Raw genomic sequence first — 180,750 nt, forward strand, 5'->3', positions numbered from 1 at the left:
CCCAGGCCGCGCTGGGGGCGGCGGCCTCCGGGCAGGGGCTGGCGCAGGCGACGACCGCCTCGGTGGGCCAGGCCAGTGCATCGGTGGGTGCCGATGCGTCGGCCAATGGCGCCCTGCATGCGAACGACCAGGCCGTCGGTGCGGTTTCGGGCAATGCCACGGCCGCGGCCAGCAGCGCGGTCACCGGTCAGGCCGGTCGTGCCACCGACACCGCAACGGCTGGCAAGGAGGAGGCGCCCGCCTCGTCCAGCACCACAGCGCGCGACCGCCGCGCAGAGCGCAAGGCCGCGCGACAGGACGAAGCCAAGCGCAATCCGGATCATCACGAACGCTGATCGCGGCTTCGATGCGCAACCACTGCGGCCCGGTCATCCGGGCCGCATCTTTTGAGGCTGGAGCCATGGGTGTTTAGACCTTCGTCCAATCCTGCGCGGTGGCGAGCGCGCATTTGAGACGAATCAATATGCGGCCCCGTGCGCGCCATCACACTCGCGCCCCCACCCACCGCGAGGAACCCCACGTTGTCCGACCAGTACTTCGATCTGCAGCAGAGTTATGGACGATGCCTGCAGAACAAGCAGTTCATTGAACGCTTCTACGAGATTTTCATGGCGAGCAGCCCGCGCGTGGCCGAGATGTTCGCCCAGACCGATTTCCAGAAGCAGCGTCTGGCACTGCGTCGCGGCATCAGCGTCGCCATCTTCCACGCCGCCGGCAGCAACGTGGTCAAGCGCACCATCGACCAGATGGCAGACGTGCACGCCTGTCCGGGCCGTGCGCCGGTGCCGCCGGAGCTCTATCCGTTCTGGATCGAAAGCCTGATCAAGGCTGTGGAGGAGTTCGACCCCGAGGCGGGCCCGTTGCTGATCAACCGCTGGCGCGAGGGCATGACCTCGGTGGTGGACACGTTCAGCCACCGCTACCCCGGGCACTGACCCAACCCGCCGGGGCCGCCGTCACGGCGGTTCCGGCCGGTCAGCGGAGGGGCGGCGGCGGGCCGCCAAAGTCAACCGGTCGCGGCCCGGGCCGCCGTCCGGTAAACTACGGCTTTCCAGCGCCCCCAATTCCATGACTCCCCTGATTTTTGTCACCGGCGGCGTGGTGTCCTCGCTTGGCAAGGGCATTGCGGCAGCCTCGCTGGCAGCCATCCTCGAAGCGCGCGGCCTGCGCGTGACGATGATGAAGCTTGACCCCTACATCAACGTGGACCCGGGCACCATGAGCCCGTTCCAGCACGGTGAGGTGTACGTCACCGACGACGGCGCCGAGACCGACCTGGACCTCGGCCACTACGAGCGCTACCTGCGCAACCGTCTCAGCCGCAAGAACTCGGTCACCACCGGCCGGATCTACGAGAACGTGATCCGCAAGGAGCGCCGTGGCGAGTACCTGGGCGGCACCGTGCAGGTCATCCCGCACATCACCGACGAGATCAAGCGCTGCATTGTTGAAGCCACCGAAGGCTACGACGTCGCGCTGGTCGAGATCGGCGGCACCGTCGGCGACATCGAGTCGCTGCCGTTCCTCGAGGCCATCCGCCAGATCCGCACCGAGCGTGGCCCGGACAAGGCCATCTTCATGCACCTGACCCTGGTGCCGTGGATCGCCGCCGCCGGCGAGCTGAAGACCAAGCCGACCCAGCACTCGGTCAAGGAGCTGCGCTCCATCGGCATCCAGCCGGACATCCTGCTGTGCCGCTCCGAGCAGCCGCTGCCGGACAGCGAGCGCCGCAAGATCGCGTTGTTCACCAACGTGCCGGAGCGCGCGGTCATCTCGGCCGTCGACCTGCCCAACATCTACCGCATGCCCGAGCGCTTCCACGACCAGGGCCTGGACGACATCGTCATCGACCGCCTGCGCCTGCAGGCGGGCCCGTGCGACCTGTCCGAATGGGACGCCGTGGTGGATGCCAGCGAGCACCCGGTCGACGAGGTCACCATCGGCGTGGTCGGCAAGTACGTCGACCACCAGGATGCGTACAAGTCGGTGGGCGAGGCGCTCAAGCACGGCGGCCTGCGCCAGCGCACCAAGGTCAACCTCAAGTGGCTGGAATCGACCGACGTTGAAGAGCAGGGCGCCTCGGTGCTGGATGGCATCGACGGCATCCTGGTGCCCGGCGGCTTCGGTGACCGCGGCTTCGAAGGCAAGGTGCTGACCGCGCAGTTCGCCCGCGAGCAAGGCGTTCCGTATTTCGGCATCTGCTACGGCATGCAGGCCGCGGTGGTGGACTACGCCCGCCACGTGGCGGGGCTGGAAGGCGCCAACAGCACCGAGAACGACAAGGCCAGCCCGCACCCGGTGATCGGCCTGATCACCGAATGGCGCACCGCCACCGGTGAGGTCGAGCGCCGCAGCGAGGAAAGCGACCTGGGCGGCACCATGCGCTTGGGCCTGCAGGAGCAGCGCATCAAGCCGGGCACGCTGGCCCACGCGATGTACGGCAAGGACATCGTCGGCGAGCGCCATCGCCACCGTTACGAGTTCAACAACCGTTACCTCAACCAGCTGGAGAACGCCGGCCTGGTGTTCAGCGCCAAGTCGATGGACGAGACGCTGGTGGAGATGGTCGAGCTGTCGCAAGACAAGCACCCGTGGTTCCTGGCCTGCCAGGCGCACCCGGAGTTCCTGTCCACCCCGCGCGACGGCCACCCGCTGTTCGTCGGCTTCATCCGTGCCGCGCGTGAGCGCAAGGCCGGTGGCAAGCTGCTCAAGGAAGCGATTGCATGAACCTGTGTGGCTTTGAAATCGGCCTCGACAAGCCGTTCTTCCTGATCGCCGGCCCGTGCGTGATCGAGTCGATGCAGCTGCAGATCGACACCGCCGGCACGCTCAAGGAGATCACCTCCGAGCTCGGCATCCCCTTCATCTTCAAGTCCAGCTTCGACAAGGCCAACCGCACCTCGGCGACGAGTTTCCGCGGCCCGGGGATGGAGGAGGGACTGAAGGTGCTGGCCGAGGTGAAGCGTCAGCTGGGCGTGCCCGTGCTGACCGACGTGCATGAGTACACCCCGATGGACGAGGTGGCCGCCGTCGTCGACGTGCTGCAGACCCCTGCCTTCCTGTGCCGCCAGACCGATTTCATCCAGAAGGTGGCGCGCGCCGGCAAGCCGGTGAACATCAAGAAGGGCCAGTTCCTGTCGCCGTGGGAGATGAAGCACGTCTCCGAGAAGGCGCTGGCCACCGGCAACGCCGACATCATGGTCTGCGAGCGCGGCGCCAGCTTCGGCTACAACAACCTGGTCAGCGACATGCGTTCGCTGGCGGTGATGCGCGACACCGGCTGTCCGGTGGTGTTCGACGCCACCCATAGCGTGCAGTTGCCCGGCGGCGCCGGCGGCAGCAGCGGCGGCCAGCGCGAATTCGTGCCGGTGCTGTCGCGCGCGGCGATGGCGGTGGGCATTTCCGGCATCTTCATGGAAACACACCCCAAGCCCGAGGAAGCACTCAGCGACGGCCCCAATGCGTGGCCGCTGCCGAAGATGCGCGCGCTGCTGGAGACCCTCAAGCAGATCGACGAGGTCACCAAGCGCAACGGTTTCCTCGAGGCCAGCCTGTAACGGCTCGCGCTGCCCTTCCTTTCGAATTCCACTTCAAGACAAACCGGAACCGTCCGTCGACATGACCACGATCGCCAAAGTCCACGCCCGCGAGATCCTCGACAGCCGCGGCAACCCCACGCTGGAAGCCGAAGTCACCCTGGCCGACGGCAGCTTCGGCCGCGCGATGGTGCCCTCGGGTGCCTCCACCGGTACCAAGGAGGCCGTGGAGCTGCGTGACGGCGACAAGACCCGCTACCTGGGCAAGGGCGTGCGCAACGCCGTGGCCAACGTCAACACCACCATTGCCGCCGCGCTGGCCGGCTTCGACGCCGCCGACCAGGCTGGCCTGGACAAGCGCCTGATCGACCTCGACGGCACCGAGAACAAGGGCCGCCTGGGCGCGAACGCGCTGTTGGGTGTGTCGATGGCCAACGCGCACGCCGTCGCCGCCTCGCGCAAGCAGCCGCTGTGGCAGTACCTGGCGGGCGGTCGCGAGGCCGTGCTGCCGGTGCCGATGATGAACATCATCAACGGCGGCGCGCATGCCGACAACAACGTCGACATGCAGGAATTCATGATCCTGCCGGTCGGCCTGCCCACCTTCGCCGAGTCGCTGCGCGCCGGCACCGAGGTGTTCCACGCGCTGAAGTCGGTGCTCAAGGGCCGTGGCCTGGGCACGGCGGTGGGCGACGAGGGCGGTTTCGCCCCCGACCTGCGCAGCAACGAAGAGGCGCTGGAAACCATCCTCGAAGCCATCGGCAAGGCCGGCTACAAGGCGGGCGAGGATATCCTGCTGGGCCTGGACGTCGCCTCCAGCGAGTTCTTCGAGAACGGCAAGTACAACCTCACCGGTGAAGGCAAGCGCCTGACCAGCGAGCAGTTCGTCGACTTCATGGCGGGCTGGTGCGCGCAGTACCCGATCATCACCATCGAAGACGGCATGTCCGAGCACGACTGGGCCGGCTGGAAGCTGCTGACCGAGCGCATCGGCAACAAGGTGCAGCTGGTCGGCGACGACCTGTTCGTGACCAACCCGCGCATCTTCAAGGAAGGCATCGACCAGGGCGTGGCCAACGCCATCCTGATCAAGGTCAACCAGATCGGCACGCTGACCGAGACGCTGGAAGCCATCGCGATGGCCGACGCCAACAAGTACGCCGCCATCGTCTCGCACCGTTCGGGCGAGACCGAGGACACCACCATCGCCGACATCGCGGTGGCCACCACGGCTACCCAGATCAAGACCGGCTCGCTGTGCCGCAGCGATCGCGTGGCCAAGTACAACCAGCTGCTGCGCATCGAGGAGGCCCTCGGCGCCGCGGCGAAGTACGCCGGTCGCGATGCGTTCGTCTCGCTGAAGCGCTAAGGGCAAAGTCGCCGCATGCACTGGGTCCGGGTCCTGCTGGTGGCGCTGCTTGCGTTGCTCGCGTTCCTGCAACTGCGCCTGTGGTTCGGAGAGGGCGGCCGCCGCTCGGTGGCCGACCTCCAGCAGAAGGTCGACGCGCAAACCCGCGAGAACGGCGGTCTGGAGCAGCGCAACAGCGCGCTCGCGGCCGAAGTGGAGGACCTCAAGTCTGGCGAGGCCGCGGTCGAGGATCGCGCGCGCAGCGAGTTGGGCATGATCAAGCCCGGGGAGACCTTCTACCGCGTGGTGGAGCCGCAGACGGGCGATCTCTCGTCCGACACCGCCAGCAACGTTGGCAATGACCAGGCCGCTGACTCGGTCGAAGGCAACCCCGCGCCGTGAGCGGCCCCCTGGTCTGGGCGGTGGTTCCGGCGGCGGGGCAAGGCACGCGCTTTGGCGGCGAGGTCCCCAAGCAATACCTGCACTCGGCAGGCAAGCCCCTGATCGAACACGCCCTCTCCGCGCTGTTGGCGCATCCGCGGGTGGCCGGCGCGATGGTGGCGTTGGCTGCCAATGACGCACGTTGGCCCGGCTGGACGTCGTTGCACGGCAAGCCGGTGCTGTGCTGCGTGGGCGGCGGCGAGCGCGCCGACTCGGTGCTTGCCGCGCTGGAGGCATTGCCGGCCGACGTGCCGGCCGATGCCCTGGTGCTCGTGCACGACGCCGCGCGCCCCAATCTGGCCACCGCAGACCTGGATCGGCTGATCGACGCGGCCACCGCCCATCCCGACGGCGCCATCCTCGGTGCCCCGGTGCGCGACACGCTCAAGCGCGCCGCGGTGGAGGGAACCATCGTCACCACCGAGCCGCGCGACGGCCTGTGGCGCGCCTTCACCCCGCAGGCATTCCGGCGCGATGCGCTGGGCAATGCCCTGCGCGCCGCACGTGCCGCGGGCGTGCTGGTCACCGATGAGGCCATGGCCATGGAGCGCGGTGGCGCGCGCCCGCGCCTGGTCGAAGGGCGGGAGGACAACCTCAAGGTCACCACGCCAGCCGACCTCGCGCTGGCGGACTATCTTCTTTCGCACAGGACGTGAGCCGCCCCCGGCTTCGCGGCGGCAACGCCGAACTGGGGATGTCGCACTCGCCTCCGGCACCAGACAAGGGCACACCATGAACATCCGCATTGGCCAGGGCTTCGACGTGCACACCTTCGGCGAGGGTGACCACGTCATGCTCGGCGGCGTAAGGGTGCCCCACGAGCGCGGCATCGTCGCCCACTCCGATGGCGACGTGGTGATCCATGCCCTGTGCGATGCCATGCTGGGTGCACTCGCGCTGGGCGATATCGGCCGCCATTTCCCGCCCAGCGACCCGCAGTGGAAGGACGCGGACAGTCTGCTGTTCCTGCGCCACTGCACCCGTCTGCTCGATGGGCAGGGAGGCTGGCGCGTTATCAACGCCGATATCACCGTGGTCTGTGAACGGCCCAAGGTGGGCCCCCACGCCGATGCGATGCGCGAGCGATTGGCCCGTGAGCTGGGCATCGACGTGAACGCAGTGAGCGTCAAGGCCACCACCAGCGAGCGCATGGGATTCACCGGCCGCGGTGAGGGTATTGCGGCCATGGCAGTCTGCCTGCTGGGCAAGGCGTGATCGCTGCATGATGGCCATCTACCCCGGCGCCCCCGAGTCGCCCACGCCGGAAGCCGATTCCGATGCGCCGACTCCCGAGACGATGTCGTTGGACTCTGCGGCGCCCCTAAGTGGCGACGCCGCCCCCATCCCGACCGTGGACGAATTGCCCGCGGCCCATGGCGCCCCCGTGTTGAGTGCGCACATCCGCACCACTGCCGAGGACTTCTTCGTCGAGGAATTGCCGGGTTTCGAACCCTCCGGCGCGGGCGAGCACCTGCTACTGACCATCGAGAAGCGTGGCATGAACACCGCGTTTGCCGCCAAGCGCATCGCGGCCTGGGCGGGTGTCGGGGACATGGCGATCGGCTATGCCGGATTGAAGGATCGGCACGCGGTGACCCGTCAGCGCATCAGCGTGCACCTGCCGAAAAAGATCGCACCGGACCTGGCATCGCTCCAGTCGGATGACCTGCAAGTGCTCGATCACCAGTGGCACTCGCGCAAGTTGCCGCGTGGGGCGCTGGCGGGAAACCGCTTCGTGCTGGTATTGCGGGCAGTGGAGGGTGACCGCGACGCCATCGAAGCCCGATTGCAGGCGATCGCCGCACTGGGCGTCCCCAATTATTTTGGCGAACAGCGCTTCGGACGCGATGGCGATAACGTCGCGCAGGCGCTGGCGATGTTCCGTGGGCGCCGCGTCGCCCGGGAAAAGCGCGGTCTCCTGCTGTCGGCTGCGCGTTCGGAGTTGTTCAATCGCGTGCTGGCTGCACGGGTGCTGGACCGCACCTGGAACCGTCCCTTGCCAGGCGAGGTCTGGATGCTGGACGGCCGCCGCAGCGTGTTCGGACCGGAGCCGTTGACCGACGATCTGCTGCGTCGACTGGACGCCTTTGATATTCATCCCACCGGTCCGCTTTGGGGGCGGGGTGAGCTGCGAACCCAGGATGCCGCTGCAGTCCGTGAGCAGTCTGCCTTGGCTGAGGGCGATGCGCCTGCCCTGAAGCGGGGCCTGGAAAAGGCCGGCCTGGAGCAGGAGCGCCGGGCCTTGCGCCTGCGTCCGGCGGGGCTGGCGTGGCGCTGGCGCGAGGAGGGCGTGCTCGAGCTCACTTTCGCGTTGCCTGCCGGCGCCTATGCCACTTCGGTGTTGGCCGAATTGGGCGACGTCACCGACGCCCCGCGAGCCTCGGCGCCGCAATGAAATCCGGCGCCGACGACCGCTCGTCGGCTGGCAGCCGACGACACTGGTGGCGTCTGGGCAGCGGCGTATAAGCGTAGAGGTAACCCGGAATCATGCCGGGCTGGAGGTGTGACGCCTCCCAACCTAGGAGTCGCGGTCATGCATGCGAATATGCGCCTTGTGGTGCTGTCCCTCGCGGCCGTTGTGGTCGCCGGTTGTGCCAGTTCGATGGAAAAAGATTCCGCCGCCTTGACGCCTGCCGCGAAGCCTGGCTCGGTCGTAGTGGACGCCGAGTACATGGCTGCGGTCGAGCAGGTTGCGCGTCGGCGCAACATCGGCGTCGTCTGGGTGAACCCGCCCAGCAAGCGCGTTGCGGGCGACCCACGCCAGGCCATGCGCTGACGCTCAGCGTCGCTTCGAGGGCGCCAGCAACACCACCACCGCGCCGGTGCCGCCCTGCGTGGGCGGCGCCGAGTGGAATGCCAGCACGTCCGCACGGTGTCGTAGCATTCGGTCGACCAGGTTCTTGAGCACGGGCATTCCGTCGCTCTGCAGCCCCTTGCCATGGATCACCCGCACGCAGCCGACGCCGTGCCGGCGTGCGTCGTTGAGGAAGGCACGCAGCAACGCTTCGGCGGTGCGGGCGTCGGTGCCATGCAGGTCGAGCTCCTCCTGGGCGGACAACTCGCCCCGCTTCAGCCGCTGCCAGGACCGTGACGGCAGTTCGTCGCGACGGTAGGCAAGGGTGTCGCCGGCTTCGAGCAGGCTGGCATCCAACGCATGGCGGAACGTCTCCCGGGCGGCCGCCTCGTCCTGCTCGGCCATGCGCGCGCGCGGGCGTGGCTTGGGCGTCGAAGGCGGCTCGGGTGCGTCTTCGAGCCGCCGCACGTCGCCAATCGCGCTGAGAAACAGCGCGTGGTCGTCTTCGGCGGGCTCATGCTTGCGTGCCATCCGTAAAGCCTAGCGCGGCGAGCCGGCAACGCAAGGCGAAGGGCGCGCGCTGGCAGGACGATCATCCCTCATCGGCTATCATGGGCCCAACGGTCCGCCGCGGCGTGTGTATCTGAGCGCGGTCGCCTCCATTCCCCGCCCACGTGAGGTTTTTCGCGAGTCCATGCGAGTACTGGTCAGCAACGACGACGGCGTAGACGCACCCGGCATCCGTGCGTTGGCGCAGGGGCTGCGCGCAGCCGGCCATGAAGTGCTCGTGGTCGCGCCGGATCGTGACCGCTCGGGGGCCAGCAATTCCCTGACCCTGGACGGGCCGATCCGCGTGGTCCAGCTGGACGCGCAGACCTGGCGCGTGCATGGCACCCCCACCGACAGCGTGCACGTGGCGCTGACCGGCATGCTGGAGGCCGAGCCCGACATCGTCGTGTCCGGCATCAACAGCGCGTCCAACATGGGCGACGACGTGATCTATTCCGGCACCGTCGCCGCCGCGATGGAAGGCCGCTTCCTGGGCCTGCCGTCGGTGGCCATGTCTCTCGCGACCCGCGACCACGATGGTCGCAATTACGAAACCGCCGCCCGCGCCGCGGTCGAGATCATCGCGCGGTTGGCCAGTGATCCGCTGCCGGCCGACACCATCCTCAACGTCAACGTGCCCGATATCCCATGGGATGACGTACGCGGCTTCGAAGTGACCCGCCTTGGCAACCGCCACCGGTCCGAAGCCTGCGTGCCGCAGCAGGATCCCCGCGGCCGCCAGTGGTGGTGGGTCGGCGCCGCCGGCCCCGAGCAGGACGCAGGCCCGGGCACCGATTTCCACTCCGTTCGCACCGGCCACATCTCCATCACCCCGATCCAGATCGACCTGACCCGCTATCAGGCGCTGGAGCAGGTCGCGAGCTGGGTCGATGGCCTGTCCGGTGCGTTGCGCGGCGGCGCGGAGGCGGCCTCGTGAGCGTGCGCATGCGGCTGCAACCCGAAGCCATCGGTTCCGGCCTGACCTCGCAGCGGGTGCGCGACCGGCTGGTCGAGCGCCTGCGCGAGAACGGCATCCGCGACGAGCGGGTGCTCAATGCCATCCGCACCGTGCCGCGCCACCTCTTCATCGACGAAGTACTCGCCAGCCGCGCTTACGAGGACACCGCGCTGCCCATCGGGCAGGGCCAGACCATCTCGCAACCGTGGGTGGTGGCGCGGATGACCGAGGCGCTGCTGGCCTGCGAGCCGAAGAAGGTGCTGGAAATCGGCACCGGGTCCGGGTACCAGGCCGCGGTCCTGGCCGCGCTGGGCCTGGAGGTGCATACCGTCGAGCGCATCGGCGAACTGCTGCGCACCGCGCGCAAGCGGTTCCGCCAGCTGGGCCTGAACATCCGCAGCAAGCACGACGACGGCCGCATCGGCTGGCCGGAAAACGGCCCGTTCGATGCCATCATCGTCACCGCTGCGGCGCCTGCACTGGTCGATGCACTGACTGAACAACTGGCCGTCGGCGGCATCCTGGTCGCTCCGGTTGGCGCGGCCAATTCCCAATCCCTGTTATGCCTCCAGCGCGACGCGGACGGCCGGATCACCCAGCAGACCCTGGGCCCGGTGGTGTTCGTGCCGTTGCTGTCGGGCATGGTCGACTGAACATGAGCCAACACCACACTTCCGCGGGCGCGGCCGACGCTCCCGCATCGGTCTCGCTGGGCGAACAGCTGGCCGCCATCATCCGCAACCTGCCCGAGGACAAGCTGACCCTGGGTGAGTTGCTGGAGGTCTTTGGCGACGAAGGCCTGCTGCTGCTGACCATGTTGCTGACGCTGGTGTTCCTGATTCCGGTGTCGATCCCGGGGGTGAGCACCGTCTTTGGCGCGGCGATCCTGCTGGTGGGAGTCAGCCGCCTCAGCGGCCGCCCGCTGTGGGTGCCGGCCCGTGTGCGTGATCGCGGATTGCCGGCGGACAAGCTGCGCCCCGGTTTGACCGGCGGCCTGGAGTGGGTGCGTCGGCTGGAGAAGATCAGTCGCCCGCATCGTCTGCGTGCCCTCGTGGAGGGGCGCGCACAGAACGTGTTCAACAACCTGGCCTTCATCCTCGCGGCCCTGTTGCTGATGGCGCCATTCGGTTTCGTGCCGTTCAGCAATACGCTCCCCGCGCTGGCGCTGCTGTTCTACGCTGTGGGCCTGGTGCAGCGCGATGGCGGGGCGATGCTGCTGGGGCACCTGTCCAACGTCGGCACCATGATCTATTTCAGCGTCCTGATTGGTGGGGGTGGCGTTGCACTCCACCAACTGTGGCAGCGTGTGTCGGGCTGAGTGCACACCGTTGCCCAGCCGTCGGGTCGCCTCGTCGGTTCGGCATGAAGACATGGAGTAAATCACGAGGCGCATGACCATCACGCTCATTTCCCGTCATACCGTGGCCCGGACTGCCATCCTGTGCCTCGCCGTGGCCACGCTGCTCTCGGCGTGCGCCAAGACCACCGTGGTGCGCGAAACCCCTGCGCCTTCCATCGCCAAACCGGGAGTGACTGCCGTCGTGAAGCGGGGCGATACGCTCTATCGCATCGCCAGCGCCAACGGTGTGCAGGCCAAGGACCTGGCGGCATGGAATGGCATCGCCGAGCCGTACACCATCTACCCCGGGCAGCGTCTGAAGCTTTACCCGGGGAGCAGTGGCGCGGTGGCAAGCGCGCCCGTGGCTTCGAGCAAAGCGCGAAGCGAACGCCCCTCGGTGCCAGTGGCCGGCACAGCGAAACCGGTCACGTCGACTGCCGCCGCCAAGCCCGCCGACACCAAGCCGGCGGCCCCAAAGCCGGCCGTCCCCAAGCCCGCACCGGTGCCCGCCGAAAGTTCCGTCAAATGGCGTTGGCCGGCCGACGGGGAGCTCATCAGCCGCTATGTCGCAGGCGAGCCCACGAAGCAGGGGATCGGCATTGCCGGCAGCAGCGGGGCCGCCGTGCGTGCCGCAGCCGATGGAGTGGTGGTCTACTCCGGTTCCGGCCTGGTCGGCTATGGCGAGCTGGTGATCATCAAGCACAACGACGAATGGCTGTCGGCGTATGGCCACAACCGCACCCGCCTGGTCAACGAAGGCCAACTGGTGAAGGCGGGGCAGCAGGTCGCGGAAATGGGGCGCAGTGGCGCGCCGCGCGACATGTTGCATTTCGAAGTCCGTTACAACGGCAAGCCGGTCGACCCGCTGCTGTACCTGCCCAAGCGCTGAGCAGGCGTCCGCCGGACCTCAGCCCGGCAGGATGAAGCCCGCCACTACTTTGCGGTTCTCGCCGGCAAGCACGTTGAAGGTGCGGGCCGCGGCGGCATTGGACATGACTTCCAGGCCGACACCGCGCCCCAGGCACGCCGCCATCACTGCCGGGGACGGAAACACCTGGTTCGCGCCAGTACCCAGCAGCACCACTTCCGGCGCCAGCGCCAGCAGCGGTTCCAGCTGGTCCACTGTCAGGGCCTTGGCATCCCGCACCGCCCACGCTTCGATCAGCGTGTTGGGCGCAAGGACGAAGCTGCCGGTCAGTCGGATGTCGTTGACGAGCGCGGAGATGCCATCGGCACCGCGCAGGAAGAACTCGTGGTCAGGGCGTTCGAGCGTGAGCTGCACGGCGCGCTCCGTAGGCGTGTCCCGGGCTCAGGCCCGCGGCAACACGATCTGGCGCTTGTCCTTGCTGGGGCGGTACAGCACGGCGGTGTGGCCGATGCGCTGCACCAGCGCCGAGCCGGTCCGGTCGGTGAGATCGTCGATCATCGCATCGCGTGCTTCACGGTCCGCGGCGCCCACCTTCACCTTGATCAGCTCGTGGTGCTCCAGCGCCAGGTCCACCTCGGCCACCAGCGCGTCGGTGATGCCCTTGCCGCCGACCTGCAACATCGCTTTCAGGTCATGGGCCTGGCCCCGCAGGAAACGGGTCTGGGCAGAGGTCAGCACGGTCGACATCGGGGCACGCAACAGGGGTGTGGCAGGGCGCTCAGGGTATCATGACGGCCTTCCCCCACCCGCATCCCCATGGCCACCCGCAGCAAAAGCAGTCAGCGCTGGTTGCAGGAGCACGTCTCCGACCCCTTCGTGAAGAAGGCGAAGAAGGAGGGTGCCCGTTCGCGCGCCATCTACAAGCTGGAGGAGCTGATCGACCGCGATCGCCTGCTCAGGCCGGGCATGACCGTGGTCGACCTGGGCTCGGCACCGGGCAGCTGGTCACAGCTGGTGCGGGCGCGCCTGGGCGACAGCGGCCGCGTCATCGCCATCGACATCCTGCCCATGGCGCCGATGGCCGGGGTGGAGTTCCTGCAGGGTGACTTCCGGGACGATGAAGTCCTCGTCCAGCTTGAGACCATGGTCGGTGACAAGCCGGTGGACCTTGTCCTTTCCGACATGGCCCCCAATAAGAGCGGAATGGACGCGGTGGACATGCCGCGGGCGCTGTACCTGTCGGAGCTGGCCATGGACTTCGCCGACAAGCACCTGCGCACCGGCGGCACGTTCCTGATCAAGCTGTTCCAGGGTGTGGGGTTCGACGACTACGTGCGTGAGCTGCGCAAGCGCTACGACAAGGTCGCGATCCGCAAGCCGGAGGCGTCGCGCAAGCGATCGCCCGAGGTGTACGCGCTGGCGCAGGGCAAGCGGGCGGTGCCGAAGTAGGGCATCCCTGCGCGTGGGTACGGTGGCGCCGTTCAGCGAATGGCGGGTTTTGACAATGTTTCGGCGAACGGTTGCGCGTAAGGTAGGCACATGAACGATTTGGCCAAGAATCTGCTGCTCTGGGTGGTCGTCGCCGTCGTGTTGATGGTGGTGTTCCAGGCATTCGGTCCGCGCACTGCCGTCAGCGAGACGCTGGCGTACGACCAGTTCGTGCAACAGGTGCAGAACGACCGCGTCGCCAAGGTGTCCATCGCCGAGGACCGGACCACCATCGATGGCCAGTTCAAGGACGGCAAGTCCTTCACCACCTACAACCCGGGCGACAAGGACCTGGTCAACGACCTGATCCAGCACAAGGTCGCCATCGAGCAGACCCCGCCGGCCAGCGGTCCGTCGCTGATGTACATCCTGATCAACATCCTGCCGTGGCTGCTGTTCATCGGCATCTGGGTGTATTTCATGCGCCAGATGCAGCAGGGCGGCGGCAAGGGCGCGATGAGCTTCGGCAAGTCGCGGGCCAAGATGCAGGGCGAGAACGAGGTCAAGGTGACCTTCGCCGACGTGGCCGGCTGCGACGAGGCCAAGGAAGAGGTCGGCGAACTGGTCGAGTTCCTGCGCGACCCGAGCAAGTTCCAGAAGCTGGGCGGCAAGATTCCGCGCGGCGTGCTGATGGTCGGCCCGCCGGGCACCGGCAAGACCCTGCTGGCGCGTGCCATCGCCGGCGAGGCCAAGGTGCCGTTCTTCAGCATCTCCGGTTCGGATTTCGTCGAGATGTTCGTGGGCGTCGGCGCCAGTCGCGTGCGCGACATGTTCGAGACGGCGAAGAAGCATGCGCCGTGCATCATCTTCATCGACGAGATCGACGCCGTCGGCCGCCATCGCGGTGCCGGCCTGGGCGGCGGCCACGACGAGCGCGAGCAGACCCTCAACCAGTTGCTGGTCGAGATGGACGGCTTCGAGGGCGGCGAGGGCGTGATCGTGATCGCCGCGACCAACCGCCCGGACGTGCTGGATCCGGCGCTGCTGCGCCCCGGTCGCTTCGACCGCCAGGTGGTGGTGGGCCTGCCGGACGTGAAGGGCCGCGAGCAGATCCTGCGCGTGCACATGCGCAAGCTGCCGCTGGACGCCGACGTGGAGCCGATGACGATTGCCCGCGGCACCCCGGGGTTCTCCGGCGCCGATCTGGCCAACCTGTGCAACGAGGCCGCGCTGTTCGCCGCGCGCGAGAACGCGAAGGAGGTCCGCATGGACCACTTCGACCGTGCCCGCGACAAGATCCTGATGGGCGCCGAGCGTCGTTCGATGGCGATGAGCGAAGAGGAAAAGCGCAACACCGCGTACCACGAGGCAGGCCACGCCATCGTCGGCCGCCTGGTGCCCGAGCACGACCCGGTCTACAAGGTCACCATCATTCCGCGTGGCCGCGCCCTAGGCGTGACCATGTACCTGCCGGAAGGCGACAAGTACTCGCTCAATCGCGTGGCGATCGAGTCGCAGTTGTGCTCGCTGTACGGCGGTCGCGTGGCCGAGGAACTGATCTTCGGCGCCGACAAGGTCACCACGGGCGCATCCAACGACATCGAACGCGCTACCAAGATGGCCCGCAACATGGTCACCAAGTGGGGGCTGAGCGACGCCATGGGCCCGATCGCTTACGGCGAGGAAGAGGACGAGGTGTTCCTCGGACGTTCGGTGACGCAGCACAAGAACGTGTCCAACGAAACGGCTGCACGCATCGATGAAGTGGTGCGCGACATCCTGGACCGGGCGTATGCGCGTACCACGCAGATCCTCAAGGACAACCTCGACAAGCTGCACGTGATGGCCGACGCGCTGCTGCAGTACGAGACCATCGACGCCCGGCAGATCGACGACATCATGGCCGGTCGCGTGCCGGGCCCGCCGGCGGAGTGGACCAAGTCCGGCCGCGCGTCCAAGGACGATGCGGAGACCCCGGGCGGCGCGATTGGCGGGGCTGCGGCGCAGACCTGAGGCACGACGCCAACGAGAGCATGAGGGAGGCCGGACTTGTCCCGGCCTTTCGCGTTTCACGCCCAGCGCGCCAGCCGCCGCACGCGGCGCCGCTCCCCGCACCTCGCCCGGTACCGCATGGCGGGTGGCGCTTGGTAGTCTGCGTGCCTACGTTTCCGAGGTGTCTGCCATGTTCGACATTGCCCCCACGTTTGACTGCAACGGCTGCGCGTTGGTGCTCGACCGGCCGCGGGTGATGGGCATCGTCAACGTCACCCCGGATTCGTTCTCCGATGGCGGCGAGTACGACACATTGGAGGCGGCTGTCGCGCACGGCATCTGCTTGGCCGGGGAGGGTGCGGACATCCTCGACGTTGGCGGTGAATCCACGCGGCCCGGGGCTGAAGAGGTTTCGCTGGAGGAGGAACTGCGCCGCGTGGTGCCACTGGTGCGACGACTGCGCGAGGCGACTTCGCTGCCGATCAGCGTGGACACCTACAAACCGGAGGTCATGCGCGCTGCGGTGGAGGCCGGCGCAGGCATGATCAACGACATCTATGGGTTGCGTCAGGAAGGGGCCCTGGACGCGGCCGCGTCGCTCGGCGTGCCCGTGGTGCTGATGCACATGCAGGGCGAGCCCCGCTCGATGCAGGCGGCGCCACAGTACGACGACGTCGTGGGCGAGGTCCACCGCTTCCTGGCCGAACGCATCTTTGCTGCCGAAATGGCCGGCATTCCGAAGAAGCGGCTGATTGCCGACCCCGGGTTCGGATTCGGCAAGGACACGACGCACAACCTGACGCTGCTGGCCCAACTGGAGCGCTTCGTGGAACTGGGCGTGCCCGTGTTGGCCGGCCTGTCGCGCAAGCGCAGCATTGGTGAGATCACGGGCCGCGACATTCCGCGCGAGCGCGTGGCCGGCTCGGTGGCCGCGCACCTGATTGCCGCGCAACGGGGCGCCAAACTGCTGCGCGTGCACGACGTGGCCGCGACGGTGGATGCGTTGAAGGTGTGGAATGCAGTTGCCGCCCAGCCCGTGCCGCGTACGCGCAGTGCGGTGCCTTCCATTCGCTGGCCGGATGAGGAATGAAGATCGCGTGCAGGTTCGACGCGTCTGTCAAGAAAAATCGTTGCTTTCCTGCGTGGTGAAAAAATAGCCAAACCTGTTGACACGCCCATCCCGCAAGGGCTGCATGCCGTTGCCCACATCGTCATCCAAATGGTTGTCCACAGGCTGTGTGCACAACTGAAGGTGGGCCGGAAATCGATGTCATCGGGTGTGGTGAATTTTTCACCAAACCTCTTGCGTCCCCCGCCGTTGCTGGCCCGTGGCGTTTGCTCCCCAAGCTTATCCCGCCGCTTGTCCACAGGCGCTGTGTACAACTGCGCGGCGCGCTGCCGGGCGGGGCGTTGTGCGTTGCCGCATCACCCAGGGGCCGCGAGGCGCGCCTGCCACGGGCGCCCTGGGGTAAGCTCCGGGCCTGACTCAGGGGAAAGACGCACATGACTGCCAGCACGCCGCTGCTCGTGACCTTCGGGCTGTACCTCATCGCCATGGTCATGATCGGTTTCATCGCTTGGCGGTCCACGCGCAACTTCGACGACTACATCCTCGGCGGGCGTTCGCTGGGCAGCTTCGTCACCGCGTTGTCGGCGGGCGCGTCTGACATGAGCGGTTGGTTGCTGATGGGCCTGCCCGGCGCGCTGTACCTGACCGGCCTGTCCGAGGCTTGGATCGCCATTGGCCTGACCGTGGGTGCGTATCTCAACTGGCGCTTCGTGGCCGGGCCGCTGCGGGTGTACACCGAGCGCACCCACAACGCGCTGACCCTGCCGGATTACTTCACCCACCGCTTCGCCGACAACCGCCGGGTGCTGCGCATCTTTTCCGCGCTGGTGATCCTGGTGTTCTTCGCCGTCTACTGCGCCTCTGGCATCGTGGCGGGCGCGCGCCTGTTCGAGAGTGTGTTCGGCGTGCCGTATGCACAGGCGCTGTGGTACGGCGCGGCGGCCACCATTGCCTACACCCTGATCGGCGGCTTCCTGGCGGTGAGCTGGACCGACACCGTACAGGCCTCGCTGATGATCTTCGCCCTGGTGCTGACGCCGGTCATCGTGGTTGTCAGCAACGGTGGCATCCAACCGAGCCTGGCGCTGATCGAACAGGTCGACCCCACCCGCCTGGACTGGATGGGCGCGGGCGGCCTGATGGCGGTGGTCTCGGCGGCCGCATGGGGCCTGGGGTATTTCGGCCAGCCGCATATCCTGGCGCGCTTCATGGCCGCCGACCATGTCAGCTCCATCCCCAAGGCCCGGCGCATCGGCATGACGTGGATGGTGCTGTGCCTCGCGGGCGCGATTGCGGTGGGCTTCTTCGGCATCGCGCACTACGCCGCACATCCCGAGGCGGCCGGTCCCGTGAGCCAGAATCCGGAGCGCGTGTTCATCACCTTGGCCGAGCAACTGTTCAACCCGTGGATCGCTGGCGTGCTGCTGTCGGCGATTCTGGCGGCGGTAATGAGCACCCTGTCGTGCCAGCTTCTGGTGTGTTCCAGCGCCGTCACCGAGGATTTCTATCGCGGTTTCCTGCGGCCCAACGCCGGCCAGCGCGAATTGGTCTGGGTAGGGCGTGCCGCAGTGCTGGCCGTGGCGTTGCTGGCCATCGCCATCGCGCGTGATCCGGACAGCCGCGTGCTGGGCCTGGTGAGCTACGCCTGGGCCGGCTTTGGCGCTGCCTTTGGCCCGGTCGTGATCCTGTCGCTGGTCTGGCAGCGCATGACGCGCAACGGTGCGCTGGCCGGCATGCTGACCGGTGCACTCACGGTGATCCTGTGGAAGCAGACCGGCAGTGCGATGTACGAAATCGTGCCGGGCTTCATCGTGGCGACGATCGCCATTGTCGTCACCAGCCTGCTGGACAGGGCGCCCCCGCACGAAGTGCAGGTGACGCACCAGCAGGTGCGGGCGTCGCTGCGCGAGAATCCGCACTGAACCGGCCTGGTGAGGGGGGAACCCCCTCGCCGCTGCAGCCCGCCACCATGACCATCGAGCATCTGGACCATCGCCCCGTTGCCATCGCGTTGATGGGCCCCACCGCGTCCGGCAAGACCGCACTGGCGCTGGACTGGGCCGAACAGTTGGGGGGCGAGATCGTCAGCGTCGATTCCGCGCTGGTGTATCGCGGGCTGGACATCGGCTCGGCCAAGCCCACGGCGGCCGAGCAGCGGCGAGTGCCGCACCACTTGATCGACGTGCGCGATCCCTGGCAGCCGTACTCGGCCGCCGAGTTCGCACAGGACGCGCGACGGGCACTGGACGACATTGCCGCCCGTGGTCGCGTGCCGGTGCTGGCGGGTGGCACCGGACTGTATTTCCATGCCTTGCTGCACGGACTGTCGCCGATGCCGGAGGCTGACCCCGGGATGCGTGCACGCCTGGAGGCGGAGGCAGCCGAGCGCGGTTGGGCGGCGCTGCACGCAGAGTTGGCGGCAGTGGACCCGGAAGCGGCCAAGCGCATCCATGCGACCGATGCCCAGCGCATCCAGCGCGGGCTCGAGGTCTACCGCGTCTCCGGACGCACGATCACCGACTGGCGGCGCGAGGGGCTGTCGACGCCGCGCCTCCCGTTCCGCGTGCTCAAACTGGTCCTGGCCCCGGTCGACCGGGCCGAGCTGCACGCGCGTATCGAGCAGCGTTTCGATACCATGCTGGCGTCCGGGTTCCTCGACGAGGTGCGCGCCCTGCGTGCCCTGCCGCAGTTGAAGGCGCACCCGGCGCCGTTGGAACTGCCGGCCCTGCGGGCGGTCGGTTATCGGCAGGCATGGGAGCATCTGGACGGGCGTGCCAATGCCGCCGAGTTCCGCGACCGGGGTGTCTTCGCCACCCGCCAACTGGCCAAGCGCCAGCTCACGTGGCTGCGCGGCGAACTCGATAGTCGCTGGTTCGACCCGGCCACCCAGCGCGAAGCGCTGGACCAGGCATTGGCGATGTTCCTGCCGCCAGCCCGGCGTCCCTGAACCGGCGACTGCAACCCACGTGGCGTAATCGCCGTCACGGGCAACTTCCCAAAACGCGGGTTTGCGTTACCATCGGCCCGTCGCCGCTGTGGGGACAGCTACCGGCGACGCGGACGGCCAGGGAGGCCCCGCCCATAACTAGAACTCATAATTGTTGGGGAACACTCTGATGTCCAAGGGACAGTCCTTGCAGGATCCTTTCCTGAACGCCCTGCGCCGCGAGCGCGTGCCCGTCTCGGTTTACCTGGTCAACGGCATCAAGCTGCAGGGCACCATCGAGTCGTTCGACCAGTTCGTGGTGCTGCTGCGCAACACGGTCAGCCAGATGGTCTACAAGCACGCCATTTCCACCGTGGTGCCGGCGCGCAATGTGCGCGTGGGGCCCACTGGCGGCCAGGTTTCGCCGGGTGAAGGCGGCGAGGGCGCCGACGAGGCAGAATAACGGCCTGTTGGCAGGCCGTCCCGGGAAGTGAGCACGCGTGTTTTTTGAAAGATCCCGCAAGGGCGAGCACGCGCTGCTGATCCAGCCGCATGCCGGCGGTCCGCCCGACGAGGGGCTGCTGGAGGAGTTCACCGACCTGGCCCGTTCCGCCGGCGCGACCATTGCGGCGGTGGTCACAGCGCGCATTGACCGCCCGAACGCCGCGACGCTGATTGGCAGCGGCAAGCTGGAAGAGATCAAGGCGGCGGTCGAGGCCACCGGTGCCGACCTCATCCTGGTCAACTTCACGCTCACGCCCACGCAGGAGCGCAATCTGGAGCGCGCGCTGCAGCGCCGCGTGGTGGACCGCACCGGGCTGATCCTGGACATTTTCGCCCAGCGCGCGCACAGCCACGAGGGCAAGCTGCAGGTGGAGCTGGCGCAGCTGCGCCACATGTCCACCCGGCTGGTGCGCGGCTGGACCCACCTGGAGCGTCAGCGCGGCGGTGCGATTGGCTTGCGTGGCCCGGGTGAGACGCAGCTGGAACTGGACCGGCGCATGCTGCAGGCCCGGCTGGAGTCGCTGCAGCGGCGGCTGGCCAAGGTGGAGGTCCAGCGCACGCAGATGCGCCGCGCGCGCCTGCGAAGCGAGATGCCGCGGGTGGCGCTGGTGGGCTACACCAACGCTGGCAAATCAACCCTGTTCAATGCGTTGACCGGCGCCGAGGCCTACGCCGCGGACCAGTTGTTCGCCACGCTGGACCCGACGGTGCGCCGCATCGACCTGTCCGGCGGCAGTGTGACCCTGGCCGACACCGTGGGCTTCGTGCGTGACCTGCCGCATGCGCTGGTGGCTGCGTTCCGGTCCACCCTGTCGGAGTCGCGCGAGGCCGACCTGCTGCTGCACGTCATCGATGCCGCCGACCCGCTGCGCGATGAGCGCATCGCCCAGGTCAACTCGGTGTTGGCGGAAATCGGCGCCGGCGACATCCCGCAGGTGCTGGTGTTCAACAAGATCGACCGGATCGAGGGTGCCACGCCCCGGCTGGACCAGCCGGGCGAGGGGCCGGTGCGGGTCTGGCTGTCGGCGCGCGATGGCGTGGGGCTGGACCTCCTGCAAACGGCGATGGCCGAGGCGCTGGAGCTGCGCCACGTGCAGGGCGAGGTGCGCATTCCGCCACAAGCGGCAAGGTTGCGCGCGCGCCTGCACGAGCTGGGCGCGGTGCGCAGCGAGCAGGGCGACGAGCATGGCTGGCGCCTGCAGGTCGACATCGCGCTGGCCGACGCGCAGCGGCTGTTTGCCCAATCGCACGGGGAGCCGTTGCGGCCCTTGCTTGAGGCGGCGGGAGCCCCCACCTAGAATCGACCCGCGCCTGCAGATCGGCTCCGCCGCCCCTGCCGGTTCGTTTCACTACATGGAGCAGGCATGGCCTGGAACACCCCTGGCAGTAGCAATTCGGGCGGCTCGAGCGGCCGTTCGCCGCGTCGCGGTCCCGGCGGACGCGGTCTGGACGCCCTTCTGGACCCGTTGCGCGGTCTGTTCGACGGTGGCGGCGGCAACGGTGGCATCCTGCGCTGGGTTGCCATCGTCATTGGCCTGTGGCTGGTCTTCAACTGCTTCGTGCTGATCACCGAGCAGCAGCGTGGCGTGGTGCTGCGCTTTGGCCAGTTCGCGCGCGTGATGCAGCCGGGCCCGCACTTCAAGCTGCCGTGGCCGATCGAGCGCGTCACCAAGATCAACGCCACCCAGATCAAGACCTTCAGCGAGAACGTGCCGGTCCTGACCGCTGACGAGAACATCGTGCTGGTCGAGATCAACGTGCAGTACCGCGTCAGCGATCCGCAGATGTACCTGTTTGGCACCCGGGACGGTGACGCCATGCTGGCGCAGGCGGCGCTGAGCACGGTGCGTGAGCAGGTGGGCCGCTCCACGCTGGACACGGTGCTGGGCGCGCGCAACGCGCTGGCGGTGTCGGCGCGTGACCAGCTGCAGAAGTCGCTCGCCGCCTACCGCACCGGTCTGGCGGTGACCGAACTCAACCTGCCCAACGCGCGCCCGCCGGAAGAGGTCAAGCCGGCCTTCGACGACGTCAACAGTGCCCAGCAGGACAAGGACCGCCTGATCAGCGAGGCCCGCGCCTACGCTGCGCAGGTGGTGCCGGAAGCCCGCGGCCAGGCCGCACGCGTGCGCACCGTGGCCGAGGGCTACAAGACCGCGACGATTGCGCGGGCGCAGGGTGATGCCGACCGCTTCTCGTTGCTGGTGGACCAGTACCAGGCGGCCCCCGAGGTCACCCGCAAGCGCCTGTGGCTGGAGACGGTGCAGGAAGTGCTGGCCGACAACCGCAAGGTGGTCGGTGGCGACTCGCGTCAGTTGATCTATGTGCCGATGGAGCCGGCGAAGGGCTCCACTGCGGCGGGTGGCGCGCTATCGCCGGAGACCTTGGCGCCCACCGTGACGGCCATTGAGCAGGCCGCCGAACAGTCCACCCGCAGTGGCCGCACGCCACGCCCCACCGGCCGTGAGGAGGTCACCCGATGAAGGTCTCGTTCTGGGTAGCCACCGCCGTGGCCATGCTGCTGGCGCTGATGGGCTCCGTGTACGTGGTCAATGAAGGGCAGACCGGCATGGTGCTGCAGTTCGGCCGTGTTGTGCGCAGCGACATCGGCCCCGGTCTGCATTTCAAGTTCCCGCTGGTGGAGACCGCGCGCGTGTTCGACCGCCGCCTGCAGGTGCTGGACGCCGAGCCGGAGCGCTACCTGACTTCCGAGCGCAAGGACGTCAGCGTGGACTTCTTCGCCGTCGGCATGATCGAGGACCCGCGTGCGTTCTACCGCGCCACCGGCGGCGACGAGTCGGTGGCCGTGGCGCGCCTGGCGCCGATCATCAAGGATTCGCTGCGCAACGAGATCAACGCGCGCACGCTGTCCCAGGTCGTTTCCGGTGATCGTCAGGAAGTGATTGGCAAGCAGCTGAAGGGCATCAATGACGGTGCGGCGACGATGGGCATCCGCATCGTCGACATGCGCATCAAGCAGATCGATCTGCCGACCGACAGCCAGGTGATCCAGGATGTCTACCGCCGCATGCGCGCCCAACGCCAGCAGGTGGCCAGCCGACTGCGCGCGGAGGGTGCCGAGCAGGCCAACACGGTGCGCGCCGAAGCGGACCGCGAACAGGCGGTGATTGCTGCCGAGGCCGAGCGCGATGCGCAACGCCTGCGTGGTGAGGGCGATGCACAGGCGGCCAAGGCCTATGCCGCCGCCGCCAACAAGGACCCCAGCTTCTACGCCTTCCAGCGCAGCCTGGAGGCCTACCGCAAGTCGTTCGCGGACGGGCAGGGCGTGATCGTGCTGGACCGCAATGATCCGTTCCTGCAGTACCTGAACAAAGACCGCTGACCGTGTCCGAAGAGTTGATGTCGGCACTGTGCCTGGTGGCGGTGCTGGAGGGGCTGGTGCTGTTCGCGACGCCCCAGGGCTGGAAGCGGGCGGCGGAGCAGCTCTACGCAATGCCCAACCAGCGCCTGCGGGCGATGGGCGGGATCGTGGTCATCCTGGGCCTGCTGTCGCTGATGTGGGTGCGGCACAGGTTCTGACCGTGGGCGGGGGCGCGTGGAGGTGATTCGCCTCCGAAAGGGCTGGCCCCCGCCCCCCAAAACCCGGATAATGCACAAAAGCCGGCCGGGGGAATCCCCGCCGGCTTTTTCCGTGTCTGGGGGGCCCTCTGGCCCTTCACCTTTTCTGCCTGGCCTTCCCCCTACGCTATCGGCCCGGCGGTACCTGATTGGAGCGAGTCATGGGTCAGTCTGTGGTGGTGTTGGGTGCCCAGTGGGGCGATGAAGGCAAGGGCAAGATCGTCGATCTGCTCACCGAGGAAATCGGTGCCGTGGTGCGCTTCCAGGGCGGCCATAACGCCGGCCACACGCTGGTCATCGGCGGCAAGAAAACCGTGCTGCACCTGATCCCGTCGGGCATCCTGCGCGAAGGCGCGCTGTGCTTGATCGGCAATGGCGTGGTGCTGAGCCCGGCCGCGCTGCGCAAGGAAATCGACGAACTGGAAGCCACCGGCGTGGACGTGCGTTCGCGCCTGAAGATCAGCCCGGCCACGCCGCTGATCATGCCGTACCACATTGCGCTGGATCAGGCCCGCGAGAAGGCCGCCGGCAAGGGCGCCATCGGCACCACCGGTCGCGGCATCGGCCCGGCGTACGAGGACAAGGTGGCGCGCCGCGGCATTCGCGTGGCCGACCTGCATTACCCCAAGGAGCTGGCCGAGAAGCTGCGCAGCACCATGGATTACCACAACTTCGTGCTGACCAAGTACCTGGGCGTCGATGCGGTCGACTACCAGAAGACGCTGGACGAGGCGCTGGCCTTCGGTGAGTACGTCGAGCCGATGAAGTCCGACGTCGCCGGCATCCTCCATGACCTGCGCAAGCAGGGCAAGCGCGTGCTGTTCGAAGGCGCGCAGGGTTCGCTGCTGGACATCGATCACGGCACCTACCCGTACGTGACCTCGTCCAACACCACGGTCGGCGGCGCATACGCCGGCACCGGCGTGGGCGCGGACGCGATCGATTACGTGCTGGGCATCTGCAAGGCCTACGCCACGCGCGTGGGCGGCGGTCCGTTCCCGACCGAGCTCAATGATGAAGTGGGCCAGGGCATCCGCGACCGCGGCGCCGAGTACGGCGCCACCACCGGCCGACCGCGCCGTTGTGGTTGGATGGACATCGTGGCGCTCAAGCGCGCGGTCGCCATCAACGGCATCACCGGCCTGTGCATCACCAAGCTGGACGTGCTGGATGGCATGGACAAGCTGAAGGTCTGCATCGGCTACAAGTACGGCGGCAAGACCACCGAGTACGCGCCGCTGGATGCCGCGGGCTGGGACGAGTGCGAGCCCGTGTACCTGGAGTTCCCGGGTTGGACCGAGAACACCCACGGCGTCACCGAATGGGACAAGCTGCCGCCGGCCGCGCGCGCCTACCTGCGTGCACTGGAAGAGCTATCGGGTTGCACGCTGGCCATCGTCTCGACCGGCCCGGACCGCGAGCACACCATGGTGTTGCAGGATCCGTGGGCCTGATCGATCCGCAGCCGCTTCATTGGCAGGCCCCGCATCGCGGGGCCTTGCCTTTTTGGGGCGGCGTCGTGGACCTGAAATGGCCTGTGGTTGTTGACAGGTCATCCCTTGGTCGAACTTCAGCATAATGTCCTGCTGATGCCCCCTGCCGCCCCATCTTCGTCGGGAAACGCCGCCCAGCTGCCCATCACCATCCGCACCTTGGCGATCCTGCTGGGTGGGCTGGCGATGTTCGGCCCGTTTTCCATCGACACCATCTTCCCGGCCTTTCCGGCCATGGGAGCCGCGCTGGGCGCGGACAAGGTGGCGATGCAACAGACCATCAGTGTTTATCTCGCGGCCTACGCGTTGATGAGCGTGGTGCACGGGCCGTTGTCGGATGCGATCGGGCGGCGCAAGGTGATCCTGGGCGGGCTGGCGGTGTTCACGCTGGCCTCGGTGGGCTGCGCGCTGGCGCGCGACATGGGCACGCTGCTGGCGTTCCGCGCGCTGCAGGGGCTGTCCGCCGGCGTGGGCCTGATTGTCGGCCGTGCGGTCATCCGCGACGTGCTGCATGGCGAGGACGCGCAGCGGCTGATGAGCCAGGTTTCGATGATCTTCAGCGTTGCCCCAGCTATCGCACCGGTGATCGGAGGCTGGATCCTGGGCTGGAGCCGTTGGCCGGCGATCTTCTGGTTCCTGGTGTTGTTTTCCGCGGTATTGCTGCTGGCTACCTGGCGCGTGCTACCGGAGACGCATCCGGTGGAGGCGCGACTGCCACTGGTGCCGCGGCAACTGCTGCGCGACTACATCGGCATCTTCCTCAACCCGCGGTTCCAGCGCCTGGCCGCGGCATCGGCGTTCAACTTCGGTGCGCTGTTCCTGTACATCGCTTCGGCGCCTGCGTTCGTCCTGGATCTGCTGAAACTCAGTGAGCAGCAGTTCGCCTGGTTCTTCGTGCCGACCATCGGTGGCATGGCGGTGGGGGCCTGGCTGTCGGGGCGCAGCGCGGGCCGGGTGGGTGGCGCGAGGTTGATCGCGATCGGGTTTGCCGCGAGCGCGCTGGCCATGGTCTACAACCTTGGCTACAACCTGCTGGTCGACGTGCCGCGCGTGCCGTGGGCGGTGTTGCCGATGAGCCTCAATGCATTCGGCATCGCGCTGGTGTTCCCGGTGATCACGCTGGCCATCTTGGACATGTTTCCTCGCCAGCGCGGCTCGGCATCGTCGTTGCAGGCGTTCACCAGCCTGGTGTTGAATGCGTTGATCGCAGGCGTGCTGTCGCCATTGATCAGTGACAGCGGCATGACGCTGGTACTGACGGCCACGGCGTTCCTGGCGGTGGGCTGGGGCTTCTGGCGATGGGAGGTCGCCGCGATGGCGCGGGTACCCTCGCTACCGCGCTCGCCCGACGGGATGTAGCGGCTCCAGCTCGCTTTTGGTGAACCCGCCGGGATCTGCATCCGACCCAAGGTGTCCAGCTTCTGCTGGCCCCGCTCAAAGCGGCTCGAACTCCACCGTGTACTGCCCGGCACCGTTGGGTGCGCGCACGATCTTGCATTCGTATTGGCCCAGCTCGCGCAGCGCTTCCTTCACCGCGGCGTAGCGGGCGAGTTCTTCTTCGCGAAGCGACAGTCGCGCATTGGACGACCAGCGGCTGGCCATGTCATCAAGCTCGGCCAGCAGGCTGGCGCAATCGGGAGCGTTCAGGGAGTACGGCACAGCGTGGCTCCATGAGGACGAATTTCAGCGTGCTCTCTGTCACGTTTTCATTGCAAACATGAATAGGGACTCTGGCACCACTCGGCCGACAGGCGGCTATTTTCATGCGATGACCTGCTCCATTTGGGCCGTCAGCGGGGTGGTCCTCGTTTCACGGGAGGATAGGAGGCCCTCATGGACGACTCCCAGCGTTCACGGTGATGCGACCCCACGGACGGAGCACCGCACCGGCGGCCGGCGCGCCTCCGACCATGCGACGGGCTTCTCGCGTATCGCTTGTCTGGCGTCTGCGCTCGAGCACCTTTCCCACCGCACTTTGCTGTTGATCCCCGGCGTTCCAATGCGCGTGTGGTACGCGAACGCGGCGGCGCGAGTGCCATTGGAGGTGCCGGCGATGCGGCTCCGCGACGGCGTGCTGGAGCTGAGCGACGGTGGGGCGCGGCAGGCTTTGTATACCGCCGTCCGGCACGTGACGGTGGAAGGCCCCGGACACCCGGTGCCACTGGCACTTTGTGGCGGCGATGCGATGCAGCATGTGCTGGACGTACATCTGGAGGCGCTCGATGTCGGCGCGGACGCGGATGCGCCGACATTGCGTCTGGTGCTGATGCGCTGGGTGAGCGGCGCAAGCTTTGACCTGCACGCCGGATGCCTTACGTTGGCACCATGACCGACCCTTGGAGCCCCGGATGATGCGTGAAGCACTGCTTGCCTTGAGCCTCGCGGTGACCGCGACCCTTCCCGCGCAGGCCACCGAGCCGCTGCCGATCATCGACGTGCACCTGCACGTGGGCGAAGCCGCGCCTGGCGCCATCAACCCCGCCACCGGCAAGCCGACCACTGCCAACACCGCTGCGGAGCGCGAACGACTGACCCTGGAGCAGATGCGCAAACACAACATCGTGCTTGGCCTGGTCAGCGGGCCGGACGCGGCAATGGCCAGCATGCGCCGCGCGGGGGGCGACAAGATCTGGGCGGGTGCATTCCTCGACGACGGCGGCAATGCGTTGCCGCCCACGGACACATTGCGCAAGGCGTTCACCAGCGGCGATCTCAAGGTCATGGCCGAGATCGGCGCGCAATACCACGGCCTCAACCCGAGCGATCCGTGGTTCGAGCCGTACCTGGCGTTGGCGGAAGAGCTCGACATTCCCGTGGGCATCCACACCGGGCTGGGGCCGCCGGCGTCGCCCTACACCTGCTGCCCGAAGTTCAGCGTCAACCTCGGAAACCCCGCGCTGCTGGAGCCCATGCTCAAGCGGCATCCGAAGCTGCGTGTGTGGATCATGCACGCCGGCTGGCCGTACCTGCAGGAGACCAAGGCCATCCTCTACATGTACCCGCAGGTGTATGCCGACGTGGCGGTAATCAACTGGATCATTCCGCGCGCGGAGTTCCATCAGTACCTGCGCGAGCTGGTTACGGCTGGTTTTGGCGATCGGCTCATGTTTGGTTCCGACCAGATGATCTGGCCGGAGTCGATCGGGCTGGCGGTGGAGGGCGTGACCTCGGCCAATTTCCTGAGTGAGGCACAGAAGCGAGACATCTTCTACAACAATGCAGCGCGGTTCTTTCGGCTGGACAGGACTGCGAGTGCGTCAGTGGACGTGGTGAGGTGACGACGCGAGCGTGACGAGCGGAGGGCATCGCGGCTGCATCGCGCCCCTCCTGATGTGTGCGCTTACGCTGGCCGCGCCACCGATGCGGCTAGCGTAAGTTGCGCCGCGTAATACAACGGCAATCCCCACGCCTTGTTCGCGAGGGCATGGCCGATGAAACGGTCGCGCGCCACCGAAATGTCGGACGCAGCGAAGGCCAGCGCCGCCACCGCCAGCCACCACGCACCGCTGCCGACGCCCGCGCCGATGGCCAGCGTGCACATCGCACCAATGGCCACCACGTACGCGGGCACCGCAATGCGGTACGGCGTCTTGAGCCGTGGCCAGAACGCGCGCAATACGAGGACCCCGACGACGAACATCAACGCCGCGCCCGCCAGCAACGCGCCGCCATGCAGCGGCCCGCCGGCAAACGCCCCCGCATACACCACATGCGCCAGCAGGAATGCGCCCAGCCCCGCGAGGAACACCGCACTGCGATGCGCGAGCAGCAGCACGTCGCCCAGCCAGCTCAACACCAGTGCGATCAGTATCAGCCGGCCGTATGGCGTGGCCGCCGCGTCGGCGGCCAATGCGACGGCGATGAATGCACTGCTGGCGACCGTCTTGAATGCTGCCCGCGGCGCGCGCGCCTGTCGCGCTTCGGCCCACAGAAGCCCCAGAGTGGCGAATGCGCAGATCGCCATAGCGAGCAGGGCGGAAAGTGGCAGTGTGGGCATCAATGGCATACGACCTCCTTGTGACAATGGGTCTCATTCTGCCTGTCCACCACCTGCCGCCTATACTGCCGGCCCCACACCCCACCGGAGCGGCGCCATGCCCACCCTTCCCCCGTGCCCGCAATGCGCCCTGGAGAACACCTATCCGGACGGCGACAACTATGTCTGCGCCGACTGCGGCCACGAGTGGCCGATGGCGGGTAACGCGGCCGCCATTGACGAGGATGACGCGGTAGTCAAGGACGCCAACGGCACCGTGCTCGCCGATGGCGACGCGGTGGTGCTGATCAAGGACCTGAAGGTGAAAGGCTCTTCGATCACCCTCAAGCAGGGCACCAAGGTCAAGAGCATCCGCCTGGTCGGCAGCGGCGACCACGAAGTGGACTGCCGCATGGACGCCGGCAATTTCATGCTGAAGGCGTGCTACCTGAAGAAGGTGTAAGCGCGTCGCCGATGCGGAAGCGGCACACGTGGCCCCCGCGTACGATGCACTCCATGTGGTGGATGCGGTGACCGGTGGCAGCCTCCATGAACGCCAGGTCGAAGCGGCACACCTGGGGGTGTCGCCTCGCCAGCGCATGGAACACGCAGTTGAAAGCCTCCACCTGCCACTCCTCGCCGTGGCGCGCAGGCACCGCCTCGTAACCCAGTGCATCCAGTTGCCGTGCCAGGGCGCGGGCCAGGCCATCGGCGCCCGCTTCGGGCTGCAGCGGCGGTTGCGTGGCGGCCACGCTGCGGCCCAGCTCATCGAGGAAGGCGGCGGTTGCCGCGTCGCCCAGGCGGTCATGCAATTGCGCCAGCAGGGCGCCTGCGATGGCGCCATAGTTGCGCGGGAACAACTCGCGTCCCGATGCAGTGAGTGCATAGCGCATCTGCGGCCGCCCGCCACTGGCCAATGACTGCACCCGCTGCACCCAGCCCTGGCCGATGAGCGCGGTGAGGTGCTGGCGCACCGCGTTGTGGCTTACGTGCAGCCGGTCGCACAGCATCTCCACCGTGCAGCCGCCCACGTTGAGCAGCAGCTGCCGGAGCAGCCGCTGCTGGGTGTCGCCCAATTGATGCAGAGGGTGGGTCATGGACTCAGTGCACCTTGTTCATGGGCCTGGCGCCATGGGGCGCCTCAGCTGGCCTTGTGCGGGAACTGCCGGGCGATGGCGCCCGCCAGTGCGTCGGCGAGGGTGTCCATGTGCGCCTGCATTGCCTTCCACGTAACAGCTTCGGCTTGCATGTCGTCGGCCATCACCTGCTGGATCTGCGCGGCGTGGTGCGCGCCATGCGCCACCAGCAGGCCATTGACCGCGCTCTCGGACAGGTACGGGTTGGCGCCGGACAGGAACTTCGCGATCTCGGCGGCGTTGGCGGTGAGCGCGGCCATCGCGGCCTGCTGCGCTGTGTTGTCGCCACGGGCCTGCGCATCGGTCATGGCTTTCACCGCGCCCCAGTGCCCGGCCAGCAGGGTCAGCATCTGCTGGCCCGCGGCGGGGCCGTAGTAGCTGCCCACCGCATCGGCCAGTTGCCTGGCGTTGGCGACCACGCCTTCGGCGGCCTGTTCGGCGTGGGTGGTGTTGTGGTCCTGCACGGCCAGCGCATAGGCGCGGGTCTGCACCACGTGGCCGTGCCACAGGCTGCGCAGCGCGGCCTGCAGCTTGGGCGCGGGGACGGCGGCTTGGGGCGTGGCGGCAGCGGCGTGGCGGGTGTGTGATGCCGAGGGAGCGGTCGCGCCCAGCGCGAGGGCCGGTGGCAGGGTGAGTGCGAGCAGGGTGAAGGCGGTCACCAGGTTGCGAGGGGCAAGTGGGCGGTTCATGGGCGTCTCCTGAAAGGTCGCGGGAGGGCGACGCCTGTAGGGTCCGCAGTATGGCCTTGGAAACAATAAGCTCATGTGTAAAGCATCAGTTGCGACAGCGAGATGAGGGGCGGGGAGCGCCAGCGCCGTTATTCGCGCCTGCCAGCCGCGCAAGGCCACTGGCAGCGCCCTGCGGGTCGCCCCCTGCCTGAGACACATGAGGGGCTCATCACCGGCGTATTACGTCATTACGGTTAGCGTCCGCCAGTCCCCCCGACGCTAGGTCAGCCATGGGCCCGTCCCGTCCTTCCGAACCCGCCGCCACCGCCCGTCGCGACGCCGTGCGCTGGGAGCACAAGCGCACGCAGTCACGCGCCCTGTGGGAGCGCGACAAACACGCCGTCGACCATGTCTGGCCGGAGACACCGCGCCTCACGTGGCCGATGGCGGCGACGACGCCTGTGTCTCGTGATACCACGCCGCCGGACACGCGGTCGCCGCTTCCGCCCAGGCGAGGCGCGATCCGCCCTTGAGGCAATCCCAGTCGCGGATCGCGTTTTCCGCGTCGAGCTGCGAGCACACTCCATTGTTGGACAAGGGCGCGGCGGCCAGCGGGGCGACCTCAGCGTTTGGGCGCAACGGATGGAGCGCGGGCGTACGGACGGGTCACCCGATTGGGGGGTGGTGCTTTGCGTGCGGGGAAGCGGCCATTCAGGGGGCGAGTGGCGATTCTTCGTCAATTGCGGCGATCTGAGTGCCGTGCGTCGTGCTCGCCCCCGGCGAGAAGGTCGACCAGAGCGTACTGGCCTCGCACGTGGTGCGTTGCGCGCGAAACCTGCGCGGCAGGCAACAAAACGGCGGGGCCGATGGCCCCGCCGCGGATGTCTCACTTCAGGCAACCCTGCCTGAGGCAAGTGTTACTGCCTGGTCGGAATATTGACCTTGTCGATGCCGTGGATGAGGCCGTTGGTTGAACCGATGTCGGGCGACGTGACCTGCGCTCCATCGATGCTGACGCGGCGGTCAACCAGCTTGATTGGCGCGCTCTGGCCGTTGACCGTCTTGGCCTGCTCCCACTTGCCCAGGTCGGCAGTGGTCTTGCGACCGCGGATGACGTGGTAGTTGAGCAGCGAAACCAGTTCTTCCTTGTTTTCCGGCTTGAAAAGCATGTCGAGCTTGCCGGAGGGCAGCTTTGAAAACGCCGCGTCGGTTGGCGCGAACACGGTAAAGGGACCCTCGCCACGCAGGACGTCGGTCATCCCCGCTTGCTGGACGGCGCGGCCGAAGGTCTTGAACGAGCCGTTGGCGGCTGCGGTGTCGACCAGGTCGAGGGTGCTGGGAGCGCTGGGGGAGTTGGAAGCGCTGGGGGAGTTGGAAGCGCTGGGGGTGGTGTTCATGGTGTTCATGGAATTTGTGCCTTGTGTGCGATCCGCAGGACGCGAATCGAAGACGGTCGAAACCGTGACCCCTGCAGGGTGCAGGGGTGCGAGGCTCAGTGCGGTTTGGGAGGGGGACGTGCTGCGCGGCTGAGTGGCCGTTACGACCTTGCGTCGTAGTGCAAGGACACCATGCGCCTTGTGTTGTTATTTGGATGTAACGCAGGCGTGACGACGGCTCACATCGATGCGCGGTGCTTCCCGCGTGGGTACGCATGCAGAGCGATGAAGGCGCGCCCGCCGTTTTGGCACGAACGCGCGCTCACGCTTACGGGCACTTCACTCCGGGGTTGAAATCGGCGAACAGCCCCGATGCGTTGTGCTTCCAGACCCAGGCATGCAGGACCCATGCGTTGATGCCGGGGTTCAAGTGGAACGTCTGCCCGAACAACTCCGGCGGGACGGGGTTCAACTGGGTGAACACGATGTACTCCACGGCCACGAGTTGCAGGCCACCGCCCGGCTTGGGCGCATAGACCAGCACCTCGGGCCGCAGCGGGTCCACGGTGCCGTCGGCCAGTTCGGTTTCGTTGGCGTAGTGGTAGCCCATGCCGCCCACCGCGGGGTCCGGGTGGGCGATGCAGCCGGTCAACGGCGTGGCCCATCCTGCGGCGCCGGCGGCGTCGATCGAATGGAACGGTGCGGTGGCGTGGCGCAATTCATTGACCAGGGAATTCAACCGGTCATCCTCGCCTGCGACCGCCACGGGGGCGCAGAACGCGCCCGCAACCAAAGTGGCGGCCAGCAGCAGCGATTGCCTTTTCATCGTGTAGTCCTCGTCGCGAAGGTGGGGGCCGAGCATCGCTCGTCGACCAAGCCAACGCCGGCCCTCCACTCTTGCGGTCAACGGGCGCCCCGTTCATCGTCGGGCGCGCGACAAACGGGTGTCAGGCCCGCACGCGCTCCACCGGCATTCCGTGTGCGTGCCACGCTTCGAAGCCACCGGCCAGCGGCCGCACGCGTTTGAACCCGCGCTGCTTCAGCTCACGCGCCAGCTTGGCCGCGGACGCTTCGTTGGGGCAATCGCAGTACACGATCACTTCATGCTGCGGCGCGACGTCCAGCTCGGCCACGTGCGCGGCCAGCACCGCGCCGGGAATCCAGCCCGACGCCTCGCGCTGCGCGCTGGGGCGCACGTCCAGCACCAGCGGCACGGCGCCATCGTCGAACAACTGCTGCAGTTCCGGCACCGAGATGCGCGCCATGCGGATCAGGCGGATGAAGCGTTGGCGCTTCCACAGTTTGTAGGCGATGAACAACACGACGGCGCCCAGCAACACAAGCAAGCCGATGTGGCCGAGTGATTCCAGCTGCGCCAGCACATCGTTCACCGCGTCATGGAACAGCGCGCCGGTACCCACTGCCACCAGTGCCCACAGTGCGGCACCGAGGCCGTCGTAAAGCGCGAATCGCGCCAACCCGGTGCGCGTCTGCCCGGCCAGCGTGGTGGCCAGCGCGGCGAAGCCGGGGATGAACTTGGCCACCACCAGCGACGGTGCGCCCCAGCGCGCATAGGTGTCGCGCGTGGTGGCCACGCATGAGTCTGGCGATAGCGACATCCGGCACATCAGCCGCACCAGGTGCGCGCCGAAGCGGCGCCCGCCGGCATACCACAGGCCATCGGCCAGCAACGCGGCCAGCGCCGCCACCAGCACGATGGGCCACAGCGGCTGCTGCGACTCCACCGCCATCGCGCTGGCCACGATGATCGGTGGGAACGCGGGCACCGGCAGACCGCCCTGGTCCAGCAGGACGGCGATGAAGACGACCCATAGGCCGTAGTGCTGGATCAGGTGGAGCAGTGCGTCCATATGGGCGGCACGCCGTGGTCGGGGCGACCAGTGTCACCCAGCGCGCGCGACGATGGTGTGCCGCGCGCGGATCGGTGCGGTGCGTGGGCGGAACGCTCAGCGCAGGCGCTGCATCACCGCCTCGGTCATGCGGTCGCAGCGCGCGCCGAGGAACGGGAACGCGCCGGCCACGGTCGCCGCCAGGGTGTCGTGCAGCGCGGCGCGCAGCAGCCGGCGGGCGCGGTGCAGGCGTGTCTTCACCGTCTCCGAGCGCAGGCCGAGGCTGGTCGCGGTTTCCTCCACCGTGCATTCCTCGATCTCGCGCATGACGTACACCACTCGGAACGGTTCGGGCAGGGCGTCGATGGCGCGCTCCAGCAGCCGGCGCACTTCCGCGCGGGCGGCGGCGGAGACCGGGTCGTCACCGCCGCTGCGCCCGGGGAAGGGGATGACGCGGCTGTCGTCGTGGAGGGTCTTGTCCATCGCCTCGATGTCCATCGTGGGGCGCCGCTGGCGCAGGCGGCCATGTGCTTCGTTGAGCACCACGCGCGTCAGCCACGTGGCCAGCGAGGCATCGCCACGGAAGCTGGCGATCTTTTCGTACGCGTTGACGTAGGCGGCCTGGACGACGTCCTCGGCTTCGGCATCGTCATGCACCACGCTGCGCGCCACGCGGAACAGGCGTTGGTTGCAGCGGCGCATGATCTGGCGGAAGGCGTCGCGGTCGCCGGCCTGCACGCGGTGGGCCAGCGCGGTGTCGTCCAGCGCGGCGTAGTCGAGGGCGAGCGGGGTGTCGGACGGGTGCATGGTGGGGCCTCTTGTGTGCATTGGACGCGGGGATGGGCCTGGGGTTCCCGGCCGGGGTTCCCGCTCACACCGCCAGCGCGGCGAGGACGTCGGTGCGGTAGGGCTCCTGCTCGAAGCGGCCGAGCAGGCGCCGGGTCACCATCGCCACCCCGTGCATGCCCACCCCGCGCGAGGCGATGCAGTCGTGGCTGGCCTGCACCACCACGGCCACCCCGCGCGGCTGCAGCACGTGCTGCAAGGTGTCGGCGATCTCCGCGGTCAGCCGCTCCTGGATCTGCAGGCGGCGGGCGTAGGCGTCCACCAGCCGGGCCAGCTTGGAGATGCCGACCACGCGCTCGCCCGGCAGGTAGGCGACGTGGGCGACGCCGCGGATCGCGGCCATGTGGTGCTCGCACACCGAGCGTACCGGGATGTCGCGCAGCAGCACGACGTCGTCGTAGCCGGCGCGGTCGAAGTGGCGACCCAGGATCACTTCCGGGTCGAGCGCGTAGCCGCCGAACCACTCCTCGTAGGCGCGGACCACGCGGGCGGGGGTGTCGAGCAGGCCTTCGCGGCCGGGATGGTCGCCGGCCCAGCGGATCAGGGTGCGGACCGCGGCCTCGGCTTCCTGGCGACTGGGACGCGGCTCGCCCGCCGCCGGGCCCCGCGCGGGGACGGTGGAATCGACGGAATGCAGGCGGGCATCGAGCATGGCGGCGTGACCTCAATGGCAAGGATATTCCGGTAGATGCAGCAGGGCAGGTGAGGTTCCCGCGGGCGCTGGCGTGCTGGCGGGAACCCTGACGCCACTGGTGCATCCAATCCATGCAGCCCGGAGATGCGGCCGCGTCGTGGAATCCGCGCCTGACCCACCGTAACCCGATGTCCCCGAGAAAGGAGTCATGCCATGGCACACACCGATACCCCACCGCCGGGCCCCGACCTGACCCTGGGGGTGCTCCTGTCGGACATTCCCGCCGCGGGTGCGCTGGCCGGACACGTCGATGGCGAGCCTGTGCTGCTGGCGCGGCTGGAGGACGGCCTGCACGCCGTCGGCGGCCGCTGCACCCATTACGGTGCGCCGCTGGCCGAGGGGCGTGTCTCCGACGGCGAGGTGCGCTGCCCGTGGCACCACGCCTGCTTCAGCCTGCGGACGGGGGCGGCGCTGCATGCACCGGCCTTCGCCGGGTTGCCGGTGTTCCGGGTGGAGGTGGTGGGCGACACGGCCTTCGTGCGCGGACAGCAGGCGGTGGCAGCCGCAGCTACGGTGCGCGCCGCAACGAAGGACGCGGCGCCGCGTCCTTTACCGCGGCGCATCGCGATTGTCGGCGGCGGCGCGGCCGGGTACGCGGCCGCGCTACGATTGCGCGAACGCGGCTTCGATGGCGACCTGACCATGTTCAGCGACGACCACGCGGCGCCGTACGACCGGCCCAACCTGTCCAAGGATTACCTGGCCGGCACCGCGCCGGAGGACTGGATTCCGCTGCAGGACGCGCAGTTCTACGCCGACCACGGCATCGACCTGCGCCTGGCGTGCACGGTGGGCGCCATCGACGCGGACGCGCGCGAGGTGTTGACCACCGACGGCGCGCGCACCGGCTACGACGCGCTGCTGCTCGCCACCGGCGCGGAGCCGCGTCGCTTGGCATTGCCAGGCTTCGACCGAACCAACGTGTTCGTGTTGCGTTCGCTGGCCGACGCGCGCGCCATCATCGCCGCCAGCGAGGGCGCGCGTTCGGTGGCGTTGCTCGGCGCGGGCTTCATCGGCATGGAGGCCGCCGCCGCACTGCGCGCGCGTGGGCTGGCGGTGCACGTGGTGGCGCCCGAGGCGGTGCCGATGGCGCGTGCGCTGGGCGGCGAAGTGGGCGGTTTCGTGACGGACCTGCACCGCGAGCAGGGCGTGGTGTTCCACCTGCAGGCCAGCGCGGTCGGCTATGACGGCCGCACGTTGACGCTGGGCAGCGGCGAGCAGGTGCCTGCCGATGTGCTGATCGTCGGTGCAGGTGTGGTGCCGCGCACGCAGCTGGCCGAAGCAGCGGGCGTTGCGGTGCAGGATGGCGTGCTGGTCGACCAGCGGCTGGAAACCTCCATCGCGCACCATTACGCCGCCGGCGACGTGGCGCGCTATCCCCATCGCGGCGACCTGATCCGCGTGGAGCATTGGGTGCACGCGCAGCGACAGGGACAGGCCGCAGCCGCCAATCTGATGGGCGCCGACGAGCCGTTCATCGAAGTGCCGTTCTTCTGGACCCACCACTACGGTGTGGAACTGCGTTACGTCGGCCATGCCACCGACTGGGACGATGTGCGGATGGACGGCACGCTGGCTGGCCGCGACTTCACCGCGCGCTACCTGCGCGGGGGCGAACTGGTGGCCGCCGCGTCAGTGGGCCGCGATGTGGAGAACCTCGCGCTGGAGGCGGAGCTGCGCGAGGCCACGCGGCGCGGCGCGGGCCAGCGGGCCTGACAGCGCGGCTTGGACGGATGACATGCACGCCACCGCGCCCGCGAAGACCGCCTTTGTCCTGACCGGCGGCGGCAGCCTCGGCGCGGTACAGGTGGGCATGCTAAAGGCGCTGCACGACGCCGGCATCGCGCCCGACCTGGTGGTGGGGGCATCGGTGGGTGCGATCAACGCGGCGTACTTTGCCGGTGCGCCGGATGCCGAGGGCATCGCGCGATTGGAGCGGCTGTGGTCTGGCGTGCGCCGCGAGGACGTGTTCCCGTTCACCTATCTGCGCGCATTGGCGTGCCTGCTGGGGCATCGCGATCATCTTGCCGTGCCGTCCGCGCTGCGGGCGCTGCTCGAAGCGGAGCTGCCGTATCGGAAACTGGAGCAGGCCGCGCTGCCGTGTCATGTGGTCGCGACCGACGCACTGGACGGCACCGAGGTGACGCTATCGCAGGGTGACGCGGTGGAGGCGCTGCTGGCGAGTGCGGCGGTGCCCGCCGTGTTCCCGTCCGTGACCATTGGTGAGCGCCCGCTGATGGACGGCGGCATCGCAATCGGCACGCCGATCGCGGTGGCCGTCGGACTGGGCGCCACGCGCGTGGTGGTGCTGCCAACCGGCACATCGTGTGCGCTGGAGTCGCCGCCGCGCGGTGCGCTGGCGATTGCCCTGCACGCGCTGAATTTGTTGACGATGCGACAGTTGCTGGCCGACATCGACCGGTACGCGGCGCGTTGCACGCTGGTTGTAGTGCCGCCGCTGTGCCCGCTGGACATCCACGCGTACGACTTCACTCAGTGCCGCCACCTGATCGAGCGCGCCGACACGGCCACGCGGCACTGGCTGCGCCATGGCCTGCCGGAGCAGGATCCACATTGGGCGTTGACGCCCCACCGACATGCCAGGAGGTGATGCATGGCCCCGATCTTCGCCCTCCAGCGGTTCGTCGATGCCCAGCGGGACACGTATGACGACGCGCTGGAGGAGCTCCGCGGCGGTCGCAAGCAGTCGCACTGGATGTGGTTCGTGTTGCCGCAGTTGCGTGGCCTTGGGCGCAGCCCGATGGCCGAGCGCTACGGCCTGGCCGACGCGGAAGAAGCACGGGCGTACCTGGCTCATCCGGTGTTGGGGCGTCGGTTGTTGGAATGCGTGCAGGCCATGATGGGCCATCGCGGAGCCACTGTGGAGGAGATCCTTGGTGCTGTGGACGCGATGAAGTTCCGCTCGTGCCTCACGCTGTTCATGAGCGTGGCTCCGCATGTGCCGGAGTTCGCGCAGGCCATGCGCCAGTTCTACGACGGCGTTCCCGATGCGCGCACCTTGGAGCTGTTGTCCGATCACAAGCATTGAGTTCATGCGCGCTCCTGACACGTTCCGCGCTGAAGCGACGAGACGCTCCCTCCGCGAAGGCCACTTCACGCAACTGAACCGGCAGCAATCGTTAACGCGAGGTCGCGAGCTTCGCCGCATTCATATCACCGGGCCTTTCCGCGTTGATCCGTACCTTGGATCGCGTCGCCATGTGCGGCTTCGCTGCAATCGCAGCGGCCCTGTCCAGCCATGGACCCAGCAGCAAAGGAGTCTGACCTGATGAAGCACAATACCTACACCGAGCACTTCCAGAAGACGTACAACAACACGCCGTACTACCGTAAGGACATGGCGTGGGATGATTACGAGCCGGCCTACCGCTACGCCGAGAAAAGCTACAACACACGCGCTGGTCGTACCTTCGACCAGATCGAGAACGATCTGGAGCGGGGTTGGGACAAGGCCCGGGCCACCTCGCGCCTGGCCTGGAATGAAGCCAAGGAGGCCGTGCGCGATGGCTGGCACGTGCTGGAGCGCGCGATGCCAGGTGACGCCGACCGCGACGGTCGTTGATCCTGCACGACCGCCAAGAAGAAAGGCGCCCTTGAGGCGCCTTTCTTCTTGTGCCTCCCGCCGTTCAGATCATCGTGCTGCGGGCCTGTTCAGTGCGTGATGCACTGGTTTCCGCCTGCGTGGATGCGAAGGTGAGTGTGTTCGTGCACGTGTGCTTGCCTGTGCGGCGGACGAGTGACTCGCCCGCCGCACCCGCTATTTATGTCACCAGCAGGCGATTCACCCGCTGGATGAACGCGGCAGGGTCGTCCAGCGCGTTGCCCTCGGCCAGTTGCGCCTGTTCCAGCAGCAGCAACGCGAGGTCCTCGCGGCCCATGCCGTCCTGCTGGCCCTCCAGCCGCTTCAACAGCGGATGGCCGGGGTTGATCTCCAGCACCGGCTTGCTGACGGGCACCGGCTGTCCAGCCGCGCGCAGCAGTTGCTGCAGGTGCAGCGAGACGTCGTACTCCTCCAGCACCAGGCAGGCGGGGGAGTCGGTCAGGCGGGTGGACACGCGCACGTCCTTCACCCGGTCGCCCAGCAGGCCCTTCACGGCCTCGACCAGGGGCGCGGCGGCCTTGGCGTCGGCTTCGCGCTTTTCCTTGTCCTGCGGGCTGTCCAGGTCGCCCAGGTCGAGGTCGCCCTTGCCGACGTGGCGCAGCGGCTTGCTGGCGTACTCGTGCAGGTGGCCGATGGCCCAGTCGTCGATGCGCTCGTGCAGCAACAGTACCTCGATGCCGCGGGCGCGCAGCGCTTCCAGCTGCGGGCTGTTGCGCGCGGCGTTCCAGCCATCGGCGGTCAGGAAGTAAATCGCCTTCTGGCCCGCCTGCATGCGCTCCACGTAGGCATCCAGCGAGGTCAGGTCGTCCGCCTTCTCACTGCGCGTGGAGGCGAAGCGCAGCAGCTTGGCGATGCGTTCGCGGTTGCCGTGGTCTTCGGCGAGGCCTTCCTTCAGCACGTTGCCGAACTCGCGCCAGAAGCCCTCGTACTTGTCGGCCTCGTCGCGCGCCACCCTGTCCAGCAGGTCCAGCGTGCGCTTCACCAGTGCGGACTTCAGCTTGTCCAGCTGGCGGTTGCCCTGCAGCAACTCGCGCGAGACGTTGAGCGGCAGGTCGTCGGAGTCCAGCACGCCGTGCACGAAGCGCAGGTAGGCCGGCAGCATTTGTTCGGCCGCGTCCATGATGAAGACACGCTTGACGTACAGCTTCAGGCCGCGGCGCTCGTCGCGGTTGTACTGGAAGTCGAACGGTGCCTTGCTGGGCAGGTACACCAGCGAGGTGAAGTTCTGGTTGCCTTCCACCCGGTTGTGGGTCCACGCCAGCGCCTCGTTGAAGTCGTGGCTGATGTGCTTGTAGAAGGCCTGGTAGTCGGCGTCGCTTAGTTCGGCCTTGGGGCGGGTCCACAGCGCGGAGGCCTGGTTCACCGCTTCCAGTTCGCTGACGTCCTCGGCCTTTGCTTCATCACTGGCATGCTCGTCGTTGCCCCACTTTTCCTTGGGCATGCGGATCGGGAAACCGATGTGGTCGGAGTAGCGGCGCACCAGCTCGCGCAGGCGCCAGCCGTCCAGATACTCGTCCTCGCCATCCTTGAGGTGCAGGGTGACGGTGGTGCCGCGGGCGACGGTGTCCGCCGGTTCCAGCGCGAATTCGCCTTCGCCGCTGGAGGTCCAGCGCCAGGCCTCGTCCGTACCGGCGCGGCGGCTTTCCACCACCACCTTGTCGGCTACCACGAACGCAGAGTAGAAGCCCACGCCGAATTGGCCGATCAGCTGCGCGTCGGCCTTCTGCTGTGCGGAAAGCGCCTCGATGAACTTGCGCGTGCCCGAGCGGGCGATGGTGCCGAGGTTGCCGATCAGCTCGTCGCGGCTCATGCCGATGCCGCTGTCGCGCAGGGTGAGCGTGCGCGCGTCCTTGTCCCAGGTGATGTCGATGGCCAGCTCGGGCTGGTCACCGTACAGGGTGGCGTCCTGCAGGGCTTCGAAGCGCAGCTTGTCGCAGGCGTCGGCGGCGTTGGAGACCAGTTCGCGCAGGAACACGTCCTTGTTGGAGTACAGCGAATGCGTGACCAGGTGCAGGACTTGCTGGACCTCGGCCTGGAAACGGTGGGTTTCGGTCTGGGTGGTCATGGCCTTTGGGGGCATGGAGGGATCTGCCGTGAACGTGGGTGCCGGCAGGCGGATTTCAAGCGCCAGAAAGCAGAAGCCCCGCACGGGGCGGGGCTTCTGTCGTGTTGCGGGCGGGTGGCTTACGCCTCCACTTCGTCCTTGTACGCATCCACCGGGATGCATGCGCACATGACGTTCTTGTCGCCGTACACGTTGTCCACGCGCGAAACCGGCGGCCAGTACTTCTGCTGCTTGAGGGTGGCCAGCGGGAACACGGCGGCCTCACGGCTGTAGCCGTGGGTCCACTCGGCGCCCATCACCATGGTCGCGGTGTGCGGGGCGTTCTTCAGCGGGTTGTCCTCGGCGTCGAGCTTGCCTTCCTCCACCGCGCGGATCTCCTCGCGGATCTGGATCATCGCGTCGATGAAACGGTCCAGCTCGTACTGCGATTCGCTTTCGGTCGGCTCCACCATCAGCGTGCCCGACACCGGGAAGCTCAGGGTGGGGGCGTGGAAGCCGAAGTCGATCAGGCGCTTGGCCACGTCCTCGGCACCGATGCCGGTGGCGTCCTTCAGCGGGCGCAGGTCGAGGATGCACTCGTGCGCCACCAGCCCGTTGCGGCCGGTGTACAGCGTCTTGTAGTGCGGGGCCAGGCGCTTGGCGATGTAGTTGGCGTTGAGCAGCGCCACCTGGGTGGCCTTGCGCAGGCCTTGGCTGCCCATCATGGTCACGTACATCCAGCTGATCGGCAGGATGCTGGCGCTGCCGAAGGTGGCCGCCGACACCATCGCGCCGTTGCCCACGCCTTCGGTGCGTGCGCCGTCAGCGCCAAACGCCTTGGGCAGGTACGGGGCCAGGTGCGACTTCACCGCGCACGGGCCGACGCCCGGGCCGCCGCCACCGTGCGGGATGCAGAAGGTCTTGTGCAGGTTGAGGTGCGACACGTCGCTGCCCCACTTGCCGGGCTTGGCCACGCCGACCAGCGCGTTCATGTTGGCGCCGTCGGTGTACACCTGGCCGCCGTGGTCATGCACGATCTTGCAGATCTCGACCACGTCCTCCTCGAACACGCCGTGCGTGGACGGGTAGGTCATCATGATCGCGGCCAGGCGGTCGCTGTACTTCTCGGCCTTGGCGCGGATGTCTTCCACGTCCACGTTGCCGTTGCTGTCGCACTTGGTCACGACCACGGTCATGCCGCACATCTGGGCCGACGCCGGGTTGGTGCCGTGCGCCGATTCCGGGATCAGGCAGATGTCGCGCTGGGTCTGGCCGTTGGCCTGGTGGTAGGCGCGGATGGCCAGCAGGCCGGCGTACTCGCCCTGCGCGCCGGAGTTGGGTTGCAGGCTGACATTGTCATAGCCGGTGCACTCCACCAGCATCTTTTCCAGGCCGTCGATCAGCTCGAAGTAGCCCTGGGTCTGCTCGGCCGGGGCCAGCGGGTGGATGTTGCCGAACTCCGGCCACGTCACCGGGATCATCTCGGCGGTGGCGTTGAGCTTCATGGTGCACGAGCCCAGCGGGATCATCGTGCGGTCCATCGCCAGGTCCTTGTCGGCCAGCGAGCGCAGGTAGCGCAGCAGCTCGTGCTCGCTGTGGTGCGTATTGAAGACCGGGTGGGTCAGGAACGCGCTGGTGCGCAGCAGGCCGGCCGGCAGTTCGTCGGCGGTGCTGGCGTCCATCACGTCGATGTCGGCGATGGTGGCGCCGAACAGCCCGGCGATGGCGACGACGTCATCGCGGGTGGTGGTCTCGTCCAGGCTGATGCCCACGCTGTTGCCGTCGATGCGACGCAGGTTGATGCGCGCGGCCTTGGCCTTGGCGTGGACGGCCTCGGCATCGACGCCCAGCACGTGCAGGGTGTCGAAGAAGTCCGGGCCCACGGTGACGCCGGCAAAGCGCAGCGCGCCGGCCAGGATGCTGGCCAGGCGATGGGTGCGGCGGGCGATGCGGACCAGGCCTTCCGGGCCGTGGTACACGGCGTACATCGAGGCCATGACGGCCAGCAGCACCTGCGCGGTGCAGATGTTGGACGTGGCCTTCTCGCGGCGGATGTGCTGCTCGCGGGTCTGCAGGGTCAGGCGGTAGGCCGGCTTGCCTTCGGTGTCCACCGACACGCCGATCAGGCGGCCCGGCATGGAGCGCTTGTAGGCGTCGCGGCAGGCCATGAACGCGGCGTGCGGACCGCCGAAACCGAACGGCACGCCGAAGCGCTGGGTATTGCCGACCACGATGTCGGCGCCCCATTCGCCCGGCGCGGCGATCAGGGTCAGCGCGAGGATGTCGGTGGCCACGGCGACGAGGCCGCCGCGCGCGTGCACGGCATCGGCCAGCGCCTTGTAGTCGTTGACCTGGCCGAAGGTGTTGGGGTACTGCAGCAGCACGCCGAACGCGTCGGTGGTGATGGCGTCGGCGTCGTCACCGATGACCAGCTCGATCTCCAGCGGCTCGGCGCGGGTCTTCAGCACTTCCAGCGTCTGCGGGTGCACGCCGTTGGAGACGAAGAAGACATTGGACTTGCTCTTGCACGAGCGCTTGGCCAGCGTCATCGCCTCGGCGGCGGCGGTGGCTTCGTCCAGCAGCGACGCGTTGGCGATCTCCATGCCCGTCAGGTCGGCGCACATGGTCTGGAAGTTGATCAGCGCCTCCATGCGGCCCTGCGAGATCTCGGCCTGGTACGGCGTGTACGCCGTGTACCACGCCGGGTTCTCCAGCACGTTGCGCAGGATGACGTTGGGGGTGTGGGTGCCGTAATAGCCCTGGCCGATGAAGCTGCGGAAGACCTGGTTCTTGTCGGCGACGGCGCGGATCTTGGCCAGCGCTTCGACTTCGGTCACGGCCTGCGGCAGGGCCAGCGGCGTGGCGGACTTGATGGACGCCGGGACGATGGCGTCGGTCAGCGCTTCCAGCGAGTCGTGGCCGACCACCGACAGCATTGTGGCGATTTCGGCGTCGTTGGGGCCGATGTGGCGCTCGATGAAGGCATCGTGGTGCTCAAGCGCGCGCAAAGAGGGGTTCTGGCTCATGGAAGGGCGTCCGAAGGCATACGTGCGGTGCCGCACGCGAGGCGCCCCTCTGTCCTTTTGCCTGAGAGTTTGCAGCACCCGGGGGAGGGTGGAGACGCTGCTTGCACCTTCGGCGCCGGGTTGGACCGGTCTCTCCAGAGTTGCTCGCACGGAGTGGTACGGGGGCCTGAGCGATTACGGGCGTTACGCCTTCGGCAGCGGCCGGCCCGGTCAAACCGGGTTGCCGCTTCTCCCACCGCGTGCATGGAGCTTAGTGATTATACCCCGGCCGGAACGGTGGGGAGTTCGACCGCTAATTCGATGGCGTCCCCGCCTTCCGTACGGCAGGTCAGGGTACCGCCATGGGCCTCGGCGATGGCTCGGGCGATCGGCAGGGACAGGCCCAGGCCGCCATCGCCGGGCTCGGGCCACGGGTGCAGCAGCAGTTGCTCGCAGTCCAGGTCGCCCGCGTTGCTGAACGGGATCAGCCGAGACAGTCGCACCCGGTTGGGAGACGGTACCGTGACATACACATCACCGGGCTGCCGATTGGGGTCGAGGTGCTGGGTCAGCAGGATGCGCAGCAGTTGGCCCAGGCGCAGCGAGTCGCTCCGCACCACCGCGGACTCGGCTTCCGGCGTGACATGCACGACCGGCGGCGGGCGCAGCCCGAAGGTGACGTTGGCCAGCAGCATCTGCAGTTCGTGCGGTTCCTGGCGGACGATGAGGCGGCCCTTCTCGGCGCGCATCCAGTCGCTGACCTCGTCGATCATGCTGCCAAGACGCGCGCATTGGCGGTCCACCACGTCCAGCAGCTCGCGACGGTCGGCCTCGGCCAGGCCGGGATCGCGCAGCAGCCTCGCCGCCGTGGTCAGCGGCGAGAGTGGTCCGCGCAGGTCGTGGGCCAGCCGATCCATCCAGGCGGAGCGTTCGGAGGTGGTCAAGGGGGCGCTCATTCGGGCAGGGGATGGCCCGCAAGGATCCGCCGGATGGCGTCAACGTCAGGTGGTTTCACCACATGGGCCTCGAAGCCGGCCTCGCGGGTGCGGGCCCGGTCCTCCGGCTGGCCCCAACCGGTGATGGCCACCAGCCGCAGCGTATCGCCATGGCGGTCCCGCAATGCACGGGCCACCTCATAGCCGCTGCGGCCGGGCATGCCGATGTCGAGGAAGGCAAGGGTAGGTGCGTAGTTGTCCACCGCCGTCTCCACCGCCAGGGGGTCGTACAGGGCGATGGCGTCCTGTCCCAGGACGCGCAGCATCATCGCCAGCGTGTCGGCGGAGTCGCGGTTGTCGTCCACCACCAGGATGCGGTGTCGAGGCAGCTTCGCGGGAGAGGGGGGCACCGGGGCATCGGTTGGTTTGGTGCTGTTGCACAGGGGCAGCAGCACCTCGAAGGTGGTGCCCTTGCCGGGGCCCGGGCTGGTCACGCTCACCTTGCCGCCGTGCATCTCGGTGAGCTGGCGCACAAGGGTGAGGCCGATTCCCAGACCGCCACGGGTGCGTTCCACGCCGGTGTCGACCTGACGGAACAGCTCGAACACGGTGTCGAGCTGGTCGGCGCTCAGGCCGATGCCCTGGTCGCTGATGCGGACCACGGCGGTGTCGTCCTCGCGATGGGCCTCCAGCTGGATCTGACCGCCGGGATCGGAATACTTGGCCGCATTGTTGAGTACGTTGGCGAAGACCTGCGCCAGCCGCTCGGGGTCGGCATGCAGCGGCAGTGCGTCAGTGGGCAGGATGGAGGTGAAGCGGTGGCGGCCGGTCTGGATGGCGGGGGTGGCGATCTCGATGGCGGTGGCCAGCACGTCGGCAAGGGTCGTGTCGCGCAGGCGCAGCACCAGCTTGCCGCGGGTGACGCGGGCCACGTCCAGCAGGTCGTCGATCAGGCGCACCAGGTGGTACATCTGCCGTTCCATGGTGTCCTGCAGCGGATCGGCGTGGCCGTCCAGTCCGATGCGTCGGATGGACAGGGCGTTCTGCAGTGGCGCCAGCGGGTTGCGCAGCTCGTGCGCCAGGGTGGCGAGGAACTCATCCTTGCGCTGGTCCGCATCGCGCAGTTGCTGCTCCATGCGTTGACGCTCGGCCACCTCGACCTGCAGCTCGGCGTTGCGCAGCGCCAGCGCCTCGTTGGCCTCGCGCAGCGATTGGTTGAGTGTCTCCAGTTGCGCGGCCTTTTCGCGCTGCAGGGCCTGGTTGTCCGCCGCCAGGCTCTCGTTGAGTGCCTGCAGTTCGCGCCGCTTGCGGTGCAACTCGGCCAGCACCTCCACCTTGCTGCGCAGGATCTCAGGGATCACCGGCACCATCACGTAGTCCACCGCGCCGAGCTTGTAGCCGCGCAGGCGGTCCATGTCGGTCACGTTGACCGCGGTGACGAAGATGATGGGCGTCTTCTCGAAGCGCGGGTGCTGGTGGATCAGGCTGGCGGTCTCGAAGCCGTCCATCTCGGGCATGTTGACGTCAAGCAGGATCACCGCGAAATCGTCAGCCATGAGGCGCTTCAGCGCCTCCATGCCGGAGTTGACCGACACCAGGGTCTCGTTCAACGGCTCTAGGATCGTGCGGTACGTCAACAGGCGTCCCGGCTGGTCATCGACCAGCAGGATCTTCACCGGCGCCTGTGGCGCATCGGTGCCCATCGCGCTGGTCGGGGTCAGCGATGCAGCCATTGGCGCAGTACTCCCAACAACTGGTCGGTGACCACTGGCTTGGCCAGGTAGTCGGATGCACCGGCCTCCAGGCATTTCTCGCGGTCGCCGGACATCGCCTTGGCCGTCAGTGCCACGATCGGCAGGGCGCGCAGGTCGGGGTTTCGACGGATCTCGCGCATCGTGTCGTAGCCGTCCATGCCCGGCATCATGATGTCCATCAGCACCAGGTCGATGTCGCCATCGCTGGTCACCTTCTCGATGGCCTCCTGTCCGTTGCCGGCGCTGACCACGTGCATGCCGTGACGCTCAAGCACGCTGGACAGGGCGAAGATGTTGCGCACGTCGTCGTCGACCACCAGCACGCGCTTGTCGGTCAGTGCTTCGTCGGACTCGTGCAGGCGCTGCACCATCTTCTGCTTGCCCGGCGGCAGGTCGGCGATGACGCGGTGCAGGAACAGCGCGGTTTCATCCAGCAGGCGCTCGGGCGATTCCACGCCCTTGATGACCACGCTGCGCGCGGCCTTGCGCAGGCGGCGGTCCTCGTCGGCGGTCAGGTCCTTGCCGGTGAACACCACGATGGGCAGGTCGTGCAGTTCCGGTCGCGCCTGGATGCGGTCGATGAGTTCGAAGCCGTCCATGTCGGGCAGGCGCAGGTCGAGCACGGCGCAGTCGTAATTGTCGTGTAGCAGACGCTCGAGTGCCTCCGTGCCCGTGCCGACCGTGTCGACGGAAATGTCGTCGTGGCGGACCAGTTCTTCGATGCTCATGCGCTCGCCAGCATCGTCTTCCACCACCAGCAGCTTCTTGACCCGGGGCAGGGTGAACTGGCGGATGCGCTCCAGCGCTGCGCTTATGGTCTCCGACGTGGCCGGTTTGGCCAGGTAGGAGAACGCACCGCGCTCGATGCCCTGGTGGCGCTCCTCTTCGACGGTGACGATCTGCACGGGGATGTGGCGCGTGCCGGAGTCCTGCTTGAGCTTGGCCAGGACGGTCCATCCGAGCATGTCGGGCAGGAAGATGTCGAGTGAGACCGCCGTGGGATGGTAGTCATGCACCAGCTGCAGCGCTTCGGCACCGGTGTGTGCCACCAGCACGCGGAAGCCGCTGTGGCGGGCGAGGTCGCGCAGCACGGTCGCATAGCGCGCATCGTCTTCCACGATAAGCAGCGTGGGCTCGCCTTGCGTGACGAACTCGCGGTCGTCCGGCACCGCTTCGCGCGGCGGCGCCGGGGGGAGTTCCGGCAGTGGCGATAGCGCCTGCGCATTGGCTGCGCGCACGCTGTGGGTGTGGTCGGCGCCCACGTAGTTGAGCGGCAGGTACAGGATGAACGTGCTGCCTTCGCCCACCTTGCTGGACAAGGTCAACTCGCCTCCCAGAAGGCCGGCGATTTCGCGGCTGATGGCCAGGCCAAGGCCGGTGCCGCCGTACTTGCGCGACGTGCCGGCGTCGGCCTGCTGGAAGGCCTCGAACACGATCTTCTGCTTTTCGGGAGAGATGCCGATGCCGGTGTCGGTGACCTCGAACGCCACCACCATGGGTACCTGCGACAGGATGTCGTGCTCGGGGTGCCAACCGCGTTTGGCGGGGTAGGCGCGCAATCGCACGCTGCCTTGTTCGGTGAACTTGAAGGCATTGGACAGCAGGTTCTTCAGGATCTGTTGCAGGCGCTTGGGGTCGGTGCTGAGCGAGGAGCCCAGCGCCGGATCGATCTCCACGCTGAAGTCCAGCTGGCGACGTTCGGCCTCGTGGCGGAAGCCGCGGAGCAGGTTCTCGCGCAGGTGGGTGAAACGCAGGTCCTCGCTTTCGACGGTGACGGTGCCGGATTCGATCTTGGACAGATCCAGGATGTCGCTGATCAGGTGCAGCAGGTCGGTGCCCGCAGCGTGGATGGTCTTGGCGAACTCGATCTGGCGGCTGCTGAGGTTGCTTTCCGGATTCTCCGCCAGCTGCTGACCGAGGATCAGGATCGAGTTGAGCGGCGTGCGCAACTCGTGCGACATGTTGGCGAGGAACTCCGACTTGTAACGCGAGGTGAGCGCCAGCTCCGCGGCCTTTTCCTCCAGCGCGCGCCGAGCCTGTTCGATCTGCAGGTTCTTCTGTTCCACCTCCGCCTTCTGGTCGGCCAGCAGGGTGGCCTTGAGCGCGATTTCCTCGTTGGTCTGCTGCAGTTCGGTCTGCTGCGACTGCAGTTCCTTGGCCAGCTGCTGGGACTGGGCCAGCAGGTGCTCGGTCCGCATCGTCGCTTCGATGGTGTTCAACACGATGCCGATACTGCCGGACAGCTGTTCGAGGAAGGCGCGCTGCGAGCGGGTGAACTCGCCCAGCGAGGCCAGTTCCAGCACGGCCTTGACCTGGTCTTCGAACAGCACGGGCAGCACGACTACGCTGCGCGGCACCGCGCTGAGCAGGCCGGATTCGATCTGCACGGTGCCCGGAGGAACGTCCTCCACCAGGATCAGACGCCCCTCCGCGGCGCACTGGCCGATCAGGCCTTCGCCAATGCGCAGCGTACGCTGCGCGGGGGAAGTGGTGGCGTCCGCGTAGCCCGCGAGCTGGCGCAGATAGGGTGTGTGCGACCCGCTGTCGCCTTCCACCACGTACATCACGCCCTGCTGGGCGTTGACCAGCGGCGCCAGTTCCGACAGCAGCATGCGGCCCAGTGTGATCATGTCGCGCTGGCCCTGCATCATGTCGCTGAAGCGGGCGAGGTTGGACTTCAGCCAGTCCTGCTCGCGGCCGCTTTCGGTGGTCGCGCGCAGGGTGCCGATCATCAGGTTCATGTTGTCCTTCAGGTCGGACAGCTCGCCGCGCACGTCCACGGTAATGGAGCGGGTGAGGTCGCCTTGGGTCACCGCGGTGGCGACCTCGGCAATCGCGCGTACCTGCGTGGTCAGGTTGGCTGCCAGCTGGTTCACGTTGGCGGTGAGGTCCTTCCAGATGCCGGCGGTGCCGGGCACATTGGCCTGGCCTCCCAGGCGGCCTTCCACGCCCACCTCGCGGGCTACCGAGGTCACTTGGTCGGCGAAGATGGCCAGCGTGTCGGTCATCGAGTTGATGGTGTCGGCCAGCGCGGCGATTTCGCCCTTGGCCTCCACGGTCAGCTTCTGGTGCAGGTCGCCGTTGGCGACCGCGGTCACCACCTTGGCGATGCCGCGCACCTGGGTGGTGAGGTTGGTGGCCATCGAATTGACGTTGTCGGTCAAGTCCTTCCACGTGCCCGCGACGCCGGGTACGCGTGCCTGGCCGCCGAGCTTGCCTTCCGTGCCCACCTCGCGCGCCACGCGGGTCACTTCCGCGGCGAAGCCGTTGAGCTGGTCCACCATGGTGTTGAGGGTGTTCTTCAGCTCAAGGATTTCGCCCTTCGCATCCACCGCGATCTTGCGCGAGAGGTCGCCCTTGGCCACCGCAGTGGCCACTTCGGCGATGTTGCGCACCTGCGTGGTCAGGTTGGACGCCATCGAGTTGACGTTGTCGGTGAGGTCGCGCCACGTGCCTGCGGCGCCCGGCACCTCGGCCTGGCCGCCCAGCTTGCCCTCGGTGCCCACCTCGCGCGCCACGCGCGTGACTTCCGAGGCGAAGCCGTTGAGCTGGTCCACCATGGTGTTGATGGTGTCCTTGAGCTCGAGGATCTCGCCCTTTACGTCCACGCCGATCTTGCGCGACAGATCGCCCTTGGCCACCGCGGTGGTCACCTCGGCGATGTTGCGCACCTGCGCGGTCAGGTTGGAGGCCATCTGGTTGACCGAGTCGGTCAGATCCTTCCAGGTGCCGGCCACGCCCGGAACCTCTGCCTGGCCGCCCAGGCGTCCCTCGGTGCCCACCTCGCGTGCCACGCGCGTGACCTCCGATGCGAAGCCGTTGAGCTGGTCCACCAGCATGTTGATGGTGCTCTTGAGCTCCTGGATCTCGCCGCGCACGTCCACGGTGATCTTGCGTGAGAGGTCGCCCTTGGCCACCGCGGTGGTGACCTCGGCAATGGCGCGGACCTGCGTGGTGAGGTTGGAGGCCATCGCGTTGACCGAGTCGGTCAGGTCCTTCCACGTGCCGTCCACGCCGGGCACGACGGCCTGGCCGCCCAGGCGGCCTTCGGTGCCTACTTCGCGCGCCACGCGCGTCACTTCCGCGGCAAAACCGTTGAGCTGGTCCACCATGGTGTTGATGGTGTTCTTCAGCTCCAGGATCTCGCCGCGCACGTCCACGGTGATCTTGCGCGACAGGTCGCCGCGCGCCACGGCAGTGGTCACGTCGGCGATGTTGCGAACCTGCAGGGTCAGGTTCGAGGCCATCGAGTTGACGTGGTCGGTGAGGTCCTTCCACGTCCCGGCGACGTCGGGCACCTGCGCCTGGCCGCCGAGGCGGCCCTCGGTGCCCACTTCACGGGCCACGCGCGTCACTTCCGAGGCGAAGCCGTTGAGCTGGTCCACCATGGTGTTGATGGTGTCCTTCAGCTCCAGGATTTCGCCGCGCACGTCCACGGTGATCTTGCGCGACAGGTCGCCCTTGGCCACCGCGGTGGTCACCTCGGCGATGTTGCGCACCTGGCTGGTGAGGTTGGAGGCGAGCGAGTTGACCGAGTCGGTCAGGTCCTTCCACGTGCCGGCCACGCCGGGCACGATGGCCTGGCCGCCCAGCTTGCCCTCGGTGCCTACTTCGCGCGCCACGCGCGTGACTTCCGAGGCGAAGCCGCGCAACTGGTCCACCATCGTGTTGATGGCCTCCTTCAGCTGCAGGATCTCACCGCGCACGTCCACCGTGATCTTGCGCGACAGGTCACCGTTGGCCACGGCGATGGTGACCTCGGCGATGTTGCGCACCTGGGCGGTCAGGTTGGACGCCATCTGGTTGACCGAGTCGGTGAGTTCGCGCCAAACGCCCGACACGCCCTTGACCTTCGCCTGGCCTCCCAGCAGTCCAGCGGTGCCCACCTCCAGCGCCACGCGCGTGACCTCGGAGCTGAATTCGCCCATCTGGTCGATCATGCGGTTGACGATCGTGGCCGACCGCAGGAACTCGCCCTGCAGCGGGCGGCCGTTGGATTCCAGCGGTACGGTGCGGGTCAGGTCGCCCTTGGCCACGCCGGCGATGGCCTCGGTGATGGTTTCCACCGGACGCAGCAGGTCGTCGACCAGTTCGTTGACCGAGTGTTCCATGCCGCCCCATGCACCTTCACGGTGGTGTAGCGCGATGCGCTGCCGAGTCTGGCCTTCGCGACCGACCTTCTGGCCGACACGATCCAATTCGGTGGCGAGGCGACGGTTGGCCAGGACGATGTCGTTGAAGGCTTCGGCCAGCTTGCCTTCGATGCCGTCCCAGTGGGCGGGCAACTGCACCGAGAAGTCGCCGTGACGCACCGCCTGCATGGCGGCGAGAATCATCGGCAGCGGATCCTGGTGCGGTTTGGAGGGAGCGCGAGGCCGCGTCGCGCGGCGGGGTGTGGCGGTTTGAGTCACAAACGTCCCCTGGAAACAACGCTGTTGTTCAGGTAGGTGAAATTACCCCTATGGTCGTGAGGGTGGTGTTCACGGCGGGTGATGTCCGGGCCGGCCCGGAATACGTCGAAGCGGACTGTTGGTCGCCGGCTATTGCAGCGCTCTCGCTGGCACGCGATGCACTCGATGGGGTGGATCTTGCGCCCCTTCTCGGAGGCACGGGGCAGCGCCTCTGGTCGGGGAGGGGTTCGGGGTCGAACAGTCGCGACAGCGAAAGTCCCAAGGGGTTCCCCCGGCACGGAATGCCGACGGTATCCGCTCCAACGCGGCCGGGCCCGTATTCGGCCAGCCGGTCGAAGCGGCTCAGGTCGCCCGTTGCAGGACCAGGGCGTGGATGCGCGAGCCGGGCCGTAGCTCGCCGACGTGCAGGCATCCGCCCAGAGCGAGCACCCGGTCCCGCATGGTGGTCAGCCCCCGGCCCTGCAGGAAGCAATCGGCGCCGCCGATACCGTCGTCGCGCACGTCGATGAAAAGCCACAGCATGCCGTGGCGCTGCTCAGCGCGAAGGCGCACGCTGCAGCGCGACGCCCGCGCATGGCGGACCACATTGGTCACCGCTTCCTGCACCAGCCGGTAGGCGGCAATCAGCTGCGTGTCACTGAAGTCGCCGAGCAGCCGCGCATCGCCGGCCAGGTGGGTCTCGAAATGGAGACCGGCATCCTCGGCGAGCCTACGCACCGCACCTCGTTCGATGGCGGCATACAGCCCCATCTGGTCCAGCGCCGCAGGGCGCAGCGATTCCAGCACGCCGGAGATGTTCTGGCGCATGGCCTTGGTGAGGTCGAACAGCGGTGCAAGCGCGGCGGGCCTGCCGGCAGCATCGAAGTCGCGCTCGGCCAGCTTGAGGTGGGTCTGCAACGCAGTCAGGTTCTGGCCGAACTCGTCATGCAGCTCGCTGGCCAAGCGTCGCCTCTCGCGTTCCTCGGTGTGCAGGTTGCGCGCTGCCGCCAGGTACAGGTCGCGTGCCAACAGGTCGCTGCGCTCCCGCGCCTCGCGCAGTGTGCTCGCCTGCTGCCGGAGGTTGTCCATGCTTGCGCCCAGCAACAGCCCCATCGTGCCGGTGATGCCCAGGTAGGCCTGCATGCGGATCGGGTTGTACGCCGGTCGACCGAAATGGTCCTCCAGTGCGATGACCACGCTGGTGGCCAGGGTAGTCAGCAATGCCCCCCGCCAGCCATGCCGCATCGCGAATACCACCGTACCCACCAGCAGCAGCACGCGCAGCAGCTCGGACAGGTTGCTGCCGGGCTGTCGCAGCGCGACAAACAGGTACAGCGCGACCGCCGGCACGATCCACTGCAGCGCGCTCTGAAGGATGCGGGTTGATCCACCTCGGTTCTCCGCCGAAGTCAGCCAAGGCACGAAGGGCGCAACCAGCAGGATTGCGATGGCAGTGCCGAGCGCGTGGCTGATGACGAACGTGCCCAGGATCGCCACGTCGTCAGGGCCACCCAATGCGACGTAGTTGCCGCGCAGGTTGGCGCGAACGTCGCCCACGCGGCCTTCGGAAAGCACGTAGGCCAGATCCTTGCACGCCACCATCAGGCCGGAGACCAGGCCCCCAAGCAGCAATTGGACGATCCGCTCCGGTGGCATGGGGCCGGAGGGTGGCACTGCCAGCCTCCGCAGCACCAGCACCCCGGCCATCACCAGGAATGGCTCGAGCACGTTGCCGAGCACGTATTGCACCGGTCCTGGCCAATAGCCCAGGAAGCCATCCAGGATGTCTCCTGTGTGCAACGCGACGATGATGCCGTTCACATGGCGGGCCGCGACGGTGGCGGCGCACAGCCAGGGCCACCAGCGTCGCGGCAGCCACCACAAGGCGGCGAAGAGGGCGCCATTGGCCATCAGCCAGTGGAAGAAACCCACCTGCAAGAGCACCAGGTACAGCGTGCCCATCACGAAGAACAGGCCGCTGCCATACACCCAGTAGCGGGAATGCGGCACCGGCGTGTGATGCCAGGCGGAGTCCACTGGAGGGAGCGGCGGGTTCATCCCGCTAGCCTAGCGTGACCGGCCATGAAGGTGGATCTCGGGCCCGGAAAAGCGGAAGGCCGGCGTGTGGCCGGCCTTCCGAGAAACGCTGGGCCGATCAGCCCTGATTGGCGGGCGCCGCCGGAGCCGGCGTGGGCGCCTTGGCCGGCGCGGCGCTGGTAGCCGAGGCCTGCCAGCCGCAGGTGCGGCCTTCGTTCTGCTGCTTCAGCCAATCCTGCAGCGGGGCGAAGTACTCGAGCACGGCGGACGCATCCATCTTCTCGCCGCCAGTCAGTTCCTTCAGCGTCTTCTGCCAAGGCTGGCTGGCGCCCTTCGCCAGCATCGCCTGGAAGCGCTTGCCCGCCTCCGGATTGCCATAGAAGGAGCACTCGTGCAGCGGACCCTTGTAGCCGGCCGCATCGCACAGCGACTTGTAGAACTGGAACTGCAGCACGTGCGCCAGGAAATAGCGGGTGTAAGGCGTGTTGCCCGGCACGTGGTACTTGGCGCCCGGATCGAAGAAGTCCTCGCCGCGCGCGGTGGCCGGAGCCACGCCCTGGTACTTGGCCTTCAGCTCCCACCACGCCTTGTTGTAGTTGCCCGGCTTGATCGAGCCGTCGAACACGCCCCAGCGCCAGCGGTCGATCATCAGGCCGAACGGCAGGAACGACACCTTCGCCAGCGCCATGCGCATCTGCGCATTCACCAGTGCCTCGTTGCTCTGCTGCTGCTCGCCGACCAGGTCGATCGACTGCAGGTACTTGGGCGTCATCGACAACACGATGGTGTCGCCGATGGCCTCGTGGAAGCCATCATGCGCGCCCTGCTGGAACAGCGGCGGCAGCTTGTTGTAAGCCGTGTAGTAATACACGTGGCCCAGCTCGTGGTAGATCGTGGTGAAGTCTTCCTCGTTGGGCTTGATGCACATCTTGGTGCGCACGTCGCCGGCCATGTTCATGTCCCACGCGCTGGCGTGGCAGACCACGTCGCGATCACGCGGCTTGATGAACTGGGTCTTGGACCAGTAGCTCTCAGGCAGCTTGGGCATGCCCAGCGAGGTGTAGAAGTCCTGCGCGCGCTCGGTCATCGAACGCGCCACCGCGGTCTGCGCGGCGTGCTCGATCTCCGCCAGGTCCGTCGGCGAACGCTCGCCGGGGCGCTTGGCCAGTTCGGCATCGTAGGCCGTGCGGTACTGCGCCTGCAGCGCGCTGGTGATGTCCAGGCTGCCGGCGTTGGGGTACGGCGCCAGCACGTCCCAGAGGTTGCCCCAGTCCTGCTGCCACATGTTGCCCATCAGGTGTGCGGGCAGCATGCCGCCAGCCACGTGACCCTTGTCCGCGCCGTATTTGGCATCCAGGCGGGTGCCGGCGTAGCAGTGCAGCTGCTCGTACAGTGGCTTGACCTGGCCCCACAGGCGGTCGGTTTCCGCCGCGATCTCGGTGGGGGTCATGTCATAGCCCGAACGCCACATCTCGCCGGCGTCGGCAAAGCCCATTTCCTTGGCGCCCTCGTTCACCAGCTCGACGAAGCGGGTGTAGTCCTTGCGCATCGGCTGGGCAATGGTGTGCCAGCCCTGCCAGGCATCGAGCTGTGCGGTGTAGTCGCGGCTGTTGCGCAGTACGTCCTCAAGCTCACCCAGTTGGCGGCACTGCTTGGCTTCACCTTCACCCGTGCAGTACGTGCCCGAGCCGTACATACCCTCCATCTTGGTGGCGATCTTGGTCAGCTCGGCCAGCTTGGCCGGGTCCTTCGGCGCAGGCATCGCGGTGGCCAGCTTCAGCAGGTGGATGGCGCGCGCGGTCTCAGGCGACATCTCCTTGCCTTCGAACTTGCGTGCCTGCTCGATCCAGCTGTTGAGCTGCGTCAGGTAGCGCTCGTTGGCCTTGGCTGCCAGCAACTGGCTGTCGTCATTGATGTAGGTGGACGACAGCCATTGCGCGGCGGTCAGCTCCGGGTACATGGCCAGGTACTCGGCATTGACCCGGGCGATGAACTGGTCGGCGGTCTCGCCGGCTGGCGCGGTGGACGCGGCACCGCTCGGCGAGGGTTCCTTCTTGCAACCGGCCATGCCCAGCACGGCGGCGGTCACGCCGAGTGCTAGCAGCGTACGAATCGGGGTCATGCGCATGTTCCTCAAGGTGCGGACGCGCCGGGGCGCTGGTCCGCGAAGGCTAGAGGGCACTGGAGGATGGCGCAAGTCGCGCGGCGGCGGGGGCGGGGTAGCGTGACGCGGGGCACGTCGTGACCGTGCCTTGCATGATGCCCGCTGCGATGGGCATCACGTTGGCGCTACGTGTTGGCCGTTGGGTCGGGGCGGATCACGCCGGCAGGCTGGCGCGGCGGGCTTCGCGGTCGGCGAGGCCGCGTTCATGCAGCCAGTCCCAGGCCAACGCGGCGTCATCGTGGAAGTAGGCCGATGCCGAGCCCAGTCGGAACGTGTAGCCCCAGGCGTCCATGTCCGCGAGCACCCGTTCACGCCCCACGCCGGGCAGTTCATCGCCCAGCAACGCCTGCAGCACGCACACCGCATCCTCCTCCTCGATGGAATCGGTGGCGTCGGTATGTACCTGTGCCCGGCGCTCGGGGGGTAGCACGATCAGGTGGCAGGCTTCGTGCAACAGCGAGTGCACCGGCGTGTCCGCGCGTGCGTAGACCTGTGTGCCGATCAGCCCTGCTTCACATTCGCCCCAGTAACTGCCAGGAATGGGCTCGCCGTCCCCGACGCGATGCAGCGTCAGGCCATAGCGGGCAAGCAGGGCGACGGGCGCCTCGAAGCCGATGTCGGCCAGGGTGAGCATGGGACGGGGCGGTGGTCTCGAACCACCGCCTTGATCAGTCAGGCCTGCGCGGGGGTTTCCGGCAGTGCCACGGAGATGTCGAGCACCTTGTTGTCGCCTTCGCCGATCAGGTCCACCTTGACTGCCTCGGCGTCAACCTTCACGTACTTGCGGATCACTTCCAGCAGCTCGCGCTGCAGCATAGGCAGGTAATCGGGGCTGTTGCCACGACCGGAGCGCTCGTGGGCGACAATGATGCGCAGGCGGTCCTTGGCGACCGATGCGGTCTGCTTCTTGGTCAGCAGGAAATCGAACAGACCCATCATCAACCTCCGAAGATCTTGGCCAGGATGCCCTTCTTCTCAACGGTGACGAAGCGCATCGGGCGGCTGTCACCCAGCAGGCGGGCGACTGCGTCGTCGTAGGCCTGCGCGGCGTCCGACGTGGTTTCCAGGATCACCGGTTCGCCCTTGTTGGAGGCATTGAGCACGTCGCCCGACTCGGGGATCACGCCGACGGTCTTGAGGCCCAGGATCTCCTCGACGTCGCCCACGCTGAGCATCTCGCCGGTTTCCACGCGCTTGGGGCTGTAGCGGGTCAGCAGCAGGTGTTCCTTCACGCGGTCGCCGTTCTCGGCCCTCTTCGTCTTGGACGAGAGCAGGCCCAGGATGCGGTCGGAGTCGCGCACCGAGGACACTTCCGGGTTGACCACCACCACTGCCTGGTCGGCGAAGTACATGGCCAGGAACGCGCCCTTCTCGATGCCGGCGGGCGAGTCGCACAGGATGTAGTCGAAGCCTTCGTCGGCCAGGTCCTTCAGAACCTTCTCGACGCCTTCCTTGGTCAGTGCGTCCTTGTCGCGGGTCTGCGACGCGGCCAGCACGAACAGGTTCTCGAAGCGCTTGTCCTTGATCAGCGCCTGCTTCAGCGAAGCCTCGCCGTTGACGACGTTGACGAAGTCGTACACCACGCGGCGTTCGCAGCCCATGATCAGGTCGAGGTTGCGCAGGCCCACGTCGAAATCGATGACAGCGACCTTGTGACCGCGGCGCGCGAGGCCGCAGGCGATGCTGGCGCTGCTGGTGGTCTTGCCGACGCCGCCTTTGCCCGACGTGACTACGATGATTTCGGCCAAGTGATGTTCCTCCGGTGAAGCGGCGTCAATCCAACGCCGCGAGTTTGAGTTGCCCGTCTTCGAGCCAGACCTGCACGGCCTTGCCGTAGAGGTCCTTGGGGATGTCTTCCAGCACCTTGTAATGCCCGGCCACCGCGACGAGTTCCGCATGGAACTCGCGGCAGAAGATCCGGGCCTTCTCATTGCCTTGCGCGCCGGCCAGTGCGCGACCGCGCAGCGGGCCGTAGATGTGCACCGAGCCGTCGGCAATGACTTCCGCACCGGCCCCCACCGAAGACAGCACGGTCAGGTCGCGGTTGTCGGCGTAGACCTGCTGGCCCGAGCGCACCGGTGCAGCATGCATCATCCCGGGCTGGCCTGCATGCGGCGCTGCGGTGGCCTTGGCGGGGGCAGGTTCGGGTTCCGGGTCGCGCCGGGCCGGAACCGGGGCGGGAGGCGCCTCGTCGCCGCGCTCGTACTGGGCGCGGAACTTGGCCAGCAGCGGCAGGCCCAGGGCCTCGGCCAGGCGTTCGGTTTCGCTGGTGCCGTAGGCGATGGCCACCGGCAGGACGCCTGCCTCGCGCAGGCCATCCATCAGCGCCTGCGCGGTCGCCGCGTTGGGCACCTGCGGCAGGCCACCGAAGTCCAGCACCACGGCGGCGCGCTGGAACAGCTTGGGCGCGCGCTGCACCCGGCTGCGCATTTCCTCGACCAATCGCGGCACATCCAGCGTGCGCACGCGCAGGTTGGCGATGCCCACCTGGCCGATCTTCAGTTCGCCTGCCTGTTCGTAATCGAACGCGTTTGCACTCATGGGCACGTCCCCGTGAGCCGCCGCGCGGTGATCGCACTGCGTGGCTGGGTGATCCAGGGCTCATGGGGAAGGGCATCGCCGTAGGTCTCGTGGACCCACGCATAGCTGCACAGGGGCTTCATCAGCATCGCGGCGCGCACGCCGGTTTCCTCCATGAGGTGCTGGCCGACTTCGCGGAAACCGAAGCTGCCGTGGAACAGCAGCACCGGGTCGTTGGTGCCTTCGAGGAACACTTCGCACGCCATCTGCGGGTAGCGCAGTTCAGCGTAGCTCTGGGCGTCGGCATAGAACGCGCGACCCACGCCGCCGCCGCGGCGACGGCTGGCCACCACGATGCGGTCGATGTAGAAGAACTCCGGGTACCGCTCGCGGAACCAGCGGAAGTTGCTGCTGTCGTGGTTGGCGTGGCTGCCGAACCCGATCAGGAAGCCGGCGAGCGTGCCATCGCGCTCGGCGACGCGGAAGTACTCGGCGTTCTCGTAGAGGTGGCGGAGTCTTGCGGCATCCAGCGGTAGGATCGCAGGTCCGGCGGCATTGTTCAGTGCTAGGACGGAATCCAGCTCGTGCTCACGCACGTCGCGGACGACGATCGACATTCCGGGCTCCAGTGTTTCGTGGGGCGGGGCATGGTGCTGCCCGGCGGTCGCGATTATCGCATGGTCCCAGAACCGGAGCGACCGGGGCGTGGGCGCCCGTCCCGGGAAGATTTCCCTGTTCAGCCATGACTTTCGGGCGGCACGGCGGCGCCGGGATGCCGCTACGATGCGGATATGCTCGCCCGCCTGAACCATTCCCGACTGCTCCGCTACGCCGGTCTTTTCACCTGGGCGATGGTGGGCTGGTGGCTGTTGTCGGTGTGGCTGGATCCGGCCTTCTTCTCGCCCGAACTGGCCGAGCCCGGCGAGCCGGTGTTCGACCCCCGCGGCCGGGTCCTGCGCTGGGTCGCCGCCTATCTGGCCTTTGGCGGCGTGTACTGGTGGATGACCCGGTCATTGGGCCAGCGCGTGGCCGGCTACGTCGACCACCTGCTGCTGCTGGTGTTGACCGTCTGCGCCATTGCCGTGGGCTTCTTCTCCGGCTCCGGGCTGGGCAGCGCCCTGCTCATGGTCATGGCCGGCCTGCTGCCGTGGCTGCTCAACCTGCGGGTGGCCATTGTGTGGCTGGTGGCCAGCAACCTGGCCATCATCCCTGTGTTTGTCGAGGCGCTGGACTTCCCGTTGCTGATCGCAGTGATCCAGTCGCTGCTGTACATGGGTTTCTCCAGTTTCGTGTTCGTGACCGCGCTGGTGGCCAAGCAGCAGGCGCAGGCCCGCGAGGAGCAACGCCGCCTCAACGCCGAACTGCGTGCCACCCGCCTGCTGCTGGCCGAAAGCGCCCGCATCAACGAGCGCACGCGCATCTCGCGCGAGCTGCACGACCTGCTGGGCCACCACCTGACCGCCCTGAGCCTCAACCTGGAGGTGGCCGGGCACCTGTCGGAGGGGCGGGTCAAGGAGCACGTGCAGCAGGCCCACACCCTGGCGCGCCTGCTGCTGACCGACGTCCGCGAGGCGGTCAGCACCCTGCGCGAGAGCGGCTCCATCGACCTCTCCGCCGCCCTGCGGCCACTGGCCGAGAACGTGCCGGCGCTGGACATCCGCATGGACATCGAGTCGCCGTTGACCCTGGATGACCCGGAGCGCGCCCACGTGCTGCTGCGCTGCACCCAGGAGATCATCACCAACACCGTCCGCCATTCCGGTGCCCGCCACCTGTGGATCGAGGCGCGGCGCGACGACGGCTGCGTGCACATCAAGGCCCGCGACGACGGGCATGGCGCCGACGCGCTGGTGGCGGGCAATGGCCTGCGGGGCATGCGCGAGCGCATCGCCCAATACGGTGGCACGATCGAAATTGAAACCCGGCCCGGGGCAGGCTTCCGCCTGGATCTCCGGTTGCCGGCCTCGGCGACGCAGGTCGCTGCTTGTGAAGGAGTCAGTGGATGATTCGCGTGTATTTGGTGGACGACCAGACCCTGGTGCGTCAGGGCGTGCGCTCGTTGCTGGCGCTGGCCGAGGGCATCGAGGTGATTGGCGAGGCCAGCGATGGCAAGCAGGCCGTCGAGGTGATTCCGCAGGCCAAGCCCGACGTGGTGCTGATGGACATGCGCATGCCGGTGATGTCCGGTCTGGAGGCGCTGCAGGCGCTGGCGCGCATCGGCCAGCTGCCGCCGACCATCATCCTCACCACCTTCGACGACGACCAGCTGGTGCTGGCTGGCTTGAAGGCGGGCGCCAAGGGCTACCTGCTGAAGGACGTGTCGCTGGAGCAGTTGGTCGGCGCGATCCAGACCGTGGCCGACGGCGGCTCGCTGGTGCAGCCGGCCATGACCCAGCGCCTGCTGTCGGGGCTGGAGCACATGCGCAACGATTTCGTCAGCCTGGACCGCCCGGACCCGCTGACCGAGCGCGAGACCGAGATCCTGCGGCTGATGGCCGGCGGCTTCTCCAACAAGGAGATTGCCAATTCGCTGGGCGTGGCCGAGGGTACGATCAAGAACCACGTGTCCAACATCCTGAGCAAGCTGGGCGTACGGGACCGTACGCGGGCCGTGCTGAAGGCGTTTGAACTGCAACTGGTGTGACCCGGGCGTGAAGTCCCGCGTGGCCATGGCCGGAACGTGAACCATGACCGCATCCGGGTATCTCGCCTCACCGCCCTGCGCTTGATACGATGGCAGGTCTGTGCCCAGACCCGCCCCGGGCAACGGCCCTGGAGAACCTGAATGACCCGTCTGCTTGAGATTCTGATTTCGCTGGCGATTGTCGCCGCGCTGTTCCTCGTTGTCGGCATCGTGCTGCCGTCGAGCCGCCACCTTGAGCATTCGGTGGAAACCAACCGCAAGATGTCGATCGTGTATGACACGCTCAACAGCCTGCGCCGCTTCAAGGACTGGAACCCGCTGGTGCTGCGCGACCCGGCCGTGAAGCTGTCGCTGTCGGGCCCGGAAGCAGGCGTCGGTGCGCGCCTGGACTACGACTCGCAGGAGCGAGGCATTGGCCAGGGCAGCTGGACCCTGGTCGAGAGCGAGAAGAACAAGCGCATCGCCTATGACCTCGAGACCGTCGAGCCGGGCCGCAACAAGCGGATGGAGTTCCTGCTGCAGCCGACCGGCCGCAACAACCGCAACGTGCAGATCACCCAGACCTTCGATATCGACTACGGCTGGAACCTGCTGGGCCGTTACGCCGGCATGTACGTCGGCAGCAACGTCGGCGAAGACATCAAGATGGGCCTGACCCGCCTCAGCAACATGCTGGCGACCGTGCCCAACTATGACTACAACGAGCTGGCCAAGGTTGATGCCGCCGCCGCGCCGAAGCTGGCCGAACGTGGTGCCGAGAACGTCCTTGTCGTGACTGCTGCCGTCGAGCGCAACAACGAGAAGGTGCAGTCCACGATGAACAACAACATGCAGTGGATCACCAAGGTGATGGCCGCCAACGGCCTCGAGGCCGCCGGCCCGGTGCGCGTCGTGACCAACGAGTTCGGCTCGCAGACCTACTCGTTTGACGTGGTGCAGCCGGTCCGCAAGGCCGGTGCCACCGGCAAGCTGGACATCAAGCTCGAGGGCCCGGTGACCGCCAACTACACCGAGCCGACCAAGATCGCCGTGACTCGCTTCAAGGGCCACATGGCCAACCTGAACCGCATCCGCGACGCGCTGCGTGGCTGGGTCATGACCCGCGGTTACGAGACCACCGAGCGTCCGTACGAGAACTGGATCGGCGGCCTGGACAAGGGCTTCACCGAGGATGGCGAGTTCGAAGTGGTCTGGGCGGTCAAGTAAGTCCTCCACTCCGGCTCCCGGAACCAGAACGCGCCGCGCACTCCGCGGCGCGTTTTGTTTTGGGCGATGGAAAGTGCGCGGGGCTTGTTATCGTGGTCGGTGGAAACAACTGGAGTGGAAGCGATGCAGGCAAACCAGGGCGGGTTGAAGGCGCCGATGCGCGTGGTGACGGGACGTTGGTTGGCCGCTGCCGGTGCGGTGATGGCCGCACTTGCGGTGGGCCTGGCGGCCTATGCCTCCCACGGCGCGGAAGGCGAGGCGCAGGCACGATTGCAATCGGCGGCCCTGTTCCTGTTCGGGCACGGCGTTGCGCTCGCAGCACTGGCTCCGCTCGCGGCGGGTCGCCCGTGGCGGGTGCTGGCATTGGCGGGCCTGCTGCTGGGCACGGTGCTGTTCTCCGGGAGCCTGGTCATGAACGTGCTGCACCAGTGGCCCACGGCGCTGGCGCCGATGGGTGGAACGCTGATGATGGCGGGTTGGCTCGCTTGGGCCGTGGCCGCCGTACGGCAGTGAGGTTGGCATGGCACGCATCGCACGCGGATTCGACACCGAGGCGGCCTTCGACCACCTGGCCCGGCGCGACCGCAAGCTGGGTGCCTGGATGCGGCGAATGGGACCGATCCCGGCCGACCCCCGCTGGCGCAAACCCTTTGACCCGGTGGATGCGCTGGCACGCGCGATTCTCTACCAGCAGCTGAGTGGCAAGGCGGCCGCGACCATCGTGTCGCGCGTGGAGGCCGCCATCCAGAACGACCGATTCCACTGCGACACCTTGGCGCGCTGCGACGACGCGACCCTTCGCGCGTGCGGGGTGTCGGGAAACAAACTGCTGGCGCTGCGCGATCTCGCGTTGCGCGAGTCGCGGGGCGAAATTCCCGATCTGCGGCAAATGGCCGGCATGGACAACGACGCCATCGTCGCCGCGCTGGTGCCGGTGCGCGGCATCGGTCGATGGACGGTGGAGATGATGCTGATGTTCCGGCTGGGCCGGCCTGACGTGCTGCCTGCGGATGACCTGGGCATCCGCAAGGGCGCGCAGGTCGTGGACAGGCTGGACGAGATGCTCAAGCCCAGGGAGCTGGTGGAGCGTGGCGAGAAATGGGGGCCTTATCGCACCTATGCCAGCTTGTATCTGTGGCGCATCGCCGATGCGGACACCAAGGCTGCAGCGCCGACGAAGCGGTCCCAGGATTGAGTGCGAGGGTTGTCCGAGTCGCGGCGTTCAGCGCGGGGGCCACTCCGGCGCGTGTCGCGGTACCAAGGCATTGAGTGCGGCCAACAGGGCCTGTGGCTCTTGCAGTGAAAGCAGGAGGTGCGGGCCGTCGCGTTCGGGCAGCCACAGCACGCGGTGGCGCTCGGTAAGTAGATAGAAGCCTTTGCCCCATTGGCGGGTGCGAAACCAGCCGGTCTGGTATCCCGGCAGGGACGCCCCGAGGGTCATGCGGCCGGGGAGCAGCTCGCGTCGTGCGTCCAGGTCGATGATGCGCGCCCGCTCCAGTTCGATTGCCATGGCCGGCACGCGGCGGGTATTGAGCCCGGCCTTGATCACCAGCACACCGGCCTCAAGCGCGACCGAGCGGCGGAAAATCACCGCCCACAGGCCGATGAGCGCCAGCGCGACGCAACCGGCTGTCGTCCACTGCAAGTACCTTGGCATGTGGTCGGTGAGAGGTTGTGCGTTCGCGATCGACAGGGTCAGCGTGAGCGCGAGACTTCCCGTGAGCGCCGTCGCGGTGGCTGCGCGCCGCGGTTGGACCACGGCATGGCATTTGCGGCTGGCGCTGGGCGTGGTCATCGTGCGGGTCCCGTGCATGTCCTGAGCAGATTGTGGCGGGGGTGCGTCAGGAGCGTTGGCGCGGAGTTCAGTTCTGCGAAGCGCAAGCGCAGTGCCGCATGATCGCCATCACAATGTCGGCGGGTCGGTTGATCGCCAGCGCCAAGGCCACCGCCACCCCTCGCATGGAAGCCCTGTGCGGGCTGCGATAGCTGGACATGGTTTCCACGGACCCACGTTGACGCGCAACGCGCCAGCGCGGCTACGGGATTGGCGACGCCGGTGCCTCCATGCGCGCGGACTGCCGGCGTCCCTTCAGTGCCAGTGCCGGCTTCTCAATGAGCCACCACGAGGCGGCGGCGAGCGCCAACGCCGCGCCGCTGGCCAATGCGGTGTTCGCCGCCACGCCGGTAGCGCCAACCAGGAACGCCAGTTGCTGGGCCGGCCAACCATACAGGTACAAGCCGTAGGACAGGTCGGTGTGTCGAATGATCGGGCGCTGCCCGCGAAACGCCAGCCAGAACGTGCCGTAGGCCACCAGCGCGAAATAGGCCGGAATGAAGGCAGTGCCGCCGCGCGTGAGCGCCGCGACCGCCAGCAGCGCCAGTACCCACTTGCCATTGAGCGCGATCCGGTCGCGCAGCACCCAAGCCAGCGTGCCGGTGATGAAGAACGAGGTGACCCAGATCAGGTACACGATGTGCTCTGGCAGCGGGGCCGCGCGCCATGCATATGCGGCTGCACCGCCGAGCGCCAGCGCCCATGCGGGTAGGTAGCGGCGCGGGGCCAGCATGCCCAGCGCGCCGGCGACCAGCAGGGCCAGGTACAGGCGTCCTTCAATGGGCAGTGTCCAGAGCGAGCCGTTAACCGCCGTGCGCGGTAGTGCCTCGAACACGCCGGGCAGCCAGAATTCCGCACGCCACAGGGTCAGGTTCGAGAACAGGTATCGCCAGGTTTCGGGGTCGTGCCAATACCCGGCCGAGGTGGTGAGCCGCGGGCCGAGTACGAGCACGGTCAACGCCACGCAGACCGCCAGCGCGGGATAGATGCGCAGTGCGCGCGCAACCAGGAAGTCGCGTACCGAGTGGCGCGACAGGCTGGCCGCCACGAGGAAGCCGCTGATCAGGAAGAACACGTCCACCGCGAGGGCGCCCGCAGTACGCACGTGGGTCAATTGGCCGACCACGTCGCTGCCCGGGGTGCCCGTGATTGGCCAGGCATGGCTGTAGATCACCAGCCAGGCCGCAGCCAGGCGGATCAGGTGGAACTGGTTGATGCCCGTCTGCCAGGCGTCGCCAATTCGGCGGCTCATGCGACAGTCGCGCCGTGGCCGCGCCACGCCCAATGCCAGGGCTCGTAGACGATCCCGTACGGATTTTCCCGGGGGTAACTCATGTGGAACCCATATTCATTGGCATGCGCGCGCAGCCACGCGAACGCACCGGTGTGTTCAAAGGATTCTTCGGCCGGCGGTTCACCGGGCGTGCCGATGTCCAGGGCCAACCCGGAGTGGTGTTCGCTGAAGCCGGGCGCGGCGTTGACGTTGAGTATCTCATCCACCGAAAGGCCGCGCGCGCGTTTGCGTTCAAAGATGCCGAGCTGGTAGTCGTGGCTGCGGTATCCGGAAATGGCCTCCAGGAGCACGCCGTCGCGCATTGCGCCGTCGCGCATGTGCGCCCACGCGCGGGCTGCATCGTTGTGCAACCACAGCGGGCGGCGATAGCGGTCGAAGCCGGCGAAGGCCAGCCAGTCCGGTTCGGCGACAAGTGACAGGCCGGTACGCGTGGCATACGCGTCTTCCATCAGGCCCAGGAGGTCGAGACGCTCATGCAGGCGCTCCAGCGGCAGCGTGCGGACATGCTCCAGGCCCGCACGGCGATGCATGACGTCCGATGCCATCGCCTCGAGCGCGGCGTTCAGCCCCGGCTCCTGGCGCAATTGCCAGACCAGGGGCAACAGGCCCTCGGGCAGGTCAGCCGCGAGGTAGCGGCCGTCGCGCTTTCGACGCAGTACGTGGCGCGCCCGTGCGATGGCGCGCGCATCGTGGTTGCCATGGGCCTTGAGCAGGCCTGCGGGCCAGATCTCGATGTCCGGCGTGTTGATCAGGCGTTGGGGCAGGCCGCGCATGGGGGCAGGGTAGTCCTGGGTGCGCGCCAAGTCACGCCCGCCGGCCCGCTGACGGCTGGGTCACCTGGCGCAGCGCGTCCAGCAGCGCATCAGGGCGCTCCAACGACAGCATCAAAGACTTGCCCGTGCGTGTCGGCAACCACAGCACGCGGCGACGCGTGGTAAGCAGGCAGAAGGCGCGGCTGCGGTCGCGCAGCAGGAACCAGCCGGCCTGGAAGCCGGGCAGAGCCATGCCAAACGCCTTCAGGATCGGCTTAAGTTCGGTGCGCTCGTCCAGGTCGACGATGCGCGCGCGCGCCATGTCCAGCTCGCTGGCATCCACGCGGTGGTTGAACATGGCGGCCTTCACCCGCAACTGGCGTGCATCCAGTTCAACCGCGCGACGCCCAAGTCCCCAGAAGGTGAACGTGGCCACCGATGCGACTGTCAGCAGGCCGAAGCCAAGTCCCGGCATGTCCGCTGCGTGCTCCGGACCCGACCAAGTTGAGCCGAAGGCAATCGCGATGACCACAACCGGGATCGCCAGCAAGCCGCCGAGCAGCCAGGCGGCGTGTGATGGCGGCGGTGTGACGGGAAATGCTTGGGGCATCGCAAACTCCGGGTCGTGTTGCACCCAACGGGTGCACTCCGATGCGGGGGGGCTGCAGGTCGCGGGAAGCGTCGGCAGTGGTCAGGCTGGCTTCTTGAAGAACAGCCGCGCGTAATCCGTCAGCGTGGGCACCTGCACTACGCTCACCAGCTCCCAGCCCTCCGCGCCGAGGCGGTCCAGCTCAGCCTGCAGGCGTTCGGGCATGGCTTCGAACATGCGTGGTGGCAGGTCTACCACGTGGTATTGCCAGTGTTGGGTCATGGGGCATCCTCCTCCTGGTCGGGTGCGGGGTGGGCTGGGCCGGGCAGGCGCCCGGCCTTGCGAAGTGCATCGCGCAGTACATATTCGATCTGCGCGTTGAGGCTGCGGAGCTCGTCGTCGGCCCAGCGCTGCGCCGCCGCCAGGACGTCGGCGTTGATGCGCAGCGGATAGGCTTTCTTCTCGGCCATGTCAGTCCCGGCGACGGCGCGCCATGCCCACGCCAATGGCGACGGTCAGTACGACGATCAGCGTGGCGATCATGGCGCGGGCCTCAGTACAACGTGCCGGCGTTGACGATGGGCTGGGTGGCGCGCTCGCCGCACAGCACCACCAGAAGGTTGCTGACCATCGCGGCCTTGCGTTCCTCGTCCAGTTGCACCGTGCCGTTCTTCTGCAACTCGGCCAGTGCCATCTCGACCATGCCCACCGCGCCGGCGACGATGCGCGTGCGTGCGGCGATGATCGCGTTGGCCTGCTGGCGCTGCAACATGGCCTGGGCGATTTCCGGCGCGTAGGCGAGGTGGCTGATGCGTGCGTCGATCACCTGCACGCCGGCATCGGCCAGGCGTTCGGCCAACTCGCTCTGCAGGTGGGCGCTGATCTCGGTGGCGTGGCTGCGCAGGGCCAGCTGGCCTTCCTCGTGCTGGTCGTACGGGTAGCTGGTGGCCATCGCGCGCAGCGCCGACTCAGACTGGATGTGCACGAAGCTCTCGTAGTCGTCGACGTTGTAGACGGCCTCGGCGCTGTCGACCACCTGCCAGACGATGACGGCGGCGATCTCGATGGGGCTGCCATCCAATTCGTTGACCTTGAGCTTGCCGCTCTCGAAATTACGCACGCGCAGGCTGACCTTGCGCTTGGCGAAGAACGGGTTGTTCCAGCGCAGGCCGTTGTCCTTGACCGTGCCCACGTACTTGCCGAACAGGCTCAGCACGGCGGCCTGGTTGGGCTCGACCATGTACAGGCCGGCCATGGCGAAGCCGGCCACCGCGGCCAGCAGGGCGCCGCCGACAATGTGCAAGGCACTGGCTGCCTGGGCGCCGTTGATCGCCACCCAGATGCCTGCCAACAGCGCGGCGAGCAAGGCCAGCAGCATGGGAATGCCGGGCAGGGAACGGATGGGGTTCTCTTTCATGGCCGTGCTCCTTGAGGTTCTCGAAAATATTGATATCAATTTGATATCAAGTCAACTTCCGTTCGTCGGGCGGTGCGGACGGCCCAGCCGTATCGGCCCGGCCACTTCCCGGAGGCGCTGCTGGCTCTGGCGACCTAGCCGTGGCGCAGGGCGCTAGTACCGGACGCGGTAGAGCGGAGCGGGCACGAACTCCCCAGTGGCGTACACACTGTCGCCGTCCAGCGCCCAGCCCATTGCCTCGGCTTGCGGCAACCAGGGCAGGATGCGGGTCTGCGGTGCGCGCGCGACGGCGCGCCCCCAGCCTTGGCCGCGCGCGGTCGGGTAGAACAGCAGGTACCGATAGGTCATGACTGCCAGGGTACGGCCGTCCGGCGAGACGTCGGCCGCGGTCACATGGGCGTCGTAGCGGGCACGCTGCGGACGCTGGCGCAGGTCATCGGCGGAGGGCTGCGGCACCCCAGCCAGCGGGCCCAGGGCGCGGGCGGTCTGCACGCCCTTGTCGCGAGGTCGCAACGGCAGCGCGAACAACTCGGGGGGCTGGCGCTTCTTCGACACCAGCAGGATTTGGCCACGCTTGGCATCAACGGCCACGGCTTCGCAGTCGCGGGCACCATCCGGCCAGCGGAACGCGATGGACCAGGCGGGGGTCAGGCGGCCGTTCTCAAGCGTTCCTGGTTCCTCAATCACATGCAGCTGCAGTGTGCGACGCAACCCGCCGTTGTCGCCGGTATCGGCCAGGAGCAGGTAATCGCGGCCGTCGAGGCGGAAAGCGGCAATGTCTTCCCAGTCGGTTTTGTTGACGCCTTCCACGCGGTATGTGGCGCGGCGCAGGCCGCGCGTGCTGACAGCGAACAACCGCGCCGGGTTGCCGCCGTCGTCGTGCAGCCACAGCGTCCCGGGGTGGCGGCGCGATGTGGCCAGACCGCTGATCTCGCTGAGCTGCGGGTCCAGCAGGAAGCCGGAAACGGCCGTGCGTGCCGGCGCGTCATCGGAGCGGGCGCACGCGCCCACGACGACGATAAGTGGCGCCAGCAGCATCGCTCGCCAGATTCCGTGCGCGCATGTCCGCACCGGCCGTGCGGCGTGCGTGGCGCCCGACAGGGCGCGCAACCCTGCAGTCGGGACGCGGAAGATTCGCATGGGCACAGGATGGCCGGCACCATGGGCCACCGCAACCGTCCCGTCAGGACAGGGCGGTACAATGCCGCTCCTGTCCACAGCCCCTGATGCCCATGACCACGATCGGTACGCCGTTGTCCTCGTCCGCCTTCCGCGTGCTGCTGCTGGGCTCCGGTGAGTTGGGCAAGGAGGTGGCGATCGAACTGCAGCGCTTCGGCGTGGAAGTCATCGCCGCCGACCGCTACGCAGACGCGCCGGCCATGCAGGTAGCCCACCGCAGTCATGTCCTGGACATGCTGGACGGTGCGGCGATCCGCGAACTGGTGGCCAAGGAGCGCCCGCACCTGATCGTGCCGGAGATCGAAGCGATCCACACCGAGACACTGGTGCAGCTGGAGCAGGAGTTCACCGGTCGTGGCAGCCATTGCCGGGTGATCCCCACCGCGCGCGCCGCGCGCCTGACCATGGACCGGGAAGGCATCCGCCGGTTGGCGGCGGAGACGCTGGGCGTGCCGACCTCGCCGTATCGCTTCGTCGACACCAAGGACGAATACCTCGCGGCGATCGATGCCGTTGGCCTGCCGTGCGTGGTGAAGCCGGTGATGTCGTCCTCGGGCAAGGGCCAGAGTCTGGTGCGCAGCGCGGCCGACATCGATGCCGCATGGGATTACGCGCAGACCGGCGGCCGTGCCGGTGCCGGCCGTGCGATCGTCGAAGGATTCATCGATTTCGATTACGAGATCACGCTGCTGACCGTGCGCCATGCCGGCGGCACCACGTTCTGCGACCCGATCGGCCACCTGCAGCGCGACGGCGACTACCGCGAGAGCTGGCAGCCGCAACCGATGTCGCCGCTGGCGCTGGAGCGCGCGCAGGAGATCTCGCGCAAGGTCACCGATGACCTGGGTGGGTGGGGCGTGTTTGGCGTGGAACTGTTCGTGAAGGGTGACGAGGTGTGGTTCAGCGAGGTTTCGCCGCGGCCGCACGACACTGGCCTGGTCACGCTGGTGTCACAGGACTTGAGCGAATTTGCCCTGCATGCCCGTGCCATCCTCGGGTTGCCGATCCCCGTGATCCGGCAGAAGGGCGCCGCGGCGTCGTGTGCGGTGCTGGCCGAAGGTTATGGCGTGCCGGTGTTCAGTGGCGTGGACAAGGTCCTCGTGCACGCCGACACGCAATTGCGTCTGTTCGGCAAGCCGCGGGTGGAAGGCTCGCGCCGCGTGGCGGTGACGTTGGCACTGGGCGACGACGTCGAGCAGGCGCGCGCCATAGCGCGTGACGCGGCGGCGGCCTTGCACATCGACCTGCGTTGAGGAGTTCCATGGGTGACGTGACTGGATTTGCGGTCTTCTTCTTCCCCCAGGCGCTGGAGGCGTTGGGGGAGGCCATCAAGCCTTACCTGCAGGAAGGTCCGGCAGGCCCACACATCCTGTGCAGCGAGATCGACACTGGTGGCGCGCTCATCGAGATGACCATAGAGGCGCGCGACCTGGACGGGAAAACGGTCGAGCTGCAGCTGATGGTGCCGGTAAGCATGGTGCGGATGATCGTGTCCGCGCGTGGCGAGGCGGCGTTCGGTTTCGGCCCGCGCGTCGGCGCGCCCGTGCCGACCTTGCCGCCGGTCGGGCCCACGGCGGAGCCTGCGGCGGCACCGCCGCAGGCCGTGCCTTCACCGGCAACCCCCCAGACGCCGTCGCAAGTTCCTCCGTCGGGCCCGCCGGACACGTTGGGCGACCCGCCCAAGCCGGAGTGACCTGCCCCGTGCACTGACGGGAGGGGCGGGCGCAGGCATCAGCGCTGACTGGACAGCCGCGCCGCCGCAGGACGGTCAGTCGAGGGCGTGGTTGAAGTCCACCCACACCAGATGGTGGTCGCTGGCGCCGGCAAGGGCCGCATCGGGATCACCGCTGGCTGGCCAGAACACGCCATCGGCGAGCACGCGCAGGCCACGCGACGGCAACACGTAGTCCAGCCGCAGCGTGCCTGCCTTGGGCCCGAAGTCGCCGGTGTGGGCGGCGGTGTCGCCCTTGCGTGGAAGGCCTCCATCGGCGGCTCGTTCCACCGCACCCGCGCTGCGGGGAATGTGGTTGCCTTGCACGCGGGGATGATCGAGCAACTGGCGGATCGCGCCCGGCATGCCATCGCCGTCGTCCGGATCGGCGTTGTAGTCGCCCACGATCACGAACTGCGCCTGCGCCGGCAGGCCCCCGCAGCGACCAGCGTCGTCGCACAGCCACGGCTGGCTGTCACCCGACACGTATTCCTTCCACAGGCGGATTTCGTCGAAGTTGCGCGCGCCGTTGCGGTTCTCCGGGCCATCGAACACCGGCGGGGTGGGGTGCGCGGCCAGCAGGTGCACGGTGCCGCCAGGCGTGCGGATCGGCACGTCCCAGTGCGACTTCGACGACAGGCGCAGCTTCGTCCATGTCGCGGGTGCGTACCAGGCCTTTCCCGTGCGCGGATCACGCGGTTGCAGGGCTCCGGGCATGGTGCTCCAGCGCAGGTGCTGGAACGTGCGGATGGCCTCGCTTTCGATCGGGTAACGCGACAGCACCAGCATGCCGTACTGGCCAGGGTGCAGGCCGTAGCCCCAGGCATCGTTGCCGCGGCCCCGGCCATTGCCGCCGGCGGTGCCGTTGTTGTCCAGGTCCAGCCCGCTGGGTACGCCGGTGTTGACCGGCGCGAGGTAGCGGTACGGGTAGCGCAGGGGTTCGCCGCCCGCCTGCGCGACTTCCAGGTACTGGCGCTGGAACAGGTCCGCGGCGCGATGCGCGGCGTCGTAGTCGAATTCGTTGAGCAGCACGATGTCGGGGCGAACACGTTGCATCACCGCGGCAATGTTGCGCGCGTTGGCGTCCCCCGACTCCAGACGGCGGATCAGCCCGCCTTCCTCGTTGTCATACAACGATGTGTTGTAGGTCGCCACGCGTACGGGGACCACCGCGCCCATCTGTTCCGCCATGCTGTTGGCCCATGCCTCCGGGTTGCCTTGGATGTTGACCCGCATGCAACCAGCGGCCAGCGCAAGGATGGCCAGCGCCAGCAGCCATTGCGCGTGCCGGCGCAGTCCGCGGGATGTTGCGTGGGTCATGCATAGTCTCCGAAATCCAGGTCGCGCCACCTGCGACCGTCGAAGCCTTCGAGCGGCCGGAAGCGGCGCTTGTAATCCATCTTGGGGTGCCTGGCGATCCAGTAACCCAGGTACAGGTGGGGGCGGTGCTCGCGTCTTGCCCACTCCAGTTGCTTGAGGATGGCCAGCGTGCCCAGTCCGCGCTCGCGCAGGTCTGGGTCATAGAACGTATACACCGCGGACAACGCGGTTTCGATGACATCGGTGACAGCTACGGCCAGCAGCCGGCCGTCCTCGCGCAGTTCGATGAAGCGGCCTTCGTTCCAGCTCCCTACCAGGAATTGGTCGAATTCCATCGCGCCGTGCGTGTCCATTCCGCCATCGTGGTGGCGTGCGGACAGGTAGCGGCGGTAGAGCGCGAAGTGTTCGTCGGTGCGCTCGGCGGGGCAGACGCGCATCTCCACCCGTGCATTGCGCGCCAGGCAGCGGCGCTGGCTGCGGTCCGCGGTGAAGCGGGCCACCGGGATGCGCACCGCAACGCACGCGCGGCAGCCGGGACAATGCGGGCGATAGACGATGTCGCCGGAGCGGCGGAAGCCCCAGCCAAGGGCGAGCGGGTAGTGCGCGGCCATGCGTGGGTCGCGCGGGTCGAACACCAGGTCGCGGGCGATGCGGTCGGGCCAGTAGCCGCAGGGATGCTCGCCGGTGTGGAACAGGCGGAGGTCATCCGGCGGCGGCACGGGATTGTCGCGCATGGCATGAGCATAGCGCCGCGCGCGGGGCTGTGTGGCGTGCCGATTGCGGCAGCCAGGATGGCACGCATTCAGTCCCGGATCCCAACGACGGACGCAGTCCGATGTGGTCGACTGCGCTGCCCCCGGGGTCAGGTCGATACGTGGCGCAGCGTCTTCACCACCTTCCACTGGCCGTCGACGCGGCGCACTTCGAAGGTCTTGTAACGGGCCCACATGCGGTGGTGGTACGCGCTGAACTCCACCGTGCCGGCATCTGGCGCGGTGGGCCGGAAGGCGGTGACCTCGAGGATCTCCGCGTCCTTGCCCGAGGTGCCGTGGTAGCTGCCCTTCTCGACGTCGGGCACGCGCGCGCAGTGGGTCCCCGGTACGATCAGGTGGTCCTGGCTGCCCACGCCGCGCATCACGTCCGGCAAGGGGTTGCGGCCGTCGACCGACAGGCACACCACCGGCATCACCGTCTTCGGAATCTCGGCGTTGAGCACGGCAATGGCGATACCATCCAGCGTGGGGGCGACGGAGCCATCGAACGGTGGCGAAGCCAGTTCCGGGGCCGGGGTCGCCGCCTGCTTGAGCGAATGCACCATGGCCAGGCCAAGGATCACGGCGATGCCAAGCATCAGCCCGACCTTGATCCGCCACGCGCGCTTCTCGGCCGGGGATTTGCCATAGCGCTCCTCCTCGCTCCGGAACGTGGGCGTGAGGAAGCTGGATTCGCCGGGACGGGTGGAGTCGAGCAAGCCGGCCTGGCGCAGCAACTCGCGCGCGCGCACCTGGTCCTCCGACTGCACCACCCACACCGCCGGCCGGACCGCGCTGTCCTCGCGGTAACTGAAGGTGCCGCGACGGTTGCCCTTGTAAGAGCGACCGTCGCTGATGCGCACCTCGATGCCGTCGTCGCTGAGCAGTTTGGCAACCGCCTCGACGTTTTCGATGCGGGCACTGCTGAAGACCTGCCGCACCGGTCAGTCCTTGCCAGCGGCCGGCGCGGCGGGCTTCTGCACCACGCGGATCAGGCCTTCCTGCGCGGTACTGGCCACCAGGTGGCCATCGCGGTCGAAGATCTGCCCGCGGGCCAAGCCGCGACCGCCCTGCGCGCTGGGGCTGTCGATGGAATAGAGCAGCCAGTCGTCGGCACGGAACGGACGATGGAACCACAGCGCGTGGTCCAGCGAGGCCATCTGCACGTTGGGCTGGTAGTAGCTGATGCCGTGCGGGAAGGTCGCGGTGCCCAGCAGGTGGAAATCCGAGGCATAGGCCAGCAGGGCGCGGTGCAGCTCGGCCGCGTCGCCCACCTTTTCGGTCAGGCGGAACCAGACCTGCTGGTAGGGCGGGCGCTTGGGCGGGTTGAGCTCGTCGCGCGGGTACACGTGGCGGAACTCGAACGGGCCCTGGCGGGTGAGCCAGCGCTGCACCTTGATCGGCAGGGTCGCCATCACCTCCGGAGGCACGGCCGCCGCCGGCTCGATGTCCTCGGGCTTGGGCACCTCGGGCATCGACAACTGGTGCTCGCCGCCGTCTTCCTCCTTCTGGAACGAGGCGGCGAGGAAGAAGATCGGCTGGCCGTGCTGGATGGCGGTGACGCGGCGCACCGAGAAGCTGCCGCCGTCGCGGGTGCGGTCCACCTGGTAGACGATGGGCGCCTCGATGTCGCCGGCCTTGAGGAAGTAGGCGTGCAGCGAATGCGCCGTGCGCGGGTCCAGCATGGTGGCCTGCGCGGCCGACAGCGCCTGGCCCAGTACCTGCCCACCGAACACGTACTTGGTGCCGATGTCGCGGCTCTGGCCGCGAAACAGGTTGTCCTCGAGGCGTTCGAGCGAAAGCAGTTCGATCAGCTCGGAGACGTGGGATGTCATGGGCGCGGGTGCCGTGGAATCTGGTCGGCCAGTATAGCGGGCGGGTCAGGGGCCTTTCCGTGGCGCTGCCCGGGCGGGTCAGGGGGGCGTCAGTGAGGGTTGCAGCCGCTCCAGCGGCACTGCCCGCAACACCTGCGCCCACGGAAACCAGGGACCGGGGTCGCGTTTGCGCGGGACCATGCGCGACGGGTCGTCGCTGGCCTCGACCTCGGTGGTGTCCAGGTCCTCGTGGCCGGCGATCATTCGCAGGCCGGGATTCTCCGCGCCCAGCTGCCGTAGCAGCGCGATCAACGCATCGATCTGCACCGCCGGATAGGGCTCGTCCATGGTCTGGTGGCCGGCGGCCAGCCAGTCCGGATAGCGGCCGCGGTTGACCAGTTCGATGCCGATCGAGCGCGGGTTGTAGCCGCGGGTGTGGTGGGCTACACGCTCCACCGACACGTACTGGTGCACGCTGCCATCGCGGTCGACGTAGTAATGACCGCTGTTGCCGGTGCCCGAAGTGGGGTACAGCACCTCCTCGCCGTACTGGCGCGCCATCGCCAGGTCCGGCAGTTCGGTGCAGTGGATCACCACCAGGTCCACCTGTTCGCGCGGACGGGCGTCCAGCCGCGCTTCATAGGGCAGCAGGTCGACGTGGATGTGCAAGAGCGGCAGGTCGGGCGGCATGGGCCGGATGCTACCATTCGCCCCTGCACCGGAGCCTGCCGCGACGCGGCGCCCCCACGCCCGCTGCCCGTACTGCAGGCCCGACCTCGTCTCCCAGCCGGACCCTTCATGCGCGGACACTGCATCCTCTCCCACGGTTTCGAAAGCGGCCCCGACGCCACCAAGGTCACGGCGTTGGCCGAGGCGGCCGAGCGCGCCGGCTGGACGCACGAACGCCCCGATTACACCGACCTGGACGCCATGCGCGAGGTCACCGAGCTGGGTGACGTACCCGCGCGCCTGCGGCGCCTGCTGGCGCTCGCCCGCGCGGCCGCCGCCCGCGGCCCCGTGGTACTGGCCGGCTCCAGCCTGGGCGCGTACATCTCCGGCCTGGTCTCGCTGCAGGTGCCCGTGGCTGGCCTGTTCCTGATGGCGCCGCCGGTCCGCATGGGGCAGGCGCAGCCGTTGGCCGCCGCCGCGGTGCCCACGGGCATCATCCACGGTTGGCACGATGAGCTGATCCCCGCCACGCACGTGGTGGAGTGGGCCGCACCGCGCGCCGCCCGCCTGCTTTTGGTCGACGATGGCCACCGCCTGTCCGAGCACGTGGACACCAGTGCCAGTGAGTTCGGCGCCCTGCTGGCCAGCCTGCCATGAAGTTCTTCGCGAGCTGCGGCAAGGGCCTGGAATACCTGCTGGCCGATGAGCTGGTGGCGCTGGGCTGCACCCGCGCCACTGCTGCCATGGCCGGCGCCAACGTTGAAGGCACGCTGCAGGATGCGCAGCGTGCGGTGATGTGGTCGCGCCTGGCGAGCCGCGTGCTGTGGCCCATCACTGAATTCGACTGCCCCGACGAGCTGGCGCTGTACGCCGGTGTCGCGGCGGTACCGTGGCCCGAGCACCTGGCCTCCGGCCACACCCTCGCGGTGGATGCGCACGTGTCCGGCACCGCCATCACCCATGCCCGCTACGCTGCACAGCGGGTGAAGGACGCGGTGGTGGACGTGATGCGCGCGCAGACGGGCGCGCGCCCCGACGTGGACGTCGAAACGCCCGACCTGCGCCTCAACCTGGTGGTGCGCAAGGGGCGCGCGATCCTGTCGATCGACCTGGGCGGTGGCCCGCTGCACCGGCGCGGCTGGCGCCTGAAGCAGGGCGAAGCGCCGCTGAAGGAAAACCTGGCGGCCGCGGTCCTGCTGCGCGGCCAGTGGCCCAAGCGCCATGCCGAGGGCGGCGCATTGCTGGACCCGATGTGCGGCAGCGGCACGCTGCTGATTGAAGGCGCGCTGATGGCGGCCGACGTGGCGCCGGGCCTGCTGCGGCACGAGGGGCGCAGCCCGACGCGCTGGCGCGGCTTCGACAACGCCGCCTGGAGCGCACTGGTGGATGAGGCCCGCAAGCGCGAGACCGTGGGCCGCGCCGCCCTGAAGCCGGTGTTTTTCGGCAGCGACCTCGATCCGCACGCCATCCGTGCCGCGCGCGACAACGAAGTCATGGCGGGGCTGGTTGGTGTGATCCAGTGGAGCGTCGTCGATGTGTCGCAGTTGCCGTCGCGCGTGCGGGTGACGGGCGCCGCGACGTCGCCGGCGGATGCCGCGACACACGAGGGCACGTCGCTGCCTGCCACCGGTCTGGTGGTCTGCAATCCGCCCTACGACGCGCGACTGGCCGCCGATCCGGCGCTGTACCGCGCGCTCGGCGACGCGATGAAGACGGCGGTGCCGGGATGGACCGCCAGCCTCCTTTGCGGCGATGCCGAACTGGCGCGTGCAACCGGACTGCGCGCCTCGAAGACCTACCAGTTGTTCAACGGTGCGATCGAGTGCGCGCTGATCGTGGTCGATCCCATCCGTTCGGCGCGCGAGATGGCCCGCGAAACCGCCCTCGCCGAAGGCACCACTGAAGTGCGCCCGCTGTCGGAAGGCGCGCAGATGGTGGCCAACCGCCTGCGCAAGAACCTGCGCAAGCTCAAGGCGTGGCGCGAGCGCGAGCAGGTGACCTGTTACCGGGCTTACGACGCGGACCTTCCCGAATATTCAGCGGCCATCGACGTATACACCACCGATGAACCTACGCCGCGAACTTTCCTGCACGTGCAGGAATACGCCGCGCCCGCGACCATCCCCGAACCCGTGCAGCGTCGTCGCCTCAACGAGTTGCTCGCCGCCGCGCGCGAGGTGTTCGGCGTGCCGCGCGAGCATGTGGCGCTGAAGACGCGTGCCAAGGGCAAGGGCGGCAGCAAGTACGGCCACTTCGACAGCCGCGGCGAGTTCATCGTCGTACGCGAAGGTGACGCGCGTCTGCGCGTGAACCTGTTCGACTACCTCGATACCGGCCTGTTCCTCGACCATCGGCCGATGCGCCTGCGCCTGGCGGACGAAGCCCAGGACACGCGTTTCCTCAACCTGTTCGCCTACACCGGCGCGGCCACCGTGCACGCGGCGGTGGGCGGCGCGCGCAGCACCACCACCGTGGACCTGTCGGGCACGTACCTGCAGTGGTGCGCCGACAACCTGCAGGAAAACGGGATCGGCGGGCCGCGCCATCGCCTGATCCAGGCCGATGCGATGCGCTGGCTGGAAGAGGACAGCGGCGAGTACGACCTGGTGTTCTGCGACCCGCCCACGTTCTCCAACTCCAAGCGTGCCGACGACTTCGACGTGCAGGCCGTGCACGTGACGCTGCTGCGCGCCGCCATGGCGCGGCTCGCGCGCGATGGCGTGCTGTATTTCTCCAACAATTACCGTCGCTTCCGCCTGGACGAGGCTGCGGTGGCCGCGTTCGCCGAGTGCGTGGAGATCACGCCGCGCACCATTCCGCTCGATTTCGAGCGCGACGCACGGATCCATCGGTGCTGGCGACTGCGGCACCCCGGGGCGCGCTGACGTGACCCGCAGCCGGCCGCGGACGCACCGGACGCCTTGGTGGACCTTCTTCCGCCAGTGGCTCCGCAATCCGCGCCGGACTGCGGCGGTGGCGCCGTCCAGCGCCGAACTCGCCAGGGCGATGCTGCGTGAGTTGCCCGCCGATGCGCGGCGCGTGATCGAGCTCGGTGGCGGTACCGGTGCGGTCACCGCCGCGCTGCTGGAGGCCGGCATCGGCAGCGACGGGCTGCTGGTGGTCGAGCTCAACGAAGAGCTGCATGCCCACTTGAGCGCGCGCTTCCCACGGGTTCGCATCGTGGAGGGCGACGCGAGCGACCTGTCGCACATCGCGGCCGACTACCTGGCGTCGGGGCCTGCGGATGCCGTGGTGTCCGGGCTGGGGCTGTTGTCCATGCCGCGCGAGGTCCAGCGCGGGGTCATGGCCGCGGCGTTTGAATGCATGCGCGCGGACGGCCGCTTCATCCAGTTCACCTATGGCCCCGCGGCACCGGTGGCCGAGGATGTGGCGGCGGAGCTGGGCCTGCAGGTACGACGTGGCGCGTTCGTGCTGCGCAACGTGCCGCCGGCGACGGTGTATGTCTACACGCGCTGAATTTCGTCCGGACAACCTCGGGCTGCCCGGCAACTGATCACCAGGCCGCGTCGATCGACGCGGCCAAGTGTCGTGCTTGCATCAATTGCTGCTGAGCCGCTCGGTTTGGAAGCGAAGGCTCCGGGCCGTGGCGATCTCTTCCTTGAGTCCTTCGGCCGAGCTGGCCTGCAGCCAGATATGCGCCACGCGGCCGTCTGGCAGTTCCACCAGCGTCTCGCGTGTTTCCACGTTGGGCCGGCCGGCAACTTCGCTGCGGTACCAGTAGATGGCATGGCCGTCGATGGTGTCCTGCTCGACGCGGTTGCCGCGCTTGGGCTCGAACGGCGCCTTCGCCGCGATGTACACCCCGAATGCTTCCGTGCCATCGGCCCGCAATGCGCGGCAGAAATCGGTGCCGGCACCGGCGCGGTGTTCCCACGCCAGGACCGCGTTATCGGGCAGTTTCGGACAGCCGGCAGCCTCCTGCGCCTGGACGGCCCCCGCCGCAACCAACAAAGTCAGACAAAGGATTGGCTTGATCATGGTCGTTCCCCCTGGACACAGCCGCGACGCGGTTGTGATTTCGACCATAAAGCACAAATGGGGTCATTGACAAATAGCTAACAATCAGTTTCGGGTGCAACCGCCGGGGCAGTCCCCCGGCGCCGGTCAGCGGTCGGGCAGGGGGATGAACTCGTCGTCGCCCGGGACCGGCCCGAAACGGCCTTCGACCCAGTCCTGCTTGGCCTGTTCGATCCGTTCACGGGACGATGAGACGAAGTTCCACCACAGGTGCCGGGGACCGTCGAGTGGCTCGCCGCCCAGCAGCATGGCCTTGACCGGGCTGCGCGCGAACAGCCGGTGGGCGACGCCAGGATCCAGCACCACCAGATGCCGTTCGGGGATGTCGGTGCCGTCGAGTTGCGCGTCCCCCTCCAGCACATAGAGCGCGCGTTCGGCGTGGCCCGCGTCCAGACGGACCTCCGCGTCCACGTCCAGATCGATGGCCACGTACAGGGTGTCGTTGAACACCTTCACCGGCGATTCCTCGCCGTAGGCGCGGCCGGCAACCACGCGCAACCAGGCGCCTTCGCGGCGCAGGTGGGGCAGGGTCTCGGCCGAGTGGTGGAAGAACGCCGGGGCAACCTCCTCCTGCGACTTGGGCAGGGCTACCCAGGTCTGCATGCCGTGCAGGGGGTGCTCGCCTTCGCGCAGGGCGGCCGGGGTGCGTTCGGAATGGGCGATGCCGCGGCCGGCGGTCATCCAGTTCACGTCGCCGGGACTGATGTCCTGCAGGCTGCCCAGTGTGTCGCGATGGGTGATGGTGCCGGACCAGAGAAAGGTGACCGTGGCCAGGCCGATATGCGGGTGCGGGCGCACGTCGATGCCGCGGCCGGGCTCGAACACGGCAGGTCCCATGTGGTCCACGAAAACGAAGGGGCCGACCGAGCGCGCCTGCAGGCTGGGCACCGCGCGGCGCACCTGGAAACCGCCAAGGTCATGGACGCGGGGGACGATGATGGTGGTCATGGCACTGCTCCGTCGGGGAGACGGACAGCATGACACCATGCGCGCACGATTGCCGCCCGGAGAATGGAACGCCGCATTGCCCGGGGCAGGGAGTGGTGGCGATCAGGGCTGGGTGGAGTCGATCTGGAGGGTGGCCTTGGGGTGTTCGCCGAACTCCAGTGCCAGGATGCGCAGGGTAAACGCGCCGACTGGCGCGGTCGGTGCTTCGGGCAGGTTGAGGGTGAAGCGTCGCGCGCCGCCGCCGCCGGCCGGCCGATGCTCGAACACCACGTCGGCATCGCCTGCGCGGATGCATTGCACATTGGGCGGGCAGCGGGAGTCCGCGGCCACGGTCACGTAGGTGAGGGTGGCCTGGTCCGGCAGCACGGCTTGCTGGCCCGGTGCCATCACCGTCGGTGTGCCACTGGCCATGCGCAAGGAAGAACTGGCGCAGCCGGCCAGTGCGGCCGCCGCCAGCAGCGCGGCAACGGCGTGGCGCGGCGATCGTCGGGTGGCATTCGGCATGCGGCGCTCCGGCGGGCAGGTGGCTGCGGTGATCCTACGTTGCAGACCAGCCGAACAGCTTCACCTCGTCGTCGCGGGACAGCGCCAGCATCCGCTCGAAGCGGAACCCCAGGCCTTCCAGCAGGCGCGCGGAACTGGCGTTGCCCGGCGAGGTAATCGCGACGATGCGCTGCAGTCCAAAGTCGCGTGTGGCGTGCTGCAGCGTCGCGTGTGCGGCCTCGCGCGCATAGCCGTGGCCCCAGTACTGCGGTAGCAACGCGTAGCCGATGTCCACGTCGTCCAGCGTGTCGCGCTTGATCAGGCCACACATGCCCATCGCCGCGCCGTCGTTAGCGCGCTCGATGCAATACAGACCAAAACCGTGCTGCTCGTACATCGCCAGCGGGCCGTTGCGCAGGTAGTCGCGTGCCCCGTCCAGGTCGCGTACGCCCTTGTCGCCGATGTTCTCCAGCCACGAAGGCTGGTTCACCAGGTCGAGGATGAAGGGGGCGTCATCCAACGTGAGGCGACGCAGGCGCAGGCGGTCGGTGGTGAGGGGCGTCAAGGCCAAGGCTCCGGAGAGAGGAGGGCACAGCATACGGTGCGGGGAGCTGGACCCGCACGGCGGTGCAGCCGCGTCGGGTGTGCCGCCGCCGAGACGCGATCAGCCGGGCCGCAGCGTGGTGAACAGCCCGCGCGCCGCGTTGATCCGCGATGCCGCGTCTGGCAGCTCCAGCTTCAACCGCAACTTGTCCGGTCCGTCCATCTGGTAGAGCTTGGGTTGGCCCTGGATCATGCGGATGATCGCCATCGGATCCACGTTGGGCTTTTCCACGAACTGGATACGACCGCCGGAGGCGCCGATGTCCAGTTTGCGGATGCCCAGCGCGGTGGCCTGCAGCTTCAGCTCGGCTACGGCGAACAGGTGTTTCGCGGGATCGGGGAGCAGGCCGAAGCGGTCGATCATCTCCACCTGCAGTTCGCGCAGTTCGTCCGGGTTGCGCGCGCCGCTGATGCGCTTGTACAGCGTCAGGCGCGTGTGCACGTCGGGCAGGTACTCATCGGGAATCAGCGCCGGCACGTGCAGCTCGACGTCGGCGCCGCGTGCTTCGTGTCCGTCCACGTCCGGCAGCTTGCCTTGCTTGATGGAGTTGACCGCGCGTTCCAGCAGTTCGGTGTAGAGGCTGAAACCGACTTCGGCCATCTGCCCACTCTGGTCTTCGCCCAACAGCTCGCCGGCGCCGCGGATCTCCAGATCGTGCGTGGCGAGGGTGAAGCCGGCGCCCAGTTCGTCCATGGCAGCGATGGCGTCGAGGCGCTTTTTGGCGTCGGAGGTGATCGACTTCTTGTCCGGCACCACGAGGTAGGCGTAGGCGCGATGGTGGCTGCGGCCCACGCGGCCGCGCAACTGGTGCAATTGCGCCAGGCCGAACTTGTCGGCGCGGTTGATGATGATGGTGTTGGCATTGGGGATGTCGATGCCCGACTCGATGATGGTCGAGGCCAACAGCACGTTGAAGCGCTGTTTGTGGAAGTCGAGCATCACCCGCTCCAGCTCGCGCTCGGGCATCTGGCCATGGGCCACGCCGATGCGCGCCTCCGGCACCAGCTCTTCCAGCTGGCGCTGCATGCGGCCGATGCTCTCCACGTCGTTGTGCAGGAAGTACAGCTGGCCACCGCGCGACAGCTCGCGCTGGAAGGCCTCGCGCAACTGCGCGTCGTCCCAGGGCACCACGAAGGTCTGTACCGCCAGGCGATGCGCCGGCGGGGTGGCGATGATGCTCAGGTCGCGCAGGCCGGCCATCGCCATGTTGAGCGTGCGCGGGATCGGGGTCGCCGTCAGGGTCAGTAGGTGCACGTTGGCGCGCAGTGCCTTCAGCGCCTCCTTCTGGCGTACGCCGAAGCGTTGCTCCTCGTCCACGATCACCAGACCGAGGTCCTTGAAGCGCACGTCGGGCTGCAGCAGGCGGTGGGTGCCGACGATCACGTCGATCTTGCCCTCGGCCACCTTGGCCAGCTCGACCTCGATTTCCTTCTTGCTCTTGAACCGCGACAGCACTTCCACCTTCAACGGCCAATCGGCGAAGCGGTCGCGGAAGTTGCGGTAATGCTGCTCGGCCAGCAGTGTGGTCGGCACCAGCACCGCCACCTGCTTGCCACCGGCCGCGGCGGTAAACGCCGCGCGCACCGCGACTTCGGTCTTGCCGAAGCCCACGTCGCCGCAGACCACGCGGTCCATCGGTTGGCTGGAGGCCAGGTCGCGGATCACCGCTTCGATGGAGGCGTGCTGGTCGGGCGTCTCCTCAAACGGGAACGCGGCAGCGAATGGCTCGTACATGGCGCGATCGATGTCGATGGCCAGCCCCGCGCGCGCCTGGCGCTTGGCCTGGATCTCCAGCAGTTCGGCCGCCACGTCGCGCACCTTCTCGGCGGCCTTGCGCTTGGCCTTGGTCCATTGTTCGCCACCCAGCGAATGCAGCGGCGCGGTCTCCGGCGAAGCGCCGGAATAGCGGTTGATCAGGTGCAATTGTGCGACCGGCACGTACAGCCGGTCGCCCTTGGCGTATTCGATCTCGAGGTACTCGCCCTTCTCGCCGCCGGCCTCGAGCACGATCAGGCCGCGGTAGCGGCCGACGCCGTGGTCCTCGTGGACGATGGGTGCGCCTTCGCTCAGTTCGCCCAGGTCGCGGATGATCGCTTCTGGCTCGCGGCCGGCACGCTTGCGGCGTCGCGGCTGCGAGGCGCGGTCAGGGAACAGCTGGCGCTCGGTAAGCACCGCGATGGCGGGCGTGTCGATGGCGAAGCCGTCGTCGAACGGCGCGACGGCGATGGCAAAGCGCGGAGCGCCCTCGGTGCCGGGGGTGGACGTGCCGCCATCAAATGGCGTCGCCGCCGCAAACGCGGCCCAATCGGCCAGCACGGTCGGCTGCAGTTCGGCTGCGGCCATAAGCTCAAGCAGCGCCTCGCGGCGGCCGGGCGAGTCCGCCGCCACCAGCACGCGACCGGGATAGCTGCCCAGGAACGACTTCAGCGCGGCGCCGGGCACGGCATCCTTGGCCGCGATCGGCAGCGCCGGTGCCGGCTGGTCGCCGAGGGCGTGGGCGCGTTCGCGTTGCGGATGGCCTTCCCCGCACAGCTCGACACGATCGCCCTGGTTGAGCCGCTCGCGTAGTTGCTGCGGCGAGAGGTACAGCGCATCCGGCGGCAGGATGGGGCGCTCGATGTCGTGGCGGCGCTGCTCGTAGCGCTCACCGGTCTGGTGCCAGAACTGGTCTGCGGCCTCCAGCGCGCCATCGGCGATCACCGGCAACGCCGACGTGAGCAGGTAATCGAACAAAGTGGACGTCTGCTCGAAGAACAGCGGCAGGTAGTACTCGATGCCCGCTGGCGCGGCACCGGCCTTCAGGTCCTGGTACAGCGCACTGCGCCGCGTATCCAGGTCGAAACGGTCGCGCAGGCCGTCCATCGCGCGCTTGAGCGCGGCTTCGTCCAGCGGTACCTCGCGGCCGGGCAGCAGCTTGACCGCGTCGATCTTGTCCAGCGAACGCTGCGATTCGGGATCGAAGCCGCGGATGGTGTCGATCTCGTCGTCCAGCAGCTCCACCCGGAACGGCATGTCCGCGCCCATCGGGTAGACATCGAGCAGGCCGCCGCGCACGGCAAAGTCACCCGGGTCCAGCACCTGCGGCACGTTGCGGTAGCCGGCGGATTCCAACCGGCGTTTCTCCGCATCCAGGTCCAGGCGCTGGCCCACGCGCACGTCGAAGCTGCCACCCACGACATGCCGCACCGGCGCCAACCGTTGCAGCAGCGAATGCACGGGGACCACCACGATGCCGCGCTGCAGCGAGGGCAGGCGGTGCAATGCCGCCAAGCGCTGCGACACGATGTCCGGGTGGGGACTGAAGATGTCGTAAGGCAGCGTCTCCCAGTCGGGGAACGCCAGTACCGCGATGTCCACCTGCCCGGCCAGCAACGTGTGCAGGTCGGATTCCAGCTGGTGCGCGCTGTGGTTGTCCTTGGCGACCACCAGCAACGGCCCGGCATGCGCCGCGGCGGCGGTCGCCAGATGGAAGGCCAGCGCCGACGGCGAAGCCGGCTGCTTCCACCAGGCGCGGGACTGGCCCGGCTTCGGCAGGGGCGGGGTGGGGAAACGCGGCTTGGACATCAGGTGCAATCCCGGGAAAGCATCAGCGCCGCCGGCGGACTGGCCGCCAGCGTCAAAGGCGCCAGTTTACGCGAGCGGCCCGAGTGAGCCGCCGCCATTGGATCGGGCGGACGCTGATCGAGCTGCCGTAGGCCACGGGACGGACACCGACGGGCCTCGCCCGCGGCGAGGGCGGACGTCGCCTCAGTCTTCCTTCGCGTCGTTGAGGTTCAGCACCACGCGCACCAGCCCCGGAGCATCCTGCTGGAACTCGCGCTGGAACCCGAGCGACTCCGCCAGTTGCAGCATCGGCAGGTTGTGCTCGAACACGTCGCCGTAGATGCGCTCGACCTTCTTGCCGCGCGCCCATTTCACCAGTCGGGTCATCAGGTAGCGCCCCAGGCCCATGTGCGAAATGAAGTGGCTGACCAGGATCGCGTATTCGGCGTCCTTGCCATTGTCATCGATGGCGATGCGCGCGACCGCGCCGACCAGGGCTTCGCCCGGCGGCAGTGGCTCGGCCGCGACGAGCGCGAACTCGGTTTTCGGGTTGAGGCGGGTGAAGCGATCCGCCATCTCCGAGGTCAGTTCGGTCAGTGAGTACAGGAACCGCTGCCGGACCTCCTCGGGCTGCAGCAGCCCGAAGCTGGCGCGAATCGGCTCGGCGTCCTCCGGACGGATCGGACGGATGAGCACTTCGCGACGATTGGGGAGCACGATGCGTTCGTGCCAGGGGGGGAGTCGTTCTCGCGCAGCCATGGGCGGATATTGGCACACTAACGGTTAATCCGATCTTCATCTGGTGCTTACACATGGAAGGCGTTGCGCTGTCGGCCCAGGACCGGGCGCGACCGCCCACCCTTGGCGAGGCGTTGCGATTCTGGTGCCTGCTCGGCTGGATCAGCTTTGGCGGGCCGGCGGGGCAGATCTCGATCATGCACGCCGAGCTGGTCGACAAGCGTCGCTGGGTGGATGAAGCGACGTTCCTGCGGGGCCTCAACTTCTGCATGTTGCTGCCGGGGCCGGAGGCGATGCAACTGGCCACGTGGCTGGGGTGGCGACTGCATGGCGTGCGCGGCGGCGTGGTCGCCGGCAGCCTGTTCGTGCTGCCGGCGGCCGTGCTGCTGGCGGCACTGTCGTGGGCGTACGTGCGCTTTGGCGAGGTGCCTGCGGTGGCCGGCGTGGTCTTCGGCCTGCAGGCCGCCGTGCTGGGCCTGATCGTGCATGCCGTGCAGCGGGTCGGCAGCCGAGTGCTGCGCACGCCCTTCGCATTTGCATTGGCCCTGCTGGCCCTGGTGGCTATTGGCTGGCTGCGCTGGCCCTTCCCCCTGTTGCTGTTCGTGGCGGCGCTGGCCGGATGGGGTGCGTCGCGCTGGCGCCCCGGATGGCTGGCCGGGACGGGGCATGCAATGCCGTCGGGCCAGGTCGCCATTGGGGCGGGGGCATCGGGCCGGGCCGCAGTGCGTACCGGCCTGGTCTGCACGCTGCTGTGGCTGGCGCCCATCGCGCTGCTGGGGGTGGTCCTCGGTTGGGACAGCACCGCCTTTGGCATGGGCTTGTTCTTCAGCAAGGCCGCGTTGGTGACCCTGGGTGGCGCGTATGCGGTGCTGCCCTACGTGGCCGAGCAGGCCGTGCATCAGCACGGTTGGCTCGATGCGACCCAGATGCTGGCCGGCCTCGGGCTGGCCGAGACCACGCCGGGGCCGCTGATCCTGGTACTCGAATTCGTCGGCTTCGTCGGCGGGTGGCAACATCCGGACTTGCCCTCACCGCTGGCGTCGGCGCTGCTCGGGGCTGCGGTGACTCTATGGGCCACCTTCCTGCCCAGCTTCCTGTTCGTGCTGACAGCGGCACCCTGGATCGAGCGCATCGCGACGTGGCGGTGGGCGGCGGCGATGCTGTCAGGGATTACCGCCGCCGTCGTCGGCGTCATCGCCAGCCTCGCGCTCTGGTTCGGCTGGCGACTCGGTATGTCGCAGTCGTGGCAGGAAAACGTTCTGGCCGGCGCGATCGCGCTGCTGGCGTACCTCGGCCTGGCGCGGTGGCGTTGGCCGGTACCGCTGGTGGTGGCCGGGGCGGCACTTACAGGATGGATGGTGCAGTCGCTATAGCGACCCCGCAGGCGCCGACTCCCGCGAGTCTCAGCGCTCGGTCTTCAGCCACTCCACGCGCGCACTGGCGCCGGCGGTTTCCGCCAGCACGTTGGCCACCTTCGCCAATGCCGGCTTGAGTTGCTGGTCCAACTGCCACGGCGGATTGACCACCAGCATGCCGCTGCCGTTCATGCGCAGCGGCGAATCGTCTTCGCGCACCATCAGTTCGGCTACCAGCGACGACTTCGCCGGCAGAGTCGCGGCGCGCCGGAAGAACGGCTGCAGCGCGCGCCGCAGTTTGATCGGGTACCACACTGCGAAGATGCCCTGCGGCCAGCGGGTCAATCCATCGCGCAGTCCGCCGATGATCGCGTCGAACTCGTCCAACTGGGCTTCGTAAGGAGGGTCCACCAGTACCAGGCCGCGCGCGAACTTCACCGCACCAATCCGCGGTGGCAGCATGGCCTTCATGGCTGCGTAGCCGTCACGCTCATGCACGGCCACGCGGGGTTCACGGGCGAAATTGGCCTTGAGCTGGCCGGCTTCTTCCGGGTGCAGCTCGCAGGCGGCGATGCGGTCCTGTTCGCGCAACGCGTGCGCCAGCAGCCAGGGCGAGCCCGGGTAGGCGGCTGCGCCGTGCTCGTTGCGGCAGGCGCGCACGGCTTGCAGGTAGCGCTGTACCAGTGGGTCGGCCGGGGCTTCGGCCACCAGCCGTCCGATGCCGCCCTGGGCCTCGCCGGTGCGCTGGGCGGAGTTGCTGTCCAGCGCGTAGAGGCCGCGGCCGGCGTGGGTGTCGAGCGCGAAAATCGGTGTCGGCTTGGCGGTCAGCGCATCGCAAAGGGCCAGCACGGTCAGGTGCTTGAGGACGTCGGCATGGTTGCCGGCATGGAACGCGTGGCGATAGTTCATGCGCATAGGGTAGCCCGTCGGCCGCCGGGCTTGCTCTAATGCGGGCATTACCCACCGTTGAGGGGCACGATGCCGCGGATCCTGCTGGTCGAAGACGAGGCGGCGATCGCCGAGACCGTGGTGTACGCCCTGCGTGCCGATGGCCTGGCCGTTTCCCATTGCCTGAGCGCTGGCGATGCACTGCGCCTGGCGGGCACCGAAGGCTTCGATCTGGCCATCCTTGACGTGGGCCTGCCCGACATGGGCGGGTTCGCACTCTGCCGGGAGCTGAGGCGCGAGCGGGACCTGCCGGTGATCTTCCTGACCGCGCAGGCGGCCGAGGCGGATCGTGTCCTCGGGCTGGAGATCGGCGCGGACGACTACGTGGCCAAGCCGTTCTCGTTGCGCGAGCTGGTGGCGCGGGTGCGGGTGGTGCTGCGGCGCACGCAGGCGCCGGCACCCGAGGGGTTTCGCTGCGTTGCAGGGTTCGAACACGATACCGAGGGCCATCGAATCCGCTATCGCGGCCGTGTGCTGGACCTGACGCGCTACGAGTACGGTCTGCTGGCTCAGTTGCTGCACCGTCCCGGCGCGGTGCTGTCGCGTGCACAGCTGATGGACCGGGTGTGGGGTGATGCACTCGACAGCGGTGACCGCACCATCGACACCCACATCAAGACCCTGCGCGCCAAGCTGCGCACGGTCGATGCGGACACGCCCGATCCGATCCGTACGCATCGCGGGCTGGGCTATTCGTTGGTGGTGGACTGACGTCGCCGTGAAGATTGGCCTGCGGATCTTCCTGGGGTACTTCCTCGTCGTCGCGATGGCGGCGCTGCTGTTGGGGCGCGTGTTCGTCGCCGAGGTCAAGCCGGGCGTGCGCCAGGCGATGGAGGACACGTTGGTGGACACGGCCAACGTGCTGGCGGAGTTGGCCACCGATGACTTGTTGGCGGGCCGGATCAACGACGGTCGTTTCGCCAGCCGGTTGCGGGGCTTGTCCGGCCGTGATTTTGGTGCGCAGATCTGGGGTTTCCAGAAGCGCGACAGCCAATATCGGGTGTACGTGACCGATGCCAAGGGCATCGTGGTGTTCGACACCGATGCACGCGACGGCCGTACCGGCGCCTTGGGCAAGGACTACTCGCGTTGGAATGACGTCTACCTGACGCTGCAGGGCCGTTACGGCGCGCGCTCGACGCTGGCCGACCCGGACGACCCTGACTCCAGCGTGATGCACGTGGCCGCGCCGATTCGCGATGGCCAAGGCAGGATCGCGGGCGTGCTGACCGTGGCCAAGCCAAACCGTTCGATCGCGCCCTTCATCCAGCGCAGCCAGCTCAAGGTGTTGCGCTGGGGCATGGTGCTGATGGGGATGTCGCTGCTGATCGGTCTACTGGCAGCGTGGTGGTTGTCCCGCCAACTGGGGCGCTTGCGCCGCTACGCACAAGCCGCCACCGCCGGTGAGCGCGTCGTGTTGCCGGACGTGCCGGGTGAGTTTGGAGAGCTGGGGCGCGCGCTGGAGACCATGCGCGTCCGCCTGGACGGCAAGCAGTACGTTGAGCACTACGTGCATACGCTGACGCACGAGTTGAAGGCGCCACTGGCGGCGATCCGCGGCAGCGCCGAGTTGCTGGAGGACCCGATGGCGGAGGCCGATCGGGCCCGCTTCATTGGCAACATCCGTGGGCAGGGGGAGCGGATGGCGCAGATGATCGAGAAATTGCTCGCGCTTGCCGCCATCGAACACCGCCAGCAGCTGGAGCGGCCGGAGCCGGTGATGTTGTCGACCCTCGCGCAGGACGTGTTGGAGCAGTGCGGCGGCCCCGGCGCGAAGGGGGACGGGCGGATTCGCTTGTCATTGCCGTCGACCGGGTTGGCCGTGCTCGGCGATGCCTTCCTGCTGCGCCAGGCACTGCTCAACCTCGTCGAGAACGCACTCGATTTCTCGCCAGCGGACGGCCTGGTGGAGGTGCATCTGCAGACCAGCGCGGGGCGCGCGCGCTTTGAAGTGTTCGACCGCGGCCCGGGCGTACCGGACTACGCCCGCGAGCGGGTGTTCGAGCGCTTCTACTCCCTGCCGCGCCCCGGCGGTGGTAGCCGCAGCAGCGGCCTTGGCCTGTGTTTTGTCGCGGAGGTTGCGGACCTGCATGGCGGGCGCGCATCCCTGGACAACCGTGAAGGGGGTGGGGCGGTCGCAACGCTTGAGCTGCCCCTGGCGTCGCAGGGATGAGCTGACGCTGCAGCGTCCCCCGCCCCGTCGCTTGCCGCGTGCCGGGAAGGCGCGTGACGCGCACTTCACTCCCACTTCACCGTCGCGACATCGGCCACGCACCAACAGCAGCGATCCTGACCGCCAACCCACGCAAGGGGGCGGGACATGCGGTTCTGGATCAAGTTGGTTTTTGTATTCGCGATGACATTGGCGATCCTGGTGCCTTTGGCGCTGATCGATGGCGTCATCGACGACCGGCAACGCAATCGGGCCGAGGCGGTCGAGCAGATCTCCGCGACCTTCGCTGACGCGCAGGTGTTCGGCGGGCCGGTGCTGGTGGTGCCCTACACCGAGTCGGTGGAGGTCGACGTTGCCGCTGCCGAGGGCGGCACGCGCAAGGTGCGCCGCGACGAACAGCGTCAGTGGGTCTTCTTCCCGGATGCGCTGGAGGTGGGCGGGCCGATCAAGCCGTCCACCCGTCGGTTGGGGCTGCATGCGGTGAGGGTCTATGAGTGGGCAGGGCGGGCCGACGCGCGTTTTGCCGTCGATATTCCCGCCACCAGCGACCCTCTCGCCAACCGGCGCATCGGCCGGCCCTGGCTGAGCTATGGCGTCGCCGATGTGCGCGGGCTGGTGGGGGCGCCACGGTTGAGCATCAATGGCGCTCCGGTCGCAGTCCTGCAGGGCCAAGGCGCGCGCGATGAGGCTGGCGTGCATACGCGACTGTCGGCGCCGCTGCCCGGGTCGCGGATGCAGCTGTCAACGCGTCTGGACCTCGTGTTGGGCGGTACCGAATCGTTGTCTCTGGTGCCCATGGGCCAGCAGAACCGCTTCGCATTGGCGTCCAGTTGGCCGCATCCGCGACTGGCCGGCAAGTTCCCCGCGCGCCAGCCGCGCATTGGCGCCGACGGGTTTTCCGCCCGGTGGGAGATATCCGCATTGGCGGCAGATGCGCAGCGCCAGTACCTCGGCGGGCGCGGCCTGGTCAGCGGCGTCGATGCTGTCAGCGTGTCCCTGGTCGATCCGGTCAACGCTTACACGCAGGCCGATCGCGCCATCAAGTACGGCATCCTTTTCGTACTGCTGACCTTCGTCGGCTTCTTCATGCTCGAATTGCTGCTGCAGTTGCGCATCCACCCCATCCAGTACGGGCTGGTTGGACTCGCATTGTCGATCTTCTTCCTGCTGCTGGTCAGCCTGAGCGAGCACATTGCGTTTGGATTGGCGTATGCACTGGCGAGTACCGCATGCGTGGCGCTGATCGGGTACTACCTGTGCCACGTGCTGGGCAGCGTCCTGCGCGGCGTCGGGTTCGCGATGATGCTCGGCGCACTGTATGCCGCCCTGTATGGCCTGCTGATCTCCGAGGACAACGCGTTGCTGATGGGCTCGCTGCTGCTGTTCGTGATCCTGGCCGCCATCATGACCGCCACCCGGAAGGTGGACTGGTACCGGGCCGGTGCCACGGCGCCTCTCGCCGCCGGCTGACCTAGAATCCACGCCATGAACGCACGATCGATCACGGTCCGCACTCTGGTGGGCGATGCCATCGCCCCCTACGTGGACGACCTGGCGCGCCTGCGCAGCCAGGTCTTCCGGGAGTGGCCTTACCTGTACGCAGGCAGCGCCGCCTACGAGGCCGAATACCTGCAGGTGTATACGCGCAGCAAGCGCAGCGTCGCGGTACTGGCCTTCGATGGGGCCCGCGTCGTCGGCGCCTCGACTGGCCTGCCGCTGGCGGAGGAGTCGGGTGCCTTCATCCGCCCCTTCGCGGCGGCAGGCTACCGGCCTGAGTCGACCTTCTATTGCGGTGAGTCGGTACTGTTGCCGGCCTACCGTGGCCAGGGGCTGGGTCACCGCTTCTTCGATGAGCGCGAGGCTCATGCGCGAGCGCTGGGTGGTTTTGCGTCGACGGCCTTCTGCGCGGTGGACCGCGATCCGGCCGATCCACGCCGGCCCCAGGCGCATCGCGACAACGATGTCTTCTGGCGCAAGCGCGGTTACGCCCCGGTGGCCGGCATGCAGGTGGCGCTGCCATGGCCCGAGGTGGGGGCCGACGGTGACGTCGCCCATACCCTGACCTGCTGGACCCGGCCGCTGGAGGTGTTCTGGTGAGAGTTGCCGTAGCCAAATACACGATCGATGCCCCGGCCGACTTCGAGGCCTTCGCCGGCAAACAGACGGCCTGGCTGGAGGAAGCGCGCTCCGCTGGTGCGTCCCTCGCGGTGCTGCCCGAGTACCTGTCACTGGAGCTGGCGGCCAGCTTCGACGCCAGTGTGCGCAGCGATCTGATCGCGTCACTCGCCGCCACGCAGGAATACCACCCGCGCTGGATGGCATTATTCTCCGACTTGGCCCAGCGCGTGGGACTGCACGTGATGGCGGGCAGCTTCCTGCTGGACACGGGGCTGGCCCGCTACCGCAACCGGAGCTACCTGTTCGCACCCGATGGCACCCACGTCTGGCAGGACAAACTGCAACTGACGGGGTTCGAGAAGGCGACGGGTGTCATCGAGCCCGGTGATGCGCTCAAGGTGTTCGACGTGGGCGAGACGCGTGCGGCCACGGCCATCTGCTACGACAGCGAATTTCCGCTGCCGGTGCGAGCCCAGTGCGAGGCTGGCGCGCGCCTGCTGCTGGTACCCAGCTGCACCGACACCGAGGCCGGGGCCACGCGGGTGCGCGTGGGATGCATGGCCCGCGCGCTGGAGAACCGGTGCTTCGTCGCGCAGTCGGTCACGGCCGGTCAAGCCTCCTGGAGCCCCGCACTGGACGAAAACACCGGTGAGGCCGCCCTCTATGCGCCGATGGATGTGGGCTTGCCGGCCGATGGCGTGCTGGCACGCACCGACGGCGCGCAGCGCTGGGCGGTGGCGGACCTGGACTTTGGCGCCCTGCAGGCCTCCCGCGCGCAGGCGCAGGTGGCCGTGGACCGCGACTGGCCCGGCCAGTGGCGGCCAGAGATCGCTCGCGCTCGGCTGGCGCCCTTCGGGTGAGGCGGGGGCCTCAGGCGAACAACGACACGCCCGGCACCAGCCACAGCGACAACGCGGCCAGGGCAGAGCCAATCCCGGTCGCCGCCATCACGTCGCTCGGGTAATGCAGGCCCAGCGCCACGCGTGAGGTAGCCACGCTCGCGGTAAATGGCACCAGCAACCAGCCCAGTCCCGGGTAATGCGCCATGGCCACCAGGGTGAAGGCCACCGCGTGCAGGGTATGCCCCGAGGGGAAGCTGAATTCATCCAGCGGCGCCACCCACGCCTGGATGCGCCGATCCGAGGCGAACGGACGGGGCCGCCGGGTCCACCGCTTCAGCAGCCGGTACAGCGCGAGCGCGATGACGCCCGTCGCGGCCAGATGCGCGGATGCCGCCAGCCCGTCCATGCCCTCGGCCACCACCAATGCGCCCATCAACACGTACCAGAAGACACCGTCGCCCAGTCGGCTGATCGCGGAGAAGTACGCCCGGGACGCCCCCTTCGCGCACAGCCGGTTGATCCGCAGGCACCAGCCGGACTCGCCGGCCACGAAACGCTCACGCCACGGCTGTCGATGCATTGTGTCCTCCCGCCCGTAGGCTTTGCAGGATGTCGTCGAAATCGGAGGCCACCTGTTCGGGGCGCAGGCCCTCCACCGCGCGTCGGGCGGCCTGCGCCATCGCATCGCGCAACGAATCGTCACTTGCCATGCGCACGGATTCGCGGATGAAACGCGCATCGTCGCCTCGCGCTACCGCCGCACCGTGCACGCCATCCTTGATGTGCTCGCGCGCGGCGCCGTAGTCGAAGGCCACCGTTGCCACGCCACTGGCCATCGCCTCCAGCGTGACGTTGCCGAACGTCTCGCTGTGGCTGGGAAACAGGAACAGGTCGCCGCTGGCGAAATGCCGGGCCAGCGATTCGCCACGCTGCACGCCGGCGAAGACGAAGTCTGGATTGGCCTGCTGCAGCCGTGCCTGCGCGGGTCCGGCCCCGACCCAGACAAACCGCGCTTCGGGTCGCAACGCCCGCACGGCTCGGAACGCCTGCACGGCCAGTTCGAGATTCTTCTCCGGCGCAATGCGCCCCACGTAGATCACGGCCAGTCCCTCCGTGCCCACGCCCCATTCCCGCCGGAGGCCCTCATCGCGGCGCATGGGGTGGAACAGGGCGGTGTCCACCGCGCGCGACAGCCGCACTACGTTGGCGAAGCGCTGCCCGCCGAGGAAACCCGCCAACTCGCGCGTGGGCACCAGGGTGGCGTTCGCGGCATTGTGGAACCGGCGCATCCATCCCAGCGCAGTGCCTTCGAGGAAACCCACGCCGTAGTCGCGCATGTACTCGTCGAAGCGGGTATGGAAACCGGTGGCCACCGGGATGCCAAGCCGACGCGCCGCCCTCACGGCCGACCAGCCCAGCGGCCCTTCCGTGGCGACATAGATGGCGTCGGGGCGCCGCGCGCGCCAGTGGCGGAGCAGGCGCCCGGTGATTGGCAGGCCGAAGCGCAGGCCCGGGTAGCGGGGGATCGGCAGGCCGGGTGCGAGCAGTTCATCGCCGCTGTCGCGAAGCTCTGTCGCCTGGCGCGGACGCACCAGGGCCACGTCGTGCCCGCGGGCGCGCAGGCCGTGCTCCAACCCCTGCACGGTCAGCGCCACACCGTTGACTTCCGGTGGGTAGGTCTCGGTGACGATGGCATAGCGCATGCGCGGCTCCCGGTTTGGGAGAGCGTCGCGCGGTCCGGTTAACCGGTGGTGTCAGCCTCATGACCGCGCGGTGACCGCGGTCGTCTTGAGGTCACGCAGTCACGCCATCTCGATGCGCAGGGCGATCCCGAGCCCGGCCATGTCGTCGGGCTCACCCAGCAGGTCGGCCTTGAGCAGCGGGCGGGCGTCGAGCCAGCGCTTGGACAGCGTCAGGGTCAGGCCCGTCGGCGAGGCGACTGCTTCCAGCGTGGGGATGGGCGTGGCCTCGTGGGCGCGGTGGATCAGCACGGCCAGTCGCAGCAGGACCGCACTGCGCCGCGCCGCGGACAGCAGGCGGTCGGGCAGTGCATCGAACGCGCTCTTGGGTACCTTGCGGCGATGCGTGCGCACCAGCGCGGCCAGGAACTGCTGCTGCTGGCGCGAGAAACCCGCGATGTCCGAATGCTCGAGCACGTACGAGCCGTGCACGTGGTACTGGCTGTGGGCGATGACCAGGCCGAGCTCGTGGAGCATCGCGGCCCGGCGGAGCAGCACCCGGTCGTCCTCGTCCAGCTGCCACGCCTCGGCTACCTGGTCGAACAGGTGCATGAGCGTTGCCTCCACGCGCGCCGCCTGCGGTCGGTCGATGCCGTAGCGCTCCATGAGCGCTGCCACCGCCGCATCGCGCGGGTCGTGGGCGCCGCCACGGCCGACCATGTCGTAAAGCACGCCTTCGCGCATTGCCGCCTTGCTCACGGCCATGCGCTCCAGGCCCAGCGCGTTGAACGCCGCCTCCAGGATCAGCACGCCACCGGCAATGATTGGCCGGCGATCCGCCGAAAGCCCCGGCAGGTCGATGGCGTCGATGCGATCGGCCTGCAACAGGCGGTCGCGGACCACGGGCAGTGCCTGCGCGGTCACCGCGCCTTTCGTCAGCTTCATCGCCGCGCAGATTTCGCCAATGGCCTTGTTGGTGCCCGAGGCTCCCAACGCCTCCTGCCAGCCCAAGGCCCGGTACGTGCCGGCGAACTGCTGGAACTCCGCGGTCACCTCCGCTAGTGCATCCTTCCAGCGCTTGCGCGTCAGCTTGCCGTTCTCGAAGAAACGGCGTGTGGTGGCGATGCAGCCCAGCTGCAGGCTCTCGCGCTCCAGCGCGTCGAAACCGCGGCCGATGATGCACTCGGTCGAGCCACCGCCAATGTCGATCACCAGGCGCAGCTGGCCATCCTTCGGGGGCTGCGCGTGTGCCACGCCAAGGTAGATCAGGCGTGCCTCCTCACGGCCCGCCACCACTTCGATGGCATGCCCCAGCGCACTTTCGGCCGGCATCAGGAATGCCTGCGGTGCCGCCAACCGGCGCACCGTGTTGGTGGCGATGGCCCGCACGTGGGAGGGCGGCACGTCGCGCAGCCGCTGGCCGAAGCGGGCCAGGCATTCCAGCGCGCGGTCGCGGACCTCCGGGTCCATCCCGCCCTTGCGGTCCAGGCCCTCGGCCATGCGCACGGTCTCGCGCAGGCGGTCCACCACCCGCAGCTGCCCCAGCAACTGCTGGGCCACCACCATGTGGAAGCTGTTGGAGCCCAGGTCGACGGCAGCGAGGAGGTCGCCGTCCTTCAGCGGGAGGCGAGCAGCATGGAGGACGGCATTCATCCGCAGATTTTCGCCAATAAAGTGGCCTGTGCGGAATGGGGGGGCTCGCCCTCGGCGGGCTGCAGGCGCTCGTAGCGGCCATCCGGCTGCAGCATCCAGGCCGACACATTGTCGCGCAGGTAGTTGTCCAGCGCCTCGTCATACACGCGCTGGGCCTGCGACGGATCGCGCACCGGGAAGCACGTTTCCACCCGCCGCAGCAGGTTGCGTTCCAGCCAGTCGGCGCTGGAGCACAGCAGGTCCGGCTCGCCGTCATTGGCGAACCAGTACACCCGGTGGTGCTCAAGGAAGCGACCCACGATGGAACGCACGCGGATGCGGTCGGACACCCCCTCGACCCCGGGGCGCAGGGTGCAGGCACCGCGCACGATCAGGTCGATTTCGACGCCCGCTTGAGAGGCGCGGTACAGCGCGCGGACCACCTGCGGTTCGTTGAGGGCGTTCATCTTGGCGATGATCCGCGCCGGCTTGCCCGCCCTGGCGTGCCGGGTTTCGCGGTCGATGCGCTTGAGCACGCCCGAGTGCAGCGTGAACGGCGATTGCAGCAGGCATTTCAGCTTGGTCGCCGGCGCCAGGCCCGACAACTGCTGGAACACCATGTGCACGTCGGCACCAATGTCGGCGTCCGCCGTGATGAGGCCGATGTCGGTGTAAACCCTGGCCGTACCGGTGTGGTAGTTGCCGGTGCCCAAGTGCACGTAGCGGCGCAGCTTGCGCCCTTCACGGCGCACGATCAGCAGCATCTTGGCATGGGTCTTGTAGCCCACCACGCCGTACACCACCTGCACGCCGGCCTCCTGCAGCCGGTCCGCCAAACCCAGGTTGGCCTCCTCGTCGAAGCGCGCCCGCAGCTCCACGACGGCGGTCACGTCCTTGCCGTTGCGAGCCGCCTGCACCAGGTGCTCGACGATGGGCGAATCCTTGCCGGCGCGGTACAGGGTCTGCTTGATCGCCAGCACGTTCGGGTCTTCGGCCGCCTGGCGCAGCAGTTCCAGCACCGGCGTGAAGGCATCGAACGGGTGGTGCAGCAGCATGTCGCCCTGCGCCACCGTGTCGAACATGGCTTCGGTGCCCACCGGCAGCCGCGCCTGGAACGGGGTGAACTTCAGGTCTGGCCGCTGCACCAGGTCGTAGACCTGGATCACGCGGTTGAGGTTGACCGGCCCGTTGATGCGGTACACCGCGTGTTCGGGCAGGTCGAAGTTCTCCAGCAGCGTGCGCACGATGGCGTCCGGGCACTGCTCGGCGATTTCCAGCCGTACCGCCCGCAGGTAGCCGCGGCCGACCAGTTCATCGCGCAATGCCAGCGCGATGTTGTCCACTTCCTCCTCGTCCACCAGCAATTCGGAGTTGCGGGTGACGCGGAACTGGTACGCACCCTTGACCCGCATGCCCGGGAACAGTTCGTCGACGAAGGCCGACAGCATGGCCGACAGGAACACGAAGTCATGCTCGCCGCCGGAGACTTCCTGCGGGATCTGGATGATGCGCGGCAACGAACGCGGGGCGCGCACGATGGCGAGGTGGCCGGCGCGCCCGAACGCGTCCTTGCCTTCCAGCACCACCACGATGTTCAGCGACTTGTTGAGGATCTTCGGGAACGGATGCGCGGGGTCCAGGCCCAGCGGCGACAGCACCGGCATGATTTCGTCACGGAAGCAGGTGCGCAGCCACTCGGTCTGCTGTTCGCTCCACGCCTCGCGCGCCAGCACGCGCACTCCCGACTCGGCCAACGCCGGGCGCAGCGTGTCGTTCCAGCAGGCGTACTGCTGCTGCACCAGTTCGGCCGCACGGTCATGGATGCGGGTCAGCACCGTCGCCGGTGCCAGCCCGTCGGCGCCCGGTGCCAGCCCGAGGTCATGGGCGTGGTGCAGGGTGCCGGCGCGGATTTCGAAGAACTCGTCCAGGTTGGTGCAGGAGATGCACAGGTAACGCAGCCGCTCCAGCAGTGGCACCTGCGGGTCCATCGCCTGGGCCAGCACGCGGAAATTGAAGTCCAGCTGCGACACTTCGCGGTTGAAATACAGCGAGCGGTCACGCAGCGGATCGCGCTCGGCGGTCGGATCCACCGGCGCGACAGACGGCAGCTGGATGTTCATGGCAATACCTCCAGGGCCTCGCGCGGGCGCACGCGCTCAGCGCCGAATTGACAGGAAAACGTGCTGCCGCGGCCCACTTCGCTGGTGACCAGCAGGCGTGCCTGGTGCAGGTTGAGCACGTGCTTGCAGATGGCCAGGCCAAGTCCGGTGCCGCCGCTCTCGCGCGAGCGACTGGTGGACACCCGGTAGAAACGCTCGGTCAGGCGTGGCAGGTGATGCGCCGGGATCCCGTAACCGGTGTCGCTCACTTCCAGTACGGCGCCAGGCCCTTCGCGCCGAAAGCGGATGTGCACGCTGCCGCCTGCGGGGGTGTAGCGGATCGCATTGCTGACCAGGTTGGAGAAGGCGCTGTGCAGTTCCTTGTGGCCGCCCCACAGGTCCACGCCGGCGGTGTCCTCCACCGTGACCTGGTGGCGGCCCTGGCTCAACGCGTTGGCCTCGCGCGCCAGGGTGTTGAGCATCGCGCTCATCGCCACCGACTCCTCCTCAGGCAGGCTGCCCTGGGACTCCAGCCGCGACAGCGTCAGCAGGTCTTCCACCAGTTGGGTCATGCGCTGTGATTGCCGTTGCATCTCGGCCAGCATCGGTGCCCAGTCGGGGTGCTCTTCCGGGTCGAGCATGTCGAGGTACCCGTGCACCACCGTCAGTGGCGTGCGCAGTTCGTGCGAAACGTTGGCCACGAAGTCGCGGCGCATCTGTTCCAGGTGAAGCAGCCGGCTCACGTCGCGCGCCACCAGCAGCCACAGGTTCTCGGAGTAAGGAATCAGCCGCAGGCTCAGGGTTACCGACGAATTGACGGGGGAGGGCACCTCCAACGTCTCCGCGTGGCGGCCGGCAGCCAACCAGTGCGCCAAGGGCAAGGGGTGCAACCGCTGTACGAGGGGCGCCCCCATGTCCTTCGGATATTGCATTCCCAGAAGCGGCTTGCAGGCCTCGTTGAACCACAGCACCCGCTGGCTCAGCCGGTCCACCACGACAATGCCGTCGGGCAGCGCGGCGGCCGCGGCGCGGTAGGCGCGGAGCATCTCGATCAGGCGGCGTTTGCGCGTGCGCATCTCCGACTGGCTGCGATACAGCAGCCGGTCGAGCTCGTTCCATACGCCTTCGCCCAGGGGAGGGGTCAGTCGCTGCCGTGCGGTGAGCCGCAGCAGCACGTTGCGCAGTCGCCAGTAGTGCCAGGCCACCACACCCAGGGCGGCCAGGGTGATCACCGGCCAAGGGTGGCCAATCGCCAGGCCCGCGGCGGCGGCCGCGAGCAGGATCAGGGTCAGCTGGCCCAGTGTCTTCAGCCAGGCGGAGCGCGTGCGAGGAGGCATGCCCCGAGTTTAGACGGCCAGCGACGCGGAAAACCGGTACCCGGCGCCTCGAACCGTCTGCACCATGCCGTCGAGCTGGTGCGGCTCCAGCGTCTTGCGCAGGCGGCGGATGTGCACGTCCACCGTGCGCTCCTCCACGTACACACTGCCGCCCCACACGTGGTCCAGCAGTTGGGTACGGGTGTACACGCGTTCGGGGTGGGTCATGAAGAAGTGCAGCAGCCGGTACTCGGTCGGACCGATCTGCACCGGCTGGTCGCCAGCGAACACGCGGTGCGCCGCACCGTCGATGCGCAACGACCCCATGCCCACGCTGCCGTCCTCGTCGTCCTCGCGCGAGCGGCGCAGGACGGCGCGGATGCGTGCCAGCAGCTCGCGCGCCGAGAATGGCTTGACCACGTAATCATCCACGCCGGCCTCCAGGCCGCCCACGCGGTCATTCTCCTCGCCGCGCGCGGTGAGCATGATGATCGGGATTTCGCGGGTCAGCGATTCCTTGCGCCAGCGCCGGGCCAGTTCCAGCCCGCTGGTGCCAGGCAGCATCCAGTCCAGCAGGATCAGGTCGGGCACGTGGTCCGCAATGGCCGCCTGCGCCTCGCGCGCGTCGCCGGCATGCACAGGCTCGTATTCGCCCTTGCGCAGGGCGAAGGCCACCATGTCGCGGATGGCGGGCTCGTCTTCGACAATCAGGATGCGCTTCTGCACGCGGTCACCGGGGGAGTGTGGGCTGTGACGGCTTCCGGTGACCGCTGCGCCAGGGCCGGCGCACGATCACCTGCGATACGTCCTGTACCGCGAGAGCCCGCTTGCGGGGCTCCCCGAAGTGGTGTCAGTACACTACCGTTTTGTGACGTCCCTGTGACAGCGTCGCATCAGTGTCATCGACGGTCCAGGACCTCGTCACGTACGCCCTGGCGCCGCAACTCCAGCACCACCGGGGTGATGGCTGCGATCCGCGACTCGATCCGCGCCCGGGCGTAGTAGTCCAGTTCCGGCCGCTTCTTCAGCGTATTGAGCTGCACCAGCGCCTGCTCCGGGCGACCGCCCAGGTAGGCGGCTTCGGCATACGCTTCGCCTGCCCGCACCGGATCCTCGGCGATCTCGCTGGCACGGGCAAACGTCTGCTGGAACACCGGGTCCTGGGCCGAGCGCGGCAGCAACGGGCGCAGCAAGGCCTGTGCGCGTTTGCCCGCGGCCACCGTATTGCGCTCGCCCAATGCACGGGCATAGGTCAGGGCAATGGCGCGGTCATTCGGGCCGCGATGTACCAGCGACTCAAAGCGGGCATCGGCAGCCGCGTGGCGGCCGGCTTTCGCCTCGGCTTCGGCCAGCGCCAGTTCCAGCCACTCGTCGCGTGGCTGCTGCGCCAGCAGGCCCTGCAGCAGGTCGATGGCTGCCGCCGGCTCATTGGCGCGCAGGTGGGCGATGGCCTTGCCATAACGTTGCGCGGGATCCAGTTTGCCGGTCTTGGCGAGGCGCTCGTATTCCTGCACGGCGTCCCGCGGCGTGTCTGCACTGAGCGCGCGCAAGCGCTCGCGCGCGAATTCGAACCGCCCGGTGCCGCCGGATTTCAGTGCGCCCCCGCTGACCTGCAATCCCTGGGGAAGCAGCGGGTTGTTGCTGGTGCCGGGCGCGATCACCGCTGCATGCGAGTTCCCCGCGATCAGCCGGGCGCGGTCCTTGGCCTCGCTGATGCGGGTGATGGTGACCGGGTGGGTCATCAGGAACTCCGGCGCCTCGGTGCCGTAGTAACTGGCACCGTTGGCGCGTGAGCGCTGCTGCAGCTTGCCGAAAAAGTCGGCGATGGCCATCGGATCGTAGCCGGTGCGTGCCAGCGACTGGATGCCGAGCCGGTCGGCCTCATGCTCGTTCGAGCGGGTGTAGTCGATCTGCCGTTGTTGCATCAGCCCCATGGCCGACACCATCGCCGCCTGGGCCGCGTCGTCGGACGAATTGCCCCCGGCCGACTGCGCCACCACGATTGCCCCCAGCATCGCCAGCAGGATCGGCAGCTGGTCCTTCTGCGCCCGTTCCACCGCGCGCAGCACATGGTCCTGGGTCACGTGGGCGATTTCATGCGCCAGCACGCCCGCCACTTCGTCTTCCCGGTCCGCAGCCAGCACCAGTCCGGCATTCACGCCGACATAGCCGCCCAGCGTGGCGAAGGCGTTGATCTCGCGCTGCCGCATCATGAAGAAGGTATACGACTGCCGCGGGTTGTCGCTGCTGGCGCCCAGCCGTGTGCCCAGCGAGTCCAGCCAGCCCTCCACCAGCGGGTCGTCCAGGATGTAGTCGTAGTGGCGCAGCTGCGCCAGCAGCATCCCGCCGTATTCCTCCTGCTGTGCCGGGGTCAGCAATTCACCGGCCGAGGAGCCGATGTCCGGCAGCCGGGCCTCCTGCGCAGGGGCCCCAAGGCTGGCCAGCGCGTAGGTCAGGGCGGCGGTGAGCGGTAAAATGCGGCGCAAGCGGGCATCCTTTCGGTAGGGCGGGATGGGTGCGTGCCAGCATGCCGTCCCCCGCGGTCGGGCGGGTGAATAGCCGATTAAGCACTCCGGTTAAGCACCCCAGTGTTCTACTGGCGATATGGAAAGCCCGCCATGGCAGGCCCATATTCGACCACAGCCCTCCCCATGAGTTCACGGAGACCCTCTTGAGCCAGTCCACCGCCCCCGAGATCACCATCTATTCCACGGCCGTCTGCCCGTACTGCGTGGCCGCCAAGAACTTCCTCAAGAGCAAGGGTCAGTCGTGGACGGAAGTCCGCATCGACCTGGACCCGGCCGAGCGAGAGAAGATGGTGGCCCTGACCCGCCGCACCAGCGTGCCGCAGATCTTCATTGGCCAGACCCACGTCGGTGGCTACGACGACATGATCGCGCTGCACCGCGCCGGTGGTCTGGAGCCGCTGCTCGCCGGGGCATCGGCGTGAGCGGCGCGCAGGACAACGGCGGCCCGGTCGAAGGCGACCGCGTCGCCGAGTTCACCGCGTTCCGCAAGCGGATGAACGAACGCATCCTCGCCGAGCCCAACCAGGTGGTGCGGCGCTTCTTCGCGCTGGATACCCAGACCTACCAGGCCGGCGCATTGGACGTGAAGACCAAGGAGCTGCTGGGACTGGTCGCTTCGCTGGTGCTGCGCTGCGACGACTGCATCAGCTACCACGTCGCGCAGTGCAAGGAAGCCGGCGTCAACCGCGACGAGATGTTCGAAGCCTTCTCGGTGGGCTTGGTGGTGGGCGGCTCCATCGTCATCCCGCACCTGCGTCGCGCCGTGGATTTCCTCGACCGGCTGGAGCAGGGCGACGTACAGGCCCCTGCCGGGCACGACCACGGCTGATCGAGGGCGGGCAGCCCTTCGGTCATTCCACGGTGGGGGCGGCAGTTGCATTGGCCCGCGTGAAGCCAGGGTGGCCGCTGCAACAGTCACGGCCGCCCCTGCAGCGCTTGGGTGGCCGTCTCGCCGCTTTCCGCGGCGACCGGCTGGATCCCTTGCGCAGCAAGGCCTCCAGCGCCATCTCCGACCATTGGCCAATGGTTGCGCCTGAAATGAAGGTGGGTTTTCGGGCATAATTCGCCGGTTAACCATCCGGCGCCGTATTTCCCCCTTGGCGCCCATCAGTCGGAAGAAGACCCCCTATGACGCAGACGATTACGGTCATCCGTGGCGACGGCATCGGCCCGGAGATCATGGACGCCACCCTGCACGTGCTCGACGCCATGAACCTCGGCCTGCAGTACGAGTTCGCCGACGCCGGCCTGGTCGCGCTGGAAAAGCACGGCGAGCTGCTGCCGCAGGCCACCATGGACTCGATCCGCAAGAACCGCATCGCGCTGAAGTCGCCGCTGACCACGCCAGTGGGCGAGGGGTTCTCCTCGATCAATGTCGAGCTGCGCAAGCGCTTCGACCTGTACGCCAACGTGCGTCCGGCCAAGTCGTTCCCCAACACCAAGTCGCGCTTCCCGTCGGGCGTGGATCTGATCACCGTCCGCGAGAACACCGAGGGTGCCTACATCGGTGAAGGCCAGGCGCTGTCCGAAGATGGCGAAGTCGCCACCCTGACCCAGAAGATCACCCGCCGTGGCTCCGAGCGCATCGTGCGCTACGCCTTCGAACTGGCCCGCAAGACCGGCCGCAAGAAGGTCACCGTGGTGCACAAGGCCAACATCCTCAAGTCGACCTCGGGCCTGTTCCTCAAGACCGCGCGCGCCGTGGCCACCGAGTACCCGGACATCGAGTGCAACGAGATGATCGTGGACAACACCTGCATGCAGCTGGTGATGCGTCCGGAGCAGTTCGACATCATCGTCACCACCAACCTGTTCGGCGACATCATCTCCGACCTGTGTGCCGGCCTCGTCGGCGGCCTGGGCCTGGCCCCGGGCGCCAACATCGGCACCGATGCGGCCATCTTCGAGGCCGTGCACGGCACCGCCCCGGACATCGCCGGGCAGGGCAAGGCCAACCCGTGCGCGCTGCTGCTGGGCGCCGCGCAGATGCTCGACCACCTGGGCATGCCGGAGAAGGCCACCAAGCTGCGCGAGGCGATCATCGCCACGCTCGAGGCCAAGGACAACCTGACCCCCGACCTGGGCGGCACGGGTACCACGCAGAGCTTCGCCGAGGCGATCGCCAAGCGCGCCACGGCCTGAGGTCAATGCAACCCAAGGGAGCCAGCCATCGGCTCCCTCTCTCACGGGGCGCCTTCGGGCGCCCCGTGCCGTTTTCGGCGGCCCACAGGGGCCTTGCCGGCGGTCGGCCACGAGGGCGTCCCCGCGCGTCCGTGAATGACCCAGTCGGGAGCGGACACTGTTCTGTCCGTGGCCTCGACACGCCCGGACTCGGCCCTCAGAATGGCAATCTTTGTTCCGTCCATTCGGATGAAGCGATGAATGATGCCGTCCGCCCCAGCGCGCTCGCGCTGACGCCCCTGCTGCTGTTCCTCGCCCTGTTCTTCGGTGCGGGCCTGTATTTCACCGCACAGGGCGAAGCCATGGGTTTCTACCAACTGCGTGCGCCCGTGGCGATCCTGCCAGCGCTTGCACTGGGCGCGTGGCTGGCATGGCGCCGCGGGGTCCGTCCGATCGAAGCACTGCTCGCAGGCATGGGGCACGCCAACATCATGTTGATGTGCCTGGTGTTCCTGTTGGCGGGTGCCTTCGCCACCGTGTCCAAGGCCATCGGCGCCGTCGACGCCGTGGTGGCCATCGGCCTGGGCAGCCTGCCGCCCGCGTTGATCCTGCCGGGCCTGTTCCTGGTGGCGGGTTTCGTGGCACTGGCCATCGGCACCTCGATGGGCACCATCGCGGCGGTCGTGCCGATTGCACTGGGCGTGTCAGACGCTGCCGGCCTGGATGCGGGCCTGGTGCTGGGCGCTGTCGTGGGCGGTGCGATGTTCGGCGACAACCTCTCGGTGATCTCCGACACTACCATTGCCGCCACGCGCACCCAGGGATGTCGCATGCGCGACAAGTTCCGCGAGAACTTCAAGATCGCCCTGCCGGCCGCCATTGCCACGGTTGCGCTGATGGCCGTGCTGGGCGATACCGCGCCGGTCGCCCCACCCGACAGTGTTGCCAGCGGTTGGCTGGTGCTGCCCTATGTCGTCGTGCTGGGGCTGGCCCTGGCGGGCCTCAACGTGGTGCTGGTGCTGGCGATCGGCCTCGTGTTGTCGGGCCTGTCTGGCCTGTTCGTCGGCGACGGGTATGACCCGGTCACCTTTGCAGGCGACATCTACGCCGGTTTCGACAGCATGGTCGAGATCACCCTGCTGTCGATCCTGATCGGCGGCCTGGCGGAACTGATCAAAGTGACCGGTGGCTTGGCCTGGTTGGCACAGGTCATCGCGCGCTTTGCGCGGGGGCATACCGGCCGACGCTCGGGCGAGGCCAGCATCGCGGCACTCGCTGTTGGTGCGGATGCGCTCACCGCCAACAACACCGTGGCCATCCTGGTGGCTGGCAGCCTGGCCAAGGACATCGCCGAGCGCCATGACATCAGTCCACGTCGCAGCGCCAGCCTGCTGGACATCTTTTCCTGCGTCACCCAGGGGCTGTTGCCGTACGGTGCGCAGATCCTGCTGGCGGCGTCGCTGGCCGGGCTGTCGCCACTGGCGATTGCCGGCAAGGTCTACTACTGCTGGTTGCTCGTCGCAGCCGCTGTGGTCTTCATGATCCTGCCCTCGCGGCATGGGGCCGCTGCGTCGGACTCGCCAGCGCGTCCCTGACACTCCCGGGACAAGGAGGTTGCCGGAAGGGAAGGGCGCCAGTGAGGGCAGTGCGCCCCCTCGCGCCCAGTTTCAAGAAGTAGGGGCGCCCGCAGGCGCCCCTCGTGCTGTAACCCTTGTGTGGCTCCCCAGTCCGGGTCGGCTGTCTCAGTCGCGGGACTGCAGTTTCGACAACAGGCGCAGGATCTCAAGGTACAGCCACACCAGCGTCACCAGCAGGCCGAACGCGGCATACCACTCCATGTACTTCGGCGCACGCTGCTCCACGCCGCTTTCGATGAAGTCGAAGTCCAGCACCAGGTTCAACGCAGCGATCACCACCACGAAGCCGGAAAAGGCGATGCCCATCAGGCCGCTGTCGTGGATGAACGGCATCGACTTGCCAAAGAAGCCCATTCCGATGTTGACCAGATAGAGCAGGGCGATGCCGCCCGTGGCGGCGACCACACCCAGTTTGAAGTTCTCGGTGGCCTTGATCAGGCCGCTGCGGTACGCCATCAGCAGTGCCGCCAACGTGCCGAAGGTCAGGCCCACCGCCTGCATCACGATGCCCGGGAACTTCAGCTCGAACATGGCCGAGATCGCGCCGATGAAAAGGCCTTCCAGTGCCGCGTACAGCGGGGCGGTGACCGGCGCCCAGGTCTTCTTGAAGATCGTCACCAGCGAGATGACGAAACCGCCCAGCCCACCGACGAGCACGTAGGGCAGCAGATTGGCGGTGCCGTTGCTGTTGAAGAACAGCGACCAGGTGTACAGCGCGCCGGCCAGGGTCAGCACCAGCAGGAACGCGGTCTTGTTGACCGTGCCGTTCAGGGACATCGTGTCCTGGGCGCCCGTGACGACGCTGCCGGTGCCGAGGTCGAGGAACGTGCTGTCCTTCAAAGCGGGATTTCCACTGCGCATGTTGGCTCCTTGTTTGCCTTGCGGCGATCCAGCCGCGAGCATACAGGCGGGGCGACCGGGCGAGGGCCGGAAATCGCGCATTGACAGCCCGCCCGGCGCAGCCGAGAATAGTCGACCTTTCGCGGCGCTGGCGCGCTTCGGAAGACTGGCCCGGGGCATAGCGCAGTCTGGTAGCGCATCTGGTTTGGGACCAGAGGGTCGGGGGTTCGAATCCCTCTGCCCCGACCATTTGAGTTGCGCGCCTCGGCTAAGATGTCCGCCACGCGCCCGTAGCTCAACTGGATAGAGCACCGGCCTTCTAAGCCGGTGGTTGCAGGTTCGATTCCTGCCGGGCGCGCCAGAGTCGGCGGATCTGTTTCATGTGGTGGCTGTAGCTCAGCTGGTTAGAGTACTGGATTGTGATTCCAGATGTCGGGGGTTCGAGTCCCCTCAGCCACCCCACCTATTTGCGAAGTGAAAATTTTCTGGTAAAGTTTCGCTTCTAAGTTGTTCCGGGCCGTTAGCTCAGTTGGTAGAGCAGTTGACTCTTAATCAATAGGTCCAAGGTTCGAATCCTTGACGGCCCACCAATCCCGGAAAGGCACCTGGCAACAGGTGCCTTTTTCCTTTTCCGAAGCCCGCCTAGAATGGCGGCCCGGATGATCGGCAAGGTCCGGTCGACATTGCGAAAGTGGCGGAATTGGTAGACGCCCTGGATTTAGGTTCCAGTGCCGCAAGGCGTGCGGGTTCGAGTCCCGCCTTTCGCACCACGCCTCCTCAGTAATAAATAGCCCGCACCGCCCAAGCGAGCCGTCGCGAGGGAAAGCCGTTCCGTCGGCAGGCTTTTCCTCCTGCCCCATCCCCAAGCGAGCCGTCGCGAGGGAAGGTCGTTCCGTCGGCAGGCTCTTCCCTTCAGTCCCTCCCCAAGCGAGCTGTCCCTGGGTGGCGCTGCTGCGTCGCCAGGCGTACCCGTGCCCTTCGGAACGGTGGCAGCCCGGCCCGGAATCAGCCAAACTAGCAAGTTCGCAGGAACCCGTGGCGCGTTGGCGTGCCCGATCCTGACGCCAGATCAACAACATCGTGCCGCGGCGGGTGCCGTGGTTGCAGGAGTGGATATGCAAGTTTCGGTCGAATCGCTGGGCAACCTTGAACGCCGCCTCACCTTCACCCTCCCGGCCGATCGCTACGAGTCCGTCGTGGGCGGTCGCCTGAAGGAGATCCAGCGCGGTGCCAACCTCAAGGGCTTCCGCAAGGGCAAGGTGCCGGCCAGCGTGATCGAACAGCGCTTCGGACAGCAGGTGCGCGCCGAAGTGATGGACGGCCTGCTGCGCGAAACCTTCGGCAATGCCGTGCGCGACAACGCGCTGCAGATCGCCGGCAACCCGCAGATCGCGCCGGGCGAGGGCGAGATGAATTTCGTCGCCACCTTCGAGGTGGTGCCGGACTTCGGTGACGTGGACGTCGCCAAGCTCAACGTCGTGCGCCACACCGCCGAGGTCACCGACGCCGACATCGACACGATGCTCGACAACCTGCGCCTGCAGCGCCGTACCTGGAACAAGGTCGAGCGCGAGGCCAAGGACGGCGACCTGGTGGGTCTCGAGACCTTCTCGATGGTCGACGGCGAGCGCCTGCCCGCCGAGGGCGCCGAGCGTGGCGCCACCGCGATCGGTTCGGGCGTGATGTTCCCGGCCGTGGAAGCTGCCCTGGTTGGCATGAAGGCCGGTGACGAAAAGACCGTGGAAGTCGACTTCCCGGCTGACTGGCGCGTGCCGCAGTTCGCCGGCAAGAAGGTTGCCGTGACCCTGCAGGTGAAGGAAGTTTCCGAGCCGGTGCTGCCGGAGGTGGACGCGGGCTTCATCAAGAGCTTTGGCGTGAAGAGCGGCGATATCGAGCAGTTCCGCAAGGACATCCGCAGCAACCTGGAGCGTGAGCTCAAGGGTGCGCTGATGACCCGCCTGCGCCGCGAGGTTGGCGAGCAGCTGATCGCCGCCTACGCGCACGTTGAAATGCCGCCGAAGCTGGTCGAAGGCGAGGCCCGCGGCATGGCCGCGCAGGTGGTCGAGCAGGCCCAGCGTGCTGGCCGCAATGTCGGCGACGTGCCGGCCGACATGTACCAGAACTACCTGGAGGCCGCCCGCAAGCGTGTGCTGGTCGGCCTGTTGGTGGGTGAAGTGGCCCGCCGCAACGAGCTGCGACTGGACCCGAAGCGCGTTAACGAGACCCTGCAGCTGATCGCCTCGACCTACGAGGAGCCGCAGCAGGTCATCGAGCTGTACCGCAACGACCAGCAGCTGATGGCCGGCTTGCAGAACCGCGTGATGGAAGAGCAGGTGATCGACTGGATCGCCGAGCGCGCCCAGCACACCGAGCAGCCGATGTCGTTCAGCGAGGCGATCCGCCAGTAAGGTCTGAGCGGGCCGGGGGCAACCGCCGCCTGCCCGTCGTTGCTCCACCACCCGGCGCCTGCTGGGTGGCCGGGCAGGCGGGGTGCCCGCAAGGCGCCCCAGTCCTTGCCCACCGGCTGCCTGACCGTGGGCTGCCTCACATGCAAGGCACCACTTGCGCTTTCTTCCGATCGGCCCCAATTTGATCGGAACCGCCCCACAAGCCAGTCACAGGTGCCATTCAATGGATTACCGAACCCAAGCCCTGAACCTCGTCCCGATGGTGGTCGAACAGACCAGCCGCGGCGAGCGCGCGTATGACATCTATTCGCGCCTGCTGAAGGAGCGGGTGATCTTCCTCGTCGGCCCGATCGACGACTACATGGCCAACGTGATCGTGGCCCAGTTGCTGTTCCTCGAGGCCGAGAACCCTGAAAAGGACATCAGCCTTTACATCAACTCGCCGGGCGGTATCGTCACCGCGGGCATGGCCATCTACGACACCATGCAGTACATCAAGCCGGACGTGAGCACCATCTGCGTCGGCCAAGCCGCCTCGATGGGCGCGTTGCTGCTGGCCTCGGGCGCACCCGGCAAGCGTTACGCGCTGCCGAACTCACGCGTGATGATCCACCAGCCGCTGGGTGGTTTCCAGGGCCAGGCCACGGACATCGACATCCACGCCCGCGAGATCCTGTCGCTGAAGCAGCGCCTCAACGAGACCCTGTCCAAGCACACCGGCCAGCCGCTGGAGACCATCGCGCGCGACACCGAGCGCGACAACTTCAAGAGCGCCGAGGCGGCCCGCGACTACGGCCTGGTGGACCAGGTCCTGGAGCGCCGTCCCGACGAGTCGATCCAGGCAGGCTGATCCGCCGGCCCGCCACACGGAATGGATGGCACGGGACGCTTCCTCGCCAACCCGTCCCGCGGGACTTTCCACCGTTTTCCCGGCCCGGGAGCCGGCCCCTTGGCGGGCTGGGACGCTGTGCTATTCTCGGGCCGAAGCACCCTCCCGGCCCCCTCGAAAGGGCGGGGAAGGGGACTTGAGCAACAACAGGCAGAAGCATGAGCGACGAGCGACAAAGCCGCGGTACCGGCGACAGCAACAAGATCCTTTACTGCTCGTTCTGCGGTAAGAGCCAGCATGAGGTCCGCAAGCTGATCGCGGGCCCGAGCGTGTTCATCTGCGATGAATGCGTCGAACTCTGCAACGACATCATCCGCGAGGAGCTCGAGGAGAAGGCTCAGTCGGCGCGCAGCCACCTGCCCAAGCCCAAGGAGATCCTTGAGGTCCTCGACCAGTACGTGATCGGCCAGTCCCGCGCCAAGAAGACCCTGGCGGTGGCGGTCTACAACCACTACAAGCGCATCGAGAGCCGGCAGAAGAACGACGACGTCGAGCTGGCCAAGTCCAACATCCTGCTGGTGGGCCCGACCGGTTCGGGCAAGACGCTGTTGGCCGAGACGCTGGCGCGCATGCTCAACGTGCCGTTCACCATGGCCGACGCCACCACGCTGACCGAAGCCGGTTACGTGGGCGAGGACGTGGAAAACATCATCCAGAAGCTGTTGCAGAAGTGCGACTACGACGTCGACAAGGCGCAGCAGGGCATCGTCTACATCGACGAGATCGACAAGATTTCGCGCAAGAGCGACAACCCGTCCATCACCCGCGACGTGTCGGGCGAGGGCGTGCAGCAAGCGCTGCTGAAGCTGATCGAAGGCACCGTCGCCAGCGTGCCGCCGCAGGGCGGTCGCAAGCACCCGCAGCAGGAATTCCTGCAGGTCGACACGCGCAACATCCTGTTCATCGTCGGCGGCGCCTTCGCCGGCCTGGAAAAGGTTATCCAGCAGCGCAGCACCGAAGCCGGCGGGATTGGCTTTGGCGCCAAGGTCAAGAGCAGCGAGCGCAAGGTCGAGACCGGCAAGATCCTGGCCGAGGTCGAGCCCGAGGACCTGATCAAGTTCGGCCTGATCCCTGAGTTCGTCGGCCGCCTGCCGGTGGTCGCCACGCTGGAGGAACTGGACGAGACCGCACTGGTAAAGATCCTGACCGAGCCGAAGAACGCCATCACCAAGCAGTTCAAGAAGCTGTTCGAGATGGAAGGCGTGGAACTGGAGTTCCGTGCTGACGCGCTGACCGCGATCGCCCGCAAGGCACTCAAGCGCAAGACCGGCGCACGTGGCCTGCGCACCATCGTGGAAGGCGTGTTGCTGGACACCATGTACGACCTGCCGTCGCTGGAGAACGTCAGCAAGGTGGTGGTGGACGAGTCGGTGATTGACCACAAGACCGACCCATACCTGATCTACCAGACCCCGGTCGCCGCTCCCAAGGCTGCCTCCGCCGAGTAATCGGCGGCGCCCCGTGCCCTGAAAGGCGCGCGGGCTGGGCTCTACGTCAAACGGCCGCGCAATCTGCGCGGCCGTTTGCGTTTGTGGCTTGAACGCCGAATGCGCAAAACAGGCCTTCTGCGCCCATGGCTCATTGCGTGGGCTGCTGGGCCCAGTGGCCAGAAGCTGCAAATATCAATCTGGATGTGTGATTTGCTTCGCATTTGGCAAGGCACGGTTACGGTTGAAACAAATTAGATTGGATGCCCTATGGAGTTGGGGGCTGAGGGATCGAGGGGAGCCCATCATTCAATCTTCGGGGAAAACACAATGAAGCAACGCAAGCTCGTGCGCATGTTGGGGCTGGGCCTGGTGACCATGATGGCCGCCACCGCCACCGCCGCCAACGCCGCACAACCGGATCCGAACCGGGTCTTGGTCAAGTTCAAGCCGGGCGCCAAGGCTGCCGTGCAGCAGGCCCTGGCTTCGGCCGGTGGTCGTTTCCACTACACGTTCGACGGCCTGGATACCTTTGCCGTCACCGTGCCGGCGACCGCGCTCAAGGGTCTGCGCAACAACCCCAACGTCGAGTACATCGAGGCGGACGTGCCGCGCTATTCCAGCGCGCAGACCGTGCCGTACGGCATTGACAACGTGCAGGCCCGCGACGTGTGGGACGTCAATCGTGATGGCGCCATCGATGCGGGCGCGCCTACCGGCAGCGGTATGAAGGTCTGCGTCATCGACTCGGGCATCAATGCCAACCATGAGGATTTTGCCGGCATCTCCATGACCGGCTATCCGACTGGCTGGAACACCGACACCTGCGGTCACGGCACGCACGTCGCCGGCACCATCGCTGCTGCCAACAATGCCACCGGCGTGGTCGGCGTCAGCCCGGGCAAGGTCTCGCTGCACATCATCAAGGTGTTCAGCGGCAGCAGCTGCGCCTGGACGTACAGCTCGACGCTCCTCGATGCCGCCAACCGCTGCCAGACCGCAGGCGCCAAGGTCATCAGCATGAGCCTGGGTGGCGGCGGCAAGTCGATGACCGAGCAGCGCGGTTTCGACAAGCTCAACACCGCGGGCATCCTCAGCATCGCGGCGGCCGGCAACGACGGCAACACCACGTTGTCGTACCCCGCCTCGTACGCGAGCGTGATGTCGGTGGCGGCGGTGGACCAGAGCAACGCACATGCGAGCTTCTCGCAGTACAACAGCGCGGTCGACATCGCGGCGCCGGGCGTGGGCGTGCTCAGCACCTATCCCATCACCTACTTCCCGCTGCAGGTCGGCAGCCAGTCGTTCGCGCAGGTCCCGGTGACGGGCGGTGCCGCGGCGGCGGTGACCAGCAACATCGTCGACGGTGGCCGTTGCGCCGCGGCCGGCGCCTGGAGCGGCAAGGTCGTGCTGTGCGAGCGTGGCGACATCAGCTTCCTGCAGAAGACCGACAATGTCATCGCCGGCGGCGGCGTGGGCGTGGTGATCTACAACAACACCACCGGTGAGCTGCACGCGACGCTGGGCGATGGCGTGACCCGCAACATCCCCGCCGTGGGCATCACCCAGGCCGACGGCCAGGCGATCGTGGCCGGCCTCCTGGGCCAGACCACCGTGGTGGACGGCGCGCCGCACACGACCAACACCGGCTACACGGCGATGGACGGCACCTCGATGGCGACCCCGCACGTCTCGGGTGTTGCTGCCGTGGTGTGGAGCGCCGCGCCGACCAAGACCAACGCGCAGGTTCGCGATGCGCTGCTGGTCACCGCCCAGGACATCGACGCCGTCGGCTTCGACAACAAGACGGGCTGGGGCCTGGTCCAGGCGGCTGCCGCCATCGTTGAACTGAAGAAGTAAGCCGCGGATTCCACCCAGCCCGTGCACACGGGCGGGACACCGGATCCGCACCGAAAGGCCCGTGCGCAGTCACGGGCCTTTCCTTTTGCCTGAGCTTGGGCCGACTGAACGCGGGGTGGCAGGCGCTGCCATGGTTAAGTGGTTGATCAGTAGCGTTTTTTTTCGGGAATGACACAAAGTGAACAACCACGCTTGCATCATGCGGGTCGCAGCCCCATAAACGACTCAAAGGCCAGTTGCTGGCCTGCCGTTCACCGCCGGGTCCATGCCCGGCGTCTTACATGGAGTCGCCATGACCACTTCCCCCGCCCACGAACCACTCGACCTGCCGGTGCTGCCGCTGCGCGACGTCGTCGTGTTCCCGCACATGGTCATTCCGCTGTTCGTGGGCCGCGACAAGTCGATCAAGGCCCTCGACATGGCCATGGAGGCTGACAAGCGCATCCTGTTGGTGGCGCAGAAGGCCGCCGAGACCGACGACCCGGGCGCGGATGACCTGCACCGCGTTGGCACGCTCGCGCACGTACTGCAGCTGCTGAAACTGCCCGATGGCACCATCAAGGTGCTGGTCGAAGGCGTGTCCCGTGTGGCGGTTGACGCCGTCAGCGAGACCGACGGCACACTCACCGGTCGCGCGCACGAAGTCGCGCCCGAGACCGACCGTCCTGAACGCGAGCTTGAGGCGATCGCGCGCTCGCTGATGGGCCTGTTCGAACAGTACGTCAAGACCAACCGCAAGCTACCGCCCGAGCTCATGCAGACCCTGCAGGGTATCGAGGAACCGGGTCGGTTGGCCGACACCATCGCCGCGCACCTGGGCGTGCGCCTGGTCGACAAGCAGAAGCTGCTGGAGACCCATGCCATCGGTGCGCGCCTGGAGCAGCTTGTCGGCCTGGTTGACGGCGAGATCGACGTGCAGCAGCTGGAGAAGCGCATCCGCGGCCGCGTGAAGTCGCAGATGGAGAAGAGCCAGCGCGAGTACTACCTCAACGAGCAGATGAAGGCGATCCAGAAGGAGCTCGGCGAGAGCGACGAGGCGCCCAACGACATCGATGAGCTCACCCGCAAGATCGCCGAGGCCGGCATGCCCAAGCCGGTGGAAACAAAGGCGAAGGCCGAGCTCAACAAGCTCAAGCAGATGTCGCCGATGTCGGCTGAAGCCGCCGTCGTGCGCAACTACCTCGACTGGCTGCTGGGCGTGCCGTGGAAGAAGCGCACCAAGATCCGCAAGGATCTCAAGGCCGCGCAGGACGTGCTCGACGCCGACCACTTTGGTCTGGAGAAGGTCAAGGAACGCATCCTCGAGTACCTCGCCGTGCAGTCGCGCGTGAGCAAGATGAAGGGCGCGATCCTGTGCCTGGTGGGTCCGCCGGGCGTGGGCAAGACCTCGCTGGGCCAGAGCATCGCCAAGGCCACCAACCGCAAGTTCGTGCGCATGTCACTGGGCGGCGTGCGCGACGAGGCGGAGATTCGTGGCCACCGCCGCACTTATGTCGGCTCGATGCCGGGCCGCATCGTGCAGAACCTCAACAAGGTTGGCAGCAAGAACCCGCTGTTCGTGCTCGACGAGATCGACAAGATGTCGATGGACTTCCGTGGCGACCCGTCGTCGGCGCTGCTGGAGGTGCTGGACCCCGAGCAGAACAACGCGTTCAACGACCATTACCTTGAGGTCGACCTGGACCTCAGCGAGGTGATGTTCGTCGCCACCTCCAACTCGCTCAACATCCCTGGACCGCTGCTGGATCGCATGGAAGTCATCCGCATCCCCGGTTACACCGAGGATGAGAAGCTCAACATCGCCATGCGCTACCTGCTGACCAAGCAGATCAAGGCCAATGGCCTGAAGCCTACCGAGCTGAAGGTGGAGGAGAGCGCGGTGCGCGACATCGTGCGCTACTACACGCGCGAATCCGGCGTGCGCAATCTCGAACGCGAGATCGCCAAGATCTGCCGCAAGGTGGTGAAGGAGATCGCGTTGGCTGGGCCGAAGGCGAAGAAGGCTGGCGCGGTCAAGGTCACGTCGAAGAACCTCGAGAAATACCTCGGCGTGCAGCGCTTCGACTTCGGCCGTGCCGAGGAGCAGAACGAGATTGGCCTGGTGACGGGGCTGGCGTGGACCGAAGTCGGCGGCGACTTGCTGCAGATCGAATCGACGCTGGTGCCGGGCAAGGGACAACTTCTGCTTACCGGCCAGTTGGGCGACGTGATGAAGGAGTCGGCATCCGCCGCGCTGTCGGTGGTGCGTGCGCGCACCGAGCGCCTGGGCATCGATCTCGACTTCCTGCAGAAGCAGGACGTGCACGTGCACGTACCCGAGGGCGCGACGCCGAAGGACGGCCCGAGTGCGGGCATCGCGATGGCCACGGCCCTGGTGTCGATGCTGACCAAGAATCCGGTCAAGGCCGACGTGGCGATGACCGGCGAGATCACCCTGCGCGGCAGGGTGCTGCCGATCGGTGGCCTGAAGGAAAAGCTGCTCGCCGCACTACGCGGCGGGATCCGCACGGTGGTTATCCCGGATGAGAACAAGAAGGACCTGGTCGACCTGCCCAAGGCGGTGACCCAGGGGCTGAAGATCATCCCCGTCCGCTGGATCGACGAAGTGCTCGACATCGCGCTGGAACGCCCTGTGGGGCCCGCCAAGCCACCGACCGGTGATAAGTCGGCGGGGGTGAAGCGCGCGCGCAAGTCAGGGACGCAGGCGAGCGTCAAGCACTGACGCCGCCTCTCGTCGCGAGCGAGAAAAAACCTCTGGAAGCCCCGTCGTTATTGGCTTTGCGGCTTGCGGGGGCAATATGCCGCTGGTATAACGGGCGCAACCGCGCATCCCTATGGCGTGGCAAGGTCGATCGGGGCCTGCACTGCCGAGGCAGGCAGCCCCGGTTCTCAAGAGAATGCGGTCACATCCGCACACGGAGTCCAAAAGAATGAACAAGGCCGAATTTGTTGCTGCTGTCGCTGACGCTGCCGAGCTGTCCAAGACCGACGCCGCCAGCGCTGTCGACGCAGTCATCAGCGTGATCACCAAGACCCTGAAGAAGGGTGAGACTGTCACGCTGGTTGGCTTCGGCACCTTCGAAGTCCGCAAGCGCGCCGCCCGCCAGGGCCGCAACCCGAAGACGGGCGAAACCATCAAGATCAAGGCTTCGAAGAATCCGTCGTTCAAGGCTGGCAAGGCGCTGAAGGACGCTGTAAACTAAGCGGCTCGCTGACCGGGCATGGTCCGGTCAGTCAGTTGGGTGCTTAGCTCAGCGGTAGAGCGTCTCCTTTACACGGAGAGGGTCGGGGGTTCGAAACCCTCAGCACCCACCACAGCATCCGAAAGGATTTTTGCAAAAAATTCTGAATCGGGCTCTTCCCAAATCAGAAAAAGTACTGCAGAATATTGGTCTCAGGTTTGAAGCGCGGAGTGGTAGTTCAGTCGGTTAGAATGCTGGCCTGTCACGCCGGAGGTCGCGGGTTCGAGTCCCGTCCACTCCGCCAGTTTTGCCAAAGGCGCCCGCAAGGGCGCCTTTGTTTTTGTGTCACGTAACCTAACGTGGCCTCGGCGCAGACTCACGATCGAGGTCACCTCAATTATGGCCCGGGACTTAGGGGTATTCGTGGTGACCCGGCCGGGGGTCTGAGTCTTTCGGCGCGGCCGTTCTCTATTCGGGACGTACAGCCGACCATGCCGCTACGTGCCCAGCAAGACTTGCGGCAAACGCCGTCAGGCCGGTCGTGGGAGACATGCTGCCAAAAGCACCGTCGATGAGCGCTTCCCGCGGCGAGGTCAGCACGCTTGCCTGCGTATAGAGTTGCTCGCGCATCAGTCGCTGGCACAGCACGTCGTAGCGTCCCAAGTAGGAGGCCCCTTGGAACTCTGGGAACACTCGGAAATGGGGAGAGCGATCTCGCACGGGCGTGCGAGATTTGACGCAATCCTCGACCAGAATCAACCACCCTAGGAAGGGGCGTGGTTGTTCTCCAAGCGCACCCTCACGAATAGTCGTCCATAGGTCGTGTGCTGTGCCGATGGCTTCTTCAGTGCGGTTATTGAAGTTGTTCCCGAATGAGGGGCCAACCTGACTTTTGAGTTCAATTGCGGCGACCAACGCTCCTCGATCGATTACAAGCACATCCCACAGCTTGGTCGGACGGAAGTACCCAGGCAAGGTCAGCAACGGACGACTCGCAGTGTGAATCTGGGCATGGGGCAATCCGTTGCGACGTACTAGCTCTTCGACAATCGCCAAGAACCCGTCCATGTTCTTCCCGCCCAGCACGCTAGTACGTTCGCCTCCTTGACTGCCTTCGCCCACGCGCAGCGACTTGCTGCGCCCTGTCCAGAAATGCCGAATGCCCACTCGTGCAAGTGCTTCGTGCTCTGCCAAATCCAGTGCCATGTATTCTCCCTCGTCAGGCCGACGTGACTAGCGCGCGCTCGGCTTCGCTTAATCCGTACAACTCGAAAGTTGCCCTGTTGGCGGCCTCGTAGTCGCCAGAAATTGCCGCTGCACGTAGCGATTTACGCAGATGTCGCGGTACATCGTTCCAAGACGGCACGCGTATCCGGCGCAGGTACTGCGCTTGGAACCGCAGAAAACCCCCACGCATACTCGTGGAGTAAGTTGCAACGAACAACCGTGCAATGCCCGACAGCAGTACCGCCTGAAGCGCACGCAGGTCCCAATCCCTTGCGGTGATGTAATACAGGTTGTGGTGCGGGTAAAACTCGCCATGCTCGTACACCACATGCGCGTCTCCCTTGATATCAGGAATCAGTAGCTTTGGTGTAGAAGCTAAGTCCGGATTGATTCGATCGATCGTGCGAAACCAACGCGCGGGATTCTTCTTCGCGACATTGCGTGCTTTGATCGCTTTGGCATGCTTTTTCAGATATGCGGCAAACAACGGGTATCGCTCTAGATCGACCATCCGGCCGTCGGCTTCAAAGGGGTTGAGAACGCCCATTCCGTGCCATTTGACGGACCCGCTGCGCAGGTCTTGGGTTCGCACCAGCGGCAGCTTGCGTGATTGCTCCACATCCAACGCAGCCATAGAGCCGATATAAACGCCATCATTCCCAGTGGCTACGCCGATACCGACCTTGCAGCCCGCGCCCTCCAGGGTGGGTAAGGCGGCCTCCAAACGACGCACCAGCGCCAAGCGATCAGGCTCGTGAAGGATCCACGGTTCAGCACCGTTCACCACACCTTGCATGCTCACCACGCCTGACGCTTTGTTGAGCTTGGCTGCGGTCATGGCGCGCGCCAGCGAGGCGAGTGCGGCGACTTCGATCGCGGGTTTGTAGGCCACGCGGGTGAACGACCGCTTGGCCTTGGGCGTTGGGCGCTCGATAACCGTGATAGCCGGGTAGGTCATCACATCCGTCAAAAAAGCGGGGGTGTCTACAAGGTCCACGAAATGAGTCAGGGCAAAGTCGTCAGCGATCATGGCCCTGAGTGGCCCACCGTACTTGTTCTTGGTCCAGCGGTCAGTGCAAATAAAACCGAGTCGCCCCCCTTGCGTCAGCGAGCCCAAGCACCGCTCAAAAAACGGCACGTAAAGGTCGGCGCGATCATAGAGCGTGCGAAAACGGGCGCGATATTCTGTTAGCAGCGGCGCGGGGATCAGTTCTTGGCGGACATAAGGTGGGTTACCGACCACAAAGTCGAAATTGCCCTCCAGTGGCGCCAAGAGGAAATCGCCGCCCACTAGCCAACGCTTGGCCAATGTGTGTGCCGCTGGCTTGCTGATGCCCAAACCGACCAATTCAGCAATCACGGCCGCGCGACCGGTAGCTAGGCTGTCTGGGTGGACTTCAAACGCGAGCACGGCAGATGCGAGGGAATTGGCTGCCTCTGCTAGGGAGCCTCCGTGCCCCACGAAGGAGCGTACTAGTCGGCCGATTGCCGGCAGCAGAAAATCGGCATGGCCGGCGGCGGGCTCTAGGAGGCGCAGGGACCATAGCTGCCGGTCCTGGGTGTAGCCCACCAAGTCCAAGATGAAGTCCACAACCTCGCGCCGGGTGAAGACTGCGCCGCGCTCGTCAGTGCCGGCATTTGAGAATTGGCGGGCTGCTTCGCTTACGTCGTCGGACAAGTTGCCGGTAATGCCGACATTTTCAAAGTTCACGGGAGGGGAGATCTCAGGTGGCGTACAGGGAGGGCGGGTCCCGAAATGGAAACACTATCCGGTCGCGGAGTGTGCGACCAGCGCGGCTGCCAGATCTCAAGGAGCTGGTTGCATTTTTTTGGGTCACAAGTATGGTTAATATATTGAATTAATTGATATTTCTTCACTTTGACAGCTCCTGTCAGCGGTGTTGGCAGGCGTGCTCTTGACGCCATTGTTGATTTTTTTGGGACGCCGGCAGGCCAAGGCAGGCCGTAACAACGCCTTTTGCACCGCGCCAAATTCCGCGGTTCAGGCGGGTTACACTCTCCCGCTTCCGTATCCATCGTTCCCGGACATGCTGCAAACACTCCGCGACAAGACTTCCGGCTGGTTCGCCACCATCATCCTCGGCCTGCTGATCGTTCCCTTTGCCCTGTTCGGCTTGCAGGACTACATGGTGCAGCGCACCGACGACGCCGTGGCCAAGGTCGACGTCCCGCCCACTTGGTGGGCCAGCGCACCGGCCTGGTGGCCTGCTTCGATGCTGTGGCATCACGACAAGATCACGTCCGAAGAATTCCGCACGCGTTTCGAGCAGGAGCGCCAGCGCCGCCGCCAGCAGGATGGCGAAGCGTTTGACGCCAAGGCATTCGAAAGCGTGGCCAACAAGCGCGAGATCCTTGAGTCGATGATCGACGAGAAGCTGCGCAGCATGGCGTCCGAACGCGCGGGCCTGGAAGTCAGCGATGCGCAGGTGCGCAAGGCGATCCAGGATGTCCCGGCGTTCCAGGTGGACGGCAAGTTCAATGCCCAGCGATACCAGCTGGCGCTGGCATCCGGCGTGCCGCCGCAATCGCCGCGCCAGTTCGAGGACACCGTGCGCGACAGCCTGCGCCAGTCGCTGGTGGTCGCTGGCATCGCGCAGAGCAATTTCGTCACCGATGCCGAACTCGACCGCCTGATGCGTGCGTTGGGTGAAACCCGCGATGCCAGCGTGCTGATGATGCCGCCGCCGGCACCGGATGCCGCGCCGGTGACCGATGCCGAAATCAAGTCCTGGTACGACGGCCACACCGCGAGTTTCCGCGCCAAGGAAATGGTGAGCCTGGAATATGTGGTGCTGGACGGTGCTTCGTTGCCGCCCCCGCCGCCGGCCGACGAGGCCACGCTCCGCCAGCGCTACGAGCAGGAGAAGGGCAAGTTCGCGGCGGCCGAGGAGCGCCTTGCTTCGCACATCCTGGTGCAGGTCGCCGAAGGCGCCGACGCCGCCACGCAGAAGGCCGCCGAGGCCAAGGCCACCAAGCTGGCCGCCGAGGCCAAGGCCGCGGGTGCGGACTTTGCCGCCATTGCGCGCGCCAACAGCGACGACACGGGTTCGAAGGCCACCGGCGGTGAGCTGGGTTGGGTGTCGAAGGGCATGATGGACCCCGGCTTCGAGGAGGCACTGTTCTCGATGAAGGCCGGTGAGATCAGCGGCCCGGTGAAGTCGGCGTTCGGCTGGCACGTGATCCAGCTGCGCGAGGTGAAGGGCAGTGCGCAGCAGCCGTTCGAAGCCGTCCGTGACGCGCTGGCTGCCGAGCAGGCGCAGGCGGATCGCGAGCGCGCGTTCAACGATTTGTCCACGCGTTTGGTCGACCTGGTCTACAAGAACCCGTCGGCACTGGCGCCGGCCGCACGCGACGTGGGGCTGCCGTTGCAGACGATCGGTCCGGTCGCGCGCGATTCCAGCGAGGGGATCTTCGCCAATGCGGCGGTCAAGCGCGCGGCGTTCTCCGAGGTGCTGGTACAGGATGGCACCGTGAGTGATCCGATCGAGATCGGGCCCAACAACAGTGTGCTCATCCGCGTGACCAACCACACTCCGGAGCGGGCCTTGCCGCTGGCGCAGGTGCGCGAGCAGGTGATCGCAGCCATTCGTGTGGACCGCGCGCAGAAGGCGGCGCTGAAGGAGGCCGAGGCCCTGGTGGCACGCATTGCCGCTGGCGAGACCCTGGAGGCCGTGGCGGCTTCGAAGCAATTGGCCGTGCAGACGCTGCCGGGCCTGCGTCGTGGCATGCCGATCCCGGACGCGAAGGTCGTCGCGGACATCTTCGCGGCCAAGGCGCCTGCCGGCGGTGCGCCGACGCCGGGCAAGGTCGCGCTCGACGACGGCCGCATCGCGCTGTTCGCGGTGCAGGCGGTGAAGCCGGGCAACCCGGCCGAGGCATCACCGCAGGAGCGCGCGATGCTGCGCCAGCAGCTGTCGCAGGCGCACGGCATGAGCGACGTGGACGCGCTCTCGCGCCACCTGCGCAAGCAGATGAAGGTCACCGTGGTCGAGGCCAACCTCTGAGTTGGCTTGGCCCCACGCTCAAGCGTGAAGCATGACGAGTGGCCCGGCAGTGATGCCGGGCCATTTCATTTGCGGTAGCAGGCGGCGCCTGCAAAAACAAAGGCCCGCCATCTAGGCGGGCCTTTGTATCCGGCGACGGCAGCGAGGCCCGTCGCAAGGGGATCAGTCTTCGTCGCCGATGCCGGTCATGCCGAGGATGTTGTAACCCGAATCCACGTAGGTGACTTCGCCGGTGATGCCGCCGGCCAGGTCCGAGCACAGGAAGGCGGCGGTATTGCCGACGTCCTCGATGGTGACGGTGCGGCGCAGCGGGGCGTACTTCTCGAAGTGCCCCAGCATCTTGCGGAAGTTGGCGATGCCAGCGGCGGCCAGGGTCTTGATCGGGCCGGCCGAGATCGCGTTGACGCGGGTACCTTCCGGACCGAGGTTCAGTGCCAGATAGCGCACGGTGGCCTCGAGGCTGGCCTTGGCCACGCCCATCACGTTGTAGTTCTGCAGTGCACGCTCGGCCCCCAGGTAGCTCAGGGTGAGCACCGAGCCGTGGCGGTCCTTCATCATCGGGCGTGCGGCCTTGGCCAACGCGGCCAGCGAGTAGGCCGAGATGTCGTGCGCGATGGCGAAGTTCTCGCGGGTCAGGCCGTCCAGGAACTCGCCGTCGATGGCTTCGCGCGGGGCGTAGGCGATGGCGTGCACCAGGATGTCGAAGCCTTCCGGCCAGTGCTTGCCCAGTTCGCTGAAGCACTGTTCGATCTGCTCATCGGACGCGACGTCGAGCGGAATGACGATGTCCGAGCCGTTTTCCTTGGCGCAGTCCTCGACGCGCGACTTGAGCTTCTCGGTCTGGTAGGTGAACGCCAGTTCGGCGCCCTCGCGGCGCATCGCTTCGGCAATGCCGGTGGCGATGGAACGTTGGCTGGCGACGCCGGTGATGAGTGCACGCTTGCCTTGCAGGAAACCCATGGACTTACCTCTTAGTGGGGCGATGACCGTCAGCACGGTCGAGCAAAGGCTCTAGTTTGCCCTGCCGGCGGGTCGGGGGCTACCTATTCGCTGGCGTCTGGCGCCGAGGGGCCGGCCGTCGGGGCCAGGATGCGGCGCTCGGCGGCACGCAGGGGGCCAGCCGCATGGGCGGGATTGAGCCGGGCGAGCAGGTCCGGGTCCTGCCCGGCGCCGCGTGCCCATTCGCGAAGGTCGGTGGCGTCGTCGGGCAGGGTCACTTCGGCCAGGCGGAGCACCTCGCGGTCCATCGCGTCGCGCCACCGGTCGCGGTCGTCGGCCTGTTCCAGCAGGCACGACAGGGCGTGCAGCTTGCGTGGGTAGGCGCGGGTGATGTCGGGAATGCCTTCCAGTGCATCGGGATCGGCGGACGACGCCTTGTGGCCGCTCCGCTTCACCGCGCCGAGGATGCGGTGCTCACCGGCGTTGTACGCCATCACCACCAGCTGCCAATTGCCGCCGAACGTCCCATGCAGGGTCTTGAGGTAGCGCACGGCGGCCCGGGTGGAATCGACGGGGGAGAGGCGGCCGTCGTAGCCGGCGCGGATGGTCACGCGGTGGTGGCGCGCGGTCCGGGCGATCATCTGCCATAAGCCCGTGGGGCCCGCGGGGTTGCGCGCGGCGGGCTTGTAGCCGCTTTCGATGAAGGGAATCAGTGCATATTCGGTGGGCAGACGGGCGTCGCGCAGGGTGTCGACGACGTAGCCGAACAAGGGCAGTGCGTCGTCGCCGCGGTTTGCGAGTCGCTTGGGCGCGCTGGCGAAGTGCTGCTTCCAGCGTGCGCTGGCGCCGGGGGCACAGGTCTTGTCGGCCAGACCCTCGCGGAAATCCCGGTAAATGGCACTTCCGCTGATGGTGGCGGGCGGTGCCGACCTGGGCGTGCCGTCTGGGCCGTTCCCGGAGGGGGCGCCGGACATGGCCGGGGCCGCCCGAGTCGCCGCCATGGCCCCACACAGTACGACCATCAGGGCGCCGGCCACGGCGCGGCGGATGCGGCCCGGCCCCCTCATGCGGTGAATCCGTCCTTCCAGCGCCGCAGTTCGGCGAAGGTCTCCACTGCGTCGTGGGGTTCGCGGCCCAATCGCCGCGCCACCGCAGCCCCGATGGCGGGCGCGTCCGTGCGCAGGAACGGATTGCAGGCCCGTTCGCTGGCCAGCGTTGCCGGGAGCGTGGGCTGGCCCTGGTCGAGTTGGCTCCGGGCCTCGGCGGCGCGGCGCAGGAGGTCGGTATTGCCCGGGTCCACGGTCAGCGCGAACGCCGCGTTGGCGAGCGTGTATTCGTGGCCGCAACACACCTGGGTGGTGCTCGGCAGCGCGCTCAGTCGCGACAGGGAGGCGTGCATCTGCGCCGGAGTGCCTTCGAACATGCGCCCGCAGCCCAGGCTGAACAGCGTGTCGCCGCAGAACACCAGGCCATGGCCGTGGAAGGCGATGTGGCTGCGGGTGTGGCCGGGGATCTCCAGCACTTCGAACGTCCAGCTGGCCACGTCCACGCGCTCGCCATCGCCCACGCGCCGACTGGCGTGTGGAATACGTTCGTCCACCGGGGCGATGACGGGCAGGTCCGGCCAGTGCGCCAGAAGCTCGCGGGTGCCGCCAATGTGGTCGTGGTGGTGATGGGTAAGCAGCACGCCCGCCGGCTGCAGCCCGTCGGCGATGACCGCCAGTACCGGTGCCGCCTCGCCGGGGTCCACGAACAGCGCGCGGCCGGACTCGTCGGCAAGCGCCCAGATGTAGTTGTCGGCGAAGGCGGGCAAGGCGCGGAGCTGCATCAGCGGGGTCCTGGTGTGGGGCGGGGCTGCGCACGCGCGTCGCCTCCGCGGTCTAGACTGGGCGGCCACCCCCTCCCTGTGGACGCCCCGCCGACCATGCCTTTGCCCGCGCATTCACGTCAACCCGCGGACCGGGCTGGGTTGAACTGGTTCAGCACGCTGGATGGACAGGGGCTGTTGGCCGCGGAGTACCCGATCGGTTCCCTGGTACTCGCCGGCTGTCCGGCGCTGCCTTGGGCCTGGATTGGCGTGGCCGCAGCGGAGCCGCCGCCCAACGACAGCCGTCGCGGCTTGTTGCTGCACCGGCGCGACGAGGGATTCTCTGGCGCGGTGCGCTGTGGCCTGCCGCTGCCCCTGGCCAGCGAGTCGATGGGGGCATTGCTGGTGCAGCACGCGCTGGACGATGGCCTTGCTGTCGAGGAAACGCTGGGCGAATGCGAGCGCGTGCTGGCGCCCGGCGGGACGCTATGGCTGACAGCGCTCAACCCCTGGAGCCCTTACCGCATGCGTTGGGCGGGGGAGGGACTGCGCGCCCGGCATCCCGGCGCCTGGCAGGCCGCACTGCGCCGCGCGGGCTTCGCCTTCGATTCCGTCAGCCTGCAATGGCTGGGGCCGCGCTGGCGCGCCGCACATGGTGACGGTGGCATCGGCGCGGGGGACCGGTTGCGCGCTGGCATCGCACTGACCGTCAACAAGCGCGTGCGGGCACTCATCCCGCCTTCGCCGCTGCGGAAACTGCGTTGGCAGACGGGTCATCTGCGACCGTCCGAGCCAGTGCGACGCGAGCCGGCGATAATGGACCCATGACCCAATCTTCAAGAAAAGCCATTGAGGCGCACACCGATGGTGCCTGCCTTGGCAACCCCGGTCCCGGCGGCTGGGCCGCACTGCTTCGATACAAGGGCAAGGAGCGCGAGCTCAGCGGCGGCGAGCCCGACACCACCAACAACCGGATGGAGCTGATGGGCGCGATCATGGCGCTGGAGACGCTCACCGAGCCGTGCATCGTGACCCTGCAAACCGACTCGCAGTACGTGCGGCAAGGGATCACCGAGTGGATGAAGAACTGGGTCCGCCGCGGCTGGAAGACCGCCGGCGGCGACCCGGTCAAGAACCGCGACCTCTGGGAGCGGCTGCACGCCGCCACGCAACGCCACCAGATCGAGTGGAAGTGGGTGAAGGGGCATTCCGGTGATCCGGACAACGAGCGCGTGGATGTACTCGCGCGCGACCAGGCCATCCGCTTCAAGGCGCAGGCGGCCAAGCGCGCCTGAGCGCGGTGGTAACCTGTTCTCGCACCGCTGTTCCGTCTTTTTTCACCGGGTAACCACCGCCGCATGCGCCAGATCATCCTCGACACCGAAACCACCGGCCTGAACTGGAAGACCGGCAACCGGGTGGTGGAAATCGGCTGCGTGGAACTGGTGGAGCGCCGCCCGACGGGCAACCACTTCCACCGCTACCTGAAGCCCGATTGCGACTTCGAGCAGGGCGCGCAGGAAGTGACCGGGCTGACGTTGGAATTCCTGGCCGACAAGCCGGTATTCACCGACGTGGTGGACGAGTTCCTGGAGTTCATCCGCGGCGCCGAGTTGATCATCCACAACGCGGCCTTCGACGTCGGCTTCCTCGACAACGAGTTGGCGCTGGCGGGCGCGCAGTATGGGCGCATCCTCGACCACGCCACGGTGGAAGACACGCTGCTGATGGCCCGGCAGCGCTTCCCCGGCCAGCGCAATTCGCTGGACGCGTTGTGCAAGCGCCTCGGCGTGGACAACAGCCACCGCCAGTTGCACGGCGCGCTGCTCGATGCGCAGATCCTGTCGGACGTCTACATCGCGCTGACGTCGGGGCAGGGGGAGATCGGGTTCGACGAAGGGGCCAGTGCGGCGCAGGCGCAGGCCACGACCAGTTTCAAGGTGACGGCCCCGTCCGCGCGCCCGCGCGTTCAAGTGTCGGGCGACGAACTGGCCGCCCACGAGGCGCGGCTGGAGAAGCTGCGCAAGAAGGCCGGCAAGGCCGTGTGGGACGTGATGCTGGAAGAAGAGGCCGCGACAGCGGTCGCCTGAGGCGGAAAAGGGGCATTTGCGCGCTCCGCAAGACCGCTCAAGCAGGCGCCCCGAGGACGCATGCCTGGTCCGGACCGGCCGTCGCCCGCGGCGTATCAGTGGTTGCGCACCAGCACCACGGTGACGTTGTCCGAGCCGCCCCCGTCGAGGGCCGCTGCGATCAGGCTGTCCACGCACTCCTGTGCGCTGCAGTCATTGCGTGACAGCACCTGGGCGATGTTGCGGTCCTCGACCTCCTCGGTCAGGCCGTCGCTGCATAGCAGCAACTGCATCCCGGGGCGCAGCTCGCCGGTCATGGTCTCCACGTTGAGGCTGGTGGGGTCGGTCACCCCCAGCGCCTGCGTCACCACGTTGCGGTGCGGGTGGCTGCGCGCCTGTTCCTGGGTGAGCGCCCCGTTGGCGATCAGTTCCTGCACGTAGCTGTGGTCCTGCGACAGTTGCGCCAGGTTGCCCTCGCGCCACAGGTAGACGCGGCTGTCGCCCACCCACGCCACTTCGAACCGGTTGCCGTTCACCCGGGCCGCGACCACGGTGGTGCCCATGGGCAGCGCGTCGTTGCGCCGCCGCGAGGTGCGGATGATCTCCTCGTCGGCGATGCGGATGGCCTGGGCAAGCGGGGTGCCGTCGCGGACCTCGCGGACGATGGTCTCGCGGGCCAGGGCGCTGGCTACCTCCCCGTAGTCGTGGCCGCCCATGCCGTCGGCCACCAACCACAGCCCCAGCTCGCTGTCGCCGTAGTAGGTGTCCTCGTTGAGTTCGCGGCGAAGGCCGACGTGCGTCAGGTGTCCGAATTCGATCATGTCCAGTACGCGTGGTCGGGCTCTGCTGCCTATAACGCGATCATCATGCCCCGTCGGCCGCGAGGCAAGGGTGGCGACTGAATTGCCACCCCGGACCGGGGGGCAGGAAGGCTTCAGGCCGGTGTTACGCACACCGCCACGACCTTGTATTCCGGTGCCGACGTCACACAGTCACGCACGGGGCTTGTGACCTGGTTCAGGGCCCGCGCCGGGTCGTGGAAGCTGGCGAACAGCTGGCCAGGTGCGACGGCATCGGTGATTCGCAGCCGTAGTGCCGCCTGTCCATGCCGGCTTGCCACCCGGACCTGGGTGCCATCGTCCAGTCCGAGTTGCCCTGCGTCGTAGGGGTGCATGTCGAGCGTGTCGGTCGGGCGCAGCAACTGCTGGCCCGTGCGGCCGGTCATCGTGCCCACGTTGAACTGGTGCAGGTTGCGCCCCGTAGTGAGCAGGAACGGGAACTGAGCGGTGGTGTACTCGGTCGTCGGTTGGTAGTCGATGCGCTCCAGCACGGCACGTTTGCCATGAGCGAAATGCTCCGCGTGCAGCAAGGCGGTGCCGGGATCGTCAGGGCCACGGCAGGGCCATTGCAGCCCCTGCTGGTCGATCCGCGTGTAGTCGATGCCCGCCACTGCGGGCCAGGCCGAGCGGACCTCGTCCCACACGTCCTCGGCCCGGTGGCGGGAGAACCACGCGCCGCGGCCAAGCGCATTGACCAGTCGGCAGAGCGTTTCGGCGTCGCTACGCGCCTGACCGCGTGGCGTCAGTGCCTGTCGCACGCGCTGGATGCGGCGTTCGGAATTCATGAACGTGCCGTCCTTCTCGAAGCTGGACACGGCCGGGAGGAACACATGGCCAGACCTGCGCGCGGTTTCGTTCAGGAACAGGTCCTGGACGATGACCAGTTCCAGTCGTTCCAAGGATTTCGCGGTCTCGGTGGCGTTGGCCAGGCTGGCAAGAACGTCGAAGCCGATGACGTACAGGGCTTTCAGTGCGCCGCTGCGTGCGGCATCCATCATCTCCAGTACGTTCAGGCCGCGTGACCGGGGCAGAGGGACGCCCCAGGCCGTCTCAAAGCGCGCGCGCGCATCGGCCAGCCGCTGCGAACCAGTCAGTGTGCCGGGTTCGCAGCCCATGACCGCGGCCCCCTGCACGTTGTTCTGGCCGCGCAACGGGTTGATGCCCGTGCCCGCAAGGCCCAGGTTGCCGGTGAGCAAGGCAAGGTCGATCAGCGCCATCACGCCCTGCGTACCTTGCAGGTGCTCGGTCACCCCCAGGCCGTGCAGGCACATGGCCGGCCGTTCCTGGGCGTAGAGTCGCGCCGCGCGCCGGATGTCGTCGGCAGGCACGCCGCACAGTGCCGCTGCACGCTCCGGTGTCCAGGCTTGGATGAACGAAGCGAATGTCCCCAGGCCATCCACGCGGGCGTCGACGAACGCGTGATCGACCAGGTCTTCGGCCAGCAGTACGTGTGCCAGCGCGTTGAACAGCGGGACATTGGTGCCGGGCTGCGGGGCCAGGTGGATGTCGGCGATCCCGGCCAACCCCGTGCGGCGCGGGTCGATCACGATCAGGTGCGCGCCATGCTTCGCCCGCTGCCGTATGCGTGCACCCACCACCGGATGGTTCTCGAGTGGGTTGGCTCCCACGACGAGCAGGGTCCTGGCCTGCTCGATGTCGTCGAAGCTGTTGGTGCCCGCGCCCGTGCCCAGCATGTGCTTGAGCGCGGCGGCGCTGGGCGTATGGCAGACCCGCGCGCAGCAGTCGACGTTGTTGGTGCCGATCGCCACGCGCGCGAACTTCTGGATCAGGTAGTTCTCTTCGTTGGTCGCCCGCGCGGATCCGAGTACGCCCACCGCATCGGGACCGTGCTCGGATACGATGCGGCGCAGGCCTTCGGCTGCGAAGGCGATGGCCTGGTCCCAGGTAGCGCGCTGCCACTGCCCGTCGCGCCTCAGCATGGGCGCGCAAACGCGGTCGTCGGCGTCAACGTAGTCGTATGCGTAGCGCCCCTTGACGCAGAGGTGCCCTTTGTTCGACGGGCCATCGAGCGCCGGGCGGGTCGCCACGATGCGGTCGTCGGCGGTGCCGATGTCGAGCACGCAGCCAACGCCGCAGTACGGGCAGACGGTTCGCGTCCACGTCGTGGCGGGCGGTTCGCGCCAGGCCGATGCGTCGGTCAATGCGGCGGTGGGGCAGGTGTCGACGCAGGCGCCGCAACCCACGCATGGGCTTTCGGCCAACGGTACGCCGCCGCCGGTGGCCACGCGCAATGTCTCGCCGCGGCCGAATACATGCCAGACCGATTCGCCCTGGAGATCCTCGCAGATGCGCACGCAGCGGCGGCAGGCGATGCAGCGCTCCATGTCGACCCGGATATGCGGGTGAGACACGTCGATCGCTTCGGGAGGCGAGGCGTCGGCACGTGGCAGGATGTCGAACTCGCGCAGGGCCTGGTGCAGCGCCTTGTCGGGAAAGCGCTCCATTTCGTCGGGCGCGGCGCGGGTGGCAAGCTGCTCCAGCAAGTTGCGGCGGAATTCGTCCAGCGCGGCGCCATCCGTGCGTATCGAGCAACCATCCAGCAATGGTTCGCGACAGGCCGGGCGATGATGGGCGGGCAGGCCGGTGGCCGGTACGAGCTCGACCGCGCAAGCCCAGCATTCGCCTACGGGCGCGAGACGGTCGTCGTGACACAGCGTGGGCACTTTGATACCCGACATCCGCAAGGCCTGTAACACGGTAAGGCCTGCCGGAAACGAGAGTTCCCGGCCGTCGATCGCGACCCTGACCTGTGCGGCATCCATCGGTCTGACCTTTGGAGCGTCTTTGCGAAGTATGGCGCAGGTAATCGAAGCACGCTGACCGCAGGTCGTGCCATCGGCAATTTCGGTGTCTGCTCCCGCGCAGGGTGTCCGCCTCATCACGACGGCGTTGTAGCGGAGAGGGGCGGGCCAGTGCTGAAAAAGAAAAAGCCCCTGAAATCAGGGGCTTGATCTTTGTGTCTGGCGGAGAGGGAGGGATTCGAACCCTCGGTACGCTATAAACGTACGCCTGATTTCGAGTCAGGTACATTCAACCACTCTGCCACCTCTCCGGGTGCAGTGAGCCGGGAATGATACGGGGCATTCGGTGCTTCGGCAAGCCCGGGCGTGGCGGCGCTACACTGTTGCCCTTTCCCCTGAACGAATGGCGGCGTCATGTCCGAAATCCTGGTCCCGGTGTCCTTTGGCGAACTGCTCGACAAGATCGCGATCCTGCAGATCAAGAGCGAGCGCATGTCCGATGAGGCCAAGCTGGCCAACGTCCGCAACGAGCTGACGGCGTTGGAGAAGACCTGGATGGCACATCCGGCGGCTGGCCACGACATCGCCAAGTTGCGCGCCGACCTGAAGGCGGTGAACGAGCGCCTGTGGGTGATCGAGGACGACATCCGCATCAAGGAAAAGGCGCAGGCCTTCGACGACGAGTTCGTGCGCCTGGCGCGCAGCGTCTACTTCGAGAACGACGAGCGGGCGCGGATCAAGAAGGAAATCAACCTGGCTCTGGGGTCGAGCTATGTCGAGGAGAAGTCGTACGAGGATTACAAGTCGGGGGCTGCGGCGCCCTGATTTCTTGGTTTCCGAGGCGGGAGCCAGCCTGCGCAGGCATTGCTCCAGCCCTCCGTCGCGGCGCCCTGCCGCGAGTCGGGCCGCCGGCCATCCATGGCCGGCTTTTGCGCAATACCTGCGCAGGCCGACTCCCTTGCGCAGCGGAATCGGCGTTCCAGGCTGCTGAACTGTCGATGCGATGACGCGCCGGCCCCGTTCGAGGTCAGCGCGCGCAATCCGCCACGTAGCGCTCGAAGGCGGCGATGGCGTCTTCGACGGTCACCAGGTCCATCACGCCCTCGTGCTCGATCTTGGTGCCCCACTTGAGCTCGGCCGCCGGCCTGCCCCGGTACTTGCGCGCGGCATCGTCGTAACGGTCCACGCAGTAGCGGCGCGTGGTGTATGGGCCGCTGCGCTCGGGGTTGCTGGCCGCGTGCAGGCCCAGCACCCGGGTGCCCATCGCGTTGGCGATGTGCATCGGCCCCGAGTCGGGCGTCATCAGCAGGTCGGCGCGCTGCAATAGTGCCGGCAACTGCTTCAGGGTGTCCTTGCCCACCAGGTCCAGTGCCGCGCCTTGCATGGCGGCGAGGATGGCATCGGCGGTCTGGCGTTCCAGCTCGCTCCGGCCGCCGCACAGCACCACCCGCCAACCGCGGGCGATGGCGTGGTCGGCCACGGCGGCGTAACGCTCGGCGCGCCAGTTGCGCAGCACGTGGCTGGAGCACGGCGAGACCATCAGGGTGCGGCGGCCGTCGTCCGGCCATTGCGCCTTCGCCCATTCGAACGCGTCCGCCGGCACCGGCAGGTCCCAGCGCACCTCGGTCTGGCGCAGGCCCAGTGGCTCGCAGAAGCTGCCCAGTGCATCGAGGACGTGGATGCCCGGTCGGTCGGGGATGCGCTCGTCGATGAAAAGGCCATGCAGGTCCTTGGAGCGTGACTTGTCATAGCCGATCCGCCGACGGGCCGGAATGAAGGCCGACAGCAGGTTGGCGCGCGCGGCCACCTGCATCTGCAGCAACACGTCGAAGCGACGGCCTGTGAGCTGCCGCCGCAGTGTGCGCATGCCGGCCAGGCCGGACTTCTTGTCGTATTCGACGAACTCCACGCCCTCCAGTCCCACCAGCAGGCGATGCTCGCCCTTGCCGATCACCCAGGTGATGGCGACATGGGGCCAGGCGGTGCGCAGCGTGCGCACCAGCGGCACGACATGGGTGACGTCGCCCAACGCCGACAGGCGCAGGATGCAGATCGAGGCAGGTGCAGATGCGGCGTGAATTGTTAGACTCCAAAAGATATGACGGGCTACGACGCCGCAGAAGGATTGGTTCCGTTCCGCGAGGACAGCGGGTACGGCGCGATTCTGTTCGACACCACACGGGTGCGGCAAGCCGCGCCGGAGTGGTTTTCGCCACAGCATTGGGGCACGCGCGCGCGCCCGGTGGAAAGTGGCGGACGCGGCGGAGCGTGGTTCATCGATGCCCCTTTCGGTCCGGTCCTGCTTCGACGCTACCTGCGTGGCGGCGTCGCCGCCAACTTCAGCCGGGATCGCTACTGGTGGCGCGGCGCCGCGACCACGCGCAGCTTCGCGGAATTCCGCCTGACCCGCGCGGTGGCCGCGCGCGGCGTGCCCGTGCCGCGGCCGGTGGCAGCCTATTACCGCCGCGAAGGCCTGTTCTACACCGCGGCGATCCTGCTGGACCGGCTGGAAGACGTGCGTTCGCTGGCCGATCGCGCCGCCGTCGCGGGTGATGGGGCTCCGTGGGAGGAGGCCGGACGGCTGATCGCGCGCAGCCACCGCGCCGGCCTCGACCATGCCGACCTCAACGCCCACAACCTGCTGTTCGACCCTGGTGGTAATGGATGGGTGATCGATCTCGACCGTGGGCAGTTGCGCATCCCGGCCACCGGCTGGCGCCGCGGCAACCTGCAACGCCTGCATCGCTCGCTGATGAAGCTGCGTGGACAACGCTCCGAGGAAGAGGTGGAGCGCGACTTCCAGCGCCTGCGCAGCGCCTATGACATGGCATGGAGCCGGGGTACCTGATGGGCTGGCATCTGCGGTTGCACGGCGTGGGCAATGCCTCGGCGGTCGAGCTCGGCTCGGCCATGTCCACCATCGAGTGCGACGGAGTGCCGTGGCTGACCATCGACTGTGGCGCCGAAGGCCTGACCGCATTCCTTGGGCGTTACGGCCATGCACCGCGCGCGTTGTTCATCACCCACACGCACCTGGACCATGTGGCCGGTTTCGAGCGGCTGTTCGTGGAGAGCTTCTTCAACCCGTCGTTGCGCGGCAAGGTGCGGGTGTACGTGCCCGCCCCGCTGGTGCCGCTGCTGCACCAGCGCGTGGGCGATTACCCCAATGCGCTGGCCGAAGGCGGCGCCAATTTCTGGGATGCGTTCCAGGTGGTGCCGGTGGGCGCGGCGTTCTGGCATGACGGCGTGCGGCTGGAGGTGTTCCCGGCGCGCCACCATTGGCCGGACACGGCGTTCGGCTTGCGGCTCAAGGGCAGCGTGGTGTGGACCGGTGATACGCGGCCGATCCCCGAGGTATTGGCGCGCGTCGCCGATGATGGCGAGCTGATCGCGCATGATTGCGCGCTGCATGGCAACCCGTCGCACAGCGGAATCGAGGACCTGGAGCGCGAATACCCGGCGACCTTGTTGTCGCGGTGCATCCTGTACCACTACGCCAGCCGTGAAGAAGGTGAAGTGCTGGCCGCGCGCGGCTACCGTGTCGCGCATCCGGATGATTGCCTGCCCCTGGCCGAGCCTACGGCCATGCGAGCCGAGCCGGTCTGACTGGCGCCGGGCGCGTGGGGGGCTGAAAAGGCGGTAGCCCCGCCGGCTGGCCTCGGCACCCGCGTCAGTCGATACCGTTGCTGCCTTCCGGCCCTGGCGGGGTTTTCGACCTAGCGTCGCGAGGGGCCGACGGGGCCACCATAGGCGACTGCGGGGCTTCGCTTTGGCAGGCGGGCGCACGGGCGCTGCCTGATGGGCGGGACTCGCATTCAAGAATCTGGCGGAGAGAGGGGGATTCGAACCCCCGAAGCGCGGTTTAGACGCTTACACACTTTCCAGGCGTGCTCCTTCAACCACTCGGACACCTCTCCGGGTCCCGGGGCCACGGCGCACGGCTGCGGCCTCGGGGTCGCAAAGTCTAGCCTTCGCGGGGCTTGCGGACAAGTCGACGCGGTGGATGCGATGCGCCGTGGCACAATGTCGACGAGTCCGATCACCCGGTCCTCCGCGCCGCGCTCCCCGCTGCGCCACGGCCCGCCGCACTGCAAAGGATCCGATGTCCTACCTCGTCCTCGCCCGCAAATGGCGCCCCAAGCGCTTCGCCGAACTGGTCGGGCAGGAGCACGTGGTGCGTGCGCTGACCAATGCGCTGGAGACCGGCCGCGTCCACCACGCCTTCCTGTTCACCGGTACCCGCGGGGTGGGCAAGACCACCATCGCGCGCATCTTCGCCAAGTCGCTGAACTGCGAGCAGGGCACGTCGTCCGACCCGTGTGGCGTGTGCGCCACCTGCCTGGACATCGATGCCGGCCGCTTCTTCGACCTGATCGAGATCGACGCCGCGTCCAACACCGGCGTGGACGACGTGCGCGAGGTGATCGAGAACGCGCAGTACATGCCCAGCCGCGGCCGGGTGAAGGTCTACCTGATCGACGAAGTGCACATGCTGTCGAAGGCGGCTTTCAATGCGCTACTGAAGACGCTGGAGGAGCCGCCGGGGCACGTGAAGTTCCTGCTGGCCACCACCGATCCGCAGAAGCTGCCGGTCACCGTGCTGTCGCGCTGCCTGCAGTTCAATCTCAAGCGGTTGGACGAGGCGCAGATCACCGGGCAGATGAACAGGATCCTGGAGGCCGAAGGCATTGCGGTTGAGCCGGGCGCCATCCGCCTGCTCAGCAAGGCCGCCGACGGCAGCCTGCGCGACGGTCTGTCGCTGCTGGACCAGGCGATTGCCTACACCGGCGCCAACAGCGGCGGCGGGCAACTGGCGGAAAGTGGCGTGGCGACCATGCTGGGCTCGGTGGACCGTACGCGCGTGGGGGCGCTGCTGGCGGCACTGGCCGATGGCAATGGCGAGGCGCTGCTGGCCGAAGTGGCGGCATTGGCCGATTTTTCCCCCGACTGGGGCACGGTGCTGGATGCGCTGAGCGACGCCATGCACCGGATCCAGGTGCGCCAGCTGGTGCCAACCGCGCCGGTGGAAAGCGACGGCGTGGACATCGATGGCCTGGCCGCACGCATCCGTGCCGAAGTGATCCAGCTCTGGTACCAGATGGCGCTCAACGGACGTCGTGACCTGCCGATGGCACCAAGCCCGCGCGCGGGCTTCGAGATGACCCTGCTGCGGATGCTGGCATTCCGGCCGGCGGACGGTGGCGGCGGTGCTCGGGCCGCGCAGGTGGAAGGCGACGCCACGCGGGGTAGCGCGCAAGCGGGCGTCGCCGCGAGCGCGGCGGCATCGCGGCCTTCAGCCGAGGCCGCCCTGCGCGAGAGCGAGGGCCTGCCGAAGAGCCCAGTCCAGGGCAAGAGCGAGGCCCAGCCCGTAGTGCAGGCGGAAGCCCGTGTTGTACGCCCCACCGGGCCGGCACCTTCAACCCCGCAGGCGAGGCCGGCGGACGACGACGTGCCGCCATGGGCCGAGGATGCCCCGATGGGCGCCCCGACACCCACGCCGATGGCCGTCGCCGCAGTGGCGGTTGGCACGTCACCCATCGTGGTAGAGCGCAACCAGCCGCCGCGCGCCGTCGTTTCCAACAATCCCATTTCCGCTGTGCCGGAACCGGTGCCCGTGGCAGCCCCGTCCAGCACCGCCCTTGCCGACGCCGACCTGGGCGCCAGCATTGCCGATGCGGACGAATGGCACGCGTTTGTCGCGGCCAGTGACCTCAAGGGCCCCGCGCGCCTGCTGGCCGAGCATGCGGTTTTCGGCGGCTACGCTGACGGTGTGCTGACCCTGGCATTGCCGGAGGCCGACCAGCACCTGGGCGTCCCCAACCTGGTCAAGCTGGTGGCCGAAGCGTTGGTGCCCCGGCTTGGCAGCGCGCCACAGATACGCTTCACCACGGCCGCTCCCGGCGAATCCATCCGCGAGCGCAACGACCGCGCGCGTGACGAACGGCAGGCCGCGGCCGAAACCACTTTCATGGACAACGCCGACGTGCAGCGCCTGATCGCGCAGTACGGCGCGCGCGTCGTCCCCGACTCCATCCGCCCCCTGGAAGACTGAAACATGCGTGGAAACATCGCCCAACTGATGCAGCAGGCGCAGCGAATGCAGGAAAACGTGCAGCGCGCGCAGGAAGAACTGGCCAAGATCGAAGTGACCGGCAACGCCGGCGGCGGCATGGTCAGCGTGACCCTGACCGGTCGCATGGAGTGCCGCAAGGTGCGCATCGACCCGAGCGTGATGAGCGACGCCGAAATGGCCGAGGACCTGATCGCCGCCGCATTCAACGATGCGGTCAACAAGGTCAACGCCGAGTCGCAGTCGAAGATGTCCGCTGCCACGGCCGGCATGCCGCTGCCGCCCGGCATGAAGATGCCGTTCTGATCGGGCCGGGTGGCGTCGCGGAGCGGGTACGCCCGCCTCGCGCGCGCCCGTGTCGCCTGCAATGAGCACTTCGCTGCTTGAACAACTGATCGACGCGTTCCGCGTGCTGCCCGGTGTCGGACAGAAGTCAGCGCAGCGCATGGCCTACCACGTGCTCGAACGCGAGCGCGAGGGTGGCCAGCGTCTGGCCGACACGCTGGCCCAGGCCATCGAGCGGATCGGCCACTGCAAGCGTTGCCGTGACTTCAGCGAGACCGAGGTCTGCGCAACCTGTGCCAGCGCCTCGCGCGATGCGCACCAGCTGTGCATCGTCGAGTCGCCGGCCGATCGCCTTGCCATAGAACAGGCCACTGGCTACCGCGGCCTGTACTTCGTGCTGCAGGGCCGTCTGTCGCCATTGGATGGCATCGGCCCGCGCGAGCTGGGGCTGGATGCGTTGTCCACACGCCTGGCCGAAGGCGAGGTGCAGGAGCTGATCATCGCCACCAACCCGACGGTGGAAGGCGAGGCGACGGCGCATTACCTGGCGCAACTGGCACGGCAGCATCAGGTGCGCCCCAGTCGGCTGGCCCATGGCGTGCCGTTGGGCGGCGAGCTGGAATACGTGGACCGCGGAACCCTGTCGCATGCCTTTGGCAGTCGCAGCGAAATGCCGGACTGAGCGAGCCGCCGCGTGCGGGAGTGCCTCGCGGGTCGCCCTTGCGACGCGGCAACCCCAGAACCCTGGACCCTTTGAGGATGCATCGATGAGCGACGACACCATCTTCCACAAGATCATCCGCCGCGAGATCCCGGCCACCATCGTCTACGAGGACGAGTACCTGATCGCGTTCCGCGACATCGCGCCGCAGGCGCCGGTGCACGTACTGTTCGTGCCCAAGGTGGCGGTGCCCACCCTCAACGACCTGCAGCCTTCGCAGGCCGAGGTGCTGGGGCGGCTGGCGATCGCGGCGGCGGATTACGCCAAGCGCGAAGGGTTTGCCGAGGACGGCTACCGCATCGTGATGAACTGCAATGGCGACGCGGGGCAGACCGTGTTCCAGATCCACCTGCACCTGCTGGCGGGCGCGCCGCTGGGACGTTTCGGCACACCGCACTGACGCCGGTTGGTCTTGCTTCCGATACGACGACGCCCGGCCAGGCCGGGCGTCACGTGTTCTACCGGTGCGAGGTCACCACCAGCCCCACCAGGGCCACGGCGCCGGGTACTGCACCACATCCACGTGTTCGCGGATGGGCCACAGGTAGACCACGTCGGCCTCCACCACCGGGAAGCGGTAGTCGTACTCACCGATCTTGCGCGACTCGTAACCGCTGATACGGCCGGCAAACGTGACCTCGCGGTTGGGCTCGAAGAGCGCCGGATCATAGAACCCGTTGCGGCAGGCGATGAAGCGGCCGCCCGTGTCGTCGCTGGAGGCCAGAGGCCGCGCGGTACTGCCCAGTCGGGTGGAGATCATCTGGAAGCAGGTGCGGTTGCTCTGCGGCTCGACCTCGACCACACGCCCGCCCCAGCGCACCACGGCACCGGTGCGGTCGGTGGCAACGGCATCCTGCGGGCTGATTTCGGCGAAGACACCCTGCAAGGGCTGTGGTTGCGAGACACACGCCGCCAGCACGGTGGCGCTGCCCACGGCAAGGACAAAGGAACGGAGCTTCATGTGCGTTCTCCTGGTGGTCGTGGACGGTGGGCCTGGAGTGCACGGACCAGTTCCTGTCGCTCGCGCGAGGCCGTTCGCCCGGTTCGAGGCCCAGCGTAGCGCCAATTACTGAAACGCAGGCTGAGTTCCGCGAGGTCGGCCGTCAGGTCCGGACGGTCGTTTGCCACCCGGTGTACCCAGTCGTCGGCGGTCTCATAGGGTTCCCGGCCCAGGCCCACTCGGCGGTAGCGCCGGTTCAGCCGATGCCAAGCCCGCAACACAGGATCGGTTTCGGGCGGGCCACGCGTGCTCAACCACAGCATCCAAAGCAGGGCGAGCCCGGCGGTCATGCCAAACAGTGCAATCAACCCCCGGGTGCCGAGTCGCTCCAGGCCCAACGGCTTGAGCAGGTCCTGCTGGCGGGTGGCATTGAAGCCAAGCACGAAATCGTTCCAGCCGCGGCGCAGCCAGTCGGTGACATTCAGCAGCGGCGTCATGCCGCCCGCTGCTCCGAACAGGCCGGCACCGGGCGCGCGGTCGGCCAGCGTGTCGTAGATGCGCTCGGGCGCCACCGCCGCGGTCGGATCCACCCGCACCCAGCCGCGCTCCGGCAGCCAGACTTCCGCCCAGGCGTGGGCGTCGGAGCGACGCACCAGCCAATAGTCGCCATAAGGATTGCGATAACCGCCCGCGTAACCGGTGACCACGCGTGCCGGAACGCCTGCGCCGCGCATCAGCACCACGAACGCGGAGCTGAAATGCTCGCAGAAACCCTGTTGGTAATCGAACAGGAATTCATCGACCGCGTGCCGTCCGGGGAGCGGGGTGTCGAGCGTGTAGGCGAATTCAGCGCGGATCCAGGTCAACGCGCGTTGCACGATGGCACCGTCGTTGGCGCCCGCTTCGAGGCGCCACTGGCGGGCGAGGGCGAGGGTGCGCGGGTTGTAGCCGGCCGGTAGTTCCAAGGCGACTTGTCGCAGGGTCTGGGGCAGCCGCGGCTCATAGCGCCGGGGCGCTGCGGATTGCATCCGCCAGCGCCCCAGGGACGTCTGCGGACGCTCTGCCCAGAGGCCGTGATCGATGGAGAGCCTCGTGCCTTGCGGGGCCGCCAGCGGCAGATCCAGCGCCACCAACTGCCGGCGGTCGGTGGGCTCGATCTCCACCTCATAGTCCCAGCGAGTGTCCGCCGGTTCGGTGTCGGCCACCGGCAGGTTGCGGAACCAGCGAGGCTGGGTCCAGCTGCGACCGTCGAAATGCCACAACACCGGGCCACGCCAGTACATCTCCTCCTGGCGCGGCGTGGCGCCGAAGAAGCGCGCACGCAACGCTGGCGTGTCGTCGTTCATCAGGTCGACCCATTCGCCGGGCGTCATGGTGTCCGACAGCCCGGGGCGGGCGAGTGCGCGCTCGGGCACGCCCCACAGCGGGGTCGCCATGCGTGGGAACAGCCAGAACGCGGCCAAAGTCAGCGGTACGCCCATCGCCAGCAAGCGACCGATCGCGGGCAGGCGTTGGCGCAATGGAACGGCATGTGCGTCGCCCGCCTCCACATCGGCAAAACGTTGCAGTGCCCCCAGCGAGATCAAGGTGGCGACCAGCCCCAATGCGAGGCTGAGCGGCCCTTGGTCCAACAGGAATGTCGCGAACGGCGCGAAGAGGGCGAAGCCGACCAGGCTGCGGGCATCACGCAAGGTGGCGGTTTCGGACGGCTTGATCGCCAACATCGCGGCGAGCAACGCACAACCGGTGTCGCGACCAAACGAGAACCGGGTGAGCACCAGCACGGTGCCGACCAGCGATACCGCCAACAGCAGGCGGATCAGTCCATGTGCCGGTTGCCGCCACGCCAGCGCGGCCACCGCGGTGGCACATGCCGCTATCGTGCCACCGAGGGTGCCCGGCAACTGGAGCAGCATCGGCACCAGGGACGCGGCCCCGGCAGCAAAGGCCCAGTGGCGGCTGGTCGGGTCCAGCGTCGGCGGGGGGCGGTGCGAATCAGCCATGTGGCATCAGCGCGAGTGCGCGCAGGCAGGCGTGGCGATGATGGGGGCCGTGTGCAGGCCCCAGGATCGGTTGCCCCGGCAGCGCCAGGAAGTAGCGACGGCCGGCACGTTCCGCCTCGTCGACCCAGCGGGCCAGCCGTGCAATGCGTTGCTCATATGGCAGCGCGCGCAATGAGCGCCAATCCAGGGCGATTTCCGCCCCCTGCGGCTGCTCGTACTCGCGCACGATGAGCTGGTCCCGTCGCGCCGAAGGTTTCCAGGCAATCGCGCGTCGTGCGTCGCCCGGGCGATAGGCGCGCAGATGGTGCACATCCTCGCCTGCGGGCTGCAGGCGGCTGTCGGCGCGATCGCCGCGACCTTCCGGCAGGGGTGGGCCGGCGGCTTCGGGGGCGGGATACACCAACAGCGGCGACTCGGGCCAGACATACGCCCAAGCCCTGGCCAACCCCAAGGGCCGGGTCGTGGCGACGGTCAAGCGCGGTACGTCCAGCCAGCCTCGCTGCTGGGTAGGCAGGGAGAGGTCGGCTTCGCCGCGTCCCTGATCCAGATGCAGGACCGTCGTGGGAACAGGAGCCTGGGCGAACGCCACCTGCAGCCCTCGGCGCGCACGGTCAACAGCTGCCTTGGCATGGACCCGCACGGACATGGGCTGGCCGGCGGCGACGGCTTCAGCTTCCACTGCCACGATCTCCAGTCCGGTCAGTTGCAAGTGCGCCGCCACGAGGCTGGCCAACCCGGTGCCGGCCAGCAGCAGCGCGAGCAGGAGCGCCGGATTGTTGTTGTAGTTCAGCGCGCCCAGCAGCATGGCCAGCAACAGGACCGCGTAGAAGAGTCCGAAGCGCGTGGGCAGCACGTACACGCGATGGCGGTCCAGCCGGGCAGGCAGCGATTCGGGATGACGCGGGCGTGCCAGCGCCGCGGCCCGGTTGCGCAGGGATGCCCGCCAGGCGGCCGTCATCGGGATCAGTCGACGGGGACCGAATGAAGGATCGACTTGGCAATCGCCGCCGGATCGCCGGCATCGGCGTCGACGGTGAGACGGTGTGCCGCGACCGCACCGAACAGGGCCTGCACATCGTCGGGCAGCACATGCTGACGGCCAAGCAGCAACGCGTACGCACGCGACGCACGCAGCAGCGCGATGCCGGCGCGCGGCGAGAGCCCCACGCGCACCCCGGGGTGGCGGCGGCTTCGGGCCAGCAGCGCCTGGACGTAGCCGATCAGTGCGTCGCTGGCGTGCACGGCCGTCACTGCCGCGCGGGCCGCCAGCACCTCGTCTGCTCCCAGTTGCGGCAGGCTGCGGGTGATCAGGTCCCGGCGGTCGCTGCCGGCCAGCAAATCGCGCTCGGCGGTTTCGCTGGGGTAACCCAGCGCGAGTCGTAGCAGGAAGCGGTCCAGCTGAGAATCCGGGAGCGGGTATGTGCCGGACAGATCGACAGGATTCTGCGTGGCAATGACGAAAAAGGGCGCCGGCAGCGCATGGCTGACACCGTCGACGGTCACCTGATGCTCGGCCATTGCTTCCAGCAATGCGCTCTGGGTCCGCGGCGGGGCACGGTTGATCTCATCGGCCAGCAGCACCTGGGTGAATACCGGGCCGGGATGGAATTCGAAACGCCTTGCCTGCGGGTCGAACACCGACACCCCCACCACGTCGGCCGGCAGCAGATCGGAGGTGAACTGCACCCGCTGGAACTCCAGTCCCAGCGTGGCTGCCAGCGCGTGGGCCAGCGTCGTCTTGCCCAGGCCGGGCAGGTCCTCGATCAGCAAGTGGCCGTCTGACAGCAGCGCAACGAAGGCCAGGCGCACCTCATGAGGCTTGCCCAGCACCAACTGATTTACCTGCGCCTGGGCGCGATCGAGGGCTTGGCGCAGGCCATCAGGTAGCATGCTCGCGCTCGAAGGGGACGCTGCCATGTGGTTCTCCCGTATTCAGCCTGAGTGTAAGAGGTCTTGCTCCGATGTTGGATGTGCGGCGGTCACGCCTGGCGTTCCTTGCGCTGTTCGCAGCGGTGTTGCTGGCCAAGCTGCTGGTCGCGGCGCGCTTGCCGCTGTTCGTGGACGAGGCCTTCTACTGGCAGGAAGGGCAGCACCTTGCGGCCGCCTATTCGGACTTGCCGGGGCTCACCGCCTGGCTTGCACGACTGGGTGTTGAAGTGGGAGGAGGCGGGCTGTTGGGCCTGCGCTGGCCGTTCCTGCTGATGGCTGCGGCCGTGCCGTTGCTGATGGTGGTGCTGGCCAAGCGGGAATTCGGCGCGGCAGTCGGGTGGCAGGCCGGCAGCCTGGCGCTGTTGTTGCCGCTGTCCGGCACGCTCGGACTGCTCGCTTTGCCGGACGTGGCGCTGGCGTTGGCGACGGTGCTGTGCGTGGATGCCGGTACGCGCCTGCTGCGGCGTGCCGAAGCAGGCGCGGCGTTCGAACTGGCGCTGGGCCTGGGCATTGGCGCATTGACCCACTACCGTTTCGTCGCCGTGATCGGCGTGGGCTTCGTTGCCCTGTTGCTGCTGCCCGAAGGGCGGCGCGCCTTGCGCAGCGCATGGACGTGGGCGGCGATCACGTGCGGTGCGACCGCCTGGATGCCATTGGTTGTATGGAACCTGGCCAACGCCGATGCGGGCCTGCGCTTCCAACTCGTCGACCGGCACCCGTGGGCCTTCCATGCCGACGGGCTGTGGTTCGTTGCCATCCAAGCCCTGCTCGCCACGCCCTTGCTGTTGGCGGCAATGCTGACTGCGTCGCGACGCGGGGCGGCGGCTTCGCGGCCGGCAGTGCGCTACCTCGCGTGGAGTGGGGGACTGCTGGTGCTGGGCTTCTTCCTGCTGGGCTTTGTCGCCGACAACGAACGCGTGAGTTTCCACTGGCCGCTGCCGGGCTACCTGGCCTTGCTGCCGCTGGTGCCCGCGACGCTCGCTGCGTGGTCGCCGACCTTGCGTCGACTGGCGTGGGGGTTGGCGGGCCTCGGCTTTGCAGCGGTACTGGGCTATTACGCTTCCGTTTCCGTGCCCGCGTTTCGTGCCCGCAGCGCCGATACCAAGTGGTATCCCGAGAACTTCGCTGGCTGGGACGTGCTGGCGCGCGTGGTGCAGGAAGAACTAGCGACCCTGCCGGCCGGTACGCGCCTGCTTGCCGACAATTTCAAGATCGGCGCTGAGCTCGGGTACGTGATGGGCGACCCTGCCATTCCCGTACTCGACCATCCACTCAACCACCATCATGGCCGCGCACCGCAATTGCGGCTCTGGGGCCTGCATCGCGATGCCCAGTACGCCCCCGGCGACGGGTCGACCTTGCTCGTGGTGGCCGCCACCGACGTGCCCTACCGGCAATTGCTGGAGCGCTACCACGCACTGTGCGGAATGGTCGGTCCATTGCCGGCCGCGCGCGTCGTGAATGTCGATCACGGACGCCGACGGTTCCTGCTGTTCCGACTGCAGGGCAGGGGCGCCGGGCCATGCACTGCGCCTGGGTTGGCTTGGCTGGACACACCTGAAGCCGGTGCGGTGATCGGGCGGCACGTGGACCTCAAGGGCTGGGCCTTCAAGGACGGGGTCGGCCTGTCACGCGTGGAAGTGCTGCTCGACGGCCGCCCCGTGGGTGATGTCGAGTACGGTCTTCGCGACACCGGCGTTGCCGCGTACTGGAAGATATCCACCGATCCGTCGCACCCGCAGGTGGGTCTGGGCGGTAACATCGATCTCGGGGCTGTCGCCCCGGGCCGGCATTGGCTGGGCCTGCGCTTGCACGGCCGGGATGGTAGCGTGGAAGATTGGGCGGAACAGCCGGTGCATGTGCGCTGAGCACGCGAGTCACCGGCAGGCGGGTCAGGGCACCTGGTAGCCTGCGCCGCGCAGCAAGCGGGCCGTGGCGATCATGGGCAGGCCGATGAGGGCGGTCGGATCGGAGGATTCGATCGCGTCGAACAGGCCAATGCCGAGTCCCTCCGATTTGAAGCTGCCGGCGCAGTCGAACGGCTGTTCGGCGTCGACGTAGCGCTCGATCTCCGCCGCAGACAGCACGCGGAATCGGACCGTGGTGGTGTCCAGTTCGGTCTGTGCGGCGCCGTTGGGGGTGACCAGGCACAGTCCGGTCCGGAACCGCACCTCCCGTCCCGACATGTCGGCCAGTTGGGCCATGGCCGCCGCGCGGTGATGGGGCTTGCCCAGCGGGCGGCCATCCAGCTCGGCCACCTGGTCAGAGCCGATCACGCACGCGCCCGGGTGCAGCTTTGCCACCGCGCGTGCCTTGGCCTCGGACAGGCGCAAGGCCAGTTCGGCTGGCGCCTCGCCGGGCATGGGGCTCTCATCGGCCTCGGGGCGGGCGGTGCCGAACGGCAGGCGCAGGCGGGCCAGCAGCTCGCGCCGGTAGACCGAGGTGGAAGCAAGGATCAGCGGGGCCATGGAAGCCTCAGTGCGTCGGAGTGCGGGCCTGGTCGATGCGGGAAAGTTGCTGGTCGATGCGGTCGCGGGCGGCATCGATGGAGGCCCGGACCTCGGCCAGCCGTTCCAGGGATGCCTCCTGGCCGTGGTCGCGGAGCCACATGCGCTGGCGCAGCATCTCGCGCATGGCGTCGCGAACGGGATCCTGGGCCTCGTCGCCGGTGACCGCCGCGATCTCGGCGCGTGCGGTCCGTAGCCGCGCTTCCAGCGCATCGGCGGCATCCAGCAGCTCGCGGACGGCCCGCTGGCGCGGTGTGGCGCCACGGCGCAGGTAGGCCAGCAGGCCCACGGCCACGGCGGCAAGGCAGAGCAGGATCAGTGCGGTGGTCACGGTGCGGGCGGGAAAGGACGGCCCCGCAGTCTGAACCGGCCACCCCCGTCGGGGCAAATCACCGCCCCGCAAGGGTTTTCCGGTTTGACAGGGGGGCGATCACCTCCTAACATTCTGCAGCTTATGTCCGCAGACGCACCCCGATCGTCGGTTTCCGAAACCCTGGATGCCTGGCGCATGGTGGCGGCACGGCGCGGTGTTCAAGGCCGCATGCCGCTGTCGTCGCTGGACCGGTTGCGTGACGGTCTGGTCGATACCGAAGGCGAGGTGGCTTACTCGCTGGAGTTCGACACGGACGAACTGCAGGTGCCGTACGTGGAAATGCGCATCGATGCCGGATTGCCGCTGCTGTGCCAGCGCAGCCTGCAACGCTTCGTATTTCCGGTGAACATCGTGCAGCGGCTCGGCCTGATCCGTGATGAAGCGGACGAAGCCGCGCTGCCGCCCGGGTATGAACCGCTGCTGGTCCCGTCTGACGGGCTGCTGCGGGCTACCGAGCTGGTCGAGGATGAACTCATCCTGGCCATCCCGGTCGTGCCGACGATGCCCGGCACGGAGGCGATGGAGCGTGACTGGCCGGCCGAAGAGGCCGAGCAGGAGCGCGCGAACCCCTTCGCGGCGTTGGCGGCATTGAAGAACAAATCGAACTGAGTTTCCTTGGAGCAAGACCATGGCTGTCCAGAAGTCCCGCGTTACCCCGTCCAAGCGTGGCATGCGCCGTGCGCACGATGCGCTGTCCAGCAAGCAGCTGGCCACCGACTCGACCACGGGCGAGACCCACATCCGCCACCACGTGACCGCTGACGGTTACTACCGTGGCAAGAAGGTCATCGACGTCAAGTCGAAGGTCGTCGACGCCGAGTAATCGCACCGCGGCGCTTTGCGCCGCGCGCATTGCTGTGGGGCGGAGGCACTTGCCGCCGCCTCCGGAGTTGCCGGTCGCTGGCCGGTGCTCCTGTGCAGGACTGCGGCCTTCGGGCCGCAATCTTTTTCAGGGTCGGCGTTGAGGCTTGGCGTGCGGGCCCTTCCGCGGCGCGTCGGTGACACCGGCGGGCCGCCCCGTCGAGGTATCCCGTTGGCATGACCAAGCAAGTGTTCTCGCGTATCGCTGGCACCGGCAGCTACCTGCCGGAGAAAGTGCTCACCAATGACGACCTGGCCAAGCTCGTCGACACCAGCGACGAGTGGATCGCCGCGCGTACCGGTATCCGTGAGCGTCATGTGGCCGCCGAGGGCGAGACCACCAGCGACCTGGCCTACCACGCCGCCGTGCGCGCGCTGGAAGCGGCCGGCGTCGACGCCAAGGACCTCGACCTGATCGTCCTGGGCACCACCACGCCCGACGTCATCTTCCCGTCCACTGCATGCCTGGTGCAGGCGCGCCTGGGCGCGGTCGGTTGCCCGGCGTTCGACGTGAATGCGGCCTGCTCGGGCTTCGTCTACGCGCTGACGGTGGCCGACAAGTTCATCCGTTCCGGTGCGGCCAGGACCGCGCTGGTGATCGGCGCCGAAACCCTGACCCGCATGCTCGACTGGAGCGACCGTGGCACCTGCGTGCTGTTTGGCGACGGCGCTGGCGCGGTGGTGCTGAAGGCCGACGACGAGACCGGTGTCCTCAGTACCCACATGCACGCGGACGGCACCAAGGCCGAACTGCTGCACAACCCGGTGGGCGTGTCGAAGGGCTTCAAGCCCGACGAACACAACGCCGGCGTGCGCGTGATGATGGCCGGCAACGACGTGTTCAAGCACGCAGTCAAGGCGCTGGACTCGGTGGTCGAAGAGACCCTGGAGGCCAATGGCCTGGACCGCCACCAGCTCGACTGGCTGATCCCGCACCAGGCCAACCTGCGCATCATCGAGGCCACGGCCAAGCGCTTGGACATGCCCATGGAGCGCGTGATCGTCACCGTGGACAAGCATGGCAATACTTCCTCGGGCTCCGTGCCGCTGGCGCTGGACGAGGCGGTGCGTTCGGGGCGCGTGCAGCGTGGCCAGTTGCTGCTGCTGGAAGCTTTCGGTGGCGGTTTCACCTGGGGCTCGGCCCTGATCCGCTACTGACGCACGCCCTGCCGCCTTGGCGGTGGAGCATCAAAATCGCACGCCCCGGTTCGCCGGGGCGTTTGCGTTTGGGCGGGCGCCCACGCCCTTGTGGCCGCGGTGGCCAGTCTTGGCGGAGTCATGCGCCGGGCGTGCGGGAGGAGGCGAGTTCGAAAGCGTGAACTACGCCCAATTTCGTCCAATGGTTTCAAACGCCCGACTGTACGGCGAAGTACAGACACGTTAGAGCATTCACTCGTATCATGGCCCGTTCGTTTGCTTCGAAGGCTGCCGCGTGACCGCATCGCTCCCCACCCAACCGCAGTTGGCGTTCGTCTTCCCCGGCCAGGGTTCGCAGTCGCTGGGCATGCTCGGCGAGTTGGCGGCGCTGGACCCGGTGGTGCAGTCCGCGTTTGCCGAGGCCAGCGAAGGCGCCGGCGTCGACCTGTGGGTGCTGAGCCAGAATGGCCCGGAAGAGCAGCTCAACCAGACCGAATTCACCCAGCCGGCGCTGCTGGCCAGCGGCGTGGCCGCGTGGCGCCTGTGGCAGGCCCGAGGCGGCGCACGTCCGGCCGTGCTCGCGGGCCACAGCCTTGGCGAGTATTCGGCACTGGTCGCCGCAGGCGTGCTGTCGCTGCACGATGCCGCCAGGCTCGTGCGCCTGCGCGGCCAGCTGATGCAGGCCGCCGCACCGGCTGGAACCGGCGCCATGGCCGCCGTGCTGGGCGCTGAGGATGCGCTGGTGCAAGAGGTCTGCGACTCTGTCTCCGCCGACGAGGTCGTGGTCCCGGCGAACTTCAATTCCCCGGGCCAGATCGTGATCGGTGGCCATGCCGCTGCGGTCGACAAGGCACTGGCGGTGCTGGGCGAGCGTGGCGTCCGCAAGGCCGTGAAGCTGGCCGTGAGCGTGCCGTCCCACACGCCGCTGATGCGCGAGGCCGCCAACCGCCTCGGTGAGGCCATGGCCGACCTGGCGTGGCACACCCCGGTGCTGCCGGTGGTCCAGAACGTGGATGCCGAAGTGCACGAAGGCGCCGAGGCCATCCGCGACGCCCTGGTGCGCCAGCTCTATCTGCCGGTGCAGTGGACCGGGTGCGTGCAGGCACTTGCCGCGCGCGGCGTGACCCGCGTTGCCGAGTGCGGTCCGGGCAAGGTCCTGGCCGGCCTGGTCAAGCGCATCGACAAGTCGCTGGATGCGCGTGCGATCGGCATGCCGTCCGATTTCGAGTCCGCGCTGGCGGATTGGCAGTAAGTACTTTCGTCCGCGGTCGGGCAGGGCGCACCACCGTGCGCCGCCCCATCCGCGGCATCCACCCCACATCGAGGTAAGTCACATGGCCAACGGTCCTCTCTCGGGCGAGATCGCCCTCGTCACCGGCGCCAGCCGCGGCATCGGTGCCGCCATCGCCGACGAACTGGCGGCGCAGGGCGCCACCGTCATCGGTACCGCCACCAGCGAGTCGGGCGCAGCCGCTATCGGCGCGCGCATGGCGGCCAATGGCGGCCATGGCCGCGTGCTCAACGTCACCGAGCCCGGCGCCATCGAGGCGCTGGTCGACGGCATCACCAAGGAGTTCGGCGGGATCTCGATCCTGGTCAACAACGCGGGCATCACCCGCGACAACCTGCTGATGCGCATGAAGGACGAGGACTGGCAGGCCATCCTCGACACCAACCTCACCAGCGTCTACCGCAGCAGCAAGGCGGTGATGCGCTCGATGATGAAGGCGCGCAAGGGCCGCATCGTGAACATCGCTTCGGTGATCGGCGTGACCGGCAATGCCGGCCAAGCCAATTACGCGGCGGCGAAGGCCGGCATCATCGCCTTCAGCAAATCGCTGGCCAAGGAGATCGGCTCGCGTGGCGTGACCGTCAACGTGGTCGCGCCGGGTTTCATCGACACCGACATGACCCGCGACCTGCCCGAGGACGCGAAGACCGCGATGCTCGGCCAGATCGCGCTGGGTCGTCTGGGTGAGCCGGCCGACATCGCACGCGCGGTGGCGTTCCTGGCGGGTCCGTCGGCGGCGTACATCACCGGCGAGACCCTGCACGTCAATGGCGGCATGTACATGCCGTGACCATCGTACGATGGTCGTAAAGATTTGAAACAAAAGGTTTTTGCCTGATACTGGCGAAGGCCCGCGATTCCACTAAACTATCCGTCTGATATCCCGATCCCGGGAGGAGTGAGCAGAAATGAGCAGCATCGAAGAGCGCGTCAAGAAGATCGTCGTTGAACAGCTGGGCGTTAAGGAAGAGGAAGTCACCAACAACGCTTCGTTCGTTGACGACCTCGGCGCCGACTCCCTCGACACCGTCGAGCTGGTGATGGCCCTGGAAGAAGAGTTCGAGTGCGAAATCCCGGACGAAGAGGCCGAGAAGATCACCTCGGTGCAGCAGGCGATCGACTACGTCAAGGCGCACGTCAAGGCGTAATCCGCTTGCGGGCGCTTGCGCCCGGGGAAGGCGGTGCGTTTCGACGCCGCCTTCCTGCGATCCAGACCGGGGCCGCTTGCTGCGGCCCTGTGTCTTTGGGCGGTGGTTCCGCCCGTGCGGCGCCGTAGGGCGTCGCGGCACCATGTAATCGGATCGCCCGATGCGTTGATCGGGTTGACCCCATATTCCCGCCGGCATTGCGCCGGCAACACGGATGGCGACGCCCTTTGTGTGTCGCGATCCGCAGGCTGACAACGGAGTTTCCATGGCTTCCCGTCCCGCTTCGTCCCGACGCGTCGTCGTCACCGGTCTTGGCATCGTTTCCCCGCTGGGCAATGACCTGGCCAGCAGCTGGGATGGCATCGTCAATGGCCGTTCGGGCATCGGCCCGGTGACCCACTTCGACACCGAGGGCTACACCACCAAGATCGCTGGCGAGATCCGCGACTTCGACGTGACCAAGTGGGTGAACGCGAAGGACGCCAAGAAGATGGACCCGTTCATCCACTACGGCGTGGCCGCATCACTGATGGCGATGCAGGACGCCGGGCTGGAAGTGACCGAGGCCAACGCCGAGCGCATCGGCGCACTGATTGGTTCGGGCATCGGCGGCATCCTCGGCATCGAGGAAACCGCGGTGAAGCTGCACGAGGGCGGCCCGCGCAAGGTCTCGCCGTTCTACGTGCCCAGCACCATCATCAACATGCTGCCGGGCCAGGTGTCGCTGATCACCGGCATCAAGGGGCCGAACTTCTCGGCGGTGTCCGCGTGCGCCACGTCCAACCATTCGATCGGCATGGCGATGCGCATGATCCAGTACGGCGACGCCGACGTGATGATCGCCGGTGGCGCCGAGCGCGGCTCCTCGCCGAGTTCGATGGCGGGTTTCTGCTCGATGAAGGCCATGTCGACCCGCAACGATGACCCGGCGCGCGCCTCGCGCCCGTGGGACAAGGACCGCGACGGCTTCGTGCTGGGCGACGGCGCCGGCATCCTGGTGCTGGAGGAGTACGAGCGCGCGAAGGCGCGCGGTGCCCGCATCTACTGCGAGCTCGCCGGCTTCGGCGCCACGTCGGATGCCTTCCACATGACCGCGCCGAGCGAGAACGGCGAAGGCCCGGCCCGCTGCATGGCGGCGGCGTTCAACGACGCGGGCGTCAACCCGCAGGACATCGGCTACCTCAACGCCCACGGCACCTCCACGCCGCTGGGCGATCTGGCCGAGACGCTGGCGATCAAGCGCGCACTCGGCGACCACGCCTACAAGACCATGGTCAGCTCGACCAAGTCGATGACCGGCCACCTGCTGGGTGCGGCCGGCGGCGCCGAAGCGATCTTCTCGGTGATGGCGCTGCACACCGGCATCATCCCGCCGACGATCAACCTGGATGAGGCTGGCGAGGGCTGCGACCTGGACTACGTGCCCAACGTGGCGCGCGAGAAGCAGGTGGACGTGGTGGTCTCCAACGGCTTCGGCTTTGGCGGCACCAACGGCACTCTGGTGTTCAAGCGCATCTGATCCACGCCGGCTCCAACCGCCGTCGGCGACCCGCCGCGACGGCCCACGGGGCGGCGCCTGTACGGCGGTAGTGCGAGTCCATGCTGGTAACGCGTTCCCTTCCATCCGCCGTCGACTTGCTGGACCTGCACCGCCTGGCGCCTGCGCGCTATGCGGCGCTGTTCGAGTCCACCGCCCACGGCACCGCGCAGGGTCGGTGGGACCTGTTGCTGGTGTCGAACGGCGAGTCACTGGTGCTGGGCGCCGATGGCGCGACGCGCGACGCGACCGATGGGGTGGTCGAAGGCGATTTCCTGACGGCACTGGATCGCGCTTGGCGCGTCGCGCGCATTCCGCGCGATGAACCGCGCTGGCCGTTTCGCGGCGGTTGGGCATTGTTCCTCGGCTACGAACTGGCGGCCGAGATCGAACCCATATTGCACTTGCCGCACGCTGCCGGCAGTTTGCCGGTGGCCTGTGCGCTTCGGTGCCCGGCCGCAGTGCTGCGCGACCATGCGACCGGCGAGTGCGTGGCCGTGGCCGAGGTCGGGCATGAGGCGCTGCTGGATGCCATCAGCGAGGATGTGCGCACGGTCGCGTCGCAGCCGGCTATGCCCCAGTGGCAGCCGCCCACGGCCCTGGATGAAGACCCGCCCGCCCGCTTCACGGAGGGCGTGCGTCGGATCCTGCGGTACCTGGCCGCAGGCGATGTGTTCCAGGTGAACCTCTCGCGAGGTTGGCGTGCGCGTTTCGCGCAGGCGCTGTCACCTGCGGCGCTGTTCCAGCGGTTGCGCGACAACAACCCGGCGCCGTTCGCCGGCATCTTTACCGGCGCCGACTGGGCCGTGGTCAGCGCCTCGCCCGAGCGGCTGGTGTCGGTGCGCGGCGAAGTGGTCGAAACGCGTCCCATCGCGGGCACGCGCCCGCGCTTTGCCGGCGACGACGACAGTGCCCGCATCCGCGAACTGGTCGGACACCCCAAGGAGCGCGCCGAGCACGTCATGCTCATCGACCTGGAGCGCAATGACCTGGGGCGCGTCTGTACTCCCGGCAGCGTCGAGGTGGACGAGTTGATGACGGTGGAGAGCTACGCGCACGTGCACCACATCGTCAGCAACGTGCGCGGCCGCCTGCGCGAGAACGTCACGCCCGGCGAAGTGATCCGGGCGACGTTCCCCGGCGGCACCATCACCGGCTGCCCCAAGGTGCGCTGCATGCAGATCATCGCCGAGCTGGAGGGCGAGGGCCGGGGCGCGTATACCGGCGCGATGGGCTGGCTCAACCGCGACGGCGACCTCGACCTCAACATCCTGATCCGCAGCGCGGAAGTCGAGGGCGACACGGCGCGCTTCCGCACCGGCGCCGGTATCGTCTTCGACTCCATTCCCGAGCGTGAACTCGACGAGACCCGGGCGAAGGCACGCGGCATGTTCCGGGCGTTGGGAGTGGACGGGTGAGCGTGCGCGTTTTCGTCGGAGCACGGGCGGTGGACGCCGTGCCGGCCGACGATCGCGGCTTGGCTTACGGCGACGGGCTGTTCGAAACCATGCGCGCGCATCGTGGCGACGTGCCATGGTGGCCGGCACATTGGGCGCGGCTGGCCGCGGGCGCGGCGCGACTTCGGTTGCCTCTGCCGGATGAGGCGCAGGTCCGCGCCGAAGCGAGGGCTTTGCTGGAAGGCGAGAGCGGCGTGTTGAAGCTGCTGGTGACCCGCGGCAGTGGCGGTCGGGGTTACATGCCGCCGACCAAAGCGATTCCGACCTGGCTGCTGTCGCGGCATCCGCTGCCGGTAGTGCCGAAAACGGGGCTGGTGCTGCGCTGGTGCGACACGCGTCTGGCTGTACAACCGCTGCTGGGCGGCCTGAAACATTGCAACCGGCTCGAACAGGTGATGGCGCGCGCGGAGTGGCAGGCAGGAGGCACGGAGTCGCCATCGGCGCCCGTCGTTGGCTATGCCTCCCGACACGGCGATGCAATGACTGTGCGCCCCCAGGTTGCCGACGAAGGCCTAATGCGCAGCACCGAAGGTGACGTGGTGTGCGCCACGGCAGCCAATGTCTTCATCCTGCGCGGCAATCGGTGGCTGACCCCGGCGGTGGACCGCTGCGGCATCGCCGGTGTGTGCCGCCGCTGGGCCATGGATGCCACCGGCGCCACCGAGGCGCGCCTGGACGTGACCGACGTCGAGGCAGCCGATGCGGTTTTCCTGTGCAATGTGGTGCGCGGTATCCTGCCGGTCGCACGTCTGGGCGAGCGCACGTGGGCGCCGCACCCGCTGGTGGTCGCGCTGCAGCAGCGCCTGGCCGCCGAACACCCCGCCTTCGCACCGGAGTATTCGTGAGTCGCAAGCGTTCTTCCGGCAAGTCCGGCCTGTTGGTCCTGATCCTGCTCATCGCTGCCGCGGCCGCCGCGTTCTGGGGCTGGCAGCGCTATACCGGATTCGCCGACGCGCCGCTGGCTGGCACCGGCGCCGACAAGAGCATCGTGGTGGTTTCCGGCGATTCGCTGCCGGTCGTGGTGCGCAAGTTGGCCGACGCGGGGGTGGATACCGGCGAAGCCATCGAATGGCGCCTGCTGGCCAAACAACTCGGTGCGGCCGGCAAGCTGCAAGTGGGCGAGTACGCGCTGCCGGAGGGCACCACGCCCCGCGCGCTGCTGGAGGCGATGCGCGATGGCAAGGTCATCAGCCACCGCTTCACCATTGTCGAGGGTTGGAACATCCGCGAGCTGCGCGCGGCACTGGCCAAGGCACAACCGCTGGAGCAGGAGACGGTCACGCTGGATGACGCCGCCCTGATGAAAGCCGTTGGCCAGGCCGGGCAGCACCCGGAAGGCCGGTTCCTGCCGGAAACCTACGTCTACACCCGCGGCGACAGCGACCTCGACGTGCTCAAGCGTGCGCACGGTGCGATGGCGAAGGCCCTGGCCGCGGCGTGGGCGGAGCGTCGCAGCGATACGCCGCTGAAGACCCCGGACGAGATGCTGGCCCTGGCGTCCATCGTCGAGAAGGAAACCGGCATTGCCGAGGAGCGACCGCAGATCGCCGGCCTGTTCGAGCGCCGCTTGAAGATCGGCATGAAGCTGCAGACCGACCCGACGGTCATCTACGGCATTGGCGCACGTTACGACGGCAACATCCGCAAACAGGATCTGCTGACCGACACGCCGTACAACACCTACACGCGCGCCGGCCTGCCGCCCACGCCAATCGCGATGCCCGGCGCGGATGCGCTGCAGGCCGTGGCCAAGCCGGCGCCGGGTGAACACCTGTACTTCGTGGCGGTGGGCGATGGCAGCGGTCGACACCTGTTCGCCACCACCTATGCCGAACACCAGGCCAACGTGCGCAAGTACCTGCAGAATTACCGCAACGCACAGGCGAAGAACGCGCAATGACCGATGCACTGCCAGCGCTGCGAACCTGCCCCCGCTTCATCTCGCTGGAAGGTGGCGAGGGCGCCGGCAAGTCGACCGTGCTCGCCGCGCTGCGCCATGCATTGGAGGCCGCCGGTGAGACGGTGAGCTGCACCCGCGAGCCCGGCGGCACGCCGTTGGCCGAGCAGATCCGTGGGCTGCTGCTGGACACGCACCATGAGCCGCCTGCCGCCGAGACCGAACTGCTGCTCATGTTCGCGGCGCGTGCCCAGCATGTGCGCGAAACCATCCTGCCCGCGCTGGAGCGCGGCCATTGGGTGATCAGCGATCGCTTCACTGACGCCAGCTATGCCTACCAGGGCGCCGCGCGCGGGGGCGATGTCGCCTTCATCGCGCAACTGGAACAGCGCGTGGTCGGAATACAACCCGCGATGACCCTGCTGCTGGACGTGCCGGTGCCCATCGGCCTGCAACGTGCACGCGGCCGCGGTGCCACCGATCGGATCGAGGCTGAACGTGAAGACTTCTTCGAGCGCGTTCGCGAGGGCTATCTGGCCCGCGCCGCGGCCGAGCCGATGCGCTTCCGCGTGGTGGACGCCAGCCAGTCGGTGGAAGCGGTGGCCGACGCGGCCGTGGCGCACCTGCGCGCGTTGATGGAGTCGTGCGCATGAGTGCCTCCGCGCCGTGGCAGCAACGCATATATGAACAGGCTGCCGCCGCCGTGGACGCCGGTCGCCTGGGCCACGGCCTGCTGTTCTGCGGGCCGGAGAAGCTGGGCAAGCGCGAGGTTGCCGAGCGCCTGGCCCAGCGATTGCTATGCACCGACCGGCGGCCCGACGGCGAGCCCTGCGGCCAATGCCGCAGTTGTCGCCTGTTCGCCAACCGTACGCAGTCCGATCCGCCGGAATTGCGCCCGGACGGGTCGCTGGCGCACCCGTTCGGACGCACCGGACATCCCGATGTGCTGTTCGTGGGCTACGAGTGGAATGAGAAGGCGCGCCCGCCGCGCCTGCGCACCGAACTGGTGATCGAGCAGATCCGTGCCGTCTCGGAGGAGATGGCGCTGACCCCGCAGTTCGGCGGGGCCAAGATCGCGATCATCGACCCGGCCGAGGCCATCAACCATGCCGCCGGCAACGCGTTGCTGAAGACGCTGGAAGAGCCCGTCCCGGGACGCTACCTCTGGCTGGTTTCCTCGCAGCCCGCACGGTTGTCGGCCACCATCCGCAGCCGCTGCCAGCGGCTCGAGTTTCGCCTCCCGCCGCGCGACGAAGCGCTGGCTTGGCTGGCGTCGCAGGGACACTCCGTCAAGGTCGCGGAAGAGGCCCTGGAGGCCGCGCGTGGCCACCCCGGGCTGGCGCACGAGTGGCTGAACAGCGGGGGGCTCACGTTGCGCCGCACGGTGGGGGACGACCTGGGCCGACTTGCGCGCGGCGATGCGAACGCCACCGACATCGCCCAGTCGTGGATTGGCGACGATCAGGTGACCCTGCGCCTCAGTCACGCGGCCGATATCGCCTTGATGGAGGCGTCACGCTTGACCGACCCGGTGCGGACGCGCAGTCTGGCGGCGTGGTTCGACAAGGCCAACCGCGTGCGCGACCTGCTGCGGACCACGGTCCGCGCTGATCTGGCGGTGGCCGAATTGCTGATGGGCTGGCGCGCCGCTTTCGCAGCGCCCGCGAAGGGAGGACGTAGGGAATGAGTGGAGCAACACCGGGCGGCGCACGGCAGGGCATCCTGTCGCTGGCGCTGAAGGACAAGGCTGCGCTGTACAGCGCGTACATGCCGTTCATCCGCCATGGCGGCATCTTCGTAGCCACGCCCAAGCGCTACTTCCTTGGTGACGAGGTCTTCCTGCTGGTGACCCTGCCAGACTCCAACGAGCGCTTGCCGGTCGCCGGCAAGGTCGTGTGGGTGACGCCGGTGGGTGCACAGGGCAACCGCCCCGCGGGTATTGGCGTGCAGTTTGCCGACAGCGCCGAGGGCGAAGCCGTGCGCGGCAAGATCGAGGCCTTGCTGGCGGGCCTGCTGAACGCGGACAAGCCCACGCACACGATGTGACGTCCGCGCCGGCGGTGTCCCGGGCTTCGAGGCGCCACGCGAGGGGCAGACGATTCAACGGGATGGCGGTCGCTTGAGCGGCGCGCTTGGCGTGGATGCGCCGAAGGAACCAGTCAATGAAGACGGAAAAGGCGCACCGGAGTGCGCCTTTCTTTTTCCGCGTTAGCGGGACGCTCAGCGCAGCGCGGGATTGTCCCAGCCCGGACGCGGCGCAAAGCGGTCGCCATAGCGCTGTTGCAACTGCTTCAGGCGATCCACCAGCTTGTCCGGGCCCACCGCGCGCACGTGCGCGATCGGGCCGCCGCGGAAGGGCGCGAACCCGGTGCCGAAGATCACGCCGGCATCCAGCAGGTCCGCGTCACTGACCACGCCGTCGTGCAGGCAGGCCACCGCCTCGTTGAGCAGCGGCAGGAGCAGGCGGTCTTCCAGATCCGACGGCGCCTGGTAGTCCTTCGGCAGTTCGGGCTTCACCGCCTTGCCGTTTTCCCACTTGTACAGGCCCTGGCCGTCCTTCTTGCCGCGCTTGCCGGCCTCCGGTGGCGTCGACAGCGACGCGGGGATGGGCAGGCCGAGGAACGGCGCCAGCTCCGCGCCCACGCCCGCGGCCACGTCCAGGCCCACCGTGTCGATCAGCTCGATCGGCCCCATCGGCATGCCGAACTTCACCGCTGCCTTGTCGATGGCCGGGCCCGGGATGCCTTCGGCGAACGCCGTGGCCGCTTCCAGCATGTACGGGAACAGCACGCGGTTGACCAGGAAGCCCGGCGTGCCCGCCACCGGCACGGGCAGCTTGTCGATCGCCTTGCAGAACGCCGCCAGACGCTGCTCGGTCTCCGGCGCCATGCCGTCGTGGCGGATGATTTCCACCAGCGGCATCAGCGCCACCGGGTTGAAGTAATGCAGGCCGGCGAACTGCGCCGGGCGCTGGATGTGCTCGCGCAGTTCGGTGAGCGGGATCGACGAAGTGTTGGTGGTCAGCAAGGCATCGGGCTTCATCCGCGGTTCGACCGCGTTGTACAGGTCGCGCTTGGCCTCCGGCTTCTCGATGATCGCCTCGATCACCAGGTCGGCCTTGGCCACGCCGTCGCCCTCCAGGTCGCCGCGCAGGCGCGCGGCCACGGTCGGGCGCTTGGCCTCGTCCTTCACCTTTTTGGCGAACAGCTCGCCGGCGCGGGCGAGGGCGCCGTCGATGAAGCGCTGCTCGCGATCGGCCAGCGTCACCTCGAAGCCCTTGTAGGCCGACCATGCCGCTATGTCGCCACCCATCACGCCGGCACCCACCACGTGCACGTGCTGGATTCGGTGTTCCTTGCCGCCCTGCGCCTTCAGTCGCTCCTGCAGGAAGAACACGCGGATCAGGTTGCGCGCGGTTGGCGTGGACGCCAGCTTGACCACCGACTTGCGCTCCGCCGCCAGCAGCGACTTGATGCCGCCACCGGCCCGCTCCCACGTGGAGATCAGCGCGAACGGCGCCGGGTAGTGTTCCTTGCGGGCCTTGCGCGCCACCTGCTTGGCCAGCATTGGTGCCAGCAGCTTGCGCGCGGGCAGGGTATTGGTGGCCCACGCCATGGCGCGTTGCTTGAATGGGCGCTGGGTGCCACGCAGGGCCAGCGTGGCCGCGGCTTCGATCAGTTGTGCGGGGTCGACCACCTTGTCCACCAGCCCCATGCCGCGCGCGGCCGAGGCCGACAGCGAGCGGCCGGTCAGCATCAGGTCGAACGCCGCCGGTGCGCCTACCAGGCGGGGCAGGCGTACGCTGCCGCCCCAGCCGGGGTAGATGCCCAGCTTCACCTCCGGCAGGCCGATGCGGGTGGAGGCATCGTTGCTGGCCACGCGGTAGCGGCAGGCCAGCGCGATCTCGGTGCCGCCGCCCATGCAAAAGCCGTGGATGGCCGCGACCGTGGGGCAGGGCAGCTCCGCCAGGCGCTGGAACACGCGCTGGCCGCGGCTGATGGCATCGCCAACCACGCCCTTCTCGTCGAAGGTCTGGAACTCCTTGATGTCGGCGCCGGCGATGAAGCCCTTGTCCTTGCCCGAGCGGACGACCAGGCCCTTGGGCGGGTCGATGGCGATCCGCTCCAGCAGGCTGTCCAGCTCGATCAGCACGTCCTGGCCGAAGGTGTTGACCGGCGACCCGGCGCGGTCGAACACCAGCACCAGCACGCCGTCGGCGCGCGGCTCGGTGCGCCAGTGCTGCAGGCGCAGCCCGGCGAAGTTGTCTTGTCCCTGGAGGCCAGCGGTCATTCCGGAAACCATCCGTTCACGTATGGAGGATCCGCCTATCATCCCGAGGACCTTTGCCCGCAGTCAAATGGGCGTTTGGAACCCCGGGGGCAGGGCCGGCCCTGAAGTGGCCAAACCGGGCCGCGGGATCGATACCCTCGTCGGTCCGTACCGGGTCAACCGGCCAACATGACGCACGGCAGTTGCGACCAGCCGGTCCACGCCCCATTTAATATCGCGAACCCGCGTCGTGGCGCGGAGTGAACTTTCCCCCGACAGGGTTGTCTCATTGCTCGGCAATGGCCGAGCTGACAGGAGTGCCGGCAAGGCATGGCCGAAAACATCGTGTCCCAAGAGCTGGACCTGGACCAGGAGCTGGTCAGGCGCGTCCAGCGCGGCGACAGTACGGCGTTCGATGCCTTGGTACGGAAGTACCAGCACCGGATCGTCGGACTGATCGGGCGCTACGTGTCGGATTGGAGCGAATGCCAGGACGTGGCCCAGGACGTGTTCATGCGCGCCTACCGGGCGCTGCCGAACTTCCGGGGCGACGCCCAGTTCTATACCTGGTTGCACCGCATCGCAGTGAATACCGCCAAGAACCACCTCGTAGCGCAGAACCGCAGGCCGCCGACGGACGACATCGACGCCGCGGAGGCCGAGCAGTTCGACGTGGGCATGCGCCTGCGCGACACCGACACCCCGGAACACGAGTTGTTGCGGCAGGAGATCGAAAACACCGTCATGCGTGCGGTCGAAGGCCTGCCGGAGGACCTGAAGGTTGCCATCACCCTGCGCGAGGTGGACGGCCTGAGCTATGACGAGATCGCGCAGCAGATGGGGTGCCCGATCGGTACGGTGCGTTCGCGCATCTTCCGCGCGCGCGATGCCATCGATGCGCAACTCAAGCCCCTGCTGGACAACGACGCCCGGGAGAACGCCCACCCATGAGCTCCTCGATGACCCCCAACGACCGAGAATCGCTCAGTGCACTGTTTGATGGCGCACTGGAAGGCGACGCCGCGCGTTTCGCATTGCGTCGCCTGGACCACGACACCGGATGGCGCGATGCCTGCAGCCGCTGGCAATTGGCCGGTGACGTGCTGCGTGGGAAGGCCCACGGCGTGGCGCCGGTGGGCTTTGCCGAGCGCGTCTCCGCGGCGTTGGCGGCGGAGTCGGCCGAGACTCCGCCTGTCGCGATGGTGTCGGGCGAGGGGGGGCGAGCGGCTGCCTCCACCACGGCGCAGGCGCAGTCCCGGCGCTGGTGGGGCCGGGCGGCGCTGGCCGCCTCGGTGGCGGTGGCGGCATTGTTCGTGACCCACCCATTCTCCGAGCTGGGCTCCGGCGACGGTGCCGGTGCGGATGCATCAATCGCTGCCATCCCCGCGGCTGGAAGCGCCCCCGCCACGACTTCCGACCCCGATATCCCCGCTGCCCCGTCCACACCCGCCGGCGGTGTGGAAGTGGCTGCCGTGGCTGTCGCCGTGGTCGATGTACCGCGTCGCGTGGCCGAACGCCGCACGCGGGCCGCTACGCCGGTCGCCGCAGCGCAGCGCCGCGATAACCAGACGCCCGTCACGATGGCCTTGGCGGCGGTCGAGCCGTCACCGCGACCGACGGCAACTACCGTTCCTGATCCCTTCAAGCCACCGGCTGGCGACCTCGTCACACGCCCGTGGCCGCGTGCCGTGCTGCCGGGCAGCAGCGCCGCCGGTGCCCTCACCGCCAGCTATGGCACAGCCCAGGCGTCGCCGTCGTTCTATCCATTTGAACCGGATGCGACGCACGTCACCTCCGCCGGTGCTGAAAACACGCCATAACCCTGATCCACGGCGCGGCCATCCGCCGCGCCATTGACGGAACCTTCCCCCGAGGCCGATTCCATGAACCGACCATTCCAGACGCTTGCCCTCGCTTCCGCCCTTGTGGCCCTCATCCCGGCAGCCTGCTCGGCGCAGTCGCCTTCCACCCCGATCGCGCCGCCGCCCGCGGCCACACCGGCCATGCCGCTGGTGACCGGCCTGCCCGACTTCACCGCGCTGGTGCAGAAGGTCGGTCCGGCCGTGGTCAGCGTGACCGCGGAAGTGGGCATGCGTCGCAACGCGCGCGAAGAGGCCGCCGCCCCCGACATGGAGGGCATGCCCGAGATCTTCCGCCGCTTCTTCGGCCCCGACACGCCGTTCCCGGGCGGCCCGCAGCAGCGGCGCGGCGTCTCGCAGGGCACCGGCTTCTTCATCTCGCAGGATGGCTACCTGCTGACCAACCACCACGTGGTCGACGGTGCGGATTCGGTCAAGGTGCGCCTCAATGACCGCCGCGAGTTCACCGCCAGGGTGATCGGCAGCGACCAGCCGTCCGACGTGGCCCTGCTCAAGGTGGACGCGAAGGACCTGCCGTTCCTGCGCGTGGCCAATGCCGCCAACACCAAGCCGGGTCAGTGGGTCGTGGCCATCGGCTCGCCGTTCGGGCTTGACCACTCGGTGACGGCGGGCATCGTCAGCGCCGTCGGCCGCACCACCAGCCCCGAGCAGCAGTACGTGCCCTTCATCCAGACCGACGTGGCCATCAACCAGGGCAATTCGGGCGGGCCGCTGCTCAACACCTCCGGCGAGGTGGTGGGCATCAACTCGCAGATCTTCTCGCGCTCCGGCGGCTACATGGGCGTGAGCTTCGCCATTCCGATCGACGTGGCGATGAACTCGGCCGAACAGCTGCGCGCCACCGGCAGGGTCAGCCGCGGCCAACTGGGCGTGCAGGTTCAGCAGATGACCGCCGACGCCGCGAAGGCCTTGGGCTTGCCCAGCACCGCGGGTGCGCTGGTCCAGGATGTGGTGCCGGGCAGTGCGGCGGCCAAGGCCGGCATCGAGCGCATGGACGTGATCCGCTCGGTCAACGGTCGGCCGGTCAACACCAGCAGCGACCTGCCGCCGCTGATCGGTGGCCTCGCCCCCGGCTCGAAGGCAAAGTTGGGCGTGGTGCGCGATGGGCGCGAGCGCGAAATGACCGTGGTGCTGGGGGCGCTGGCCAATGCGGTAGCGGCCAATGACGACGCCGACGCGCCGGCAACCCCGGGGGCGACGACGCGTGGCAGCAACGCACTGGGCTTCGCCGCGCAGGACCTGGATGCCAGCCAGCGCCAGCGCCTGGGCCTGGACAAGGGCGAAGGCGTGGTGGTGGCCCGCGTGACCGGTGACGGTGCGGCCGAGGCTGGCATCAGCCCGGGCGACGTGGTCCTCAGCGTCGGGCGCCAGGCCGTGGGCACGGTAGCGGCGCTGGACCGGGCGCTGGCCTCGGTGAAGGAGGGCGACACGGTGATGCTGCTGGTGCGCAGCCGGGGCGGTACCCGCTTCGTGGCGGTGACGGCCGACAAGGGCTGAGCTGAATCCGGGCTGCCGGTGGGAGCCGCCGCGGCCCGCGTCGGCTCCGCCGGGTCGCCGCTTCGACGGTCCGTGGGACAGCGGACTGATCCAGACCCTGCGGGGCAGGCCGGACCGTAACCCGGCCTGTGCGATAATCGACCGTTAACCTTTCAGGCCCACGCGGTCCCACGCCGCGCCCCCGCATGCAGCAGATCCGAAACTTCTCCATCATCGCCCACGTCGACCACGGCAAGTCGACCCTCGCCGACCGCATCATCCAGATCTGCGGCGGTTTGCAGGACCGCGAGATGGAAGCGCAGGTGCTCGATTCCAATCCGATCGAACGCGAGCGCGGCATCACCATCAAGGCCCAGTCCGTGTCCCTGCCGTACACGGCCAAGGACGGGCAGACCTATTTCCTGAACTTCATCGACACCCCCGGCCACGTCGACTTCAGCTACGAGGTCAGCCGTTCGCTGGCCGCGTGCGAGGGCGCGCTGCTGGTGGTGGACGCCGCGCAAGGCGTCGAGGCCCAGTCGGTCGCCAATTGCTACACCGCGGTGGAGCAGGGCCTGGAAGTGGTGCCGGTGCTGAACAAGATCGACCTGCCGACCGCCGACATCGAGCGGGCGAAGGAAGAGATCGAGGCGGTGATCGGCATCGACGCCGACGACGCCGTGGCGATCAGCGCCAAGACCGGGCTGAACGTAATCGACGTGCTTGAAGCCATCGTGCATCGCATCCCGCCGCCCAAGCCGCGCGACACCGACAAGCTGCAGGCGCTGATCATCGACTCCTGGTTCGACAACTACCTGGGCGTGGTCTCGCTGGTCCGCGTGATGCAGGGCGAGATCAAGAAGGGCGACAAGCTGTTGGTGATGTCCACCGGCCGTGCGCACGAAGTCGACAACGTCGGCGTGTTCACCCCCAAGCGCAAGGTGTTGGACAAGCTGGGCGCGGGCGAGGTGGGCTGGGTCACCGCGTCGATCAAGGACGTGCACGGCGCGCCGGTCGGCGACACGTTGACCAAGGCGGCCGATCCAGCACCCAAGCCGCTGCCGGGCTTCCAGGAGATGCAGCCGCGCGTGTTCGCCGGCCTGTTCCCGGTGGATGCCGAGGACTACCCGGACCTGCGCGAGGCGCTGGACAAGCTGCGCCTCAACGATGCCGCGCTGCGCTTCGAGCCGGAAAGCTCCGAGGCGATGGGCTTCGGTTTCCGCTGCGGCTTCCTGGGCATGCTGCACATGGAAATCGTGCAGGAACGCCTGGAGCGCGAGTACAACCTCAACCTGATCACCACCGCGCCCACGGTGATCTACGAAGTGCTCAAGACCGACGGCACCACCGTGCCGATGGACAACCCGGCCAAGTTGCCGCCGGTCAACCAGGTCGACGAGATCCGCGAGCCGATCATCCGCGCCAACATCCTGACCCCGCCGGACTACATCGGCGCGGTGATCAAATTGTGCGAGGAAAAGCGCGGCGTGCAGATCGGCATCACCTACATGGCCAGCCAGGTGCAGGTCAGCTACGAGCTGCCGATGGCCGAGGTGGTGCTGGACTTCTTCGACAAGCTAAAGTCGGTCAGTCGCGGCTATGCGTCGCTGGACTACCACTTCCTGCGTTTCGAGGCCGGCCCGTTCGTGCGCGTGGACACCCTGATCAATGGTGACAAGGTCGATGCGCTGAGCATCATCGTGCACCGCAGCCACGCCGACCGTCGTGGCCGCGAGTTGACGGAGAAGATGAAGGAGCTGATCCCCCGGCAGATGTTCGACGTGGCCATCCAGGCCGCCATCGGCAGCCAGGTGATTGCCCGCACCACGGTCAAGGCGCTGCGCAAGAACGTGCTGGCCAAGTGTTACGGCGGCGACATCACGCGCAAGAAGAAGCTGCTGGAGAAGCAGAAGGAAGGCAAGAAGCGCATGAAGCAGGTTGGCCGCGTGGAGATCCCGCAGGAGGCCTTCCTGGCGGTGCTTTCGGCGGACAACAAGTAAGCTTCCGGGTGGCGCCGTGGTGCCACCTCCCGGTGGGGAATCCGGTGATGCCGGTCCCGATCCGTGACCTTGGGGACACGGAGACACCGGGGTTGTGCTTTATGGTGGCAGCATGGGGCCGCGGCCCCGAGGCATCCACGCAGGCGTGGATCATGGAGAAGGGAACACGATGATCTGGTTTGAAACCGCGCTGGTCGTACTCACCCTGTTCACCGGCCTGGTCTGGCTGCTGGACAAGTTCGTGCTGGCCAAGCGCCGCGCCGCCCGCGAGGGCCTGCTGGACGAGGCGGCCGAGCCGGCGGTGGTCGACTATTCCAAGGCGTTCTTCCCGATCCTGGCAGTGGTCCTGATCCTGCGCAGCTTCGTGGCCGAGCCGTTCCGCATTCCGTCCAATTCGATGATGCCGACCCTGCTGACGGGCGACTTCATCCTGGTAAATAAGTTCAAGTACGGCCTGCGCCTGCCGATCAACAACCACAAGGTCGTCGCCCTCGGCGAGCCGCAGCGCGGTGACGTGGTGGTGTTCCGGCCGCCGCACCATCCCGAGCAGGATTGGATCAAGCGCGTGGTCGGCCTGCCGGGCGACCGCATCAGCTACCAGGACAACCAGGTTTTCCTCAACGGCGAGGCATTGCCCTACAAGCTGGTCGGCACGTACGAAGGCAAGGGCAACGGTGCCGAGATGACCGGTTCCGAAGAGATTCGCGAAAACCTGGCCGGTGTGGAGCACAGCGTCCTCGAGCGGACGGATCTCCCGTTTGCTGATCCTGGTGAGGGTGAGTGGGAGGTCCCTCCGGGGCACTATTTCGTGATGGGCGACAATCGCGATAATAGCGAGGACAGCCGATACTGGGGCCTGCTGCCGGAAAAGAACCTGCGGGGCAAGGCGTTCCTGGTCTGGATGAACTTCGATGGCGGGGTGGACTTCACCCGCATCGGCAAGAGCATAAATTGACCGACCGCCATCGGATCATGGCAACCGTGACAACTGGGGAGTGAACGGATGAAGCGTACGCAGCGTGGCATTACCCTGATCGGGTTCGTCATCACCTTGGCGGTGGTCGGCGTGTTCGTGTACATGGGCATGAAGACCATCCCGATGTATTCGGAGTTCTATGCGGTCAAGCAGGCCCTCAATGACTTGGCCACCGACCCCGGCGTGACCGACAAGGATCCTGCCAAGATCAAGGACCTGTTCTTCCGCCGCCTGTACATCAGCTACGCAGACAACATCAAGAATGAGCATGTGAAGGTGGTCCGCAAGGAGGCAGGCTACCTGATGACGGTCGAGTATGAGGTCCGCAAGCCGCTGATCGCCAACCTTGATGTGGTGGGCAAGTTCAAGGCGGAGAAGGAACTGCGTCGGGGCGGCGTTGACTGACCTGATCGGCCATCGCTTCGGCGATGCGGCCCTTCTTGCGCAGGCGCTCCGGCACCGGAGCGCGGGCACGCCGCATAACGAGCGGTTGGAGTTCCTCGGCGACGGGCTGGTCAACCTGTTCATCGCCGAAGCGCTGTACGCGCACTGGCCGAATGCCGACGAGGGTGCGCTGACCCGGGCCCGGGCCGAGCTGGTGCGGGAATCATCGCTGGCGGCGATTGCCCGCCGGCTGGAGCTGGGACCCCGCCTGGTGATGGGGCCCGGTGAGATGAAGTCGGGCGGGCACCGCCGCGACTCGATCTTGGCCGACGCGGTGGAGGCCATCGTCGCGGCCATTTACCTCGATGCGGGTTACGAGGCCTGCCGGACGGTGGTGTTGCCCTGGTTCGAGGCGGCCATCGAGGCGCTGCCGCCGGCGCACAAGGTGGGCAAGGACGCGAAAACCCGCCTTCAGGAGTGGCTGCAGGGGCGTCAGAAGCCGCTGCCGCTCTACGAGTTGATCTCCGAGTCGGGCGAGGAGCACGCCAAGATCTTCCACGTCAGTTGCACCCTGGCGCAGCCGGCAGTGCGCACCGAGGGGCAGGGCAGCTCCCGTCGGGCCGCCGAGCAGATGGCAGCCGAAGCAGCGCTTGCGCAGGTCGATATTGCTCGTCGCTGACCCGGGTTTCGCGCCACGGCGCTCGCAACTGCCTACAATTCCCCCATGACTACCCCCTACCGCGCCGGCCATGTCGCCGTCATCGGCCGGCCCAACGTCGGCAAGTCCACCCTGACCAACGCGCTCGTCGGCGCCAAGGTGAGCATCGTCTCGCCGCGGCCGCAGACCACGCGCCACCGCCTGCTCGGGATCGCGACCTTCCCCGAGGGGCAACTGGTGCTGGTGGACACCCCTGGCCTGCACCGCGACCAGGGCAAGTCCACCGCAACCGCGATGCACCGCTGGATGAACCGCGCGGCTCGCGGCGCCTTGGAGGGCGTGGATGTGGCCGCGCTGGTGGTGCGTGCAGGCCAGTGGGACGAGGCCGACGGATTCGCGTACGAGGCGTTGCGCGGCGCCGGCCTGCCGGTGGTGCTGGTGGTGAACCAGGTGGACCGCTTGAAGGACAAGTCGGCGCTGCTGCCGTACCTGGCCCAGATCAGCGAGGGCCGGGAATTCGCCGCCGTGCATCCGATCTCGGCGCTCAAGCGCACCGGCCTGCAACCGCTGGTCAAGTCGGTGCTGTCGCACCTGCCCGAGCAGGACGCGCTGTACGGCGAGGACGAGATCACCGACAAGAGCCAGCGCTTTCTGGCCGGCGAGATGGTGCGCGAGCAGCTGATGCGTCAGTTGGGCGAAGAGCTGCCGTATGCGACCACGGTGGAGATTGAGCAGTTCGAAGTGGACGGTGCGCTGCTGCGCATCGGCGCGGTGATCTGGGTCGAGCGCGACGGACAGAAGGCCATCGTGATCGGCAAGGGCGGCGAGCGCCTGCGCGAGATTGGTGCCAAGGCGCGCATCCAGATGGAGCGGCTGTTCGGCTCGAAGGTGTTCCTGCAGACCTGGGTGCGCGTGCGCGAAGGCTGGTCGGACGACGAAGCCGCGCTGCGCGCCTTCGGCTACCACGACTGACGTGGCGCGGCGGCGCGCGCGGACATCGGCATGCACCTGACCGCCGAACCCGCGTTCGTCCTGCATGCCCGCCCGTGGCGGGAAACCAGCCTGCTGGTGGAAGTGCTGACCGCGTCGCATGGCCGTGTCGGGTTGGTGGCGCGTGGCGTGCAGGGGCCCAAGCGCCATGTGTTGCGTGCGGCATTGCAGCCGCTTCAGTTGATCCGGTTGGAGGCGCTGTTGCGCGGCGAGTTGGCGCGCCTCGTCACCGCTGAAGCGGTGGACGTGGCGCCCCGGCTGGGCGGCAGCGCGATGCTCGGCGCGTTCTACCTCAATGAGCTGACCTTGCGTTTGGCACCGCGGCTGGACCCCGTGCCCGAGCTGTTCGTGGCCTATGCGGCCGCGCGCGAGCGGTTGCGCGCCGAGGAGTCGTTGGCCTGGACCCTGCGCCGCTACGAGCGGGACCTGCTCGAGGCGTTGGGCTTCGGCTTCGACTGGCATTGCGACGGCGACGGTGTCGCGATCGATCCGGCGGCGCGTTACCGGATCGATCCCGAGCAGGGGCCACGTCGGGTATTGAGTGACCGCGGCCACGGTGATCGTGCTACCGCGGCCACGGGGCGGGCGTTGCTGGCACTGGCCTCGGACGAACTGCCGGAGAAGGATGACCTGGCGGGCTTGCGCCACGTGCTGCGCGGTGTGCTTGCGCACCACCTGGGGCCGCGCGGGCTCAAATCGTGGGAGATGTCGGGGGCACTGCCCCGGGCAACCACGACCGCCACGAAACCGCATGAGCGGGCCGGAGATGCCGCGGGCGGCACAGTGATGCCCAGCGCCGCGGCGGACGCGGAGCCGGGGACGGTAGACGGAGCGATCGACGAGCCACGCTTGCAGCGCCCCTGACACCCTCGCCGGATTGCACGCCCCTCAGCCGTGGGCAACCGATGGGCTTGAAGCCGACCGCTGCGACGGCTGCGTTGCCAGTGTGTCTTCCACCACGTGGTCGAAGTGCGCCAAAGCGTCCGGATCAGTGGCCGCGGCGCGCAACGTCGCCGCCGCCGAGGCCAGGCGGGCGGCGCCCACGAACCCGCAGCTGGCCCGCAGCTTGTGCAATTCGTCGAGAACAATGCCGGCTTGCGCGTTGCGTCCGGCCTCGGCAATGAGCGTCCGGGTTTGCGGAAGCTCAGCCAGGAACAGGTCGCGCAGCGCGGTCACGTGGTCCAGGTTGCCGGCCAGGGCCCGTGCTGCGGCTTCATCGTCCCAGATCGGCAGCTTGACCTGCGGTGCGATGCCATCGAACCTCACGGCCGCGTTCTCGGGCGTCAGCCCCAGCACGCGGCGGATCGCGTCGGCCACGGCCTGCGCGGGCAATGGCTTCACCAGTACTTCATCAAAGCCGGCGTGCAACAGGGCATCCAGGTCTGCGCGCAGGTGCGATGCCGTGTGTGCGAGAGCAGGCGTGCGCGGGTGTCGTTGACGCAGCGTGCCCAGCAACGCATCGCCGCGGCCGTCCGGCAGGTTGGCGTCGATCAGCCATGCGGCATGCGTGTGGCGGTCATCGCGTGCGAGCGCCTGCGCTACGCTGCTGGCGCCATCCACCCGCACTCCCGCGGATTCGGCGGCAGCGGTGAGGAAGGCCAGGGCCACGGGATCGTCTTCGACCAGCAGGATGCAAGGAATGTCGGCGGATTTCATGAGCAGTTCGCGCAGGCTGGTTATGCTTCGTCCATGGAAACACGGATGGTACGCCCGCAACCGCTCTCGCCGCTGCTACTGCAGTGGGTCGCGTTGCTGGCGATGCTGTTCGCGGCCGGGCCGCTCCATGCCCGTGCCATGAGCGCGCGCGTCCAGCGGGTGGATACGGCCGTGGCGAGCCTGCAGGGCGTGCAAGTCCGTCTGGAATGGGACAAGGATGCCGACCACGGTCGGCTGCGGCTGCAGGCCCGGCAGGCCGATGCGCCCGACCTGGGCTATCGCTTTCGCAATCTGGACTGGCAGTGCCCGTTGCGCCGGGACGGAAAGGGCGGTTGGCAGTGCGCTGGCGAAGTGCGCGCGGCAGGCGGGGCCCCGTTCCAGTTGGCCGTGGCCTTCGGCGTGGCGACCACCGACGCGCGGGTCTCGCGCGGGCCTGCGCGCATGCACCTGCAGCGCAACGCGGCCACGCCCGACTTCACCCGCATCGACCTCACGGCCGTGCCGCTTGCATGGACCCAGGCGTTGCTGGCGAAGACGTGGCCGGCGGCGCACCTCAAGGCGGGCCGTCTCTCGGGGCGCCTGGACATCGACAGCGGCCAGGGACGGCCGCTGCGCGTCAGCGGCCCATTGCAATTGCGCGATGCGGCGCTGGACACGCCGGACGGCACCATCGCCGCGGAGAGCCTGGGCGCCGACCTCGACATCGATGCCGGGTTTGCCGGCACGGATACGGTTTCTGTGCGCGGAACGTTGCGCGGTGGCGAGTTGCTGTTTGGCAGCACCTACGTGTCGCTGCAGGACCGGCAGGTGGCCTTGCGCGTGCAGGGTTCGAAGCGCGGGGAAGGCGGTTGGCGATTCCCCGAGCTGCGCTGGCAGGACGAGGGCATTCTGGTCGCGTCGGGCAATGCCGCACTGACGCCGGATGGCAGCGTCCGCGAAGCCACCCTGCGGCTGGAAAGCGCGTCACTCGCGCCGCTGCGGGACGGGTACCTGTCGGGTTGGCTGGGCCTGGCGGGCCTCGGCCACCTGGCCCTTGCGGGCGCCGCCGACGCCTGGGTCGATGTCGCCGACGGGGGGCTGCGTGGCGCGCTGGTGCGCCTGCATGACGTCACCATCGACGATCCCCAGGGGCGATTCGACTTCAACGGTCTTGATGGGGATGTGGCGTTCTCCGGCGATGCGCCGGTCCAGAGTGCCCTGCGATGGCGCGACGGTGCCCTCTACGGGCTCACGTTTGGCCCCGCCCGCCTGCCGTTTGCCAGCCAGGGCGGTGAGTTGCGCGTCACCGAGCCTGTCGCACTGCCGCTGCTGGGCGGCGAGGCGCGTTTTGACGGCATACGCATCCGCCCGCCCAGCGATGCGCATGGGCTTGAGATCCAGTTCGGACTTTCACTGGACAAGCTCGACATCGCACAGCTATCGAAGGCGCTGGATTGGCCGGCATTCACCGGCCAGTTGAGTGGCAGTATTCCCCGTGCACGGTACGCCAACGACCGGCTCGACTTCGATGGCGGGCTGGACATGCAGTTGTTCAACGGCCGCGTGCAGGTTTCTTCGCTGTCCATGGAGCGCCCCTTCGGCGTGGCGCCCACGCTGACCTCCGACATCGTCATCGACGACCTTGATCTGGAATCCGTCACCGGCGTGTTCGGTTTTGGCAGCATCACCGGTGCTTTGGACGGGCACATCAAGGGACTGCGCCTGGTGGACTGGCAGCCCGTGGCTTTCGATGCCGAGCTGCATACCGAACGCAAGCGCGGCTTGCGCCAGCGCATCAGCCAGCGCGCGGTGCAGAACATCTCCAGCGTGGGTGATGCCTCGTTCGTTGGCAGCCTGCAGGGGCGGCTTATCGCACTGTTCGACGACTTTGGCTACAAACGCATCGGCATTGCCTGCCGCCTGGCTGACGAGGTCTGCACCATGGATGGCCTCGGTTCAGCCGGACAGGGATTTATTATCGTGGAAGGCGCGGGGCTGCCCCGGCTGACCGTGGTCGGTTTCAACCGTCGGGTGGACTGGCCGACCCTGCTGGAGCGCCTCGCGGCGATCGGCACGGGTGACGTCAAGCCCGTCGTGCAATGACCGCAGCACCGCAACGTACACACAGGAGAGTTCACATGCGCCGTTGGATGGGAATACCGGTTGCCGCCGTCATGTTGACGGCGTGCGTGACGATCAATGTCTACTTCCCGGCCGCCGAGGCCAAGGAGGCGGCGAAGGAGTTCGTCGAAAAGGTGATTGGCGACGAGGCCGAGGGCACCAAGCCCAGTGGGGGCACGTCCGGCGGCCAGAGTGCCTCGCTGTCGGCGCCGATGGCACCGGCCGCGCTGGCTTCACGCATTGATTGGTTGTCGCTGGTCGGCATCGGTGCGGCGCGCGCGCAGTCGGCCCCGGACATCACGATCAAGACCCCGGCCATCCAGGCCATCCAGGCGCGCATGGCGAGCCGCTTTGACGCGCAGCTGCGCGCGGGCTTCGACGCCGGCGCGCTGGGCTTTGCCGGCGATGGCACCATCGTGGTCCGCGACGCGTCCAAGCTGGCGCTGAAGGACCGCGTGGCGGTGAACCAAGCCGTGGCTGACGACAACCGCGACCGCAAGGCGGTGTACCGCGAGGTGGCGGTCGCCAACGGGCATGCGGAGTGGGAAGGGCAGATCCGCGACGTGTTCGCCAGGCAGTGGATCGAGAGCGCGCGGCCGGGCTGGTGGTACCAGTCGGGCGGGGCGTGGAAGCAGAAGTAACGGCTGCAACGCCCACGCGACCAACGACAGGACAGGAGGGGGCGGCTGAACCAGCCGCCCCTTCTTTTTGCCCCGACCGTCGGGCGCGGCCGCGATTTCCCGTATCTGCGACAATAGACACCCCCTGAAAACCGGCTGTAACCGTGGCGCGAATCGACCAGACCCCCTTCGAAGCCGAGATCACCGGCCTGACCCACGACGGCCGCGGCGTGGCCCGCCGCGAGAACGGCAAGGCCGTGTTCGTGGCTGGGGCCCTGCCGGGCGAGCGGGTCATGGCCAGCCAGACCGGGCGCAACCGCAACTTCGACGAGGCCAAGACGGTCGAGGTGCTGGTGGCCGCGCCAGAGCGCGTCGAGCCGCGCTGCGCCCACTTCGGTGTGTGCAGCGGTTGCGCGATGCAGCACTACGCCGAGGACAAGCAGATCCTCGCCAAGCAGAACGTGCTGCTGGAGAACCTGAGCCGCATCGGTCACGTCACCCCGGAGACCGTGCTGCCGCCGCTGACCGATGCTGCGTGGGGCTACCGCCGCAAGGGCCGCTTCTCGGTGCGCCGCGTGGACAAGAAGGACAAGACCCTCGTCGGTTTCCGCGAGGTCGATCCGCGCTTCGTCGCCGACGTGGCGTTCTGTCACACGGTGATCCCGGAGATCGGCGACAAGGTGGCCGCACTGGCCACGCTGGTCGACGGCATGGAGGCGCGCAAGGACATCCCGCAGATCGAGTTCATCGCCGGCGACCGCCAGGCCGACTTCAGCGGCATCGCGCTGACGATCCGCCACCTCTCGCCGCTGTCGGAGGCGGACAAGGCCGCGCTGGTGGCGTTCGGCCAGCAGCACGGCTTCGCCATTTTCCTGCAGCCCGGCGGCGTGGACAGCGTGCACCCGCTGTGGCCGGAACAGATCAAGCTGGCGTTCTCGCTGCCGGAGTGGAACCTGGAGTTCAACTTCCGCCCGCTGGACTTCATCCAGGTCAACGCCGGCCTCAACGGCAAGATGATCCGCAGCGCGCTGGACCTGCTGGATGCGCAGCCGGACGAGCGCGTGCTCGACCTGTTCTGCGGCCTGGGCAACTTCACCCTACCGCTGGCACGCAGCGTGCGCGAGGTGGTTGGCGTGGAAGGTGAGGCGGGGCTGGTGCTGCGCGCGCGTGAGAACGCCGCGAACAACGGCCTGCCCAATGCGCAGTTCCACGCGGCCGACCTGGGCAAGGACCTGTCCGGTCACACCTGGATGCGCGAAGGCTTCGACAAGCTGCTGCTGGACCCGCCGCGTTCGGGGGCGGACTTCGTGCTGACCCAGCTGCCGCTCAAACAGTTCAAGCGCATCGTGTACGTGAGCTGCCACCCGGCCTCGCTGGCGCGCGACGCGGGCTACCTGGTCAACGAGCGCGGCTGGAAGCTCAAGGCCGCTGGCGTGATGGACATGTTCCCGCACACCGCGCACGTCGAGTCCATCGCGATGTTCGAGCCCCGCTGACTCAGTACCAGGCAACGGCAGCGGTTATCGCGCCGGCGCGCGCCCGTGCGCCTGGCGGCCGATGGTTACGCTCATATCAGTGATCGCTGTCTGCCCGGCCCCACCACATCAGGAGCCCCCATGGCATTGGAAATCGAACGCAAATTCCTCGTCACCGGCGACGGCTGGCGCGCCGCCGCGCACAAGGTCGTGCCGATGGCGCAGGGCTACCTCAACGACCTCGCCGCCATGGACACCGGTGCGATGAAGGCCTCGGTGCGCGTGCGCATCCAGGGTGACGAGGCCTACCTCAACCTCAAGTCGCGCGAATTGGGCCACACCCGCCAGGAGTTCGACTACGCCATCCCCGTGGACGACGCGCGCGGCCTGCTGGCGCTGAGCGTGGGCGGGCTGGTCGACAAGCGCCGTCATTACGTCACCGTCGATGGCCACCTGTGGGAAGTGGATGAGTTCCTCGGCGACAACGCCGGGCTGGTGGTGGCGGAGATCGAGCTTTCATCCGCCGACGAAGCCTTCACCAAGCCCGCGTGGGCAGGGCGGGAAGTGACCGACAGTCCGCGCTACTACAACCTCGCGTTGGCCACCCGGCCTTTCAACCAGTGGACCGCCGTGGAGCAGGCCGGCGAAGGCTGACCGCCATTACGTCGCCGTGCCCGTTCAGCCGCACGTGCTGGGCCCGGCGCGGCATCTGCGCCACAATCCACTGACCTTGCGGCGCCGTGGTGCCGCACCCCGATACCAGGAGTTTTCCGAATGCTCGTCATTGGCGTTGCCGGCACCGAACTCACCGCGCAGGAGCGCGACTGGCTGCAGCACGATGCCTGCGCCGGCGTGATCCTGTTCTCCCGCAACTTCGCGTCGAAGGCGCAGGTGGCGGAGCTGTCGCAGGCCATCCGCGAAGCCGCGCCGCGCCCGCAGCTGGTCTGCGTGGACCAGGAAGGCGGTCGCGTGCAGCGTTTCCGCGAGGGCTACAGCGCGTTGCCGCCGCTGGAGCACTTCGGCCGCCTGTATGCGCAGGACAAGGCTGCCGCGCTGGCGATGGCCGAGGAGCACGCCTGGCTGATGGCCTGCGAAGTTCGCGCCACCGGCGTGGACCTGAGCTTCGCTCCGGTGGTGGACCTGGGCCGGGGCAATCGCGCCATCGGCAACCGCGCCTTCTCCGAGGATCCGGCTGTGGTCGCCGACTTCACCCGCGCCTACGTGCGCGGCATGCACAGTGCCGGCATGGCCGCCACGCTCAAGCACTTCCCGGGCCACGGTTCGGTGCTGGAAGACACCCACTTCGACGACGCCATCGACCCACGCCCGCTGGACGAGATCCGCGCGCTGGACCTGGTGCCGTTCGTGGCCGGCATCGAGGCCAAGGCCGATGCGGTGATGATGGCCCACGTGGTCTATCCCGCCGTCGCGCCGGAACCCGCCGGCTACTCCAAGGTCTGGATCGAGGACATCCTGCGCAAGGAGATGGGCTTCCGCGGCGTGGTCTTCAGCGACGACATCGGCATGGCCGCGGCGTTCTCCGCCGGTGGCATCAAGCAGCGCGTGGACCTGCACTTGGATGCGGGCTGTGACGTGGTGCTGGTCTGCCATCCGGAGCTGGTGGAGGAGTCGCTGGACGCCATCAAGGACCGCAAGCTCAACACCATGGCGCTGACCGGCCTGATCGGCCGCGGCCCGATGGGCTGGGACGGCCTGCTGGCCGACGCCCGCTACGCCCAAGCCCGTACCCGCCAGGAAGGAATCGCCTGATGGCTGCCGATACGCGCCCCGCGCTGGCCGATGCCCTGGCCAACGCCGAGGTGGTGGTCGACCGCGCCACCATCGACGCCGGCATCAAGCAGATGGCCGTCGAAATCCACCGCGACTACGCCGGCAGCGTGCCGGTGTACCTGACGATCATGCACGGCGGCCTGCCGTTCGCCGCGCAACTGGCGATGGAACTGGGCGCACTGGGCCTGGACCTGGAGTTCGACTACCTGCACGCCACCCGTTACCGCGGCCAGACCACCGGCAGCGACCTGGTGTGGAAGCACCGCCCGGCCACGCCGCTGGCGGGCCGCCGCGTGATCCTGGCCGACGACATCCTCGACGAGGGCCACACGCTGGCAGCCGTGCGCGACTGGTGCCGGTCCGAGGGCGCCGCCGACGTGCGCATCGCCGCACTGTCGACGAAGGACCATGACCGTTGCGTGCCGGGCATATCCGCGGATTACGTGGCCGTGACCGTGCCGGATCGCTACGTCTTCGGCTACGGCATGGACTACCACGAGCAGGGTCGCAACCTGCCGGACATCTACGCGCTCAAGGACTGAGCCCATGGTCACTCACAGGAGCGTATCAGGCTGGATGACCGTGCTCATGACCCTGGGTCAGCTCGCAATCATCTGGATCAAGGGCCTGCGCGAAAACGGAGCGACCGAAGCGTTCCTAGGCTATGCCCCAAACCTGGTCGCGGCCGCCACGCTGCCGGGCCTGTTCGTGGCATTGCAATTGCAACGTGGTTTTGGTGGCACCGCGGTGTTCGGGTGGACGCAGTTGTGGCGACTGACGCGTACGCACGCCGTGGCGCTGCTGATCAGTACCGGCGGTTTGCTGGCCTGGGAGTTCGCCCAGGTGTACCGCCCCAACCGCACTTTCGACATGCAGGATGTCCTGGCGACAGTAGCGGGCGCGGCGCTATGGGGCGCAATGGTCTGCGTGGGCCGTCTGGCGACCGCCGATACGCATCGTCGCGCAACGACGGGTGAAATCGCCTCCCTCCCCGTTTCCGAGAGCCCCACATCATGAGCACCATCGAACTCGCCATCATCGGCGGCACCGGCCTGTACAAGCTGGCCGACCTGCAGGACGTGACCAGCCACGAGCCCGAGACCCGCTACGGCATGCCGTCCGGCCCGGTGCGCGTGGGCACACTGGACGGCCATCGCGTCGCCTTCATGGCGCGCCATGGCGAAGGCCATTCGGTGCCGCCGCACAAAGTCAATTACCGCGCCAACCTCGCCGCGCTTCAGGCCTTGGGCGCGCAACGCGTGCTGGCGCTCAACACCGTCGGCGGCATCACCGAACGCTTCGGGCCGCGTGTGCTGGCGTGCCCGGACCAGCTCATCGACTACACCTGGGGCCGCATCTCCACCATCTGCGAGGAGGAGGGCACCGAGGTGCTGCACGTCGACTTCGGCGAGCCCTACACGCGCAGCCTGCGCCAGGCGGTGGTCGCCGCGGCGACCAGGGCCCACGTCGCGCTGGTGGATGGCGGTTGCTACGGCGCCACCCAGGGCCCGCGCCTGGAGACCCGTGCCGAGATCGTGCGCATGCGCCGCGACGGCTGCGACCTGGTCGGCATGACCGGCATGCCGGAGGCGGGCCTCGCCCGCGAAATGGAACTGGACTACGCCTGCCTGGCCATTGTGGCCAACTGGGCGGCCGGCGCCGGCCCCGACCCGGACGAGGTGATCACCCTGCAGGACGTATTGGACAACGTGGCTGCCGCCTCCGCCGGGCTGCCGGCGCTGTTGAAGGCCCTGCTGGCTGGTTGAGGCGGCCCCGTGGGCCCGGCAGGGCTGGTAACGGAACGATTGTAAAGCCGGCGTTCAGTTTGCATACTCGGGTCGCGCGCTTGCCGCCAAACGGCGGCGGCGCGTCCAACGCATCCAGCATGAGGTCATCAAGGATATGCAGTACGGCACCGTGAAGTGGTTCAACGACGCCAAGGGTTTTGGCTTCATTTCGCCGGAGGATGGGAGCGCGGACGTGTTCGTGCACTTCTCGGCGATCAACTCCAAGGGCTTCCGCAGCCTGCAGGAAGGCCAGCGCGTCAGCTACGAGCTGACCCAGGGCCCGAAGGGCGCACAGGCTTCGGGCGTCCAGCCCGCCTGATACGGCCCACGCCACTCCAAACCCCGCGCCTGGCGCGGGGTTTTTTTTGCCTGTTCGACGCGGGCGGGACAGCCGGCGGACGCGGGCGCACAATCCCAGGAGCATCGCTGCCGGAGCCGCACATGGACCTGCCGCCGTTCGAAACCCACGTGGTCGATAACCAACCGCCGGAGTTCGCGCCGCGCGACCTGTGGGCCGATGACATCGCCCTGCGTGACGCGGTCGGACGCGAGGGTGGAGCGGCATTCGCCACGCAATTGGCCGCCTACGGCACGCTCGCTGGCGGAGAGCTGTATGCGTTGTCATTCGACGCCCACCGCGATCGACCGCGCCTGCGCACACATGATCGCTTCGGCCAGCGCATCGATCGCGTGGAGTTCAATCCTGCGTACCACCACCTTATGGAGGCGGCCATCGGCCACGGCGTAGCGGGACTGTCCTGGACCGGCCCGGAAGCTGGAGCGCATGTCGCACGGGCCGCGTTGAGCTACCTGCACCACCAGGTCGAACCGGGCACCAGTTGCCCGCTGACCATGACCCACGCCGCCGTCCCCGTGCTGCGCCGCGAACCCGCGCTGGCCGAGTGGGCGAGCAAGGCTGCGGCGCCACACTACGATCCGCGGGAAGTGCCCATCGCGCAGAAGGCCGGTGTCACCCTCGGCATGGGCATGACCGAGAAGCAGGGCGGCTCGGACGTCCGCGCCAACACCACCCGCGCCGCGCCTCTGGCGGGCGAGGGCGAATACGCGCTGGTGGGGCACAAGTGGTTCATGTCCGCGCCGATGTCGGATGGCTTCCTGGTGCTGGCGCAGGCGCCGGGAGGCCTCACCTGCCTGTTGCTGCCGCGCCTGCTGCCCGATGGGCGCCGCAACGCGTATCGGGTGATGCGGCTGAAGGACAAGCTGGGCGACTGGTCCAACGCCTCCAGCGAAGTCGAGTTCTGCGGCGCCTGGGCGCGGCGCATCGGCGAGGAAGGCCGTGGCGTGGCCACCATCCTGGAGATGGTGATGCTGACGCGCCTGGACTGCATGCTCGGCTCCGCCGCGCAGATGCGGATGGCGCTGGCGCACGCGCTGCACCACGCCCGCCACCGGCACGCCTTCGGCCGCGCCCTGCTGGAGCAACCGCTGATGCGCAACGTGCTGGCCGATCTCGCGCTGGAGGCCGAAGCCGCCATCGCGCTGGCACTGCACGTGGCTCAGGCCATCGAGCGTGCGGACGCCGACCCGCTGGCCACCGCGGTGGCGCGCATCGGCACTGCCGCCGGCAAGTACTGGGTATGCAAGCGTGCCGCCACCTTCGTCAACGAGGCGCAGGAGTGCCTGGGCGGCGCCGGCTACGTGGAGGAGTCCGTGCTGCCGCGCCTGTACCGGCAGGCACCCCTGAACTCGATCTGGGAAGGCAGCGGCAACATCCAGTGCCTGGACGTGCTGCGCGCGCTGGCGCGTGAGCCCGTGCACGGGCAGGCCCTGTGGCGTTGGCTGCAGGCCTCCGGCGCGTTGGAAGATGAGGGCGGCGAGCACTTGGCCGCCACGCTGGCGGACGTGCTGGTCGACGGCAACGCCGTGCCAGAGCTGCATGCGCGCTGGCTGGTGGAGCGACTCGCCATTGCGATGCAGGCGGCGGTGTTGCGGCAGGCGCGCAGCCCGGTGGCGGACGCCTTCCACCGTAGCCGCGTGGCGGGGCAGCGCGGCATGGCATTCGGCACGCTGCTGGAGGAGCGGGACATCGAGGCGGTGCTGGCCCGCGTGGGGGCCTAGCGGCGCGCCTTGGTCCGCTTCGAAGGTGCGCGCGGTTTCGGTGCAGGCAGCTCAGCCTCGATGGCCAGCAGCACCTTCCGCAGCAGGTCCGGCTCATCCAGCAACGCATTGGCCATCGGGTGCGGCTTGGCCATGGGGTAGGGCGGTAGCATCGGGCAGTCCGGCGCCAGTCGGGCTGCTGCCTCTGTGTTCTTGAGGAACAGGCTGTTGTCGCAGACGAAGGCGACCACCTTCTCGTTGAGGTACAGCGCGAACTCGCCAAACAGCCGCTTGTGGCCGAGCCGCGCGGCCAACTGCGACTGCTCGATCACGTATTCGACGAAACCGATGTCGCTGGCCATGGTTTCACCTTGCTGGCTGGACTGGGGCTACGGGGAGGTTCAGCATATTCGTCGCGACGTTGCCCGGTCAGCCGTCCTTGGGCTTGCGCAGTAGCGGCTGGAAGCACGTCATGCACATGCCGCCGAAGGGCCACGGGAGGTGGAACACGTAGAGTGCCGAGAAGATGCCTACGCGCTTGCCGCACCGGGGGCACGGCCAGAACACGGCCAGCAACGTCACCCCCACGAACAACGGCAAGTACCACGTGGGCGTCATCACCCCGGCCAGGAACAGCGTGGTCCAGAACGCCAGCCGCACCAGGCGGTAGCGCGACCAGCGCTGGGTGGTGGGGTCATCTTTGGGATTGATGACGGTGGGTGGGCGCATGCGCGGGGCTTGGTCCGGAAATCAGGCGGGGCGGAGCGCGGCAAGCGACTTCGCCATGAACGCAGACGACGACGGGCAGAGCTCGGAGAACTGGTGGGTGCCTGCAATGGCCGCTGGGGCGCTTTCTCGCGCAACATGACCATACCCGTAGCGCTCGAAGAAGACTGCCGCTGTGGTGGTCAGGAGGTAAATGGTGTCAACGCCTTGCTGGGCGGCAAATAGCTCAGCGTGGGCGATGAGTGCAGCCCCAAGGCCTTTGCCACGTTCTGTGGCCGGAACGACAAGCGAACGTAGTAGCGCAACGTGGGCGTGCATCTCGAGCCCAACGACGCCACATAGTTTGTTATCGGCCTCGCAGCCAAACAATCGAACGTTGCCGTCCCGCAGATCGGATGTGGGCAGGTGATTCACCGAGAGCAAAGCTTCGACGACCTGGCTTTGGTCTATTGGATGAATGGGGTGTGTCATTGGGTAGGCAGTGTATCCATCTGGGGGGCAAACGCCGCCGCGGCGCGCCGGGTTGCGAACGTGTGGGTGCGTTGGTAAGTCGTCTGGGGTCTGGCTTAGCCATGGAGACACTCCTGAAGTTAGATCAGGGTGTCCACTGAACCGTAGGAACTACCGCTTCGGCTTGAATGAATTGTTAGGGC

General features: G+C 67.6%; 175 protein-coding genes, 9 tRNA genes, 1 other RNA gene and 1 riboswitch. Of the genes, 110 read left to right on the forward strand and 75 right to left on the reverse strand.

The genetic code is table 11. From position 1 onward, the window contains the following. The 10 genes from N800_RS16055 to N800_RS04030 form a co-directional block, all read left to right on the forward strand. Positions 1–335 (forward strand): hypothetical protein (locus tag N800_RS16055; protein WP_036135198.1); only part of this gene is annotated, 335 nt, incomplete at its 5' end. A gap of 186 nt (positions 336–521) precedes the next feature. After that, positions 522–935, forward strand: a complete 414-nt coding sequence (locus N800_RS03990; protein WP_036135200.1) for a globin family protein — start codon at positions 522–524, stop codon at positions 933–935. A 133-nt stretch (positions 936–1,068) separates the two neighbouring features. Further along, on the forward strand, positions 1,069–2,727 hold the full coding sequence (gene pyrG / locus N800_RS03995; RefSeq protein ID WP_036135202.1) for a CTP synthase: 1,659 nt from the start codon (positions 1,069–1,071) through the stop codon (positions 2,725–2,727). Further along, positions 2,724–3,557: a 3-deoxy-8-phosphooctulonate synthase gene (gene kdsA, locus N800_RS04000; RefSeq protein ID WP_036135205.1), complete on the forward strand. Its 834-nt coding sequence runs from the start codon at positions 2,724–2,726 to the stop codon at positions 3,555–3,557. The genes pyrG and kdsA overlap by 4 nt, the downstream gene beginning before the upstream one ends. Positions 3,558–3,618: 61 nt before the next feature. Then, positions 3,619–4,905 carry a phosphopyruvate hydratase gene (gene eno, locus N800_RS04005; protein WP_036135207.1) on the forward strand — a complete coding sequence of 429 codons (1,287 nt, stop codon included), beginning with the start codon at positions 3,619–3,621 and terminating at the stop codon, positions 4,903–4,905. Positions 4,906–4,920: 15 nt separating this feature from the next. Next, positions 4,921–5,286: a cell division protein FtsB gene (ftsB, locus tag N800_RS04010; protein WP_036135209.1), complete on the forward strand. Its 366-nt coding sequence runs from the start codon at positions 4,921–4,923 to the stop codon at positions 5,284–5,286. Then, positions 5,283–5,981, forward strand: coding sequence for a 2-C-methyl-D-erythritol 4-phosphate cytidylyltransferase (ispD, locus tag N800_RS04015; protein ID WP_036135211.1), 699 nt, complete (start codon positions 5,283–5,285; stop codon positions 5,979–5,981). Before ftsB ends, ispD begins: the two co-directional genes overlap by 4 nt. Before the next feature lie 76 nt (positions 5,982–6,057). Next, positions 6,058–6,540: a 2-C-methyl-D-erythritol 2,4-cyclodiphosphate synthase gene (ispF, locus tag N800_RS04020; RefSeq protein WP_036135213.1), complete on the forward strand. Its 483-nt coding sequence runs from the start codon at positions 6,058–6,060 to the stop codon at positions 6,538–6,540. Between the two features lie 136 nt (positions 6,541–6,676). Beyond that, the gene (gene truD / locus N800_RS04025; protein WP_036135423.1) at positions 6,677–7,720 is read left to right on the forward strand and encodes a tRNA pseudouridine(13) synthase TruD; all 1,044 of its coding nucleotides are present in this window, start codon (positions 6,677–6,679) and stop codon (positions 7,718–7,720) included. Positions 7,721–7,870: 150 nt separating this feature from the next. Further along, positions 7,871–8,101: a hypothetical protein gene (locus N800_RS04030; protein WP_036135215.1), complete on the forward strand. Its 231-nt coding sequence runs from the start codon at positions 7,871–7,873 to the stop codon at positions 8,099–8,101. 3 nt (positions 8,102–8,104) lie between these two features. Here N800_RS04030 and N800_RS04035 read toward each other — a convergent pair whose 3' ends face one another. Next, positions 8,105–8,650: a Smr/MutS family protein gene (locus N800_RS04035; RefSeq protein ID WP_036135217.1), complete on the reverse strand. Its 546-nt coding sequence runs from the start codon at positions 8,648–8,650 to the stop codon at positions 8,105–8,107. A gap of 163 nt (positions 8,651–8,813) precedes the next feature. Here N800_RS04035 and surE point away from each other — a divergent pair, with 163 nt between their 5' ends. The 4 genes from surE (at position 8,814) to N800_RS04055 (ending at position 11,854) form a co-directional block, all read left to right on the forward strand. Next, a complete protein-coding gene (gene surE / locus N800_RS04040) occupies positions 8,814–9,605 on the forward strand; it encodes a 5'/3'-nucleotidase SurE (RefSeq protein ID WP_036135219.1) in 792 nt (263 codons plus the stop codon). After that, on the forward strand, positions 9,602–10,279 hold the full coding sequence (locus tag N800_RS04045) for a protein-L-isoaspartate(D-aspartate) O-methyltransferase (protein ID WP_036135222.1): 678 nt from the start codon (positions 9,602–9,604) through the stop codon (positions 10,277–10,279). Before surE ends, N800_RS04045 begins: the two co-directional genes overlap by 4 nt. A 2-nt stretch (positions 10,280–10,281) precedes the next feature. Next, positions 10,282–10,944: an exopolysaccharide biosynthesis protein gene (locus N800_RS04050; protein WP_052107898.1), complete on the forward strand. Its 663-nt coding sequence runs from the start codon at positions 10,282–10,284 to the stop codon at positions 10,942–10,944. A 73-nt stretch (positions 10,945–11,017) separates the two neighbouring features. Beyond that, complete coding sequence (locus tag N800_RS04055) at positions 11,018–11,854, forward strand: peptidoglycan DD-metalloendopeptidase family protein (RefSeq protein ID WP_036135224.1); 837 nt, start codon at positions 11,018–11,020, stop codon at positions 11,852–11,854. Positions 11,855–11,872: 18 nt separating this feature from the next. On the opposite strand, the gene N800_RS04060 is transcribed toward N800_RS04055, so the two are convergent. Together N800_RS04060 and yhbY are read right to left on the reverse strand one after the other, a co-directional pair. Then, a complete protein-coding gene (locus N800_RS04060; protein WP_036135226.1) occupies positions 11,873–12,247 on the reverse strand; it encodes an Mth938-like domain-containing protein in 375 nt (124 codons plus the stop codon). 27 nt (positions 12,248–12,274) lie between these two features. After that, positions 12,275–12,580 (reverse strand): ribosome assembly RNA-binding protein YhbY, encoded by a 306-nt coding sequence (gene yhbY, locus N800_RS04065; protein WP_036135228.1) that lies wholly within the window; start codon positions 12,578–12,580, stop codon positions 12,275–12,277. Between the two features lie 69 nt (positions 12,581–12,649). Here yhbY and rlmE point away from each other — a divergent pair, with 69 nt between their 5' ends. From rlmE to N800_RS04125, 12 genes are all read left to right on the forward strand, one after another. After that, complete coding sequence (gene rlmE, locus N800_RS04070; protein WP_036135230.1) at positions 12,650–13,282, forward strand: 23S rRNA (uridine(2552)-2'-O)-methyltransferase RlmE; 633 nt, start codon at positions 12,650–12,652, stop codon at positions 13,280–13,282. A gap of 90 nt (positions 13,283–13,372) precedes the next feature. Continuing rightward, complete coding sequence (gene ftsH / locus N800_RS04075) at positions 13,373–15,274, forward strand: ATP-dependent zinc metalloprotease FtsH (RefSeq protein ID WP_036135233.1); 1,902 nt, start codon at positions 13,373–13,375, stop codon at positions 15,272–15,274. A 169-nt stretch (positions 15,275–15,443) separates the two neighbouring features. After that, the gene (gene folP, locus N800_RS04080) at positions 15,444–16,343 is read left to right on the forward strand and encodes a dihydropteroate synthase (protein WP_036135235.1); all 900 of its coding nucleotides are present in this window, start codon (positions 15,444–15,446) and stop codon (positions 16,341–16,343) included. A gap of 413 nt (positions 16,344–16,756) precedes the next feature. Further along, positions 16,757–18,244 (forward strand): sodium/proline symporter PutP, encoded by a 1,488-nt coding sequence (gene putP / locus N800_RS04085; RefSeq protein WP_036135237.1) that lies wholly within the window; start codon positions 16,757–16,759, stop codon positions 18,242–18,244. A gap of 47 nt (positions 18,245–18,291) precedes the next feature. Next, entirely contained in the window at positions 18,292–19,269 is a 978-nt protein-coding gene (gene miaA / locus N800_RS04090) for a tRNA (adenosine(37)-N6)-dimethylallyltransferase MiaA (protein ID WP_036135238.1), read from the forward strand. A gap of 169 nt (positions 19,270–19,438) precedes the next feature. After that, complete coding sequence (hfq, locus tag N800_RS04095) at positions 19,439–19,711, forward strand: RNA chaperone Hfq (RefSeq protein ID WP_036135240.1); 273 nt, start codon at positions 19,439–19,441, stop codon at positions 19,709–19,711. 37 nt (positions 19,712–19,748) lie between these two features. Continuing rightward, positions 19,749–21,050: a ribosome rescue GTPase HflX gene (gene hflX, locus N800_RS04100; protein WP_036135242.1), complete on the forward strand. Its 1,302-nt coding sequence runs from the start codon at positions 19,749–19,751 to the stop codon at positions 21,048–21,050. 66 nt (positions 21,051–21,116) lie between these two features. Next, positions 21,117–22,232: an FtsH protease activity modulator HflK gene (gene hflK, locus N800_RS04105; protein WP_036135243.1), complete on the forward strand. Its 1,116-nt coding sequence runs from the start codon at positions 21,117–21,119 to the stop codon at positions 22,230–22,232. Further along, positions 22,229–23,092, forward strand: a complete 864-nt coding sequence (gene hflC, locus N800_RS04110) for a protease modulator HflC (RefSeq protein ID WP_036135245.1) — start codon at positions 22,229–22,231, stop codon at positions 23,090–23,092. Before hflK ends, hflC begins: the two co-directional genes overlap by 4 nt. Before the next feature lie 2 nt (positions 23,093–23,094). Continuing rightward, entirely contained in the window at positions 23,095–23,289 is a 195-nt protein-coding gene (locus N800_RS04115; RefSeq protein WP_425476496.1) for a DUF2065 domain-containing protein, read from the forward strand. Between the two features lie 200 nt (positions 23,290–23,489). Continuing rightward, positions 23,490–24,782, forward strand: coding sequence for an adenylosuccinate synthase (locus N800_RS04120; RefSeq protein ID WP_036135247.1), 1,293 nt, complete (start codon positions 23,490–23,492; stop codon positions 24,780–24,782). 135 nt (positions 24,783–24,917) lie between these two features. After that, entirely contained in the window at positions 24,918–26,180 is a 1,263-nt protein-coding gene (locus N800_RS04125) for a multidrug effflux MFS transporter (RefSeq protein ID WP_052107899.1), read from the forward strand. Positions 26,181–26,255: 75 nt separating this feature from the next. On the opposite strand, the gene N800_RS04130 is transcribed toward N800_RS04125, so the two are convergent. Next, positions 26,256–26,480: a hypothetical protein gene (locus N800_RS04130; protein WP_036135249.1), complete on the reverse strand. Its 225-nt coding sequence runs from the start codon at positions 26,478–26,480 to the stop codon at positions 26,256–26,258. A gap of 394 nt (positions 26,481–26,874) precedes the next feature. Between N800_RS04130 and N800_RS04135 the strand changes: the two genes are divergently transcribed. Next, positions 26,875–27,150 (forward strand): hypothetical protein, encoded by a 276-nt coding sequence (locus N800_RS04135; RefSeq protein ID WP_156962869.1) that lies wholly within the window; start codon positions 26,875–26,877, stop codon positions 27,148–27,150. Positions 27,151–27,172: 22 nt separating this feature from the next. Next, positions 27,173–28,099 (forward strand): amidohydrolase family protein, encoded by a 927-nt coding sequence (locus N800_RS04140; RefSeq protein ID WP_198032466.1) that lies wholly within the window; start codon positions 27,173–27,175, stop codon positions 28,097–28,099. A gap of 62 nt (positions 28,100–28,161) precedes the next feature. On the opposite strand, the gene N800_RS04145 is transcribed toward N800_RS04140, so the two are convergent. Then, the gene (locus N800_RS04145) at positions 28,162–28,818 is read right to left on the reverse strand and encodes a lysoplasmalogenase family protein (RefSeq protein WP_198032467.1); all 657 of its coding nucleotides are present in this window, start codon (positions 28,816–28,818) and stop codon (positions 28,162–28,164) included. A gap of 97 nt (positions 28,819–28,915) precedes the next feature. Here N800_RS04145 and N800_RS04150 point away from each other — a divergent pair, with 97 nt between their 5' ends. Next, positions 28,916–29,260, forward strand: coding sequence for a zinc ribbon domain-containing protein YjdM (locus N800_RS04150; protein ID WP_036135253.1), 345 nt, complete (start codon positions 28,916–28,918; stop codon positions 29,258–29,260). Here N800_RS04150 and N800_RS04155 read toward each other — a convergent pair. The 7 genes from N800_RS04155 to folE form a co-directional block, all read right to left on the reverse strand. Beyond that, entirely contained in the window at positions 29,226–29,894 is a 669-nt protein-coding gene (locus N800_RS04155) for a helix-turn-helix transcriptional regulator (protein WP_052107902.1), read from the reverse strand. The genes N800_RS04150 and N800_RS04155 overlap by 35 nt on opposite strands. Positions 29,895–29,938: 44 nt before the next feature. Next, positions 29,939–30,622, reverse strand: coding sequence for a hypothetical protein (locus N800_RS04160; protein WP_052107903.1), 684 nt, complete (start codon positions 30,620–30,622; stop codon positions 29,939–29,941). A gap of 896 nt (positions 30,623–31,518) precedes the next feature. After that, positions 31,519–32,007, reverse strand: a complete 489-nt coding sequence (locus N800_RS04165; RefSeq protein WP_232227541.1) for a fasciclin domain-containing protein — start codon at positions 32,005–32,007, stop codon at positions 31,519–31,521. Between the two features lie 298 nt (positions 32,008–32,305). Beyond that, positions 32,306–32,803: a hypothetical protein gene (locus N800_RS04170; RefSeq protein WP_156962870.1), complete on the reverse strand. Its 498-nt coding sequence runs from the start codon at positions 32,801–32,803 to the stop codon at positions 32,306–32,308. A gap of 121 nt (positions 32,804–32,924) precedes the next feature. Then, complete coding sequence (locus N800_RS04175; protein WP_036135255.1) at positions 32,925–33,848, reverse strand: rhodanese-like domain-containing protein; 924 nt, start codon at positions 33,846–33,848, stop codon at positions 32,925–32,927. A 96-nt stretch (positions 33,849–33,944) separates the two neighbouring features. Beyond that, on the reverse strand, positions 33,945–34,634 hold the full coding sequence (locus N800_RS04180) for an RNA polymerase sigma factor (protein WP_036135257.1): 690 nt from the start codon (positions 34,632–34,634) through the stop codon (positions 33,945–33,947). Between the two features lie 64 nt (positions 34,635–34,698). Continuing rightward, entirely contained in the window at positions 34,699–35,325 is a 627-nt protein-coding gene (gene folE, locus N800_RS04185; RefSeq protein WP_036135258.1) for a GTP cyclohydrolase I, read from the reverse strand. 195 nt (positions 35,326–35,520) lie between these two features. On the opposite strand from folE, the gene N800_RS04190 reads away from it, so the two are divergent. From N800_RS04190 to N800_RS04205, 4 genes are all read left to right on the forward strand, one after another. Beyond that, on the forward strand, positions 35,521–37,083 hold the full coding sequence (locus N800_RS04190; RefSeq protein WP_036135259.1) for an FAD-dependent oxidoreductase: 1,563 nt from the start codon (positions 35,521–35,523) through the stop codon (positions 37,081–37,083). 22 nt (positions 37,084–37,105) lie between these two features. Next, entirely contained in the window at positions 37,106–37,978 is an 873-nt protein-coding gene (locus N800_RS04195; protein WP_052107905.1) for a patatin-like phospholipase family protein, read from the forward strand. A gap of 3 nt (positions 37,979–37,981) precedes the next feature. After that, positions 37,982–38,416: a DUF1810 domain-containing protein gene (locus tag N800_RS04200; RefSeq protein WP_036135260.1), complete on the forward strand. Its 435-nt coding sequence runs from the start codon at positions 37,982–37,984 to the stop codon at positions 38,414–38,416. A 240-nt stretch (positions 38,417–38,656) separates the two neighbouring features. Further along, on the forward strand, positions 38,657–38,950 hold the full coding sequence (locus N800_RS04205) for a hypothetical protein (protein WP_052107906.1): 294 nt from the start codon (positions 38,657–38,659) through the stop codon (positions 38,948–38,950). A 199-nt stretch (positions 38,951–39,149) separates the two neighbouring features. Here the strand turns inward: N800_RS04205 and htpG are convergent, their stop codons facing one another. The 12 genes from htpG to N800_RS04265 all read right to left on the reverse strand — a co-directional run bounded on the left by htpG (position 39,150) and on the right by N800_RS04265 (position 59,455). Continuing rightward, on the reverse strand, positions 39,150–41,054 hold the full coding sequence (htpG, locus tag N800_RS04210) for a molecular chaperone HtpG (protein WP_036135261.1): 1,905 nt from the start codon (positions 41,052–41,054) through the stop codon (positions 39,150–39,152). Between the two features lie 119 nt (positions 41,055–41,173). Continuing rightward, positions 41,174–44,059: an aminomethyl-transferring glycine dehydrogenase gene (gene gcvP / locus N800_RS04215; protein WP_036135262.1), complete on the reverse strand. Its 2,886-nt coding sequence runs from the start codon at positions 44,057–44,059 to the stop codon at positions 41,174–41,176. Between the two features lie 39 nt (positions 44,060–44,098). After that, positions 44,099–44,207: riboswitch (glycine riboswitch) on the reverse strand. 109 nt (positions 44,208–44,316) lie between these two features. Beyond that, positions 44,317–44,982, reverse strand: coding sequence for a sensor histidine kinase (locus N800_RS04220; RefSeq protein ID WP_198032468.1), 666 nt, complete (start codon positions 44,980–44,982; stop codon positions 44,317–44,319). Positions 44,983–44,990: 8 nt separating this feature from the next. After that, complete coding sequence (locus N800_RS04225) at positions 44,991–46,706, reverse strand: response regulator (protein WP_198032469.1); 1,716 nt, start codon at positions 46,704–46,706, stop codon at positions 44,991–44,993. After that, positions 46,691–52,063, reverse strand: a complete 5,373-nt coding sequence (locus N800_RS04230; protein WP_084087192.1) for a HAMP domain-containing protein — start codon at positions 52,061–52,063, stop codon at positions 46,691–46,693. Before N800_RS04230 ends, N800_RS04225 begins: the two co-directional genes overlap by 16 nt. A 417-nt stretch (positions 52,064–52,480) precedes the next feature. Continuing rightward, positions 52,481–54,175 (reverse strand): histidine kinase, encoded by a 1,695-nt coding sequence (locus N800_RS04235; RefSeq protein ID WP_036135264.1) that lies wholly within the window; start codon positions 54,173–54,175, stop codon positions 52,481–52,483. A 97-nt stretch (positions 54,176–54,272) separates the two neighbouring features. Further along, positions 54,273–56,276 (reverse strand): M2 family metallopeptidase, encoded by a 2,004-nt coding sequence (locus N800_RS04240; RefSeq protein WP_425476497.1) that lies wholly within the window; start codon positions 56,274–56,276, stop codon positions 54,273–54,275. Positions 56,277–56,472: 196 nt separating this feature from the next. Then, on the reverse strand, positions 56,473–56,952 hold the full coding sequence (locus N800_RS04245) for a hypothetical protein (RefSeq protein ID WP_036135266.1): 480 nt from the start codon (positions 56,950–56,952) through the stop codon (positions 56,473–56,475). 38 nt (positions 56,953–56,990) lie between these two features. Continuing rightward, complete coding sequence (gene minE / locus N800_RS04250) at positions 56,991–57,254, reverse strand: cell division topological specificity factor MinE (RefSeq protein WP_036135267.1); 264 nt, start codon at positions 57,252–57,254, stop codon at positions 56,991–56,993. A 2-nt stretch (positions 57,255–57,256) separates the two neighbouring features. Then, a complete protein-coding gene (gene minD, locus N800_RS04255; RefSeq protein WP_036135268.1) occupies positions 57,257–58,066 on the reverse strand; it encodes a septum site-determining protein MinD in 810 nt (269 codons plus the stop codon). 25 nt (positions 58,067–58,091) lie between these two features. Beyond that, the gene (gene minC / locus N800_RS04260; RefSeq protein WP_036135269.1) at positions 58,092–58,859 is read right to left on the reverse strand and encodes a septum site-determining protein MinC; all 768 of its coding nucleotides are present in this window, start codon (positions 58,857–58,859) and stop codon (positions 58,092–58,094) included. Beyond that, positions 58,856–59,455 (reverse strand): GNAT family N-acetyltransferase, encoded by a 600-nt coding sequence (locus N800_RS04265; RefSeq protein WP_036135270.1) that lies wholly within the window; start codon positions 59,453–59,455, stop codon positions 58,856–58,858. Before N800_RS04265 ends, minC begins: the two co-directional genes overlap by 4 nt. A gap of 174 nt (positions 59,456–59,629) precedes the next feature. On the opposite strand from N800_RS04265, the gene N800_RS04270 reads away from it, so the two are divergent. From N800_RS04270 to N800_RS04290, 5 genes are all read left to right on the forward strand, one after another. Further along, entirely contained in the window at positions 59,630–60,844 is a 1,215-nt protein-coding gene (locus N800_RS04270) for a sensor histidine kinase (RefSeq protein ID WP_036135271.1), read from the forward strand. Beyond that, positions 60,841–61,482: a response regulator gene (locus N800_RS04275; RefSeq protein WP_036135272.1), complete on the forward strand. Its 642-nt coding sequence runs from the start codon at positions 60,841–60,843 to the stop codon at positions 61,480–61,482. Before N800_RS04270 ends, N800_RS04275 begins: the two co-directional genes overlap by 4 nt. A gap of 141 nt (positions 61,483–61,623) precedes the next feature. After that, complete coding sequence (locus N800_RS04280) at positions 61,624–62,688, forward strand: SRPBCC family protein (protein ID WP_036135273.1); 1,065 nt, start codon at positions 61,624–61,626, stop codon at positions 62,686–62,688. Between the two features lie 123 nt (positions 62,689–62,811). Next, the gene (locus tag N800_RS04285; RefSeq protein ID WP_232227542.1) at positions 62,812–63,201 is read left to right on the forward strand and encodes a DUF423 domain-containing protein; all 390 of its coding nucleotides are present in this window, start codon (positions 62,812–62,814) and stop codon (positions 63,199–63,201) included. Positions 63,202–63,208: 7 nt separating this feature from the next. Then, on the forward strand, positions 63,209–63,883 hold the full coding sequence (locus N800_RS04290) for a DNA-3-methyladenine glycosylase family protein (protein ID WP_036135274.1): 675 nt from the start codon (positions 63,209–63,211) through the stop codon (positions 63,881–63,883). A gap of 27 nt (positions 63,884–63,910) precedes the next feature. Here N800_RS04290 and N800_RS15195 read toward each other — a convergent pair whose 3' ends face one another. The 9 genes from N800_RS15195 to N800_RS04330 form a co-directional block, all read right to left on the reverse strand. Continuing rightward, the gene (locus N800_RS15195) at positions 63,911–64,483 is read right to left on the reverse strand and encodes a hypothetical protein (RefSeq protein WP_052107907.1); all 573 of its coding nucleotides are present in this window, start codon (positions 64,481–64,483) and stop codon (positions 63,911–63,913) included. A 67-nt stretch (positions 64,484–64,550) separates the two neighbouring features. Then, a complete protein-coding gene (locus tag N800_RS16425; protein WP_269635125.1) occupies positions 64,551–64,682 on the reverse strand; it encodes a hypothetical protein in 132 nt (43 codons plus the stop codon). 42 nt (positions 64,683–64,724) lie between these two features. Continuing rightward, positions 64,725–65,774 carry an acyltransferase family protein gene (locus N800_RS04300; protein ID WP_052107908.1) on the reverse strand — a complete coding sequence of 350 codons (1,050 nt, stop codon included), beginning with the start codon at positions 65,772–65,774 and terminating at the stop codon, positions 64,725–64,727. Beyond that, entirely contained in the window at positions 65,771–66,589 is an 819-nt protein-coding gene (locus N800_RS04305) for a M15 family metallopeptidase (protein WP_036135275.1), read from the reverse strand. Before N800_RS04305 ends, N800_RS04300 begins: the two co-directional genes overlap by 4 nt. A gap of 31 nt (positions 66,590–66,620) precedes the next feature. Further along, positions 66,621–67,178, reverse strand: coding sequence for a PH domain-containing protein (locus N800_RS15200; protein ID WP_052107909.1), 558 nt, complete (start codon positions 67,176–67,178; stop codon positions 66,621–66,623). 81 nt (positions 67,179–67,259) lie between these two features. Next, positions 67,260–67,439 (reverse strand): DUF4177 domain-containing protein, encoded by a 180-nt coding sequence (locus N800_RS04315; protein WP_036135276.1) that lies wholly within the window; start codon positions 67,437–67,439, stop codon positions 67,260–67,262. Beyond that, positions 67,436–67,627 carry a type II toxin-antitoxin system antitoxin gene (locus N800_RS04320; RefSeq protein ID WP_036135277.1) on the reverse strand — a complete coding sequence of 64 codons (192 nt, stop codon included), beginning with the start codon at positions 67,625–67,627 and terminating at the stop codon, positions 67,436–67,438. Before N800_RS04320 ends, N800_RS04315 begins: the two co-directional genes overlap by 4 nt. An 83-nt stretch (positions 67,628–67,710) precedes the next feature. Next, positions 67,711–68,574, reverse strand: coding sequence for an SPFH domain-containing protein (locus tag N800_RS04325; RefSeq protein WP_036135278.1), 864 nt, complete (start codon positions 68,572–68,574; stop codon positions 67,711–67,713). Positions 68,575–68,727: 153 nt separating this feature from the next. Continuing rightward, the gene (locus tag N800_RS04330; RefSeq protein ID WP_036135279.1) at positions 68,728–69,612 is read right to left on the reverse strand and encodes a hypothetical protein; all 885 of its coding nucleotides are present in this window, start codon (positions 69,610–69,612) and stop codon (positions 68,728–68,730) included. A 194-nt stretch (positions 69,613–69,806) separates the two neighbouring features. Here N800_RS04330 and purT point away from each other — a divergent pair, with 194 nt between their 5' ends. Continuing rightward, positions 69,807–71,006 carry a formate-dependent phosphoribosylglycinamide formyltransferase gene (gene purT / locus N800_RS04335; RefSeq protein WP_036135280.1) on the forward strand — a complete coding sequence of 400 codons (1,200 nt, stop codon included), beginning with the start codon at positions 69,807–69,809 and terminating at the stop codon, positions 71,004–71,006. 8 nt (positions 71,007–71,014) lie between these two features. Beyond that, the gene (locus tag N800_RS04340; RefSeq protein WP_036135282.1) at positions 71,015–71,446 is read left to right on the forward strand and encodes a hypothetical protein; all 432 of its coding nucleotides are present in this window, start codon (positions 71,015–71,017) and stop codon (positions 71,444–71,446) included. Between the two features lie 75 nt (positions 71,447–71,521). Here N800_RS04340 and N800_RS04345 read toward each other — a convergent pair whose 3' ends face one another. The 5 genes from N800_RS04345 to N800_RS04365 form a co-directional block, all read right to left on the reverse strand. Further along, positions 71,522–72,784 (reverse strand): endonuclease/exonuclease/phosphatase family protein, encoded by a 1,263-nt coding sequence (locus N800_RS04345; protein ID WP_052107910.1) that lies wholly within the window; start codon positions 72,782–72,784, stop codon positions 71,522–71,524. Then, complete coding sequence (locus N800_RS04350; protein WP_036135283.1) at positions 72,781–73,518, reverse strand: arginyltransferase; 738 nt, start codon at positions 73,516–73,518, stop codon at positions 72,781–72,783. The genes N800_RS04345 and N800_RS04350 overlap by 4 nt, the downstream gene beginning before the upstream one ends. A gap of 128 nt (positions 73,519–73,646) precedes the next feature. After that, a complete protein-coding gene (locus tag N800_RS15840) occupies positions 73,647–74,477 on the reverse strand; it encodes a hypothetical protein (RefSeq protein ID WP_052107911.1) in 831 nt (276 codons plus the stop codon). A gap of 3 nt (positions 74,478–74,480) precedes the next feature. Continuing rightward, positions 74,481–75,371: an acyl-CoA thioesterase II gene (gene tesB / locus N800_RS04360; protein ID WP_036135285.1), complete on the reverse strand. Its 891-nt coding sequence runs from the start codon at positions 75,369–75,371 to the stop codon at positions 74,481–74,483. Positions 75,372–75,449: 78 nt separating this feature from the next. Further along, complete coding sequence (locus N800_RS04365) at positions 75,450–76,040, reverse strand: N-acetylmuramoyl-L-alanine amidase (RefSeq protein ID WP_036135286.1); 591 nt, start codon at positions 76,038–76,040, stop codon at positions 75,450–75,452. A gap of 108 nt (positions 76,041–76,148) precedes the next feature. On the opposite strand from N800_RS04365, the gene N800_RS04370 reads away from it, so the two are divergent. From N800_RS04370 to N800_RS04380, 3 genes are all read left to right on the forward strand, one after another. Further along, the gene (locus tag N800_RS04370; protein ID WP_036135288.1) at positions 76,149–76,676 is read left to right on the forward strand and encodes an alpha/beta family hydrolase; all 528 of its coding nucleotides are present in this window, start codon (positions 76,149–76,151) and stop codon (positions 76,674–76,676) included. Further along, positions 76,673–78,904 (forward strand): bifunctional 23S rRNA (guanine(2069)-N(7))-methyltransferase RlmK/23S rRNA (guanine(2445)-N(2))-methyltransferase RlmL, encoded by a 2,232-nt coding sequence (rlmKL, locus tag N800_RS04375; RefSeq protein WP_036135290.1) that lies wholly within the window; start codon positions 76,673–76,675, stop codon positions 78,902–78,904. Before N800_RS04370 ends, rlmKL begins: the two co-directional genes overlap by 4 nt. 88 nt (positions 78,905–78,992) lie before the next feature. Beyond that, positions 78,993–79,496, forward strand: a complete 504-nt coding sequence (locus N800_RS04380; RefSeq protein ID WP_198032470.1) for a class I SAM-dependent methyltransferase — start codon at positions 78,993–78,995, stop codon at positions 79,494–79,496. 81 nt (positions 79,497–79,577) lie between these two features. On the opposite strand, the gene N800_RS04385 is transcribed toward N800_RS04380, so the two are convergent. The 6 genes from N800_RS04385 to N800_RS04410 all read right to left on the reverse strand — a co-directional run bounded on the left by N800_RS04385 (position 79,578) and on the right by N800_RS04410 (position 86,394). Further along, on the reverse strand, positions 79,578–80,018 hold the full coding sequence (locus N800_RS04385; RefSeq protein ID WP_156962872.1) for a hypothetical protein: 441 nt from the start codon (positions 80,016–80,018) through the stop codon (positions 79,578–79,580). Between the two features lie 126 nt (positions 80,019–80,144). Continuing rightward, entirely contained in the window at positions 80,145–81,005 is an 861-nt protein-coding gene (locus N800_RS04390; protein WP_036135294.1) for a pirin family protein, read from the reverse strand. Between the two features lie 102 nt (positions 81,006–81,107). After that, positions 81,108–81,509: a hypothetical protein gene (locus tag N800_RS04395; protein WP_036135296.1), complete on the reverse strand. Its 402-nt coding sequence runs from the start codon at positions 81,507–81,509 to the stop codon at positions 81,108–81,110. Between the two features lie 34 nt (positions 81,510–81,543). Next, complete coding sequence (locus tag N800_RS04400) at positions 81,544–82,053, reverse strand: GNAT family N-acetyltransferase (protein ID WP_036135298.1); 510 nt, start codon at positions 82,051–82,053, stop codon at positions 81,544–81,546. Positions 82,054–82,152: 99 nt separating this feature from the next. Then, a complete protein-coding gene (gene mfd / locus N800_RS04405; RefSeq protein WP_036135299.1) occupies positions 82,153–85,656 on the reverse strand; it encodes a transcription-repair coupling factor in 3,504 nt (1,167 codons plus the stop codon). 183 nt (positions 85,657–85,839) lie between these two features. Continuing rightward, positions 85,840–86,394: a GNAT family N-acetyltransferase gene (locus tag N800_RS04410; protein WP_036135301.1), complete on the reverse strand. Its 555-nt coding sequence runs from the start codon at positions 86,392–86,394 to the stop codon at positions 85,840–85,842. A 53-nt stretch (positions 86,395–86,447) separates the two neighbouring features. On the opposite strand from N800_RS04410, the gene chrA reads away from it, so the two are divergent. Further along, positions 86,448–87,746 carry a chromate efflux transporter gene (chrA, locus tag N800_RS04415; RefSeq protein WP_036135303.1) on the forward strand — a complete coding sequence of 433 codons (1,299 nt, stop codon included), beginning with the start codon at positions 86,448–86,450 and terminating at the stop codon, positions 87,744–87,746. A 30-nt stretch (positions 87,747–87,776) separates the two neighbouring features. On the opposite strand, the gene N800_RS04420 is transcribed toward chrA, so the two are convergent. After that, on the reverse strand, positions 87,777–88,637 hold the full coding sequence (locus N800_RS04420) for a 23S rRNA (adenine(2030)-N(6))-methyltransferase RlmJ (protein WP_036135463.1): 861 nt from the start codon (positions 88,635–88,637) through the stop codon (positions 87,777–87,779). 69 nt (positions 88,638–88,706) lie between these two features. On the opposite strand from N800_RS04420, the gene creB reads away from it, so the two are divergent. The 5 genes from creB (at position 88,707) to N800_RS04445 (ending at position 93,827) form a co-directional block, all read left to right on the forward strand. Continuing rightward, a complete protein-coding gene (gene creB, locus N800_RS04425; protein ID WP_036135304.1) occupies positions 88,707–89,387 on the forward strand; it encodes a two-component system response regulator CreB in 681 nt (226 codons plus the stop codon). Positions 89,388–89,394: 7 nt separating this feature from the next. After that, a complete protein-coding gene (creC, locus tag N800_RS04430) occupies positions 89,395–90,849 on the forward strand; it encodes a two-component system sensor histidine kinase CreC (protein WP_036135306.1) in 1,455 nt (484 codons plus the stop codon). A 147-nt stretch (positions 90,850–90,996) separates the two neighbouring features. Next, complete coding sequence (gene creD, locus N800_RS04435) at positions 90,997–92,319, forward strand: cell envelope integrity protein CreD (RefSeq protein ID WP_036135307.1); 1,323 nt, start codon at positions 90,997–90,999, stop codon at positions 92,317–92,319. A 15-nt stretch (positions 92,320–92,334) separates the two neighbouring features. Further along, positions 92,335–92,946, forward strand: coding sequence for a GNAT family N-acetyltransferase (locus N800_RS04440; protein WP_036135309.1), 612 nt, complete (start codon positions 92,335–92,337; stop codon positions 92,944–92,946). Beyond that, complete coding sequence (locus tag N800_RS04445; protein ID WP_036135310.1) at positions 92,943–93,827, forward strand: carbon-nitrogen hydrolase family protein; 885 nt, start codon at positions 92,943–92,945, stop codon at positions 93,825–93,827. Before N800_RS04440 ends, N800_RS04445 begins: the two co-directional genes overlap by 4 nt. Positions 93,828–93,837: 10 nt before the next feature. Here N800_RS04445 and N800_RS04450 read toward each other — a convergent pair whose 3' ends face one another. The 7 genes from N800_RS04450 to N800_RS04480 form a co-directional block, all read right to left on the reverse strand. Beyond that, the gene (locus N800_RS04450; protein ID WP_036135312.1) at positions 93,838–94,389 is read right to left on the reverse strand and encodes a phosphatase PAP2 family protein; all 552 of its coding nucleotides are present in this window, start codon (positions 94,387–94,389) and stop codon (positions 93,838–93,840) included. After that, positions 94,367–95,512, reverse strand: a complete 1,146-nt coding sequence (locus N800_RS04455) for a glycosyltransferase family 4 protein (protein WP_036135314.1) — start codon at positions 95,510–95,512, stop codon at positions 94,367–94,369. Before N800_RS04455 ends, N800_RS04450 begins: the two co-directional genes overlap by 23 nt. A 99-nt stretch (positions 95,513–95,611) precedes the next feature. Next, complete coding sequence (ppx, locus tag N800_RS04460) at positions 95,612–97,141, reverse strand: exopolyphosphatase (RefSeq protein ID WP_036135315.1); 1,530 nt, start codon at positions 97,139–97,141, stop codon at positions 95,612–95,614. Continuing rightward, entirely contained in the window at positions 97,138–99,240 is a 2,103-nt protein-coding gene (gene ppk1 / locus N800_RS04465) for a polyphosphate kinase 1 (protein WP_052107914.1), read from the reverse strand. Before ppk1 ends, ppx begins: the two co-directional genes overlap by 4 nt. Continuing rightward, on the reverse strand, positions 99,237–100,556 hold the full coding sequence (gene phoR / locus N800_RS04470) for a phosphate regulon sensor histidine kinase PhoR (RefSeq protein WP_036135317.1): 1,320 nt from the start codon (positions 100,554–100,556) through the stop codon (positions 99,237–99,239). The genes ppk1 and phoR overlap by 4 nt, the downstream gene beginning before the upstream one ends. A gap of 9 nt (positions 100,557–100,565) precedes the next feature. Beyond that, complete coding sequence (gene phoB / locus N800_RS04475) at positions 100,566–101,261, reverse strand: phosphate regulon transcriptional regulator PhoB (RefSeq protein WP_036135318.1); 696 nt, start codon at positions 101,259–101,261, stop codon at positions 100,566–100,568. A gap of 173 nt (positions 101,262–101,434) precedes the next feature. Then, positions 101,435–103,021 carry a M48 family metalloprotease gene (locus N800_RS04480; RefSeq protein WP_036135320.1) on the reverse strand — a complete coding sequence of 529 codons (1,587 nt, stop codon included), beginning with the start codon at positions 103,019–103,021 and terminating at the stop codon, positions 101,435–101,437. 185 nt (positions 103,022–103,206) lie between these two features. Between N800_RS04480 and grxC the strand changes: the two genes are divergently transcribed. The 4 genes from grxC to N800_RS04500 all read left to right on the forward strand — a co-directional run bounded on the left by grxC (position 103,207) and on the right by N800_RS04500 (position 106,779). Beyond that, entirely contained in the window at positions 103,207–103,485 is a 279-nt protein-coding gene (grxC, locus tag N800_RS04485; protein WP_036135322.1) for a glutaredoxin 3, read from the forward strand. Between the two features lie 71 nt (positions 103,486–103,556). Next, positions 103,557–103,892, forward strand: coding sequence for a carboxymuconolactone decarboxylase family protein (locus tag N800_RS04490; RefSeq protein ID WP_232227544.1), 336 nt, complete (start codon positions 103,557–103,559; stop codon positions 103,890–103,892). 299 nt (positions 103,893–104,191) lie between these two features. Next, the gene (locus N800_RS04495; RefSeq protein WP_036135325.1) at positions 104,192–105,205 is read left to right on the forward strand and encodes an isocitrate dehydrogenase; all 1,014 of its coding nucleotides are present in this window, start codon (positions 104,192–104,194) and stop codon (positions 105,203–105,205) included. Between the two features lie 236 nt (positions 105,206–105,441). Beyond that, entirely contained in the window at positions 105,442–106,779 is a 1,338-nt protein-coding gene (locus N800_RS04500; protein ID WP_036135326.1) for a Na+/H+ antiporter NhaC family protein, read from the forward strand. Between the two features lie 147 nt (positions 106,780–106,926). Here the strand turns inward: N800_RS04500 and N800_RS04505 are convergent, their stop codons facing one another. Beyond that, positions 106,927–107,682 (reverse strand): Bax inhibitor-1/YccA family protein, encoded by a 756-nt coding sequence (locus tag N800_RS04505; protein WP_036135328.1) that lies wholly within the window; start codon positions 107,680–107,682, stop codon positions 106,927–106,929. A gap of 151 nt (positions 107,683–107,833) precedes the next feature. On the opposite strand from N800_RS04505, the gene N800_RS04510 reads away from it, so the two are divergent. From N800_RS04510 to N800_RS04570, 13 genes are all read left to right on the forward strand, one after another. Continuing rightward, positions 107,834–107,910 (forward strand) — tRNA-Pro (locus N800_RS04510). A gap of 35 nt (positions 107,911–107,945) precedes the next feature. Continuing rightward, positions 107,946–108,022 (forward strand) — tRNA-Arg (locus tag N800_RS04515). A 24-nt stretch (positions 108,023–108,046) separates the two neighbouring features. Further along, a tRNA-His gene (locus tag N800_RS04520) sits at positions 108,047–108,123 on the forward strand. Positions 108,124–108,175: 52 nt separating this feature from the next. Continuing rightward, positions 108,176–108,251: transfer RNA gene (locus tag N800_RS04525), tRNA-Lys, on the forward strand. 95 nt (positions 108,252–108,346) lie between these two features. After that, positions 108,347–108,431, forward strand: a tRNA-Leu gene (locus tag N800_RS04530). A gap of 345 nt (positions 108,432–108,776) precedes the next feature. After that, the gene (gene tig / locus N800_RS04535; RefSeq protein ID WP_036135330.1) at positions 108,777–110,069 is read left to right on the forward strand and encodes a trigger factor; all 1,293 of its coding nucleotides are present in this window, start codon (positions 108,777–108,779) and stop codon (positions 110,067–110,069) included. A 223-nt stretch (positions 110,070–110,292) separates the two neighbouring features. Continuing rightward, entirely contained in the window at positions 110,293–110,919 is a 627-nt protein-coding gene (clpP, locus tag N800_RS04540; protein ID WP_036135331.1) for an ATP-dependent Clp endopeptidase proteolytic subunit ClpP, read from the forward strand. A gap of 197 nt (positions 110,920–111,116) precedes the next feature. Continuing rightward, positions 111,117–112,406 (forward strand): ATP-dependent Clp protease ATP-binding subunit ClpX, encoded by a 1,290-nt coding sequence (gene clpX / locus N800_RS04545; protein ID WP_036135333.1) that lies wholly within the window; start codon positions 111,117–111,119, stop codon positions 112,404–112,406. Positions 112,407–112,715: 309 nt separating this feature from the next. Beyond that, positions 112,716–114,245, forward strand: a complete 1,530-nt coding sequence (locus N800_RS16430; protein WP_052107915.1) for a S8 family serine peptidase — start codon at positions 112,716–112,718, stop codon at positions 114,243–114,245. A gap of 292 nt (positions 114,246–114,537) precedes the next feature. Beyond that, entirely contained in the window at positions 114,538–116,967 is a 2,430-nt protein-coding gene (gene lon / locus N800_RS04555; protein WP_036135334.1) for an endopeptidase La, read from the forward strand. 208 nt (positions 116,968–117,175) lie between these two features. Continuing rightward, entirely contained in the window at positions 117,176–117,448 is a 273-nt protein-coding gene (locus N800_RS04560) for an HU family DNA-binding protein (RefSeq protein WP_036135335.1), read from the forward strand. Positions 117,449–117,485: 37 nt separating this feature from the next. Then, positions 117,486–117,560, forward strand: a tRNA-Val gene (locus N800_RS04565). Positions 117,561–117,654: 94 nt separating this feature from the next. Further along, positions 117,655–117,731, forward strand: a tRNA-Asp gene (locus N800_RS04570). Positions 117,732–117,895: 164 nt separating this feature from the next. Here N800_RS04570 and N800_RS15565 read toward each other — a convergent pair. Both N800_RS15565 and N800_RS04575 read right to left on the reverse strand, forming a co-directional pair. Continuing rightward, on the reverse strand, positions 117,896–118,633 hold the full coding sequence (locus N800_RS15565) for a PaeR7I family type II restriction endonuclease (RefSeq protein WP_084087200.1): 738 nt from the start codon (positions 118,631–118,633) through the stop codon (positions 117,896–117,898). 13 nt (positions 118,634–118,646) lie between these two features. Then, a complete protein-coding gene (locus N800_RS04575; RefSeq protein ID WP_036135336.1) occupies positions 118,647–120,365 on the reverse strand; it encodes an Eco57I restriction-modification methylase domain-containing protein in 1,719 nt (572 codons plus the stop codon). A 337-nt stretch (positions 120,366–120,702) separates the two neighbouring features. Between N800_RS04575 and N800_RS04580 the strand changes: the two genes are divergently transcribed. Further along, positions 120,703–122,679: a SurA N-terminal domain-containing protein gene (locus N800_RS04580; RefSeq protein ID WP_036135338.1), complete on the forward strand. Its 1,977-nt coding sequence runs from the start codon at positions 120,703–120,705 to the stop codon at positions 122,677–122,679. Positions 122,680–122,841: 162 nt separating this feature from the next. Here the strand turns inward: N800_RS04580 and N800_RS04585 are convergent, their stop codons facing one another. The 3 genes from N800_RS04585 to gloB all read right to left on the reverse strand — a co-directional run bounded on the left by N800_RS04585 (position 122,842) and on the right by gloB (position 125,446). Further along, positions 122,842–123,639 carry an enoyl-ACP reductase FabI gene (locus N800_RS04585; RefSeq protein ID WP_036135340.1) on the reverse strand — a complete coding sequence of 266 codons (798 nt, stop codon included), beginning with the start codon at positions 123,637–123,639 and terminating at the stop codon, positions 122,842–122,844. 83 nt (positions 123,640–123,722) lie between these two features. Then, positions 123,723–124,592 (reverse strand): transglycosylase SLT domain-containing protein, encoded by an 870-nt coding sequence (locus N800_RS04590; RefSeq protein WP_232227543.1) that lies wholly within the window; start codon positions 124,590–124,592, stop codon positions 123,723–123,725. Between the two features lie 89 nt (positions 124,593–124,681). After that, entirely contained in the window at positions 124,682–125,446 is a 765-nt protein-coding gene (gene gloB, locus N800_RS04595) for a hydroxyacylglutathione hydrolase (protein WP_036135341.1), read from the reverse strand. A 141-nt stretch (positions 125,447–125,587) separates the two neighbouring features. Between gloB and N800_RS04600 the strand changes: the two genes are divergently transcribed. The 3 genes from N800_RS04600 to dnaQ all read left to right on the forward strand — a co-directional run bounded on the left by N800_RS04600 (position 125,588) and on the right by dnaQ (position 127,515). After that, positions 125,588–126,253, forward strand: a complete 666-nt coding sequence (locus tag N800_RS04600; protein WP_052107918.1) for a class I SAM-dependent methyltransferase — start codon at positions 125,588–125,590, stop codon at positions 126,251–126,253. Next, entirely contained in the window at positions 126,250–126,720 is a 471-nt protein-coding gene (gene rnhA / locus N800_RS04605) for a ribonuclease HI (protein WP_036135342.1), read from the forward strand. The genes N800_RS04600 and rnhA overlap by 4 nt, the downstream gene beginning before the upstream one ends. Positions 126,721–126,783: 63 nt before the next feature. Then, positions 126,784–127,515 (forward strand): DNA polymerase III subunit epsilon, encoded by a 732-nt coding sequence (gene dnaQ, locus N800_RS04610; RefSeq protein WP_036135343.1) that lies wholly within the window; start codon positions 126,784–126,786, stop codon positions 127,513–127,515. Positions 127,516–127,610: 95 nt separating this feature from the next. Here dnaQ and N800_RS04615 read toward each other — a convergent pair whose 3' ends face one another. The 3 genes from N800_RS04615 to N800_RS04625 form a co-directional block, all read right to left on the reverse strand. Then, positions 127,611–128,315, reverse strand: coding sequence for a PP2C family protein-serine/threonine phosphatase (locus N800_RS04615; RefSeq protein WP_036135344.1), 705 nt, complete (start codon positions 128,313–128,315; stop codon positions 127,611–127,613). A 113-nt stretch (positions 128,316–128,428) separates the two neighbouring features. Further along, the gene (gene fdhF / locus N800_RS04620) at positions 128,429–131,233 is read right to left on the reverse strand and encodes a formate dehydrogenase subunit alpha (protein ID WP_332257259.1); all 2,805 of its coding nucleotides are present in this window, start codon (positions 131,231–131,233) and stop codon (positions 128,429–128,431) included. An 82-nt stretch (positions 131,234–131,315) separates the two neighbouring features. Further along, a tRNA-Ser gene (locus tag N800_RS04625) sits at positions 131,316–131,406 on the reverse strand. 103 nt (positions 131,407–131,509) lie between these two features. On the opposite strand from N800_RS04625, the gene N800_RS04630 reads away from it, so the two are divergent. Then, on the forward strand, positions 131,510–131,920 hold the full coding sequence (locus N800_RS04630; protein WP_036135347.1) for a DUF6165 family protein: 411 nt from the start codon (positions 131,510–131,512) through the stop codon (positions 131,918–131,920). Between the two features lie 202 nt (positions 131,921–132,122). Here N800_RS04630 and N800_RS04635 read toward each other — a convergent pair whose 3' ends face one another. Next, a complete protein-coding gene (locus tag N800_RS04635) occupies positions 132,123–133,148 on the reverse strand; it encodes a glycosyltransferase family 9 protein (protein ID WP_036135472.1) in 1,026 nt (341 codons plus the stop codon). Positions 133,149–133,193: 45 nt separating this feature from the next. Here N800_RS04635 and N800_RS04640 point away from each other — a divergent pair, with 45 nt between their 5' ends. Then, positions 133,194–133,943, forward strand: coding sequence for a 3-deoxy-D-manno-octulosonic acid kinase (locus N800_RS04640; RefSeq protein WP_036135475.1), 750 nt, complete (start codon positions 133,194–133,196; stop codon positions 133,941–133,943). Next, positions 133,943–134,701, forward strand: a complete 759-nt coding sequence (locus N800_RS04645; protein ID WP_036135477.1) for an MBL fold metallo-hydrolase — start codon at positions 133,943–133,945, stop codon at positions 134,699–134,701. Before N800_RS04640 ends, N800_RS04645 begins: the two co-directional genes overlap by 1 nt. Before the next feature lie 36 nt (positions 134,702–134,737). Here N800_RS04645 and ffs read toward each other — a convergent pair. Continuing rightward, positions 134,738–134,834, reverse strand: an RNA gene (gene ffs, locus N800_RS15570) — signal recognition particle sRNA small type. A gap of 85 nt (positions 134,835–134,919) precedes the next feature. Next, positions 134,920–135,012 (reverse strand) — tRNA-Ser (locus tag N800_RS04650). 185 nt (positions 135,013–135,197) lie between these two features. Between N800_RS04650 and dnaX the strand changes: the two genes are divergently transcribed. The 4 genes from dnaX to N800_RS04670 all read left to right on the forward strand — a co-directional run bounded on the left by dnaX (position 135,198) and on the right by N800_RS04670 (position 138,571). Continuing rightward, positions 135,198–137,147, forward strand: coding sequence for a DNA polymerase III subunit gamma/tau (dnaX, locus tag N800_RS04655; protein ID WP_036135348.1), 1,950 nt, complete (start codon positions 135,198–135,200; stop codon positions 137,145–137,147). A 3-nt stretch (positions 137,148–137,150) separates the two neighbouring features. Beyond that, a complete protein-coding gene (locus tag N800_RS04660; RefSeq protein WP_036135350.1) occupies positions 137,151–137,471 on the forward strand; it encodes a YbaB/EbfC family nucleoid-associated protein in 321 nt (106 codons plus the stop codon). A gap of 61 nt (positions 137,472–137,532) precedes the next feature. Further along, complete coding sequence (recR, locus tag N800_RS04665) at positions 137,533–138,132, forward strand: recombination mediator RecR (protein ID WP_036135351.1); 600 nt, start codon at positions 137,533–137,535, stop codon at positions 138,130–138,132. An 85-nt stretch (positions 138,133–138,217) separates the two neighbouring features. Further along, positions 138,218–138,571, forward strand: coding sequence for a histidine triad nucleotide-binding protein (locus N800_RS04670; protein ID WP_036135353.1), 354 nt, complete (start codon positions 138,218–138,220; stop codon positions 138,569–138,571). Between the two features lie 72 nt (positions 138,572–138,643). Here N800_RS04670 and N800_RS04675 read toward each other — a convergent pair whose 3' ends face one another. The 4 genes from N800_RS04675 to N800_RS04690 are packed head-to-tail and all read right to left on the reverse strand — an operon-like array spanning position 138,644 to position 143,031. After that, the gene (locus N800_RS04675) at positions 138,644–139,132 is read right to left on the reverse strand and encodes a Slp family lipoprotein (protein ID WP_036135354.1); all 489 of its coding nucleotides are present in this window, start codon (positions 139,130–139,132) and stop codon (positions 138,644–138,646) included. Further along, the gene (locus tag N800_RS04680; RefSeq protein WP_036135356.1) at positions 139,129–141,114 is read right to left on the reverse strand and encodes a transglutaminase TgpA family protein; all 1,986 of its coding nucleotides are present in this window, start codon (positions 141,112–141,114) and stop codon (positions 139,129–139,131) included. The genes N800_RS04675 and N800_RS04680 overlap by 4 nt, the downstream gene beginning before the upstream one ends. Next, the gene (locus N800_RS04685) at positions 141,107–142,072 is read right to left on the reverse strand and encodes a DUF58 domain-containing protein (RefSeq protein ID WP_036135358.1); all 966 of its coding nucleotides are present in this window, start codon (positions 142,070–142,072) and stop codon (positions 141,107–141,109) included. Before N800_RS04685 ends, N800_RS04680 begins: the two co-directional genes overlap by 8 nt. 5 nt (positions 142,073–142,077) lie before the next feature. Further along, entirely contained in the window at positions 142,078–143,031 is a 954-nt protein-coding gene (locus tag N800_RS04690) for an AAA family ATPase (RefSeq protein WP_036135361.1), read from the reverse strand. 44 nt (positions 143,032–143,075) lie between these two features. Here N800_RS04690 and N800_RS04695 point away from each other — a divergent pair, with 44 nt between their 5' ends. Further along, entirely contained in the window at positions 143,076–144,911 is a 1,836-nt protein-coding gene (locus N800_RS04695) for an ArnT family glycosyltransferase (RefSeq protein ID WP_036135362.1), read from the forward strand. Between the two features lie 24 nt (positions 144,912–144,935). On the opposite strand, the gene N800_RS04700 is transcribed toward N800_RS04695, so the two are convergent. Beyond that, positions 144,936–145,511, reverse strand: coding sequence for a Maf family protein (locus N800_RS04700; protein WP_036135363.1), 576 nt, complete (start codon positions 145,509–145,511; stop codon positions 144,936–144,938). A 7-nt stretch (positions 145,512–145,518) separates the two neighbouring features. Then, positions 145,519–145,881, reverse strand: coding sequence for a hypothetical protein (locus N800_RS04705; protein ID WP_036135364.1), 363 nt, complete (start codon positions 145,879–145,881; stop codon positions 145,519–145,521). Positions 145,882–146,004: 123 nt separating this feature from the next. Between N800_RS04705 and N800_RS04710 the strand changes: the two genes are divergently transcribed. From N800_RS04710 to N800_RS04770, 13 genes are all read left to right on the forward strand, one after another. After that, positions 146,005–146,532 (forward strand): YceD family protein, encoded by a 528-nt coding sequence (locus N800_RS04710; RefSeq protein ID WP_036135365.1) that lies wholly within the window; start codon positions 146,005–146,007, stop codon positions 146,530–146,532. Between the two features lie 19 nt (positions 146,533–146,551). After that, complete coding sequence (gene rpmF, locus N800_RS04715; RefSeq protein ID WP_036135366.1) at positions 146,552–146,746, forward strand: 50S ribosomal protein L32; 195 nt, start codon at positions 146,552–146,554, stop codon at positions 146,744–146,746. A 215-nt stretch (positions 146,747–146,961) separates the two neighbouring features. Next, the gene (locus N800_RS04720; protein WP_036135367.1) at positions 146,962–147,942 is read left to right on the forward strand and encodes a beta-ketoacyl-ACP synthase III; all 981 of its coding nucleotides are present in this window, start codon (positions 146,962–146,964) and stop codon (positions 147,940–147,942) included. 274 nt (positions 147,943–148,216) lie between these two features. Then, positions 148,217–149,173, forward strand: a complete 957-nt coding sequence (gene fabD / locus N800_RS04725) for an ACP S-malonyltransferase (protein ID WP_036135369.1) — start codon at positions 148,217–148,219, stop codon at positions 149,171–149,173. An 82-nt stretch (positions 149,174–149,255) separates the two neighbouring features. Then, the gene (gene fabG / locus N800_RS04730) at positions 149,256–150,002 is read left to right on the forward strand and encodes a 3-oxoacyl-ACP reductase FabG (RefSeq protein ID WP_036135370.1); all 747 of its coding nucleotides are present in this window, start codon (positions 149,256–149,258) and stop codon (positions 150,000–150,002) included. A 118-nt stretch (positions 150,003–150,120) separates the two neighbouring features. Then, positions 150,121–150,360 (forward strand): acyl carrier protein, encoded by a 240-nt coding sequence (gene acpP, locus N800_RS04735; protein ID WP_036135371.1) that lies wholly within the window; start codon positions 150,121–150,123, stop codon positions 150,358–150,360. A 265-nt stretch (positions 150,361–150,625) separates the two neighbouring features. After that, entirely contained in the window at positions 150,626–151,879 is a 1,254-nt protein-coding gene (gene fabF / locus N800_RS04740; protein ID WP_036135372.1) for a beta-ketoacyl-ACP synthase II, read from the forward strand. 80 nt (positions 151,880–151,959) lie between these two features. Further along, positions 151,960–153,315, forward strand: coding sequence for an aminodeoxychorismate synthase component I (locus N800_RS04745; protein ID WP_036135373.1), 1,356 nt, complete (start codon positions 151,960–151,962; stop codon positions 153,313–153,315). Then, positions 153,312–154,199: an aminotransferase class IV gene (locus N800_RS04750; RefSeq protein ID WP_052107919.1), complete on the forward strand. Its 888-nt coding sequence runs from the start codon at positions 153,312–153,314 to the stop codon at positions 154,197–154,199. Before N800_RS04745 ends, N800_RS04750 begins: the two co-directional genes overlap by 4 nt. Further along, a complete protein-coding gene (mltG, locus tag N800_RS04755; protein WP_036135374.1) occupies positions 154,196–155,254 on the forward strand; it encodes an endolytic transglycosylase MltG in 1,059 nt (352 codons plus the stop codon). Before N800_RS04750 ends, mltG begins: the two co-directional genes overlap by 4 nt. Further along, complete coding sequence (gene tmk / locus N800_RS04760) at positions 155,251–155,904, forward strand: dTMP kinase (RefSeq protein ID WP_036135376.1); 654 nt, start codon at positions 155,251–155,253, stop codon at positions 155,902–155,904. The genes mltG and tmk overlap by 4 nt, the downstream gene beginning before the upstream one ends. Continuing rightward, entirely contained in the window at positions 155,901–156,938 is a 1,038-nt protein-coding gene (locus tag N800_RS04765; protein WP_052107920.1) for a DNA polymerase III subunit delta', read from the forward strand. Before tmk ends, N800_RS04765 begins: the two co-directional genes overlap by 4 nt. Continuing rightward, positions 156,935–157,297, forward strand: coding sequence for a PilZ domain-containing protein (locus tag N800_RS04770; protein WP_036135377.1), 363 nt, complete (start codon positions 156,935–156,937; stop codon positions 157,295–157,297). Before N800_RS04765 ends, N800_RS04770 begins: the two co-directional genes overlap by 4 nt. Positions 157,298–157,471: 174 nt before the next feature. Here the strand turns inward: N800_RS04770 and N800_RS04775 are convergent, their stop codons facing one another. Then, positions 157,472–159,541: a 3-hydroxyacyl-CoA dehydrogenase NAD-binding domain-containing protein gene (locus N800_RS04775; protein ID WP_036135379.1), complete on the reverse strand. Its 2,070-nt coding sequence runs from the start codon at positions 159,539–159,541 to the stop codon at positions 157,472–157,474. Positions 159,542–159,850: 309 nt separating this feature from the next. Here N800_RS04775 and rpoE point away from each other — a divergent pair, with 309 nt between their 5' ends. The 9 genes from rpoE to recO all read left to right on the forward strand — a co-directional run bounded on the left by rpoE (position 159,851) and on the right by recO (position 168,748). Next, positions 159,851–160,471 (forward strand): RNA polymerase sigma factor RpoE, encoded by a 621-nt coding sequence (gene rpoE / locus N800_RS04780; protein ID WP_036135381.1) that lies wholly within the window; start codon positions 159,851–159,853, stop codon positions 160,469–160,471. A gap of 8 nt (positions 160,472–160,479) precedes the next feature. Further along, positions 160,480–161,340, forward strand: a complete 861-nt coding sequence (locus tag N800_RS16435) for an RseA family anti-sigma factor (protein ID WP_052107922.1) — start codon at positions 160,480–160,482, stop codon at positions 161,338–161,340. Between the two features lie 63 nt (positions 161,341–161,403). After that, positions 161,404–162,897, forward strand: a complete 1,494-nt coding sequence (locus tag N800_RS04790; protein ID WP_036135382.1) for a DegQ family serine endoprotease — start codon at positions 161,404–161,406, stop codon at positions 162,895–162,897. Positions 162,898–163,082: 185 nt separating this feature from the next. Beyond that, a complete protein-coding gene (lepA, locus tag N800_RS04795) occupies positions 163,083–164,876 on the forward strand; it encodes a translation elongation factor 4 (RefSeq protein ID WP_036135384.1) in 1,794 nt (597 codons plus the stop codon). Between the two features lie 169 nt (positions 164,877–165,045). Next, complete coding sequence (gene lepB, locus N800_RS04800) at positions 165,046–165,831, forward strand: signal peptidase I (protein WP_036135386.1); 786 nt, start codon at positions 165,046–165,048, stop codon at positions 165,829–165,831. Between the two features lie 48 nt (positions 165,832–165,879). Next, the gene (locus tag N800_RS04805) at positions 165,880–166,257 is read left to right on the forward strand and encodes a DUF4845 domain-containing protein (RefSeq protein WP_036135388.1); all 378 of its coding nucleotides are present in this window, start codon (positions 165,880–165,882) and stop codon (positions 166,255–166,257) included. Then, complete coding sequence (gene rnc, locus N800_RS04810) at positions 166,250–166,915, forward strand: ribonuclease III (protein WP_036135390.1); 666 nt, start codon at positions 166,250–166,252, stop codon at positions 166,913–166,915. The genes N800_RS04805 and rnc overlap by 8 nt, the downstream gene beginning before the upstream one ends. 45 nt (positions 166,916–166,960) lie before the next feature. Further along, positions 166,961–167,866 (forward strand): GTPase Era, encoded by a 906-nt coding sequence (gene era / locus N800_RS04815; RefSeq protein ID WP_036135392.1) that lies wholly within the window; start codon positions 166,961–166,963, stop codon positions 167,864–167,866. A gap of 30 nt (positions 167,867–167,896) precedes the next feature. Beyond that, on the forward strand, positions 167,897–168,748 hold the full coding sequence (gene recO, locus N800_RS04820) for a DNA repair protein RecO (RefSeq protein ID WP_036135394.1): 852 nt from the start codon (positions 167,897–167,899) through the stop codon (positions 168,746–168,748). 24 nt (positions 168,749–168,772) lie between these two features. On the opposite strand, the gene N800_RS04825 is transcribed toward recO, so the two are convergent. Beyond that, a complete protein-coding gene (locus N800_RS04825) occupies positions 168,773–169,540 on the reverse strand; it encodes a response regulator (RefSeq protein WP_052107924.1) in 768 nt (255 codons plus the stop codon). A gap of 45 nt (positions 169,541–169,585) precedes the next feature. On the opposite strand from N800_RS04825, the gene N800_RS04830 reads away from it, so the two are divergent. The 10 genes from N800_RS04830 (at position 169,586) to N800_RS04875 (ending at position 179,392) form a co-directional block, all read left to right on the forward strand. Next, the gene (locus N800_RS04830) at positions 169,586–171,622 is read left to right on the forward strand and encodes a translocation/assembly module TamB domain-containing protein (protein WP_052107925.1); all 2,037 of its coding nucleotides are present in this window, start codon (positions 169,586–169,588) and stop codon (positions 171,620–171,622) included. Positions 171,623–171,657: 35 nt separating this feature from the next. After that, positions 171,658–172,281 carry a DUF1318 domain-containing protein gene (locus N800_RS04835; RefSeq protein WP_036135398.1) on the forward strand — a complete coding sequence of 208 codons (624 nt, stop codon included), beginning with the start codon at positions 171,658–171,660 and terminating at the stop codon, positions 172,279–172,281. A 143-nt stretch (positions 172,282–172,424) separates the two neighbouring features. Further along, positions 172,425–173,756 carry a 23S rRNA (uracil(1939)-C(5))-methyltransferase RlmD gene (gene rlmD, locus N800_RS04840; RefSeq protein ID WP_036135400.1) on the forward strand — a complete coding sequence of 444 codons (1,332 nt, stop codon included), beginning with the start codon at positions 172,425–172,427 and terminating at the stop codon, positions 173,754–173,756. Between the two features lie 120 nt (positions 173,757–173,876). After that, positions 173,877–174,389: a CYTH domain-containing protein gene (locus tag N800_RS04845; protein WP_036135402.1), complete on the forward strand. Its 513-nt coding sequence runs from the start codon at positions 173,877–173,879 to the stop codon at positions 174,387–174,389. A 120-nt stretch (positions 174,390–174,509) separates the two neighbouring features. Then, the gene (gene nagZ, locus N800_RS04850) at positions 174,510–175,505 is read left to right on the forward strand and encodes a beta-N-acetylhexosaminidase (protein WP_036135404.1); all 996 of its coding nucleotides are present in this window, start codon (positions 174,510–174,512) and stop codon (positions 175,503–175,505) included. Continuing rightward, a complete protein-coding gene (locus tag N800_RS04855) occupies positions 175,505–176,068 on the forward strand; it encodes a hypoxanthine-guanine phosphoribosyltransferase (RefSeq protein WP_036135406.1) in 564 nt (187 codons plus the stop codon). The genes nagZ and N800_RS04855 overlap by 1 nt, the downstream gene beginning before the upstream one ends. Positions 176,069–176,102: 34 nt before the next feature. Further along, positions 176,103–176,543 (forward strand): VanZ family protein, encoded by a 441-nt coding sequence (locus tag N800_RS04860; protein WP_036135408.1) that lies wholly within the window; start codon positions 176,103–176,105, stop codon positions 176,541–176,543. Then, positions 176,540–177,292 carry an S-methyl-5'-thioinosine phosphorylase gene (locus tag N800_RS04865; RefSeq protein WP_036135410.1) on the forward strand — a complete coding sequence of 251 codons (753 nt, stop codon included), beginning with the start codon at positions 176,540–176,542 and terminating at the stop codon, positions 177,290–177,292. The genes N800_RS04860 and N800_RS04865 overlap by 4 nt, the downstream gene beginning before the upstream one ends. Before the next feature lie 136 nt (positions 177,293–177,428). Beyond that, a complete protein-coding gene (locus N800_RS04870) occupies positions 177,429–177,632 on the forward strand; it encodes a cold-shock protein (protein WP_036135412.1) in 204 nt (67 codons plus the stop codon). 122 nt (positions 177,633–177,754) lie between these two features. Next, on the forward strand, positions 177,755–179,392 hold the full coding sequence (locus tag N800_RS04875) for an acyl-CoA dehydrogenase family protein (RefSeq protein ID WP_036135415.1): 1,638 nt from the start codon (positions 177,755–177,757) through the stop codon (positions 179,390–179,392). On the opposite strand, the gene N800_RS04880 is transcribed toward N800_RS04875, so the two are convergent. The 3 genes from N800_RS04880 to arsN2 form a co-directional block, all read right to left on the reverse strand. Continuing rightward, entirely contained in the window at positions 179,389–179,733 is a 345-nt protein-coding gene (locus tag N800_RS04880) for a TfoX/Sxy family protein (RefSeq protein ID WP_036135417.1), read from the reverse strand. The two genes, N800_RS04875 and N800_RS04880, sit on opposite strands and share 4 nt — an antisense overlap. Positions 179,734–179,800: 67 nt before the next feature. Next, positions 179,801–180,100 carry a hypothetical protein gene (locus tag N800_RS04885; protein ID WP_036135419.1) on the reverse strand — a complete coding sequence of 100 codons (300 nt, stop codon included), beginning with the start codon at positions 180,098–180,100 and terminating at the stop codon, positions 179,801–179,803. A 21-nt stretch (positions 180,101–180,121) separates the two neighbouring features. Next, the gene (gene arsN2, locus N800_RS04890) at positions 180,122–180,568 is read right to left on the reverse strand and encodes an arsenic resistance N-acetyltransferase ArsN2 (protein WP_036135421.1); all 447 of its coding nucleotides are present in this window, start codon (positions 180,566–180,568) and stop codon (positions 180,122–180,124) included. Positions 180,569–180,750: the final 182 nt, after the last annotated feature.

Origin of the sequence: Lysobacter daejeonensis GH1-9 (assembly GCF_000768355.1) — a bacterium.
Taxonomy (GTDB): domain Bacteria; phylum Pseudomonadota; class Gammaproteobacteria; order Xanthomonadales; family Xanthomonadaceae; genus Aerolutibacter; species Aerolutibacter daejeonensis.

Bases quoted from the DNA above. Each gene is read 5' to 3' on its own strand.
- N800_RS04265 (WP_036135270.1), bottom strand. From the start codon at position 59,455: ATGTCGATCGTCGTCCGCGACGTGCGTGAGCACGAGCTGGATTCCGTC.
- N800_RS04590 (WP_232227543.1), bottom strand. From the start codon at position 124,592: ATGTCCGGCGCCCCCTCCGGGAACGGCCCAGACGGCACGCCCAGGTCG.
- N800_RS04420 (WP_036135463.1), bottom strand. From the start codon at position 88,637: ATGAACTATCGCCACGCGTTCCATGCCGGCAACCATGCCGACGTCCTC.
- tig (WP_036135330.1), top strand. From the start codon at position 108,777: ATGCAAGTTTCGGTCGAATCGCTGGGCAACCTTGAACGCCGCCTCACC.
- N800_RS04350 (WP_036135283.1), bottom strand. From the start codon at position 73,518: ATGCGCGACAATCCCGTGCCGCCGCCGGATGACCTCCGCCTGTTCCAC.
- N800_RS04695 (WP_036135362.1), top strand. From the start codon at position 143,076: ATGTTGGATGTGCGGCGGTCACGCCTGGCGTTCCTTGCGCTGTTCGCA.
- ftsH (WP_036135233.1), top strand. From the start codon at position 13,373: ATGAACGATTTGGCCAAGAATCTGCTGCTCTGGGTGGTCGTCGCCGTC.
- rlmKL (WP_036135290.1), top strand. From the start codon at position 76,673: ATGAAGTTCTTCGCGAGCTGCGGCAAGGGCCTGGAATACCTGCTGGCC.
- kdsA (WP_036135205.1), top strand. From the start codon at position 2,724: ATGAACCTGTGTGGCTTTGAAATCGGCCTCGACAAGCCGTTCTTCCTG.
- N800_RS04825 (WP_052107924.1), bottom strand. From the start codon at position 169,540: ATGAAATCCGCCGACATTCCTTGCATCCTGCTGGTCGAAGACGATCCC.
- pyrG (WP_036135202.1), top strand. From the start codon at position 1,069: ATGACTCCCCTGATTTTTGTCACCGGCGGCGTGGTGTCCTCGCTTGGC.
- N800_RS04450 (WP_036135312.1), bottom strand. From the start codon at position 94,389: ATGCATCGACAGCCGTGGCGTGAGCGTTTCGTGGCCGGCGAGTCCGGC.
- N800_RS04155 (WP_052107902.1), bottom strand. From the start codon at position 29,894: ATGACCCACCCTCTGCATCAATTGGGCGACACCCAGCAGCGGCTGCTC.
- N800_RS04200 (WP_036135260.1), top strand. From the start codon at position 37,982: ATGGCCCCGATCTTCGCCCTCCAGCGGTTCGTCGATGCCCAGCGGGAC.
- ppk1 (WP_052107914.1), bottom strand. From the start codon at position 99,240: ATGAACATCCAGCTGCCGTCTGTCGCGCCGGTGGATCCGACCGCCGAG.
- N800_RS04125 (WP_052107899.1), top strand. From the start codon at position 24,918: ATGCCCCCTGCCGCCCCATCTTCGTCGGGAAACGCCGCCCAGCTGCCC.
- N800_RS04835 (WP_036135398.1), top strand. From the start codon at position 171,658: ATGCGCCGTTGGATGGGAATACCGGTTGCCGCCGTCATGTTGACGGCG.
- N800_RS04580 (WP_036135338.1), top strand. From the start codon at position 120,703: ATGCTGCAAACACTCCGCGACAAGACTTCCGGCTGGTTCGCCACCATC.
- N800_RS04245 (WP_036135266.1), bottom strand. From the start codon at position 56,952: ATGCTCACCCTGGCCGACATCGGCTTCGAGGCGCCCGTCGCCCTGCTT.
- ppx (WP_036135315.1), bottom strand. From the start codon at position 97,141: ATGAATGCCGTCCTCCATGCTGCTCGCCTCCCGCTGAAGGACGGCGAC.
- rlmE (WP_036135230.1), top strand. From the start codon at position 12,650: ATGGCCACCCGCAGCAAAAGCAGTCAGCGCTGGTTGCAGGAGCACGTC.
- N800_RS04805 (WP_036135388.1), top strand. From the start codon at position 165,880: ATGAAGCGTACGCAGCGTGGCATTACCCTGATCGGGTTCGTCATCACC.
- N800_RS04140 (WP_198032466.1), top strand. From the start codon at position 27,173: ATGCGTGAAGCACTGCTTGCCTTGAGCCTCGCGGTGACCGCGACCCTT.
- N800_RS04440 (WP_036135309.1), top strand. From the start codon at position 92,335: ATGAACGCACGATCGATCACGGTCCGCACTCTGGTGGGCGATGCCATC.
- minC (WP_036135269.1), bottom strand. From the start codon at position 58,859: ATGAGTGCAAACGCGTTCGATTACGAACAGGCAGGCGAACTGAAGATC.
- N800_RS04240 (WP_425476497.1), bottom strand. From the start codon at position 56,276: ATGACCCCGATTCGTACGCTGCTAGCACTCGGCGTGACCGCCGCCGTG.
- N800_RS04700 (WP_036135363.1), bottom strand. From the start codon at position 145,511: ATGGCCCCGCTGATCCTTGCTTCCACCTCGGTCTACCGGCGCGAGCTG.
- N800_RS04305 (WP_036135275.1), bottom strand. From the start codon at position 66,589: ATGCGCGGCCTGCCCCAACGCCTGATCAACACGCCGGACATCGAGATC.
- N800_RS04280 (WP_036135273.1), top strand. From the start codon at position 61,624: ATGACCCGTCTGCTTGAGATTCTGATTTCGCTGGCGATTGTCGCCGCG.
- N800_RS04160 (WP_052107903.1), bottom strand. From the start codon at position 30,622: ATGAACCGCCCACTTGCCCCTCGCAACCTGGTGACCGCCTTCACCCTG.
- N800_RS04035 (WP_036135217.1), bottom strand. From the start codon at position 8,650: ATGGCACGCAAGCATGAGCCCGCCGAAGACGACCACGCGCTGTTTCTC.
- surE (WP_036135219.1), top strand. From the start codon at position 8,814: ATGCGAGTACTGGTCAGCAACGACGACGGCGTAGACGCACCCGGCATC.
- yhbY (WP_036135228.1), bottom strand. From the start codon at position 12,580: ATGTCGACCGTGCTGACCTCTGCCCAGACCCGTTTCCTGCGGGGCCAG.
- N800_RS04745 (WP_036135373.1), top strand. From the start codon at position 151,960: ATGCTGGTAACGCGTTCCCTTCCATCCGCCGTCGACTTGCTGGACCTG.
- N800_RS04180 (WP_036135257.1), bottom strand. From the start codon at position 34,634: ATGCACCCGTCCGACACCCCGCTCGCCCTCGACTACGCCGCGCTGGAC.
- N800_RS04050 (WP_052107898.1), top strand. From the start codon at position 10,282: ATGAGCCAACACCACACTTCCGCGGGCGCGGCCGACGCTCCCGCATCG.
- N800_RS04640 (WP_036135475.1), top strand. From the start codon at position 133,194: ATGACGGGCTACGACGCCGCAGAAGGATTGGTTCCGTTCCGCGAGGAC.
- N800_RS04150 (WP_036135253.1), top strand. From the start codon at position 28,916: ATGCCCACCCTTCCCCCGTGCCCGCAATGCGCCCTGGAGAACACCTAT.
- N800_RS04205 (WP_052107906.1), top strand. From the start codon at position 38,657: ATGAAGCACAATACCTACACCGAGCACTTCCAGAAGACGTACAACAAC.
- fabG (WP_036135370.1), top strand. From the start codon at position 149,256: ATGGCCAACGGTCCTCTCTCGGGCGAGATCGCCCTCGTCACCGGCGCC.
- N800_RS04320 (WP_036135277.1), bottom strand. From the start codon at position 67,627: ATGGCCGAGAAGAAAGCCTATCCGCTGCGCATCAACGCCGACGTCCTG.
- N800_RS04330 (WP_036135279.1), bottom strand. From the start codon at position 69,612: ATGCTGCTGGCGCCACTTATCGTCGTCGTGGGCGCGTGCGCCCGCTCC.
- recR (WP_036135351.1), top strand. From the start codon at position 137,533: ATGAGCACTTCGCTGCTTGAACAACTGATCGACGCGTTCCGCGTGCTG.
- N800_RS04055 (WP_036135224.1), top strand. From the start codon at position 11,018: ATGACCATCACGCTCATTTCCCGTCATACCGTGGCCCGGACTGCCATC.
- N800_RS16430 (WP_052107915.1), top strand. From the start codon at position 112,716: ATGAAGCAACGCAAGCTCGTGCGCATGTTGGGGCTGGGCCTGGTGACC.
- mfd (WP_036135299.1), bottom strand. From the start codon at position 85,656: ATGTCCAAGCCGCGTTTCCCCACCCCGCCCCTGCCGAAGCCGGGCCAG.
- htpG (WP_036135261.1), bottom strand. From the start codon at position 41,054: ATGACCACCCAGACCGAAACCCACCGTTTCCAGGCCGAGGTCCAGCAA.
- fabF (WP_036135372.1), top strand. From the start codon at position 150,626: ATGGCTTCCCGTCCCGCTTCGTCCCGACGCGTCGTCGTCACCGGTCTT.
- nagZ (WP_036135404.1), top strand. From the start codon at position 174,510: ATGCTCGTCATTGGCGTTGCCGGCACCGAACTCACCGCGCAGGAGCGC.
- era (WP_036135392.1), top strand. From the start codon at position 166,961: ATGACTACCCCCTACCGCGCCGGCCATGTCGCCGTCATCGGCCGGCCC.
- N800_RS04190 (WP_036135259.1), top strand. From the start codon at position 35,521: ATGGCACACACCGATACCCCACCGCCGGGCCCCGACCTGACCCTGGGG.
- recO (WP_036135394.1), top strand. From the start codon at position 167,897: ATGCACCTGACCGCCGAACCCGCGTTCGTCCTGCATGCCCGCCCGTGG.
- N800_RS04120 (WP_036135247.1), top strand. From the start codon at position 23,490: ATGGGTCAGTCTGTGGTGGTGTTGGGTGCCCAGTGGGGCGATGAAGGC.
- N800_RS04365 (WP_036135286.1), bottom strand. From the start codon at position 76,040: ATGCCGCCCGACCTGCCGCTCTTGCACATCCACGTCGACCTGCTGCCC.
- lepA (WP_036135384.1), top strand. From the start codon at position 163,083: ATGCAGCAGATCCGAAACTTCTCCATCATCGCCCACGTCGACCACGGC.
- N800_RS04675 (WP_036135354.1), bottom strand. From the start codon at position 139,132: ATGAAGCTCCGTTCCTTTGTCCTTGCCGTGGGCAGCGCCACCGTGCTG.
- rnhA (WP_036135342.1), top strand. From the start codon at position 126,250: ATGACCCAATCTTCAAGAAAAGCCATTGAGGCGCACACCGATGGTGCC.
- gloB (WP_036135341.1), bottom strand. From the start codon at position 125,446: ATGCAGCTCCGCGCCTTGCCCGCCTTCGCCGACAACTACATCTGGGCG.
- N800_RS04165 (WP_232227541.1), bottom strand. From the start codon at position 32,007: ATGAACACCATGAACACCACCCCCAGCGCTTCCAACTCCCCCAGCGCT.
- N800_RS04645 (WP_036135477.1), top strand. From the start codon at position 133,943: ATGGGCTGGCATCTGCGGTTGCACGGCGTGGGCAATGCCTCGGCGGTC.
- lon (WP_036135334.1), top strand. From the start codon at position 114,538: ATGACCACTTCCCCCGCCCACGAACCACTCGACCTGCCGGTGCTGCCG.
- purT (WP_036135280.1), top strand. From the start codon at position 69,807: ATGACCACGATCGGTACGCCGTTGTCCTCGTCCGCCTTCCGCGTGCTG.
- dnaX (WP_036135348.1), top strand. From the start codon at position 135,198: ATGTCCTACCTCGTCCTCGCCCGCAAATGGCGCCCCAAGCGCTTCGCC.
- N800_RS04285 (WP_232227542.1), top strand. From the start codon at position 62,812: ATGCAGGCAAACCAGGGCGGGTTGAAGGCGCCGATGCGCGTGGTGACG.
- rpoE (WP_036135381.1), top strand. From the start codon at position 159,851: ATGGCCGAAAACATCGTGTCCCAAGAGCTGGACCTGGACCAGGAGCTG.
- N800_RS04855 (WP_036135406.1), top strand. From the start codon at position 175,505: ATGGCTGCCGATACGCGCCCCGCGCTGGCCGATGCCCTGGCCAACGCC.
- N800_RS04775 (WP_036135379.1), bottom strand. From the start codon at position 159,541: ATGACCGCTGGCCTCCAGGGACAAGACAACTTCGCCGGGCTGCGCCTG.
- hfq (WP_036135240.1), top strand. From the start codon at position 19,439: ATGTCCAAGGGACAGTCCTTGCAGGATCCTTTCCTGAACGCCCTGCGC.
- N800_RS04690 (WP_036135361.1), bottom strand. From the start codon at position 143,031: ATGGCAGCGTCCCCTTCGAGCGCGAGCATGCTACCTGATGGCCTGCGC.
- tmk (WP_036135376.1), top strand. From the start codon at position 155,251: ATGACCGATGCACTGCCAGCGCTGCGAACCTGCCCCCGCTTCATCTCG.
- N800_RS04770 (WP_036135377.1), top strand. From the start codon at position 156,935: ATGAGTGGAGCAACACCGGGCGGCGCACGGCAGGGCATCCTGTCGCTG.
- N800_RS04500 (WP_036135326.1), top strand. From the start codon at position 105,442: ATGAATGATGCCGTCCGCCCCAGCGCGCTCGCGCTGACGCCCCTGCTG.
- ispF (WP_036135213.1), top strand. From the start codon at position 6,058: ATGAACATCCGCATTGGCCAGGGCTTCGACGTGCACACCTTCGGCGAG.
- clpP (WP_036135331.1), top strand. From the start codon at position 110,293: ATGGATTACCGAACCCAAGCCCTGAACCTCGTCCCGATGGTGGTCGAA.
- hflC (WP_036135245.1), top strand. From the start codon at position 22,229: ATGAAGGTCTCGTTCTGGGTAGCCACCGCCGTGGCCATGCTGCTGGCG.
- acpP (WP_036135371.1), top strand. From the start codon at position 150,121: ATGAGCAGCATCGAAGAGCGCGTCAAGAAGATCGTCGTTGAACAGCTG.
- N800_RS04030 (WP_036135215.1), top strand. From the start codon at position 7,871: ATGCGCCTTGTGGTGCTGTCCCTCGCGGCCGTTGTGGTCGCCGGTTGT.
- N800_RS04680 (WP_036135356.1), bottom strand. From the start codon at position 141,114: ATGGCTGATTCGCACCGCCCCCCGCCGACGCTGGACCCGACCAGCCGC.
- N800_RS04135 (WP_156962869.1), top strand. From the start codon at position 26,875: ATGCGGCTCCGCGACGGCGTGCTGGAGCTGAGCGACGGTGGGGCGCGG.
- dnaQ (WP_036135343.1), top strand. From the start codon at position 126,784: ATGCGCCAGATCATCCTCGACACCGAAACCACCGGCCTGAACTGGAAG.
- rpmF (WP_036135366.1), top strand. From the start codon at position 146,552: ATGGCTGTCCAGAAGTCCCGCGTTACCCCGTCCAAGCGTGGCATGCGC.
- N800_RS04845 (WP_036135402.1), top strand. From the start codon at position 173,877: ATGGCATTGGAAATCGAACGCAAATTCCTCGTCACCGGCGACGGCTGG.
- N800_RS16435 (WP_052107922.1), top strand. From the start codon at position 160,480: ATGACCCCCAACGACCGAGAATCGCTCAGTGCACTGTTTGATGGCGCA.
- putP (WP_036135237.1), top strand. From the start codon at position 16,757: ATGACTGCCAGCACGCCGCTGCTCGTGACCTTCGGGCTGTACCTCATC.
- N800_RS04290 (WP_036135274.1), top strand. From the start codon at position 63,209: ATGGCACGCATCGCACGCGGATTCGACACCGAGGCGGCCTTCGACCAC.
- N800_RS16425 (WP_269635125.1), bottom strand. From the start codon at position 64,682: ATGTCCAGCTATCGCAGCCCGCACAGGGCTTCCATGCGAGGGGTGGCG.
- N800_RS04385 (WP_156962872.1), bottom strand. From the start codon at position 80,018: ATGATCAAGCCAATCCTTTGTCTGACTTTGTTGGTTGCGGCGGGGGCC.
- creB (WP_036135304.1), top strand. From the start codon at position 88,707: ATGCCGCGGATCCTGCTGGTCGAAGACGAGGCGGCGATCGCCGAGACC.
- N800_RS04235 (WP_036135264.1), bottom strand. From the start codon at position 54,175: ATGAACCCGCCGCTCCCTCCAGTGGACTCCGCCTGGCATCACACGCCG.
- fdhF (WP_332257259.1), bottom strand. From the start codon at position 131,233: ATGAGGCGGACACCCTGCGCGGGAGCAGACACCGAAATTGCCGATGGC.
- N800_RS04560 (WP_036135335.1), top strand. From the start codon at position 117,176: ATGAACAAGGCCGAATTTGTTGCTGCTGTCGCTGACGCTGCCGAGCTG.
- N800_RS04790 (WP_036135382.1), top strand. From the start codon at position 161,404: ATGAACCGACCATTCCAGACGCTTGCCCTCGCTTCCGCCCTTGTGGCC.
- N800_RS15565 (WP_084087200.1), bottom strand. From the start codon at position 118,633: ATGGCACTGGATTTGGCAGAGCACGAAGCACTTGCACGAGTGGGCATT.
- N800_RS04370 (WP_036135288.1), top strand. From the start codon at position 76,149: ATGCGCGGACACTGCATCCTCTCCCACGGTTTCGAAAGCGGCCCCGAC.
- folP (WP_036135235.1), top strand. From the start codon at position 15,444: ATGTTCGACATTGCCCCCACGTTTGACTGCAACGGCTGCGCGTTGGTG.
- N800_RS04345 (WP_052107910.1), bottom strand. From the start codon at position 72,784: ATGACCCACGCAACATCCCGCGGACTGCGCCGGCACGCGCAATGGCTG.
- clpX (WP_036135333.1), top strand. From the start codon at position 111,117: ATGAGCGACGAGCGACAAAGCCGCGGTACCGGCGACAGCAACAAGATC.
- N800_RS04275 (WP_036135272.1), top strand. From the start codon at position 60,841: ATGATTCGCGTGTATTTGGTGGACGACCAGACCCTGGTGCGTCAGGGC.
- tesB (WP_036135285.1), bottom strand. From the start codon at position 75,371: ATGACATCCCACGTCTCCGAGCTGATCGAACTGCTTTCGCTCGAACGC.
- arsN2 (WP_036135421.1), bottom strand. From the start codon at position 180,568: ATGACACACCCCATTCATCCAATAGACCAAAGCCAGGTCGTCGAAGCT.
- gcvP (WP_036135262.1), bottom strand. From the start codon at position 44,059: ATGAGCCAGAACCCCTCTTTGCGCGCGCTTGAGCACCACGATGCCTTC.
- N800_RS04300 (WP_052107908.1), bottom strand. From the start codon at position 65,774: ATGAGCCGCCGAATTGGCGACGCCTGGCAGACGGGCATCAACCAGTTC.
- N800_RS04830 (WP_052107925.1), top strand. From the start codon at position 169,586: ATGGTACGCCCGCAACCGCTCTCGCCGCTGCTACTGCAGTGGGTCGCG.
- N800_RS04410 (WP_036135301.1), bottom strand. From the start codon at position 86,394: ATGGCTGCGCGAGAACGACTCCCCCCCTGGCACGAACGCATCGTGCTC.
- N800_RS04865 (WP_036135410.1), top strand. From the start codon at position 176,540: ATGAGCACCATCGAACTCGCCATCATCGGCGGCACCGGCCTGTACAAG.
- N800_RS04870 (WP_036135412.1), top strand. From the start codon at position 177,429: ATGCAGTACGGCACCGTGAAGTGGTTCAACGACGCCAAGGGTTTTGGC.
- N800_RS04490 (WP_232227544.1), top strand. From the start codon at position 103,557: ATGAACGAACGCATCCTCGCCGAGCCCAACCAGGTGGTGCGGCGCTTC.
- N800_RS04225 (WP_198032469.1), bottom strand. From the start codon at position 46,706: ATGGCTGCATCGCTGACCCCGACCAGCGCGATGGGCACCGATGCGCCA.
- phoR (WP_036135317.1), bottom strand. From the start codon at position 100,556: ATGCCTCCTCGCACGCGCTCCGCCTGGCTGAAGACACTGGGCCAGCTG.
- N800_RS04720 (WP_036135367.1), top strand. From the start codon at position 146,962: ATGACCAAGCAAGTGTTCTCGCGTATCGCTGGCACCGGCAGCTACCTG.
- hflK (WP_036135243.1), top strand. From the start codon at position 21,117: ATGGCCTGGAACACCCCTGGCAGTAGCAATTCGGGCGGCTCGAGCGGC.
- lepB (WP_036135386.1), top strand. From the start codon at position 165,046: ATGATCTGGTTTGAAACCGCGCTGGTCGTACTCACCCTGTTCACCGGC.
- N800_RS04395 (WP_036135296.1), bottom strand. From the start codon at position 81,509: ATGCCGAATGCCACCCGACGATCGCCGCGCCACGCCGTTGCCGCGCTG.
- N800_RS04340 (WP_036135282.1), top strand. From the start codon at position 71,015: ATGGGTGACGTGACTGGATTTGCGGTCTTCTTCTTCCCCCAGGCGCTG.
- N800_RS04615 (WP_036135344.1), bottom strand. From the start codon at position 128,315: ATGATCGAATTCGGACACCTGACGCACGTCGGCCTTCGCCGCGAACTC.
- N800_RS04195 (WP_052107905.1), top strand. From the start codon at position 37,106: ATGCACGCCACCGCGCCCGCGAAGACCGCCTTTGTCCTGACCGGCGGC.
- N800_RS04710 (WP_036135365.1), top strand. From the start codon at position 146,005: ATGTCCGCAGACGCACCCCGATCGTCGGTTTCCGAAACCCTGGATGCC.
- N800_RS15195 (WP_052107907.1), bottom strand. From the start codon at position 64,483: ATGACCACGCCCAGCGCCAGCCGCAAATGCCATGCCGTGGTCCAACCG.
- N800_RS04455 (WP_036135314.1), bottom strand. From the start codon at position 95,512: ATGCGCTATGCCATCGTCACCGAGACCTACCCACCGGAAGTCAACGGT.
- N800_RS04270 (WP_036135271.1), top strand. From the start codon at position 59,630: ATGCTCGCCCGCCTGAACCATTCCCGACTGCTCCGCTACGCCGGTCTT.
- N800_RS04880 (WP_036135417.1), bottom strand. From the start codon at position 179,733: ATGGCCAGCGACATCGGTTTCGTCGAATACGTGATCGAGCAGTCGCAG.
- minE (WP_036135267.1), bottom strand. From the start codon at position 57,254: ATGGGTCTGTTCGATTTCCTGCTGACCAAGAAGCAGACCGCATCGGTC.
- N800_RS04505 (WP_036135328.1), bottom strand. From the start codon at position 107,682: ATGCGCAGTGGAAATCCCGCTTTGAAGGACAGCACGTTCCTCGACCTC.
- folE (WP_036135258.1), bottom strand. From the start codon at position 35,325: ATGCTCGATGCCCGCCTGCATTCCGTCGATTCCACCGTCCCCGCGCGG.
- N800_RS04390 (WP_036135294.1), bottom strand. From the start codon at position 81,005: ATGACCACCATCATCGTCCCCCGCGTCCATGACCTTGGCGGTTTCCAG.
- ftsB (WP_036135209.1), top strand. From the start codon at position 4,921: ATGCACTGGGTCCGGGTCCTGCTGGTGGCGCTGCTTGCGTTGCTCGCG.
- chrA (WP_036135303.1), top strand. From the start codon at position 86,448: ATGGAAGGCGTTGCGCTGTCGGCCCAGGACCGGGCGCGACCGCCCACC.
- N800_RS15200 (WP_052107909.1), bottom strand. From the start codon at position 67,178: ATGCCCCAAGCATTTCCCGTCACACCGCCGCCATCACACGCCGCCTGG.
- N800_RS04495 (WP_036135325.1), top strand. From the start codon at position 104,192: ATGACGCAGACGATTACGGTCATCCGTGGCGACGGCATCGGCCCGGAG.
- N800_RS04670 (WP_036135353.1), top strand. From the start codon at position 138,218: ATGAGCGACGACACCATCTTCCACAAGATCATCCGCCGCGAGATCCCG.
- eno (WP_036135207.1), top strand. From the start codon at position 3,619: ATGACCACGATCGCCAAAGTCCACGCCCGCGAGATCCTCGACAGCCGC.
- N800_RS04175 (WP_036135255.1), bottom strand. From the start codon at position 33,848: ATGGACGCACTGCTCCACCTGATCCAGCACTACGGCCTATGGGTCGTC.
- N800_RS04875 (WP_036135415.1), top strand. From the start codon at position 177,755: ATGGACCTGCCGCCGTTCGAAACCCACGTGGTCGATAACCAACCGCCG.
- N800_RS04325 (WP_036135278.1), bottom strand. From the start codon at position 68,574: ATGAAAGAGAACCCCATCCGTTCCCTGCCCGGCATTCCCATGCTGCTG.
- N800_RS04660 (WP_036135350.1), top strand. From the start codon at position 137,151: ATGCGTGGAAACATCGCCCAACTGATGCAGCAGGCGCAGCGAATGCAG.
- N800_RS04230 (WP_084087192.1), bottom strand. From the start codon at position 52,063: ATGATTCTCGCCGCCATGCAGGCGGTGCGTCACGGCGACTTCTCGGTG.
- N800_RS04585 (WP_036135340.1), bottom strand. From the start codon at position 123,639: ATGGGTTTCCTGCAAGGCAAGCGTGCACTCATCACCGGCGTCGCCAGC.
- N800_RS04145 (WP_198032467.1), bottom strand. From the start codon at position 28,818: ATGCCCACACTGCCACTTTCCGCCCTGCTCGCTATGGCGATCTGCGCA.
- N800_RS04860 (WP_036135408.1), top strand. From the start codon at position 176,103: ATGACCGTGCTCATGACCCTGGGTCAGCTCGCAATCATCTGGATCAAG.
- N800_RS04630 (WP_036135347.1), top strand. From the start codon at position 131,510: ATGTCCGAAATCCTGGTCCCGGTGTCCTTTGGCGAACTGCTCGACAAG.
- N800_RS04315 (WP_036135276.1), bottom strand. From the start codon at position 67,439: ATGACCCAACACTGGCAATACCACGTGGTAGACCTGCCACCACGCATG.
- N800_RS04885 (WP_036135419.1), bottom strand. From the start codon at position 180,100: ATGCGCCCACCCACCGTCATCAATCCCAAAGATGACCCCACCACCCAG.
- N800_RS04765 (WP_052107920.1), top strand. From the start codon at position 155,901: ATGAGTGCCTCCGCGCCGTGGCAGCAACGCATATATGAACAGGCTGCC.
- creD (WP_036135307.1), top strand. From the start codon at position 90,997: ATGCGGTTCTGGATCAAGTTGGTTTTTGTATTCGCGATGACATTGGCG.
- miaA (WP_036135238.1), top strand. From the start codon at position 18,292: ATGACCATCGAGCATCTGGACCATCGCCCCGTTGCCATCGCGTTGATG.
- N800_RS04685 (WP_036135358.1), bottom strand. From the start codon at position 142,072: ATGACGGCCGCCTGGCGGGCATCCCTGCGCAACCGGGCCGCGGCGCTG.
- N800_RS04170 (WP_156962870.1), bottom strand. From the start codon at position 32,803: ATGAAAAGGCAATCGCTGCTGCTGGCCGCCACTTTGGTTGCGGGCGCG.